Genomic DNA, 228,891 nt, shown 5'->3' with positions numbered 1-228,891 from the left:
ACCGGACGATTGAGCCTGGACACCTGGTCACGGATCTTCGCCGTGGCGCTTGGCGATGCTGCCGAAGCGTAGCCAGCGGCGAGTTGTTCAAAGTGGGTTTCGAACAACCAGTTGCGGTCCTGGGGATAACGCTGCATGTGCCGCAGGTTGCGCTGGCGCAGGGCGTTACGCAGCGGCGATGGGTAGATGCGCATGTCTGCCACGTCAATCAGTCCGAACTCGCCATCATCCATCAAAAGTACGTTGCCCAGGTGCAGGGAGCGGAAGTACACGCCGCGCTCGTGGAGCTGGGCCATGAACCGGCCGAAACGTTCGATCAGCGATTCCCGCAGGCTGCTGTCCAGGCTTTGCAGGGCCTGGCGCAGGGTCAGGCCGGGCAGCGGCTGATAACGTACGGCGCTGCTCGCATCCTTTAACTGATAGAGATTGAGGATGACCGGTGATGGAATCCCCAATGCACGCAGTTGCTCGCTGTTGCTGGCAAAGCGCTCTGAATAGGGATTGAAGCTGCCTGAGGTGTACCAGCGACGAGGGCGGAACAGCTTGAGGAAGCTGCCATCCTCCAGGCGCAGGACCTTGGGCCCCAGGCCATCGGCTTCGATCACGTGGGCGTTGGCGCACAGCTGTTCGAAGTCTTGCGATTTCAGGCGTTGAACCGGCATGCGCAGCAGGCTGCGGCGACGCTGGGCGATGCTCAGGCCGGCGATCAGTGCCAGCGGGATCCACAGCAGGAACCAGTGCTCTTTTGGTCGCGAGAGAATGCCGCCGCCTTCGGTCAGGCCGGCACCGATGCCATAGGCCAGCAGGGAGGAGGCCAGGATGAACAATGGCTGCGCACGTTCCTTGAGGCTTTTGTACAGGCCCCAGCCGAGCATGAATATCCACGGGATGAAGCCGATGATGCCGACGTAATAGAGCACGCCGAGGGCAAAGCTGTGGGGTTCGCGCAGTTGATTGCCGTCGGCGAGTGTCAGGTACAACTCTGAGTCGTAGCTGTGGCCGATCCAGGGGTGTTCGGCAATACGCTCAAGCGACATGCTCCAGAGTTCGAAGCGGGACGAGCTGCCACGATTGGTGATCAGTTCGGGATAGAGCAGCAGCAGCGCCGCGGCCCCCAGCGCCATACAGGCGATCAGCAGGGCCGAGCGCCGATTGCGAGTGATGAAACTTAGCCAGAGCACGGCAAGGAGCAGGGCAACCAGCGGCGTTCTCGAGCCGGTGGCCATCACTGCAGCGCCCATGATTGCCAGTGCCGGAACGCTGAACCAGAGTACGTGCGCACGCTTGGTGGTCATGCATACGTACAGCCAGTAAATGCAGAAGAAACCGAATACGTGAGAGCTTAACAGCGGATTATCAAGAGCGCCACGCCCGCCGATCATTCGCGAGCCATCCGAGAGGTGGGGAGCAAAAGCCACCAGGCTGCAGGCGCTCGATATCAGCGCAATCAGCGCGGCACAGAAGAAGATCGGCTTGAACAGTTCGCTGCGGTAATGCAGCAACAGTCCTAAGCCGACAAACAACGTGAAGGTATTCGGTGGCCGCTTGAACAGGTCGGAGTCTGTCGTGGCCTCAGGGCTCCAGAGCAGGCTGGTGAGCGCCCAGCCCGAGAAAACCAGGAAGGCAATCGCCAGGGGCTCGCGCAATACCTGCTTGAATTCCGTCGGGCGCAGGCACAGCAGCAACAGTGTCGGCGCTGCGAACAGCAGGTAGTAGAACCTGTGCAGCACGTTTCGATTGGTGACGAAGAACAGCGAACTCAGGAGCAACAACAAGCCGATGGGCAGAATCCACAAACAGAGGAAGTCGAAAACGCGATTTGAGCCATAGGTAAGGCGCTTGGAGTGCATACAGAAAAGCCGTTCCAGAATAAAGAAAGCCGACCATACTAAAGTAGTGGCTATATAATGTCGTCCGTTGGATCCAACGGGGCTGCGGTTGTGCCGCGTGCAAGTACAACAGAGAAGCTGTGCTAAAGTCAGCCTCCTTTTTCAAAACCGCCGCGTGATATGACCGACTCCAGTCCGAGCGCAAGCCCTTCGAGCTTGAAAATATACTTCCGCCTGCTCAGCTACGTTAAGCCCTATGCCGGCTTGTTCGCGCTGAGTATCGTCGGCTTTCTGATTTTCGCTTCGACCCAGCCGATGCTGGGCTACATCCTCAAGTACTTTGTCGATGGCCTGTCCAACCCTGAAGCGGTGTTGTTCCCCACGGTGCCTTTCCTGCGTGACCTGCAACTGCTGCAGGCCGTGCCGTTGCTGATCATCCTGATCGCCGCGTGGCAGGGCCTCGGTTCGTTCCTGGGCAACTACCTGCTGGCCAAGGTTTCCCTGGGCCTGGTCCACGACCTGCGGGTGCAGTTGTTCAACAACCTGCTGACCCTGCCGAACCGCTATTTCGACAATCACAACTCCGGGCACCTGATCTCCCGCATCACCTTCAACGTGACCATGGTCACCGGTGCTGCGACCGATGCCATCAAGGTGGTGATTCGCGAAGGCATGACGGTGATCTTCCTGTTCGCCTCGCTGCTGTTCATGAACTGGCGGCTGACCCTGGTGATGATCGCCATCCTGCCGTTGATTGCCGTGATGGTCAGCACCGCAAGCAAGAAATTCCGCAAGCAGAGCAAGAAGATCCAGGTTGCGATGGGGGACGTCACCCACGTTGCCTCGGAAACCATCCAGGGCTACCGCGTGGTGCGCAGCTTCGGCGGTGAGGTGTATGAGCAGAAGCGCTTCCTCAAGGCGAGCCTGAGCAACACCAACAAGCAACTGCGCATGACCCGCACCGGCGCGATCTATACGCCGGCGCTGCAACTGGTGATCTACAGCGCCATGGCAGTGTTGATGTTCCTGGTCCTGTACCTTCGCGGTGATGCGTCGGCGGGTGACATGGTCGCCTACATCACGTTGGCCGGCCTGTTGCCCAAGCCAATCCGCCAGCTGTCCGAAGTCAGCTCGACCATCCAGAAAGGCGTGGCCGGTGCCGAAAGTATTTTCGAGCAGTTGGACGAAGACGTGGAAATCGATCGCGGCACCATCGAGCGCGACAAGGTCAGCGGCCGCCTGGAAGTGCGCAACCTGAACTTCACCTACCCGGGCACCGAGCGCCATGTGCTCAAGGACATCACCTTTACCGCAGAGCCCGGGCAGATGGTTGCCCTGGTGGGGCGTTCGGGTAGCGGCAAGTCGACACTGGCCAGCCTGATCCCGCGTTTCTACCACCATGAGAGCGGTGAGATCCTGCTCGACGGCGTGGAAATCGAAGACTATCGCCTGCTCAACCTGCGTCGGCACATCGCCCAGGTGACCCAGCACGTGACCCTGTTCAGCGACACCGTGACCAACAACATCGCCTACGGTGACCTGGCCGGCGCACCGCGGGCCGATGTCGAGGCGGCAGCGGCCGATGCCTATGCCAAGGACTTCATCGACCAGTTGCCCAAGGGCTTCGACACCCAGGTCGGCGAAAACGGCGTGCTGCTGTCCGGCGGCCAGCGCCAGCGCCTGGCAATCGCCCGGGCCTTGCTCAAGAATGCGCCATTGCTGATCCTCGACGAGGCCACCTCGGCGCTGGACACCGAATCGGAGCGCCATATCCAGGCCGCCCTGGACAAGGTCATGCAAGGCCGCACGACCCTGGTGATCGCTCACCGCCTGTCGACCATCGAGAAAGCCGACCTGATCCTGGTGATGGACGATGGCCGGATAGTCGAGCGCGGTACCCACGGCGAATTGCTGGCGCAAAACGGTTACTACGCCCGGCTGCATGCCATGGGCCTGGACGCGCCGATCCCGGCCGACATCACCTGATCTGCAGGAGCCGGCTTGTCGGCGATGGCCACCGCGGTTGCACTGAAAAACCGCGGTGGCCGCATCGCCGGCAAGCTGGCTCCTACATTGCACAAGCCTTTGACAACCCTGTGGTAATATCGCGCCCCTGTTCATTTTGTATGTGGGTTGCTCCATGAAGTTGTCCATGCCGCGATTCGATCAAGCCCCTGTCTTGGTGGTCGGCGATGTCATGCTCGACCGTTACTGGCATGGCGGTACCTCACGGATTTCCCCTGAGGCACCGGTACCGGTAGTCAAGGTCGAGCAAATCGAAGACCGTCCAGGTGGCGCTGCCAACGTTGCCCTCAATATTGCCGCCCTCGGCGCCCCGGCATCCCTCGTGGGTGTGACCGGCGACGACGAGGCTGCCGACAGCCTGGCCAACAGCCTGAAGGGTGCGGGTGTGCGTGCGCTGTTCCAGCGCATTCCCCACCAGCCGACCATCGTCAAGCTGCGGGTCATGAGTCGGCACCAGCAATTGCTGCGTATCGATTTTGAAGAACCCTTCGCCACCGACGCCCTGGTGCTCAGCGCCCAGGTCGACGAGATGCTCGAAGGCATCAAGGTGCTGGTGCTGTCCGACTACGGGAAAGGCGCCTTGAAAAACCATCAGGTACTGATCCAGGCCGCCAAGGCCCGGGGCATTCCGGTGCTGGCAGATCCCAAGGGCAAGGACTTCTCGATTTATCGGGGCGCCAGCTTGATCACGCCGAACCTCAGCGAATTTGAAACCATCGTCGGCGGTTGTGTCGATGAGCACGAGCTGGTGACCAAGGGCGCCCAACTCATGGCCGACCTCGACCTGGGTGCCTTGCTGGTGACCCGTGGCGAACACGGCATGACCTTGCTGCGTCCTGATCACCCGGCCATGCACCTGCCGGCGCGGGCCCGTGAAGTGTTCGACGTGACCGGTGCCGGTGACACCGTGATTTCCACCCTGGCTGCGGCAATTGCGGCGGGCGAGGAACTTCCCCATGCGGTGGCCCTGGCCAACCTGGCAGCAGGTATCGTGGTCGGCAAGCTCGGTACGGCGGCCATCAGTGCACCTGAGCTGCGCCGCGCCATCCAGCGATCCGAAGGCTCGGAGCGCGGCGTGTTGAGCCTTGAGCAACTGTTGCTGGCGATTGACGATGCCCGTGCCCATAACGAGAGCATTGTCTTCACCAACGGTTGCTTCGACATCCTCCACGCCGGTCACGTGACCTACCTGGAGCAGGCGCGGGCCCAGGGCGATCGCTTGATCGTGGCAGTCAACGATGATGCGTCGGTCAGCCGCCTCAAGGGGCCAGGCCGGCCGATCAACAGTGTCGACCGTCGCATGGCGGTGCTGGCAGGTTTGGGTGCGGTGGACTGGGTGATCAGCTTTGCCGAGGCGACCCCGGAAAACCTGCTGGCCCAGGTCAAGCCGGACGTGCTGGTCAAGGGCGGTGATTATTCCGTCGACCAGGTGGTGGGTGCCGATATCGTCAGTGCCTACGGTGGCAAGGTCAAAGTGCTGGGGTTGGTGGAAAACAGCTCGACCACGGCGATTGTCGAGAAGATCCGCAATAACTGATGGTGGGAGCGGGTTCGTGTGGGAGCGGGCTTGCTCGCGAAAGCGGTGGGTCAGCTGGCTGATGCAGTGACTGATACACCGCATTCGCGAGCAAGCCCGCTCCCACACAAGCCCGCTCCCACATTTGACCGCCGCGACCTGATGTCCGGTTACGGGTTGGCTTTTTTCTTCGGCACGATCTTGCGCAAGATCTGCCGCGCCTTACCCGTCAAGCGCTTCAATTTCGATTCTTTCTCCGGCGCACTCAGCCCTTGCTGGCGCAGCCAGTCCTTCCAGCGGATCCGCTCATCCCGCACGATCCAGCCTTCCTGCTGGGCAAAGCTTTCAGCCAGATACAACCCTCGCGTACTCGCCGGATACAGCTGATCCTTCTTCAAGGTATACAGCTCCGCACACGGCTGCCCGTCCTTCAGCGGCATCAGGTACAGGTCCGGGCGCTGGCGGTCCAGGCGGGCCACCAATTGGTCGCCCTCCAGGCGCTCGTCCACATGAAACAGGCTCAGGGACTTCGCCTCCTTGGGCACTTCCAGGCGCAAGTCATAAATCAACTGCAACGAAGCCGTGGGCAGGTGCACGTAGGCGCGTGGTCGTTCAATCAATTGCATGGTGGCGCAGCGCACCGGGCGCGCGGCCCCGGACAGCGGTGAGAGGCGGAACGGCAACGCTTCGCGGTAGTGCAGGGCCGACGAGTAGGGCGCCGGCAGCCAGGTGTCATTGAAACGACCGCCCAGCCAGCCTTCCGGGGTTTCCAGCAGGCATTCCTCGGCGATTTCCTGGATGGCGGTGTGCAGTGGCAGGTTCAGTTCGTGGGCCGGCACATAGCCGGAGATCAGCTTGAGCACGACGTCGCCACGGTCTTGTCGGCGCTGGCGCACCAGCACCCAGTAATCGCGGTTCTGCCAGTGCAGCGTCAGGCGCACCGAGACCCCAAGGTTGGCCAGCTCCAGCACGAAACGCTCGGTGTCTTTCACCTCCACCGGCTTGCGCCGTTGCAGGGTCTGGGCGAAGTTGAGCGGCATGCCGACGCTCTGGTAGCTCAAGCCTTCGGGGGTTGCTTCGACGTGCAGCGGCAGTGTCTTGAAGTTGCTGGGGTTCTTTCTTATGAGCGTTCGCGGCATGTCGGCTCCTTCTTGCGTCGGGGTCGGCCGCGTCGGCGGCATCAGAGTTGGCGAATGACCTTGGCAGCGGTCGCCACGTTGTGGGCGAGGTGCAGCGGATTAATGGTCCCGACAATAGCACTGGCAACGCCAGTTTGCGCAAACAACAGCATGAAACTGGCGTGAATTGGATCCACTCCGGATTCCAGGCAGACATGGCCACTGGCTAGTGCCTTTTTCACCAGGATGCCCTTGCCGTGTGCGGCGGCATAATCAATGACGGCTTTCTCGGCCTGTTCGTTCAAATTGTAGGTGACCATGGCGCAATCACCTTGTTCCAGAGCCTTTACACCGCCCTCGACGGTTTTACCGGAGAAGCCGAAACCACGGATCTTGCCTTCGCGCTTGAGGTCTTCCAGGGTCTGGTAAACCTCGCAATCATTGAGGATATGCAGGTCGTTGCCGTCGGAGTGCACCAGCACCAGGTCGATAAAATCCGTTTCCAGTCGTTTCAGGCTGCGCTCCACCGAAAGCCGGGTGTGGGCTGCGCTGAAGTCGTGATGGGATACGCCTTCGGCAAATTCTTCGCCCACCTTGCTGACAATTACCCATTCCTGGCGCTGGCCGCGCAACAGCGGGCCCAGGCGTTCTTCGCTGCGGCCATAGGCGGGCGCAGTGTCGATCAGGTTGATGCCCAATTGCCGGGCCTGGCGTAACAGCATCCGCGCCGCATCGTCATCGGGAATCTGGAAGCCACTGGGGTATTTCACCCCTTGGTCGCGGCCCAGCTTGACGGTGCCCAGGCCCAGCGGCGAGACCAGCAGGCCGGTGCTGCCCAGCGGGCGGTGGAGGTCGTGCAGAGTCGGCAGGGTCATGGCAGCAGTTGCTCCCAGGCGGGTTGGGCGATGGCGGGTTTCGGCAGCTCGGGCAGTTTTTCGGTAGTTCCGGGCTTGATGCCGTCACGTTCCAGTGCGTTGATCACTCGATCGGCGAAATCCGGTGCCAATGCCAGCTTGGTCGGCCAGCCCACCAACAGGCGATCCTGTTCGGCGAGGAACGCGTTGTCCGGGCGGGTCAGGCCTGACTGCAATGGTTCGGCGCGGTCGACGCGCAAGGTGGCCCATTGGCTCTGGCTCATGTCGATCCAGGGCAGCAACTGCCCCAGCTCTTTTTGGGCGGTGGCGATCTGTTGCTCCGGGGTACGGGCCACACCTTCGGCTTCGGCGATATCGCCGCCCAGGTACCACACCCAATTGCCGTCGGCGGCGGGATGCGTGGTCACGGTGATGCGCGGTTTGGTGCCGCCCCCCAGGCAGTGGGCGTACAGCGGCTTCAGGCCGGGGCCCTTGGCGATGATCATGTGCAGCGGTCGGCGTTGCATGGCGGGCTGGCTCAGGCCCAGGGCGCCGAGCAGGTCAGCGGTGCCGCCGCCGGCGCTGACGACGATACGCTGGGCGCGGATCTCACGGCCATCGACCTTCAGGCCGACCAGTGTGCCTTGTTCCAGCAAGGGTTCGATCTGTTTGCCCGCGAGCAAACCGTCGCCGGCCAGTTGGGCCAGGCGTTCGATAAGGCTTGGGACGTCGATCACCAGTTCGGCCAGGCGATAGACCTTGCCCTTGAAGCGGCGATCTTGCAGGGCCGGTGGCAGGTCATCGCCCTTCACTTGATCCACGCGGCCACGCACGGCCTTGCTCGCGAAGAAACTGGTGAGGTTGCCGGCGATGGTGCCCGGCGACCACAAATAGTGGGCTTCGGACAGCAGGCGCACACCGGAGAGATCCAGTTCACCGTTGCCCGCCAGGGCTTCGCGCCAGCGGCGGGGCATGTCGGCGATGGCTTCGGAGGCACCGGTCAGGGCGCCGTGCAGTGCGTATTTGGCGCCGCCGTGGATGATCCCCTGGGACTTCACGCTTTGCCCGCCACCGAGGGTGGCGCTTTCCACCAATACCGTGGAAAAGCCCTGGCGGCGCAGGCGCGCATTGAGCCAGAGGCCGGCAACCCCGGCGCCGACAATCAGAACGTCGGTGGAAATAACGGATGGCATGCAGCGACCTCAGTGTTCAAGACAGGCTGCGCAGTATACAGGCTCATGAAGTGAATCTTCGCCCCAACGCTCCCGGATGACAGACGCACCGCAGGAGCTGTCGAGTGGAACGAGGCTGCGAGTTTCGGCCTCAATTGAATCTCGCGTGAACGCTCAGTGCCCGGCCGTTTTCGAGAACAACTGAATCACCACCACGCCCAGCACAATCAGGCCCATGCCCAGCATCGCCGGGATATCCAGTTTCTGCCCGTAGATAAACAGCGCGGCGATGCTGACCATCACGATGCCCATCCCGGCCCACACTGCATACGCGACACCCACCGGCACGGTGCGCACCACCAGCGTGAGCATCCAGAAGGCCACGCCGTAGCCGACGATCACCAGCAACAACGGGATTGGCGTGCTGAAACCCTTGATCGCTTTCATGGAAACGGTGGCGATCACTTCCGAGCAGATGGCAATGGCCAGGTAATAGTAGGCGGCGTTCATGGGGTAAATCCTCGGTACAGGGTCGCTTGATAAGGTTGGCATTTTAGAGACTTGTCAGATGCGGTAAAGTCATTACCTATCCGAATTGAAGATGGGTTGAGCCATGAGCGTGCAGTGGAGTCTTGAGCAAATGCGCCTGTTTGTCAGCGTCGCCGAGCAGCGTTCATTTTCGGCGGTGGCGCGGGACCAGCGTCGGGCACAATCGGCAGTCAGCAATGGGATTGCCCTGTTGGAGGCGGACCTGGGCGTATCCCTGTTTGATCGCAGCAGCGGCCGCCAGCCCCGTTTGACCGAGGCGGGCACGGCACTGCTCGAGGAGGCGCGGGAAGTCTTGCGCCAGTGCGAGCGCCTGAATGGCCGTGCCTTGTCATTGATGCGCGGTGAAGAGGCGCGCCTGCGCCTGGCCCAGGATGAAGCCATGCTCTATCAGCCGGTGCTCGATAGCCTCGAAGCGCTGGCGGGAAAATTTCCCAGCCTGGAAGTGCAGTTGTCCAGCGCCGCCCAAGGCGATGTCGCGCGCAAGCTGGTGGAGCGCAAGGCGGATCTGGGCCTGCTGTTCTATCACGATCAGATCCCCGAAGCGTTGGAGCGCCGCGTGCTGGGCAGTGTGGAGATGGTGACCGTGTGCGGTATCGGGCATCCCATGGCCAAGGAACAGTTCGTGGATTGCCAGCGCCTGGCGCAGTTTCGCCAATTGCTGATGGCGACCCAGACCAGCGTGTATCCCGGCAGCGAGGCCGCCAGCCCGCAAGTGTGGCGGGCTGACAGTTTCTACGTGCTGGCCGAGTGGCTGGCGCGCGGCCTGGGTTGGGCCTGGTTGCCGCGGCATGTGGTGCAGTATCCGGCCTATCAGAACCAGATGGTCGAACTGAACAGCGAATGGACCCCGCCGGCGCTGGTGGTGGAGCTGGTCTGGCGCCGCGACGAGCCCCTCGGCCCGGCCGCGCGTTTCCTCGCCGAACGTTTTGCCGAGTGCTTGCAGGCGATCGACTGAAAAAGCCGATAAACTCCGCCGCCATGAATAGAACTCTCTACAGCTGTCTGTTTTACCTGGCGCTGCCGTTGGTGGCTTTACGTCTGTGGCTGCGAGCCCGCAAAGCGCCTGCTTACGCGAAGCGCGTGGGAGAACGCTTCTCCTGGGGCTTGCCGGTGATGCAACCCGGCGGGATCTGGGTGCATGCGGTGTCGGTGGGCGAAAGCATCGCCGCTGCGCCGATGATTCGCGGGCTGCTGGAACGTTATCCACAGCTGCCGATCACCGTCACCTGCATGACGCCCACCGGTTCCGAGCGCATCCAGGCGTTGTTCGCCAACGAGCCGCGCATCCAGCACTGCTACCTGCCGTACGATTTGCCCTGTGCGGCCAAGCGTTTTCTCGATCGCGTGCAGCCGAAACTGGCGGTGATCATGGAGACCGAACTGTGGCCCAACCATATTCACCAGTGCGCCAAACGCGGGATTCCCGTGGCATTGGCCAACGCGCGGCTGTCGGCTCGCTCGGCCAAGGGCTACGGGCGTTTCGCCAGGCTGACCGCGCCGATGCTGGCGGAAATGAGCCTGTTCGCCGTCCAGACCGAAACCGAGGCCGAGCGTTTTCGCAGCCTGGGTGCACGGCCCGAGACTGTCGAAGTCACCGGCTCGATCAAGTTCGACCTGGCCATCGACCCGCAACTGCTGGCGCGCGCCGCCGCGTTGCGTGAACAGTGGCACGCCAGTGAACGCCCGGTGTGGATCGCCGCCAGCACCCACGAAGGCGAAGACGAAGTGGTGCTCGCTGCCCATCGCCAGTTGCTTGCCAGTTATCCCAATGCGTTGCTGATCCTGGTGCCGCGCCATCAGGAGCGCTTCAACCCGATGTTCGAGCTGTGCCAGCAACAGGGTTTCGCCACGGTGCGTCGCTCCAGCGGCGAGGCGGTGACGGCGCAAACCTCGGTGCTGCTGGGCGACACCATGGGCGAGTTGCTGTTTCTGTATGCCCTGGCCGACAGCGCTTTTGTCGGCGGTAGCCTGGTTGCCACGGGCGGGCATAACCCGTTGGAGCCGGCGGCCTTGGCCAAGCCGGTGATCTGCGGGCCCCACGTGTTCAACTTCCTGGAAATCAGCGCAATGATGCGCGACGCCGGCGCGTTGCAGGAAGTGGACGATGCCGAGGGTTTGGCGGTGGCGGTGCAGCGTTTGTTCGAGCTGCCGCAGGACGCGCAGAAGATGGGGCAGGCGGGGCTGGCGGTGATGCGCGCCAATCAGGGGGCATTGAAGCGTTTGCTGGACGGATTGGGCAGACTGCTTAACGTCTAACAACACAAATCAAATGTGGGAGCGGGCTTGCTCGCGAATGCGCAGTGTCAGTCAGCGAATAAGTCGACTGATACACCGCTTTCGCGAGCAAGCCCGCTCCCACATTGGGTTAACGGGCGGTCTTAGTAACCCGGGTTAGCCTTCAGCTGCGCCGCGGCGGCCTTGGCCAGGTCCGGCGGCAGGAAGTCCTTGTCCGGGTTGTAGTCGGCCTTCAGGTAACGCGCCAGATCCTGCAAGTCCCCCGGGTTCAACGTGCCCGCCGCCTGCTTCAAGCGCAGGTTGTCGAGGATGTAGTCGTAGCGGCTGTTGTTGTAGTTGCGCACCGAGGTGTACAGCTGGCGCTGGGCGTCCAGCACATCGACGATATTGCGCGTGCCCACCTGGTAACCGATTTCCGTGGCTTCCACCGCGCTCTGGTTGGAGATGATCGACTGGCGGCGCGCCTGTACCTGCTCCACATCGGTGTTCACCGCGCGGTGCAGGTTGCGGGTGTTTTCCACCACCTGGCGACGCAGGCCCTCGCGTTGCTGCTCAGTCTGGCCCAGGCGGGAATAGGATTCGCGCACTTGCGAGCTGGTCAGGCCGCCGCTGTACAGCGGGATGCTCAACTGCAAGCCTACGGTGCGTTGCGACACGTCACCGTGATACGGCTGGCCAAAGGCGCTCGGGTTGCTGAAGCCCAGGGCATCGTTGTCACCTTTTTCATATTGCGCCACGGCATCCAGCGTCGGCGCGTGGCCGGCCTTGCGTTGCTTGAGGGTTTCTTCGGCGGCGGTGACGGCATAGTTGCTGGCCAGCAGGTTCAGGTTCTGGCGGCCGGCGGTTTCGACCCAGGCCTTGGCGTCGTTCGGCGACGGCGGCAGCACCGGCAGCGTGTGGACGATGCCCTGGATCGAGTTGTACTGGCGGTTGGTCAGGGTGATCAGCGCTTCGAAGGCGTCGTCCACCTGGCGCTGGGCCAGGATGCGATTGGCCCGTGCGGTGTCGTAGCTGGCCTGGGATTGCAGCACGTCGGTCTTGTCCGACAGGCCGACGTCAAAGCGTTCGTTGGACTGGTCCAGCTGGCGCTTGAACGCGGCTTCTTCGGCCTTGGTGGACGCCAGGTTGTCCTGGGCCCGCAGCACGGCGAAGTAGTTTTCGGCGCTTTGCAGGATCAGGTTCTGTTCGGTGGCCGAGAGTTGCAGCGCGGCCTGCTCGTTGACGGCTTCAGCGGCTTGCAGCTGGAACCAGCGATCAGCGCGGAACAGCGGCTGGCTCAAGGTCGCGCGCCAGGAATGGGCGTCGCGGTTGACCGTGGCGGCGGGCTGGTCCAGCTGGGTGCGCACATTGTTGATGTCGGCACCGGCCGACAGGTTCGGCAGCAACCCGGCGCGGGCCTGGGGCACCACTTCTTTCTGCGCGCCGTATTGGGCGCGGGCGGCGGCCAGGTCGGCGTTGTTGTCCACCGCTTCCTGGTAGACGCTGACCAGGTCGGTTTTGGTCGTCAGGGGCGCTTCAGCTGCCCAGACCAGTCCGTTGGTCGCACAAGACACGGCAAGAGCCAGTGAAAGTTTGCGCAGCATGAGGCGATCCCTAGAATAAATATTACAGCGATAATTTGGAGCCCAAGGCTAAGGCGGCCCATTCCTGGCGTCAAGACCTCAGGCAGTCACCGAGTGTAGTGGCGCTATCACGGCACAACAATCCTGTAATTACGCCATTCATCACGATGAATGCACCGCCGTTGGCAATTTGCCTGCTCCATGGTCTAGACTGGCCGCGTTCTTGTCGGGGTGCCTTGTTGGAAGGCTGAGATCGGTAAATACCGGATCCCGTTGAACCTGATCAGGTTAGCGCCTGCGTAGGGAACAAGATTTCTCGTCACCCGGCGAGTCCTCTTGTGCTTCGTCCGGGATGTTGTTCGACAATCGAACAGCCCGTGCGCCAAGCACAGCACTGTCACAGTGCGTCCATCCGTCACAGGTTCACTCCGACAAAAATCCACCGCCTGGATAGTTGGAGAGCCCGTGATGAGCATCGAATTAAAAAGCCAAAAATCAAAAAATACCGTGCACTTGAGTGAATCGGCCAAGGTCGACTCCGGTTCCGTGCAGCCGTTTACCCGCTCGCAAAAAATCTACGTTCAGGGCACCCGTCCGGATATCCGCGTGCCGATGCGCGAAGTCAGTCTCGACGTGACCCCCACCGACTTCGGCGGCGAAATCAATGCGCCCGTAGTGGTCTACGACACCTCAGGCCCCTACACCGACCCGAACGTGATCATCGACGTGCGCAAAGGCCTGGGCGATGTGCGCTCGCCGTGGATCGAATCCCGCGGCGACACTGAGCGCCTGTCGGGCTTGAGCTCGCACTTCGGCCAACAGCGCCTGAGCGATGCCGAGCTGACCGCGCTGCGTTTTGCCCACGTGAAAAACCCGCGCCGTGCCAAGGCCGGGGCCAACGTCACCCAGATGCACTACGCCCGCAAAGGCATCATCACCGCCGAGATGGAATACGTCGCCATCCGCGAAAACATGAAGCTGGAAGAGGCCCGCGCCGCCGGCCTGCTGGACCAGCAACACGCCGGCCACAGCTTCGGCGCCAGCGTGCCGAAAATCATCACCCCGGAATTTGTCCGCGAAGAAATCGCCCGTGGCCGCGCGATCATCCCGGCCAACATCAACCACACCGAACTGGAACCGATGATCATCGGCCGTAACTTCCTGGTGAAGATCAACGGCAACATCGGCAACAGCGCCCTGGGTTCGTCCATCGAAGAAGAAGTGGCGAAACTGACGTGGGGCATTCGCTGGGGGTCGGACACGGTGATGGACCTGTCCACCGGCAAGCACATCCATGAAACCCGCGAGTGGATCATCCGCAACTCGCCGGTGCCGATCGGTACCGTGCCGATCTACCAGGCCCTGGAAAAAGTCGGCGGCGCCGCTGAAGACCTGACCTGGGAGCTGTTCCGCGACACCCTGATCGAACAGGCCGAGCAGGGCGTCGACTACTTCACCATCCACGCCGGCGTATTGCTGCGCTATGTACCGCTGACCGCCAAGCGCGTCACCGGCATCGTGTCCCGTGGTGGTTCGATCATGGCCAAGTGGTGCCTGGCGCACCACAAAGAGAACTTCACCTACACCCATTTCGACGAAATCTGCGAAATCATGAAGGCCTACGACGTCAGCTTCTCCCTGGGAGACGGCCTGCGCCCGGGCTCGATTGCCGACGCCAACGACGCCGCGCAATTCGGCGAGCTGGAAACCCTCGGCGAGTTGACCAAGATTGCCTGGAAGCACGACGTGCAAACCATGATCGAAGGCCCGGGCCACGTGCCGATGCAGTTGATCAAGGAGAACATGGACAAGCAGCTGGAGTGCTGCGACGAAGCGCCGTTCTACACCCTCGGTCCGCTGACCACCGACATCGCCCCGGGTTATGACCACATCACCTCGGGCATCGGGGCGGCGATGATCGGCTGGTTCGGTTGCGCGATGCTCTGCTACGTCACGCCGAAGGAGCATTTGGGCCTGCCGAACAAGGACGATGTGAAGACCGGGATCATCACCTACAAGATCGCGGCCCATGCGGCGGACTTGGCCAAGGGGCATCCGGGGGCGCAGATTCGTGACAACGCGTTGAGCAAGGCGCGCTTTGAATTCCGTTGGGAGGACCAGTTCAACCTGGGCCTGGACCCGGACACGGCGCGTTCTTACCACGATGAAACCTTGCCGAAGGACTCGGCCAAGGTCGCGCATTTCTGCTCGATGTGCGGGCCGAAATTCTGCTCGATGAAGATCACCCAGGAAGTGCGTGAGTACGCGGCCAACCAGCGCATTGAAGCGGTGGATGTGGACGTGGCCAAGGGACTGGCGGAGCAGGCGGAGCGGTTCAAGCAGGAAGGTAGCCAGCTGTACAAAAAGGTCTGAATCAGAACCTGTGGCGAGGGAGCTTGCTCCCGCTGGAGTGCGCAGCGCTCCCGGAATCTGGATCGGTGTCTTGACTGACACTCATCGGTTGCAGGTTTCGGGGCGGCTTCGCCGCCCAGCGGGAGCAAGCTCCCTCGCCACAGGGGACTTTGCTGATTCAAATAATAGTGTCCCTCTGAGATAGCACCCTTGAGCATTCAACCCAGCACCTATTCCCCAGACATCGCAGTGCCCACCGACAAACGCGTCTTCGGCGCCCGCGATCTCTTTTCCCTGTGGTTCTCCCTGGGCATCGGCCTGATGGTCCTGCAAACCGGCGCACTGTTGGCGCCGGGCCTGGGCCTCTCCGGTTCCTTACTGGCAATTTTCCTCGGCACTTTGGTCGGCGTGCTGTTGCTGGCCGCCGTCGGCGTGATCGGCAGCGATACCGGCCTGTCATCCATGGCCGCCCTGAAACTCAGCCTCGGCACCAAGGGCGCAAGCCTGCCGGCGCTGCTGAACCTGCTGCAGCTGATCGGCTGGGGCTCATTCGAAATCATCGTGATGCGCGACGCCGCCAGCCTGTTGGGCGCCCGCGCGTTCAGCGAAGGCAGCCTGCTGACCAGCCCATTGTTCTGGACCCTGGTATTCGGCGCCCTCGCGACCTTGCTTGCCGTCAGCGGTCCGCTGACCTTCGTGCGGCAGATCCTGCGCAAGTGGGGCATCTGGCTGCTGCTGGCCGCCTGCCTGTGGCTGACCTGGAACCTGTTTGCCAAGGCCGACCTGGCCACTCTCTGGGCCCAGGCCGGTGACGGTTCGATGCCGTTTGCCGTTGGCTTCGATATCGCGATTGCCATGCCGCTGTCCTGGCTGCCACTGATTGCCGACTACTCACGTTTCGGCAAACGCGCGAAAAACGTGTTCGGCGGCACGGCACTGGGTTTCTTCATCGGTAACTTCTGGCTGATGAGCCTTGGCGTGGCCTACACCCTGGCGTTTGCGCCGAGCGGTGAAGTGAATGCGTTGCTGCTGGCATTGGCCGGAGCCGGCCTGGGGATTCCTCTGCTGCTGATCCTGTTGGATGAATCAGAAAACGCGTTCGCCGATATTCACTCGGCGGCGGTGTCCAGCGGGATTCTGTTGCGCTTGAAAGTCGAGCACCTGGCATTGGCCATTGGCGTTATCTGCACGCTGATCGCCTGCTTTGCACCGTTGGCGCAGTACCAGAACTTCCTGCTGCTGATCGGCTCGGTGTTCGCGCCGCTGTTCGGCGTGGTGCTGGTGGATCACTTCATCCTGCGCCGTCGTGGCCATGGTGTTGCCGCCAACCTGCGCTGGCCGGCACTGCTGGCGTGGCTTGGAGGGATCAGCACCTATCACCTGTTGGCGAATCTGTACCCGGATGTCGGCGCGACCCTGCCGGCGCTGGTGCTGGCAGGGCTGTTGCACTTTATCCTGGGCCGGGCCTTCAGTGGCGTGCGGGCACCAGCTCAGGCTTGATCACGCCGGTGAGGCGCGCATAGGGGATGGTCATTTCGATCAGCCCCAATGCGTACGGCGCGATGGTGGTCACGTTGTACTTGAGCACCACGCCATTGCTGGTCAGCGCCACATTCGGGGTTTTCTGGAACGGCCAGTTCTTCACGAACTCCGGGTCACGGTCCATCTGCGAGTTGATCAGCCAGTTGTTGTGGGCGACTTTCGCGGTCTTCCAGAATGCATCTTCCTGGCCCGGCAACAGCATGTCGGTCAGGCTCAGCTCTTTGTGCAGCAGGCGTGAATAGTTGATGAAGCCGCGGCCCGGCTCGCCGTGGGCGGTGCCGGTGTCCAGGTAGCTGGACACTTCGATGATCACCAGTCCGTCATGCTGCTCACGTACCTTGGCCTGCAAGTACATGCTGTTGCGGTCCGGGGACTCACGCAAGAACTTGTCGCGGTAGGCGTTCAGGGTGGCGGGCATGGCCTGGCCAGGTGAAGTGCGGGCCATCTGCAGCAGGCGCTGTTCGATGATCTGGTCCAACTGCGGCTCGGACGGGAAGTGCACGGTATCGATATTTACCAGCGGGCAATCCGGACTGCTGCAGCCGGGTTTGATCTGCTCGGAGGCGTCGGCGGTGGTGTCCAGCGGCTTCAGATAGGCCGGTTGGAACAGGCTCTGGCAAGCACCCAGGGTCAAGGCGATACAGGCCACGGAGGCGATTTTTAAAAGCGACATGTGTGTCCTTCATAAATCGAGGAAAGGTGAAAATGTGGAGCTTCGACTCCCGACAAGGCAGTCAGTTCGCCACTAAGCTGATTAGAGTGAGTTTGACGCCCGCCGTCTATCCCGGCAACCGGAAAGGGGCTGCATCAAGGGGCACGAGCGCGTTAGGATGGCGCGATGTCGAGGCCGCCTAGACACCGCAAGGCAATAAACGAGGGTTGATATGACGGACACAGCGAAATCGACGCCGAGCAAGGTCGAGATTGTTCAGCGCGACAATGCCTACAAGGGCTTCTACAAACTGGATCGGCTGAAACTGCGGCACGAGAAGTTTGATGGCGGCATGAGCCGTGAACTCAATCGCGAAGTCTTTGTGCGTCATGACGCCGTGTGTGTACTGCCCTACGACCCGCAGCGCGATGAAGTGGTGCTGATCGAGCAGTTTCGCGTCGGCGCCATGGGGCGTACCGACAACCCGTGGCTGATCGAAATGGTCGCTGGCCTGATCGACAAGGATGAGCAACCGGAGGAGGTTGCACACCGCGAAGCCGAGGAGGAAGCTGGCCTTACATTCTCCGCACTCTGGCCGATCACCAAGTACTTTCCGTCGCCGGGTGGCAGCACCGAATTTGTCCACTTGTTCCTGGGCCGTTGCGAAAGCGCCGGGGCCGGTGGCGTCCATGGACTGGAAGAGGAAGCCGAAGATATCCGCGTCACCGTCTGGGCCTTTGAAGACGCCCTGCAGGCGGTACGTGACGGTAAAATTTCCAACGCAGCGAGCATTATTGCCCTGCAATGGCTTGCGCTTAATCGCGCGGAAGTGAGGGGGTTATGGCAGTAAAGGCACGGGAGCGATATCGGGTTGACCTGATCGGGCTGCAAGCAGCCTGCGAGGCCAACTATGCACGGCTGATGCGGCTGCTGCCAGACATGCGCCACACCCCCGAGGCGCGGCGCATTGCCGTGACCCACGGCGACCAGATGCTCGGCGTGCTGACCCTGGAAGTGATCGTGAACTGCCCGTACACCACCACTTTGCGGGTGCGTCAGGAGCACAGCCTGCCGTGGCTGCCGGTGCCGCAGCTGGAAGTGCAGGTGTACCACGACGCACGCATGGCCGAAGTGATCAGCGCCGAACATGCACGACGCTTTCGCAGCATCTATCCTTACCCCAACGTGTTCATGCACCAACCCGATGAGAAAGCACAGCTCAATGTGTTCCTCGGTGAATGGTTGAGTCACTGCCTGGCCCTGGGCCACGAGTTCGAAGTCGTTCGATAGATGTGAACTGCGTCCGCTTCACGGGTTTCCTCTTTGTGTCCTGCCCCAGCATAATCGCCTCAAATGTCCATTCCTGTGATCACGCCCTGGGAGAACGCCTTGCCGAGCGTATCCGCCATGAACCCTGACGCTTCGGCGTTGCTGGTGCAGTTGTCCGACAGTCACCTGTTTGCCGAGGCGGACGGCGGCCTGCTGGGCATGAATACCCGCGAGAGCCTGCAACGGGTGATCGACACGGTGTTGGTGCAGCAGCCGCAGATTGATCTGGTGCTGGCCACCGGGGATTTGTCCCAGGACGGTACGCTGGAGTCGTATCAGGCGTTTCGTGACATGACACGGCAGATTCAGGCGCCGGCGCGCTGGATCCCGGGGAATCACGATGAGCCGCAGGTGATGCAGCAGGCGGCGGTCAACAGCGCGTTGCTGGAACCGGTGGTGGATGTGGGCAACTGGCGCATTACCCTGCTGGACTCGGCGGTGCCGGGTTCGGTGCCGGGGTATTTGCAGGATCAGCAGCTGCAATTGCTGGCGCAGTCGTTGAGTGAGGCGCCGGCTCGGCATCATCTGGTGTGTTTTCACCATCATCCGGTGTCGATTGGGTGCGCTTGGATGGAGCCCATCGGTTTGCGCAATCCTGAGGCGTTGTTTGCGGTGCTGGATCGGTTTCCGCAGGTGCGGGCGGTGCTTTGGGGGCATGTGCATCAGGAAATTGACCGGGAGCGCAATGGGGTGCGTTTGTTGGCTTCGCCTTCTACCTGCATTCAGTTTGCTCCCGGGAGTGAGGATTTCAGCGTGAGTGAGCAGGCACCCGGGTATCGCTGGCTGCGGTTGCATGCCGACGGGCGGTTGGAAACCGGTGTGGAGCGGGTGCAGGGCTTCGCGTTTCAGGTGGATTACGGTAGCAACGGCTACTGAGATTTCCCTGTAAACTGCGCCTCTTTGGCAGACCCACAGAGGACCCGGAATGTCCGCATCGATCTTGTATATCCACGGTTTCAACAGCGCACCAGCCTCCAACAAGGCCAGCCAGTTGATCACCGTGATGGACAGCCTCGGTCTGGCCGACCAACTGCGCGTGCCGGCCCTGCATCACCACCCCCGCCAGGCGATCCCCCAGTTGGAGGCGGCTATCCGTGACCTCGGAAGGCCACTGCTGGTAGGCAGCTCACTCGGCGGCTACTATGCAACCCATCTTGCCGAACGCCATGGCCTCAACGCCTTGCTGGTCAACCCGGCAGTCAGCCCTCATCGGATGTTCGACGGTTACCTGGGCACCCAGAAGAACCTCTACACCGATGAGACCTGGGAGCTGACCCACGACCACGTCGCGGCCCTGGCCGAGCTGGAAGTGCCGGCGCCCCAGGACGCCCAGCGTTATCAGGTGTGGTTGCAGACCGGCGATGAAACACTGGATTATCGCCTCGCCCAGCAGTATTACCGGGCCTGTGCCTTGCGCATCCAGGCCGGTGGCGATCACGGTTACCAGGGCTTTGCCCAACAGTTACCGGCGCTGTTGAGTTTTGCCGGCATAGGCTCCGATCAGTACCAATCCTTCGATTTCACCGCATTGTGAAACCGCAGGTTACTTTTTAATCGAACGACTCACGACGAGACCCCATGGCCACTCCCAGCGCTAGCTCTTATAACGCCGACGCCATCGAAGTCCTCTCGGGCCTCGACCCGGTGCGCAAACGCCCCGGCATGTACACCGACACCAGTCGGCCGAACCACCTTGCCCAGGAAGTCATCGACAACAGCGTCGACGAAGCCTTGGCCGGGCACGCCAAGTCGGTACAAGTCATCCTTCACGCCGACCATTCCCTGGAAGTGTCCGACGACGGTCGTGGCATGCCGGTGGACATTCACCCGGAAGAGGGTGTGTCGGGCGTCGAGCTGATCCTCACCAAGCTGCACGCCGGCGGCAAGTTCTCCAACAAGAACTACCAGTTCTCCGGTGGCTTGCACGGCGTGGGTATTTCCGTGGTCAACGCCTTGTCGAACCACGTACGGGTCAAGGTCAAGCGGGACGGCAACGAGTATCAGATGACTTTCGCCGATGGCTACAAGGCCACCGACCTGGAAGTGATCGGCACCGTTGGCAAGCGCAACACCGGCACCAGCGTGTACTTCGCGCCGGACCCGAAATACTTCGATTCACCCAAATTCTCCATCAGCCGCCTCAAGCATGTGCTCAAGGCCAAGGCTGTGCTGTGCCCGGGCCTGCTGGTCAGCTTTGAAGACAAAGGCACCGGCGAAAAGGTCGAGTGGCATTACGAAGACGGCCTGCGTTCCTACCTGGAAGACTCTGTCAGCGAATTCGAGCGCCTGCCGAACGAGCCGTTCTGCGGCAGCCTGGCGGGTAATAAAGAAGCCGTGGACTGGGCCTTGTTGTGGCTGCCGGAAGGTGGCGACAGCGTCCAGGAAAGCTACGTCAACCTGATCCCGACGGCCCAGGGCGGTACCCACGTCAACGGTTTGCGCCAGGGCTTGCTGGATGCCATGCGCGAATTCTGCGAATACCGCAGCCTGCTGCCGCGCGGCGTGAAGCTGGCGCCGGAAGACGTCTGGGAGCGGATCGCGTTCGTCCTGTCGATGAAAATGCAGGAGCCGCAATTCTCCGGCCAGACCAAGGAGCGCCTGTCGTCCCGTGAGGCAGCGGCGTTCGTCTCCGGGGTGGTAAAGGATGCCTTCAGCCTGTGGCTCAACGAACACCCTGAATTGGGCCTGGCCCTGGCGGAGTTGGCGATCAACAACGCCGGCCGTCGCCTGAAGGCCAGCAAGAAAGTCGAACGCAAGCGCATTACCCAGGGGCCGGCACTGCCTGGCAAGCTGGCGGACTGCGCCGGGCAAGACCCGATGCGCTCCGAGCTGTTCCTGGTGGAAGGTGATTCTGCCGGCGGTTCCGCCAAGCAAGCGCGGGACAAGGAATTCCAGGCGATCCTGCCCCTGCGCGGCAAGATCCTAAACACCTGGGAAGTCGATGGCAGCGAAGTACTGGCCAGCCAGGAAGTGCACAACATTGCCGTGGCCATCGGTGTCGACCCGGGCGCGGCGGACATGAGTCAGCTGCGCTACGGCAAGATCTGCATCCTCGCCGACGCCGACTCCGACGGCTTGCACATTGCGACCTTGCTCTGTGCATTGTTCGTCCAGCACTTCCGCCCATTGGTGGATGCCGGTCACGTCTATGTCGCCATGCCGCCGCTGTACCGCATCGACCTGGGCAAAGAGATTTTCTACGCCCTGGACGAAGCCGAGCGCGATGGCATTCTCGACCGCCTGGTGGCCGAGAAGAAACGCGGCAAGCCGCAGGTCACCCGATTCAAGGGCCTGGGTGAGATGAACCCGCCGCAGCTGCGGGAAACCACCATGGACCCGAACACTCGGCGCCTGGTGCAGTTGACCCTGGAAGATTTCGCCGCCACCTCGGAAATGATGGACATGTTGCTGGCGAAGAAACGCGCGCCGGATCGCAAGAACTGGCTGGAGTCCAAGGGCAACCTGGCCGAGGTTCTGGGCTGATGCGTAGCAGTTTCGCCCTGGCGATTCTGTTGTTGAGCGGGTTGGCGACCACCTCGGTGGTCGCGGCGCCCGTGGCTGAGCTGAAGCTGTTGGCGGAACACCCGGTGGAAGGCATGCGCGGCGGTAACCTGTCGGGCCTGGCCTTATGCGGTAGCGAATTGTGGACAGTCTCCGATCGCGATGACGATCAGATCTACCGGCTCGATACCGCCGGTGACGTCTGGAAAGCAGAGACATACGGGATTGATGTGCCGCCGGTGCCGGCGTCGGGTTTGCCCTTTGGCCTGCGCTCACGCACCAGGGCGGCTTCGTTGATTCGCGGTGGTGATCTGGATTTTGAAGGCATCAGCTGCGATGCGGCGGGTAACCGTTACATTGTCAGCGAAGCCCACGCGGCGGTTCTCAGGGTGCCTTTCTCCTCAGAACACGGTGAAACGGAGTGGCTGAAGATCGCCCCGGGCATGGTTCGCGAAGCTCGGGCCAGTGGCATGTTGCTGCACTTCAACGCGCTGTTTGAAGGCATCGTGGTGAACCCGGAAGGCAATCAAATCTGGCTCGCAGCAGAGCGTGAGCGGCGCGGGTTGATCTCCATCAAGCGCCCGCAAACCCTCTGGGATTGTGACGGCCCTTGTGTATTGCTGAGCGAGGCCGGCCAGGAGATGCAGCCGGCGCAGTTTCCGGGCGCCAAGGCGGTGTCCAAGGACTTTGCCGACCTGGCGCTGTTCAATGGCAAGCTGTTTACCCTGGAGCGCAATGCGTTTCAGGTGTGTCGCCGGGATGCGGTCACGGCCCAGGTGGAGTTGTGCTGGTCGTTTGCCGATGAAGCGCTGACGCCGAATCGGCGTTATGCCCAGGCCTATGGATTGGCCGAAGCCTTGGTGGTGGACGCTGACGGTGCCTGGATCGGCATCGACAACAACTTCGGTGCCCGCGCCGATGGCGAAAAGCGGCCGGTGGTCTACCGTTTCGCCGCCCCTGCGGGTGGCTGGAGCGCCAAGCCATGAGTGCGCAAACACCCGGCAAGCGCGCCGGGCGTGTGTTGATGTTCGTCGCGTGGGGCGCCGGCCTGTTTTTGGCGACACGATTTTTTGGGCAGTGGGAAGCGCGACAGGAAAACCCCAATGCCGTGGTGACCTCGGAGCAGCACGAGGGTTATATCGAAGTAAAACTGCTGGGCAACGGCCAAGGGCATTTTGTCGCCACTGGCCAGATCAACGGCAAGCCGGTGCAGTTCATGCTCGACACCGGGGCCACCGACGTGGCGGTTCCGGCTGAATTGGCCGACCGTCTCGGGCTTGAACGCGGCATGCCGGTTGGCGTGAGTACGGCCAACGGGCGAACCCAGGGCTTTCGGACCGAGTTGGGCCGCCTGCAACTGGGCGATATCGTCCTTCGGGACGTGCGCGCCATCGTGGTACCGGGTTTGGGCGATGAACAGGTATTGCTGGGCATGAGTGCATTGAAACAACTTGAATTTACCCAGCGCAGCGGCACTTTGCTGCTGCGCCAGACCAAACAATGATGAGGCCCGCATGAGTGACATCCTTGCAGACAGCTTAGATGGCGTTGAACGCCGGTCGCTGGCTGACTTCACCGAAAATGCCTACCTCAACTACTCCATGTACGTGATCATGGACCGTGCCTTGCCGCATATCGGCGACGGCCTGAAGCCCGTACAGCGGCGCATTATCTATGCGATGAGTGAGTTGGGCCTGGACGCTGACTCCAAGCACAAGAAGTCGGCGCGTACCGTCGGTGACGTGCTCGGTAAATTCCACCCTCACGGCGACTCGGCGTGCTACGAAGCCATGGTGCTGATGGCCCAGCCGTTCAGCTACCGCTACACGCTGGTGGACGGCCAGGGTAACTGGGGGGCGCCGGATGATCCGAAGTCCTTCGCCGCCATGCGTTACACCGAAGCGCGTCTGTCGCGGTATTCGGAAGTGCTGCTCAGCGAACTGGGCCAGGGCACGGCCAACTGGGGCCCGAACTTTGACGGCACCCTCGACGAGCCGCTGGTGTTGCCGGCTCGTTTGCCGAATATCCTGCTCAATGGCACCACGGGTATCGCCGTGGGCATGGCCACTGACGTACCGCCCCACAACCTGCGGGAAGTGGCCAGCGCCTGCGTGCGCCTGCTGGATGAGCCGAAGGCTACGGTCGAACAGCTCTGCGAGCATATCCAGGGCCCGGATTACCCGACCGAAGCAGAAATCATCACGCCTCGCGCCGACCTGCTGAAAATCTACCAGACCGGTAAAGGCTCGGTGCGCATGCGCGCCGTGTACCACATCGAAGACGGCGACATCATCGTCACCGCGCTGCCGCATCAGGTATCCGGGGCCAAGGTGCTGGAGCAGATTGCCGCGCTGATGCAGGCCAAGCCGTCGAAGCTGCCGCAAGTCGCCGACCTGCGTGACGAGTCCGACCACGAAAACCCGTGCCGCATCGTGATCATCCCGACCAACAGCCGGGTCGACCATGAAGTGCTGATGCAGCATCTGTTCGCCAGCACCGAGCTGGAGTCCAGCTATCGGGTCAACATCAACATCATTGGCCTGGACGGCAAGCCGCAGTTGAAGAACCTGCGGGCTTTGCTGGTGGAATGGCTGGAATTCCGGGTGCAGACCGTGCGTCGCCGCCTGCAATTCCGCCTGGACAAGGTCGAACGCCGCCTGCACCTGTTGGACGGCTTGCTGATCGCTTACCTCAACCTGGATGAAGTGATCCATATCATCCGTACCGCCGAGCACCCGAAGGCCGAGCTGATCGCGCGCTTCGAACTCAGCGAAATCCAGGCCGACTACATCCTCGACACCCGTCTGCGTCAGTTGGCGCGACTGGAAGAGATGAAGCTGCGGGACGAACAGGACGCGCTGCTCAAGGAACAAGCCAAGCTCCAGGCCCTGCTGGGCAGCGAGGCCAAGCTGAAGAAGCTGGTGCGCACCGAGCTGATCAAGGACGCCGAAACCTATGGCGACGACCGCCGCTCGCCGATTGTCGAGCGCGCCGAAGCCAAGGCCCTGACCGAAACCGAGCTGCTGCCCAACGAGAAAATTACCGTCGTTCTGTCGGAAAAGGGTTGGGTTCGCTCAGCCAAAGGGCATGATATTGACGCCACCGGCCTGTCTTACAAGGCTGGCGACGGTTTCAAAACCGCGGCGGCGGGGCGTTCCAACCAGTTTGCGGTGTTTATCGACTCCACCGGTCGCAGTTACTCGGTGCCGGCGCACACCTTGCCATCGGCGCGGGGGCAGGGCGAGCCATTGACCGGACGCCTGACACCGCCGCCGGGTGCGAATTTTGAGTGCGTGCTGCTGCCGGACGATGACTCGTTGTACGTCATCGCTTCCGATGCGGGCTATGGGTTCGTGGTCAAGGGTGAAGACCTGCAGGCCAAGAACAAGGCGGGCAAGGCGTTGTTGAGCCTGCCGAACAACGCCAAGGTGATCCTGCCGCGTCCGGTGGAAGACCGTGAAGGCAACTGGCTGGCGTCGGTGACGACCGAAGGGCGCCTGCTGGTGTTCAAGATCAGCGATTTGCCGCAGTTGGGCAAAGGCAAGGGCAACAAGATCATTGGTATTCCCGGGGAGCGGGTGGCCAGTCGCGAAGAGTACGTGACCGACATCGCCGTGATCCCGGAAGGCTCGACCCTGGTGTTGCAGGCCGGCAAGCGCACGTTGTCACTGCGCCCTGACGACCTCGAGCACTACAAGGGTGAGCGGGGTCGTCGTGGCAATAAACTGCCGCGCGGCTTCCAGCGAGTGGACGCTTTACTGGTGGAAACGCCCGTTTAAGGCGATATAGAGCGCCCGATCTACGATTTAACCCGTAGATCGACGCTTTCGCGCTGGAGTCATGGCGCATATTCACGGATGATATGGCCTTTCCAGCGCCGGCGTGGCTGAGCGCGTACAGGTTATTTTTGAGTATTACATTGTGGTTCGCCTTGTGGCAGCCACCTGGATGGGATGATGACTGCTCCGCGCCTTCCTTTATTTTTGTTGCTCGCTGGCCTTTTGGGCCTGGCGGGTTGCAGCACACACCAACCGGTGTCGCTGTATCAGCTGGACAGTGGAAGTCCGGCTCAGCCTGCACAAAGTGCCGGCATGGCTGTATTGCTTGGCCCTGTTGTAGTGGCCGACTATCTGCAACGTGAAACCCTGCTGCAACGTCAGAACGACGGCAGCCTGCAAGGTTCCACCGATGGCCGCTGGGCCGGTAGCCTTTCGTCCGACATCAATCAGTTGATGTTGCGCCAGGTGGCTGGCCACCTGGACAGCCAGCGTGTGGTATTGGCGCCGGCGCCGTTGGGTTTTGCCCCGGACGTACAGGTGCTGCTGACCATTACGCGACTGGACTCGGGCGTGTCGCAGCCCGCTATCCTCGACGCGCAATGGCGCTTGATCGACCGTCGTGGCCAGGTGCGGGATAACCGCATCGTGCACTTGCAGGAAGAGCACAGCGGCAGCACCGCGTCCCAGGTCCAGGCCCAGGGTGTGTTGCTGCAACGTTTGGCTGACCAGCTGTCGGTGGCCCTCAAGCCATTGGCCAATCAGCCAGCGGTGGCAGAAGCGCCACGCAAACAAGCCCCGGCGCAGCCCAAGGCTGCGGCACCGGAGAAGCCGAAGATGCCGATGGCCGTGCCGATTCGCACCGATATGGAAGTGTTCAGGTTCTGACCTGAATACAGACCAACAAAAAGGCCCGCTGATGAGCGGGCCTTTTGTTTGTGCGGGATTTGAGTTGTTGCGTGGATCAAATGTGGGAGCGGGCTTGCTCGCGAAAGCGGCCTGTCAGTCAGCCTATGTATCGACTGATCCGCCGCCTTCGCGAGCAAGCCCGCTCCCACATTGATTTGCGTTGTTCTTTAGTTCTTCGCCCGCGTCTCATGCATGCGCGCCAGCTGGCGCTCCAGCATCGACGGGTAAGGCTCCATCAACCGCTCCACACAGCACGCACCTTCAGGGCTGGCAATCGGGCGGATCCGCGCACGCTGGCGAATCAGCACGTCGTCACTGATCTTGCGTTCCACCAGCAGCAGGTTGCGGCTGTGTTGCGACAAGGCCAGCGCATCCTGGGCAATCTCGGTCAGGAGCAGATCGATCTGGCTCATGCCATACAGATCGTCGCCCACCGTCAGGCCCAATTGCAGTTGCAGGGTGATGCCGCTGTCGGCCACTTCGATTTGCAGCGCATGGCCCAGGGCCCGCAGCAGTTCACCGCAGCAGATGGCGTTGGTCAGGTAGTCTTCGCCGCTGTCTTCGCTGTGGAACAGCATCAAGGTGCTGCCGTCGTTCAGGGTGTGCAGTTCGCTCTGATACAGCGAGGCCGCCTGGTCGAGGCAGTCACGATAACGTTCCAGCAGCTCGGTCAGGCGTGCCCGCGGCAAGCGACGCAGTTGATCCTGTGCGCCCAGTTGCACGGCCAATACGGCGCTGTGCTGGGGCTGGGTGCTGCGCACCGGAGCAGGCTGCACAGCAGGAGCGGTTGGTGCTGAAGTATCGCGAAGATCGGCGAACGGGTCTTCTTCGTCCAGTTCGTCTTCTTCTGCCTTGATCACATGACGGGTCGCCGGCTTTTGGGCCGCTACCGGCGCAGACTCGTCGAAGCTCGGGTCCCGCAGGTTGCGCACTTCAAACTCGGACTCGTCGTCTTCGTAGTCGGTGTCGTCGAACTCGGGCTCGGGTTCAACCTCGGGCACTACGGGCTCCGGCGCGAAGCTGGTGTGCAGTTGGCGGGCGAGGTCGCCGATTTCGTCCTGGCGGTCGGTGGCCGGGGTGTGTTCATCGATATCCCGCAGCCAGATGCGCAGTTGCATCAGTGGCGTGGAGATATGCCGGCCCAGGCGCAGGCTCAAGGCCAGGGACAGTGCCAGCAGGATCGCACTCAAGATACCCATGCTTTGCAGGCTGATGGTCATCGGCTGCTGGAACTGTTGCATGTCCAGGCTGATGCGCAGTTGGCCGGCCTTCACGTCCTGAAACGTGATATTGCTCTGGTACAGGCCTTCGGCTTCACCCAGCAGGCCGTTTTTCGGGCGTTGCCCGGCTTCGGCCATGATCCGGTTGTCCACGCTATAGATAGCGGCGTGGGCAACCAGCGGGTTCTTGGTCAGGTTGTTGAGCAGCACGTTGAGGCTGAGGATGTCGTTGGACACCAACAACTCAGTCGCCGAGGTGGCGGTCTGGGTGGTCAGGCTCTCGCCCAGGGCGTCGGCTTGCTCATGCATGGCCTGCTTGAACTGCAAACCCATCACGCAGGCGTAGATGACCAGGGCCAGGGCGACCAGGATCACGTTATGGCTGGCGATGCGTAATGCGATCGGTACACGGCGGTGGCGCAGTGCCCGGAAGATCAGCAGGAAGAAGTTGTCGGTTTTTACTGGCGTGGGCCGGTTCACTTAAGCTCGGCTCTTTAGTCCGTGAAGTTGACGCGCAGTATAGCGACAGGCCCAAGACCGGCAAAGCGCTGGCTGTGCCCGATGGTCACTGAAAGTGGGTAGAATGCGGTTTTTTTCCAGCTCGGGGGTGCGCTTTGCGCGAAATTGTCCTGATTAACATCACAGGTGAGGACCGTCCGGGTCTCACCGCAGCCATTACCGGTGTTCTGGCCCAGGGTGGTGTGAACATTCTCGACATCGGCCAGGCAGTGATTCACGACACGCTGTCGTTCGGCATCCTGGTGGAAATTCCCAGCACCGAGCAAGCCTCGTCCGTGCTCAAGGACATCCTGTTTACGGCGTATAAGCTGGATCAGCAGGTGCGTTTCACCCCGGTGTCCGAAGAGGATTACCAGAGCTGGGTGGCCGGCCAGGGCAAAAAACGCCACATCGTGACCCTGTTGACCCGCAAGGTGACGGCCGAGCAACTGCAGCGTGTCAGTTCGATCACGGCTCAGTACGGTTTGAATATCGACCATATTGACCGTCTGTCGGGTCGCATGCCATTGGACACGCCGGCGGACAAGGGCAAGGGCTGCATTGAGTTCTCCGTACGCGGTGAGCCGGCAGATCCCCAGGCCCTGCGTGCCGAATTCCTGAGCGTTGCCCAGGAGCTGAATGTCGATATCGCCTTCCAGGAAGACTCGCTGTTCCGCCGCAATCGCCGCCTGGCGGTGTTCGACATGGATTCGACGCTGATCGAAGCCGAAGTTATCGACGAATTGGCCAAGGCTGCCGGTGTAGGTGAGCAAGTCTCGGAAATCACCGAGCGTGCCATGGCCGGTGAGCTGGATTTCCGAGCCAGCTTCAAGGAGCGCCTGGCGCTGCTCAAAGGCCTCGACGTCAGCGTGCTGGACTCCATCGGCGCCTCGCTGCGACTGACCGAAGGCGCCGAAACCCTGTTCGCCGAACTCAAGCGCCTGGGCTACAAGACCGCGATCCTGTCGGGCGGTTTCACCTACTTCGCCAAGCAATTGCAGGCCAAGCTGGGTATCGACTATGTGTTCGCCAACGAGCTGGAAGTGGTGGACGGCAAGGTGACGGGTGTGGCCGTGGAGCCGATTGTCGACGCTCAGCGTAAGGCTGACCTGTTGCGGGAATTGGCACACAAGGAAGGGTTGCGTCTGGAGCAGACCATTGCGGTCGGCGACGGGGCAAATGACTTGCCGATGCTGGCGATTGCCGGGTTGGGTGTGGCGTTCCGGGCCAAGCCGCTGGTCAAGCAATCGGCCAAGCAGGCGATTTCGACTTTAGGGCTGGATGGCGTGTTGTACCTGTTGGGCTTTCGCGACCGCGACGGTCAGCTCTGAAGATCGTTCCCACGCTCTGCGTGGGAACGCCGCCCTGGACGCTCCGCGTCCGATTTTGAGGTTGGGACGCGGAGCGTCCCGGGATGCATTCCCACGCGGAGTGTGGGAATGATCGCTAGGTCAGGCTTTCGGCAAACCCATGCCCTGGCCCATCTGCACCGGCGTCCCCGCCTGCAGTGCTTCCGACCATTGCACCTGGTTCGGCCCAAACAGCACGATTGCCGTCGAACCCAGCTTGAAGCGTCCCAGTTCCGCACCTTTTTCCAGGTGGATCGGCCCACGGGCAGCTTCGTCATAACGGAAGGTTTTCAGCTCGCGTTTTGGCGGCGTTACCAAGCCTGCCCAAACCGTTTCAATCGACGCCACGATCATCGCGCCAACCAGCACCACGGCCATCGGGCCGCGTTCGGTGTCGAAGATGCAGGCAACACGCTCGTTACGCGCAAACAGTTCCGGCACATTTTCGGCCGTGGTCTGGTTCACCGAGAAGATTCGGCCAGGGATATAAACCATTTCCCGCAGGGTGCCGGCCAATGGCATATGCACCCGGTGGTAGTCCTTCGGCGACAGGTAAACAGTGGCGAAATCGCCGCCCATGAACGGCGCAGCCACCGCCGCATCGCCGCCCAGCAATTCCAGCACGCTGAAGCTGTGGCCCTTGGCCTGGAACACCCGGCCATGTTCAATCGGGCCCAACTGGCTGACCGCGCCATCGGCCGGGCTCAACACCGCGCCTGGGGTCTGATCCAGCGGGCGTGCACCGTCTTTCAGTGCGCGGGTGAAGAAGGCGTTGAAGTGCTCGTAAGCGGTCACGTCTTCAACCAGGGCCTGGGACATGTCCACTTGATAACGCTTGGCAAACCAGCTGGTGAACGCATTCTTGAACCAGCGCACGCGGCATTCGGCAATGCAACCGGCCAGACGCGACAGCAGGTGGTGGGGCAGCAAGTACTGGCTGAGGATGAACAACTGCTTTTTCATTAACTGTCCTTAAACCTTAAATCTCAACGGGGGTGTCGGGGTGGTTGCCCCATTCGCCCCAGGAACCGGCATAACCTTTGACTCGCGGATAACCGAGCGCCTTGGCCACCAGGTAGGTGAAGCCAGAACGGTGGTGAGTCTGGCAGTGGGTGATGATTTCTTTGTCGCGGGTCAGCCCGAGGTCTTCGAGGATCTGCGGCATGTCGCGGCGGATGCGCAGTTGGCGTGCCTTGTCCATGCCGGCGGTCCATTCGAAGTTCACCGCGCCCGGGATGTGTCCACCCTTGGCCGCGAGGACTTTCTCGCCGGAGTATTCCAGCGGGCCACGGGCGTCCCAGATGCCGAGGTCGGCAGCGCCGAGACGGCTTTGCAGGTATTCGCGGGTGGCGGTGGGTTCTTCATGCAACGTCAGGCTGACCGGGCCGCCGGCGCTGGCCGGTACCTCGGTGGACACTGGGTGTTTTTCTTCCAGCCACGCCAGCAGGCCGCCGTCGATGTAGTGGTACTTCTTGTGGCCGATGACGTCGAGCATCCAGATGAATCGCCCGGCCCAGCCACCGCCTTCGTCGTCATACACCACGTAGGTGGCATCCGGGGTGTGGCCCAGTTCGCCGAACAGCTTTTCAAGATCGGACTTGCCCGGCAGCAGGCCCGGCGCCGGTGGCTGGCCCAGTTGGGTGCGTTTTGGATCAACGAAACGTGCGCCGGGGATATGCCCTTCGGCGTAACGCGCAGCGCTGGTGAGGTCCACCAGGATCAGGTGTTCGGCATCGAGGCGACCGAGCAGGTCACTGGCCTCGATGACCAGCGGCAAGCCAGAGAAGTCAGGCATGTGAGGTCTCCTGGGCATAAAAATTGGGCGCTAAGGGAGGGCGATTGTAGCGCAAGCGTCAGGCACTGCGGTTGGTAAAGCTGTGCAGGGCCTTTTCGATGCATTGGGCGGTTTTGCCGAAGGCCTGCACGGTGGTTTCCGAGAACGGCCCGCCGCCCTGGTCGGCCACCATCAGCATCACCACCCGGCCATTGCAGCTCAGGGAGCGCAGCAGCAGGTGTTCGCCTTTGAACAGGCGGCGCAGTTCCGGCGGCAGCAGTGCCGAGAACTGGGCGTGGTTGTCGGGGTTGAGGCGCACCTGGGCGGACTTGGCCAGCAGGCGTTGCAGCAGGGTGCTTTGCGCCACGTCGAGGCTCATGTGGTCGGCGTCCTTCGGCAGGCCGTCGACTTGATGCACACGTAGCGTGCTCAAGGTTTTGTCCGCCATCAGCAGCATCACCCGTTGCATGCCGCAGGCCACGAGGGCTTCCTTGGCGCAGGTGGTCAGGTGCATGGCATTGGCAAAGCGGCTCGGCTCTACGAGCAATTCGGTGCAGCGCTTGCGCCAGATCGCCAGGGACTCGGCGGTGGGTGGCGGTGCCGGCAGCAAGCCGTGGTGAACGCGCTGCACATCCCATGGCCAGATCAACGACAGCGCCGGGTGCCACAGGTCGCGCATCAGGGTGCTGCGGGCGCTGATCGCCGCGTGTTGGTGGGACTGTTGCTGCACTTCGGCCAACGGTTGCTGCAGGTAAAGCGCAGTGAGGTATTGCCAGCGCTGGGTGTGCGGGCAGGTCCAGGACTCCTGCGCCGCCAGCGCCAGGCCGTTGGCCAACAGCACAGTGTTGGCCGGCTGGTTCAGCCAGCGGCGCAGGTTCGGGTCGGCATCCAGCAACTGCTGTTGGCGCAACGGCTCGTCTTCACGGGCAATGCTCAGCGCCTTGACCAGCAAGCGTTGTTCCGTCAGCAGCAACGTATAACCCTGGGATACCCAGATCGGCAGGCGCCAGGTGTTGGTCAACCCCAGGCACAGGTCCAGCAGGCGTACGCCGAACAGCTCCTGTTCGACTGTGCGGGCCGATTCGCCCTTGTGAATCACCCGCAGCTCCCATTCTTCCAGCAGCTTGGGATAGGCAATCGCCATCGGCCACAGCGGCGAAAGGAACAGCAGGCTGCCCCAGTGAATGTCTTGCCACAACCGCGCCAGGCGGCTGGCGAACAGGCCGCTGGCTTGTTGCGACGCGTGCTGGCTGATCATCTGCAGCTGGCGCAGGGCCACGGGGATTTCATTCAGCGGCACGGAAGGCAGGCGCCTCAGCAGCTCCTCGGTGCGCTTGAGGCCGAGGCGATTGATCGCCACTTCGAGGTTTTCTGCCGGCTCCGCGAGGCTGCCGTGGGCCTGGTTGTTGGCCTCGCGCATCACGCTCAGCACCAGCGCCGGGCTGTTCTGCATCAGCTCTGCAATATCCCGCAACGAACTGCGGTTGTCGCCGATGGCCTTGCAAACCCGGTCGTGGCTCGCCTGTGGAACAGGCAACAGCACATCGTCCAGGCGCTTTACCCAAGCGGCGAGGGTGGCGGGTTTTTGAGTTGGGACTGTCGTTTCATTTGCCATGATTGGGGCGCGATCATCACTTGCGGTCAACACGCCCGGGACGGGCCGAACTGGTTTTTCGCCATAACGGGCTATAGTCTGGCGCAGATTTGCCGATAAGTAGAACAAGAGTTTTCAACTCTTGCGAATATGACCCTGAACCCGACGGCGCAAGTACTCATCCCCTATGGCTAAAATTATCGGCATCATCGTCGTCATCGCGAGCGTGCTCGGCGGATACGTCCTTTCCCACGGCAAGATTGCGGCGCTGATCCAGCCTTTCGAAGTGCTGATTATCGGCGGTGCGGCGTTCGGCGCATTCCTGCAGGCCAACCCCGGCTACATGACGATGCACGTGATCAAGAAGTCGCTGGGCATGTTCAGCTCGCGCTTCTCCCACACCTTCTACCTGGAAGTGCTGGGGCTGATCTACGAGATCCTCAACAAGAGCCGCCGCGAAGGCATGATGGCCATCGAAGGCGACATCGAGGACGCCGCGGCGAGCCCGATTTTCGCCAAGTACCCGGCCGTGCTCAAAGACGAGCGCATGACCGCCTACATCTGTGATTACCTGCGCATCATGTCGTCCGGCAACATGGCGCCCCATGAGCTGGAAGGCCTGTTCGACATGGAACTGTTCAGCCTCAAGGAAGAGCTGGAGCACCCATCCCACGCCGTGACCGGCATCGCCGACGGCATGCCCGGTTTCGGTATTGTTGCCGCGGTGCTCGGGATCGTGGTGACCATGGCCTCCCTGGGTGAAGGCGACCAGAAAGCCATCGGCATGCACGTAGGTGCGGCACTGGTAGGTACCTTCTTCGGTATTCTCGCGGCCTACGGTTTCTTCGGCCCGCTGGCCACGTCCCTGGCCCACGATGCCAAGGAAGAAGTGAATCTGTACGAAGCCATCAAGGCCTGCCTGGTGGCTTCGGCTTCCGGCATGCCGCCATCGCTGGCAGTGGAGTTCGGGCGCAAGGTTCTGTATCCGAAGCACCGTCCAAGCTTCGCTGAGCTGGAACAAGCGGTTCGCGGTCGCTAAGCCATGGAAAACAACCAGCCGATCATCATCAAGCGCGTCAAGCGCTTCGCTGCGGGGCACCATGGCGGCGCCTGGAAAATCGCCTTCGCCGACTTTGCGACGGCGATGATGGCGTTCTTCCTGGTGCTGTGGCTGATGTCCACTGCCACGCCGGAACAGAAGATCGCCATCGCCGGTTACTTCAAGGACCCCATCGGTTTCTCCGAGAGCGGCACGCCTTTTGTGATCGACCTCGGTGGTTCGCCGCAACTGGCGCCCGAGCGCACCATCAACCCGGAAATCAAGACCGACTCGCCCCAGGAAAAGATCCCGATCGAGCGCGACACCGTCGAGAGCATGGCCGAACAGGTCGAGCAGGAACGCCTGGAATTGCTGCTGCAGGAACTGCAAACCAAGGTTGAGGAAAACCCGCAACTGCTGAAGTTCAAGGACCAGATTTCCTTCGAGATCACCCCGGATGGCTTGCGCATCCAGATCACGGACGCCGCCAACCGGCCGATGTTCGACTCCGGCAGCGCACGCTTGAAGCCGTACTTTGAAGACATCCTGCTGGCCATGGCCGACACCATCAAGGCGGTGCCGAACAAGATCAGCATCAGCGGCCACACCGACGCCAAGCCGTATGCAGGCCAGGGCGACTTCGGCAACTGGGAGCTCTCGGCCAACCGGGCCAATGCCGCGCGTCGTGCACTGGTGGCCGGCAGCTATCCGGACCCGCAAGTGGCACGGGTGGTGGGGTTTGCTTCCTCGCAGCTGTTTGATCCCAAGGATCCGTTCAATCCGATCAACCGACGCATCGATATCGTCGTGCTGACCAAAAAGGCCCAGCGTGCAATTGAAGGCGAACCGCCTGCGACGCCACCGGTACCGACCCAGGGTGAAGGCGCGCCGGGCGAAGTGCCGGCAGACCCGAACGCACTGCTGCCGGAGCAGGAGCCGTTGCCGGCCCATGAGCTGCGGCAGAAGCTGAACCTGTTTGACGATGGCGGTGTGAAGGATCCGACTCAGCCAGCCACTGGCTCGTAAGCAGATACAAAAAGGCCGCGATGATCGCGGCCTTTTTGTATCTGCTACATCCTGTAGGAGCGAGCTTGCTCGCGATGGACGTTAACGATGACGCGTGCTCTCTGAATGCACGCGGCGCCCTCAAGCTTTTCGCGAGCAAGCTCGCTCCTACATGTTAATAGCTGGTCTCGGGCAAACTGGCGATGATCGAGCGATAGCTGTTCATTCGCTGCTGCTGCACGCGGCCGTCTTCCAGTGCCTTGAGCAGGGCGCAACCCGGCTCGCGGTCATGTTTGCAGTCGCGGAAGCGGCAGGTGCCGATCAAGTCGTTGAACTCGATAAAGCCCGCTTCAACATCGGCACGGCTCACATGGCCCAGGCCGAATTCACGAATGCCGGGGGAGTCGATCAGTTCACCGCCGCCCGGGAAGTGGAACAATCGCGCGGTGGTGGTGGTGTGGGTGCCCTGGCCGGACAGCTCCGACAGCGGGCCAACACGGGTTTCGACTTCCGGCAACAGGCTGTTGACCAGGGACGACTTGCCCACGCCCGACTGGCCGACGAACACGCTGATGCGCCCGTCCAGTTCAGTCTGTAACTGTTCCATGCCATTGCCGTGATGCGCCGAGACTTCCAGCACCGGGTAGCCGAGGGTGCGGTACACCGCCAGCAACGCGTTGAGCGCCGGGGCGTTCTGTTCGTCGATCAGGTCGAATTTGTTCAGCAGCAACAGCGGGCGAATGCCGGCGTGTTCGGCGGCTACCAGGTAGCGGTCGATCAGGTTGGCATGGGGTTCGGGCAGTGGCGCGAAGACAATGACGATCATGTCGACGTTGGCCGCTACCGGCTTGAGCTGGCCACGGCTGTCGGGGCGACGCAGTTCGGTGGTACGTGGCAGTTGGGCGACGATGACGCCGATGCCCTGGTTGCCGGCACGCCATACCACCTTGTCGCCGGTCACCAGCGCAGGCAGGTTGGCGCGCAGGTGGCAACGGAACACCTGGCCGGCGTGATCGCCTTCGGTGGCCTCGACTTCGACCTGCACACCGAAGTGCGCGATCACCAGGCCCGTTTGCTCGGGGCCCAGGTCGCCGCCCTCAAGCGCTTCCACGGCGGAGGATTCACGTTTGGCGGCGCGGGCAGCGCGTTCGCCCTGAATCTTTTCGATGCGCCAGTTTTGGCGACGGTTGAGCTGGCGTTTGGCCATTGGTGTTCCGTGTCGATAATGCAAAGGTTAGGTGAAACGGTCGCGAGTCTAGCACGCCCTGCCTGCTAAACTGCGCAGCTACGCCAAGGTGCCAAGGAACCACGACATGCAAAACCCACAGAACCTGATTTGGATCGATCTGGAAATGACCGGTCTGAACCCTGACACCGACGTCATCATCGAGATGGCGACCATTGTCACCGACAGCAACCTCAACACCTTGGCCGAAGGTCCGGTGATCGCCATTCACCACAGCGACGCGGTGCTGGCCACCATGGACGAGTGGAACACCCGCACCCACGGCAACTCGGGCCTGACTCAGCGTGTGCGCGACAGCCGCGTGAGCATGGCTGAGGCTGAAGCCGAAACCATCGCCTTCCTGGAAAAGTGGGTACCCAAGGGCAAGTCGCCAATCTGCGGCAACAGCATTTGCCAGGACCGCCGCTTTCTCTATACCCACATGAAGGCGCTGGAAAGCTACTTCCACTACCGCAACCTGGACGTGTCGACTTTGAAGGAGCTGGCCGCGCGCTGGGCGCCGGAAGTCAAAGACAGCTTCCACAAGGGCAGCACCCACCTGGCGCTGGACGATATTCGCGAGTCGATTGCCGAGCTGCAGCATTACCGCAAGCATTTCATCAAGTTCTAAAGCGGTAATACCTGAGCCCAGCGGGCTTTTGTGGCGAGGGGCTTGTCTGTGGCGAGGGGGCTTGTCCCCCGTTGGGCTGCGAAGCGGCCCTAAAATCTGACATCCCGATCTACCTGAAAACTCTATTGCCTTTAAAGGGGCTGCTTCGCACCCCAACGGGGGACAAGCCCCCTCGCCACAACTTTGCAAGGATCGCCATCATGCTGCTGATGCTCTATCTCATCGCCATCACCGCCGAAGCCATGACGGGTGCCTTGTCCGCCGGGCGGCGCGGGATGGACTGGTTCGGTGTGGTGCTGATCGCCTGCGTGACGGCGCTGGGCGGCGGTTCGGTGCGTGACGTGTTGCTCGGCCACTACCCGCTGACCTGGGTCAAACACCCGGAGTACCTGGTGCTGACCTCCGTCGCGGCCCTGGTGACCATCTTCATCGCTCCATTGATGCGCCACCTGCGGTCGCTGTTCCTCGCGCTGGACGCCGTGGGCCTGGTGGCCTTCACCCTGATCGGCAGCATGACCGCCCTGGAAATGGGCCACGGCATGCTGGTGGCGTCAGTCAGCGGTGTGATCACCGGGGTATTCGGCGGCATCCTGCGGGATATCTTCTGCAACGACATTCCGTTGATCTTCCGCCGCGAGCTGTACGCCAGCGTGTCGTTCCTGGCCGCCTGGTTCTACATGCTGTGCATCTACCTTGAGCTGCCAAGTGAGCAATCGATCCTGCTGACGCTGTTCAGCGGCTTTCTATTGCGCCTGCTGGCGATCCGTTTTCACTGGGAAATGCCCAAGTTCGTCTACAACGACGACGTGCACTGACGTTCGGCGTGCTGGTTCAGCGCCCATTCCACATGTTCGCGCACCAGTTCCGAGGGGTATTCCCGACGCGCCTTCAGCGCTTCCAGCACCGGAATGCTTGATGGCGCATTGCCCAGGCCCACCGCCAGGTTGCGCAGCCAGCGCTCATAGCCGGCGCGGCGCAGGGGAGAACCTTCGGTGCTGCTGAGGAATTTGTCCTCGTCCCACATAAACAACTCGGCGAGCTCTGCGTTATCCAGGTTGTGCCGTGGCTTGAAATCGCCTTCGTCGGTAGGCCGCGCGAAACGATTCCACGGGCAAACGATCTGACAGTCATCGCAGCCGAATACCCGATTGCCGATCAGTGGGCGCAGTTCTTCGGGGATCGCGCTTTTCAGCTCGATGGTCAGGTAGGAAATGCAGCGCCGGGCGTCCAGCACGTAGGGCCCGACGAAGGCATTGGTAGGGCAGATATCCAGGCAGGCGGTGCAGCGGCCACAATGTTCGGTGGCGTGGGGTGGGTCGACCGGCAACGGCAGGTCGACAAACAGCTCGCTCAGGAAGAAGTAACTGCCCGCCTTGCGATTGAGTACCAGGGTGTTCTTGCCGATCCAGCCCAGCCCGGCCTGCTCGGCGATGGCTTTTTCCAGCACGGGGGCGCTGTCGACAAAGGCGCGGAAGCCGAACGGGCCGATTTGCGCCTGGATGCGGTCGGCCAGTTGCTGCACGCGCTTGCGGATCAGCTTGTGGTAGTCGCGGCCCAGGGCGTAGCGGGAGATGTAGGCTTTTTCGGGTTTGGCCAGCAGTTGGGCCATTTGGGTGTCGCCCGGCAAGTAGTCCATGCGCAGTGAGACCACGCGCAAGGTGCCGGGTACCAGCTCCTCCGGGTGTGAGCGCTTGCTGCCGTGGGCGCCCATGTAGTCCATTTCGCCGTGGTAGCCGGCGTCGAGCCAGCGTTGCAGGTGCTGTTCATGCTCGGCGAGGTCGAGGCCGCTGATGCCCACTTGTTGAAAGCCCAGCTCGCGGCCCCAGTCTTTGATCGATTGGGCGAGGGCGGGCAGGTCGTAGGTAATAGCAGGCATGAACAAGAGAAACCGCAGGTTAGATGCGTATAATTCTGCCAGACATCGGAGCTTGAAGACGCATGCCGCAGACAAAACACGAAATACCCGACGTTCAGCACCTGTTGCCCGGCCAATTGCCGCAACTCGCTGCGCGTTCCCCGGACGCCCATAAAGGCCAGTTCGGCCATGTATTGCTGATCGGCGGCGACCGCGGTTTTGGCGGCGCCGCCTTGCTCAGTGCTGAAAGTGCCCTGCGCAGTGGTGCCGGCATGGTTTCCCTGGCGACCCGTAGCGAACACGTCGGTGCGGCGCTGGCGCGGTTGCCGGAAGTGATGACGGTGGGCGTGCACTCGGCCAATCAATTGATGGGCCTGCTGGAAAAGATTTCCGTGATCGTCATCGGCCCGGGCCTGGGCGAGGTCTCCTGGGGCAAAAGCCTGCTGTCGGTAGCGGCCAATGCCAGGCAGCCGCAAGTCTGGGACGCCGATGCCTTGAACCTGCTGGCGGCGGGCAGCGTCAGCTTGCCGGCCAATTGCGTGATCACTCCGCATCCTGGCGAAGCGGCCCGCTTGATGGGTATTTCGACAGCCGAGGTTCAGGCCGACCGCCTTAACGTGGCGCGCGCCTTGAGTCAGAAATTCAATGCGGTGGCCATCCTCAAGGGCGCCGGCAGCTTGATCGCCAGCCCGGACGGTCGGGTTGCCCGCTGCGATCAGGGCCATCCTGCAATGGCAACCGCTGGCCTTGGCGATGTGTTGGCCGGCCTGGTCGGTGCTTTGCTGGCGCAAGGCATGCCGGCATTTGATGCCGCCTGCCTGGCGGTCTGGCTGCATGCCACTGCCGGAGATCGCCAGGGTACCTACGGTCGCGGGCTGGCCGCCAGTGACCTGATTCCTGCCATTCGTCAGTTGCTGGAGGAGCAATCGCCGTGTCTGAAGTAGTTCTTTTCCTGCCTGATGAAGACGCCATGGTCGCCTTGGGCAACCGTATTGCCCGGGTCACTCAAGGCTCAGGGCTGATCTTTCTGGAAGGCGATCTCGGCGCCGGAAAAACCACCTTGTCCCGGGGCATCATTCGCGGGTTGGGGCACGCGGGTGCTGTGAAAAGCCCTACGTTCACCTTGGTAGAACCCTACGAAATCGGTGACGTACGAGCGTTCCACTTCGACCTGTATCGCCTGGTGGACCCGGAAGAACTGGAATACATGGGCATTCGTGATTACTTCGATGAGGACGCCTTGTGCCTGATCGAGTGGCCAGATAAAGGCACAGGCTTTTTGCCAAAGCCGGACCTGACCATTACCATTACCCCGCATAAGCAAGGACGTCAGCTGAAGTTGTTGTCCCAGAGCGCGCGCGGCGAGTCGTGGTGCGCCGCCTTGGCATTGGAATTCAAATAATTGATGGGGTTAGGTATGCGCTTTCGCGCGTTGGTTACTGTCGTAGGGGTGTTGCTTGCGGCAATGACTTTCAATGCACTGGCGGCCTCACAGGTGAAAAGTGTTCGCCTGTGGCGGGCACCGGATAACACGCGACTGGTATTCGACCTGTCTGGCCCGGTTCAGCACAGCGTCTTCACCCTCACGGCGCCTGATCGCCTGGTGATTGATATCAACGGTGCGACCCTGGCCGCGCCGTTGAAAGTCGCCATGGCCAATACCCCGATTACCGCGATGCGCTCGGCCCAGCGTACGCCGACCGACCTGCGGGTGGTTATCGACCTGAAAAAGGCCGTGACCCCGAAAAGCTTCGTGCTGGCGCCCAACGCGCAGTATGGCAACCGGCTGGTGGTCGACCTGTTCGACAACGCCGCCGATGCCGCGCCGCCGCCTGCGCCAACTCCAAGCGTCGCGACGATACCTGCGGTGCCGGTCAACCAGTCGCAACCCCAGGTCAAATTGCCGCCGCTGCCACCGGCTCCGGCGGGCAAACGTGACATTATCGTGGTCATCGATGCCGGTCACGGCGGCGAAGACCCGGGTGCCTCGGGCTCGCGCGGCCAGCATGAAAAAGACGTAGTACTGGCCATCGCCCGCGAACTGCAGCGCCAGATCAATGGCATGAAAGGCTACCGCGCCGAGCTGACCCGGACCGGCGACTACTTTATTCCGCTGCGTGGCCGTACCGAAATCGCCCGCAAGAAGGGCGCCGACCTGTTCGTCTCGATCCACGCCGACGCCGCACCTTCGGCCGCGGCGTTTGGTGCCTCGGTGTTTGCCCTGTCTGATCGCGGCGCTACGTCCGAGACCGCCCGCTGGCTGGCGGACAGTGAAAACCGTTCCGACTTGATCGGCGGGGCTGGCAACGTATCCCTCGACGACAAGGACAAGATGCTCGCTGGCGTATTGCTCGATCTGTCGATGACTGCCTCGCTGACCTCCAGCCTGAACGTGGGGCAGAAAGTCCTGAGCAACATTGGTCGCGTCACCTCACTGCACAAACAGCGCGTGGAACAGGCCGGGTTCATGGTGCTCAAGTCGCCGGATATTCCGTCGATCCTGGTGGAAACCGGGTTTATCTCCAACTCCAACGAAGCTTCGAAACTGGCCTCGGCCAGCCACCAGCAGGCGTTGGCGCGCTCCATCAGCGCCGGTGTTCGCCAGTTCTTCCAGCAGAACCCGCCGCCGGGCACTTATATAGCCTGGCTGCGTGACTCCGGGAAAATCGCCCAGGGCCCGCGTGACCATCGCGTGCAGCCGGGCGACACCCTGGCGATGCTGGCGGTGCGCTTCCAGGTGTCAGCGGCAACCTTGCGCAGTGCCAACAACCTCAAGACCGATGAATTGAAGGTCGGCCAGGTGTTGACCATCCCGGGCACTGAACTGGCGGCGCAATAATGAGCGAAACAGTCTTGAGCAATACCTCGCGCATCGAGCTGCTAAGCCCGCGTCTCGCCAACCAGATCGCGGCGGGTGAGGTGGTCGAGCGGCCAGCGTCGGTGATCAAGGAGTTGCTGGAAAACAGTATCGACTCCGGCGCCAGGCGCATTGATGTCGATGTTGAGCAGGGCGGCGTCAAGCTGCTGCGAGTGCGCGACGACGGCAGCGGGATTTCCTCCGATGACCTGCCGCTGGCCCTGGCCCGTCACGCCACCAGCAAGATTCGTGACCTGGAAGACCTGGAACGGGTGATGAGCCTCGGGTTTCGTGGTGAGGCCCTGGCCTCCATCAGCTCGGTGGCTCGCCTGACCCTGACGTCCCGCACCCGCGACGCCGATCAGGCCTGGCAGGTTGAAACCGAAGGCCGCGACATGGCGCCCCGGGTCCAGCCGGCGGCACATCCGGTGGGCACCTCGGTGGAAGTGCGCGACCTGTTCTTCAACACCCCGGCCCGGCGTAAATTCCTCAAGGCCGAAAAAACCGAATTCGATCACCTGCAGGAAGTCATCAAGCGCCTGGCCCTGGCGCGGTTTGATGTGGCTTTCCACCTGCGCCACAACGGCAAGACCATCCTCAGCCTGCACGAGGCCCATGATGATGCGGCCCGTGCGCGGCGCGTCTCGGCCATCTGCGGCGCGGGGTTCCTGGAGCAGGCGCTGCCGATCGAGATCGAACGCAATGGCCTGCGACTGTGGGGCTGGGTGGGTTTGCCGACTTTCTCCCGTAGCCAGGCGGACATGCAGTATTTCTTCGTGAATGGCCGGGCGGTGCGCGACAAGCTGGTGGCCCACGCAGTGCGCCAGGCGTATCGCGACGTGCTGTTCAACGGGCGGCATCCGACGTTTGTGCTGTTTTTCGAGGTCGACCCGTCGGTGGTCGACGTCAACGTGCACCCGACCAAGCACGAAGTGCGCTTCCGTGACGGTCGCATGGTCCACGACTTTCTTTACGGCACCCTGCACCGCGCCTTGGGCGATGTGCGGCCGGATGATCACCTGGCGGCGCCGATTGTCACGGCTGTTGTCCGTCCTTCAGGGCCGGAAGCCGGCGAGTTCGGGCCCCAGGGCGAAATGAGCCTGGCGGCCAACCTGCTGCAATCGCCGCAAGCCCAGCCGAGCTATACCGCACCAGGCTCAGGCGCCGGCGCCGGTTATCAATACCAGTACACCCCGCGTCCGCAATCGGCGGTGCCGGTGGCCGAGGCCCAGGCGGCCTATCGCGAGTTTTTCGCGCCGCTGCCCGGCGCCGAGCCAGGCGCTGCCTCGTTGCCGGAAGGCCAGGGCGACGTGCCGCCGTTGGGTTACGCGCTGGCACAGCTCAAGGGTATCTATATTCTTGCGGAAAACGCCCATGGCCTAGTGCTGGTGGACATGCACGCCGCCCACGAGCGGATCATGTACGAGCGCCTGAAGATCGCCATGGCCAGCGAAGGCCTGAGCGGCCAGCCGCTGCTGGTGCCGGAATCCCTGGCGGTCAGCCAGCGGGAAGCGGATTGCGCCGAAGAGCACGTCAGCGTGTTCCAGAAGCTGGGCTTTGAGTTGCAACGCCTGGGGCCGGAAACCCTGGCTATTCGCCAGATTCCGGCTTTGCTCAAGCAGGCAGAGGCCAACCGGCTGGTGGCCGACGTACTGGCGGACCTGATGGAATACGGCACCAGTGACCGGATCCAGGCCCACATCAATGAACTGCTCGGCACCATGGCCTGTCACGGCGCCATCCGCGCCAACCGCCGGCTGGCCTTGCCGGAAATGAACGGCCTGCTGCGGGACATGGAAAACACCGAGCGCAGCGGCCAGTGCAACCATGGCCGCCCGACCTGGACCCAGATGGGCCTGGACGACCTGGACAAACTGTTCTTGCGCGGCCGTTGATGAGTGCCTTGCCCCCCGCCATCTTCCTGATGGGCCCGACGGCCGCCGGCAAGACCGACCTGGCCATCGAGCTGACCAAGGTCTTGCCGTGCGAGTTGATCAGTGTCGACTCTGCACTGGTTTACCGGGACATGGACATCGGCACTGCCAAACCTTCAAAAGAGCTGCTGGCCCAGTATCCGCACCGGTTGATCGACATTATTGATCCCAGCGAGAGCTATTCGGCGGCGGATTTTCGCATCGATGCGCTGGCCGCCATGGCCGATATCACCGCGCGGGGCAAGATTCCGCTGCTGGTCGGCGGCACGATGCTCTACTACAAGGCCTTGCAGGAAGGTCTGGCTGATATGCCGCCAGCTGATCCACAGGTGCGCGCCGAACTTGAAGAAGAGGCTGCGCGCCTTGGCTGGCAGGCCTTGCACGATCAGTTGGCCATTGTGGATCCGGTTTCCGCCGCGCGAATTCATCCCAATGACCCCCAGCGCCTGACGCGAGCGTTGGAAGTCTGGCGGGTCAGTGGCCAGACCATGACTGAACACAGGCTGAAACAAACTGCGCAAAGTGCTGAAGCAGGCGCCTCGGGACACTCACAATTGCCCTATACTGTGGCGAATCTGGCCATCGCTCCGACGGATCGCCAGGTGCTGCATGAACGAATTGCACAAAGATTCACAATTATGTTGGAACAGGGGTTTGTGGAGGAGGTCGTAGCACTGCGTTCAAGAGGTGACCTGCATCCAGGGCTGCCTTCGATACGTGCTGTAGGCTACCGCCAAGTCTGGGATCATCTGGATGGCAAGCTGACGTCAGCCGAAATGCAGGAGCGCGGCATCATTGCCACGCGCCAATTGGCGAAGCGTCAGTTCACCTGGTTGCGCAGTTGGAGCGATTTGCACTGGCTGGACAGCCTGGACAGCGACAATCTGTCACGCGCCTTGAAATACTTGGGAACGGTCTCCATATTGAGCTGAGTCCTTGCAATTGCCGTCTATCCTTGGGGGTGTGACGGCCATGAGCTATCTATTTTCCGATTTTTATTATTGATCCTTAAAGGAGTGCGGCACATGTCAAAAGGGCATTCGCTACAAGACCCTTACTTGAATACTTTACGTAAAGAGAAAGTTGGGGTTTCCATCTATCTGGTCAACGGTATCAAGCTGCAAGGTACGATCGAGTCGTTCGACCAGTTCGTGATCCTGCTGAAAAACACCGTAAGCCAAATGGTTTACAAGCACGCTATCTCGACCGTAGTGCCGGTTCGTCCAATTCGTCTGCCTAGCGCAACCGAAGAACAGGGTGACGCCGAGCCTGCACCAGGTAACGCCTGATAGGAGTCTCCTTTGTTCTTTGAGCGCCACGGTGGTGGTGAGCGAGTAATCCTCGTTCACTTGGATGGACAGGACCCTGAGGCGCGCGAAGATCCGCAGGAGTTTCAGGAGTTGGCAAATTCGGCCGGCGCCGAGACCGTCGCGTTTTTTAACGTGCCGCGTCATCGGCCAACCGCCAAATTCCTGATCGGCAGCGGCAAGGTCGAGGAACTGCGCGACCTGGTCCACGCCGAAAAGGCCGATCTGGTGATTTTCAATCACATCCTCACGCCCAGTCAGGAACGTAACCTCGAACGAGTTTTCGAGTGTCGCGTGATCGACCGCACGGGTCTGATTCTCGATATTTTCGCTCAACGCGCCCGTACCCATGAAGGCAAGCTCCAGGTAGAACTGGCCCAGCTTGACCACATGAGCACCCGGCTGGTTCGTGGCTGGACTCACCTTGAGCGCCAGGGTGGCGGCATCGGCATGCGCGGCCCGGGTGAAACCCAGCTGGAAACCGACCGGCGTCTGCTGCGGGTGCGCCTGCGACAGATCAAGGGCCGCCTGGAGAAGGTGCGCAGCCAGCGCGAACAATCGCGACGTGGCCGTATGCGTGCGGATATCCCGACCGTTTCCCTGGTGGGCTATACCAACGCCGGCAAATCCACACTCTTCAACAACGTGACGAAATCGGACGTGTACGCGGCCGACCAACTGTTCGCGACCCTCGACCCGACCTTGCGCCGTCTGGAACTGGACGACCTGGGGCCGATTGTCCTGGCCGATACCGTGGGTTTCATTCGTCACTTGCCCCACAAGCTGGTCGAGGCATTTCGGTCTACGCTCGAAGAGTCGAGCAATTCCGACCTGCTGTTGCACGTGATCGATGCGGCCGAACCGGATCGCATGTTGCAGATTGAACAGGTCATGGTGGTGCTGGGCGAGATTGGTGCCCAGGACTTGCCGATCCTCGAGGTCTATAACAAACTCGATTTGCTTGAAGGCGTTGAGCCACAAATCCAGCGCGACGAAAACGGCAAGCCCCAGCGGGTCTGGCTGTCGGCGCGTGATGGCAGTGGCCTGGAATTGCTTGAACAAGCCATTGCCGAGCTGTTGGGCAGCGATTTGTTCGTCGGCACCTTGCGCTTGCCGCAGCGTTTTGCTCGACTGCGTGCACAGTTTTTCGAGCTGGGCGCGGTACAGAAAGAAGAACACGACGAAGAAGGTGTCAGCTTGCTGGCCGTTCGATTGCCGCGCTCGGAGCTGAATCGGCTGGTCAGCCGTGAAGGCGTTGTGCCGACAGAGTTCATCGAACAACACACTTTGCAATAAAAGCCTGAGAAAGCGGTTGTGCCGCTGTGACAGGCATTCTGTAGCATTGGTCGGCGCGCCGTGGGTGCGTCTTTGCTTTATCAGATGGAGAGCGCTATGGCTTGGAATGAGCCGGGTGGCAACTCGAATAATCAGGATCCTTGGGGTGGTAAACGCCGCAATAATGGCGACCGCAAGGGGCCACCAGATCTCGACGAGGCCTTCCGAAAGCTGCAGGAAAGCCTGAATGGGTTGTTCGGTGGTGGAAAAAAACGTGGTGGTGACGAAGGCGGTCGTACGAGCAAGGGCGGTGGTTACGGCCTGCTCGGCATCGGCCTCGTCGTGCTGGCGGCCGTCTGGCTGTACAGCGCCGTCTATGTGGTGGACGAGCAGGAGCAAGCCGTGGTGCTGCGCTTCGGCAAGTACTACGAGACTGTCGGCCCTGGCCTGAACATCTACTTCCCGCCGATCGACAAGAAGTACATGGAAAACGTCACGCGTGAGCGTGCCTACACCAAGCAGGGCCAGATGCTGACCGAAGACGAGAACATCGTCGAAGTGCCGCTGACCGTGCAGTACAAGATCAGCAACCTGCAGGACTTCGTGCTGAACGTCGACCAGCCGGAGATCAGCCTGCAACATGCGACCGAAAGCGCCCTGCGCCACGTGGTGGGTTCCACCGCAATGGACCAGGTGCTGACTGAAGGCCGTGAATTGATGGCCAGCGAAATCAAGGAGCGCCTGCAACGGTTCCTCGACACGTACCGCACCGGTATCACCGTGACCCAGGTCAACGTACAGAGCGCAGCGGCACCGCGTGAAGTGCAGGAAGCCTTCGATGACGTGATCCGTGCCCGTGAAGACGAGCAGCGTTCGCGCAACCAGGCTGAAACCTACGCCAACGGCGTGGTGCCGGAAGCCCGTGGCCAGGCCCAGCGCATCCTTGAGGATGCCAACGGTTACCGCGACGAAGTGGTCTCCCGCGCCAAGGGTGAGGCAGATCGTTTCACCAAGCTGGTGGCCGAGTACCGCAAGGCACCGGAAGTCACCCGTGAGCGTCTGTACCTGGACACCATGCAGGAAGTCTTCAGCAACACCAGCAAGGTTCTCGTGACCGGCAGCAAGGGCGGGCAGAACAATCTGCTGTACCTGCCGCTGGACAAGATGATCGAAGGTGGTCGTAGCAGCACCAGCGCACCGGCTACCGGTTCCAATGCTGCTGCCAACGAAGCGAGCGCCCGTGCGGCCGCTGACCTGCTGCAACAGCAAACACGTACCAGGGAGAGTCGTTGATGAGCAATAAATCGCTGACCGCCCTGATTGTGGGCGTCGTCGTGGTCATCGCTGCCTGGAACTGCTTCTATATCGTGTCTCAGACCGAGCGCGCGGTGTTGCTGCAATTCGGTCGCGTGGTCCAGGCGGATGTCCAGCCGGGCCTGCATGTGAAAGTCCCCTACGTCAACCAGGTGCGCAAGTTCGACGGCCGCCTGATGACCCTGGATGCACCGACACAACGCTTCCTGACCCTGGAAAAGAAAGCTGTGATGGTTGACGCCTACGCCAAGTGGCGCGTCAAGGATGCCGAGCGCTTCTACACCGCGACCTCCGGCCTCAAGCAGATTGCCGACGAGCGTTTGTCGCGCCGTCTGGAATCGGGCCTGCGTGACCAGTTTGGTAAGCGCACCCTGCACGAGGTGGTATCCGGTGAACGTGACGCGCTGATGGCGGACATCACGCGTTCGTTGAATGCGATGGCGGAAAAAGAGCTGGGCATCGAGGTGATCGATGTTCGGGTCAAGGCCATCGACCTTCCGAAGGAAGTGAACCGCAGCGTGTTCGAGCGTATGAGCACCGAGCGTGAGCGCGAGGCTCGTGAGCACCGCGCCAAGGGTAACGAACTGGCAGAAGGGATCCGCGCGGATGCCGACCGTCAGCGTCGCGTACTGTTGGCTGAAGCCTATCGCGAGTCTGAAGAGGCCCGTGGTGATGGTGATGCTCAAGCCGCTTCGATCTACGCCAAGGCCTATGGCCAGGATCAGGAGTTCTACGCGTTCTACCGTAGCCTGCGTGCCTACCGTGAAAGCTTCGCGAACAAAACCGACGTCATGGTGCTGGACCCAAGTAGCGATTTCTTCCGCTACCTGGAAAAGTCCAAGTAACCCGCATGTAGTCTGAGAATCACTCCGTCGGGCGGCTAAAATGCCGGGCGGGGTGATCCTTTCAGAAAACGGGTGTATGATGCGGCAGCCGGGAAATTCCCGGCTTTTTTGCGTCTGCATGTTTGATTGTGGTTTTGCTCCGCAGGCGCCACAGGTTTTTCGAGGAAAGTGCCCGACGAGGCCGATTGTTGGTCGTTCGTCACGTCGCTCTTGCGCGTGGTTTATGCAGGGGCCGGGTATTTTCTGCTTCACTCAAGGCTCGCCCGAGGGCTGGCCGCCCGGATCATAGGGGAATGGCGTAATGGCAACGGTAGACCGCTGGCTGCTGCCAGATGGCATCGAAGAAGTACTGCCACCAGAAGCTGCGCGCATTGAAATCGCGCGCCGCCAGGTGTTGGATCTGTTCCAGAGCTGGGGTTACGAGTTTGTCGTGACTCCGCATATCGAGTACCTGGAATCCCTGCTGACCGGCGCGGGCCAGGACCTGGATCTGCGCACCTTCAAGGTCATCGACCCGCAATCGGGCCGGCAAATGGGCTTTCGTGCCGACATCACGCCGCAAGTAGCGCGCATTGATGCGCACACCCTGCGTCGCGAAGGGCCAAGCCGCCTGTGCTACGCCGGCAGCGTGCTGCATGCGCAACCGCGTGCGTTGTCGTCGTCCCGCAGCCCGATCCAGTTGGGCGCCGAGTTGTACGGTGATGCCAGCCCGAGCAGCGACGTGGAAGTCATCAGCCTGATGCTGGCCATGTTGCAGCTGGCCGATGTGCCGGATGTGCACATGGACCTTGGGCATGTCGGTATCTACCGCGGCCTGGCCCGTGCGGCCGGCTTGTCGGGTGAAGTGGAACAACAGTTGTTCGATGCCTTGCAGCGCAAGGCCATCGATGAAGTGATTGCCCTGACGGCGGGCGTGCCTGCCGACCTGGCCGGCATGCTGCGTGCGCTGGTGGATCTGTGTGGCGGCCGTGAAGTACTGACCGCCGCCCGTGATCGCCTGGCGAATGCGCCGGCTGATGTATTGGCGGCCCTGGACGATGTGCTGGCGATTGCCGAGCAGTTGTCTGCGCGCTTCCCGCAGTTGCCGCTGTATTTTGATTTGGGTGAGTTGCGCGGCTACCACTACCACACCGGTGTGGTGTTCGCGGTGTTTGTCCCGGGTGTTGGCCAGGCCATCGCCCAGGGCGGTCGTTACGACGATATCGGCGCCGACTTCGGTCGCGCTCGTCCGGCGACCGGTTTTTCCACCGATTTGAAAACCCTGGTGACCCTGGGGCGTGCTGAGGTCGAACTGCCGTCTGGCGGTATCTGGATGCCCGACAGTACGGACGCAGCACTCTGGCAGCAGGTTTGCCAGTTGCGCAGTGAGGGTCAGCGTGTGGTCCAGGCCTTGCCTGGGCAGCCATTGGCCGCCGCCCGTGAAGCGGACTGCGACCGGCAATTGATTCAGCAGAACGGGCTTTGGCAAGTATCGCCACTGGCTTCTTGAGTTTTCCTGCCGGCCACTGCCGGCACCAAGTTTGCGCGAATGAGGACAAGTGTTATGGGTAAGAATGTCGTAGTCCTGGGCACCCAATGGGGTGATGAGGGCAAAGGCAAGATCGTTGATCTGCTGACCGAACATGCTGCCGCCGTAGTGCGCTACCAAGGTGGCCACAACGCTGGCCACACCCTGGTCATCGATGGCGAAAAAACCGTCTTGCACCTGATCCCGTCGGGTGTACTGCGCGAAGGCGTGCAGTGCCTGATCGGCAACGGCGTGGTGGTTGCACCTGACGCCCTGCTGCGCGAGATCACCAAGCTGGAAGAGAAAGGCGTGCCAGTGCGCGAGCGCCTGCGTATCAGCCCTTCCTGCCCGCTGATCCTGTCCTTCCACGTTGCGCTGGACCAGGCCCGTGAAAAGGCCCGTGGCGAGCTGAAGATCGGCACGACCGGTCGCGGCATCGGCCCGGCCTACGAAGACAAGGTTGCACGTCGTGGCCTGCGTGTGGGCGACCTGCTCAACATGCCGCGCTTTGAAGACAAGCTGCGTGAACTGGTGGATTACCACAACTTCATGCTGGTGGGTTACTACAAAGAGCCGGCCATCGAGTTTGAAAAGACCCTGGCCGAGTGCAAGGAATACGCCGAGCTGCTCAAGCCGCTGATGCTGGACGTGACTGCCGAGCTGCACGACCTGCGTCGCGCCGGCAAAGACATCATGTTCGAAGGCGCCCAGGGCTCGTTGCTGGACATCGACCACGGCACCTACCCTTACGTCACCAGTTCCAACACCACCGCTGGCGGCGTTGCGACGGGTTCGGGCGTTGGCCCGATGTTCCTGGACTACATCCTCGGCATCACCAAGGCATACACCACGCGTGTGGGTTCGGGTCCATTCCCGACTGAACTGTTCGACGACGTCGGCGCGCACCTGGCCAAACAAGGCCACGAGTTCGGCGCGACGACCGGCCGTGCCCGCCGTTGTGGCTGGTTCGACGCCGTTATCCTGCGTCGCGCTATCGATGTGAACAGCATCTCGGGCATCTGCCTGACCAAGCTGGACGTACTCGACGGCCTGGAAACCATCAACATCTGCATCGGCTACAAGGATGCGGAAGGCAAGGACGTTGCCCCGACTGACGCGGACAGCTACGTAGGCCTGCAGCCTGTGTACGAAGAAGTGCCAGGCTGGACCGAATCGACCGTGGGCGCCAAGACCCTGGAAGAACTGCCAGCCAACGCCCGCGCTTACATCAAGCGCGTCGAAGAGCTGATCGGTGCGCCGATCGACATTATTTCGACGGGCCCGGACCGCAACGAGACCATCGTTCTGCGTCACCCGTTCGCTTAATAAGCTGTTGATGTAAAAAGCAAAGGGCTCCTTCGGGAGCCCTTTGTCGTTTCCGCCTGGTAAACGGCACGACCCTTGCTATGGTTCTTTCTTTCGCGGTGCTATCAAATTAATGGCACCCGTGGTGGAGGGATTCCCAGTGTCTGCCGTTCTCTCATTGTTACAAAGCCGGCTGTTGCGGCCTGTGTTCGTTACCCTAGGTATCGCTCTTTTGGTGCAAGTACTGGTGGCCGTCGCCCTGACGCGAAGCACCGTCACTGCATTGGAAGCTGATTTGGGCAATCGCCTGGGCGTCGACAGCCAGAAACTGTCCGGCGAGTTGGCGCAAGCCGGCAAGGAAGTGACATCCAGCCTGGACAGTCTGTCTTCCAGCACGCGCCAGCGTCTGACGGCGGGGCTTTCCACGCGCCTGCAGGAAGAGCAGAAGCAACTGCGTGCGACCCTGGAAAAAGACCTGCAGGACTCTGCCAATGACATGGCGCAACTGCTTGCTTCGGTGGCGCCGCGTGCCATGTGGGACAGCGACGTGCCGACGCTGTCTGAGTTTGCCCGCAGAGCCCAGCGCAATCCCAACGTGTTGTTTGTGGTGTATGACGACGCGGCTGGTGAGCACCTGACCCGTTACCTCAATCGTGAAAACCCGATCAACCAGGCGCTGCTGGAAAAGGGCAAGGGCGAACGAGCCCTGGATAAAGTGCTGGATGCGGCGAAGAATGATCCCTCGGTGTTCTACGTCGAAGCGTCCATTAGCCCCAATGGCGTAGAGATCGGCAAGGTCCGCATGGGGGTTTCGACTGCCTCGGTCGAGGCTGACCTGGCCGCGCTGGACAAGCGTTTTGCTGCACTGATTGCCAGCGGTGACCAGTTGGTGGGCGACAGCCTCAAGGGTGCCGCGGCTGACAGCGCGGCGGCCATGGGCGCGCGTTTGCAGTCGGCGCAAGCCACCGCCACCCAGATGACCGCCAATACCACCAGCGCCGTGCAAGAGGCGGCGGGCACCTTGCGCTGGCGCATCGGCATGGGCCTGGCAGTTGTAGGTTTTGGTGTATTGCTGTTGATTGCTGTAGTGCTCGGCCGTCGGGTGGTCAATCGCCTGAAGCTGCTGATTGCAGCGATGGACGATTTGGCGGCAGGCGAGGGCGACCTGACCAAGCGCGTGCAGATCAACAGCCGGGACGAAATCGGCGACATGGCCTCGGCGGTCAATCGCTTTGTGGATAAATTGCAGCCGATCGTGCGTGAAGCCGGTGATGTGGCCCAGCGTACCGGCGTGGAAATCGGCGCGATGACCCTGCGCAATGCGGGTGCCGATGCGGCCGCCGGCTTGCAGCGTGATGAGGTTGCCGAAAGCCTGCGGGCGCTGTCGCAAATGGCGGATGAGGCCCAGGCGGAAAGCCATGCGATGCAGGCCGCCTTGCAGCAGGTGGTGGATATTCGCCAGGCGACTGATGAAAATTCCCGCACTTCAGCCGAAGTCGGCAGCTTGATCGAGGCGTTGGCGGGGCAGGTGCAGGCCGGTTCCAAGGTGATCGAGCGGCTGGCGCAGCAGAGCGAGCAGATCGAGGTGGTGTTGACGGTGATCCACGGGATTGCCGAGCAAACCAACCTGCTGGCGCTCAACGCGGCTATTGAGGCGGCGCGAGCCGGTGAGACCGGGCGCGGCTTTGCGGTGGTGGCGGACGAGGTTCGCGCCCTGGCCAGTAAAACCCAGAGTTCTACCGGCGACATCCAGGCCCACATCGTGGCCTTGCAGCAAGGCGCTCGTGAGGCCGTGGAAACCATCGGCAAGGCCGGGCGCCAGGCCAGCGAAGGTTTGCTGGTGTTGCGCGACAGCGTGCGCCTGCAGCAGTCGGTGCAGGCCTCGGTGGAGCAGGTGCATGCAGCGATTGGCCTGGCGACGCGGGCGGCTGAGCATCAGGCGCAGGGTGCGCATGCGGTGCGTGGGCGAGTCGAGATCATTCATGCCCAGGCTGAGCGAGCGGCGCAGGCGGTGGTAGAGACTACAGCCAGTGGCAAAGTGCTGGATGGGTTGGCTGCGCAGTTGAAGGCGAGCTTGGGGCAGTTCCGGGCTTGATGTCGCCTGGTGCGGCCCTTTCGCGAGCAAGCCCGCTCCCACATTCGACCGAGTTCCACTTCTGGAATGCGAGCAAATGTGGGAGCGGGCTTGCTCGCGAAAGCTATTTCAGCGGCTCAGGTACATCCGCGTCGTAAGCAAATACACCGGCAGTCCCGACACCAAAATCAACAATGCCGCATAGGGCGCCGCTGCCGCGAATTCCACATTCGAGGTGTGCGCCCACACGGCAGTTGCCAAGGTATTCAGCCCGGTCGGACTAAGCAGCAACGTCGCCGTCAATTCCTTCATTGCATCCAGGAATACCAGCGCAAACGCCGCCCCCAATGCCGGGAAAATAATCGGCAGCGTCACCCGGCAAAACGCACTGAACGACGACGCGCCCAGCGTTCTCGCCGCCTCTTCCAGCTGGGGTGCTGCCTTGTTCAGCGCCGTGCGGATCGGCGCCTGGGCCAGGGGCAAAAACAGCAGCGCATAAGCGATCAGCAGCAATGCCGACGTTTGATACAGCGCCGGCACGTAATGCAGGGCGAAATACACCAGTGTCAGCGCAATCACCAGGCCGGGCAGGGCGTGCAGCAGGTACGGCAGGCGCTCGGCCCACAGTGCGAGCTGGCCCTTGTAGCGCACCACCAGCAAGCCCACGGGCACGGCAAACAACAGGCAAAGCGCGGCGCCGCCCAGGGATAGCGCCAACGAAGAAAGCAGCGCCTCGCTGATCTCGGCTATCGGAAATGCCGCCGAACTGCCCACTGCCAGCCAATAACCGAGCATGCCCAGTGGAATGCCGCTGCCGATGATCGCCAGGAGCAGGCAATACAGCTGCCCCAGCGCCGCCCATTTGCCGAGTCGAACCTGTTCGGCATGCCGCGCCGCGCCCTGGCCGGTACGCACGTGTCGGCCCTTGCCGCGCACCCGCAGCTCCAGCCAGAGCAGCGTCAGGCACATCACCAGCAGCACCGCCGAAAGCATCGCCGCATTGGCGTTGCTGAACTCCAGCTCGAATTGCTGGTAGATCGCGGTGGTAAACGTCTGCAAGCCGATGATCGACAGCGCGCCGAACTCCACCAGCATATGCAGGGCAATCAACAGTGCCCCGGCCAGCAGTGACGGCCACAGTAAAGGCAAGGTGATGCGAAAGAACACGCCCCAGCGATTCAGGCCAAGGGTGCGGGCCGATTCTTCCAGGGATGGATCAAGATTGCGCAGGGTTGCCGCCACCGGCAGAAACACCAGTGGGTATTTGGACAGGGTCATCACCAGGATCGCTCCGCCCAACCCTTCAAAGTTGGCGCTTAACGAAACCCAGGTAAAGCTGCTGACAAACGCCGGCACCGCGAACGGCAGGCACAGGATCACTCCCCAGATCCGCCGTCCCGGCAGGTTGCTGCGTTCCAGCAGCCAGGCCAGGGACAAGCCGATCACGCCGCAGGCCACGGTGACGCCGACCATCAGCGCCAGGGTGTTGCGCAGCAACCCGAATACATAGGGCCGCCACAGCAAATGCACCGCCTCGGCCCATCCTGCCTGCCAGGCCTTGAGGCCGACATACGCCAGCGGCAACAGGCTCAGGCCTACCAGCAGCAGGACTGGTAGCAGCAACCAGATCGAAGGGCGTTTGCGTCTCGGCGTAAAACCCCCGCGCAAGGCGAGGGCGGGGAGCGATGGGTTCATCAGTTCAAGCCAACGTCACGTTCCAGTTCCAGGGCTTCTTCGGCGTTGCCCAGGTCGGCAGGGGTGACTTTCGGCGGTTGCAGCTCGCTGAAAGGCTTGAGGCCGCGGTTGGATTCCATGCCCTTGCGCAGCGGGTATTCGGCGGAAGTGTTGGTGATCACCCGCTGGCCTTCTTCGCTGGCCATGAATGCCAGCAGTTGCTGGGCTTCCTTTGGATGCTTGCTGGATTTCAGTGCAGCCGCGGCAGACACGGTGATCAGGCCACCGGCATCGCCGTTGGTGAAGTAGTGCAGCTGCGAATCCAGGTTGGTTTTTTCTTTCTTCAGGGCGAACCAGTAGTAGTTGTTCACCAAGACAGTGGCGACTTCGCCATTTTCCACGGCCTTGAGCGCAACCATGTTGTTGCTGTAGACCTTGCCGAAAGCGCGCAGGCCGGTCAGCCACTCTTCAGCCGCTTCGCGACCGTGCAGCTTGATGATCGCTACGGCTTGTTCCTGGAACGCGCCGCTGGTGGGCACGAAACCGACCTTGCCTTGCCACTCGGGCCCGGCGAAATCCAGTACCGACTTGGGCAGGTCTTTCTCGGCGATCAGCTTCGGGTTGAAGGCCACGACGCGGGTGCGTGCGGTTACGCCCATCCAGGCGCCGTTGGCGGCCACGTATTCCTTCGGCAGGACGTCGAGGGTGCTGGCGTCGATGGTTGCCAGCAGGCCTTGCTCGCCGAGTTTATTCAGCGGCGGCGATTCTTCGGTGTAGATCACGTCGGCAGGGGAGCGGTCACCTTCTTCGACGACCTGGCTGGCCAGCTGGTTGCTGCTGCCCTTGCGCACATTGACGTGGATGCCGGTCTTGGCTTCGAAGGCCTTGGCAAGTTCATCGCCGACCTCCTTGTGTTGGCCGTTGTACAAGGTCAGTGCAACCTTGTCGGCAGAATAGGCAGCGGGCGAGAGCAGGGTCAGGCCGAGCAGAGTGATGGTCAGGCCACGCAGAAGGGATGTCTTGAGACGGGTATCGCGGATCATCATCCGGGGTTTTCCTCACTTGAGTGCAACAAATCCTTACAAGGATAAACGATAAAACTTCTCAAGTGCGGACGAGGGGGGGAATCACCGGTCAGTTTTTCAAACCCCGGAAACGAAAAAACCCGCTTTCGCGGGTTTGATCTGAATTTGGTGCCCAGGAGAAGACTCGAACTTCCACGACCTTGCGATCACCAGCACCTGAAGCTGGCGTGTCTACCAATTTCACCACCTGGGCATTATCAACGCTTGCGCTGTTGATGGAGCGAACTATACGGAGGGCTTTTTGATCTGTAAACCCCTGATTCAAAAATATAAATCAAGATTCTTGTTAAAAATCAAAGGCTTGAAACGCAAAAACCCGCTTTCGCGGGTTTTTGGAGACTCAAGGCATAACCTTGAGTTTGAAATTGGTGCCCAGGAGAAGACTCGAACTTCCACGACCTTGCGATCACCAGCACCTGAAGCTGGCGTGTCTACCAATTTCACCACCTGGGCAGCATCAACAACGTTGCCGTCGTCGATGGCGCGCACTATACGGAGGCTATTTTGAGCTGTAAAGCCCTGCCATGAAAAAAGTCTGGAATATTTCGCCGACGGTCGCGCAAGGTGCATTCCAAGGGCTACAAAGTGCTTTTACGGGCTTGTCGACACCTGAAATTTCCCGTTTCAATACGCGTATGCCAAACTAACCCGCATATAGACAAGGTGAAAACTCTCTAATGGCCGATTGGCAGTCCCTCGATCCCGAGGCCGCTCGTGAAGCGGAAAAATATGAAAACCCTATTCCTAGCCGCGAACTGATCCTGGCGCATCTCGCCGATCGGGGTTCGCCTGCTAGCCGCGAGCAGCTGGTTGAAGAATTCGGTCTGACCACCGAAGACCAACTCGAGGCCCTGCGTCGCCGCCTGCGCGCCATGGAGCGCGATGCCCAGTTGATCTACACCCGCCGAGGCACCTATGCGCCGGTGGATAAGCTCGACCTGATCCTCGGTCGCATTGCCGGCCACCGTGACGGTTTCGGTTTCCTGATCCCGGACGACGGCAGCGATGACCTGTTCATGAGCCCGGCGCAAATGCGCCTGGTGTTCGATGGCGACCGTGCCCTGGCCCGCGTTTCCGGCCTCGACCGTCGCGGTCGCCGTGAAGGCGTGATCGTCGAAGTGGTGTCCCGTGCCCACGAGTCCATCGTCGGCCGTTACTTCGAAGAAGGCGGCATCGGCTTCGTGGTGCCGGATAACCCCAAGGTCCAGCAGGAAGTGCTGATCACTCCGGGGCGCAATGGCGCCGCCAAAGTGGGCCAGTTCGTCGAGGTGAAAATCACCCACTGGCCAACTGCGCGCTTCCAGCCGCAGGGCGATATCGTTGAAGTGGTCGGCAACTACATGGCGCCGGGCATGGAGATCGATGTTGCGCTGCGCACCTACGATATCCCTCACGTCTGGCCTGAGGCTGTGCTCAAAGAAGCCGCCAAGCTCAAGCCGGAAGTCGAAGAAAAAGACAAAGAGAAGCGCATCGACCTGCGTCATCTGCCGTTCGTCACCATTGACGGCGAAGATGCCCGCGACTTCGACGATGCGGTCTACTGCGAAGCCAAGCCTGGCAAACTGCGCCTGTTCTCCGGCGGCTGGAAGTTGTTCGTCGCGATTGCCGACGTGTCCAGCTACGTGAAGATCGGTTCGGCCCTGGACAACGAAGCCCAGGTGCGCGGCAACTCGGTGTACTTCCCCGAGCGCGTCATCCCGATGCTGCCTGAGCAGCTGTCCAACGGCCTGTGCTCCCTGAACCCGAAAGTCGACCGTTTGGCCATGGTGTGCGAGATGACCATCTCGAAAACCGGCGAAATGACCGACTACCAGTTCTACGAAGCGGTGATTCACTCCCAGGCGCGCCTGACCTACAACAAGGTCAGCACCATCCTGGAACAGCCGAAAACCAGCGAAGCCAAGGCCCTGCGCGGTGAGTACGGGCATGTCGTGCCGCACCTCAAGCAGCTCTACGCGCTGTACAAGGTGCTGTTGGGCGCTCGTCACGTGCGTGGCGCGATCGACTTTGAAACTCAGGAAACCCGGATTGTCTTCGGTTCCGAGCGCAAGATCGCCGCAATCACCCCGACCACGCGCAACGATGCTCACAAGCTGATCGAGGAGTGCATGCTGGCGGCCAACGTGGCCACCGCAGAGTTCCTCAAAAAGCACGAGATTCCTGCGTTGTACCGGGTGCACGACGGCCCGCCGCCGGAGCGTCTGGAGAAGCTGCGCGCGTTCCTCGGTGAGCTCGGCCTGTCCCTGCACAAAGGCAAGGACGGCCCGACGCCGAAGGACTACCAGGCTCTGCTCGCGAGCATCAAGGACCGTCCGGATTACCACGTGATCCAGACCGTTATGCTGCGCTCCCTGAGCCAGGCGGTGTACAGCGCCGATAACCAGGGCCACTTCGGCCTGAATTACGAAGCGTACACCCACTTCACCTCGCCGATTCGTCGTTACCCGGACTTGCTCACGCACCGGGCGATCCGCAGCGTGATCCATTCCAAACAGAACACCCCGCACGTCAAGCGTGCTGGTGCCATGACCATTCCGAAGGCACGGATCTATCCGTACGACGAAGCGGCCCTGGAACAGTTGGGCGAGCAGTGCTCCATGAGCGAGCGCCGTGCCGACGAAGCCACCCGCGACGTAGTGAACTGGCTCAAGTGCGAGTTCATGAAAGACCGCGTGGGCGAGTCGTTCCCGGGTGTGATCACTGCCGTGACCGGTTTTGGTTTGTTCGTCGAGCTGACCGACATCTACGTCGAGGGCCTGGTGCACGTCACCGCCTTGCCGGGTGACTACTACCACTTCGACCCTGTGCATCACCGCCTGGCGGGTGAGCGCACCGGTCGCAGCTTCCGTCTGGGCGATACCGTTGAAGTGCAGGTCATGCGCGTCGACCTCGACGAGCGCAAGATCGATTTCGGTATGCCTGACAAGCCGGCTGAACCGACTGGCCGTAAAAAACGTGGCGGCGAAACTGCTGCCCCGGCCAGCAAAGGCAAAGGTGCTCCTGCGAAAGCAGCGGTCGCCGAGCCTGCGCCAGCCAAGCCTGCGCGTCGTTCGTCTGCCAAGGACAAGGCCCCCGAAGCCTACCGCCCTAGCGATGCCGCGGCGAAAAACGCCGAGCTGCGCAAGAGCCGCGAGTTGAAGCAGCAGTTGCTCAACGAAGCCAAAAGCGGTGGTAAAGCGGCGTCTGGGGGAAAGTCCCGCGAGGCGGAAAAGCCGTCGAGCAAGCCGAGTAAACACCGTAAAGGCCCGCCAAAAGCGGGTTCGGCCCCTGCGAAAAGCGGCGGGTCGCGCAAACCTAAGGCCAAGTCATGAGTCTGGAAAAAATCTACGGCGTGCACGCCGTAGAAGCATTGCTGCGTCACCACCCGAAACGCGTCAAGCAGGTGTGGTTGGCAGAAGGCCGCAGTGAGCCGCGTGTTCAAGCGCTGGTCGAACTGGCCAATCAGAACAAAGTTGCCATCGGCCAGGCCGAGCGGCGCGAGATGGACGTCTGGGTCGAAGGCGTTCACCAGGGCGTGGTAGCCGACGTCAGTCCAAGCCAGGTCTGGGGCGAAGCGATGCTCGACGAGCTGCTCGACCGCACCGAAGGCGCACCGCTGTTGCTGGTGCTCGACGGCGTGACCGATCCGCACAACCTCGGCGCCTGCCTGCGTTCGGCGGATGCTGCCGGTGCGTTGGCGGTGATCGTACCTAAAGACAAGTCGGCAACCTTGACGCCTGTAGTGCGTAAAGTCGCCTGCGGTGCGGCGGAAGTGATTCCGTTGGTGGCCGTGACCAACCTGGCGCGTACCCTCGAGAAACTCCAGCAGCGCGGCCTGTGGGTCGTGGGTACGGCGGGGGAGGCTGAGGTCAGCATTTATGACCAGGACCTCACCGGCCCGACCATCCTGATCATGGGTGCCGAAGGCAAGGGCATGCGCCGCCTGACCCGCGAGCATTGCGATTACCTGGTGCACCTGCCGATGGCCGGTAGCGTCAGCAGCCTCAACGTTTCAGTCGCAACGGGCGTCTGCCTGTTCGAAGCCCAGCGCCAGCGCGGCGCCAAGGCTAAAGCCAAGAAATAACCAAGTCTGGCGCAGGTCAAAATGTGGGAGGGGGCTTGCTCCCGAATACGGTGTATCAGTCAGTGCATTTGGTGACTGGCACATCGCTTTCGGGAGCAAGCCCCCTCCCACATTTGTTTTTGTGGTGTATGGGGGCTGTTCAAATAATCACCAATCACCTTGCACCCTTTCTCCCCCTTCTCTACAATTGCGCCCCTTGCCTTCATGGCAGGCACGCATGTGCCTCCCTTCGGCAAGATCCATAAGTGTCATTCACTCCTTGTCTGACCGTTTTTGAGCGGCAGGCTACAACCCGTAAGGAGCATTCATGCGTCATTACGAAATCATCTTTTTGGTCCACCCGGATCAAAGCGAGCAAGTCGGCGGCATGGTAGAGCGTTACACCAAGCTGATCGAAGAAGACGGCGGCAAAATCCACCGTCTGGAAGATTGGGGCCGTCGTCAACTGGCCTACGCAATCAACAATGTTCACAAGGCTCACTACGTGATGCTGAACGTTGAGTGCACTGGCAAGGCCCTGGCCGAGCTGGAAGACAACTTCCGCTACAACGATGCAGTGATCCGTAACCTGGTCATCCGTCGCGAAGAAGCCGTTACCGGCCAATCCGAGATGCTCAAGGCTGAAGAAAACCGCAGTGAGCGCCGTGAGCGTCGCGACCGTCCTGAGCACGAAGGCGCTGAAAGCGCTGATAGTGATGACAGCGACAACAGCGATAACGCTGACGAGTAATCCACGGACCTTTTAAGGAGCCTATCAAATGGCACGTTTCTTCCGTCGTCGTAAATTCTGCCGCTTCACCGCTGAAGACGTGAAGGAGATCGATTACAAAGATCTCAACACTCTGAAAGCCTACGTATCCGAGACCGGCAAAATTGTTCCAAGCCGCATCACCGGTACCAAAGCTCGTTATCAGCGTCAGCTGGCCACCGCTATCAAGCGCGCCCGCTTCCTGGCCCTGCTGGCCTACACCGACAGCCACGGCCGCTGAGACCGGGCAGTCGACAAGTAGTAAGGGATTGAATGCATGCGCGCCTTAGCTGAGTTCATCATGCGCGGTCGTGTGCAGGCCACTCTGGTAGTGGCTGGATGTGCAGCATTGCCGTTGTTGTATTGGTTGGGTGCTGCCGCGGGTTGCCTTGTGCTTCTGCGGCGCGGTTTGAAGGACGCCCTTGGCGTTCTTGCCCTGGGAATACTGCCGGCCTTGGTCTGGTGGTTGAAATTCGATGATCCACGGGTACTTCTGGTACTGCTCGGTTCATCGACCCTTGCGTTGGTTTTGCGCGCAAGTGAGTCCTGGGTCCGTACGCTGCTGGTCAGCGTGGCATTGGGGTTGGTGTATTCACTGGCGCTTGGCGCGGCTTTCCGCCCGCAAATCGAGGCGCTGGCGCAGGAGATCATCAAGATCCTGCCGCTGGCCCTCGGGGATCTCTACCAGCAGTTATCGGTAGAGGAGCGAGCGCGCTTTGCGTCAGTGGTTGCACCGATGCTTACCGGCCTGATAGCGGCACTGTTGCAGATTGTCAGCTTGCTGAGCCTGATTCTTGGGCGTTACTGGCAGGCGTTGTTGTATAACCCGGGTGGTTTTGGTCGCGAGTTTCGCAGTATCAGAATCCCCGCTGGACCGGCGATGTTGCTGCTGGCGTTCATGGTGGTCGGGCCGACTTTTGGCCTGGCGCTGTTGGTGCCGTTGTGCAGCGTACCGCTGGTATTCGCCGGCCTGTCCCTGATTCATGGGCTGGTGGCGCAAAAGCGACTGGGCAGATTCTGGCTGGTGGGGTTGTACGTGACGCTGTTGCTGTTCATGCAGCTGATCTATCCGTTACTCGTGGTCTTGGCCATTGTCGACGGCCTGATTGATTTTCGCGGTCGTCTGGCGCCGAAAGACGCCGATAACGCGAACGGTGAAGGTTAAAAGTTAGAGGATTTTCACATGCAACTGATCCTTCTGGAAAAAGTCGCCAACCTGGGCAACCTGGGCGACAAAGTGAACGTTAAGGCCGGCTACGGTCGTAACTACCTGCTGCCATACGGCAAAGCCACCGCTGCAACCGCTGCCAACCTGGCTGCGTTTGAAGAGCGTCGTGCCGAGCTGGAAAAAGCAGCAGCAGACAAAAAAGCTTCGGCCGAAACTCGCGCTGCCCAACTGGCTGAGCTGGAAGTGACTATCACTGCCACCGCCGGTGACGAAGGCAAGCTGTTCGGTTCGATCGGCACCCACGACATCGCTGATGCACTGACCGCCTCCGGCGTTGAAGTGCAGAAGAGCGAAGTTCGTCTGCCGAACGGCACCATCCGCAACGTTGGCGAATTCGATGTAGCCGTGCACCTGCACGCTGAAGTCGAAGCAACCGTACGCGTTGTTGTGGTAGCAGCTTAAGCAACACCTAACTGACTGGCACCTCGCGTGCCAGGCAGTTAACATCGGGCACGATCCTGTTCACAGGTCGTGCCTTTTGTTTTTCTGTAGCTCCTGATTCTCCAACTATTCCAAGTGGCCATGAACGATATCTCCGCTCCTGAGCAATATGACCTGCAAACCGCTGCCCTGAAGGTGCCGCCGCATTCCATCGAGGCCGAACAGGCCGTGCTCGGTGGCTTGATGCTGGACAACAACGCCTGGGAACGCGTGCTGGATCAAGTCTCGGACGGCGATTTCTACCGTCATGACCACCGCCTGATCTTCCGCGCCATTGCCAAGCTGGCCGACCAGAACTCACCGATCGACGTGGTGACCCTGGCCGAGCAATTGGACAAGGAAGGCCAGACGTCCCAAGTGGGCGGCCTGGGTTACCTGGGCGAGCTGGCGAAAAACACGCCATCGGTCGCCAACATCAAGGCGTATGCGCAGATCGTCCGTGCGCGGGCCACGTTGCGCCAGTTGATCGGCATCGCCACCGAGATCGCCGACAGCGCGTTCAACCCGGAAGGCCGCACTGCCGAAGAGATTCTCGACGAGGCCGAACGGCAGATCTTCCAGATCGCCGAGGCCCGGCCGAAAACCGGCGGCCCGGTCAGCGTCAACGACTTGCTGACCAAGGCCATCGACCGTATCGACACCTTGTTCAACACCGACAACGCCATCACCGGCCTGTCCACCGGCTACACCGACCTCGACGGCATGACCAGCGGCCTGCAGCCAGCCGACTTGATCATCGTCGCCGGCCGTCCGTCCATGGGTAAAACCACCTTCGCCATGAACCTGGTGGAAAACGCCGTGTTGCGCAGCGACAAGGCCGTACTGGTTTACTCCCTGGAGATGCCAGGCGAATCGCTGATCATGCGTATGTTGTCGTCCCTGGGCCGCATCGACCAGACCAAGGTGCGTGCCGGCCGCCTGGAAGACGACGACTGGCCGCGGCTGACCTCGGCGGTCAACCTGCTCAACGATCGCAAGCTGTTTATCGATGACACCGCGGGCATCAGCCCGTCGGAAATGCGCGCGCGTACCCGACGCCTGGTGCGTGAGCACGGCGATATTGCCCTGATCATGATCGACTACCTGCAGTTGATGCAGATCCCGGGCTCCAGCGGTGACAGCCGGACCAACGAGATTTCCGAGATTTCCCGCTCGTTGAAAGCCCTGGCCAAGGAATTCAACTGCCCGGTGGTTGCCCTGTCGCAGCTCAACCGATCTCTTGAGCAGCGTCCGAACAAACGCCCGATCAACTCCGACTTGCGGGAATCCGGAGCGATCGAGCAGGATGCTGACGTGATCATGTTCGTATACCGGGACGAGGTGTATCACCCGGAGACCGAGCATAAAGGCATCGCTGAAATCATTATCGGTAAACAGCGTAACGGGCCAATCGGCACCACGCGCCTGGCCTTCATCGGTAAATACACCCGCTTCGAGAACCTGGCGCCGGGCAGCTATAACTTCGAAGACGAGTAAAAGCGCTGCCCGCCAATTCCGACTGCAAAGGTCGGAATTGGTCAAATTTTGTGCTATATTCCGCGCCCGCGATTTTTCATCTCAACACCGGTCACCGTCATGCAAACAGCCAAGCCGTTATTTGACTATCCCAAGTACTGGGCCGAATGTTTCGGTCCTGCGCCATTCCTGCCGATGAGCAGGGAGGAGATGGATCAGCTTGGCTGGGATTCATGCGACATCATCATCGTCACCGGTGACGCGTACGTGGACCATCCGTCGTTCGGCATGGCAATCATCGGCCGGCTGCTGGAGTCCCAGGGCTTTCGCGTCGGGATCATTGCCCAGCCCAACTGGCAGTCCAAAGACGACTTCATGAAGCTCGGCGAGCCGAACCTGTTCTTCGGCGTCGCGGCCGGCAACATGGACTCGATGATCAACCGCTACACCGCCGACAAGAAAATCCGCTCCGATGACGCCTACACCCCAGGCGGCATGGCCGGCAAACGTCCGGACCGCGCGAGCCTGGTCTACAGCCAGCGCTGCAAGGAAGCCTACAAGCACGTGCCGATCGTGCTCGGCGGCATCGAAGCCTCCCTGCGCCGCATCGCCCACTACGACTACTGGCAGGACCGTGTACGCAACTCGATCCTGATCGACGCCTGTGCCGATATCCTGCTGTACGGCAACGCCGAGCGGGCCATCGTCGAAGTCGCCCAGCGCCTGTCGTGGGGCCACAAGATCGAAGACATCACCGACGTGCGCGGCACCGCGTTCATTCGCCGTGACACGCCCGAAGGCTGGTACGAGGTGGACTCCACCCGTATCGACCGTCCGGGCAAGATCGACAAGATCATCAACCCGTACGTGAACACCCAGGACACCCAGGCCTGCGCCATCGAGCAGGAAAAGGGCCCGGTGGAAGACCCGGAAGAGGCCAAGGTGGTACAGATCCTGGCCAGCCCACGCATGACCCGTGACAAGACCGTGATCCGTCTGCCGTCCGTGGAAAAAGTCCGTGGCGACTCGGTGCTGTATGCCCACGCCAACCGCGTGCTCCACCTGGAAACCAACCCGGGCAACGCCCGCGCGCTGGTACAGAAGCACGGCGAAGTGGATGTGTGGTTCAACCCGCCGCCCATTCCCATGACTACCGAAGAAATGGACTACGTGTTCGGCATGCCTTACGCCCGTGTTCCACACCCGGCGTACGGCAAGGAAAAGATCCCGGCCTACGACATGATCCGCTTCTCGGTGAACATCATGCGTGGCTGCTTCGGCGGCTGCACCTTCTGCTCGATCACCGAGCACGAAGGCCGAATCATCCAGAACCGTTCCGAAGAGTCGATCATTCGCGAAATCGAAGAGATCCGCGACAAGGTGCCAGGCTTCACCGGCGTCATTTCCGACCTCGGCGGCCCGACCGCGAACATGTACCGCATTGCCTGCAAGAGCCCGGAAATCGAATCCGCGTGCCGCAAGCCATCCTGCGTGTTCCCGGGCATCTGCCCGAACCTGAACACCGACCACTCGTCGTTGATCCAGCTGTACCGCAGCGCCCGTGCGTTGCCGGGTGTGAAGAAGATCCTGATCGCTTCCGGCCTGCGCTACGACCTCGCGGTCGAGTCGCCGGAGTACGTGAAGGAGCTGGTGACCCACCACGTCGGTGGTTACCTGAAGATCGCCCCGGAACACACCGAGGAAGGTCCGCTCAACCAGATGATGAAACCGGGCATCGGCAGCTATGACAAGTTCAAGCGCATGTTCGAGAAGTACACCAAGGAAGCGGGCAAGGAGCAGTACCTGATTCCTTACTTCATCGCCGCCCACCCGGGCACCACCGATGAAGACATGATGAACCTGGCCCTGTGGCTCAAGGGCAACGGCTTCCGCGCCGACCAGGTGCAGGCGTTCTACCCGTCGCCAATGGCCACCGCCACAGCGATGTACCACTCGGGCAAGAATCCGCTGCGCAAGGTCACCTACAAGAGCGACGCGGTGACCATCGTCAAGAGCGAAGAACAGCGCCGCCTGCACAAGGCCTTCCTGCGCTACCACGACCCGAAGGGCTGGCCGATGCTGCGTGAAGCATTGACTCGCATGGGCCGTGCAGACCTGATCGGGCCGGGCAAGGAGCAACTGATCCCGTTGCACCAACCGTCCACCGACAGCTACCAGAGCGCCCGTCGCAAAAATTCGACGCCGGCTGGCAGCCACAAGGTTGCGAAGGAAACCACCACCAGGATCCTCACCCAGCATACCGGCTTGCCGCCCCGTGGCAGTGACGGCAGCAACCCGTGGGACAAGCGTGAGCAAGCCAAGGCCGCGGCCATGGCGCGCAACAAGCAGGCCGCCAAGGAGCGCACCGACGCCGCCAAAGGCAAAGGCAAGAAGCCAGCCCGCAAGCCGGTCGTGCCGCGTTGATCGCTGCCTGAAACGCAAAAACGCCAGCCTCGTGCTGGCGTTTTGCTTTCTAGCGGGTGGGTAGCCTGTTTGTTAAGGTGGCGCCCATTCGAGCGCCATCGCAGGCAAGCCAGCTCCCACATGTGACCGGGTTTCAGCATGAGAATGCGGTCGAATGTGGGAGCGGGCTTGCTCGCGAAAGCGCCAGTTCAGACACCACCCATTTCAAGGAAGAACACCCCCATGAGCAGCCCCCTGCTTGGCATCGGCATGGACTCCAACCGCTCCCAGTTCATGGCCCGCCAGCGCATCGAAAGCCAGATCAACCTGCCACGCCTGTTTGCTGCCATCGACGCCGACCCCGGCATCGTGGGGGCGGGTGTGGTGTATATCGATGCCGACTTCAACGTCGTCACCCTGCGCGAATTCCAACCCATCTGCAGCATTGCGCCCAAACGCGTGATCCTGCGGGAAGCGCAGCGGTACATAGCGCCGGCGCAGTTCGCCCAGCAGGTGCAAGACAATCCCCGTGAATCGCGGCTGGTGGGTGAAGCGATCAACACCACGCTGTCGTGTGCCGGTGCAGTCATCGGCTGGGTAGTGGTGCTCAGCGGCTCTGTCGCGATACCGTTTTCGGCGGGTGCCAGTACGGTGGTCGCAGCCCTCGGCTACACCGCTGCGGCAGCCAGTACCGTTCAGTGTTTTGCCGGTGGCTACCGGACCGTCAACGAAATAAGAAATCCGTCGCGCAACGACGAGCTCGACGGCGAGGAATGGTATCAATACACGATGATCGCGTTGGACGCCGCATCGTTGGTCGGAGTCGGTGCATCGTCACTCACCACCCTCAAGCTGGTCCGGCTGAATAGGGCGACCACCGGCAAAAGTGTTCGGGAGGTACTGAAAGGCTTGAATCGACAAGAGCGCGCCAAACTGACCAAGGAGTTGCTGAGCATTAACGACCCTCGCTTGAGCTCGAAGATGCTCAAGTTGCGACAGTTGTCAGGTGAGCTGCCCAAGCGCTTCACGCCCACACAGGTCAAGCACGCAACGGTCACGCAAATACAGGATGCGTTGGGCGCCTCGATTGGCTTCACGGGCAGTGCGCTTTCCGGGAATGTCCGAACCATTGCCGTAGGTCTATACGAGGAGATTGAGCAATGAACCAAGCACCGAGCATTCGTGCCTTTCTATCCCGGTACTTTCCGGTTTTCATGGGGGCGATATTTGCAGCGGTATTTTCCCTGGTCTTCGCGGTGCCTTTGTTTTTTGACAGCTATTTCCGGGACCTTCCCCTGGCGGATAACGCCAAGTACTCCTTTCTCGGCGGAATCGCTCTGACGTTGGTCATCGTGCACTGCAACTTCATGATCGCCCGCGGACGCCCGCAATGGGTGTGGCCGCTGGTGGTGTTGCTGGGGCTTTGTCTTGTGTGTGTGCTGCCCACGATCGAGTACCGACCGCATCCATTTATTTATGGCATGAGCGTGCTGTTGCCGTTGCTGGCGCTGCTGGTGCTTAACAGCAAGCGCCACCGCGAAATGCGCCAGAAACTGGTCGAAGTTCGCCACCTGCGTGAAGCCGTGATCGCCAGGCACAAAGCCCGTTGACTGGGTAGATTCACCACCCACCCTCACACTCCCGCCACAAATACGTGCAACCCTCGCACCACGACGGCAGCCATCGCGCCGTTTTGGTGCTGTACTGCACCGGGTCCCACGATAAAGCGCAATGACCACTGCTCTGGCATAAGTCTTGCGCGCTTTGTTTCCATGCCCTGGCTCGCAGGAGGCCGCCGTGTCGATTCATGTCGCGTTGCACCACGTTACGCATTACCGCTACGACCGCGCGGTCGAACTCGGCCCACAGATTGTTCGTCTGCGTCCGGCGGCCCATAGCCGCACGCGGATTCTTTCCTACGCGCTGAAGGTGCTGCCGGAACAGCACTTCATCAATTGGCAGCAAGATCCCCAGGGCAATTACCTGGCGCGTCTGGTGTTCCCGGAAAAAACTGACGAGCTGCGCATCGAAGTCGACCTGGTCGCGGAGATGGCGGTATTCAATCCGTTCGATTTCTTCCTGGAACCCTACGCCGAAAAAATCCCTTTCAGCTACGCCGCCGATGAGCAGCGCGAGCTGGCGCCGTACCTGGAAACATTGCCGCTGACCCCGCGATTCGCCGCGTATCTGGCGGGTATCGACCGCACGCCGTTGCCGGCGGTGGATTTCCTGGTGGGCCTGAATCAGCGTCTGGCCGCCGACATCGGCTACCTGATCCGCATGGAGCCGGGGGTACAAACTCCGGAATTCACCCTGGAAAACGCCTCCGGTTCCTGCCGGGATTCGGCGTGGTTGCTGGTGCAACTGCTGCGCAACCTTGGGTTGGCGGCACGATTTGTGTCCGGTTATCTGATCCAGTTGACCGCCGACGTCAAAGCCCTCGACGGCCCGTCCGGCACCGAGGTGGATTTCACCGACCTGCACGCCTGGTGCGAAGTGTATTTGCCCGGCGCCGGCTGGATCGGCCTCGATGCCACCTCCGGTTTGTTCGCCGGTGAAGGTCATATCCCGTTGGCCTGTAGTCCTGATCCTTCTTCCGCGGCGCCCATCAGTGGCCTGGTGGAACCCTGCGAGTGCGAATTTACCCACGAGATGTCCGTGGAGCGGATTTGGGAAGCCCCCAGGGTTACCAAGCCCTACACCGAAGAGCAGTGGCTGGCGATCCAGGCCCTGGGCCGGCAGATCGACGGTGACCTGCACAAGGACGACGTACGCCTGACCATGGGCGGCGAACCCACCTTCGTTTCCATCGACGACCCCGACGGCGCCGAATGGAACACCGCCGCCCTGGGCCCGGACAAACGCCGGCTGTCCGCCGAACTGTTCCAGCGCATGCGCAAGCACTACGCACCCAAGGGCCTGGTGCATTTCGGCCAGGGCAAGTGGTACCCCGGCGAGCAACTGCCGCGCTGGTCCCTCAACTGCTACTGGCGCCGCGACGGCGTGCCGATCTGGCACAACAGCGCGCTGATCGCCGATGAGCAGGAAAGCTATGGCGCCGACGGCGTGATGGCCGGGCGTTTTCTGGCCAGCGTTGCCGAGCGCCTGAAACTGCCTGCGCAGTTTGTATTTCCGGCCTACGAAGACAATTTCTATTACCTGTGGCGCGAAGGCGCCTTGCCGCAAAACGTCAGCGCCGAAGATCCGCGCCTGGAGGACAAGCTTGAGCGCGAGCGCCTGCGCAAGGTCTTCAGCCAGGGCCTGGATAAAGTCATCGGCCAGGTGCTGCCGCTGGCGCGCACGGCGGCCAATGACCGCTGGCAGAGCGGGCGCTGGTACCTGCGGGACAACTATTGCCGCCTGGTGCCGGGCGATTCACCGTTGGGTTATCGCCTGCCACTGGCCTCGCAACCGTGGGTAACGGCGGCGGACTATCCGTTCGTGCACCCCACCGATCCCAATCAGGACCTGGCAGACCTGCCGACCACCTCGCAACTGCAAAGCCATGGCGAGGCAGCTGCCAGCCAAGACCGTATCCCGAAGATCGACGAGTCTGCCGACTGGCTGACCCGCACCGCCCTGTGCGCCGAGGCACGGGACGGCCGCCTGTACCTGTTCATGCCGCCGCTGGAACGGGTCGAGGATTACCTGGAACTGGTGGCCGCCATCGAAGCCACCGCCGAAGAACTGCATTGCCCGGTGCTGCTGGAAGGCTATGAGCCGCCGAGCGACCCACGCCTGAGCAACTTCCGGGTGACGCCGGATCCGGGTGTGATCGAGGTCAACGTGCAGCCGTCCGCCACCTGGGACGAGTTGGTGGAACGCACCGAGTTTCTCTACGAAGAAGCCCGGCAAACCCGCCTCACCACAGAAAAATTCATGATCGACGGGCGCCACACCGGCACCGGCGGCGGTAACCACTTTGTGCTCGGTGGCGCTACGCCCAAGGATTCGCCGTTCCTGCGGCGTCCCGATCTGCTGCGCAGCCTGATCAGCTATTGGCATAACCATCCGTCATTGTCCTACCTGTTTTCCGGCCTGTTCATCGGCCCGACTTCCCAGGCACCACGGGTCGACGAAGCGCGCAACGATGCGCTGTATGAGCTGGAAATCGCCTTCGCGCAGATGCCCGAAGCGGGCGAAGAATGCCCGCCATGGTTGGTGGACCGCCTGCTGCGCAACCTGCTGATCGACGTCACTGGCAATACCCACCGCGCCGAGTTCTGCATCGACAAGCTCTACTCGCCGGACGGTGCCACCGGCCGCCTGGGCCTGCTGGAATTGCGTGCCTTTGAAATGCCGCCCCACGCCCGCATGAGCCTGACCCAACAGTTGCTGCTGCGGGCACTGGTCGCGCGGTTCTGGCGTGAACCCTATGCGCCGCCGAAGCTGGCGCGCTGGGGCACAGAGCTGCATGACCGCTTCCTGCTGCCGCACTTTATCGAGCAGGATTTTGCCGACGTGATCGTCGAGCTGAACGCTGCCGGTTATCCGCTGCGGTTCGAATGGTTTGCTGCGCACCTGGAGTTCCGTTTTCCCAAGGTCGGTGACTACGCCGTCAGCGGCATCGAACTGGAATTGCGCCAGGCCCTTGAGCCCTGGCATGTGCTGGGCGAGGAGGGTGCGGTGGGCGGTACGGTGCGTTACGTGGATTCGTCCCTGGAACGCCTGCAGGTCAAGTTGAGTGGCCTGCCGCCCCAGCGTTACCTGCTGACCTGCAATGGCATCCCGGTGCCGCTGCAACCCACCGGGCGCGTCGGCGAGTTTGTGGCTGGCGTGCGTTATCGCGCCTGGCAACCGGCCAACTGCCTGCAGCCAACGATCCCGGTGCATGCGCCACTGGTGTTCGATCTTTTGGATACGTGGATGCAGCGCTCGCTGGGCGGTTGCCAGTACCATGTCGCCCATCCGGGCGGGCGCAATTACGACAGCCTGCCGGTGAATGCCAATGAAGCTGAAAGCCGGCGGATGGCGCGGTTTTTCCGCTTGGGACACAGCCCCGGGAAATTGCCGGTGCCGAGTGTGGTGATCAATGATGAATTGCCGATGACCCTGGATTTGCGGCGCTTCCCCAATAAGAATGACTAAATGCGATTCAAAATGTGGGAGCAGGGTTTGTGTGGGAGCAGGCAAGCCAGCTCCCACACAAACCTGCTTGCACACTGGATTTGCAGTGTTTGTAAATTAATCTGACTTCCCTTGCCTCTGCCGAGCGTTCCATGCCCGACTTGCTCGACCGTTACCCGCTGACCGCGGGCACTTATCACGAACTGCTGGACGACAGCGGCGCGGTTCGCGCCCATTGGCAGCGGCTGCTCGATCACTTGCAACGCAGCACCCCGGCGCAACTGGCCCAGCGCCAGGCCTTGCTGACTCGGCAGATCCAGGAAAACGGCGTGACCTACAACGTCTACGCCGACCCCAAGGGCGCCGATCGCCCCTGGGAACTGGACCTGTTGCCCCACGTGCTGGCGGCCGATGAATGGAAGCAACTTGCCGCCGGCATCGCCCAGCGTGCGCGCCTGCTGAATGCAGTACTGGCCGACCTCTACGGCCCGCAACGCTTGATCGCCGAAGGCTTGCTGCCGGCAGAACTGGTGTTCGGCCATAACAATTTCCTGTGGCCGTGCCAGGGCATCCAGCCGCCCGACGGCGCGTTCCTGCACCTGTACGCCGTGGACCTGGCGCGTACGCCGGATGGCCGCTGGTGGGTCACCGCCGACCGGACCCAGGCCCCGTCCGGCGCCGGTTATGCTTTGGAAAACCGCACCATCGTGTCCCGCGCCTTCCCGGACCTGTACCGCGACTTGCAGGTGCAGCACCTCACCGGGTTCTTCCGCACCCTGCAGGAAACCCTGGCCCGCCAGGCGCCGAGCGACGACCAGCCACCGCTGATCGTGCTGCTGACCCCGGGCCGTTTCAACGAAAGCTATTTCGAGCATCTGTACCTCGCCCGCCAGCTTGGCTACCCGCTGGTGGAAGGCGGCGACCTGACCGTGCGCGACGCCACGGTGTACCTCAAGACCCTCAGCGGCCTGCGCCGGGTGCACGCGATCATGCGCCGCCTGGACGACGACTTCTGCGACCCGCTGGAACTGCGCACCGACTCGGCCCTCGGCGTGCCCGGCCTGCTGGATGCCGTGCGCCAGGGCAATGTGCTGGTGGCCAACGCCCTGGGCAGTGGCGTGCTGGAATCCCCTGGCCTGTTGGGATTTCTGCCGAAGATCAATCAATTCCTGTTTGGCGAAGAGCTGATCCTGCCGTCCATCGCGACCTGGTGGTGCGGTGAGCCGCCGGTGCTGGCCGAAGCCCTGGAGAAACTGCCGGAGCTGCTGATCAAGCCGGCGTTTCCGTCGCAAAGCTTTACCCCGGTATTTGGCCGCGACTTGAACGACGAACAACGCGAGGCCCTGGCTGAGCGCATGCGCGCGCGGCCTTACGCCTATGTCGCCCAGGAACTTGCGCAGTTGTCCCAGGCGCCGGTCTGGCACACCGTTGACGATCACCTTCAGCACCGCGCCATCGGCATGCGTGTGTACGCCGTAGCCAGCGCCGACGGTTATCGGGTACTGCCCGGTGGCCTGACCCGTGTGGCCGCCGATGCCGATGCCGAAGTGGTGTCGATGCAGCGCGGCGGTGCGAGCAAGGACACCTGGGTGCTCGGCGAGCGTGCCCACGGCACCGAACAGTGGCGCGCCCAACGGGCCATCGGCGCCCATGACCTGGTGCGACGTGATCCGTACCTGCCGTCGCGGGTGGTGGAAAACCTGTTCTGGTTTGGCCGTTATTGCGAGCGCTGTGATGACAGTGCGCGCTGGTTGCGGATCGTCCTCGCCCGCTATGTCGACGGAGACGACCCGCTGGCGCTGCAGGCGGCGGTTGAACTGGGTGAGAACCTGCGACTGTTGCCGGAGGAGGGCGAGTTGCCTGAGCGGCTTCAGGCGGCGTTGCTCGGTGATGACTGGCCGTCGAGCCTGCGGGCCAACTTGCAGCGCTTGCAGTGGGCGGCGTCCCAGGTGCGCGGCAAGCTGTCCCGGGAAAACTGGCAGGCGCTGGTGGAGTTGCAGCGCGAAGCCCTGGAACTGGAAAGCGAAGAGCCGGACTTCGGCGAACTGCTGGATTTCCTCAACCGCCTGGTGATGTCCCTGGCCGCGCTGTCGGGCTTTGCCCTTGACGACATGACCCGCGACGAAGGCTGGCGCTTCCTGATGATGGGCCGGCGCATCGAGCGCCTGCAGTTTCTCAGCAGCAGCCTGGCGGCGTTCCTGCGCGGCGTGGCGGTGTTCGATCAGGCCGGGCTGGAGTGGTTGCTGGAACTGGGCAACAGCAGCATCACCTATCGTTCGCGCTACCTCGCGGTACCGCAGCTGATTCCGGTGCTGGACCTGTTGCTGCTGGATGAGCAAAACCCTCACGCAGTGCTGTTCCAGCTGAAACTGGTGAGCCGCACCTTGCGTCGCTTGAATGACGATTTCAGCGTGCCCCGGGAAACCGGGTTGGCGCCGTTGGTGGAGCGCCTGGCGCGCTTTGACCTGGGCTGCCTGGAGAACCCGCTGTTCGGCGAGTCCAGTGTGCGCGCTGCGCTGGACGGCCTGGCCGACCTGCTGCAAGCGGTGGCCGATGAAAGTGGGCAAGTCTCGGATCGCCTGGCCTTGCGCCATTTTGCCCATGTGGACGATGTCAGCCAGCAAACGGTGTCTGTGTGATGAGTGCCCGCTACCAGATTTTCCACGATACCCATTACCACTACGACAGCCCGGTGTCCCTGGCCCAGCAGCTGGCGCACCTGTGGCCGCGGCCTTGCGCCTGGCAGCGCTGCAGCTCGCAGCAACTGGAGATCAGCCCCGAGCCGACCGCGCGCCGGGATGAGCTGGACGTGTTTGGTAACCCGATCACCCGGCTGGCGTTCGAGCGGCCCCATGATGAACTGCTGGTGAACGCCGGGCTGACAGTGGAGGTGTTGGCGCGGCCGCTGCTGGATTTCAGCCTGTCGCCGGCCTGGGACCAGACCCGCAACGGCCTGACCTACAGCAGCCAGCCGCTGTCGGCCGAAGTGATCGAGGCGTGCCGCTATCGGTTCGAATCGCCCTATGTGCATTTGAAGAAAAGCTTCGTCGAGTTCTCCGAAGACTGTTTCCCGGCCGGTCGTCCGTTGCTGTTGGGTGTGCAGGCGCTGATGCAGAAGATCTTCAGCGAATTTACTTTCGATGCCGAAGCCACCCAGGTCGCCACGCCGTTGGTGGAAGTGCTGGAGCGCCGGCGCGGCGTGTGCCAGGACTTCGCCCACCTGATGCTCGCGTGCCTGCGTTCCCGGGGCCTGGCGGCGCGGTATATCAGTGGTTACCTGCTGACCCAGCCACCGCCCGGCCAACCACGGTTGATCGGCGCGGATGCGTCCCACGCGTGGGTGTCGGTGTTTTGCCCGGTGTCGGGTTGGGTGGATTTTGACCCGACCAACAATGTGCAGCCGGCACTGGAACACATCACCCTGGCCTGGGGCCGGGACTTTTCCGATGTTTCGCCGTTGCGGGGGGTGATTCTGGGGGGAGGGAGCCATGACCCGGAAGTGCGGGTGACGGTGATGCCGCTGGAGTAATGCACAAGATCGTTCCCACGCTCCGCGTGGGAATGCCTGTTGTGACGCTCTGCGTCACCCTGCACATATCTCAAATCGGGACGCGGAGCGCCCCAGGATGCATTCCCACGCGGAGCGTGGGAACGATCACCTATTCAGCGTCTTTCGGTGCTTCGGTTTCGTCTGTAGCCACTGTACCTTCAGCATCCGGGTTCAGTGCACCGGCTTCTTCGTCGGCTGCAATTTTCTTGCGCTGCAGCTTTTCCTCTTTCTTCTGCTCTTTGGCCAAGTCTCTCTGACGTTTGGCGAAGGAGTAATTAGGTTTTGCCATGGGCGATCCTCTGGGGTCGAAGGTGAGGTTGAGCGGCGCGTATTCTGCCTTTAATCGCGTCCCAAGGGTTAATCGGGTTTTTGGTCCACCCATTTGGGCAGGACCAGCGGTTGCCAGGCATCCAGTACGTCAAGCAGCTCAGCCGGCGATTCGCTCATTTGCAGCATGGCACGATGCGGTGCCCGGACGAAGCCTTCGCCGACGATATGATCAAGAAAATCGGTCAACTTGCGGTAAAAACCGTTCACTTCGAGCAAACCCAGCGGTTTGCCGTGGTAGCCGAGCTGGCCCCAGGTCCAGACTTCGAACAGTTCTTCCAGGGTGCCCAGGCCGCCCGGCAGCGCAATAAAGGCGTCGCTCAGCTCGGCCATGCGTGCCTTGCGGGCGTGCATGCCGTCGACCACCTCCAGGCGGGTCAGGCCTTTGTGGCCGATTTCGAGGTTTTTCAGGCTTTCGGGAATAATTCCGATCACCTCGCCGCCGGCTTCCAGCGCCGCATCGGCGACGATACCCATCAGGCCCACGGCGCCGCCGCCGTACACCAGGGTCAGCTTGCGCTCGGCCAGCGCGCGCCCGAGGGCCACGGCTGCTTCACGGTAGGCCGGGTTGGTGCCGCTGCTGGCACCGCAAAACACACAGACAGACTTCAAGGACATACCTGACTCCACTCAGTTGTGGCTAAAGAGTAAAGGCTGGCTTGCGTCTCTCAAAGGATTAAACCTCGCGTTGAGGTGTTTCGCAGGTGCCGCTGGCACCACAGGCATAGGCGGCAAGCAGGCTGCGGAACAGACTATTGAGGTGCATGGCTGGGACTCCGGATGGGTGATGGACCGATCATAGGCCGGCACTCGCACTTTGGCCGGTAGATTGTGTCGATGAGTCTGATAGCCTAAAGTTGTATACAATCTGTTGATACAGATCATATGAAGTCCTGCCTGACTCAGGCACCCTTGTCGCAATATGCGTTTTTTAAACCCTGCCCTGGAGATTCACATGTTTGCCAAACTCGTTGCTGTTTCCCTGCTGACTCTGGCTAGCGGCCAGTTGCTTGCTGCAGAGTGCAAGGTCACTGTCGACTCCACTGACCAGATGTCCTTCAACACCAAGGCCATCGAAATCGACAAGAGCTGCAAGACGTTCACCGTTGAGTTGACCCACTCCGGCAGCTTGCCGAAAAACGTCATGGGCCATAACTGGGTGCTGAGTTCCGCCGCCGACATGCCTGGCATCGCCAGCGACGGCATGGCTGCCGGCATCGACAAGAACTACCTGAAAGACGGTGACACCCGCATCATCGCCCACACCAAGATCATCGGTGCCGGCGAGAAAGACTCCGTGACCTTCGATGTGTCGAAGCTGGCGGCAGGCACTGACTACGCGTTCTTCTGCTCGTTCCCAGGCCACATCTCGATGATGAAAGGCACTGTGACCCTGAAGTAAACACTCTTGTAGGAGCGAGCTTGCTCGCGAAAACCTCAAAGGCACCGCGCTCATCCAGGATGGGCGCGTTTTCGTTGACGATCTTCGCGAGCAAGCTCGCTCCTACAGTGCTCAGGGTGCAAACGGCATCACCCGCTTGTGCTCGGTCTTGCGATAGGTGTCGCAGATGATCTTGAAGGCCTCCTCGCGCACCGGCTCGCCGTGCAGGAACGCGTCGATCTCGGCATAGGTCACGCCATGGGACGCTTCGTCCGGCTTGCCCGGCGACAGGTCTTCCAGGTCGGCCGTCGGGATCTTCTCTACCAGCGATTCCGGAGCACCAAAGTGCCGGGCAATCGCGCGCACCTGGTTCTTCACCAGCCCGCTCAGCGGTGCCAGGTCGCAGGCGCCATCACCGAACTTGGTGAAAAAGCCCATCACCGCTTCCGCCGCATGGTCGGTACCGATCACCAAACCACCGGCCGCGCCAGCGATGGTGTACTGCGCCACCATGCGCATGCGCGCCTTGGTGTTGCCCAGCACGAAGTCCCGGGAGACTGCGGCCTTGCCTTCAAACGCTGCCACTTCATTGGCCAGGGATTTCACCGCCGGGCCGATGTTCACCGTGTGGCGTTCGTCGGGTTCGATAAAGTCCACGGACGCCTGGGCGTCGTGTTCGTCGAACTGGGTTTCGTAGGGCAGGCGCACCGCGATAAAGCGGTACGCATCGTCACCCTTGGCAGCCCGCAACTCTTGCATTGCACGCTGGGCCAGCAGGCCGGCGGTCAGGGAGTCGACGCCGCCGCTGATGCCCAGCACCAACGTCTTGAGGCCTGAATTGAGCAGGCAATCCTGGATAAAGGTAACGCGCCGGGCGACCTCCGCCTCAAGGGCGGCCTGGTCCTTGAACGGTGGTTGGACCTTGAGCTGTTCAGCAATCTCGCGCTGTACGGCTTGCATGATTCACTCCTTGCTGGGTAGGGCAGGTACTTTGAAAACGTGGCGCAAATAGGCGACAAAGTTCGGATCGGTGCAGTGGGTCTTGCCCGCTTCATCGGAAATCTTCGCGACGGGCTGGCCATTACAGGCAGTCATTTTAAGCACGATGCTCATCGGTTCCACACCTGGAATATCACAGGTCAGGTTGGTGCCGATGCCGAAGCTCACATTGATCCGACCACGCAGCGCGCGGAAAATCTCCAGCGCCTTGGGCAGCGACAGGCTGTCGGAGAACACCAGGGTCTTGCTCATCGGCTCGATCCCCAGCTTGTGGTAGTGGGCGATCGCCTTTTCGGCCCATTGCACCGGGTCACCGGAGTCGTGGCGCAGGCCGTCGAAGAGCTTGGCGAAGTACAGGTCGAAATCGCTGAGAAACGCATCGGTGGTGATGCAATCGGTCAGGGCGATGCCCAGCAGGCCACGGTACTCGCGCACCCAGCAGTCGAGCGCGGCGATCTGGCTGTCGATCAGGCGCGGGCCGAGTTGCTGGTGGGCCATGATCCATTCGTGGGCCATGGTGCCCAGCGGCTTCATGTTCAGCTCGCGGGCCAGGTGCACGTTGCTGGTGCCGACAAAACGCCCGGGGAAGTCGTGCTTGAGCACGTTCACCACTTCTTCCTGCACGCGGTAGGAGAAGCGTCGACGCGTGCCGAAATCCGCGACCTGCAGTTCGGACAGTTCTTCGACGCTGGCGTTGGCCGTCAGCCAGTCGAACTTGCGATACAGCTGCTCGCGGGCCTGTTCGAGGATCACGCTCTGGTAGCGATAGCGGTTACGCACTTCGCTGACGATGGCCAGCATCGGCACTTCAAACAGGATCACGTGCAGCCATGGCCCGCGCAGGCGGATAAACAGCTCACCGTTTTCGATACCGGTGTGCACGTAGCGCAGGTTGAAGCGAAACAGCCCGAGGAAACGCAGGAAATCCGGCTTCATGAAGCTGATGCGTTCCAGGAAGCCCAGTTGGTCGGGGCTCAGGCTCAGCTCGGCGAGGCGCTCGATCTGGTAGCGGATCTCCGCCAGGTACGGGCGCAGGTCTTCACTGTTGCGGCAACGAAACTCCCATTCAACTTCCACGTTCGGGTAGTTGTGCAGCACCGCCTGCATCATGGTCAGCTTGTAGAAGTCGGTGTCGAGCAGGTTCTGCACGATGCGATCGGCAAACACACTCTCGCTCATAGCGGGAATCTCCAGACGGGTCGACGATGGGCGCCGACCTTTACGCACAATTAAGGAATGGCGCTAGTGGCGCATAGACCTGTGCTGTTTTGCCAGTGTTTTTTCAGCTGGGCATTGTTGTGTGGCCCCTGACGCCTTCGCGAGCAAGCCCGCTCCCACATTTGAAATGCGTTCCAAATGTGGGAGCGGGCTTGCTCGCGAAGGCGGTATTGCAGGCAACGCGCCTCAATCAGACTCAACCTGCTCCATCATCCACTTCACAAAATCCCGCACCTTGGGCACTTCCGCCGAGTGCTCGGGGTAGGCCAGGTAGTACGCATCCTGGCTCGGCATCGCATGCTGCCAGGGGATCACCAGCTTGCCTTCGGCGAGCTCTTCTTCCACCAGAAATCTGGGCAGCAGCGCCACACCGCAGCCAACCTGTGCGGCGCGAATGCACATATAAAAGGTCTCGAAGCGCGGCCCATGGTAGCTGTGCTCGGTGTGATGACCCTGGGCGGCGAACCAGTCATGCCAGCCTTGCGGGCGCGAGGCGTTTTGCAGCAACACCAGTTCGCTCAGTTGCGTGGGATCGGTAAATGCTTGGGCGGGCAGGCTGTCGGGTGAGCACACGGGCACCAGTTCTTCGCTGAACAGCTTGAGGCTCTCGGTGCCGGGCCGTGAGCCCTGGCCAAAGTAGAAGGCCAGGTCGGCCTTGCCTTGCAGCAGCTCGTCGGGCTCCTGTTCGTTGCACAGGTCCAGGTGAATCTGCGGATGGCGCAGTCGCCAGCCCTTGAGGCGCGGCACCAGCCAGCGGGCGCCGAAGGTGTAGGGCGTGGACACCCGCAGCACTTCAGTCTCGCCGCCGTAGGAGCGCAGGTAATGGGTGGACATCTCCACCTGGGTGAGGATCTTGCGCACTTCCACCAGGTACAGATCGCCCGCCGGGGTCATCTGCAAGCGGCGGCGCACCCGGCGAAACAGCAGGTGCTGCAACAGTTCTTCCAGCTGCGCGACCTGTTTGCTGACAGCGCTCTGGGTGAGGTTCAGCTCTTCGGCGGCGCGGGTAAAACTCAGGTGGCGGGTGACCGCTTCGAAGCACTGCAGGGCGGTGATCGAGGGCAAATGTCTTTTATTCAGCACGGCACGCCTCTTTTTGTTCTTAGCATGAATAAACGGAATGATATCTCGCCTAATCGTCGTTTGTTGGCAAGTCTTGGGCCAGCTACAAATAAGGTCTGGATCGCCGCGACCGCTGGCGGCGCAAATTTCTGTTTGTAGATTGAAGGAGTGACCCATGGTTGCCGCATTGCTTGATCGTCTCGGGGTAAACCCGGCGCTGTACCAGTCGGGTAAACAACCCGTGCATTCGCCCATTGATGGCAGCCGGATTGCCAGTGTGCACTGGGAAGGCGCCGCCGAGGTGGAGCAGCAGGTCAGTCGCGCCGAGCATGCATTCGAGGCCTGGCGCAAGGTGCCGGCCCCGCGTCGTGGTGAGCTGGTGCGCCAGTTCGGCGACGTGTTGCGCGAGTACAAGGCCGACCTCGGCGAGCTGGTGTCGTGGGAAGCCGGCAAGATCACCCAGGAAGGTTTGGGTGAAGTGCAGGAAATGATCGACATCTGCGACTTCGCCGTCGGCCTGTCGCGCCAGTTGTACGGCTTGACCATCGCCTCCGAGCGTCCGGGCCACCACATGCGTGAAACCTGGCACCCGCTGGGCGTGGTTGGCGTGATCAGCGCCTTCAACTTCCCGGTCGCCGTATGGGCGTGGAACACCGCGCTGGCGCTGGTGTGCGGCAACGCAGTGATCTGGAAACCGTCGGAAAAAACCCCGCTTACCGCCCTGGCCTGCCAGGCACTGTTCGAGCGCGTACTGAAGAACTTCAGCGATGCGCCGCCGTACCTCAGCCAGGTGATCATCGGTGGCCGCGATGCCGGCGCCGCACTCGTGGATGACCCGCGTGTTGCGCTGATCAGCGCCACCGGCAGCACCCGCATGGGCCGCGAAGTAGCGCCGAAAGTCGCTGCACGATTTGCCCGCAGCATTCTCGAACTGGGCGGCAACAACGCGATGATCCTCGGCCCAAGCGCCGACCTGGACATGGCCGTGCGCGCGATTCTGTTCAGCGCCGTCGGTACCGCCGGCCAGCGCTGCACCAGCCTGCGCCGCTTGATCGCCCATGAGTCGGTGAAGGAGGAAATCGTCACCCGCCTCAAGGCTGCGTATTCCAAAGTGCGCATCGGCCATCCGCTGGAAGGCAACCTGATCGGCCCGCTGATCGACAAGCACAGCTTCGAAAACATGCAGGACGCCCTGGAGCAGGCCTTGAGCGAAGGCGGCCGGGTGTTTGGCGGCAAGCGCCAGTTGGAAGACACGTTCCCCAACGCTTACTACGTGTCGCCGGCCATCGTGGAAATGCCGGAGCAGAGTGATGTGGTGTGCACCGAGACGTTCGCGCCGATTCTGTATGTGGTCGGCTATACCGATTTCGCTGAAGCGCTGCGCCTGAACAATGCGGTGCCACAAGGCCTGTCTTCGTGCATCTTTACCACTGACGTGCGCGAGGCCGAGCAGTTCATGTCGGCGGTAGGCAGTGACTGCGGGATCGCCAACGTCAACATCGGCCCGAGCGGCGCGGAGATTGGTGGCGCGTTTGGCGGTGAGAAAGAGACCGGTGGCGGGCGTGAGTCGGGCTCGGATGCATGGCGCGGGTACATGCGTCGCCAGACCAATACCGTGAACTACTCGCTGGAACTGCCGCTGGCCCAGGGCATTACCTTCGACTGATACCTCAAGTCGGAGTGAGGTCAATGTGGGAGCGGGCTTGCTCGCGAAAGCGGTGTGTCAGTCAACGAATGCTTATCTGATCCACCGCTTTCGCGAGCAAGCCCGCTCCCACATTTGACCGTATTTACAATTCGGAAAAGTGGTTTGTTAGGTCTCATCGGAGTCTGGCAATGGCATTACGCGAAGCATGCTTGTGGGAACAACTCACTCCTGGCCGGCCGGATCGTGCCGCGCTCAAGGGCGAGGTAAAAGTGGATGTGTGCGTGATCGGCGCCGGCATCACCGGTTTGTCGGCAGCCATACACTTGCTGGAACAAGGAAAAAGTGTCGCCGTACTCGAGGCCCATCGCACCGGCCACGGTGGTTCGGGGCGCAACGTAGGGCTGGTCAATGCAGGGATGTGGATTCCCCCGGACGAGATCGAAGCCGGTTTTGGTACCGCGGTGGGCAGCCAGCTCAACCGCATGCTCGGCGCGGCACCGTCCCTGGTGTTCAGCCTGATCGACAAATACAACATCGACTGCCAACTGCGTCGCGAGGGCACCTTGCACATGGCGCACAACGCCCGTGGCGAGGCGGATTTGCGCAGCCGTGAAGAACAATGGAAGCGTCGTGGCGCACCGGTGGAGCTGTTGACCGGCGCTGCATGCGAACAAGCCACCGGTACCAAAAAGATCGCCGCCGCCTTGCTCGACCGGCGGGCCGGCACCTTGAACCCGATGGCCTACACCAGTGGTTTGGCCAATGCCGCCGTCGGGCTCGGCGGACAGTTGTTCGATCACTCCCCAGTCACCCAACTGGAACGCCAGGGCCAGCACTGGTCAGTGCAGACTGCCCAAGGCTCGGTGCAGGCCGAACAGGTGGTGATCGCTTCGAACGCCTACACCGAAGGCGAGTGGACCGAACTGCGCCGCAACTTCTTCCCTGGTTATTACTATCAGGTGGCGTCGGCCCCTCTGACCGACGACGCCGCCCAACAAATCCTTCCGGGCGGCCAAGGCTCCTGGGACACTCGCCAGGTACTCAGCAGCATCCGCCGCGACGCCGAAGGCCGCCTGCTGCTCGGCAGCCTGGGCAACGGCAACCAGAAACCCGCGTGGTTCCTCAAGGCCTGGGCCGATCGGGTGCAACAGCACTACTTCCCGTACCTCAAACCGGTGCAGTGGGAGTGCACCTGGACCGGCTGCATCGCGTTCACCCCGGACCACTTGATGCGCCTGTTCGAGCCGGCGCCCGGGCTGGTGGCGGTCACCGGTTATAACGGGCGCGGGGTGACGACCGGCAGTGTCGTGGGCAAAGCCTTCGCGGATTATCTGTGTCACCAGGATCCACAGGCACTGCCGATCCCCTTTGCGCCGATGCAGCCGTTGGCCGGTGTGGGCCTGCGCAGCTGTTTGTACGAGGCGGGATTCTCGCTGTATCACGCGGGCCAATGCCTGCGGATCGTGATCTGATCAACGAAATACCCCTCAGAAGCCTGCATTTTCTTAGCCGGCTACTAATCTGTATTGGTGCGAGTCGTAGCAGTAACGCACTGTAAATGTGCACTTCCGTTACGCACGCTGTTACATGTTTAAGGGTGGCCGTTTAGTGGCCGGGTTGCAGTGCTTGATTGGTCGGGTTGCACTTTATAGGTCCAATGGTTGCACCTGGTTGAGATAGACGGTTGCACGTCCAATCAAAAGGCGCCCAAAAACCTGCAATAACAATGACACCGTGTCTTTTTGAATAATAAAAACGTAATGGCACGACGCTTGCTCTGGGCTTTCTCCGAAAGTTTTTGAAGTGAAGCTGCAGTGCCAATTCAACAAAAACCTCGGAGCACCACTCATGTCCCAGACGTTTTACAAGAAAGGTTTTCTAGCCCTCGCCGTTGCTGCGGCGCTGGGTGTTTCTGCGTTTGCTCAAGCTGATGTGAAGATTGGCGTAGCGGGGCCGATGACCGGCGCCAACGCGGCATTTGGTGAGCAGTACATGAAAGGTGCCCAGGCGGCAGCCGATGTCATCAACAAGGCCGGCGGCATCAACGGCGAGCAGATCAAGCTGGTGGCCGGCGATGACGCCTGCGAACCCAAGCAGGCCGTGGCCGTGGCCAACCGCCTGGTTGACCAGGACAAAGTGATTGGCGTGGTCGGGCACTTCTGCTCGTCGAACACTATCCCAGCCTCCGAGGTGTATGCCGATGCGGGCGTGATCATGATCACCCCGGGCTCAACCAACCCGCAGGTTACCGAGCGTGGCCTGTCGGCCGTGTTCCGCATGTGTGGTCGTGACGATCAGCAAGGTATCGTGGCCGGCGACTACATCGTCGACGTGCTCAAGGGCAAGAAAGTTGCCGTTATCAACGACAAGGACACCTACGGCAAAGGCCTGGCCGACGCCACTGCGGCGCAGTTGACCAAGCGCGGCGTGAAGCCGGTGCTGGAAGAAGGCCTGACCCGTGGCGAGAAAGATTTCAGCGCCCTGGTCACCAAGATCCGCTCCACCGGTGCTGACGTCGTGTACTTCGGCGGCCTGCACCCGGAAGCCGGCCCACTGGTTCGGCAGATTCGTGAAGCCGGCCTGAAAGACGTCAAGTTCATGTCCGACGACGGCGTGGTGACCGACGAACTGGTAGCCACCGCCGGTGGTGCACAGTATGTGGATGGCGTGTACATGACCTTCGGCGCCGACCCACGCCTGCTGCCAGACAGCAAGACCGTGGTGGAAGAGTTCCGCAAAAATGGCACCGAGCCTGAAGGCTACACCCTGTACGCCTACGCCTCGATCCAGGCCCTGGCCGCCGGTTTCAATGGCGCCAAGTCCGACAAGGGCGAAGACGCAGCCAAATGGCTGAAATCCCACCCGGTCAAAACCGTCATGGGCGAGAAGAACTGGGACGCCAAGGGCGACCTGAAAATCTCCGACTATGTGGTTTACCAGTGGGACAAGGACGGCAAGTATCACCAGCTGGAAAAGCAGAAGTAATAGTTAGCGCGATGGGTTAGACGCCACTTGACCCTGTGGGAACCGGGCTTTTGTGGGGGCTGGCTTGCCTGCGATAGCGTCACCTCGGGTTGACTGACATTCCGAGGTGTCGCTATCGCGGGCAAGCCCGGCGCCCACACACGCCAGCTCCCACACGGGGACTTGGTTGCCAGCCCCTTTTGTGTCTGTCTTTTCCTCCTAGAAGATCCGCACACCCACAGGTGTGCAGGCTCTCACTGCGTGAGATTGCGTTATGGATGGTATTTTCCTGCAGCAACTGGTCAATGGGCTGACCCTCGGGTCGGTCTATGGCTTGATCGCCATCGGCTACACAATGGTCTATGGCATCATTGGCATGATCAACTTCGCCCATGGCGAGGTTTATATGATTTCCGCTTACCTCGCGGCGATCAGTCTGGCACTGCTGGCTTACTTCGGCATCGAATCCTTCCCGCTGCTCATCCTTGGCACCCTGATCTTCACCGTCGTCGTCACCGGCGTCTACGGCTGGGTCATCGAGCGTGTCGCCTACAAACCGCTGCGCAACTCCACCCGACTGGCACCGCTGATCAGCGCCATCGGTATTTCGCTGATCCTGCAGAACTACGCGCAGATCGCCCAGGGCGCCAAGCAACAAGGCATCCCGACGCTGCTGGCCGGCGCCTGGAGAGTCGATATCGGCACCGGCTTCGTGCAATTGACCTACACCAAGGTGTTCATCCTGGTGGCCGCGTTCGTCGGCATGGGCCTGCTGACCTACATCATCAAGTACACCAAGCTCGGCCGCATGTGCCGCGCTACCCAGCAAGACCGCAAGATGGCGTCGATCCTCGGTATCAACACCGACCGGGTCATCTCCTACGTATTCGTGATTGGTGCCGCCATGGCCGCGCTGGCCGGTGTGCTGATCACCCTGAACTACGGCACGTTCGACTTCTATGCCGGCTTCATCATCGGCATCAAGGCATTTACCGCAGCGGTACTCGGCGGCATCGGCTCCCTGCCTGGGGCCATGCTGGGCGGGATCATCCTGGGTATTTCCGAGTCGCTGTTCTCGGGGTTGATCAACTCTGACTACAAAGACGTGTTCAGTTTCTCCCTGCTGGTGGTGATCCTGATTTTCCGTCCCCAGGGCCTGCTCGGTCGCCCACTCGTGGCGAAGGTATAACTATGTCTGCTGCCTACTCTATCGATATCAAGAAAAGTGTCGTCGATGCGGTACTCGCCGGGCTGATTTCGCTGATCGTGTTCGGTCCGATCGTCGGCGTGGTCCTCGACGGCTACAGCTTCAACCTGCAACCGGCGCGTGTCGGCATCCTGGTGGCCATCGTGATGGTCGGCCGGTTCGCCATGAGCCTGTTCCTGCAAACCCCAAGGGGCCTGCGGATTCTGCAAGGGTTTGAAAGCACCGGCTCCGGTGTGCATGTGCTCAAGCCGGACTACAAGTCGCGCCTGCGCTGGATCATCCCGGCGTTGATCGTGATTGCCATCGTATTCCCGTTCTTCGCCAACAAATACCTGCTGACCGTGGTGATCCTCGGGTTGATCTACGTGTTGCTGGGCCTTGGCCTGAACATCGTGGTCGGCCTGGCCGGGCTGCTCGACCTGGGTTACGTGGCGTTCTACGCCATCGGCGCCTATGGCCTGGCGCTGGGTTACCAGTACCTCGGCCTGGGCTTCTGGTCGGTGCTGCCGCTGGCGGCGATTTGTGCGGCGCTGGCGGGGTGCATACTCGGGTTTCCGGTGCTGCGAATGCACGGCGATTACCTGGCGATCGTGACCCTGGGCTTCGGTGAAATCATCCGCCTGGTGCTGAATAACTGGCTGTCGTTTACCGGTGGCCCGAACGGCATGCCGGTGCCCTCGCCGACGTTTTTCGGCCTGGAGTTCGTGCGCAAGGCGAAGGATGGCGGGGTGCCGTTCCACGAGTTCTTCGGCATCGACTACAACCCCAACATCAAATTCCTGTTCATCTACATCGTGCTGTTCCTGGTGGTGCTGCTGGTGCTGTACATCAAGCACCGCCTGACCCGCATGCCGGTGGGCCGCGCGTGGGAAGCCTTGCGCGAAGACGAAATCGCCTGCCGTTCCATGGGCCTCAACCACGTGCTGGTGAAGCTCTCGGCGTTCACCATCGGCGCGTCCACTGCCGGTCTGGCCGGGGTGTTTTTCGCCAGCTACCAGGGCTTCGTCAACCCGTCGTCGTTCACCTTCTTCGAGTCGGCGCTGATCCTCGCCATCGTGGTATTGGGCGGCATGGGCTCGACCGTCGGCGTGGTGATTGCCGCGTTCGTGCTGACGGTGGCGCCGGAGCTGCTGCGCAGCTTCTCCGAGTACCGCGTGCTGCTCTTCGGCGTGTTGATGGTGGTGATGATGATCTGGCGACCACGAGGGCTGATTCGTATCAGCCGTACCGGTGTTGTCCCACGTAAAGGAGTGGCGCCATGAGCAAGGAAGTCGTTCTTTCCGTGGAACACCTGATGATGCACTTTGGTGGCATCAAGGCCTTGAGCGACGTAAGTCTCAAGGTCAAGCGCAACTCGATCTTCGCCCTGATCGGTCCCAACGGTGCCGGCAAGACCACCGTGTTCAACTGCCTGACCGGTTTCTACAAAGCCTCCGGCGGCAAGATCGAACTCAATGTGCGCGGCAAGCAGACCAACGTGATCCAACTGCTGGGCGAGCGCTTCAAGGCCACCGACTTTGTCTCGCCGAAAAGCTTCGTCAGCCGGGTGTTCTACAAGATGTTCGGCGGCACTCACCTGGTGAACCGGGCGGGTTTGGCGCGCACCTTCCAGAACATTCGCCTGTTCAAGGAAATGTCGGTGGTGGAGAACCTGCTGGTGGCCCAGCACATGTGGGTCAACCGCAACATGCTCGCGGGCATCCTCAATACCAAGGGCTACCGCAAGGCTGAAAGCGACGCCCTCGACCATGCGTTCTACTGGCTGGAAGTGGTGGACCTGGTGGACTGCGCCAACCGCCTGGCCGGCGAGCTGTCCTACGGCCAGCAGCGCCGCCTGGAAATCGCTCGTGCCATGTGCACCCGGCCGCAGATTATTTGCCTCGACGAACCGGCCGCCGGCCTCAATCCCCAGGAAACCGAAGCCCTCAGCGCGATGATTCGCCTGCTGCGGGACGAGCACGACCTGACGGTGGTGCTGATCGAACACGACATGGGCATGGTGATGAGTATTTCCGACCACATCGTGGTGCTGGACCACGGCAACGTGATTGCCGAGGGCGGGCCGGAAGCGATCCGCAATGATCCGAAGGTGATCGCGGCTTATCTGGGCGCTGACGAAGAGGAGCTGGTATGAGTGAGCCAATCCTCGAACTGAAAGACCTGGACGTGTTCTACGGCCCGATCCAGGCCCTGAAGAAAGTTTCGCTGCACATCAACGAAGGCGAAACCGTGAGCCTGATCGGCTCCAACGGCGCGGGTAAATCCACGCTGCTGATGTCGATCTTTGGCCAGCCACGGGCCGAGTCCGGGCAGATCATCTACCGCGGCGTCGACATTACCCACAAGTCGTCCCACTACATCGCCTCCAACGGCATTGCGCAGTCGCCGGAAGGGCGGCGGGTGTTCCCCGACATGACCGTCGAGGAAAACCTGCTGATGGGCACCATCCCGATTGGCGACAAGTTCGCCACCGAAGACATGCAGCGCATGTTCGAGCTGTTCCCGCGGCTCAAGGAGCGGCGCAACCAGCGGGCGATGACCATGTCCGGTGGTGAACAGCAGATGCTTGCCATCGCCCGCGCACTGATGAGCCGGCCCAAGCTGTTGCTGCTGGACGAGCCGAGCCTGGGGCTGGCGCCGATCGTGGTGAAGCAGATCTTTTCCACGCTGCGGGAGCTGGCGTCTACCGGCATGACCATCTTCCTGGTGGAGCAGAACGCCAACCATGCGTTGCGGCTGTCGGACCGGGCGTACGTGATGGTCAACGGCGAGATTCGCCTTACCGGCACCGGCAAGGAGCTGCTGGTGAATGAGGAGGTGCGTAACGCCTACCTCGGCGGGCATTAAGTCGTTCGCAGGTCCAATGTGGGAGCGGGCTTGTGTGGGAGCGGGCTTGCTCGCGAAGACGGTGGGTCAGTCACATGTGCATTGACTGATACGCCGCTTTCGCGAGCAAGCCCGCTCCCACACAAAGCCCGCTCCCACATTTTTTTGCGTCGCCTGCAGGCTTTCCTGAAATTGTGGACAACAAATCCGGGCACCTGCCAAAGCGCGACATATAGCCGCCGCAAATCCCTGTTTTGTCACAGTTTTGACTTGTCCCCAAGCACTGTGGAACCGGCTGTGGGTAACGTGGGAGTAGCTGGCTGGAGGCCTTTGTTTTCGCGGCTTGCAGCGTGGTGGTTGTTTATTGATCAGTGAGTTTTTCGTGACCACCCGAGGGTTTTGTCAACCTGTTTAAAGACACAGGTATATGACCGGAATATGTCACTCCGGCCTGTGGATAAGTCTGTGACTAAACTCTGGAAAGAGTGCCGCAGAGGCCGGAATGACTGGCCTGGAGCCATCGTCCTGGTTGCACCGTTTTGAACCGGGCTACATACGGGCTGCGCAAGGTCAAGCAAAAAACTTTTTGAATCGCGCTGAAAGCCTTGTGTCGCGCGGCTTTCAGCTTTTGTACTTGCCCCCAAAGACTGTGGACGGGGCTGTGGATAAGGTGCGCGCACATGGCTGCACACCACGGCCTGTATGGCTTTCGGGCGATTGGTTGAATTTCGTACAGCATGAGCGGCATTCACCTGTGTCCACAGCGTGTATCAGTTGCCGCCAGCCCGGCAGCCGGGCATTCTGCTGGCTGATTTTTTACCTCGTAGCCCCGCAAGGAGAACACCATGTCCAATACGCTGTTTATTACTGGCGCGACCTCCGGTTTTGGCGAAGCCTGTGCCCGCCGTTTTGCCGAAGCCGGCTGGAAACTGGTGCTCACCGGCCGCCGCGCAGAGCGCTTGAACGCCCTGTGCGCCGAGCTTTCCAAGCAGACCGAAGTGCTCGGCCTGGTGGTGGACGTGCGTGACCGCAAGGCCATGGAAGAGGCGATCGCGAACCTGCCGCCGTCCTTTGCCACGCTGCGCGGGCTGATCAATAACGCCGGCCTGGCGGTGGGCACCGACCCTGCGCCGAAGTGCAGCCTCGACGATTGGGAAACCATGGTCGACACCAACATCAAGGGCCTGCTGACCACCACCAGCCTGCTGTTGCCGCGCCTGATCGCCCATGGCCGTGGCGCCGGCATCATCAACCTCGGTTCCATTGCCGGCAGCTACCCGTACCCGGGCAGCCACGTGTATGGCGGCACCAAGGCCTTCGTCAAACAGTTCTCGCTGAACCTGCGTTGCGACCTGCAGGGCACCGGCGTGCGCGTGACCAACATCGAGCCGGGCCTGTGTGAGAGTGAGTTCTCGCTGGTGCGCTTTGCCGGTGACCAGGCGCGTTATGACGCGACTTATGCCGGTGCCGAGCCGATCCAGCCGCAGGACATTGCGGATACGATCTTCTGGGTGCTTAACACCCCGGCACACGTGAACATCAACCGCCTGGAGCTGATGCCAGTGAGCCAGACCTGGGCCGGGTTTGCGATTGAGCGTGGCGCCAAGGCCTAAGTTCGTCGAGCTGTTGTGGCGAGGGAGCAAGCTCCCTCGCCACAGGGTTTTTGTCAGCCTGGAAAATGCGGCAAATCGGCCAAAACAGGACATAAGGTACACTCCACCCCTGAAAACCCCGCCGCGCTGTGCGGTTCAAAGGTTTTGACAGGAGGATATGTGAGTAACCGAGGTGAGCAGTCGCTGCTCAAACAATCGACCATCCTGATGTTCGCCGTGGCGATCGCCGGGATTGTCACAGGGGTGGTGTCGGGCGCCCAATCGATTTTATTCGACGGCTTTTTCTCGCTGATCGCCACCGCCATCAAGGTGCTGATGCTGATCACGGCCAAGCTGATCGCCAAGAAAAGCAACGAACGTTTCCAGTTCGGCTACTGGCACCTGGAACCCATGGTGCTGCTGATCGAGGGCAGCTTTTTGCTGTTGATCGCCATCTACGCGTTTCTCAACGGCGTGTTCGGCATTATCAATGGCGGGCGCGATATCGAGTTGGGCCTGGTGATCATCTATGCGGCGGTGTTTACCGTCGTCGAGTTCGCCTATTTCTTCTACGTGCGTTACCGCAATCGCACGCTCAAGTCGTCGCTGATCCAGTTCGACAACATCAGTTGGCTGGTGGACGCGATGCTGTCGGTGGGGCTGCTGGTGAGCTTCCTGGCGGCGCTGTTGCTCAAGTCCCAGGGCTATGGGCAGTGGGCGGTGTATGTCGACCCGTTGATCCTGATCCTGCTGGCGTTGAGCATGCTGGCGCCGGCCTTCAAGATCCTGCGCCCGGCGCTACGCGACGTGTTGGGAATTGTGCCGGACCAACTGGACGGCAAAGTGCGCGAAGTGATGGAGGCGGTCGTGGCCAGGCATGGTTTCGATGATTACGTGTCCTACGTGCAGAAGCACGGGCGGGCGCGGTTTATCGAGATTCATGTGGTGCTGCCGGCGGATTACCCGGTGGATAACGTCGCCACCCTGGACGGGCTGCGCGAAGAAATATCCACAGGGTTGGGCAAGCCCGACGCGGCCCGCTGGCTGACGATCAGTTTTACCGGGGACCGCAAATGGATTGCGTAAGGCCCAGGTAGCACGTCGCCAAGTGGTAAGGCGTGGTCGACGGCATGTCCCGTCGGCTCACGTGCCCCTTGGCATCCAGGCACTCATTCCAGCCTTTGTCGTGCAGGAAGCGTTGTTGCAGCGCCAGCAATTGGCGTTGCAGCACGGCTTCACTGTCGGGCCGCAAGGTCAGCGCCCGCAGGTATTCGGCCTGGGCCCAGATGCGCTGGGTGCCGTCGCGCACGCTGCCGTCCAGGGCGAGCATGCCGCTGACCGCACCGGTCAGGTTATCCACACCCTTTTGCTCGGCATAGGTGAACGCTTTGTTCAGCGATGTGTGCAGCGGTGTGCCGCGCAACAGGTCCGAAGATTCCAGCAGGAAGAACCATTCGAACTGATGCCCCGGTTCAAACCAGTTATCCACAGCGCCCAGCGGTTTTTCCATCATCACCCCGTGTTGGCGGTCGATGAAGCGCTTCTGCATGGCGTTGGCCAGGTCCAGCAACGCGTCTTGGGTGACGGCGTCCTCCCGCACGGCCAACGTGGCGAGGAAACCTTCGGCAAGGTGCATCAACGGGTTTTGCAGAGGGCCAGACTTGAGGGATGACCAGTTACGCTCCAGCACCGCTTCGTACAGGCCGTCGCCGGTGGCGAAGCGTTCGGCGACCACTTCCAGGGCGGCGTCGAGTACCGATTCCACCAGCGATTCACGTACCTTGGCCCAATAGTGGGCGCAGGCGAAGATGATGAAGGCGTGTGTGTAGAGGTCCTTGCGCTTATCCAGCGGCTTGCCGTGGGCGTCGATGCTGTAGAACCAGCCGCCGTGCTCGGCGTCGTGGAAGTGCCGTTGCAGGGAACGGAACAACGCGGCGGCGCGCTCCTCGGCAAAGGCTGCGCCGGGTTCACCGATCAGGCTGGCAAACAGGTACAACTGCCGTGCGCAGGCCATGGCGCGATAGCGTTGCGGGGGCAAAGGCCGATGATCGGCGTCCAGGGCCTCATAGGGCAGCGCCAGGTCGGCATTCCAGCCCGGGCCTTGCCAGAGCGGCACGATCAGGTCGTGGAAGTGCGTCAACACGGCGGTCAATTGAGGCTTGAGGGCGGAGCTTGGAGCGATGGGCATCGGCTGGCGTCGTCACGGCAGGGGTGTTTGCGCGACATGGTATCAGGCTTGGGATCGGTGTTGTCTTTACTGCCGCCTTCGCGAGCAAGCCCGCTCCCACATTCGATCGAGTTCCATTGTTGGAATGCAGTCGACTGTGGGAGCGGGCTTGCTCGCGAAGAGGCCCTCAGGAGCACCGAAAATCAGGCAGCGAGCAACCAAACCCCAGTCGCCGCCGAAACCGCACCCGCCACCCGCACCAACGGCGCAGCCGCCGCCGGCAGGAAACGCACCACGGCATAACCGGCAGCATGCAAAACCGCCGTCGCACCCACAAACCCTATGGCATACGCCCAAGGGCTGGACATGTCCGGCAGCTCCAAACCATGGGCCACGCCATGGAACAGTGCAAACAGCGCCGTCGCCGCCACCGCCACGAACAACGGCGGCCGCACCGCCAGCGCTACCGCCAGGCCCAGCGCCAGCACCGACGCGGCAATCCCGCTTTCCAGCGCTGGCAGTTCCAGCCCTTCAAAGCCCAGCATCCCGCCGATCAGCATGGTGCCGACAAACGTGCACGGCAGCGCCCAGCGCGCCGAGCCTTTTTGTTGAGCGGCCCACAGGCCCACGGCGACCATTGCCAACAAGTGGTCGATGCCGCCCAGCGGGTGGCTGATACCGGCCACCAGGCCGTTGTCGCCATGGCCGGGGTGGGCGAAGGCGAGGGCGGGAGTGAGCAGCAAGGCTGCGGCAGCGAGAAATGTATTGAGGCGCATGGACAGGCTCCTTGTGGGGGTTGATCAGGCTGCGGTCAGCAAGCCCTGGCGTTCGATGAAGGCGACGATTTCTTCCAGGCCGACGCCGGTTTTCTGATTGCTGAAGACGAAAGGTTTACCGCCGCGCATGCGCTGGGTATCGCTGTTCATCAGCTCCAGGGATGCGCCTACCAGCGGCGCCAGGTCGATCTTGTTGATCACCAGCAGGTCGGATTTGCAGATTCCCGGCCCGCCTTTGCGCGGCAGCTTGTCGCCGGCCGACACATCGATCACGTAGATGGTCAGGTCCGACAGTTCCGGGCTGAAGGTGGCCGACAGGTTGTCACCGCCGGATTCCACCAGGATCAGGTCCAGGCCGGGAAAGCGACGGTTGAGTTGGTCGACCGCTTCGAGGTTGATCGAGGCGTCTTCGCGAATCGCGGTGTGGGGGCAGCCGCCGGTTTCCACACCGATGATGCGCTCGGGCGCCAGGGCCTGGTTGCGCACCAGGAAGTCGGCGTCTTCGCGGGTGTAGATATCGTTGGTGACCACTGCCAGGTTGTAGCGATCACGCAGGGCCAGGCACAGGGCCAGGGTCAGGGCGGTCTTGCCGGAGCCGACCGGGCCGCCGATGCCGACGCGCAGGGGTTGGGTGTTCATGTGATTCTCCAAGATAAAGTGCCCTAGGAACGGAACAGGCGGCTGTACTGGCGCTCATGGGCCATGCACGCCAGGGACAGGCCAAACGCGGCGCTGCCGTAGTGATTGGGGTCAAGCTGGCTGGCGTCCTGCTGGGCTTGTTGCAGCAGCGGCAGCAGTTCGCTGGTCAGGCGCTGGGCGGCTTGTTGGCCCAGAGGCAGCGTCTTCATCAGCACCGCCAATTGGTTTTCCAGCCAACTCCACAGCCAGGCGGCCAGGGCGTCATCCGGGCTGATCTGCCAGGCGCGGGCGGCCAGGGCCCAGCCCAGGGCCAGGTGCGGTTCGGAGCGCTGTGCCAGGAACTCTCGGGCGGCGTCATCCAGCTCCGGTAAACCGTTCAATAGCTGGTGCAGGGAATAGCCCATCTGCCGGCTTTCCTGATAAAGCTCGCGGGTTTCACGGCTGGCGCGGTGTTCCTCGCACAACTGCGCGAGGCGTGGCCAGTCCTGTTCGGCGGCGGCCTGGCAGTGGGCGAGCAGCAGCGGCGCTTCGAAGCGCGCCAGGTTGAGCAACAGTTGATCGCTGATCCAGCGCCCGGCACTTGCCGGGTCGGTCACGCGGGCTTGCTCCACGGCCATTTCCAGGCCCTGGGAATAGCTGTAGCCACCAATCGGCAGCTGCGGACTGGCCAGACGCAACAGCGCCCAGGCTGGGTTCATAGGCGTACGCCGAACTGGTGCAGCTTGGGCGGGTAGTTGAAGTCTTCGTCGCCATGGCGGGAGTGGTGGTGGCCGCCGCCATAGGCGCCGTGTTCCGGCTGGAAGGGGGCCTCGATGGTCTCGGTCGTCGCGCCCAACTGATCGAGCATGGCCTTGAGCACGTAGTCATCGAGCAGGCGCAGCCAACCGTCACCCACTTGCAGGGCCACGTGGCGGTTGCCCAGGTGATAGGCGGCGCGGGTCAGTTCAAAGGCATTGCCGCAGGTGACGTGCAGCAGTTGTTCAGGCCGGGCACACACGCGTACGACACGTCCGTCTTCAGCCTGTAGGAATTCGCCATCGTGCAGCGGCGGTTGGCCGCGCTCCAGAAACAGGCCGACGTCTTCTCCGTCGGCACTGAAACAGCGCAGGCGGCTTTTGCTGCGGGCTTCGAAATTCAGCAGCAACTCTGCGGCCCAGACGGGTTGGGGGGCGATTCGGCGGTGGATCACCAGCATCAGAAAGCTTCCAGCTATGAGCGATAAGCAAGCTAGAGCAAGGGTCTTGCCAACCACGCGGGGAGTAGGAATTCCCTGTAGGCAGGCGACTTGTGCCACCTGATGGCGCAGGAAATTATTCCAAAATGTTTCATTTTGGTGCGTGGTTGGATTTATAGCACCGGATCCGGGCGCTCGGCGTTGAATTCCATTGTTTGGTGCATGAAATTTCTTTCATCTTTTATGAGTTTTGATTGCTTGGGACTTTTCCTACGCACTTGCAGGATTTGCCGTGCGTTGCGTTACGCGCTGTTTCATTAGGATTCCGCTCCGTATTTAATCTTCAGCGGTTTCCACCATGTACAAGTCATTTTTCTGTTTACTCATTGTCAGTTTGTCGCTCGCCATTTCATCTGCTTCGGCCAATCTTCAGCGTGCCCCGGCATTCGCGCCGCCACCTACTATCGACAACGTGATCGACCGCGCCCACGAGCTGTTGGGCACGCCCTATAAATTGGGCGGCGCTTCGGTGAAGCAGGGCTTCGATTGCAGCAGCTTCCTGGTGTACCTGTTCAAGACCGAAGCCAACATTCATCTGCCTCGCACCACCTCGGCGATGCACCGCTCAACCGCGGCCACGGTCAAGCGCAATGCGTTGCAACCGGGTGATGCGGTGTTTTTCAGGGGCAATGGGCGCGGCCAGGTCAGCCACGTCGGTCTCTATATAGGAGAGGGCAAGTTCATCCACTCGCCGCGCACGGGCAAAAGCGTGCGCATCGACTCACTGGCCAACAGCTATTGGAACCGGAACTACACCACCGCCAAGCGTTTTCACACCGTGCGCTGAGTTATTCGGTGCTGCCCAGGCCTTGCCAATGCTTGAGGCCGATAAAGATGAAACGCAGCTGCTGGGTGATCTTGGCTTGTGGCGTGAGGTGCGCAGGCAGCGCTTCGGCGGGCGGGTCGATAATGTCGGGCAGGGTGGCGAACACGCTCTTGACGATCAGGTCGGCCATCACGTGCAGGCCGTCGGCATCCAGGTGCTGGAGCTTGGGCATCAGGGTCAGGTCGGCGGCGAGGTCGCTGGCGATGTCTTCACGCAGGGCACCAATGGCTTGGCGAACGGCGAGGCTGCCACCGTATTGCTCGCGGGCCAGGAACAGGAATTGCGAACGGTTGGCGGCGACCACATCAAGGAAAATCCGCACGGAGGCATCAATGATGCCGCCCATCACGAATTCGTTGTGGCGCACCAGGCGAATCGTCGCGCGAAAGGTCTGGCCGACTTCACTGACCAATACCAGGCCCAACTGATCCATATCGGCAAAGTGACGGTAGAAACCGGTGGGCACGATGCCGGCGGTCTTGGCCACTTCACGCAGGCTGAGGCTGCCGAACCCACGGCCACACTCCATCAGATGGCGGGCTGCGTCCATCAGGGCGAGTCGGGTCTGTTGCTTCTGTTCGGCGCGGGGCAGCATTGGCAGGCGGGCTTTGTGGACAAGGACAGCGACGCACTCTAGCAAATCAGCTTTGCCAGCGTCGAACTTCAAAAGGGAGAAGGGCGTTGCGGTTCACACAAAGTCAAAGCCCGATCGGCTGATCGGGCTTTTTTCCAGGGCCAGCACGGGCTTAGCTCTGTGCTTGATGCAGTTCTGCCAGACGGTCAGCACCGCCTTCCACTACGCCGTCAGCATAAGCGCGTTTGTTGGCGCGGCTCGAACCATCTTCAACCAGGCCTTTCTGTTCCAGGCGATCACGGCCACCTTCGGCAACAGCGTTGCGTTCCATCAGGCGATCAGCGCCACCTTCAACCAGACCTTTCTGTTCCAGACGGTCACGGCCACCTTCAGCAACGCCTTCGGTGTAAGCACGTTTGTTGGCTTGTTCCGAACCGTTTTCAGTGATGCTGCCGTTGTAGTCGGTATTGTTCTTGTCCGAAGCGCCGCTGCGAGCCAGGGTTTGGCTGAAGTGGGAAGCGTCGGCCTTCACTTGTGGGGTTGCCTGTTCAGCAGCTGGCAGGGCAAATGCGCTGGTGGCCAGGAGGGAAAGTGCAAAGCTTGCGAGTATTTGGCGTTTCATGATGGGTTGCTCCTTGGGAGGGCGATAAATTGGGTACAGGGCTAATGCTACTCTTGATAAGTCGATATAAAAGTTCATAAACACAATGGTAATAATCAACAGAATTGATTGTTCCCTGCGAAGGCTCTATCTCGCAGGTCTCAAGCCCGCGCTTTTGCACCGAGGTGGGTATTTTCGACACGAACGTGGGTAACAACGGTGCGTCGTTGATGATTGAAACTGTCTGGTTGGTCAGGAAAGGCGGTTTTTATGAGGAATTCATCAATGGGGTTAAACCCCCGCGCCGTTTGTCAGTCGTAGCCATATAAGCTGTAGTCAAAACGCGCGCCGCAAAGCGCCCGCTCAGTCGTAACCTGGAGTCCTGTGCAATGACGCGCACTCGTAAAATTCTCGCCTGGAGCTGCGCCAGCTTCGTTTTGTTAATCGCCATTGTGGTGTTGGTCCTGGTGTTCTTTGACTGGAACCGGATCAAGCCGCCCCTCAACGCCAAGGTCTCCGAAGAGTTGCATCGACCGTTTGCCATCAATGGCAACCTGGCAGTGGTGTGGCAGCGCGAGCCCGATGAAGGTGGCTGGCGCGCCTGGATTCCGTGGCCCCATGTGATTGCCGAAGACCTGACCCTGGGCAATCCCGACTGGTCGAAAGCCCCGCAGATGGTCACCCTCAAGCGCGTGGAGTTGCGTATCTCGCCCCTGGCGTTGCTGGCCCAGCGCGTGGTGATCCCGCGTATCGACCTCACCGAACCGAGTGCGCAGTTGCAGCGCCTGGCCGATGGCCGCGCCAACTGGACCTTCAAGTTCGACCCCAAGGACCCGAATGCCGAACCGTCCAACTGGGTGGTGGACATCGGCGCCATCGGCTTCGACAAAGGCCATGTGACCCTCGACGACCAGACTCTCAAGACCCAGCTCGACGTCGTGATCGACCTGCTCGGCAAGCCGATCCCCTTCGGCGAGATCGTCGGCGATGCCGACGCCAGGAAAGCCCTGGAAAAAGGCTCGGCGCCGCAGGATTACGCGTTCGGCCTCAAGGTCAAGGGCCAATACCACGGCCAGAAACTCGATGGCACCGGCAAGATCGGTGGCCTGCTGGCCTTGCAGGACGCGGCCAAGCCGTTCCCGCTGCAAGCCCAGGCCAGGATCGGCGACACCAGCATCGCGCTGGCCGGCACCCTGACCGACCCGATGAACCTCGGCGCCCTCGACCTGCGCCTCAAACTCTCCGGCAGCAGCCTGGGCAACCTGTACCCGCTGACCGGCGTGACCCTGCCGGATTCGCCGGCCTATTCCACCGACGGCCACCTGATCGCCAAGTTGCATGAGGCCAGTGGCGCGTCGTTCCAGTATGAAAACTTCAACGGCAAGATCGGCAACAGCGACATCCACGGCAACCTCGGCTACGTCGCCAGCCAGCCGCGGCCCAAGCTCACCGGGGCGCTGGTCTCCAACCAGCTGTTGATGACCGACCTGGCGCCGCTGATCGGCGCCGACTCCAACGCCAAGCAAAAAGCCCGTGGCGGCGAAAGCAAGCAGCCGGCGACCAAGGTGCTGCCAGTGGAAGAGTTCCGCACCGAGCGCTGGCGCGACATGGATGCCGACGTCGAATTCACCGGCAAACGCATCGTCCACAGTGCCGAATTGCCGTTCACCGATCTCTACACTCACCTGGTGCTGAACGACGGGCAGTTGAGCCTGGAGCCCCTGCGTTTCGGCGTGGCCGGCGGCAAGCTCGACGCGCAGATTCGTCTCAACGGGCGCACCACGCCGATGGAAGGCCAGGCCAGACTCACCGCGCGCAACTTCAAGCTCAAGCAGCTGTTCCCGACCTTCGAGCCGATGAAAACCAGCTTCGGTGAGCTCAACGGCGACGCGGACATTTCCGGGCGCGGCAACTCCGTCGCGGCATTGCTTGGCACGTCGAATGGCGATCTGAAGATGTTGATCAACGACGGCGCCATCAGCCGCGGACTGATGGAAATCGCCGGGCTCAACGTTGGCAACTACGTGGTCGGCCGCCTGTTTGGCGACAAGGAAGTGAAGATCAACTGTGCGGCCGCAGACTTCGGCATCAAGTCGGGCCTGGCGACGACTCGCCTGTTTGTGTTCGATACCGAGAACGCGATCATCTACATCGATGGCACCGCGAACATGGCCAGCGAGCAGCTTGACCTGACCATTACTCCGGAGTCCAAAGGCTTCCGCCTGTTTTCCCTGCGCTCGCCGTTGTACGTCAACGGGCCGTTTATCAAACCGAATGCTGGCGTGAAGGCGGTGCCGCTTATGCTGCGTGGTGCGGGCATGGTTGCCTTGGGTGTGATTGCCGGCCCGGCGGCGGGCTTGCTGGCGCTGGTGGCACCGAGCGGCGATGAGCCGAACCAGTGTGCGCCGCTGCTGCAACAGATGAAGGAAGGCAAGGCACCTAAAACAGTGAAAGGCTAGCTGACAAAACCGTGAACCAAATGTGGGAGCGGGCTTGCTCGCGAAGGCGGTGGATCAGTCAAGAATGTTCCGACTGACCCACCGCCTTCGCGAGCAAGCCCGCTCCCACATGGGTTTTGCGGTGTTAGCTGTGTTAGTTACAGGTCCTTCAGAATATCCGCCATGTCGTCGGCGTGTTCTTCTTCCTGGGCCAGGATGTCTTCGAAGATCCGGCGAGTGGTCGGGTCTTTGTCACCGATGTACTGGATGATTTCGCGATAGCTGTCTACCGCGATGCGCTCGGCCACCAGGTCTTCGTAGACCATCTCCTTCAGCGTATTGCCGGCCACGTACTGCGCGTGGGAATTCTTCGACAGCAGGTCGGGGTTGAACTCCGGCTCGCCACCCAACTGCACGATACGCTCGGCCAACTTGTCGGCGTGTTCGGCTTCCTGGGTGGCGTGCTCGAGGAACTCCTCGGCGGCGACATGCGCCTTGACGCCATTGGCCATGAAGTAGTGGCGCTTGTAGCGCAGCACGCACACCAGCTCGGTGGCCAGCGATTCGTTGAGCAGACGCAGGATTTCCTGGCGGTCGGCGTCATAACCTTCGGTCACGGCACCGTTTTCGACGTTCTTGCGGGCGCGGTCACGTAAAGTGGCTACGTCAGACAAATGTGAGTCAGTCATCTCATTCTCCTGGTACTAATCCGGTTTTGCGCCACGCTCTGCCGGCGTGATCGCTCCAAGTTGTGAGTCCCAGGCAACGCAAAAAGTTTTATCGGATTTTACAGAGCGTGCCCCGACAGCCGCGCTTCCTCCTGCAACCACTCAAAAAACGCCCGGACCGGCGGGTGCCGTTCCCGTCCCGGTACGCACAGGGCGCTGTAGCCGGCGCCGTTGACGCGGACCTGTGCCCGGTAAGGCACCAGCAACCCGCTGGCGACGCTTTCCGAGACCAGGATATTGCTCGCCAGCACCAGGCCCTGGCCGGCGATGGCCGCTTGCAGGGCGTAGTGTTCTTCGTCGTATTCGCGCAGCGGCGAAGCGGATTGCAACCAGTCTTCCCCGGCCTTTTCGCACCAGGCCTGCCAGCCCAGGGCGTACAGCCTGGAGTTGTGCCAGCGCACGCTGATCAGGGTCGGGGTGCGCTCGCGCGCCAAGGCGACTTGTTCGGGGGAGCCATACACGGCGAAACATTCGTCGAACAGGCACAAACCGTACAGGTTCGTGTAGTCGTCGATGCTGTAGCGGATCACCAGGTCGACGCTGGCATCCTGCTGTAAATCGACCACGGCGCAGTTGGTGTCCAGGCGCAGGCTGATATCCGGATGGGCGGCATAGAAGCGCCCGAGTCGCGGCACCAGCCACAGAGCGGCAAACGCCGGCGTAGTGGAGAGCGTGAGATTGCCGGCGCTGCGTTGCGGGCGCAGGGTGTCGACGCTTTGCGCGACGTCCAGCAAGGCGCCGTGCAAGCTGTGGAACAGGCGCTCGCCGCGTTCCGTCAGGCGCACCTGGCGCGGCAGGCGCTCGAACAGCGGTACGCCGAGCCAGGTTTCCAGCGAGCGAATCTGATGGGACACCGCCGTCGGCGTGACCGACAACTCCTGGGCGGCGGCCTTGAAGCTCAACAGGCGCGAGGCCGATTCAAAGGCGCGCAGGGCGGTCAGGGGCAGCGAAGCAAACATGTGAGGCTCCATGGATGAATTCAGTTCATCCAAAACAACTATTGCTCATTTGTGAGGGTGGCCGCTCGGCTCTAGATTTATGCGCAACAGAGGCAGCCATTCAGGTTGCCTGAGTCTAGCGTGTGAAGGCCTACAGATGAAAAAAATGCTTGCGATCCATTCCAGCCCCCGCGGGGAACGTTCCCACTCCCGGCGCCTTGCCGAGGTGTTCCTGGCCGCCTGGCACACCGCCAATCCCTACGCGCAGCTGACCCGCCGCGAAGTGGGCCGGGCGTCGATTCCCCACGTCAGCGAAGCCTTTATTGCCGCCAGTTTTCACCCCGAGCCGCAGTCTATGCCCTTGTCCATGCACGCTGATTTGCAACTGAGCAACGAACTGGTGGCCGAGCTAGTCGAGCACGATTTGCTGGTGATTTCCGTGCCGATGTACAACTTCGGGATTCCCAGCAGCCTCAAGGCCTGGATCGACCAGATCGTGCGCATGGGCCATACCGTGGATATCACCCAGGACAGCCAGGGCATCGCCCAGTACCAGCCGTTATTGTTGGGCAAAAAGGCCTTGATCATCACCAGTCGCGGCGGCAGCGGCTTTGGCCCGGGCGGGGAAAACGAGGCGATGAACCACGCCGATCCGCACCTGCGGACCGCGTTGGGGTTCATCGGCATTGAAGATGTCACGGTGATCGCCGCAGAAGGCGAGGAGTCCGACCCGAGCGTTTTCCGCCGTTCCTGCGATGCAGTCGAAGGGCAACTGCGCGACCTGGCCGGGAGCTTCTGAAGTGTCGTGGCTTTTCCTGCTGATCGCCGCCGGCTTTGAGGTGACCTTCGCCATGGGCATGAAGTACGCCGAGGGATTCACCCGGCTGTGGCCATCGCTGGTCACCGTCATCGCGGCCGTGGGCGGGATCTACTTCCTGACCCTGGCCATGCGTGAGTTGCCGGTGAGCGTGGCCTACCCGATCTGGACTGCCATCGGCTCACTGGGCACGGTGTTTCTCGGTTTCGCGTTGCTGGGGGAGAGCCTGACGCTGATCAAGCTGATGTCGGTGGGCTTGATCGTCGCCGGTGTGGTGGGGCTCAAGTAGCTTCCTGCGCGCTGACATTGCTGCGAACCGGCGTCGTCCAGCGCTCCGACAAAATCACCCCGCCCAGGGTCAGCAAGCCGCCCACCAGGTGATACATCGCCAGTTGCTCCTTCAACACCACTGCGGCAATCAACGCGGTGATCAGCGGCAGCAGGTTGAAAAACAGCGTGGTGCGGCTTGGGCCGAGGGTCTTCACCGAATGCATCCAGGCCAGCGGCGCGAGCATCGAGGCCAGCAGGCAGGCGTACAGCACCAGCGGGATATTCGACCAGCCAAGGCCGGCCTTGTCGGAGAGCAGGAACAGCGGAAACAACACCACCACCGCCACCAGCACCTGCAGATACAGCAACACCAGTGGCGGCAAGCGCAGCTGCCATTTTTTCAGCAGGGTGCTGTAGACCGCGTAGGCGAGGGTGGCCACCAGCATCATCGCGTCACCCATATTCAGCCCGTGTTGCAGCAGGGCGCTGAGACTACCGGCGGAAACCACCACTACCACGCCGGCAAACGACAGCACGGCACCGGTCAGGGCGCCGAAGGTCAGGCGCTGGCCAAGGCTGATGATTGCGGCGGTAAGAGCCATCAGTGGCATCAGCGAGAGGATAATGCCCATGTTGGTGGCTGAGGTCAGGTTCGCGGCGTAATACGCCAGGCTCTGGTACACCGCCATGCCCAACACGCCGAGGATGAAGATCTTGCCCAGGTTGGGACGAATCAGCGGCCAGTTGGCGATGACGGGTTTGAGCATGAACGGGGTAAACAGCAGGCCGGCCAGCAGCCAGCGGTAAAAACCGATCTCGGCAGGGAAAATCGTCCCCACCGCGAGTTTGTTGACCACGGTATTGCCGGCCCAGATAAAAATGGCCAGTAACGGATAAGCGTATTGCATCGAAAAGAACCAATTGCGTCTATGAGCGGTGATTATCCTTTGTCTGGATCGAAGCCTATACTTCGATCCAGCCATCCGACCTTTGTATCCAGACAACATGCTCAAGAAGTACATCAACCTTCCCGATTTTGACCAGTTGCCGGCCCCGGTGTATTTCCGTTATTCGGAATTCGAGGCTGACACCCATGCCAGTGCGCACCAGCATGCCTGGGGTTCCCTGGACTACTCGGCCCGTGGCGTGATGCGCTTTGAAGTGGCCGGCAGTCGCTTTATGTCGCCGCCGCAATATGCGGTATGGATCCCACCCAACACCCAGCACAGTTCCTACAACGCCCAGGCGATCGTCTACCGCTCCGTATATCTGGCGCCCGCCTTGTGCGAGCAATTGCCGGCGCAGCCGTGCACCCTGACCATCAGCGATATCCTCAAGGCGATCCTCAGTGATTTCGCCGAGCGTGATGTCAACATTCCCGAGAACGAAGCCGACGTGCGCCTGGCCCAGGTGCTGGTAGACCAGCTCAGGCAGGCGCCGGTGCACGATTGTTTCCTGCCGTATGCCAGCCATCCCGGGTTGCTCAGTGTGCTGGAGGGCATGCAGGCCGACCCTGGCGATAACCGCGCGCTGGCCCAGTGGGCGCAGCAGGTGCATGTCAGTGAGCGCACCCTGGCGCGGCAATTTGTGCGTGAGCTGGGGATGAGCTTCGGCGAATGGCGCCAACGCCTGCGGTTCCTGGCGTCGATCGAAGCGCTGGACAGCGCGCGCAGCGTCCAGGAAGTTGCGTTTGACCTGGGCTACAGCACGGCCTCGGCGTTTATCGCGATGTTCCAGCGCCAGGCCGGCTGCACGCCGGAGCAGTATCGCCGGACCCATATACGCGGCAGGAAGGTGTAACAGGGTTTGACTACACTGCTGGGGAGGCCGTGCCCCTCGGCACGGTAACAGGGAGAAAACTCCATGAAGATGCTGCGTATTCCGCTGTTGATGATGGGCCTGCTGCTGTGTTCCCAAGGCTTTGCCGCGACTGCCGCACAGACGGCTCAGCAACAAAAAATGACTACTTGCAACGCCGAAGCCAAGACCAGTGGCAAGACCGGTGATGATCGCAAGGCGTTCATGAGCAACTGCCTCAAGGCGGCCCCGGCGGCCAACGACGCCAAGACCCTGACCCCCCAGCAACAGAAGATGAAAGATTGCAACGCCACCGCGAAAACCCAGGCGCTGACCGGCGATGCGCGTAAAACCTTTATGAGCACCTGCCTGAAGAAATAATGATGCAGAACTCTGTGGGCGCTGGCTTGCCTAAGATTGCGACCTGACAGTCGATGCCTTTGTTGGCTGACCCACCGCCATCGCAGGCAAGCCAGCTCCCACATTGGACCGCGTTTAGACTTCTCGCTTGATTCACCCAACGCTGGCAGACTGCCCATCCTTTAACGCCGTTCGTTTTGAGGCTGTATGCCAACGTTTTCTCAGCGTCACGTGTTGTTGTTGGTCAGTTGCGTGCTGATTTTTGGCGGGCTGCTGCTGGTTTTGCCATTGAAGTTGCTGCCGAGCCTGCTGGCCGGGCTGCTGGTGTATGAGCTGGTCAACATGCTCACCCCGCAGTTGCAGCGGTTGATCGAAGGCCGGCGTGCGCGCTGGTTGGCGGTAGCCTTGCTGGGGACCTTGATCGTCAGCATCCTGACCCTGATCTTTGCCGGGGCCATCAGCTTCCTGCTGCACGAAGCGGAAAACCCCGGGGCTTCCCTCGATAAGTTCATGGGCGTGGTCGACCGTGCCCGCGGCCAGTTGCCGCCGTTCCTCGACGCCTACCTGCCGGCCAGCGCCGCCGAGTTCCGCGTGGCCATCGGCGAATGGCTGAGCAAACACCTCAGCGAACTGCAACTGGTGGGCAAAGACGCCGCGCACATGTTCGTGACCTTGTTGATCGGCATGGTGCTGGGGGCGATCATCGCCCTGCAACGGGTGCCGGACCTGACCAAGCGCAAACCCCTGGCGGCCGCGCTGTTTGATCGCCTGCACCTGCTGGTCCAGGCCTTTCGCAACATCGTTTTCGCGCAGATCAAGATCGCCGCGCTGAACACCGCGTTCACCGCGATCTTCCTCGCGGTGGTGCTGCCGTTGTGCGGGATCCACCTGCCGTTGACCAAGACGTTGATCGTGCTGACGTTCCTGCTGGGCCTGCTACCGGTGATCGGCAACCTGATGTCCAACACCCTGATCACCATCGTGGCCTTGTCGCTGTCGATCTGGGTGGCGGTGGCGGCGTTGGGCTACCTGATCGTGATCCACAAGGTCGAGTACTTCCTCAACGCGCGGATCGTCGGCGGGCAGATCAGTGCCAAGTCGTGGGAATTGTTGCTGGCGATGCTGGTGTTCGAAGCCGCGTTCGGCCTGCCGGGGGTGGTGGCGGGGCCGATTTATTATGCGTACTTGAAGAGTGAGTTGAAGCTGGCGGGGATGGTTTAGGCATTGATGTTGCCTGGACTGGCCCCTTCGCGAGCAAGCCCGCTCCCACATTTGACCGAGTTCCAACTTTGGAATGCAGCCGAATGTGGGAGCGGGCTTGCTCGCGAAGGGCGCGCCACGGTTTCAGCTAAAACTCAGTAGCCGTAGCGCTTGCTGGCCTCAATCGCCAGACCACTGCCAATACTGCCAAAGATGTTCCCTTCCACATGCTGCGCATTCGGCAGCATCGCCGAGATGCTGTGGCGCAGCGCCGGAATCCCGCTGGAACCCCCGGTAAAGAACACCGTGTCCACCTGGGCCACGTCCACCGAGGCGTCGTTGAGCAGTTGCGTCACCGCATTGCGCACCCGCTCCAGCAAGCCATCGATGGCCGACTCGAACAACGCCCGGCTCAATTCCACGCTCAACCCCGGCTCGACCCGGTCCAGCAACACATGGCGGCTGTCCTGCCGGGTCAGCTGGATCTTGGTTTCTTCCACTTCCATCGCCAACCAGTGCCCGGCGCGCTGCTCGATCAGGTTGAACAGGCGGTCGATGCCACCCGTGTCCTCGATGTCGTAGCGCATGCTGCCCAGCGCCAGCTTGGATTTCTGCGAGTACACCGAGTTGATGGTGTGCCAGGTCGCCAGGTTCATGTGGTGGCTGGTGGGCATATAAGCGCCGCTCTTCATGCGGCTGCCGTAGCCGAACAGCGGCATCATGCCGGCCAGCGAGAGCTGCTTGTCGAAGTCGGTACCGCCGATGTGCACACCGCCGGTGGCGAGGATGTCGTCGTGGCGGTTGTCGATCTGGCGGCGCTCGGGCGACAGGCGCACCAGGGAGAAGTCGGAGGTACCCCCGCCGATGTCGACAATCAGCACCAGCTCTTCTTTCTCGATGGTGGACTCGTAGTCGAAGGCCGCGGCAATCGGTTCGTACTGGAACGAGATGTCCTTGAAGCCGATCTTGCGGGCCACGTCCACCAGGGTGTTCTCGGCTTCCTGGTCGGCCATCGGGTCGTCGTCGACGAAAAATACCGGACGGCCCAGCACCACTTCGTCGAACTCACGCCCGGCGGTGGTCTCGGCGCGGCTCTTGAGTTGGCCGATAAACAGCGCCAGCAGGTCGGTGAACGGCATGGCCGTGCCCAATACACTGGTGTCGTGCTTGATCAGCTTGGAACCCAGCAGGCTCTTGAGCGAGCGCATCAGCCGGCCTTCGTAGTTTTCCAGGTACTCGTGCAGGGCCAGGCGACCGTACACCGGGCGGCGCTCTTCGAAGTTGAAGAACACCACCGACGGCAGCGTGATCTTGTCGTCCTCCAGCGCGATAAGCGTTTCCATGCCGGGACGAATCCAGCCGACGGTGGAGTTGGACGTGCCGAAGTCGATACCGCAGGCACGGGCTGGGGATGGGTTTTTCATGTCAATCGGGTTCCGGTTGAAAAACGGCCGCGCAGTGTATGCCACCCGCGTGCAGATGCGTAGGCCGACTATCCGCTAAATACAACGCACTTGTTACCTTGAAAGCCCGGCCTTTGCCCCCAAATCCTCCCCATACGGTTGGTGGCTGCAGGATTCTGCCCGCAGCGCCGATAAACTTCTGACGCACCCTTCGGTCACAAGATTGAGATCGGTCAATCCAGACGCCGCAAACAGGCGCATGCTGTGACGCTGGCAGTGCGATATCGATAATGGATGGTGATGCCCCCGATGGACTTCAAAGACTATTACAAGATTCTCGGTGTAGAACCCACCGCTGACGACAAGGCGATCAAGGCCGCCTATCGCAAGCTGGCGCGCAAATATCACCCGGACGTGAGCAAGGAAAAGGACGCTGAAGCCAAGTTCAAGGACGCGTCCGAAGCCTATGAAGCGCTGAAAAGTGCCGACAAGCGCGCCGAATACGACGATCTGCGCAAGTACGGCCAGCATGGCCAGCCGTTCCAGGGCCCGCCAGGCTGGCAGAGCCGTGGTGGCTATGGCGGCGGTGGCCAGGACACCGGCGACTTCTCGGACTTCTTCAGCTCGATCTTCGGTTCGCGCGGCAATGGTTTTGGTGGTGCCCAGGGCCGCAGTGCCGGGCGCCGGGGGCAAGATGTGGAAATGGAACTGCCGGTCTTCCTCGAAGAGACCCTGTCCAACGAGTCCAAGCAGGTCAACTTCCAGGTGCCGCAATACAACGCGGCCGGCCAGCACGTCAGCAACACCACCAAGAGCCTGAACGTGAAGATCCCGGCCGGTGTGGCCGACGGCGAGCGCATCCGCCTCAAGGGCCAGGGCGCGCCGGGGATTGGCGGTGGTGCCAATGGTGATCTGTACTTGATCATCAAGTTCGCGCCACACCCTAAATTCGATGTGGAAGGTGAGAACCTGATCATCACCCTGCCACTGGCCCCGTGGGAGCTGGCGTTGGGCACGGAAGTGGCGGTGCCGACCCTCACCGGCAAGATCAATCTCAAGGTGCCGGCCGGCAGCCAGAACGGCCAGCGCATGCGCGCCAAGGGCCATGGCTTGTTGAACAAGGCCGGGCAGCGCGGTTATCTGTTTGTGCAACTTAAGGCGGTGATGCCGAAAAACACCGACGACGAGGTCAAGGCGTTGTGGCAGGAACTGGCACAAAAAGCCGCCTTCGATCCAAGAGAATCATGGAGTAGCTAACAATGAGCAGTCCCCGTTTGGTTCAAGTGAACATGGCAGAATTCTGTGAGGCCACCGACCTGTCGGTGGCCTACGTGATCGAAATCGTCGAGCACGGCATCGTTGAACCGGTGGGGACCAGTCCCGAGTCCTGGCGCTTCACCGATTACGAACTGGCCCTGGCCAAGCGCGCCTCGGCGCTGCAAAAGGACCTGGAGCTGGAATGGGAAGGCGTCGCCCTGGCGCTCGACCTGCTGGAAGAGGTCCAGCAACTGCGGGCCGAGAACCAGATGCTCAAGCAACGGCTGGGGCGGTTGGTGCAAACGCCCTGAATCCATCAGGTGATGCTGCAGCGCGCCTTGCACGGCACCCAGTCGCGCAGGGTCAGCGAGCGAATCAGTTGCGCCTCGTCCACGGCCAGTTGCAGTTGCACATTTTCAGCCTGGGTTGCGTATGCCTCATCACTGAGGGCGCCGGCATCGTGTTCCTCGGATAACGCATTCAAGCGCACGTCATGGGGCCCCCTCAGGACTCTGAACTCATCGTCATAATGGTTGCGAATAAAGGCCTGCCAGAATTCGCGGCCTAACAGCGACTGTACGAGCTTCTTGGAGTTGTCCAGTTTTTCTAATGTGATGGCGGCATTATTCAGGATCTGCGGCGCTACCTGTCCCGTTGCGAGGTAGCGGGCATCGTTGGGCTGACCGGGCAGGCCGAGGCGGCGGGCCAGGCCCATGCGATAGGCCAGGCGAATTTCAATATCTTCCAGTTTTTCCAGGGCGGCGACTTTTTGTTCAGGGGTCATGGTCGACGTGCGAATCATGCCTTCTCGAACCCGAATGTCTGCGCTGGCTAATTTTTCCACCTCGTCCAGGCGAAAAAGACCTTTGGCCAACGTGTAGAGTGCCGGTCCCGCCTCGCCATCGGCGGCATAGCGCGTGGCTTGCCACGTCAGCACCTTGGTCTCCATGTCACTGAACACCAGGGCCGACCGATCGCCGCAGCGCGGGTCACCCGCCAGGTTGAACAGCTCTTCACGCAAGCCATCGTCCCGGGCCGCATCGAGCAATTGCCACAGGCGCGATTGCAGGTCGGTATAGCGGCTGCGGTACTCCGCCGATTCTTTGAGGTTGTCGAGGATATCGAGGAAGATCTGCGAACCGGGTTTCTCGGCAATCGACTCCCACAGGCTGCGTCGTACGTCGATTTCCTCGGGTGACAGACCATCCATCCAATGCTGGTATGCCGGCTCCGGTGTGTCGTCCACGATCTGTTCTTGAGGCGCGTGAACCTCGACTGTAGCGGGCTGTGGCGCCCGATAACGCATCGCGCCGGGCTGCCGGCCCGCTGCTGCCTCGCGGTGGAGCAAGGTTGCATTGCTCCAATACTCGACCAACTGCCTGCGGGCTTCGGTGCTCAGCGGGTTGCCGTCGATAAAGGTGACGTTGTTGACGTAGATGAATGCCTCGGCCTCCTCGGGCAGCGGGTTGACCAGGGACTCGGGCAACTGCGTGATGCGGTTCTGCGCCAGGTTAACGATGTCCAACGCCTGATGTGGCCCCAAGCCCTGCGGCCACTCGGTGATCCCGGTGTTTTTCAAATTCACCCTACGCAGGTTCGGCAGGGTTGCGAAGTTGGGGGTACGCGCCAGGGGGTTGCGGCTCAGATTGATGATCTTGAGTGAGGTGAGCCCCTCCAGCAGATCCACGTCGGCCTCGCTCAGGGAAAGTTGGTTGCTCCTGAGGTCCAGGCGGGTAAGCCGAATCATCCGGGCAACGCTGGGCGGGATTGAACGCAACTCTCCGTACGACAGGTCGAGCCAACGGGTGTGACTGAAGTGGCCGAGAAACTCATCCAGGCCGTATACGGATTGCATGTCCTGAAGCTTGATTGACCCAACGTGGCTGAAATCTGCTTCCAGCGCAGGCAAGTCGCCGACTCTCAAGCCGAGTGCTTCAAGGGTGTAGCCGGCGGGAGAACCATCTTGGGCCAGCACTTTGGGAGTCATGCGCCGCCAGCACGCCTTGAGGTCTCGAGCGAATTGCTGGCGATGGTTGGCATCCCCTGCACGCAGGTTTTCGCTGTCGGCAGCCACCAGGAACCGTTGTGTGGCCCAGGCGTTCAGTTGGGTGCTCAAGGTTTGCCACTCGCCTTCCAGGCGCGTCAGTTCAGCCGGCGCCCCGTCGCCTGCGTGCAATACGAATTGCTCGTTTTCCTCCTCGCTGTAGCCGGGAAACAGGTCCCTTATCCGCCGCATTTCGTCGGTGTGGCTCAAGGGTACTTCGAAGGCGCCAGGCTGGCCGCCGTTGCGCCAGCCCGGGCGAGTTTGTGCCAGGCGAGCGATGTACGCCCGCATCTGCTGATTGGCTTGCGGGGTGAATGGGTTGTCACGTAGGCGGGTCATGCGGTTGAGACGGATGCTGGCTTCCACGTTTTCGGGGGCTGGGTTGAGCAGGCTGTCGGGCACCGCGCTCAGGTGATTGCCGGACAGGTCGACTTCTCTCAGCTCCGGCAGTTCCAGCAGGCCTGTGGGCCACTGATTGATCCGGGTGTCACGCAGCTCCAGCTTGCGCAGTCGTAGCAGCGGGCTGAAATCCGGCAGGGTGCCCAAGGGGTTATCGTTCAGGCACAGTTCTTCCAGGCGGCTCAGGCCGGCCAGTTGGCCGGCGCTGATTTCGCTCAGGCGGATGGCATTTTTCGACAGGTCCAGGTGCGTCAGCGCCTTTATGGCCGTGATTGCTTCGGGCAGTTCGGTCAGCGTATGGCGTCCGATACCGCCGACTTGTTTGAGGGTCAAACGTTTCAGATTGGGGAAGTTGCCAAGGAACTGCCCGGGGCCGTCGCTGAAGCTCACGTAGTCGAGAACCAACTCCTCGACATGGGCAAAATCGGCGTTGAGTTTGGGCAGGTTCACCTGGGCGCTGATTTCCAGTCGGCGCCCGGTGTAGGCCCCGGCACGGTCCACGGTCTGTCGGCGCCAGCAATCTCTCAATGCATCGGCCACTGACTGCTCCCGGCCTCCCGGGTTTACCTCAAATGGACGCCGGCTCGTATCTTCTCGGGCACTGCGATTCACCCAGTCCTTGAGTGCGCGTTTGAGGGCGGCGTACTGGTCTTCCCGGCGCGTCAACTCAGTGCGCGCATCGCTCCCGAGGGTCTCGATGAAGGCTGTGGCCTGCTCGTCGCTGAACCCCGGATACAGCTTGCGCACCCGCGTATGGGTGCTGCGCAATTGAGTGAGTTTGTGCAGCGGGGAGCCGCCCCGCAGGCGCAGGTCTCCTGCCAAGGGTTTGCGCAGCATCGGGTATTCCAGCAGCACCGAGCGCAGCTCGTCCCGGGCCAATGGCGTTTGTCGCACCCGCTGCTTCAGGGTGCCGGCGTCCCGTGCGGCTTCGCCAAGTGCTCGACGCTGGCCCTGTTCAAGGCGTGCCAGAACGGCGCCATACAGGTCGGTGGCGCCGAACGCCCCGTCTTCACCCATCGCCAGCATCAGCGGCGGTGCGTCGGCCTCTGGACCGACGGCGTCGATCAGTGGCCCCTGTTCGCTGCCCAAGCGGATTTCCACCCGCAGGCTCGGGTCCCAACCCGGCAAGCTGGGCAGGGTATGCAGGGCCAGGCGCAGGCTGTCCGGGCTCTGCAGGGTGTCGAGGAACAAGCCTTCATAGGCCCGTGCCATGCGCACTTGCTGCTGGCTTTCGCGCGCCAGGGCGGTGAGCCTTGGTGACAACTGCTGATGGCCACTCAGCGTGGTTAAATCCGCGTCCGTGGCGGTTTCCAGCAACTGCCTGGCAACCTCCGCCGGCAGGCCGGAAAACCTGTCCATGAGCTGCTGTACCGGGGGCGAGCGGGTCAGGTTATGGGCGCGATAATCCGCGTCGAACAGCGAGGTCCGACTGTCCCGGGCGGCCTGGGCAACTTCGCGGCGCCACAGCATCGTCTGTTCGTCCAGCACCCGGGGAGTCGGGTCGAGGACCGCCGGATAGGTCAAGCCTCGGTGCGCCACCACGCGCTCGGTGATCGCCGGGTCGGCCAGCGCATAATCCAGCGGGTCGTCACTGCCCATCTTCTCGATAAACGTCTCGATCCGCTGATGGATGCCAAAGCGCGCCAGGCTGTCACTCAACAGGGCGGGCGGCGGTTGCAGGTCCACATGCAGTTGGCGCAGTTGATCGGCGCGAGTGCCACTGGCCAGGCGTGCCTGTTCCAGTTGTGCGTCGCTCAAGCCCCGGGTGCGATAACCCAGGCGGCGCATCAGCGCCGGGCCGTCCCAGGTCAGTGGCTCTTCACCTTCATGCAGCCAGGCGCCCGCGCCGTTATGCGCCACCTGCGGGGCATAAGCGTCGGAGCGTGTGGGGTGTTGTATGCGATAGGTGTCGCCGTCGGGCTCGGGTTTGACGGCATACAGTTGATCGTCGAGGGGCAGCAGCGGCTGCTGGTCGTGGCTGTGCAAGCCCAGGTCATCAAACGTGGCGTCCTTGGGCAATACGACGGGGCTGCGATAAGGCGTAAGGTCCGGCTTCCATAGCCGTAGCTCGCCACCTGGCAAACGAACCGGCTTGAGCCCTTGTACCAACGCGGGTGTAGGCGGTGCAGCGAGCTTTTGCAGGCCTTTCCCCGCGCCGGCCAGCAGCGCCATGGCGGCCAGGTTTTGGGCGACGTCGAACCAGTGCGTCTTGGCCGTGTCCCGGTCGCCTTCGCCCCAGTCGATCACACCTTCGAAGGTTTCGTAGAGCAATTGGCCCGCCATGGCGGCCAGCATGATTTCGCCGAGCACCGGGACGAACGCCAGTCCCAGGCCGAGCACGGTAGCGCCGGCCTCCAGCCAACGGGCGATTTTTTGCCCGCGCACCCGGGCGTCGACATCGGCGGTGGGCACTGCCTGGTCGCGCGCATCGCCGAGGGCCTTGTCGCGGCCATGCTCAAACAGGTTGGCCCACAGGTCGACGTTGTCAGCCCACAGGCCCTGTCTTGAGACCACCATCAGGTACAGGTCGGGAGCGCCCGTCTTCACCACCCTGCAGCCGGCTTTCGGGGGCGGAAGCGACTGGGGCATGACCGTCGTAGTCAATACCGGGAAGGCCAGTTGCAGCATTGTCTGGGTCACCGGCGAACGCGCTACTGCGTCGACGGCGGCGGTGGAGTCCGCAGCGGGTTCGGTAAACCGGTTGAAGAACGCCGGCTTGTCATGCTCATTGAGAAACTGGCTGAAAAAATGCTGGTAGCTCGTGGGCGTCGGGCGGTTGTTATTGCCGGATTCGCTTGGCGCTTTGTCGCGCGCCACCCACTGGCGGTTCAGTTCGGTTTTCAGCGCATCAAGGCTGTTGTAGCGCTTGAGCGGGTGCTCCGGATCGTGGGGCAGGTAGACGATGAAGTCGGTGGCATAGCGATATTTTTCCACCGGTGTAAACACCACGCTCCCCATGAGCGCGCGGTCCATCACGCTCAGGCAACTGAACCACACCGGCTTGCCGCCCAGCGTCGGGTTGCGTTCGCCGTCGACCACCTTGAGCACCATGGTGAAGTCATCCGGGAGAATGTCCTGCTTGAGCAGCGCCAGGTACGCCGCAGCCCTGAGGGCATCCTTCTGGCTGGTGATCACGGCGTCGCGCAACCGGGTGGCGGCCGTCTCGTCGGTGGGCAGTAATGTTTCCTTGAGGTGCGCCTGGTAGCGGGCACCCACGTCCAGCGTACGGCACAGCCTGATAAAGGCGGGTACGGTCAGCGCCGGGCTGATCCTGGGAGAGGCGCCTTCCCGGTCCGGGTATTGGGTGAACCCGGAGGCAGGATCGAATGCGCCGTCTTCACCTTCACTGGCTTCAAAGTTATGCAGGGCAGCCTGCACCAGCGACACCTCCAGTACTTTGTATTCGCCGGCCTTGATCCCCAGGGTGCCGAGCCTCAGCGGCTCATACAAACGAAGAGAGGTGCCTTCGACATCCACGGTGAGGTTGAATTGTTCTTTCAGCGCGCCGTTGAGCAGGCCTATGGCGAAGGGCTTGAGTGCCTGGACGTTGGCCAGGTGTTTATCCACCGCGTGTTGGGATTTGAAACTGGTTTCATTGAACCCCTTCAAGGTTCTTCGCTGCAGCGGCGACAAGCTGTCCATCCACTGCGCCTGTTCGAGCCTGGCCTGTTTCAACGCTTCTATGCGGTGGGCCGGCGCCTGTACCAGCCAGTCCGGAATGGCCTGGCGAATGAACGCACTGTTGTCGTCGGAAGATGAGAGGGGAGTAACGGAGGGGGCATCCTGCATGGGGGCATTCCTTTGGGTAAGCAAAGGAAAAAGGCTACTGAAAACCGCTGTGGATTAATAAGTCGAAAAGCCGCTGGATAGCACGCAATAGTTAACGCATCGGCCCCGGATTACCTATGGATCGACGACTTAATTACCCCATGGAAATCCCCCCGTGTGCATCAAGCCTGTCAGCGCTTTTTGAGTGTTCGTCCATGGGGGGCAATCCGTTCAAATAGCTACCGCCGAGTGCCGGGGGCGACTGATTAAGGTCATTGCCTTAATTTCCCTATCGGTACTCGTTTATGCCAGCACCTCAAGCCTCCACCTCGCTCCTGCCGGGCGGCGAAGGGCGTCACTATGCACAGATCAAAGCCGCCATCCCCGAAAGCCTGGTCAGCGCATCTCCTGCCCTGCGTGCAGCCATCACGCAGGCCAAGCCAGAGATCCCCGCCTGGTATGCGGCCACCACCCCGGCACAGAAGGCTGCGCTGCAAAACCTGTTGGAGGCGAGCATCAAGTCTCACACTGCACTGGAGCAAGCGACCGGCAAGGTGCAAGAGGTCAACGCCTTCGCCCGGCCATTGCTTGAAGCCGCGTTGAAGGCCGCCGGGTTTGAGCTGGACGTCAACCAGGTGCATCTGCGCCTCTATGTACCGGTCGAAGGACTAGCGACAGGCTACCGGACCAAGACTTTGTCCCTGTTGCAAGCGGCCTTGAACAATTTTGAAGCGCGCGAGACCCGCGCCGGGTTCTTCGACAGTGCTTCAGGCTTTATCACCGCTCCCGGCGCCGATGGCCGTTTCGAGCGCCATACCACGACCCTGACGATCGAGATCTTCGCCCGGTTATGCCGCGACCTGGACCTGGGCAGGCTGTACCAGGAACACCTCACCACCTACCTGCTGCCCGTGCAAACCGTGTCCAGGAACCTGCTGCGTGAACGCTTTATCACCCGGCAAAAGGACGCCTTCAGAGCCGCCGCCTACGTGGCGTTGCTCAAAGGTGATATTCGCAGCGACGACTACGCGCTACTGCTGCGCATCGCCAATGGCGAGCGACGCATCAAGCACGAAGGCAAGCAGGTCTGGCACCGCTGGCCCAGTATCATGGAACTGCAAATGCACGGCTGCCTCATGATCGACCCGAGCGTGGAGCATGGGTATGGCACCTGGCTTATCGTCTACATCCCCGACCACCCCGAGCACCCCATCAAGCGCTACAAAACCTTTGCCGACTATGCAGAGGAAACGACCCGTGAGCTGACCGCTTACAGACCCGAGGACTATTGGGACAGCAGGGGTGTTCAGGTCACGGCCCACCAACAGTTTTTCTCACGGTTCATCGGGAAAAAATACCTGGCTTACTACTACGGGCGGTTCACCGAGAAACGCGTCGATGAACCGCAAAGGCGCGTGGCCCTGGGCCCTGATCCAGCGTGGCGACAGTACTACGCAAGAAAATCCCTTACCGAACTCCAGGCGATCAACGCCGTCATAAAGTCCCCGCGACATATCAGCCGCACGCCGCAGGACCAGCCAAACCTGAACCTCAACGCCCACCCGATCAAGGGGCTGTGGATCGACGTCGACCCTTGGGACGAGCTGTACGCCGACATGCGCAAGCGCGCACTCGACGATGGGTTGAGCATGGCGATACCCACCGCTCACACCGACGCGGCTGGCCACGACCGGCGGATGGCGCATCTGATGAACATCGGCCTGTTCACCTTGAACCTGGTGTCGATGTTCATTCCGCCCTTGGGTGCACTGATGGCGGTGGTCACGGCCGGGCAACTGCTGTACGAAGTGCTGGAGGGCGTGGTTGAACTCGGCCAGGGTGACCGCGAGGCCGGCTGGGCGCATATCGCTGACGTGCTGGAAAATCTCGCGCAACTGGCGGTGGGCGGCGCTGCGTTGCATATCAGCGTGTCGCCGTTTATCGAAGGACTCAAGGCGGTCAGGCTGCCGTCGGGCAAGGCCCGCTTGTGGAAGCCGGACCTTGGGCCCTATGCGCAGGACATCCGACTGCCGGCAGGCTCGGTTCCCGACCAGGCGGGACTACATACCGTCAATGGGCGCCAGGTGGTGTCGGTGGACGGCAATCGCTACGCCGTGACCGCGCAAGACGAACCGGGCGTGTACCGGGTCCAGCACCCCAGCAGGCCCGAGGCGTATGAGCCTCAGATCGTCAACAACGGTTCTGGCGCCTGGACCCATGAGGCCGATGAGCCCCTGACGTGGCAAGGTGCTCCGCTGATGCGGCGACTGAGCCATGTAATGGAAGGCCTGAGCGATACGCAGTTGGAGCAGGTGCGCAAGATCAGTGACACCGATGAAAGCGTGCTGCGCCGGCTGTACGTGGAAAGCGAGCCGACGCCGGCAATCACACTCGACACGGCGGTGCGCATGCGGGCTTACGGGCGCGCCGAAAGCTTGAGTGGGCAGATCCTTGCGGGGTCGATGTCGATGGACCTGGGCAGCTACGCCGCGTCGTTGATGGTGGAAATGACCGGCTGGCCGCCCGGCAGGACCATCGAAGTATTTGACGGCCAGGGCACCAGCAGGACAGCTGCGTTGTATGGCCAACCTCATGCGCCCGGGACGGAACTGATCAGCATCAGCCGCATCGACCTGTTCGGCGGCAAGCTGCCGGCGTTGATCGTCGAGAGTTTGCCCGAGGAGCAGCTTAAAAACCTGCTCGGCCAGCATATGCCCTACGGGGCCGCGCTGCGTAGCCAGGCGTTGCAGGCTCGCCTGGGAATCTATGCAAAACAGTCCCTGCGGCGGGTGTTCGACAGCCTTTACCTCGGGCGGTCATCGCCTGGCAGCGCCGAACTGCAACTGTTCGCGCGCGACTTCAAAAGCCTGCCACCGGTCATGGTCGAGGAACTGCTGGAAGGTGCCAGCCCCTCGCAGAGGGCGAGCCTGGTCAACAATCGCAAGATTCCCCTGGAGCTGGCGCAGCAAGCGCGCCGGCAACTTGGGCATCTGCGCCTGGCCCGGGCCTACGAAGGGCTTTATCTGGACGAGTTGGCCAATGTTGACACCGAAGCGCTGGCGCTCAACACGCTGGAGCGCCTTCCTGGCTGGCGAAACGACTTGCGCATTGAGGTTCGCGAAGGCTCCCTGGCCGGAAGCCTGCGTGCCGGCTACGGCCCACCCGAGTCCGCGCACCGCAAGGTATTGGTGCACAGGGGCGATGGACGCTACGAGGCGTTTGACGCACGAGGGCAAAGCCTGCATGTCGTCGACAATCTGTACGGCGCCTTGCAACATGCCCTGCCAGACACCCACCGCCAGTCTCTGGGATTGCCAGGCATTGGGCAGGGGCCGGAGTTAAGAGGCAAAATCCAGGAACATGCCCTGTCGCGCGGTGCCTTGCGCAAGGTGCTGCAGATGCAACCCGCCCAACCGTTCTTCAAACCGCTATCGCAGTTGTCGGGCGGCAGGCGTGGGTACCCCTTGAGCGGGCGCGGCGGTTGGGCGTTTGAGCGGAGCCTGCAGGCACGCATTCGCAACTTGTACCCGGACATCACCGCCAACGAAATTGCCGAGTTGCGACCTCTCGGCGATCCACTCGATCTCACCTGGGTACAGGAACTCGAAAGCGAATTCAGCAACCTGACTCAGACGTTGCGAACCTGGCAGATTAGCGCTCGCGCAGGCGCGTCGACCAGTGGCCAGGCGGCAGATCGGATTTATCGGGCCAGGGGCCGGATCGTCAAGGCCATTGAGGCGGCCTGGCGCAGAACCGGGGTGCGGGATATCGACGGCAATGGTCGATACCTCGGCCAGGCCATCAAGTGGGATGGGGTCGAATTGCGCCAGCAGTTGCGCACCCTGCCGCCATTGCCGGCCGACTTTGATCACGTCAGTAAGCTGACCCTGCGCAGCATGGCCTTGACGAGTGACGACGTCGACGGGTTTGTTTCCAACTTTCGCAGCCTGCGCAGCTTGTCCGTGCAAGCCTGCCGGTTGACGCGGCTGCCGCCGGCCATTGCCGCCATGCCGCACCTGACCGAGTTGTATCTGGGAGGCAATGAAATAGTCCTGAGTCAGGAGAGCGTCATGGTCTTGGGCAAACTGAAACAGCTCAAGGAGCTGTCGCTTGAAAGCAATCCATTGGGTCTGGCGCCGGACGTGAGTCGCATGCCTGATTTGCGCCAGCTGTGGCTGGCTGAAACAGATTTGGAGGAGTGGCCTGCCAGCGTGTTTCGCCTGCCGCGCCCACGGCATTTCATTCTGGATTTGCGTGAGAACGCGCTTATCCGCGTACCGGTATTTGCGCCGGGTTCTGATAACGCCCGGATCATCGCGCGCACGACGCTCTCCCGAGAGCTACTGAGTACTAAAGCCGTGAGCGATTTCAGGTTATATATCGAGGCAGCCGGTAATGATCCGGATCGTCAGCTTCCACCCAAAGGCCGGGCCGATAGCAAACTCTGGAAAACGGGATTGACCGACGAGGAATGGGAATCCAAGCAGCAATTGTGGCAAAGGCTGGAGGATGCCTTCGGTTCTGAAGCTTTTTTCAACGAAATTCGCTACCTGTCCAAATCAGGGGATGCCGTAGTCGAGGGCAAGCGCTACCTGCCGGAGCTGACTGCGAAAGTATGGCGCATGCTGGAGGCCATGGGCGAAGACGCCGAGTTGCGAGAGGAGCTGTTCCGCATGGCACAGTTCCCCACGGCTTGCGTGGATGCGGGGGCGCAGTTGTTCAATGCCATGGGGGTTGAAGTGTTGTTGCGCTCGGCCTATGCCAATGAAGACGCGAATGCGGTGAGAAGCAGCGTGCTCAAGTTGGCCAGGGGCAAGTGGCGATTGGAGGAGTTGGGGCGGATCGCTCATGCGCGCGTGGCAGAATTGATCAGTCAAGGCGCCAGGTATACGGAGTATGACCAGGAGGGCATGTTGGTCTCTCATTACGACAACGCAGGCAATGAGATCCCGCCTATTGATGAGGTCGAGATCTACCTGGCTTACACCTCCCAGCTATCCTCTCGCCTGGACTTGCCGTGGCAGGCCAGAACCATGCTGTACCGCGAAGAGTATGTGACGCCGGCCATGGTAGAGGCGGCGTACGAGCAGGTGACAGCGCTGGACCAGGGTGAGCAGTTGCGCAAGAACCTGATTGAGCAGCCGATGTGGAAGGAATTTCTGGAGCGGGCCCACAAGGTGGAATACTTGAGAATCTTCCGGAAATCTGACGCGTTGCTCGACTACGAGGACGCGCAAGCGCAATGGGCCAGGGATGGCGGCTTGTCTGCCGAGGCCAAGAAGGACCTGAGCGACACCATCGCCAGGACCGCCGATATCCTCGGTCGGCCGCGCGGTAACAGCCTGCCGGGAACCGTCATGAGTCGGGCTGAATACGACACTTCGCTTGCCAGCATCACCAGCGAACTCAACTCATTGAACACGACACTGACCGACCAGGCGATCAGTGCCGTATTTGGGGCTTAGAACAAGAAGTACCGCTGCGCCATCGGCAACACATCCGCAGGCTCACACCACAGCAATACTCCATCGGCCTTGACCTGGTAGGTCTGCGGGTCAACCTCGATATCCGGCAGGTAATCGTTGTGGATCAAGTCGGTTTTCTGCACCGCGCGGCAACCCTTGACCACGGCGATCTGCTTCTTCAACCCCAACTGCTCCGGCAGGCCTGCCGCCAACGCCGCCTGGCTGATAAAGGTCAGGCTGGTGGCGTGCAGCGAGCTGCCGAAGCTGGCGAACATCGGGCGGTAGTGCACCGGTTGCGGCGTCGGGATCGAGGCGTTGGCGTCGCCCATCAGGCTTGAGGCAATCGCGCCGCCCTTGAGAATCAGCGTCGGCTTGATCCCGAAAAACGCCGGGCGCCACAGCACCAGGTCGGCCCACTTGCCCACTTCAATCGAGCCCACTTCGTGGCTGATGCCGTGGGTAATCGCCGGGTTGATGGTGTACTTGGCGATGTAGCGTTTGGCGCGGAAGTTGTCATTGCCTTCGCCGTCGCCAGGCAATCGCCCGCGCTGTTTTTTCATCTTGTCGGCGGTCTGCCAGGTACGTGTGATCACCTCGCCAACCCGCCCCATGGCCTGGCTGTCGGAGCTGATCATCGAGAACGCGCCGAGGTCGTGAAGGATGTCTTCGGCGGCAATCGTTTCGCGGCGGATGCGGCTTTCGGCAAAGGCCACGTCTTCGGCAATGCTCGGGTCCAGGTGATGGCAGACCATCAACATGTCCAGGTGTTCGTCGATGGTGTTGCGGGTGAACGGCCGGGTTGGGTTGGTGGAGCTGGGCAGCACGTTGGGGAAGCCACAGGCCTTGATGATGTCTGGCGCGTGACCGCCACCGGCACCTTCGGTGTGGTAGGTGTGGATGGTGCGGCCCTTGAAGGCGGCGAGGGTGGTTTCGACAAAGCCGGATTCGTTGAGGGTGTCGCTGTGGATCGCCACCTGCACGTCGTACTCGTCGGCGACGCTCAGGCAGTTGTCGATGCTCGCCGGCGTGGTGCCCCAGTCCTCGTGCAGCTTCAAGCCAATGGCACCGGCCTTCACTTGTTCGATCAACGGCTCCGGCAGGCTGGCGTTGCCCTTGCCGGTGAAGCCGATGTTCATCGGGAACGAGTCGGAGGCCTGGAGCATGCGCGCCAGATGCCATGGGCCGGAGGTGCAGGTGGTGGCGTTGGTGCCGGTGGCCGGCCCGGTGCCGCCGCCGATCATGGTGGTGACGCCGCTGGTCAGTGCTTCTTCGATTTGCTGCGGGCAAATGAAGTGGATGTGGGTATCGATGCCGCCGGCGGTGAGGATCATGCCCTCACCGGCAATCACTTCGGTGCTGGCGCCGACACAGATGGTCACGCCGGGCTGGATGTCCGGGTTGCCGGCCTTGCCGATGGCGGCGATGCGGCCGTTTTTCAGGCCGACGTCAGCCTTGACGATGCCCCAGTGGTCGATGATCAGCGCGTTGGTGATCAGGGTGTCGACCACCTCATGGGCGAGCAGTTGGCTCTGGCCCTGGCCATCACGGATCACCTTGCCGCCGCCGAACTTCACTTCTTCGCCGTAGACGGTGAAGTCCTGTTCGACTTCGACGAACAGCTCGGTGTCGGCCAAGCGGACCTTGTCACCAACGGTGGGGCCGTACATGTCGGCGTAGGCTTGTCTGGAAATCTTCATGTGTTTAGTTCCTGATCGTTCCCACGCTCTGCGTGGGAATGTCGCCCTGGACGCTCTGCGTCCGCTCTTGAAGGTCGTGACGCGGAGCGTCACAGGATGCATGCCCACGCAGAGCGTGGGAACGATCATTAATCCAGGTCGCCCATGATGCGCCCGGCAAACCCGAACACCCGGCGTTTGCCACTCAGCTCAACCAGTTCCACTTCACGACTCTGCCCCGGCTCAAAGCGCACGGCGGTGCCGGCCGGGATGTTCAGGCGCATGCCACGGCTGGCGGCACGGTCGAACGTCAGTGCGTCGTTGGTTTCGAAAAAGTGATAGTGGGAACCAACCTGGATCGGCCGGTCGCCGCTGTTGGCTACGCTCAGGGTGGCGGTGCGCCGGCCCACGTTGAGTTCGATGTCGCCAGGCTGGATCTGAAATTCGCCAGGAATCATGCAGGTTGCCCCAGGGTCTTGAAGTAGATGGCGGTCGGGGTGTAGCGCCCGTCCGGGCTTTGGCAGTAGTTGGGCAATTCACCGATCTTGGTATAACGCAGCGACTGGTAGAAGGCTTCGGCGCCGGAGCCGGCTTCGGTGTCCAGGTACAGCAGCCCGCGTTTGTACTGGCGGGCGCTCAGTTCCAAGGCGCTCATCAGTTGCTGGCCAAGGCCACGGCGCCGGGCCTCGCTGTGCACCAGCAGCTTCTGCACTTCGGCGCGGTTCAGGCCGTTGGCTTTCATGCACAGCGCCAATTGCACGCTGGCGATGACGTGTTCATCACGCACCACCACCCACAGCAGCAGGCTGCCATCGTTAAGACTGGCCTGCACGCCGTTGAGATAAGTGCCGGCCTGGGCTTCATCGAAGTCGGCCATGAAGCCCACCGATGCGCCGTGCTTCACGGCGTCCAGCAACAGCTCAATCAAACCCGGGCGGTAATGGGCAAAACTTTCGGCATTGACTCGACGCAGTTGGGCGTTCATCGGTGTCACTCCTTGGGCGGCACAGCGCCTGGGTTGAGCGTCAGTTGCATGAAGGTCAGGTCCAGCCAGCGGCCGAACTTGGTGCCGACCTGGGGCATCTGCCCGGTGGTGATGAAACCCAGGCGCTCATGCAGGCGGATCGAGGCCTGGTTGCCGCTTTCGATGGCGGCGACCATCACGTGTTTGTCGCAGGTTTTCGCCCGCTCGATCAGCACCTGCATCAGCTGTGGGCCGAGGCCTTTGCCGCGCTGGTCGTTGCGCACGTACACCGAGTGTTCGACGGTGTGGCGAAAGCCCTCAAAGGGCCGCCAGTCGCCGAACGAGGCATAGCCGATGACCTGCTCGTCTTCGACGGCCACCAGGACCGGATAAAACTGCGACTGACGAGCGCTGAACCAGGCCTGACGGTTGCCCAGGTCTACCGGTTGTTCGTTCCAGATCGCCGTGGTGTTGAGCACCGCGTCGTTGTAGATATCGCGAATCCCTGGCAAATCGGCGTGCACCGCATCACGAATCAAAAAGGACATGGTCGGGCCTCAGGCGATGGGTTGGTGGACGGTGACCAGCTTGGTGCCGTCGGGGAAGGTGGCTTCCACCTGGATGTCCGGGATCATTTCCGGGATGCCTTCCATCACCTGTTCGCGGGTGAGCAGGGTGGTGCCGAAGTGCATCAGCTCGGCCACGGTGCGGCCATCGCGGGCGCCTTCCATCAACGCGGCGGAGATGTAGGCGATGGTTTCCGGGTAGTTGAGCTTCACACCGCGCGCCAACCGTCGCTCGGCTACCAGGCCGGCGGTGAAGATCAGCAGTTTGTCTTTTTCCCGTGGGGTCAGGTCCATCGTTCAAGGTCCACTATGAAATACATTCGTAAAAACACCGGAGATCCAATGTGGGAGCGGGCTTGCTCGCGAATGCGGTGTGTCAGTGAATGCATCTTTGCCTGACCCACTGCATTCGCGAGCAAGCCCGCTCCCACATTTTTAATCTTCATGTGCTCCAGATTCTCGGTGATACAGCCTCGCGGCCCAGCACGGCCGGGCGCAGCAGGCGCCACAGTGCGATCAGCCAGGCTCGCGCCAGCAGCGCTTCACTGGCCAGGCAGCGGGCCACCAGCAGGCCGGGCAATTGGGTCAGGTCGCCGCGTACCGGGTGGGGCAGGGAGCGACATTGCTCGAGCAGTTCAGGGTCGATTTCGCCGGTCACCAGCAAGGTCGCAAACACCGGTTGCCCGTCCAGCCCGATGGGTGAGTCGAGCAAACCGTCGGCGCCCACAATGCGCTGGCGCTCATGCCAAATCAACTGGCCGTCGCGGCGGATATCCAGGTGCGACTGGAAGTGCCCGAGGTCGAAACGCTCGCCGCTGGCGGGGCGCCCGAGGGCGACCACGTCCCAGTAAAACAGCCGGGCATCGCCTTGCAGGTCGATGCGGGTGGTGAGTTCGGCCTGGGCGGCGCTGAACACGATGGTCTCCTGCGGCAGCCATTCCAGCGTCGCGCCCGCCTCAACCGTCAGCTCCAGTTTCTGATACGCCGGCCCGCCGGCGCGGTACCACTTGGCCGCGCCGGGGCTGGTCAGTTGCGCCCACGCACCTTCGGCGACATGGGCGCTGATATCGAGACGATCACCGCCGGCAATCCCGCCCGGCGGGTGCACGATGATGTGCTGGCACACCTCGGGGCCTTCGGCGTACAGATGCTTTTGCACCCGCAGTGGGCCGAGGTGGCGGCGCATCACCGGGCGCGTGGTGTCGCCGAAACGCGCGTAGCCGAGTTCCAGCTCGGCGTGCCAGCTTGGGGTGAACAGCGCGGTGGGGGCAGGTAGGGTCATGGTCAGTGCTTATCGTTAGGACGCTACAGATTAGATCGTAACGAGCCCGCGCACACCCTCGCTTTCCATATTTTCTCCACGCCCCTGCTGGACGATTTCGCCCCGGGACATCACCAGGTACTGGTCGGCCAGTTCCGCGGCAAAATCATAGAACTGCTCCACCAGCAGAATCGCCATGTCGCCGCGTGCCGCGAGCTTCTTGATCACCGCGCCGATCTCCTTGATCACCGACGGCTGGATGCCTTCGGTGGGTTCATCGAGGATCAACAGGCGCGGGCGGCTGGCCAGGGCCCGACCGATAGCCAGCTGCTGTTGCTGGCCGCCGGACAAGTCACCACCCCGGCGTTGCTTCATTTGCAGCAGCACCGGGAACAGCTCGTAGATGAAGGCGGGCACTTCCTTGGCTTCGGAGCCGGGGAAGCGTGACAGGCCCATCAGCAGGTTTTCTTCCACTGTCAGGCGGCCAAAAATCTCCCGGCCCTGGGGCACGTAAGCGATACCGGCGTGCACCCGCTGGTGCGGCTTGAAGCCGGTAATGGCGCGGCCTTCCCAGTTCACCGCACCTTCCTTGGCCGGCAGCAAACCCATCAGGCACTTGAGCAAGGTGGTCTTGCCCACGCCGTTGCGGCCCAGCAGGCAGGTGACTTCGCCGACTTTTACCTCAAAGGAAAGCCCGCGCAGGATGTGGCTACCGCCGTAGTACTGGTGCAGCTTGTCGACTTGCAGCATGTTCAGTTCCCCTTAATGATCGTTCCCACGCTCTGCGTGGGAATGCCGCAATGGACGCTCCGCGTCCGCCGTGTGACGCAGAGCGTCACCGGATGCATTCCCACGCGGAGCGTGGGAACGATCAGGTTCAGCGGCCGAGGTAAACCTCGATCACCCGCTCATTTTCCTGCACCTGCTCCAGCGACCCTTCGGCCAGCACGCTGCCCTGGTGCAACACCGTCACGTGGTCGGCAATCGAGCCGACAAAGCCCATGTCGTGTTCCACCACCATCAGCGAATGCTTGCCCGCCAGGCGCTTGAACAGCTCGGCGGTGAACTCGGTTTCGGCATCGGTCATGCCCGCCACCGGTTCATCCAGCAGCAACAGTTGCGGGTCCTGCATCAGCAACATGCCGATTTCCAGGAACTGTTTCTGGCCGTGGGACAGCAAGCCGGCCGGGCGATTGACTGAAGCGGTGAGGCGGATGGTGTCGAGCACTTCGCTGATGCGGTCTTTCTGCTCACCACTCAAGCGCGCCCGCAGGCTGGCCCACACCGATTTGTCGGTCTTCTGCGCCAGCTCCAGGTTTTCAAACACGCTGAGGGCTTCGAATACCGTGGGCTTCTGGAACTTGCGACCGATGCCGGCCTGGGCGATCTGCACTTCGCTCATGCTCGTCAGGTCGAGGGTTTCGCCGAACCAGGCCTTGCCGTGGCTGGGCCGGGTCTTGCCGGTGATCACGTCCATCAGCGTGGTCTTGCCCGCGCCGTTGGGGCCGATGATGCAGCGCAATTCGCCGACGCCGATGTACAGGTTCAAGTCGTTCAATGCCTTGAAGCCGTCGAAGCTGACGCTGATGTCTTCCAGGGTCAGGATCGTGCCGTGGCGGGTGTTCAGGCCTTTGCCGGCAGCCTGGCCGAGGCCGATGGCATCGCGGGCGCTGCCCTGGTCTTTATTGGGTTCAAGGATAGGTTCGAGCATGAAGTGCCTCATTGGTCGCCCCGTTTCTTCAGCAGGCCAATCACACCCTTGGGCAAATACAGGGTGACGATGATGAACAGCGCACCGAGGAAGAACAGCCAATACTCAGGAAACGCCACGGTGAACCAGCTCTTCATGCCGTTGACCACACCGGCGCCCAGCAGCGGGCCGATCAAGGTTCCACGCCCGCCGAGGGCCACCCACACAGCGGCCTCGATGGAGTTGGTCGGCGACATTTCGCTGGGGTTGATGATGCCCACTTGCGGCACATACAACGCGCCCGCCAAACCACACAGCACCGCGCTCAACACCCACACGAACAGCTTGAAGCCACGCGGGTCGTAGCCGCAGAACATCAGGCGATTTTCCGCATCCCGCAGCGCTGTCAGCACCCGGCCGAACTTGCTCTGGGCCAGGCGCCAGCCGATGAACAGGCTCGCCACCAACAACACCACGGTGGCCACAAACAGCGCCGCTCGCGTACCCGGCTCGGTGATGCCAAACCCGAGGATGCTGCGGAAATTGGTAAAGCCGTTATTGCCGCCAAACCCGGTCTCGTTGCGGAAGAACAACAGCATCCCGGCGAAGGTCAGGGCCTGGGTCATGATCGAGAAGTACACGCCCTTGATCCGTGAGCGGAAGGCGAAGAATCCGAACACCAGCGCCAGCAATCCCGGCGCCAACACCACCAGGCACATTGCCCAGAGGAAGTGGCTGGTGCCGGTCCAGTACCACGGCAACTCGGTCCACGACAAAAAGGTCATGAACGCCGGCAGCTCATCGCCGGACGCCTGGCGCATCAGGTACATGCCCATGGCATAACCGCCCAGCGCAAAGAACAGGCCGTGCCCGAGGGACAACATCCCGGCATAACCCCACACCAGGTCCAGCGCCAGGGCGACGATGGCGTAGCACAGAATCTTGCCCACCAACGTCAGGGTATAGGCGGAAACGTGCAGCGGATTTTCCGGTGACAACAGCGAGAACAACGGCAGCGCCAGCAGCAGGATCAGCACCACTGCACCGACCGCGACGGTCACCTTGGGGCCGGCCTTTTGCGCGGCCGTAAGCATTAATGGCTGGTTCATCAGTCGATCACCCGTCCTTTCAGTGCGAAGAGTCCTTGCGGGCGTTTCTGGATGAACAGAATGATCAGCGCGAGGATCAGGATCTTGCCGAGTACGGCACCGATCTGCGGCTCAAGAATCTTGTTGGCTATCCCCAGGCCGAAGGCGGCCATGACACTACCGGCCAACTGGCCGACACCGCCGAGTACCACCACCAGGAACGAGTCGATGATGTAGCTCTGGCCGAGGTCCGGGCCGACGTTGCCGATCTGGCTCAGGGCCACGCCACCGAGGCCCGCTATGCCGGAGCCGAGGCCAAAGGCGAGCATGTCCACGCGTCCGGTGGGCACGCCGCAGCAGGCGGCCATGTTGCGGTTCTGGGTGACGGCCCGCACGTTGAGGCCCAGGCGCGTCTTGTTCAGCAGCAGCCAAGTCAGCACCACCACGAACAGCGCGAAGGCGATGATCACGATGCGGTTGTACGGCAGCACCAGGTTGGGCAGCACCTGGATCCCGCCGGACAGCCACTCGGGGTTGGCCACTTCAACGTTCTGCGCACCGAACACCAGGCGCACCAGTTGGATCAGCATCAGGCTGATGCCCCAGGTGGCGAGCAGGGTTTCCAGCGGGCGGCCGTAGAGGTGACGAATCACCGTGCGCTCCAGGGCCATGCCGATGGCGGCGGTGACAAAAAACGCCACCGGCAGCGCGATCAGCGGGTAGAACTCGATGGCCTGGGGCACGTAGCGCTGCATCAGCAACTGCACCACATAGGTGGAGTAGGCGCCGAGCATCAGCATCTCGCCGTGGGCCATGTTGATCACCCCGAGCAGGCCGAAGGTGATCGCCAGGCCGAGCGCCGCCAGCAGCAGGATCGAGCCCAGGGACATGCCGCTGAAGGCCTGGCCGAGAATCTCGCCCACCATCAGTTTGCGTTTGACCTGGGCCAGGCTGGTCTCGGCGGCGGTGTGCACCGTGGCGTCGGCTTCGACGCCGGGAGCGAGCAAGGCTTCCAGGCGAGTGCGGGCCAGCGGGTCGCCGGTGCCGCCGAGCAAGCGCACGGCGGCCAGGCGCACGGCCGGGTCGGGGTCTACCAGTTGCAGGTTGGCCAGGGCGAGACTGAGGGCTGTGTGTACGTCATCATTGGTTTCGCCGGCGAGTTGCTGGTCGAGGAATTTCAGCTGCGCAGGTTGTGCACTTTTTTGCAGAGTCTGGGCGGCGGCAAGGCGCACCTTGGGGTCGGCAGCGAGCAATTCCTGGCTGGCTTGCACGTTGTCGATCAGGCCGCGCAGGCGGTTGTTCAGGCGTACGGTCTTGGTTTCGCCGTTGACGCTGATCTGGCCTTGTTGCAGGGCGTCCACCAGCTCGATGCGCGCCGGGTCGGGCTGGGCGGCCCAGTCCTGGAGCAGCTTGGCTTGTTGCATCGGGTTGGCGTTGATGAAGTCTTCGGCGTCGCTGGCGTGTGCGGCGAGGGGCAGCAACAGCAGGGCGGCGAGGATGAAGCGGTATAGGGCAGTGGGCATACAAAATGTCCTGATCATGCACGGACAATGTGGGAGCGGGCTTGCTCGCGAAAGCGCTGGCTCAGTTTCGGATGCGTCGACTGACACACCGCTTTCGCGAGCAAGCCCGCTCCCACATTTAGACCGAGTCGGTCTTAGTTGCTCTTGACGGCGTAATCCGGCTTCTTGTCATTCCCCGGAATGTACGGGCTCCATGGCTGCGCCCGAATCGGCTCCTGGGTCTGCCACACCACCGAGAACTGCCCGTCAGACTGGATCTCGCCGATCATCACCGGCTTGTGCAGGTGGTGGTTGGTCTTGTCCATGGTCAGGGTGAAGCCGGACGGCGCGGCAAAGGTCTGCCCGGCCATGGCTTCACGCACTTTGTCGACGTCGGTGGACTTGGCTTTCTCCACCGCCTGCGCCCACATGTGGATGCCCACGTAGGTGGCTTCCATCGGGTCGTTGGTCACGGCTTTGTCCGCGCCCGGCAGGTTGTGGGCCTTGGCGTAGGCTTTCCAGTCAGCGACGAATTTCTTGTTCACCGGGTTCTCCACCGACTGGAAGTAGTTCCAGGCGGCGAGGTTGCCCACCAGCGGCTTGGTGTCGATGCCGCGTAGTTCTTCTTCACCCACGGAGAAGGCGACGACCGGTACGTCGGTAGCCTTCAGGCCCTGGTTGGCCAGCTCTTTGTAGAACGGCACGTTGGAGTCGCCGTTCACGGTGGAGATCACTGCGGTCTTGCCACCGGCCGAGAATTTTTTGATGTTGGCCACGATGGTCTGGTAATCGCTGTGGCCGAACGGGGTGTAGACCTCTTCGATGTCTTTATCCGCTACGCCTTTGGAGTGCAGGAACGAACGCAGGATCTTGTTGGTGGTGCGCGGGTACACGTAGTCGGTGCCCAGCAGGAAGAAGCGCTTGGCGCCGCCGCCTTCTTCGCTCATCAGGTATTCCACCGCCGGGATCGCCTGCTGGTTCGGCGCCGCACCGGTATAGAACACGTTCGGCGACATCTCTTCGCCTTCGTATTGCACCGGGTAGAACAGCAGGCCGTTGAGTTCTTCGAACACCGGCAATACCGATTTGCGCGACACCGAGGTCCAGCAACCGAACACCACGGCGACCTTGTCCTGGGTCAGCAACTGGCGGCCCTTTTCAGCGAACAGCGGCCAGTTGGAAGCCGGGTCCACCACTACCGGTTCGAGCATCTTGCCGTTCACGCCGCCCTTGGCGTTGATCTCGTCGATGGTCATCAGCGCCATGTCTTTGAGCGAGGTCTCGGAGATCGCCATGGTCCCGGACAGCGAGTGCAGGATGCCGACCTTGATGGTCTCGGCGGCCTGTACCGTCCAGGTCATGCCCATCGCGGCGATGGATGCCGACAGTGTGAAAGCCTTGATCAAGCTGCGACGCTTCATTGTGCAATCTCCATGACTTAATGATGTGATGAGGGAGTGATTGCAAAGGCTGTGCCGGGGCGCGCAATCGTGGTGCGCGCGAGCCGTGACCGGGCTGTGGGGGTGGGCGATGCACCAATGCGGCGCCAATCAACGCAGGCTGTGCGTGCAGGCGCACCCTGATGGTGCCTGGCGCCCCGAGCCTTAACTATCTAATGCCTGCGTCCAGCCAAACCCTTGAAAGTGAAGCCTGCCTGGTGCCCCCGGCAACCCAGGGGCAGCGCCAGTTTTCTTAACTTCACTCAAGTGACGATGAACATGGACAGTACTCACATTCAAGACGATCAAGCGGCGAGCACGCGCAGGCCGGTTCCCCATCTGGGGCCGGCGTTCGTTACCGATCACGATGCCGCCCATTGGGCGCATCAACAGATCGGCAACCGGCGCGAGACGGTATTTGGCGGGCTGGTTTTCAAGCGTGATGACGGGATGTACCTGCCAAGCGTGCCGGTGGCCGGCACCGCCACTGCATTCGATTTCCAGAGCGACCTGCTCAAGGTCGATGCCAACAGGAATTTCCTGGCGTACGAGGGCCACAGCGTTCACGCCCTGTACAGTTCGCGCGGCGAGGATGGCACCCGACGCTCCGCGCAGATACAGCACTGGACAGGCGCGCAGCGCCGCCTGGATCGCAGCTTTTTCCCCATCAATATCCTGCGCATCATCATCCAGGTGCGCATGCTGTGCACCCGTTACTACCTGTCCGGGTTCTATGGCTCGCTCATCCAGTATGAAAGCAGCGGCTCTGCGACTGAGGCCAGCTTCTTGAACACGTTGATGGCGGCCAAGCCTGCGGCCGATTTCGACGACTACATCGCCTTTATCAATGAGACGGCCAGGGCCGGCTACCTGCGGGTCATCGTTGCCAACGCCGAGCTGGGTGGAAAGCCTGGCCAACTGCTGGCGCCGTGGACCCTCAATCAAACCCTGTCGCAAATCGGGCAGGACGCACTGGCGCCTCTCGCCAGCCAAGTCAGCCGCCGGTGGCAGGACGCGGTGCGATCAGTCTTGCCGCCGCTGGGGTTTGCACGGCAGGAGAGTCTCTTTGGCTACCTGTACAAAAGCGCGTCGAACCAGTACGTGGCCGAATTTCCGTCGGATGAACTCAAGGCGGCGTTTGCGCTGACCAGTGGCAAGTTGTCACTGCCAAAAGTGCACAAGGCGGACAGTGAGTTTTTGACCTTCGGTATTTACTGCTCCCTATCACCGCAAGCGAAACCGACCGTGGCGAAAGAGTCGTGGCTGGCGGAAAACTTCTTCACGGCTTCCGCGTTGGCTGCCGTGGTGGCGATGGCGGGGACCGACGACCTGGGCTTGCACTTTTACTTGCGCGCCAACGACGGCGCGCTGCTGATGTACCACTGCACCGGCTCGCAGGCGCAGTCCCAGCTGTTCGCCAATCGCGGCGCGGATCTCGACGGACGCTTGAAGGACGCTACCTTGAGCCCTTCCGAGTTTGTCCGGCAAGTGGCTGCCGTGGGCACGCTGACGGTGGTTGAGCCCGGACGGGTATGGGACAAGGCCGGAGTGGTAGGACCGCAATGGAGGGCCTTCGCGAAAGTCCATGCGTCGCTGAGCCCTGCCTTCGTCACTGCCGATGATGTCGCACGCTACCTGCATTACAAGGTGGGTTCACCCCACGGCTCTTTTCTCCAGGCTTACATCTTCAAGCGCAGCGATGGGCTGTTTGTGGCCTCCAGGCTGTCAGACCCTGACAGGTGGCTGTCGTTGTGGGGCGGGGCATTGCCCACCGACAACGCTCTGACGCGGGTCGAGCTTGAAGGGCACCAAATGGTTGGCGAGTTCAATCGACCTGTCTACGACCTGGCTGAGGTGCGTGCCAACTATCCTCAAAAAACCTCGCGACAGCTGGCGTTCCTGGTCAGTACACCGTCGACTCAAGCGATCGACATGACGCTGGTTTTTTCCGATCAGATCAAGGTGCTTTACACCAGCGGAACAAACGGTACGTTGATCAAATACGCTGTCAGCGGCTCTCGGGCCGAGCGTGAATTCGGCGAGTACCTGGCACAAGTTGAACGCGATGGCCAGGGTGTGGCCCGCGTACAAGGGTTTGACGGCACGCGTGAAGGGCTGATCAAAGAGCTGGTAAAACTCGGTGAGTTGACGGTGCTGCTGGCGGATGAGACCTGGTACAACGTCCAGGGCCGGGTCCCGGCCACCTGGGAACCCGAAACGCCTTTCGCCGCCGCAGCCCCCATTGATACGCCGCTGAGCTGGGTTTTCACTGACCTGGCAACCGCCGCCCGTTATGCCCATGACCGTATGCAGGCAACGGCGGATGGCCGGCGAGTCGGTTGCATCCTCAAGCACTCGAGTGCAGAGCAGTATGTGGTCAGCGAGCCTTGCGCACCGATACCCGCCGGCGAAACCCTTTTCGTGTTGGCGAATGTTTTTGGCAATGCCAGCCTGCCGCCAGGCTTCGCCCTGCGTGGCTGGTACTGCCGCAGCGCACCGGACGCCACCGGCATCGGCGCCGAACCCTGGTTGTACGAGGGCTTTATCGACACCACGGATTTTGCCCAGGGGATTGCCGCGCTGCGCATCCACCCCGAGAGCAATCTGGCCTTCTACCTCAGCACGGCGGACGGCGCTCAGTTGGCCTATGACGCATCCGGCTCGGCCGAGGAAAGCCAGCTCTACCAGGTGCTGCCCGATGGCCGGGTGACGGACAACGGGCTGGGGGATGAACTGCGGGCCGCCACCGTGACGCCCCACGAGATGATCCAAAAGGTCGCCGCCGCCGGGGCGCTGTCGGTGTTGCAACCGGGCACGTTGTGGGATGTGGCGGGGCTGGTCGCCGACACCTGGCGACCTTACGCACTGGCACCCCGCCCGCAACTGAGCCGCGGGTTTCTCCAGGTAGAAGACGCGGCACGCTACGCCCACGGGCAAATCGGCAGCTGGCGTGAGGGCGAATACTGCGGCTATATCCTGCAGCGCCCGGACGGTCTCTACGTGGCCACTGAGCCATTGCCGGCCAGCGACGCCGGGCGCTTTGCCCTGGGCGTTGTCTACCCCCAGGACGTCAAGGGCCGCTCACTGCTCCCGCCCGGTCACATGCTGAAGGCCGTGTACGGTTCCAGCCGCGGGGTTTCGTTGCTGGAACCCGAGCGCCTGCAGCGCCCGGGCTGGTCGCGGGACGATGCCTGCCTGGAGGCGCAGATGTTCAGCGCCCTGGACGTGCACACGCTGATCCGCAATCGCCAACAGGTGTCCGTGGCCTACCTGTCGGGCGCCGAAGATTGTTTGCTGGCGTATGACCTGATCGACTCTGCCGCCCAGGCGAACCTGTTCAAGGCGCTCGACCCCTTGCCCCATCGCAGCCCAACGGCCCTCAACCTGGCCAGCGGCACGCTGACGGCGCGGGAGTGGATCAGCCAGGTGGCGGCGGCCGGCAGCGTGCGGGTGGTGCAGGCCAACCCGTTGTGGGGCGCGCCGGGGCTGATCGCCGAACACTGGCGGCCACGCCTGCCGATACCCCGGCGCGAACGTCCGGAGCAGATTGCCTATGGCCCGGTCTGCGCCAGTGCCGCTGACGCGGCTCGGGCACTGCACACGCGCCTGGACCATGAAGCACCGACGCAAACCGGTTTCGGTTTCATGCTCAAGCATCGCGATCAGGACGCCTTTGTCTGCTCCGAGCTTGTACCCGCCTGGGATAGGGCCGGGCTGTTCGCCTTGAGCGCCGTGTTTGCCGTGGATGACGAAGGCGAGTTCATCTACCCCGCGGGTTATCAACTGCACGCCTTGGTTTACCGGCGCAACTGGATGCCACAGGGGCTGACCACCGCCGAACACTGGCTGGCGCAGCATTTTATTTCGGCCGGGGATCTGGCCAGTGCCACCGTCGAGGCCAAGCGCCAACGGGAGACAGGCGCACTGACGGGCTTGCCGGTGTTTATCTCGACACTGGACCAGGCGCTGCTGCAGGTACAAACGCCGGTGGCATCGACGCTGTTCAACCCGGTGCGTCAGCCGTCGGGGGTCTATGAAGACGTGCAGACCTTGATGGCCAGCGGGCAGCTCTCGGCGGTCGGGTTTGTCAACGAAGTGGCGAAGTTGAGCTGGTTGAGCGTTTTGGTGCCGAGCGAATGCTGGGCGTTGGCGGGTAAGCTGGATGTCAGCCAGGCCCCATGGACCGCCTTCGCCAACTTTATGCGTCGCCCATTGAGCCCGCTGTTCAGCAACCAGGCCGATGCGGTGCGTTACGTCCAGCAACAGTTGGGCACACAGCGCGACACGCTGCAAGGCGGGCTGGTGTTGCAGCGCAACGGCAAGTTTGTCGCGACCCTGGCGGTGCCGGTGTTGAGTGAAGACTTCGACCCGAACGTCATCCTGCCGGGCCTGGACGTCAGCCAGGCGCTGCTGGCCCCTGGTTGGAAAATGGTCGCGCGCTACCGGTCACGTGTCGCCCGGGTGCTGGAGTTCTGGTTACCCTCTGAAGAAAACGCGGTGTATCAAAACCTGTTCTCGACCAAAGTACTGGAGACCGCCCTGAAGTCGGGTCACCTGTGGACCCACGAATACCTGCTGACGCCCGACGGCTCACTCATCGGTTTCAGTACCCAGGACGCCGAGCGCAGCTTGCTGGATTCGGCCCGGCGCAACGAAGCGACGCAGTTGCTCAGCCACCTGGAAACCTCCCTGGCCCCCAACAGCCTGGCGCTGCACGACCCTTACAGCAATGCCGTCGAGCAGCAGATGCGCAGCGGCCGCAAGACCCCCACCGAGCTGGTCAATCAGCTGGCGCGGGTGGGGACTTTGCAAGTACTGGAGGGCGGCCCGTTGTGGGGCACTGCCCAGCGTGTGCTGCCGGGCTGGATGCCCGGCCTGGCCTACGTTGCACCGCAGGCGGCGGTCCATGCCGTGGCGGATCGGCAGCTGGGCCCGGTGTTCAAGCATGCTGACGACGCGGCACGCCATGGTCATCAATACGCCCAGGGGCGCGCCGATTTGAGCTTTGGCGTGATTCTCAAGTCCTCCGACAATGGGCATTTTGTCGCCTGTGCGCCGGTCAAGGGCGACGACCTGGGCTTTGCCCTCGACCGGGCGTTCCTGCGCGGGCAGTTGCCGAGCGGGTACAGCCTGCAAGGCCTGTATCTGAGGCTGCCGCAGCGCGCTGCGCCCGAGTTGCCTCAGGCCGAAGGCTACGCGCAACTGATGGCTCCGGCCGTGGTGCTGGCGGCGCTGAGCTTTTTGCGGGTGGCACAGAGTGAGCGGTTCCTGGCGTTGCATGTGTCGTGTGCCGACGGCTCACTGTTTCGGTATCAGGCGGTGAGGATCGACCCGGACTGGGATTCCAGCCGCCGGCAGGCGGCGTATCTGAAACACCTCAACAGTCGTGGCAGCATCGACAGCCATGTGTTGAAACTGGTGGAGTCCGGCGAGCTGCGGGTACTCGACAGCAGCCCGTTCTGGGATGCCTTGTTGCCCCGGATAAAGCGCCTGGCCACGACACTGGCAGTGCGCGATACCCGCATGGCCCTGGGCCCGTTGTGCGCCCACCCGGACGATGCCGCGCGCCAGGTATGGCAACAGGTTGTGCCGCTGGAGCACCAGGCGCGGCTGGGCGCGGTGCTGGGCAACGGCGACAGCGACACCTTCATCGCCGTGCAACCGGTGGCAGACCCGGGCCCCTCGGTGGCCGTGGGACTGCGGCCGGACACACCGGCCTACAAGGCATTGTTCGAAGGCATCATGAACCTCGGCTACCCCAGCACATCGACCCGCTACCCGGCGGGCTACAAGGTGATGGGCGTCCAGCAGTTGTTCAAGCTCGACACCGAGCGCCAGCATCTGGCGGATCGCTACGAAGAAGGCCTGGCCCACAACTTCATTGCCCAGAAGGAAATTCGCGGGTTCATCGAGATGCTGCGCCAGGACAAGATCGCGGGGGCGCGTTACTACTTCACCCCGGTGCACGGCGCGTTGATTGTCTATGAGCCCAGCTATCACGCGGACGAAAGCCAGTTGCTGCGCGATGACTGGATCGACGAAGACACGGGTGTGGTGAAGGTCAAGCCCAGCGAGGTGATCCGCCGGTTGGCGACCTCGGGCAAGCTGACCATCCTGGAAACCGATCGCTTCTGGCAACCCCGCAGCCAGGTGGCGCGGCGCTTGTTGCATGCATTCAAGCAGGCCGACCAGGGGGGTTAACGCCGCCGCATCAGCCCGATAAAAAACAGCCCGCCAATGGCCGCCGTGGCCACGCCGATGGGCAGGTCTTCGGGGGCAATCATTGTGCGGGCCGCCACATCCACCCACACCAGGAACACACTGCCCAACAGCACGCACACCGGCAGCAAACGCCGGTGTTCGGCACCTACAAGGCGCCGGGCAATGTGCGGCACCATCAGCCCGACAAAGCCGATGGAGCCGCTGATGGACACCAGCACGCCGGTCATCAGCGAGGCGATCAGGAACACCTTGAGCCGCACATTGCGCGCGTTCAGGCCCAGGGTCACGGCGGTCTGTTCGCCGGCCATCAGCGCGTTCAACGGGCGAGCCATCCCCAGCAGCAACACCAGCCCCAGCAACACCGTGGCGAAGGGAATGGCCAGCAGTTCCCAGCGCGCCAACCCGAGGCCGCCGAGCATCCAGAACATCACCGCCGAGGCCGCGCGATGGTCGCCCATGAACAGCAGCAAATTCGCCACCGCCATCATCACGAACGACACCGCCACCCCGCACAGCAGCAGGCGGTCACTCTCCAGCCGACCGTTGCGACTGGCCACCGCCAGCACCACGATCATGCTCAGCAACGCACCGATGAACGCCGCGATGGGCAGGGTCAGCAAGCCGATCACTTCACCCACATGCAGCACCACGATCACCGCACCGAGGGTGGCGCCGGAAGTCACGCCCAGCAGGTGCGGATCCGCCAGCGGGTTGCGTGTGACGGCCTGCAACACCGCACCGATCAACGCCAGCCCGGCGCCCACCAGGGCACCGAGCAACATGCGCGGCACGCGGATCAGCCACACGATATGTTCCTGCCCCGCGCTCCAGTCCACCTCGCCAACGCCGAAGGCTTTATGCAGCAGGATCCGCCACACCACGTCCACCGGTACCCGCGCCGAGCCGAACCCCAGCGAGACCACGCACGAGATCAGCAACAACGCGCCGAGGGCACTCAGCAGCAGGGCATAGCGACGGGTGATCATTCGTCGTGAAACCCCTTGGCCAGGGTTTCAACCGCCAGCACGTTGTCGATGCCCGGCGTGGCTTGCACGTAGGGGATGACGATAAAGCGTTGGTTCTTGATCGCGTCCACCGATTGCAGCGCCGGGTTGTTCAGCAGGAACTGCTCTTTTTGATCGGCGGTGACTTCGCTGTAGTCGACGATCACGATGACCTGCGGGTTGCGTTCCACCACGGTTTCCCAGTTGACCCGGGTCCAGCTGGCGTCCACGTCATCGAGAATGTTGCGCCCACCGGCGGCGTCGATCAGCGCCTGGGGCATGCCCAGGCGGCCGGAGGTCATGGCGCGGTCTTCGCCGCTGTCGTAGAGGAACACGCGAGGCTTGTCGGCCGGCAGGTTTTCCTGCACTTGGGCGACCTGTGCCTGCATCTGCGCGATCAGTGCACTGGCGCGGTCCTGCACGTCGAAGATCTTGCCCAGGTTGCGCAGGTCGTTATAGGTGTCTTCCAGGGTGGCCGCCGGGCGCTTCATCACGAAGGCACAGGACTCCGTCAGCTCATAGACGTTGATGCCCAACGGTTGCAGGGTTTGCGGGGTGAGGTCGCCACCGACGCGCATGCCGTAGTCCCAGCCGGCGAAGAAGAAGTCGACGTTGGCATTGAGCAGGGTTTCCACCGACGGGTATTTGCTCGCCAGTTCCGGCAGGCCGTCGAGGATCTGCGCCATTTCCGGCGTCACGGACTTCCAGCCGGTTACGCCGCTGTAGCCGGCCATGTGCGACTTGAGGCCCAGGGCAAGCATCATCTGGGTCATGTTGATGTCGTGGCTGACCGCGTGTTTCGGCGCCTCGGCGAAGGTCACTTCGCGGTTGCAGCTCTGGATTTTCAGCGGGTAATGGGTCGCTTCGGCGAACGCTTGAGCTGTGCCGAGCAGCAACGCGAGAGACAACAGGGAGCGCAGGATCATGGTTGGGTTATCCAGGTAATTCGGGGGTAGCCGGACAAGGGGTGAGTGTCGATCAATGCTTCAACGCCGAACACTTCGCGCAGTAATTCGGCGGTCAGCACTTGGTGAGGTGTGCCGCTGGCGACGATGCGCCCGTGGTTGATCACGTATAGCCGATCACAGAACGCGGCGGCCAGGTTCAGGTCGTGAATGCTGGCGAGGGTGCCGATGTTCAGGCGCTTGACCAGTTGCAGCAATTGCAACTGGTAGCGCGGGTCGAGGTGGTTGGTCGGTTCGTCGAGGATCAGCAGTTGCGGTTGCTGGGCCAGGGCGCGGGCGAGGATCACCCGCTGCTTTTCTCCGCCCGAGAGGGTGGCGAAGGCGTGGTCTTCAAAGCCCAGCAGGCCGACGGATTCGAGGGCCTGGCGGATCAGGTTCTGGTCTTCAAGCGTATCGCTGTCGAACAGGCCCTTGTGCGGTGTGCGGCCCATGGCGACCACTTCATCCACCCGCAGGCCGAAGGCGTCGGGAAACTCCTGGAGCACCACGGCAATGCGTTGCGCGCACCACTTCGAGGATTGCTTCCAGACGTTCTGGTGTTCCAGCAGCACCTCACCGTCAGCCGGTTTGCTGAACCGATAGGCGCAGCGCAGCAGGCTGGTCTTGCCGCTGCCGTTGGGCCCGATCAGCCCGACGAACTCACCGGCGTTCACGTGCAGGCTGGCGTCACGCAGTTGGAACTGGTGATGACAGTGCTCGTGGCCTGGTGGGGTCCAGGCGAGGGCGGTGAGGTTGAGTGAGGTCATCTTTACTCTCAGGTCCAACACAGGACAAATGTGGGAGCGGGCTTGCTCGCGAAAGCGGTGGATCAGTAACAGATACAGTGCCTGACACACCGCATTCGCGAGCAAGCCCGCTCCCACATTTGGACAGTGTTGCGTTCAGTTAGAAGGTGTAGTCCGCCGTCACGAAGAACGAGCGCGGCTCGCCCAGGATCCATTGCTGGCCGTCGTTGTATTGGCTGACGGCGTAAGTGCGGTCGAACAGGTTATTCAATTGCAGGCCCAATGTCGTGTTGCGCATGGCTTTCCATGAAACGCTGGCGTCGACCACGGTGTAGCTCGGCACTTCGCTGGTGTTGGCGGTGTTGGCGAAACGCGAGTCTACATAACGCACGCCCGCACCGGCACGCACGTCGTCAGTGATTGCCTTGCTCAGCCACAGGTTGGCGGTGCGACGCGGCACGTCGGTGGGGCGGTTGCCGTCGCGGGACACGGACTGGCCGTTGACCACTTCGGAGAAGTCGTCGTACTGCGCCCGCACGATCGCAGCGTTGGCTTGCAGTTGCCAGGCATTGGGCAGTTGCAGGTCGAGGCTGGCTTCCAGGCCGTTGGAGGATTGCTGGCCGACTTGTTCCTTGAGGGTGGTGCCTGGAACGCTCACCAACAGTTTCTTTTTGACGATGTGGTAGGCCGCCAGGGTCCATTCACCACGGGAATCCCAGAACGCCTGCTTGAGGCCGATCTCGGTTTGCTTGGCGGTGGACAGGCCGAACTGCTGCTGGCTCGGGCTCAGGGTGATCAGGCTGCCAACGCCGTCAGTGCTGGTGGCGTACTGGCCGTAGACCGAGGTGTCCGGGGTGATCGCGTAGACCAGGCCAGCTTTCCAGTTGTTGCCGGTAAAGGTCTTGTTGGCGTCGCTGCCATCCACCAGGGAGTCACTGTCGATGTGCAGGTAATCGCGGCGCACGCCGGTGATCAGTGACAGTTGATCAGTCAGTTGCAGGCGGTTTTCGGCGAACGCGGCCAGCTGTTTGGTGGTGCTGACGGACTGCGGGACGAAGGGGCTGGCGCTTTCAAACGGCTGCGGTACCGGGTGGTGGATGTCCACCGGTTGGCCGGCGCTCGTCAGGTCATCGAACGGCGAGTTGCTGGCCAGGCGGAAGCGAATGCGGTTGTACTCCACCCCCGTCACCGTCTGGCTGTCGAGGCCGAACAGCGTGTGCTTGAAAGTGAAGGTCTGGCGGTCGCCCACCTGTTCCTGGTTGTGCTTGATGCCCAGGTAGCTCTGGCGCACCAGGCCGCCGTCGACGTAGTTGTAGCTCTCGGCGTTCTGCCAGCGCCGCTGGTTTTTCAGGTAGGACAGTTCGTTGGTGGCGGTGACGTTGTCGTTGATCTGCCACTCGCTGGTCAGGCGCGTCCACTGGTCGTTGTAGTGCTGGATATCGTTGCTGACGTTGTAGTTCTTGTCCCGCAGGCCCTTGTGCAACTGGCCGTTGATCAGCGGTGTGCCGTAGTCGTTTTGCGGGGTCTGGTCGCCGTAGTCGGAGGCCAGGGTGAAGCTCAGGTTATCCGCCGCCTGCCAGCGCAGGGCACCGCTGACGAAGTCGCTGCCGGACTCGCCGCGGTCGATGAAACCGTTGCTGCGCAGGCGGTTGATGTTCAGGCGATAGCTCAGGGTGTCGGTCAGCGAGCCGCCGCTGTCGAGGGCTTGCTGCTGGCGGTCATAAGAACCGTAGCCCAGGCGGATATGGTTTTCGATCTCGCCCTCGAAGGGTTTCTTCGCGATGGTGTTGATCACCGCGCCGGTGGCGCCCTGGCCGTACATCACCGAGGCCGGGCCGCGCAGTACGTCCACCCGCTCAACGGACCAGGTGTCCACCGGGAAGGTGGAAGTGCCCGCGCCATCGAACATGCGCGCGCCGTCGTACAACTGCAGCACCGAGCTCTGGCCGGTGAACCCGCGTGCCGACAACGAGGTACCACCGTCGCCCGGCGTGCCGGTGCGGCTGATGCCGGTGGCCCGGGAAATCGCGTCCTGCACCGTGGCATCGCCCCGTGCGCGAATCTGCTCGCCGGTCTGGCTTTCAACGCTGCCCGGGGTTTGCAGGGCCGTGAGGTTCAGGCGTGAACCTGCCGTGGTCGGGGTGTTCAGGTCGACGCGCTCGTCGTCGACGGCGGGGGCTGAGACGGCACTGGCGGGAAGCGTCAGGGCCTGGGCAGTGTTTTGAAGGGCGAGCAGGCACAGGCCGGACGCAAGGTACTTGTTCATCGGACGATAAATCGCTTCTTCGAGGCGGTACTCGCCGCTGGGCGCGGCGAGTGGGGGAACGCATTAAGTGTTACAACATAACACTTTGTGCGGCGTGGGCGAAAGCCCGCGTAAGACTACATAACGCCTCTAGGTAGGGCATCTCGTCTGTTTCACGCTGAACCTGAGGCAGATTCACGTTGGCCAAACCACCGTGAAAGCACCAGGCGATCCAGTGCCCAGACCACGATCAGCGAGGCGCCCACCAGCGGAAAGACAATCGCCAGCCCGAGCATGATTACCATCGCGGTTTTCCATTTCGGCAGGTCATGGCGCAACGGTGGAACCCCCAGGCTGCCCTGTGGCCGACGCTTCCACCAGATCACCACACCGCTGACGGCGCTGAGCAGGATCATCAGGCAAATCAGCAGCACGATGATCTGATTGACCACGCCAAACATCTTGCCTTCGTGCAGCATCACGCCCGATTCGGTAACCCGCGCCACGCTGTTGTAGTGCTCCCAGCGCACATCGGCCAGGACCTTGCCGGTGTATTGGTCCACATGCAGGGTGGCGTCATTGCGCGGGTCGTTGGCGAACACCGCGAGGGTGAACACGCCTTCGGCAGTGGTGGGGAAGGTGATGCTGTAGCCGGGCTCGACCTTGCGTGAGTTGGCGAGGTCGACCACCTGTTGCAGGCGGATACTCGGGGCTGCCGGGCCCTGGCTCATGCCGGCGTGCTTCATGTGCTCGGCATGCTCGCCAGACATCGGCATCGGCGTGTTTTCCATGGCCCACGGCACGGTTTGTTGGCTCGCGGTGTTGAGGCTGCGGGCCTGCTGGTCGGACTGCGGCACGTTGTTCCACATGGCCGCCGGGAATTTATTCCACAGGTCGGCGTATTGCTTGCCCCAGAAGCCGGTCCAGGTCATGCCGCTGAGCAGCATCACCAGCAGGAACGCCGCGCCCCAGAAACCGGCGACCGCGTGCAAATCGCGCCAGAACAAGCGGCCGCGACTGCCCAGCCGCGGCCACAGAATGCCCGCCGCCGACTTGCCTCGCGGCCACCACAGATACACGCCCGAAATCACCAGCATCACACCCCAGCCGGCGGCCAGTTCCACCAGGCGATCGCCGACGGTGCCGATCATCAACTCACCATGCAGCGCGCGGGCGATGGCTTGCAGGTTGTACTTGGCGTCCTGTTCGCCGAGCACGGTGCCGCGATACGGGTCGACGAATACAGTCACTTCGCGCCCGTCGTTGTGCATCACGAATTGCGCGCTGCTGGTGGCGTCGGCAGGTGGCAGGTACTTGCTGATCTTGCCTTGTGGATAGGCAGCCTGGGCACGTTGCAGTTGCTCGTCGGCACTCAGCGCGTGTTCGGCGCTTTGCACGGTCAGCAGGTTGCCGTACATCAGCGGGTCGAGTTGGGGTTTGAACAGGTAGATGATGCCGGTCAGGGCCAGCAGCACCATGAACGGCGCGACAAACAGCCCGGCGTAGAAATGCCAGCGCCAGGCCAGGTTGTAGAAGGAAATCTTCGGTGGGTTCATCAGGGTGCTCCGCAAAGGCTTGGATTTTTGTGTTATCGAGGACGTCATCGCGGGCAAGCCCGCTCCCACAGGGGAATGCATTGCAACTGTGGGAGCGGGCTTGCCTGCGATGCGCTTAGAAGCTCATGTCCACCTTGGTCCAGAGCGTGCGCCCCGGTTCCTTGATGGCTTGCGGGTCATTGGCCGGGTAGCCGAACCCGGCGTTGCCGGCCAGGTTCAAGTGCTCGGCGTACGCCTTGCCGAACAGGTTGTCGACGCCGGTGCTGACCTTGAAATTCTTGTTGATGCGATACGCCGCGTTCAGCGAGAACACGCCAAACCCCGAGCTTTTGTCGAAGTCCTTGCCCACCACGTTGCCCTTGTTCTGGTCGATGCGGTTTTGCGCAGCGACCACCCGCCACAAGGCGCCGGCGCTCCAGTCGTCCTGGCTGTAGGTGAGCCCGAAGCGCGCATCCAGCGGCGGGATCTGCGGCAGCGGTTTGCCGTCGCTGGTGTTCTTGCCCCAGGCGTAGGCGAAGGTGGCATCGGCCTTCCAGTTGGCGGTCAGCTTGTAGGCTGCGCCCAATTCACCGCCCATGATTCGCGCGTCCACATTGCGCGCCCGGGAGGTGGTGCCCATCATTCCCGGCTGGTAGTCGAACAGGATGAAATCACGCACCTGGCCGACGTAGCCCGAGGCCCAGGCATCGAGATCGGCGGATTTGTATTGCAGGCCAAAATCCAGCTGGGTGGTTTTTTCAGGCTTCACACCGTCGAAGGCATTCACGGAACCGACCGACCCGGTGTCGGGAGAAAACAGCTCCCAGTAATCAGGGAAACGCTCCGAATGCCCAAGCCCTGCGTACAGGGTGGCAGGGCTGTCCGCCAGATCGTGCTCGTAGCGCACAAAGCCCGACGGCAGCGTATCGGCGCGGGTTTTACCGGCGGTGGGGTTGGGGCTGCTCATCATCCCGGAGCTGATGGTTTGCCGGAAATCCTTGGCCGAGGCGCGGTCGACGCGGGCGCCGGTGATCAGGCGGTCGCGGTCGGCGGCATACCAGGTCAGTTCGCCGAACACCCCGTAGTTGTGGAAGTTGGCGTCCTTGCTGCGGGGCAGGTCCTTGTAGGTGTCGACGCCCATGGCGCTGCGTTCGCGGTGTTCGTTGGTTTGTGCGTCAATGCCGCTGATCAACTGCACATCGGCCCAGCGCCAGGTGGCCTTGATGCGGGCGCCGAGGGTGCGGCGGTCGACGTTGGCCGCCATGGGACCGGCCATCATCCCGGTGCCCGACGGGACGCGCAGGGTGTAGTTGTCCATCACGTGGTCGGCGTAGTTGTAGTAGACCTGCGCTTCGACCTTATCCAGCACCTCGCCGATGTTCGATTTCTCGAAGCGCAATCCGAGGCTCTCGCGCAAAAACTGCGAACCGTCCATGCCACGCCCGGCGTAGCGGGCTTCGCCATCGCCACGGCCGGCGGTGAGTTCCAGCAGGGTGTCGGCGTCCGGGGTCCAGCCCACGGCCACGTCGCCGTTCCACTTGTCGTAGCGCGAGGCGACGGTGTCGTTGTTGCCGTCCTTGTAGTCATCGGCGTGGGCCTGGTTGCCGATCACCCGCACATAACCCAGCGGCCCGCCGGCTGCTGCGTCGACGACTTTGTCGAAACGCCCGTTGGAGCCCGCCAGGATGCTGGCGTTGACCCGCGTGCCCAGCTCGCCGAATTGCTCGGGCTCGCGCTCGAACAGGACCGTGCCGGCTGAAGCACCCGGGCCCCAGAGCACGGTTTGCGGGCCCTTGATCACCGTCAGCTTGTCGTAGGTTTCCGGTGAGATATAGGAGGTGGGCGCGTCCATCCGGCCGGGGCAGGCGCCGAGCATCATGCTGCCGTTGGTGAGGATGTTCAGGCGTGAGCCGAACATGCCCCGCAGCACCGGGTCGCCGTTGGTGCCGCCGTTGCGCACCAGGGCGAAGCCGGGGATGGTCTTGAGGTAGTCGCCGCCATCGCTGGCGGGCACTGGTTGGCGCGGGTCTTTCGGGTTGGTGACGACGGTCAGTGGTGAGCTGGGGGCAATGGCGGTGATCACCGTCGGGCTCAGTTCGTTCTGGTCGGCAGGCTCGTCGGCGTGGACCTGAGGAACCAGCAGCGCGCCACACAGAACGGCGAAAACGGGAGTACATCCCAAACGGGTGTCAGCAGAAAACCTGGACATGAAAAATTCCATCATTCATTCGTAAACAACACGGCCAGCAGCCTGCGGCTGTCTGTCTAAAGTCGGCCGGGGTGAAGTAACGGTGTGAAGTGCTTACGTGATGATGGGCGGGGCACGGCTGCGGGCACCGGGGAACACGGTTTGCCGGGCATGGCCCAGGCGTGGGGCGGGGGTCAGGGCGTTGGCGGGCGGCGGGCTGCCGAGGGTGACAAACGACACGCTGCCAGGCAGCGCCGGGCAACTGAAGAGCAGGCTGCAATAGCCGCACTTTTCCCAGAGCACGTGGTGTTCGTCGGGTGCTTTGTGGTGATCGGTCGCAGGCTTGGCGTCGCCATGGCAGCTCGGCGCGTCCATGGACATTTCCATCGACATGCCGGCGTGATGATCCATCGGCATCGCTTGGGAAATCAGCGGACCGATAAAGATCATCAGCATGGCGAACAGGCTGATCCAGCTGCCGCGCATAAGGCCTACAGGCTTACGGCGGTGCGGGGACAACCTGGCGCGTGGGGCGCCCATCAAGGTTTATCTATTGGGCGTGCATGTGTTCGTGGCCGGCCATGGGCGGCTGCTTCTGCACTGACACTTCCACCTTCACTGGCCCGGCCTTTTCAAAGTTCAGGGTCAGCGGAAAATGCTGGCCGTCGCGCAAAACGCTGCGGTCCTTCAGGTCCAGCAGCATCACGTGGTAGGCCATGGGCGCGAACGTCAGGTCACCTTTGGCCGGCACCGCGACGCTGGTCACCTGCTGCATCTTCATCAGATCGCCCTGCATCACATGCTCATGCAGTTCGGCCTTGGCGGCCACGGGCGTGTCGACGCTGAGCAAGCGATCCGCATGCTCGCCCTGGTTATGAATCACGAAATACGCCGCGACGGTCGGCGCATTGGGCGGCAGTTCCTGGGACCAGGGTTCGCTGACCACCAGTTCGCCGACCTTGAAGTCTTCGGCATTGGCAGCAGCACACACCGGCAGCAACAACGCAGCCAGAAGCAGGGAAGATTTGAGCATGGCAGTTCTCCAGAACGGTTCTAAACGCAGTTCACTTGCGAAGAAATCAGACCGTTGGAGAGGCGCGGGGGTTAAGGCTCGGCCATTGCTGGCGCGGGGTGGGGGATTGCAATGACGGCGGCGGCAGGTCTTGCACCGCGTCGAATCTTGCGAAATACAGTGTTGGTGAATGCCCCGGCAACGCCACTAATGGCGCCGAGCCCGAGCAGCACCAGCAATGCTGCATGGTGGAGTGATCGTCTTGCTGCGGCGCCGGAATCTCCAGCTTGCCCAGGGCAATGGCCGTCAGCTTGTTGGCATTGGAGGAGCAGAAACTGCCCCACAGCAGTTGCTTGACCGGGTCATCCGCCTGCTGCATCGCACCCGCCAGCGGCATGGCAAACGCATTGAACAGCACTGCAAAGCAGGCGATCCAGGCAATTGCAAAGCGTTGACGGGCCATGGCGGACAATCCGTAGGGTTAAGCGATCAGGTGGGTATTTAGCCTGATCGGGGAGGATAAGTAAAAAGGGGCGGTGTGGTTTGGTGTCGCAGTGCTATCAACCAGCTGTGGCGTGCAGCTTCAGGCCGAGCGCTTTCATGACCTTCATGATAGTCGCGAACTCGGGATTGCCAGTGCTGGAGAGGGCTTTATATAAACTTTCGCGTCCGAGGCCTGCGTCGCGGGCTACTTGAGTCATGCCTTGGGCGCGGGCGATGTTGTTGAGGGCTGAACGAATAAGCAGTCCGTCACCGGCATCCTCCTCGAAGCACGCTTCAAGATACTCGGCCATATCTTCAGGAGTCTTGAGGTGTTCCGCTATGTCGAAGTCTGTAAATTCAGTCATGGCTTACTCCTTTTTTTCAAAGTCTGCTGCAATTTGCTTAGCGCGCTGGATATCGCGTTTCTGCGTTGATTTATCGCCGCCTATCAACAACAGGTAAACCACCTCCTCTCTACGAGTGAAATAAACCCGGTATCCAGGACCGTAGTGGATGCGCATTTCCGAAACGCCATTTCCTACTGTCTCACAGTCTCCGAAGTTGCCTGATTGTGCGTTATTCAACCTTGCCAGTACGCGTGCACGGGCCGGTTTATTGTTTAACGAATCAAGCCACTCCAGGAAATGCTTGGATTTCTTGAAGTGAATCATCTTGGATCGTATTCCTTGGGATACAGAATGACAAGTCACGATGCTCCGCAAAAGCAGTGCATCCCCATCGCAGACTCTGGTGCAAAACTGCGGGAGGGGAGCTTAGGGCGAGGGCTTTTGGCTGAACCAGCCGGCTGGTTCGGAGGGGGGTGTAAGGCGAATCAGTTTTTAAAGCGAGGTTGTCAAAAGGATGTCGATGATTGAGGCGCTTTCCTACGAGGTCATTGCACCTTGCGATACAGGCGACTCGGTCTTCCTGCTGGAACGAGGTGATGCTATCGCAGGCAAGCCAGCTCCCACAGTTTGGATTGTGTTCGATTCGAATGTGGAGGCCCTCCACAGAAATTTCCGACAGTGATTGGCGGTTGTCTCTAGGAAACTCAATCTCTAGTCTCCGAACACCACTGCAAACTCAGTGGTCGGGCGTCGCGGCCCGGATTTCTTCAGACGCAAAAGCGTCATCGTGTCCTTTCAGTTGGCGCTTTTTTATCGTCTACTGTGCGGCGCTATGGTGGCTGTGCGCGGGATACCTTCGGGTATGCCGGTGTTCTGGAGAGCCGGTCCGCGAACCCGCGTTCAGCTACCACCCCCATCGCATCGCGGCGATCAGTGGTAGCTCCTTTGTACTTCTCCGGAGCTTCACAATGATTAAACCTACCCCCAATCCCCCTTTTCGGCTGTTCACCGTAGCCGACGGAATCAGCACCGAAGACCTGTTGGTCAACCTCATTGAAACACTCGCCTCGGCCAACGCGCTGAGTTGCGACTTGGCGTTTAGCCTGGAAGAATCGAAGCGAGAGGAGTTGTTGGGCGTCGCTCAGTTGATCGAGCTGGCGGAGTTACTGGCTGATCGGGTGCACGATGCAGCCGGACAGACGGCTGCCGCGCGGAGCTAACAGCGCGACGCAGGTTAGTGTGGGAGCTGGCTTGCCTGCGATAGCATCGCCGCGGTGTATCTGAATGACCGTGTCGTTTGCATCGCAGGCAAGCCAGCTCCCACCTTTGTTTCGTGTTGCGTCATACAGACTGGAATGCTTCCAGTACCGAGTTGACTGTCGTGAATGCCCTATCCACCTGCGCCAACACCGGCCGCCTCAACACCAACACCGGCACCCTCCGCTCCCGCGCCACTTCCAGCTTCGGCTCGGTAGCCGTACTGCCGCTGTTCTTGCTGATCAGCACATCAATCTGCCGCCGCTCAAACAGCGCCCGTTCATCCTCGATCAAAAACGGCCCACGGGCGCCGATCACTTCGCAGCGCTCATTGCCGGGGTACACATCCAGTGCGCGCAGCGTCCAGAACTGCTCGGCGGGGATTTCGTCGAGGTGCTGCAACGGTTCACGGCCCAGCGTGAACAGTGGTCGCTTGAAGGGTTTCAGGGCTTCAATCAACTCCGCCCAGTCACCGACTTCGCGCCAGTCATCATCCGCCTGTGGCTGCCAAGCCGGGCGGCGCAGGGCCCAGCAGGGAATGCCACACACACCTGCGGCACGGGCGGCGTTGGCGCTGATCTGCGCGGCATACGGATGGGTCGCGTCCAGCACCAGCTCGATACCTTCATCGCGAATGAACTGCGCCAAACCTTCCGCGCCGCCATAGCCACCGACGCGCACCTGGCACGTAAGGTCGGTGGGAACGCGGCCAACACCCGCCAGGCTGTAGATATGTTCGGGCCCCAGTGTGCGGGCGATGGCCAGGGCTTCCGTCACGCCGCCCAACAGCAGGATGCGTTTCATAGCGGCTTGATCACTTCCAGCAGGGTGATCGGCAGCGCCTGGCGCCAGGTATCAAAGTCCCCCAGCGGTTGGGCCTGGGCCACATGAATGCGGGTCAGTTCGCCGCCGTGTTGTTCGCGCCAGGCCATCAGGGTCATTTCACTTTGCAGGGTCACGGCGTTGGCTACCAGCCGGCCGCCCGGGCGCAGGTGTTGCCAGCAAGTGTCGAGCACGCCGTCGCGGGTGACGCCGCCGCCGATGAAGATGGCGTCGGGCGCTTCCAGCCCGTTCAGGGCGTGGGGCGCGGTGCCGCGAATCAGTTGCAGGCCGGGTACGCCAAGGGCATCACGGTTATGTTCGATCAACAGTTGCCGGCCTTCATCGGCCTCGATGGCCAGGGCGCGGCAACTGGGGTGGGCGCGCATCCATTCGATCCCGATGGAGCCGCTGCCCGCGCCCACGTCCCACAGCAGTTCACCGGGCATCGGCGCGAGGCGGGCGAGGGTCATGGCGCGCACGTCGCGCTTGGTCAGTTGGCCGTCGTGCCTGAAGGCCGAGTCCGGCAGCCCTGCCAGGCGTGACAGGCGCGCTGTGTTGGCGTCGGCCACGCAGTCGATGGCCAGCAGATTCAACGCGGCAATCGGTTCGCCAGGCCAATCCCGGGCGATGCCGTCGATGCGCCGCTCATCCGGCCCGCCGAGGTGTTCAAACACACTCAGGCGACTTGCGCCAAACCCGCGCTCGGCCAATTGTGTGGCAATCGCCGCCGGGCTCTGGCCGTCATTGCTCAGCACCAGCAAACGCACGCCGCTGGCCAGATGCGCATTCAGCGCCGCCATCGGCCGGGCAACCACCGACAGCGTCACTACCTCTTGCAACGGCCAGCCCAGACGCGCCGCCGCCAGGGACACGGAAGAGGGCGCCGGCAGAATCAGCAGCTCATCGGCCGGCACCTGCCGCGCCAGGCTCGCACCCACGCCATAGAACATCGGGTCGCCGCTGGCCAGCACGCACACCGCTTCACCACGCCTGGCCAGCACCGGCTCCAGGGAAAACGGGCTGGGCCACACCTGGCGTTCGCCACGGATGCACACCGGCAACAAGTCCAGCTGGCGTTGCCCGCCAATAATGCGCGAGGCGCGCAACAGGGCGTGCCGGGCGTTTCTGCCCAGGCCCTTGAAGCCGTCTTTACCGATGCCTACTACCGTCAGCCAGGGCGACATATGAATTCCTTGAACGACATCCGACGGGCAGGCTTTTCATGCCGCCGGACAAAGCAGGCATAATACCGCGCCTTTACCCGTGAACCGGTAGCCCCGTGAAATCAATACCACCGTCCAATACCTTGCGTCCCTCGGCCTGTCCGGGGTTGCTGCGTATTGTCCAGGCGTTGGATGGCGGGATTTGCCGGATCAAACTGGCGGGCGGTTCGATCCGTGCCGAGCAGGCGTTTGCCGTGGCCGACGCCGCCCAGACCCATGCCGGCGGGGTGATCGAGGCGACCAACCGCGCCAACCTGCAAATTCGCGGGATCGGCGCCGAACAGGATGCATTGATCGCCGCCTTGCTGGCCGCCGACCTGGGCCCCAAGCGTGCCGCCGGTGATGATGTGCGCAACCTGATGCTCAGCCCCAGTGCCGGCATTGACCGCGAGATGCTGTTCGATACCCGACCGTTGGCCGACCAGATCCTCACCACCCTGGAAACCCACCCGCGTTTCCATGAGCTGTCGGCCAAGTTCGCCGTGCAACTGGACGGCGGTGAAGCCCTGGCGATGCTCGAGCATCATCACGACCTGTGGCTGTCAGCCTTCGATGCCAATGGCAACACGCTGTTGGCATTCGGCCTGGCAGGCTGCCCGGCGCGGGATGCGCCCTTGGCGGCGGTACCTTTGGCGCAAGGGCATGCACTGGTGGTGGCGGTGCTGGAACGGTTCCTTGAACTGGCCCGGCCTGATCAGACCCGTATGCGCCACCTGCTGGCTGAAACCGCTGTGGATAACTTCCTGCAGCAGCTGAATATGCCATTGCTGCCGGTTGATGGCTATTCAAGGCACTCCAACCCCGCGCCGCTGCACCTGGGAAGTTATCCACAGCGCCAAAAAAACCAGGTCTACGTCGCCGCCGTCGCACCCTTGGGCCGCCTGGATTCGGCGATGCTCAGGGGCGCAGCGCAGTTGGCCGTCGACCATGGCGACGCCACCTTGCGTGTCACGCCATGGCAAGGCCTGCTGCTGCCCAATATCCAGGATGCGGCGACTGTCACCGAACGCCTCGAACAGCTTGGCTTTTTGTGTTCGGTGGACCAACCCCTCGCACGGATGATCGCCTGCACCGGCGCCGGCGGTTGCGCCAAAGGCCTGTCCGACACCAAGGCCGACGCCGTGCAACTGGCCGCGCTTGCGCCCGGCCACAGCGTGCACCTGTCCGGCTGCCCGCGTTCCTGCGCGGCCGCACACACCGCGCCGGTCACCCTGCTGGCGGTAAGCCCCGGCCACTACGACCTCTATTTTCGCGACGCAGGCCTGCCCGGTTTCGGCCGCCTGCACGCGCGCACTCTTTCTATTGAAGCGGCGGGCGCCTTGTTGCGCGCTCACCCACGGAGCAACACCGATGATTGATTACATCCGCGACGGTCAGGAGATCTATCGCAACTCCTTCGCGATCATTCGCGCAGAAGCCCGGCTTGATCGCATCCCTGCCGACCTGGAAAAACTCGCGGTGCGGGTGATTCATGCCTGCGGCATGGTCGACGCCATCGACGGCCTGCAATTTTCCGAAGGTGCCGGCAAGGCCGGGCGCGAAGCCCTGGCCGCTGGCGCGCCGATCCTGTGTGATGCGCGGATGGTCTCCGAAGGCGTGACCCGTACGCGCCTGCCGGCCAACAATCAGGTGATCTGCACCCTGCGCGACGACAGCGTGCCGGAGTTGGCCCGCGAGCTGGGCAACACCCGTTCCGCCGCCGCCCTGGAGCTGTGGCGCCCGCACCTGGAAGGCAGTGTGGTGGTGATCGGCAATGCGCCGACAGCGCTGTTTTACCTGCTGGAAATGCTCGACGCCGGCGCGCCAAAACCTGCACTGATCCTTGGGTTCCCGGTGGGCTTTGTCGGCGCCGCCGAATCCAAGGCGATGCTGGCGGCAGACAGCCGCGGCGTACCGTTCGTGATCATGCAGGGCCGCCTGGGCGGCAGTGCGATGGCCGCCGCCGCGGTCAACGCCTTGGCCACGGAGGTCGAATAATGCCGGCACGCGGACGTTTGATTGGCCTGGGCGTAGGCCCCGGCGATCCGGAACTGATTACCCTCAAAGCCCTGCGCCTGCTGCGCGAATCGCCGGTGGTGGCGTACTTCGTGGCCAAGGGCAAGAAGGGCAACGCCTTCGGCATCATCGAAGACCATTTGGTGCCCCAGCAAACCCTGATGCCGCTAGTGTACCCGGTGACCACTGAAGTGTTGCCGGCGCCGCTGTCCTACGAGCAAGTGATCAGCGATTTCTACGACGCCGCCAGTGTCGACGTTGCGGCACACCTGGACGCGGGGCGCGATGTGGCGGTGATCTGTGAAGGCGACCCGTTCTTCTACGGCTCCTACATGTATTTGCACGACCGCCTGGCCGAGCGCTACGAAGCCCAGGTGATCCCGGGTGTGTGCTCGATGCTCGGTGGCGCCTCTGTACTGGGCGCACCGTTGGTGTACCGCAACCAGAGCCTGTCGGTGCTTTCCGGCGTGCTGCCCCATGACGAACTCAAGCGTCGCCTGGCGGATGCCGACGCGGCGGTGATCATGAAGCTGGGGCGCAACTTCACCAAGGTGCGTCAGGTACTGGAAGAATTGGGATTGGCGAGCCGGGCGTTGTACGTCGAGCGCGCGACCATGGCCAATCAGAAAATCGTCGCCCTGGATCAGGTCGATCCGACGTCCTCGCCGTATTTCTCGCTGATCATCGTTCCCGGTGAAAGGTGGCAAGGCTGATGACGGCTCCCGCGATTGTCATCCTGGGGCAGGGCAGCCTCGCCACGGCCCGCGCTATCCAGCAGGTGTATCCCGACGCACTGATCCACGGCCTGGCCGGGCGGGTCGAGGGCGCAGATCAGGCCTATAACGAATTCGGCGCCACAGTGCGCCAGTTGTATCAACAGGGCACGCCGATCATCGCCCTGTGTGCCGCCGGGATTGTGATCCGCACCCTGGCGCCGCTGCTGCTGGAGAAGGGCATCGAGCCTGCTGTGCTGGCCGTCGCCGAAGACGGCAGCGCGGTAGTGCCGCTGCTCGGTGGCCTCGGTGGTGTAAACGTGATGGCGCGGGAAATCGCCGCTGCCCTGGACGTTGCCGCCGCGATCACCACCAGTGGCGAGCTGCGTTTTGGTACCTGCCTGCTTAACCCGCCCCATGGTTATCAGCTGGGGGATCTGGAGCTGGGCAAACGCTTTGTCTCGGATTTGCTGGCTGGCGAATCAGTACGCATCGAAGGCGCGGCGCCGTGGCTGGATCAGGCCAACTTGCCCCAGGATCAACAGGCGCGCCTGGCGATTCACGTCGGCAGTGCCGAGCGCACACCTGCGGCCAATGAGTTGCTGATTTATCCGAAGACGGTGTTGGTTACCTGCCAGCCGGGGCCGCAACTGGCCGGGCGAATTCGTGCGGCGTTGCAGGATGCCGGGCTCGCCGTGCAGTCCCTGGCTTGCCTGCTGGCGGCTGAAACGGAGATGGCCGATTCGTCATTGCACGAAGCGGCGTTGGAGCTGGGCGTGCCATTGCGCTTCGCCGATCTGGCGCTTCAGGCGGACATCGCGATCACGGTGGCCGAGGCTCCTCTGGACCTGTCCCTGATCGGTCGTCCCCGTGGCCGCCTCGCGGTGATCGGTCTGGGCCCCGGCGCTGCCGAACTGATGGTTCCGGCAGTAAAAGCCGAGCTGGCCCGCTGCACTGACGTGCTGGGTTACGAAACCTATGTGCGCATGGCCGGGCCGTTCCGCGCGGACCAGATCCAGCATTGCACCGACAATCGCGAAGAGATGCAGCGCGCGCGTCATGCCTTTGAGCTGGCGGCGCAGGGGCGTTCGGTGGTGGTGGTGTCTTCGGGTGACCCGGGTGTATTCGCCATGGCCGCCGCGGTGATCGAAGCCTTGCACGAGTCCAGCGACCCGGCCTGGCATCAGGTCGACCTGGAGATTTTGCCGGGCGTGTCGGCATCCCTCGCCACGGCGGCCCAGGCAGGTGCCCCGCTGGGGCATGACTTCTGTGTGATGTCACTGTCGGACAACCTCAAACCCTGGTCGATCATCGAGAAGCGCCTGGACCTGGCGTCCCAGGCCGACCTGGCGCTGGCGTTCTATAACCCGATTTCCCGTGCGCGGCCCTGGCAGTTGGGACGCGCCCTGGAAATCGTCGCGCAGCACCGCACGCCTGAAACACCGGTGGTCTTGGGCCGTGACATCGGTCGCCCGGGCCAGACCCTGCGAGTCACCACCCTGGGGCAACTGACGCCGGAGCAGGTGGACATGCGCACCATGGTGCTGATCGGTTCGTCCACCACCTGCGTCTTTGCGCGGGCAGGTGGTGGCGAGTGGGTCTACACGCCACGTTGGTACGGCGAGAAACCCGCCTCCTGAAAACAACGGCGGCCCCGCCATGGGGCCGCCTTGAAACGTCAGTCATTGATGCCGGAAAGGTCTGCTTGCCGAGGTTTTTTTGCATCGGCTCAAGTCATACCTTTCTCTACGGCTTGAAGAAAAGCACGGCGCTTTTGTGTGCCGCCGCCTCATCCCCAGCGTTTACTCAGCTGCGCCGCCTGCAGTGATTTTTCCTGCGGGTCGCGGCGCGTCCCGTGGTCAATTTCCAGCAGCTCAAAATCCCCGGCAAGTCGACTAGTGTTGGCGTTGAGCCCCATGTTGGGGGTTATGGAGAAATGGCTATGGAGCGAAACAACAAACGGATCAACAGCGCAAAAAGGAGGAAGCTGATTGCCGCTTACCGGCTTCCGGGCGCGCCCGGCCTGGCGTCGGGGTTGAGCGCGCCGGTGAAGCCCGAGGCGGATGATGAGCTGGACGCGGCGGTGGTGAACAACAGCGTCATGTCGTTTGTGCAAGGCATGACCAGCCTCAACAAGGAGTACACCCGCAAAAGCTATTTGCTGGCGAGCAGCTACGTCAGCGATGTGCTGCGGGTCGCCCGGGGCACAGAGGCCTGGTACAACGAATTCATCAAGGTCATGAGCAGCCTCGGCTGGATGCCGGTCAGGAGCAGTTTCGAGCGGGTGTACACCTCTCGCAAGGGGCTGTCGGTACAGCTGGCGGCGCTGAACCTGATGGCGGCCACCGTGGCCTCGACGTTTCTGTCGGGGCCGCTGATCAGTGTATTGCCCAAACGGGTGGCGGAGGCGGTTGAAGCCTTGAAGCAGCTCCCGGCCTCATTTGAGTTATTCAAGCGAAATACCACCACGCGTGACGGTGGCGATTTCGGCTTGGCGTCCTGCTCGGAAATCGCCGGGGAAGTTTCGATGGTGCTGGTGACGTACAGCTCCCACGGCGTCAGCAAGCAACTGGGCATACCGTTTCTGGAGTGGGACAGTGCATCCGTCGAGGCCTTCAGTGGCCGCACGTGCCTGGTGCTGAACAGCTCGGTGGTCAACGAAGACACGATTCAACTGCTGCGGGACAGCGCAGGGGACAAGGTCCGCCTGGCTATCGCCAACTACAGGATTTGATCTACGGCACCAGGTAACCGCGTACACCGGTGAAGATGATTTGTGCGGCCAGGGCGCACACGAACAGCCCCATCAACCGGCTGACAATCTGCAAGCCCTGGTCGCCGAGGATGCGTTCGATACGGTTGGACAGGTACAGCACCACGCCCACCGTCAGGCTGGCCAGGGCGATACTGAGGATCGCGGTGATCTTGTCGTCCCAGTGCGGCTGGCTGACGCCCATCACCAGCAGCGCACCGATGGTGCCGGGGCCGACGGTCAGGGGAATGGTCAGCGGCACGATGGTCACGTCCTGCTGCACGTTGTCGGTCTGCACCGCTGACTTGCCCTGGGCCATGCCCAGGGCCGAGATGAACAGCACACTGCCTGCGCCGATGCGGAAGGCGTCGACGGTGATGCCGAACACACTGAAAATCACCCGGCCGAACAGGTAGAGCAACACGCTCGATACCAGGGTGGCGAGGGCCACTTTCCAGGCCAGGCGCCGCCGCTCCTTGCTGGAGTAACCGCGAGTCAGGCTGATAAAGCAGGAGAGCACGAAGAAGGGGCTGTAGAGCACCAGCATCTTCAGGTAAACGCTGAATAGCACGTGGAGCATGGTGGGAGCTCGCAGCGAAGGAGGGCGAGCGGGAGTTTATCAGGCCTGTGGCTGAGCGCTATCTGTGAAGCGACAACAATCCAGTGTGGGAGCGGCGGTGCGACGATTCGACTTGCTCGCGAAAGCGGTGTGTCAGCCAATACATGTTTGACTGACACACCGCTTTCGCGAGCAAGTCGAATCGTCGCACCGCCGCTCCCACATTTTGATCTGCGTCATGCATGGGTCAGGTGGGAGCGTGCTCAGGGCGCTGTTGGCGCTGTGCCACCCAGTACTCCACCAGCTCGCGCAATTGCGACAACTCCACCGGCTTGGCCATGTGCCCGTCCATCCCGGCCTGGCGTGCACGCTCTTTATGTTCCGAAAGAATGTGCGCGGTGAGTGCCACGATTGGCGTACGAATCCGCTGGTTGCTGACTTCCCACGCGCGCAGTTGCTGGGTCGCGGAGAAGCCGTCGAGGATCGGCATTTCACAGTCCATCAACACCAGGTCGTAGCGCTGGGCCTTCATTGCCTGCAGGGCTTCTTCGCCGTTGCTGGCGGTGTCGGGCTGCAGGTTGAGCTTGCCGAGCATGCCGCGAATCACCTTGGTGGAGATGCTGTTGTCCTCCGCCACCAGGATCCGGAAGTCACTCGGCACGGTCACCGGGGCCGGCGCGCTGATCGCCGGCTGGCGTGGTTGCACGGAGCCCTTGCTGCGCTGGGTCAACTCATCGGCAAGGGTGGTCTTGAGGGTATAGCCGGCCACGGGTTTGGCGAGGATGCGCTTGATCCCGCAGTTGCGCGCGATGATCTTGCTCGGCGCATTGCTGATGCCGGTGAGCATGATCAGCAGGATGTCGTGGTTCAGGCTCGGGTCTTCCTTGATCTTCGCCGCCAGTTGCATGCCGGTCATGCCGGGCATGTTCTGGTCCAGCAGCACCACGTCGAAATAGTCCCGCAGGTGCGCCTTGGTGCGCAGCAGCGCCAGGGCTTCCTTGCCCGAAGGCACGGCGCTCACGTTCAGGCCCCAGGCCGTGCATTGCTGCACCAGCACTTTGCGGCAGGTGTCGTTGTCGTCCACCACCAGCACGCGCGCGCCCTTGAGCGGGCCGTCGAGGTCGGAGGTCGGGTGCTCCAGGCGTTCCGGGTCCAGCGGCAAGGTCAGCCACAGGGTGCTGCCTTGCTGGCTGCCACTCTTGATGCCGAATTCGCCGTTCATCAACAGGATCAGCTGGCGGGCAATGACCAGGCCCAGATGGCCGCTCAGGCGGGTGGCAGAGAGGAAGTTCTTGCTGTGCAACTCGCTGTGCAGCAGGGCGTCGCGCTCGGCGGGTTCCATCGGCAGGCCGCTGTCTTGCACGGCAATGCGCAGGCGCGGTTTGCTGCTGCGCTCGTCCAGTGCGACGACGATCAGTACTTCGCCTTCATCGGTTTTTTGCAGGGCATTTTCCAGCAGGCTCAACAGTGCCTGGCGCAGCCGCGTCGGGTCGCCGCTGATCACCCGGGGTACCTGGGGCTGGATAAAGCTGATCAGCTCGACGTTCTGCTGCTCGGCCTTGGCGCGGAAAATACTCAGGCAGTCTTCGATCAGCGCGTTGAGGTCGAACTGCACATCGTCCAATTCGATCTGCCCGGATTCCAGCTTGGAGATGTCGAGAATCTCGTTGATCAGGGTGAGCAGTTCGTTGCCGGCGCTGTGGATGGTTTGCACGTAGTCGCGTTGCTTGACTGAAAGCGGGGTGCCCAGCAGCAGTTCGGTCATGCCCAGCACGCCGTTCATGGGGGTGCGAATTTCGTGGCTGATCTTCGCCAGGAATTCGGCCTTGGCGGCGATTTCGGCGTTGCTGGCCGCCAGGTCGCGGCTGAGGCTGAAGTTGTCTTCGGTGATGGCGCGCTGGCGTTCGCCCAGGGCCAGGCTCATCAACAGGCCACTGAGGCAGATAAAGCCGAGCAGGGTGATGATCAAGCCTTGTGGCGGCACCAGCGTCAGGCCCAGCAAGGCCGGGAGAATAATCAGCGTGCCGATGTTGAAGATCACCATCGCCAGCATGAACAGGCGCGCCGGGCGGTAGCCCTTTTGCCAGTGATAGGCCGAGACGAACAACATGCTCAGGCCGGCCAGCGCCACCAGGGCGTAGGTGATGATGTTCAGGGGCAAGGTGTTGACGAACAGCAGCAACAGGCCGGTCAGGACGATCAGCAGGATGTCGGCCATCAACAGCTTGTTCAGCGGATGCGGGCCCAGTGGCGCAAAGAAGCGGTAGGCAAACATCAGCCCGCACGGCGCGGTCAGCAGCAGGGCGAGGTAGGCACCGGGGGTTTGTACCGCGTGCCAGTTCGGCAACCACGGGCCCAGCACGTTGAGCAGCAGCGCAAGGCTGAGCAGCAACAGCAATTCGCAGGCGGCGAGCCACAGGCTGCTGCGGGAGCGATGGTAGGCGTAGCGGGTGAGGTTGTGCAGGATCAGCATCACCAGGCAACCGAACAGCAGCCCGTAGATCAGCGTCTGGTTCTGGTTGGCCGCAGCCAGCACGGCCGGCTCAAGGGTGATGTAGGGGCGCAGCTCGTGTTCCGAGACCATGCGCAGGTACACGTCCAGCGGCTTCTGGCTTTGCGGCATCGGCAGCATGAAGTCGCTGCTGGGCAGCGGGCGCTCGGCCTGGGGCTGGCGGGTGCCGGTAGCTTCCTGCTCCACCAGGGTGTCGCCGTCGAGTACATACAGGTTCAGGTGTGACAGGTCAGGGGCGAATACCCGCAGCACTTGCTCGTGTTTGCCGGGTTGCAGCCTGAAGCGTACCCACAACGCACCGTCCGGTTGCGCGGCGGTAATCCGGTCCAGTTCGATGGGGCTGAATTGATTGATGTAGCGGGGCGAGCGGATGTCGCTCAGTTGCAGATCGGCCTGTTCATCAAGCAATACTGCCCAGCCACTGCCTTGTGCGGCGGCCTGGGCCGGGAGCAAGCAGAGCAAGGTCAGCAGACTGACAGTGAAACCTATGGCGATCCTGAGCCAGCGCACGGCGAAATCCCTTCGTAGGTTGATGCATGGGTATAACTATGCGCGGGGCCACAAGCGTAGGGCAAGGGCCAGAGGCCCCTGCCTAACCGAACGGATAGCTGTTTACTGACTTTCGCCACGCTCACGGGCAATGGCGCGGTAGCCAATGTCGGTGCGGTAGAAGCAGCCTTTCCAGTCGATCTTCGCCGCCAGCTTGTAAGCCTGTTGCTGGGCGGCATCTACGCTGCTGCCCATGGCGGTTGCGCACAGTACGCGACCACCGGCGGTGACGACCTTGCCATCCTTGAGCGCGGTGCCCGCGTGGAACACCTTGCCTTCCAGCGTAGCAGCCGCGTCCAGACCTTCAATCACATCGCCCTTGGCGTAGTCGGCCGGGTAGCCGCCGGCGGCCAGCACGATGCCGACGCTCGGGCGCGGGTCCCACTGGGCTTCAACCTTGTCCAGGGCCTGGGCCAGCGCAGCTTCAACCAACAGCACCAGGCTCGATTGCAGGCGCAGCATCACCGGTTGGGTTTCCGGGTCGCCGAAGCGGCAGTTGAACTCGATGACTTTCGGATTGCCGGCCTTGTCGATCATCAAGCCGGCGTACAGGAAACCGGTGTACACATTGCCTTCGTCGGCCATGCCGCGCACGGTTGGCCAGATGACCAGGTCCATCACGCGCTTGTGCACTTCGGCAGTCACTACCGGAGCAGGGGAGTAAGCGCCCATGCCGCCGGTGTTCGGGCCGCTGTCGCCGTCACCCACGCGTTTGTGGTCCTGGCTGGTGGCCATCGGCAGTACGTTCTTGCCGTCGACCATTACGATGAAGCTGGCTTCTTCGCCGTCGAGGAACTCTTCGATCACTACGCGCGAACCGGCTTCACCGAAAGCATTGCCGGCGAGCATGTCGCGCACGGCGTCTTCGGCTTCAGCCAGGGTCATCGCGACGATCACGCCTTTACCGGCGGCCAGGCCGTCGGCCTTGATCACGATCGGTGCACCGACTTCACGCAGGTAGGCCAGGGCCGGCTCGATCTCGGTGAAGTTCTGGTAGTCGGCGGTCGGGATCTTGTGGCGCGCCAGGAAATCCTTGGTGAAGGCTTTCGAGCCTTCCAGCTGGGCAGCGCCGGCGGTTGGGCCGAAGCAGTCCAGGCCGCGGCTGCGGAACAGGTCCACAACGCCAGCTACCAAGGGCACTTCCGGGCCGACGATGGTCAGGGAAACGTTTTTCTCGGCAAAGTCCGCCAGTTGCTCAAGGGCCAACACGTCGATGGCGACGTTTTCGCACTTGGCTTCAATGGCGGTACCGGCGTTGCCGGGGGCGACGAAAACTTTCTGGACACGTGGGTCCTGGGCAACTTTCCAGGCCAGGGCGTGTTCACGGCCACCGCTGCCAATGATCAAAACATTCATTTCAAAAACCTCGGATGACGCTGAATTCTGACCGTTCCCACGCTCTGCGTGGGAATGCCTCTTGTGACGCTCTGCGTCACGCTTTGGGACGCGGAGCGTCCCGGGCTGCATTCCCACGCAGAGCGTGGGAACGAGCAATCAGTGACGGAAGTGGCGCATGCCGGTGAAGACCATGGCAATGCCGGCTTCATCAGCCGCTGCAATCACTTCTGCGTCACGCATCGAGCCGCCCGGTTGGATCACGGCGGTAACACCGGCTTTCGCGGCGTTGTCCAGGCCATCACGGAACGGGAAGAATGCGTCGGACGCCATCACCGAACCCTGCACCTGCAAGCCGGCATGTTCCGCCTTGATCGCAGCGATGCGTGCCGAATTCACGCGGCTCATCTGGCCCGCGCCGACACCGATGGTCTGGCGATTCTTGGCGTAGACGATGGCGTTGGATTTAACGTACTTGGCGACTTTCCAGGCGAAGATCAGGTCGTTGATTTCCTGTTCGGTCGGGGCGCGCTTGGTCACCACTTTCAGATCGGCGCTGCCGATCATGCCGATGTCGCGGCTCTGCACCAGCAAGCCGCCGTTGACGCGCTTGTAGTCCCAGGCAGCGGCACGCTCGGCCGACCACTCGCCGCACGCCAGCAGGCGCACATTGGCCTTGGCGGCAACGATGGCGCGAGCCTCTTCACTGACGGATGGCGCGATGATCACTTCAACGAACTGACGCTCGACGATCGCCTTGGCGGTCTCGGCGTCCAGCTCACGGTTGAAGGCGATGATGCCGCCGAAGGCCGACTCGGTGTCGGTGGCGTAGGCCAGTTCGTACGCCTGGCGGATACCGCCTTCAGCGTCCGGGCTCACGGCCACGCCGCACGGGTTGGCGTGCTTGACGATCACGCAGGCTGGCTTGACGAAGCTCTTCACACATTCCAGCGCGGCGTCGGTGTCGGCCACGTTGTTGTACGACAGCTCTTTGCCTTGCAGTTGGGTCGCGGTGGCGATGCCGACTTCAGCAGGCTTGGCCTCAACGTAGAACGCCGCGCTCTGGTGCGGGTTCTCGCCGTAGCGCATTTCCTGAGCCTTGATGAACTGGCTGTTGAAGGTGCGCGGGAACTGGCTGCGACCTTCAGTGCTCAGGGTTTCAGCGGCCTGGTTCACGGTGCCCATGTAGTTGGCGATCATGCCGTCGTAGGCAGCGGTGTGTTCGAAGGCCTTGAGCATCAGGTCGAAGCGCTGGGCGTAGGTCAGGCCGCCGGCTTTCAGGCTTTCCAGTACGTTGGCGTAGTCGCTGGCGTTCACCACGATGGCCACGTCTTTGTGGTTCTTGGCTGCCGAGCGAACCATGGTCGGGCCGCCGATATCGATGTTTTCGATGGCGGTCGGCAGGTCGCAGCCTGGCTTGTTGATGGTGGCTTCGAACGGGTACAGGTTAACGGCCACCAGGTCGATCGGCTTGATGCCGTGCTCGCTCATGATGGCGTCGTCGATACCGCGACGACCGAGGATCCCGCCGTGGATTTTCGGGTGCAGGGTCTTGACCCGACCGTCCATCATTTCTGCGAAACCGGTGTAGTCCGCCACTTCCACTGCGGCCACGCCGTTGTCCTGCAGCAGTTTGAAGGTCCCGCCGGTGGAGAGAATCTCCACGCCCAGGGCTTCCAGCTCCCGGGCAAATTCGAGGATCCCGGTCTTGTCGGAGACACTGATCAAGGCACGGCGGATCGGCAGGCGGGTAGTCTGGTCGGTCATTTCAATTTCCATCAAAAGCAAAGGAGTCAGCAAAAAAGGCGTCCGTTTTTACGCGGGCGCCTTTCTGGTTTGATTGAATGCTTACAGCAAATCGTACTGCTTGAGTTTCTTGCGCAGCGTGCCACGGTTCAGACCGAGCAGCTCACTGGCCTTGGTCTGGTTGCCCTTGACGTAGTTCATCACGCTTTCGAGCAACGGCGCTTCGACTTCGGAGAGCACCAGGTTGTACACGTCCGTGACGGCAGCGCCCTCAAGGTGGGCGAAATAATTGTGCAGCGCCTTCTCGACACTCCCGCGAAGGGTCTGGCCTTCTTCGCTCGGCGTGTTGAGGTGCTGTTTCAAATTGACGTTGTCGCTCACGGGTGTTGTTCCACTCACTAAAGTCTCGGTCATCATCGTCATGCGGCCACCCCTTCTCCGTCCCCTGTCACCAGGCTCTTGTAACGCTCGGAGAAGAACTCACGAACGTTGGCGCACTGTGCTTCCGTATCATCCAAACGATTGAAGTGGGCGCGAAACTCCCTGGCGCCCGGCAAGGTTGCGAGATACCAGCCCACATGCTTGCGAGCAATGCGTACTCCCATCACGTCTCCGTAGAAAGCGTGCAGGGCGGCCAGATGCTCTAGCAGAATACGTTCCACCTCGATCAGCTCCGGTGCCGGCAAGGTTTCGCCGGTACGCAGAAAATGCTCGATCTCACGAAAAATCCACGGCCGCCCCTGGGCAGCCCGGCCAATCAACAGGCCATCGGCGCCGGTCGCGTGCAGCACGCGCCGGGCTTTCTCGGCTGAGTCGATGTCGCCGTTGGCAAAGACGGGAATCGACACCGCCTGCTTGATCGCGGCAATGGTGTCGTACTCGGCTTCACCGGTGTAAAGGTCGGCGCGGGTGCGGCCATGCACCGCCAGCGCTGTAATGCCCGCCTGCTCGGCGATCTTCGCCACCGTCAGGCCATTCTTGTTGTCCCGGTCCCAACCGGTGCGGATCTTCAGGGTGACCGGCACATCCACTGCAGCGACAACGGCATGCAGGATCTCGCTCACCAACTGCTCATCCTTCAACAGGGCAGAACCTGCGGCCTTGTTGCAGACCTTCTTGGCCGGGCAACCCATGTTGATATCAATAATCTGCGCCCCCAACTCCACGTTGGCCCGGGCCGCATCCGCCAGCATCTGCGCATCACCGCCGGCGATCTGTACCGAGCGGGGCTCGGGATCACCTTCGTGGATCATGCGCATCCGCGATTTGCGGGTGTTCCACAGGCTCATGTCGCTGGTGACCATTTCCGAGACTACAAGCCCTGCGCCCAAACGCTTGCAAAGCTGACGAAAGGGCTGGTCGGTGACGCCCGCCATCGGGGCGAGGATCAAGCCGTTGTGCAATGTGTATGGGCCGATGCGTACCGCCGACATAGGACTTCCCTGTTGTGGGGCCGGATCATTAGAGTTCGAAAAAGGGTTGGCATGATACCCGCTCTCGATGACTGGATAAAGGCTGAATTGGATAAAATCTGAGCAGTTATTTTCTTATCGCCGCAGGTTTGGTCAAAGGCGATGCAGTCAATAATCTGCCGTCAAGCACCGGCCAGGCAGCCGTTTCACTCGGGGGAGTGGAAGCTCAGGCTGTAATTCACCGCTTTGTTGCCCGGGTCGAGGATGTCCAGGGCAATGTGGATCGGCGTCTGGGAGGGCATCTCGGTCACGCCTGCCAACTCGCCGCTGAGGTATTCGGCGGGTTTGAAGCGACGACTGGCGATCATATTCCCGTTCATGTCGGCAAAGCGTAGCTCCAGCAGCGGGAACGGTTGGGAGAATGTCGCGCGGTTATAGATGATCGCGTCCACCACCAGGGCACCGGCAAACTCCGGGTGGCTGCGCACCACCAGGTTGCTGCTCTTGATGTGGGCGATATCGACCCGGGATGGCACGGTGCAGCCCAGTTTCGGGCACAGTTCCTGGAACCATGGACGGTAGGCGTCCTGGCGTGCCAGGTCGTCGAATTGGTAGGCGACGTATTGTCCCGCCAGGCCGGCGGCGGCCAGCAGCACCAGCAAGCCCCAGAACAGGCGGCGGCCCCAGCCGGAGGAACGCTTCTGTGAATACAGGTGCAGCGGGTCGTCTTCCAGGTCCGAAAGCAGGTCGTCGTGGGCGCCAGCCTCGGGGCGAGGGCGCTTGCGTTTGGGCTGCGGGCGTTCCGGTTGTTCGGGTTCCGGCTCGTCCGCTACGGCGGTTACCGGTGGGTCGAGTTCGTCATCGGTGGGGCTTGTGTGCAGCGGTGGTTCGTCGTCCGGCTCGACCGCTTCAAACGACATCGACGGTTCGGTGCGCTTGGGTTTGCCTGGGCTTGCCTTGGCCGGTTGCGGTTCCTCGTCGACCGTTTGCGGGGCTTGGGCCCGTTCATCCCGGGGTTCGCTGAACAGGCTGGAGGCCCATTGCTCTTCCTCGGCCTTGGCCGTATCACGGCTGGCGCTGAGGGCATCTTCCTTTTGCCGACGATCGGCGCCGGGCTGGCGACGGTCGGCACCCACGGGTTGGGTGTGCTGGATCTCGCGGCGTTCCAGCTTGGCCAGTTCTACGTCGAGGTCCAGGTTATCCAGGTCCAGCTCTTCGGCGGTCCATTGCTTCTGGCTGATGGCTCGCGGCGCTTGGGGTGGCGGTTCTACGGCTGCCGGCGGCTCTGCCGCAGGTGGTGCCTGGGGCGCGGGCGCATTGGCGCGCTGCTCCAGCAGTTGGCGAGCGGCATTGAACACTTGCAGGCACGACCCACAGCGCACCACGCCACGGGCCACGCTCAATTGAGCGTGGTTGACGCGAAAGCGTGCTTGGCAGTGTGGGCACTGGGTGACGAAACTGTCGGTCATGCGGCCATCCGATTCATGCAGGCGCTCATTCTAGCGCCGACGACCACTGATGCGTACCCAGCCATCGCGGTTGGCGATCGGATCCAGCTCAAAATCCTGGGCGTAGGCGGCGGCAACGTCTTCGCCCTGTTCGGCGAGGATGCCCGACAGCGCCAGGCGGCCGCCCGGTTTGACCAGGCTCGACAGCTGCGGCGCCAGGGAAACCAGCGGCCCGGCGAGGATATTGGCCACCAGCACGTCGGCTTGCACCTGGGGCAATTGCTCCGGCAGGTACAGCGGGAATTTCTCTTCAGCGATGTTATTGCGCCCGGCGTTATCGCGGGAGGCTTCCAGGGCTTGCACGTCGATATCGGTGCCGACCGCTTCCTTGGCGCCCAGCAGCAGGGCGGCGATCGCCAGGATCCCCGAACCGCAGCCGAAGTCCAGCACGTTGCAGTCTTTCAGGTCCTGGCCATCGAGCCATTCCAGGCACAGCGCGGTGGTGGGGTGGGTGCCGGTGCCGAACGCCAGGCCCGGGTCCAGCAGCAGGTTCACGGCGTCAGGCTCGGGGGCGGCATGCCAGCTCGGCACGATCCACAGGCGCTGGCCAAAACGCATTGGCTGGAAGTTGTCCATCCAGCTGCGTTCCCAGTCCTGGTCTTCGATGATTTCGCTGTGATGCTCCGGCAGCGGGCCGCCGGTGAGCAGTTCCATGTGGGCCAGGACGCTGGCGGCATCGGTGCCGTCTTCGAACAGGGCCAGCAGATGGGTGTGGGACCACAGCGGGGTGGTGTTGAGCTCGGGTTCGAAGATCGGCTGGTCTTCGGCGTCCATGAAGGTCACCGACACGGCGCCCACTTCGAGGAACGCGTCTTCGTAGGTTTCGGCTTGTTCTGGGCTGATGGCGAGACGGACTTGCAGCCAAGGCATGGCGGGCACCTTTGAAAAAATGAGTGTGCAGCGGGGTAGGGCTGCGAAAGACGCGCAAGTTTACGCGAGCGAACAGCAGAAGACGACTGTACTGCTGGTGTACACAGAACAAAATGTGGGAGCGGGCTTGCTCGCGAATGCGGTGTGTCAGTAATGGATGTGTTGACTGGCACACCGCATTCGCGAGCAAGCCCGCTCCCACAAGGGGAATGTATCCATCCAGAAAAATCGGGTGGGCAGAAACAACAAAACCGCCCGAAGGCGGTTTTGTTGGGTGGAGCACTTCGCTTACTGATTAGCCAGCTTGTGTTCCAGGTAGTGAATGTTCACACCACCTTCGCAGAAGCCTTCATCGCGAACCAGGTCCCGATGCAGCGGGATGTTGGTCTTGATGCCGTCTACCACAATTTCGTCCAGGGCATTACGCATACGGGCCATGGCCTCGTCGCGGGTGGCGCCCCAGGTGATCAGCTTGCCGATCAGCGAGTCGTAGTTGGACGGAACCTTGTAGCCGCTGTACAGGTGCGAGTCCACACGTACGCCGTTGCCGCCGGGCGCGTGGAAATGCTTGACCAGGCCAGGGCTTGGGATAAAGGTTTTCGGGTCTTCGGCGTTGATCCGGCACTCCAGGGAGTGGCCGTGGATCTTCACATCATCCTGGGTAAACGACAGCTTGTTGCCAGCGGCGATGCTCAGCATCTCCTTGACGATGTCGATACCGGTGACCATCTCCGAAACCGGATGCTCTACCTGCACACGAGTGTTCATCTCGATGAAGTAGAAACGGCCGTTCTCGTACAGGAACTCGAAAGTGCCCGCGCCACGGTAGTTGATGTCGATGCACGCCTTGACGCAGCGAGCCAGTACTTCCTGGCGAGCTGTTTCGTCCAGGCCCGGTGCCGGCGCTTCTTCCAGTACCTTCTGGTGACGGCGTTGCAGCGAGCAATCGCGGTCGCCCAGGTGGATGGCGTGGCCCTGGCCGTCGGACAGTACCTGCACTTCCACGTGACGTGGGTTGGTCAGGTACTTTTCCAGGTAGACCATCGGGTTGCCGAACCAGGCGGCAGCTTCCGAGCGAGTCTGCTTGGCGGCTTCGATCAGTTCTTCTTCCTTGTGCACCACGCGCATGCCGCGACCACCACCGCCACCGGCGGCCTTGATGATCACCGGGTAACCGACTTCGCGACCAATGCGCAGGGCGGTTGCCTCGTCTTCAGGCAGCGGGCCGTCGGAACCTGGAACGGTAGGTACGCCGGCCGCGATCATGGCGTCCTTGGCCGATACCTTGTCGCCCATCAGGCGAATGGTTTCGGCTTTCGGGCCGATGAAGGCAAACCCGGATTTCTCCACCTGTTCGGCGAAATCGGCGTTTTCCGCGAGGAAGCCGTAGCCGGGGTGGATGCCATCAGCGCCGGTCACTTCAGCGGCGGCGATGATGTTCGAGACTTTCAGGTACGAGTTCGTGGCCAGTGGCGGGCCGATGCAGATGCTTTCGTCCGCCAGTTTCACGTGCATCAATTCGGTATCGGCCGTCGAGTAAACAGCGACGGTCTTGATGCCCTCTTCCTTACAGGCGCGCAGGATACGCAGCGCGATCTCGCCGCGGTTGGCGATCAGGACTTTTTGCAGTTTCTTCGCAGGTTTCAACATCGAAGGCGCTCCGCGGTTCAAACGATGGTGAACAGCGGCTGGTCGTACTCAACCGGCTGACCGTTTTCTACCAGGATGGATTCGATGACGCCGGCTTTTTCCGCCGTGATGTGGTTCATCATCTTCATCGCTTCAACGATGCAGATGGTGTCGCCCACTTTCACGGTTGCGCCGACTTCAACGAAGGCTGGCGAGGTCGGTGCCGGGGTGCGGTAGAAGGTACCGACCATTGGCGACTTGACCACGAAACCGTTCAGTTTTGGAGCCGCAGGGGCTTCGGCAGCAGCCGCGACCGGAGCAGCCGCCACGGGTGCAGCGGCCGGAGCCGGCGCTTGCATCTGTGGTGCGTAGAACTGTTGGGCCGGGGTCTTGCTGTGACGGCTGATCCGTACGGATTCCTCGCCTTCCTTGATCTCCAGCTCGTCGATACCGGATTCTTCCAGCAGTTCGATCAGTTTCTTAACTTTACGGATATCCATGAATCATCAACTCCCAAAGGGTCGGTCAGGGGCGCTTGGCCGTGTCTTCAAGCTGTTCCAGGGCGGCCTCCAGGGCCAGTCGGTAACCGCTGGCGCCAAGGCCGCAGATCACTCCTACCGCAACGTCGGAGAAGTAAGAGTGATGGCGGAAAGGTTCGCGTTTGTGCACGTTCGATAAATGCACTTCGATGAATGGGATGCTCACCGCCAGCAGCGCGTCACGTAATGCAACGCTTGTGTGCGTAAAAGCGGCGGGATTGATCAGGATAAAGTCCACGCCTTCGCTGCGCGCGGCATGGATGCGATCAATCAGTTCGTACTCGGCATTGCTTTGCAGGTAGAGCAGATGGTGGCCGGCATCACGTGCCCGTCGTTCCAGATCGAGGTTGATCTGTTCGAGGGTCACTGCCCCGTAGACGCCCGGTTCGCGGGTGCCGAGCAGGTTCAGGTTGGGTCCGTGAAGAACCAGTAAGGTCGCCATCGGCTGTTCCTTGTTATTGATGTGGGCACGGTAGAACCCGGCGACTATGCCGCAAAGGCTTTGTGACTGTCCAGTTCTATGCAGTAGGCAGCACGATTAGCGAGGATTGCGCAAAATATGTGACCGCAAGGCTGAATCCGGTCAGTGTGGGAGCTGGCTTGCCTGCGATGGCGGTGGTTCAGCCGCCACATGCGTTGACGGGTGCGCCGCCTTCGCGAGCAAGCCCGCTCCCACATTTTGATCTTCACAAGACGGGAGAGCCGGTCAGACGCGGAATGCCTGCACGGCGGTATTGAGTTGCCCGCCTAGTACCAATAAGTGCTCGCCCTGGCGGCGTCCCTGGCCAATTCGCAGCAAGTTGTCCTCGCCCAGCTGGTGAATCCGCTCACTGTTATCGCGGATTTCACTCACGGCACCACTTTGCTGGGCCGTCACATCGGCGATCCGCACGGCGGTGTCGGAAATGGTCTGGATCGCCCCGACGATTTCATCCAGCGCGCCGTCAGCCGCCTGGGCTTGTTCGGCAGTGGCCTCGGCGTGTTCGACCTGGGCACGCATGCCTTCCACCGATTGTCGGGCGGCGGTTTGCAGGCCGGCGATCAGGTGCTGGATTTCGGCGGTGGCGCCAGCGGTGCGCTGGGCCAGGGAGCGCACCTCATCGGCCACCACGGCGAACCCGCGCCCGGCTTCACCGGCCCGGGCGGCTTCGATGGCGGCGTTCAGCGCCAGCAGGTTGGTCTGGTCGGCAATCGAGCGAATCACCGTGAGAACGCCGCCGATGGTCGCGGACTCTTCGGCGAGTTTCTCGATCATCTGCGCATTTATCTGCACTTCGCCGACCAATGCGTGCAACCCGGTCAGGCTCAGGCCGATCACCCGTTGGCCCTGCTCGACGGCCTGGCCCGCGCTGCGGCTGGCCTCGGCAGCCTGGCTGGCGTCGCCGGCAACCTGCTGGATAGTCGCTTCCAGTTCGCCCAGGGAATCGCGAATCTGCGCGGTATCACCGGCCTGGCGCTCGGCCCCGTCGTGCATGCCGCTGCTCAACTCCGCCAGCGCGCTGCTGCTGCCGGCCACTTGCTCGGCGTTGCCTCTGATGGTGCCCACCAGGTCCACCAGGTAGGCGCGCAGGCGGTTCAGGGACTCTTCGATATCGTGCAGTTCGCGGTTGGTCTTGCCCAGGGCAATGTGTTGGCTGAAGTCACCTTCGGCCCAGGTGGACAAGGCCGGCGCCAGGTTGGTCAGCACCCGCGCCAGGCGCCGCTGCAAGGTGTCGATCAAGAGGGCGATCAGCAGAATCAGGCCGATCATCACGCCTTGCATCAGCCGCACTTCGCCCTGGATCTGCGCGTGCTGGGCGCGCACCACAGGCTCCAGCCCGGCGATGGCTTGCTGCACGGCGTTGATTTTCAGGTGGGTGGCGGTGGCCAGTTCGGTGCGTTGCTGGATTTGTTCGCGGGTGCGTTTCAGCTCGGCGGGGTAGCGGGTCAGCAGGCTGTTGAGTTCGCGCTTGAGGTCGACGCCGGTGTCCTGGGCCACGGTTTTTTCAGTGTTTTCCAGGCCCATCATGGCCGAGAAATCGTCGGTACTGGACTCGCTGCTGGCGGTCACCCCCAGTAATGGCAGCTGCCCCAGCACGTCAGCCTGGCTGCGGATATTACTGACTTCGCGCTCCACATCGTCGGCCAGTTCGCTGCGCCCGCTGCTCACCAGCTTGTCCCGGGCGAGGGAGAGTTTCGCCAGGTGCTGGGACGCAGCGAGCAACGGCGGCAGATAGCGCGCCGCCTCGGGCGTACTGACGCCGCTGGCGTACTGGTTCAGTTGCTCCAGGTTGGCACCGAGTTCGCGTTCGGCTTGCAGCAACAGGGCTTGCGGGTCGCCGGCCAGCTTACCGGCGGCCAGCAGGTCGGTCTTGCCGAAGGTGTCCAGGTCGGCAAGGCTGGGGCGCAGGTTTTGCGCCAGCTCTGCGGGTAACTCATCCAGCTGCTGCAACAGGTTTTCCAGGCTCTGGCTGGCGCCGCTCAGGCGCAGGGCGTCGCCGCTGGCGAGGTAATCGTCGATATTGCGCGCGGCCTGGTTCTGGAACGTCTGCGACAGGCCAAGGTAGCGCTCCATCAGCAGGTAAGGCCGTTCCAGGGCACGTTGCGACCACCAGAGCGTAGCGCCCAGGGCCAGGCAAACGGCGACCAGAAGGAGGGTGTTCAGATTCGTCAGCAGCTTCAGGCGCATGCGTGGTTTCAACCGACAGCAGAAGTAAGTGCCTGAAGTTATTGCGTTTCCATTACAGAGTTATGACGGATTCGGTGGATTCCGGTGAAAAGGTGGCACTTTGCTTTGATGCACGCGCCGACATCACCCGGTTACGCCCGGCATCCTTGGCGCGGTACAGGGCCTCGTCGGCCTGGGCCGCCATCATCAGGCTGTCGGAGCCGTCGCAGAGCTCCACCACGCCGGCACTGAACGTGCACCACAAATCCTGGGGCTGGGCGGGATAGTGAATCTCGGCGAAGCGCCCGCGAATCTCGTCAAGTACTTGGCAAGCCCTGTCGAGGTCGGTGTCGGGCATCACGATGGCAAATTCTTCGCCGCCGTAACGGCCTATATAGTCGGTCTTGCGCAGGCGCTGCTTGAGAAACAGCGCGAGGCTCTTGATCACCCGGTCGCCCATGGGGTGGCCGTGGCTGTCGTTGACCCGCTTGAAGTGGTCGATGTCGAGCATCGCAAAACTCAGCGGCTTGCTCTCGCGGCGCGCGCGGAAGCTGCAGTCTTCGAGCAGTTGCAGGATGTGGGTGTGGTTGTACAGCCCGGTGAGGCTGTCGCGCACCATCCGCGCCTTGAGGTTGCGTGCCCGCGCGGCGCGGTTGCGTACGGTGGTGATCAGGTGCCGGGGCTTGATCGGCTTGGTGAGGAAGTCGTCGCCGCCTTCGCTCATGGCGTCCAGTTGCTTGTCCAGGTCGTCTTCTGCCGAGAGGTAGATGATCGGCACGCTGACGTAGCGGTCATTGTGACGGATCACCTTGGCCAGCTCGGTACCGGTGCAGGCCGGCATATACATGTCGAGGATGATCAGGTCGGGCTGGAAGTCCGCCAGCTCGGCCATGGCCTGGATCGGTTCGATCAGGGTGCGGGTGACGATGCCGGCGCTGTTGAGCAGGCGCTCGGTGTGCATCGCCTGGGCCCGCGAGTCGTCGATGATCAGCACTTTATAAGGTTCGTACTGGGCGACGCAGGTCAGTACCTCGATTTTTTCCAGCAGGCTCGACGCCTCCAGGGTGCCGGTGAGGAACTCCTGGCCGCCGGCGCGCACGGCGGCCAGGCGGGTGGGGGTGTCGGTTTCGTGCAGGCTGAAAAACAGCAGTGGCAGCTTTTGCTCCAGGCCTTCCTGGGCTTCGGCGGCGAGCTTCAGGCCGAGGCCGGTGCCGCAGAAATCCACATCCATCACAATGGCCGCCGGCAAGCGCTCGGCCATGGATGAGCGAAACGCCGCCACGCTGTCGAGGGACTGGGCGCTCAAGCCGAAAAATTCCAGCTGCTTGGCCAGGCGGTCGGCGCGGTCGTGATCGGCCAGCATCACGTAGATCGGCTTGCGCATCGGCGGCAGCAGGGTTTGTTCCAGCTGGTCGCCCTGGCGCAGCCCGGTGCGCGACAGGCGCTGCATCAAACGGTTGAGTTCGGTGATCAGGTGGCTGCTCAGTCGGCCGCGGTTGTCGTCCACCGCCTTGAGTGAAGCGCCGATCTGGTGCGCCAGCTGGCCGTGTTCCGGCTGCTCGAAGCGCTCGGCAAAACGCAGCAGGCGCAGGTTGGCCTCACTGAGCTCGGACAAGTCAGTGGTCGACCATTCGCTGCGTTGCAGGCGCTGCCAGATCTCAAGAATTTGACGTGCCTGATGAATTACCCGCTGGGCAAAATGGTGCTTGAGACGCTCACGGCTGGGGTCTTCTGGCTCGGTCATATCCTGACTACTAGTTAGGCTGCATGCTGAGGTCGAACTGATGGCTCTATGCTAGCACCTCTTTTCCGTTGCACGAGTGTCATACGTCAATTAACTGCAAGGTCGCAGAGATTCATTTATCGACCATGCAGTCGCGCGGGCGTAAACAGCGTGCATCCTTTATAGTCGAACCGCGTACTCGCGCCACCCTGGCTAAAAGCGCCGCACTGCTCGGCACGATGGGGCAGGGTTGTGGTCGTAGCTATTGAACTCAAGTGATTGAAAGGATATCGCCATGCTGGACTGGAAAAACCGCGCAGGCAGTGCAAAGGGCCCGGCCCCTGAAACCAAGTCGGCCCCCCGCAGCTATTTCCGTAACCTGCTGATGAGCCGTGCGTTGCTCTCGCTGGTTGCGTTGTACCTGTTGGTCACCGGTGCCCTGGGTTGGTACTGGAGCGAAGAGCCTGCGTTGTTCCCGGTCCAGCAGAATGCGCAAATTGCCGCCGAGAAGGATGGCAAGCAGATGGTGGTGGGCTTTACCACCGTCGAAACCCTCAAGACGGTGGTGGGCACCCTGCTGAACAAGCCGGGTGGCTACATTTCCAACGACCGTTTCCCGCCGGGCCTGTGGATGGACAACATGCCGAGCTGGGAATACGGCGTACTGGTGCAGGTGCGTGACCTGACCCGTGCCCTGCGCAAGGACTTCGCCCGCTCCCAGTCGCAGTCGGCGGAAGACGCAGACCTGGCCAAGGCCGAACCGCGCTTCAACTTCGACAACAAGAGCTGGGTGCTGCCGTCCAGCGAGTCGGAATACCAGGAAGGCATCAATTCCCTGAGCCGCTACGAAGCGCGCTTGTCCGACCCGAATCAAAAAGGCGCGCTGTTCTATGCACGTGCCGACAACCTCAACAACTGGCTGGGTGATGTGGCGACTCGCCTGGGTTCGCTGTCGCAACGGCTGTCGGCCAGTGTGGGTCGGGTCAAGCTCAACACCGCGCTGAAAACCGAAGCGCTGGCGCCGGGTGAAGTGCCCCAGGTCGACGAAGAAGTGGTGGAAACCCCATGGATGCAGATCGACAACGTGTTCTACGAAGCCCGCGGCCAGGCCTGGGCCCTGTCGCACCTGCTGCGCGCCATTGAAGTCGACTTCGCCGATGTGCTGGCCAAGAAGAACGCCACCGTCAGCGTGCGCCAGATCATTCGTGAGCTGGAAGCTTCGCAAGAGCCGGTATGGAGCCCGATGATTCTCAACGGCAGTGGCTTTGGCATCCTGGCCAACCATTCGCTGGTCATGGCCAACTATATTTCCCGGGCCAACGCTGCAGTGATCGACCTGCGTCAGCTCCTGAACCAGGGTTGATGATGGACGCTTCCACCAGGGAGGCAGCGCACCGCGCCGCCTCCGACGCCGAACTGATTGCCTGGGTCGACGAGCAGGACAACCTGCTCGGCAGCCTCGTACGTTCCGATCTGCGCCGGCGCGGGCTGATCGGGCGCTGCACCTTTATCTTCCTGTTCAACTCGGCCGGTGAGCTGTGTGTGCACCGGCGCACCCTGAGCAAAGCCATGTACCCGGGTTTCTGGGACACGGCGGCGGGCGGAATGGTGGCGGCCCACGAGTCCTATGCCGAATCGGCGGCCCGTGAGCTGGAAGAAGAGTTGGGCGTCAGCGGCGTCGAACTGACCGCCCACGATCACTTCTACTTCGAAGACGGTGACAGCCGGCTCTGGTGCACCTCGTTCTCGGCCGTGTGGGACGGGCCGCTGCGAATCCAGCCGGAAGAAGTCATGGAGGCGCGCTTTCTGCCCCTGGCCACGGTGCTTCAGGAGGCCGAGCAAAAGCCCTATTGCCCGGATGCCCAGGAAGGGTTGCGTCGTTATTTGGCCCTGCGTCGCTAAAGTTGCATAAATTGGCGCGATTTGGCTCTTAGCAAGGGGCCTTTTTGCCGTTACACTGCGCGACTTTTCAGGCTGAACCGCTGTTGTTCCACCCTGTAGGAGCGAGCTTGCTCGCGAAAAACGTAAGCACGACGCGTGCTGTCTGAAGGCCCGCGTTATCGTTGACGACCTTCGCGAGCAAGCTCGCTCCTACAGTGGTTTGAACATCGGCGGCTCAGTAGCGCTGCCCCTGCCTGAGTGGGGCTTCGCGGTCGATGACCCCATCGATCAGTCTTTGTCCTCCCAAGAGGATTGCCGGTGGCCAAAAAAGCCGCATCCTTCGCCGCCCTTGGTGGCCTGGTATTTTCCACCGACGCAGGTCGACACTGCCCGGACTGTCGCCAGCCCGTGGACGCTTGTACCTGCAAAACAACCCTGATTCCCGAAGGCGATGGTATTGCCCGCGTTCGTCGCGAGAGCAAGGGCCGTGGCGGCAAGACAGTGACCACCATCACTGGCGTGCCCCTGGCCGAAGAAGCCTTGAAGGAACTGGCCACCACGCTGAAAAAGCGTTGTGGCACCGGTGGCGCCCTGAAAGACGGCGTGATCGAGATCCAGGGCGACCACGTCGAGTTGCTGTTGGCCGAGCTGATCAAGCTGGGTTACAAGGCGAAGAAATCCGGCGGCTAGCAGCCTCTGTGAAAACCACCCCGATAGCCCGCTGGCTGAACGCGAACTGTCGTCCCCATGGTTTTCACAGAGCCTGTTCCTGACCGGTGTCTAAACTCTGTCCTGCAAGTGGGGTCTACCCCTCTCACAGGCAAATCGTCATTTTCATTCTTTAGACTGCGCCAGCCTCTGATCAGGCCGGTGCACTTCGACTTCATTTATAGGGGACTTCGATGTCCGTACGACGCACACGCAAAGACGATGGCAGCCAATGGACAGTTGCGGACAGCCGCAGTGTTTACGGGATTCGCCATTGGGGGGCCGGGTATTTCGCGATCAATGATGCCGGTCGCGTTGAAGTCCGTCCGAACGGCCCGAACAGCACGCCTGTGGACCTGTACGAGCAAGTCGACGAGCTGCGCAAAAGCGGCCTGTCCCTGCCGTTGCTGGTGCGCTTCCCCGACATCCTGCAAGACCGCGTGCGCCAGCTGACCGGCGCGTTCGACTCCAATATCGAGCGCCTGGAATACCAGAGCAAATACACCGCGCTGTACCCGATCAAGGTGAACCAGCAGGAAGCTGTGATCGAGAACATCATCGCCACTCAGGACGTGTCCATTGGCCTGGAAGCCGGCTCCAAGCCCGAGCTGCTGGCCGTGCTGGCCCTGGCGCCGAAAGGCGGCACCATCGTCTGCAACGGTTACAAGGACCGTGAGTTCATCCGCCTCGCGCTGATGGGCCAGAAGCTGGGCCACAACGTGTTCATCGTGATCGAGAAAGAATCCGAAGTCGGCCTGGTGATCGAAGAAGCCGCCAACCTCAAGGTCAAGCCTCAGGTGGGCCTGCGGGTGCGCCTGTCTTCCCTGGCGTCGAGCAAGTGGGCAGACACCGGTGGCGAGAAATCCAAATTCGGTCTGTCGGCGGCGCAACTGCTGTCGGTGGTCGAGCGCTTCCGCGCGGCGGGCCTGGACCAGGGCATCCGCCTGCTGCACTTCCACATGGGTTCGCAGATCGCCAACCTGGCCGACTACCAGCACGGGTTCAAGGAAGCCATTCGTTACTACGGCGAACTGCGCAACCTCGGCCTGCCGGTGGACCACATCGACGTGGGCGGCGGCCTGGGCGTGGACTACGACGGTACCCACTCGCGTAACGCCAGCTCGATCAACTACGACATGGACGACTACGCCGGCGTGGTCGTGGGCATGCTCAAGGAATTCTGCGACGCGCAGAGCCTGCCGCACCCGAACATCTTCTCCGAGAGCGGCCGTTCCCTGACCGCCCACCACGCCATGCTGGTGGTGCAAGTCACCGACGTCGAGAAACACAACGACGACGTGCCGTTGATCGAAAACAAGGAAAGCCTGCCGGAAACCGTGCAATGGCTGGTGGACCTGCTGGGCCCGACCGACATTGAAATGGTCACCGAAACCTACTGGCGCGCCACTCACTACATGAGCGACGTGGCAACCCAGTACGCCGACGGCAAGATCACCCTGGCCGAGAAGGCCCTGGCTGAACAATGCTACTTCGCCGTCTGCCGCCGCCTGCACGACTCGCTGAAAGCCCGCCAGCGTTCCCACCGCCAGGTGCTGGACGAACTCAACGACAAGCTGGCCGACAAGTACATCTGCAACTTCTCGGTCTTCCAGAGCCTGCCGGACACCTGGGCCATCGGCCAGGTGCTGCCGATATTGCCGCTGCATCGCCTCGACGAAGAACCGTTGCGCCGTGCGGTGCTGCAGGATTTGACCTGCGACTCCGACGGCAAGATCAAGCAGTACGTGGATGAGCAAAGCATCGAGACCAGCTTGCCGGTGCACGCTGTGAAAGAAGGCGAGGACTACCTGCTGGGGATCTTCCTGGTGGGTGCCTACCAGGAAATTCTCGGCGACATGCACAACCTGTTCGGTGACACCGACTCGGTGAACATCTACCAGCGTGACGACGGTTCGGTGTACAGCGCCGGGATCGAGACCCACGACACCATCGAAGACATGCTGCGCTACGTGCACTTGTCGCCGGAGGAGTTGATGACTCACTACCGTGACAAGTGCGCCAGCGCGAAGATCACGGCGGCGGAGCGGACTCAGTTCCTGGATGCGTTGCGTCTTGGTTTGACGCGTTCGTCGTACCTGTCCTCGTAAGGACACCGCTCCCAGGCTGACAAAGATCTCAATGTGACAGAGATCCAGTGTGGGAGCGGGCTTGCTCGCGAAGGCGGTGTGTCAGTCGATACATGTGCAGACTGATACACCGCCTTCGCGAGCAAGCCCGCTCCCACATTTGGATCGCCGCAAGTCCTGCAGTTTTTATAGGGCCTGAATAATGTCGAAAAAACTCCTGCAAGTGTTCAGTCTGGCCATCGCGACGCTGCTCGCAGCCTGCTCCCCGATCAAAGTGCTCAACGCACTCACCCCCACCAGCACCTTCACCAAAACATCCGCCATCGCCTACGGCGATGACCCCCGCCAGAAACTCGATATCTACCGCCCCGTCACCGCCTTGCCCGACGCGCCCGTCGTGGTGTTTTTCTATGGCGGCAGCTGGAACAGCGGCTCAAGGGATGACTACGGTTTCGTCGGCGAAGCCCTGGCTTCGCGCGGCATCGTGGTGGTGATCGCCGACTACCGGCTTTACCCGCAAGTGCGCTACCCACTGTTTTTGCAGGACGGCGCCCAAGCAGTCGCGTGGGCGTATCAGCACAGTGCCGAATACGGCGGCGATCCCCGCAAGCTGTATGTGATGGGCCACAGTTCCGGTGCTTACAACGCCGCAATGCTGGCGCTGGACCCGCAGTGGCTGGCCGGGGTTGGCCTGTCGCCGTCAGTCTTCAAGGGATGGATCGGCCTCGCCGGGCCGTATGACTTTCTGCCGATTGAAAACCGCGATGTGCGCCCGGTGTTCTTCTACCCGGACTCGCCGCCCGATTCCCAACCCATCAACCACGTGAGCCAAAGCGCACCCCCCAGCCTGTTGATTGCTTCGGTGGACGACAACCTGGTCAACCCCAAGCGCAACACCGGCGGGTTGGCGAAAAAGCTGCGAGCGGCGGGTGTGCCGGTGGAGGAGTTCTACTTCACCAAGACCAGCCACGCCACATTGGTGGCGTCGATGTCCCGGCCGCTGCGCTGGCTGGCGCCCGTGTTGGACCGGGTCACGGCGTTTATCAAGTTCACGCCGGGCCAGTAAGCCAGCGGTCCTGCTTGTTCAGGCGCCAGGCAATTGCCCACAGCGTCAGGCTGCGCAGGGCCATGAACAGCAGGAAGGTTATCCACAACCCGTGGTTGCCAAGGCCCTGCAAGGCCCAGGCGAAGGGCAGCACAATCACCACCGTCAGCAGCATGCCGTTGCGCATTTCCCGGGCGCGGGTGGCGCCGATGAACAGGCCGTCCAGCAGGTAGCTCCACACGGCGATCAACGGCAGTACGGCGAGGTAGGGCAGGTAGATGTCGGCGGTTTCGCGCACGCTCGGGATATCGGTTTGCATGGCGATAAACAGGTGGCCGAACACGGCGAACAGGATCGCGAAGCCGATACTCGCCAGCAACGACCAACCACAGGCCACCACCAGCGAGCGGCGCAAGGCCTGGCGGTCGTGGGCGCCAATGGCGTGGCCGCACAAGGCTTCCACGGCGTGGGCCAGTCCGTCCAGGGCGTGGGCCGTCAGCAACAGACCATTGAGCAGCAGCGCATTCGCCGCCACCGTGGCATCCCCCAAGCGAGCGCCTTGCACGGTGATCATGAAAAACACCGATTGCAGGGCCAGGCTGCGGATGAAGATATCGCGGTTCACCGCCAGCAGCGGGCGCCAGCTTTGCCACAGCTTGAGCGTGGCCCAGGCGATATGGCCGGGGTAGGCACGCAGGGCTTTTTGGGTAAGGGCCAGGCCGAGCAGGGCCCCGGTCCATTCGGCGATCACCGAGGCGCGGGCCGAGCCGACCACGCCCCAATCCAGGCCCAGCACGAACCACAGGTTGAGGGCGATGTTGACGAGGTTGGTGGTCAGCAGAATCGCCAGCGGCGCGCGGGCGTTCTGGGTGCCGAGGAACCAGCCCACCAGCGCATAGCTGGCCAGCGCTGCGGGCAGGCCGAAGAGCCGGGTGTGGAAGAATTCGCGGGTCAGCTGGTTCAGTTCGGGCGAGGGCTGCATCCAGTCCAGCACCAGGCCGCTTAACGGAATGCCGATGCTGCCGAGCACTATGGCCAGGCCCAGCGCCAGCAACAGCCCCTGCAACAGAATCTGCCGCAGCGCGGCCCCGTCACCGCGCCCGGCGGCCTGGGCGGCAAAGCCGGTGGAGCCCATGCGCAGGAAACCCATGGCCCAGGCGAGGAAGGTGTACAGGCTGGCGCCAACGGCCACGGCGCCGAGTTGGTGGGCGTGGGGCAGATGGCCGATGACCATGCTGTCCACCAGCGCTACCAGTGGTACGGAGATGTTCGACAGGATCATCGGCGCGGCGAGGGCCCACACGCGGCGGTGGGTAGGGCGGTCGCGCCAGTCGGTTAGCAGGGAAGTCATGCGGGCTCCTTTGGGGAGCGGTAGTGTAACTGTCCATTAGCTGCGCCGCAGGGCCAATGTGGGAGCGGGCTTGCTCGCGAAAGCGGTGTGTCAGTCGCCGGATGTATTGGCTGATCCACCGCTTTCGCGAGCAAGCCCGCTCCCACATTTTTGACCGCGTAGTGTCAGGTTTTGCGCGGGTGCAGGCATTCGATGGAGCGGTCGACGGTGGTCTTGGCAATTTCCAGCAAGTGCCACACCGCCAGGATCTTCGCGCGCTGCGGGCTTTCCAGCAGTTCGCCGCAATCAAGCGCAGTCGCCGAGGCGCTGCTGAGCAGGCTGGCGGTGTAGAGCAGGGAATCTTCGAAGCTCAGGTCTTCGTTGATGGTGTGGAAGCCTTGGGATGGCAGGTAATGTTCGAGGGCGCGATTGAAGGCGGCGCGGTCGTTGAGGAGGTCGCTGGGTGGATCGGGGACGAGCTTATGCATGGTGTAACTCCACTAGAAGGTAAGGAGCTGACACCCGCGCGACTAAACGAGGGTGGCGGCTGTACGCAGGTTAGTCGACCGGCTAGTGGAACCCGGCGCACCCGAAGGTGCCCTGCGCACAGCCGCCATGAAGCATGGCGACAACTTGCGCTCACTAATTCCGGGCGACTAAACCCGATCACTGATATGCAGTGAAGGGCCGAAGACTAGCCACCCATCCCAACAGGCACAAGGCCGAAAGATTGTCTCGGAAACGTCCCTCAAATTAAAGGGATTTACCCTGCTGGCCCTTTATTAATGCACCACCCAACTGAGCACCCACAGCCCGAGCATCAACCAGATAATCCCCATGATGATCGAAGCCCGCATAAACGCGCGCACCGCCGAGTACAACAGCATCAAGCCGATAATCAGCATGAGGATGCTGATGATCGAGGTGTCCATCCCCAAGGATCTGGACAGCCCGTCGACAAAGTCGCCGCCCGCGTGGGACAGGGTATTGAACAGCCCGCTGAACAACTCGACGATAAAGTGGATGATCTGGCCGATCTTGAGACCCAGCCATCCGAAAAAGTCTGTTTGCATGTGTGTGTCCTGATAAGACGGTGGGCGTAGCTGCCGAACCTGAGCCTTTGTTCGTAATTGGCCCAAGCTAGTTCCCTTCTAGCATAGAGGTTTACGGGCCGCAGGGATTCACTTGCCTTCGCGCGGCTTGCGCCCGAAGCTATACACCTTCAGGAGCCCCCCCATGAACCTCGATCACCTCACCGAACGCCTGCACCGCATCCGCGATACCAACGACTGGAAGCAGTTCCACAGCCCCAAGAACCTGGCCATGGCCGCCAGCGTTGAAATGGCCGAGCTGGTGGAGATATTCCAGTGGTTGAGCGAAGACCAGTCGCGCCAGTTACCCGCCGACAAACTCGCCCATGCCGGCCAGGAAGTCGGTGACATCGTGCTGTACCTGCTGCTGTTGTGCAGTGAATTGGGGTTGGACATGGATCAAGTGGTAAAGGCCAAGCTGGCCGACAGCGAACGGCGGTTTGCCAAATGAGCGACCGTCATTTCGACCAGTTGGCCACCCGTTTCGCCGAGAAGATCTATGGCGGTGCCAAGGGCGCGATTCGCCTGGCGGTGCTGCAGGCCGACCTGATTGAAGCGCTGCCGGACCGCCCGTTGCGGGTACTGGATATCGGCGCGGGGCTGGGCCATATGTCGCTGTGGCTGGCCGAGCGCGGCCACGATGTAACCCTGGCCGAACCCGCCGAGCCGATGCTCGAAGGCGCGCGCCAGCGTTTCGCCGAAGCCGGGCAGACAGCCACGTTCATTCAAGCCCCCTGGCAAGACCTGCTGGGCCAGCTCACCGAACCCTATGACCTGGTGCTGTGCCACGCCGTGCTGGAATGGCTGGCCGAACCCCATGCGATCCTGCCGGTGCTGCACCAGTTGACCGCGCCCGGTGGCTGGCTGTCGCTGGCTTTCTATAACCGCGATGCCTTGATTTACCGCAACCTGCTCAAAGGCCACTTCCGCAAAATGCGCAAGAACGACATGGCCGGCGAAAAGCAGAGCCTCACGCCGCAACAACCCCTGGACCCACGGGAGTTGGCGACGCAACTAGAGGGCCTGTGGCAGGTCGAAACCGAAAGTGGCGTGCGGGTGTTCCACGACTATATGCCGGTGGAATTCCAGGCCCGCGCCGAGTTGCAGGATTTGTTGGAGATGGAGCTCGCACACCGTCGTCACCCAAGCTTTGCCGGACTTGGGCGTTATTTGCACTGGATCTGCCGTCCGGTTTAAGCGGCCCAGTCTGCGGAGGTCGAAATGAAGCACTGTCTTGGACTGATCCTGCTGGGCCTGGGCCTGGCGGGTTGCCAAAGCCCCAACCCGTATGTGGCGGCGTCTGCCCCGATGCCGCCGGCGCCTGCCCAGGCGGCCAACACCTTTGATGCCAGCGCCTACCCGGCGCCGGTGCGCGACTATGGCGCCTACCGCAGTTGGGCCTGGCTCAACAACCAGCTGCCAGCAGGCTCGGCCTGGGCGGATTCGGCGCAGATTGCCGAGGCGGTCAGCGGCGCCCTCGACCAGCGCGGCCTGCGCCCCTTGCATGACAACCGCGCCCCCGACCTGCTGGTAAGCGCCGACGTGCGCCTGGAAAAACGCCTGCGCCAGGTCCAGGACGACTATGGCTACGGTTACGGCGGCTATAACCGCTACGGCAACGGCTACGGCATGTACAACACGGTGCCGGTGGTACGCACTTATGAAGTGACGGTGGCCGTGGCGCGCATCAGCCTGTTCGACGCGCGCACCCGCCAGCCGGTATGGAGCACCAGCGCCGAAACCACGAGCCAGGGCAGCCTCAGCGAGCGCGCCGACTCGCTGCGTGAGGCGATGCAAAAGGCAATGACTGCCTACCCACCCAGTTAGCAGCTATTCTCATCTCAGGCCCGGATTGTCTTTTGGAGAAAAACCATGCTTCGTCGTATTGCTGCACTTGCTGTTGTTGTGTTGCTGGGCGGTTGCCAGACCAGCCAGGTCAACCATGATTTCGACGCCAGCCGGGACTTTGGCGCCTACCGCAGCTGGAGCTGGAAAGAACCCGCGCTGCAATACCGCCCGGATGACCCGCGGATCAAGAGTGACCTCACCGAACAACGCATCCGCCAGGCCGTGGGCGAGCAGCTCGACCAGCGTGGCCTGCGCCCTGCGGCGCCGGGCACCAAAGCTGACCTGAATGTACAGACCTACCTGATCGTCGAAGACCGCCAGCAACAAGTCACCACCAATTACGGCGGCGCCTGGGGCGGCCCGTGGAATGGTTACTGGGGCGCGCCGATGTATAACGAAACCCGCAACATCACCTACAAGGTCGCGACCATCCAGATTGACTTGCTCGACGGCAAGGATGGCAAGCTGGTGTGGCGTGGCAGCGATGAGCAGATCCTCGCCAGCTCGCCTGAACCCCGAGACCGCAGTGCCGCTATTCGTGCCACGGTGACCAAGGTGCTTTCCAACTACCCGCCGCATTGATCGCCTGATCAGCCCTCCGCCAGTCGTCGATCTATGGCGACTGGCCTGCAGCCCCCGCCGCTCTTGACTACACTCCCAAGCAACACAGGAGAGTAAGCGCTCGGCAGTGTGCCGGCAAAGGAGTGCTCGATGTCTCTTCGACTTCGTTCCGGTCACCACGCCGGGCCTGCAAGGCAGCGCGGTGCGGTTGGCTTGGTGGCGGTCTTGACCCTGGGCATGGTGCTGGTATTCATGTTGCTGGTGGTCGATAGCAGCCGTTTGTACCTGGAAAAACGTCAGTTGCAGGGGATTGCCGATATGGCGGCACTGGAGGCAGTGCAGCGTAAGGGGGATTGCCTGCCCGCCACCAATACCGCGCCCACCTATGCCGGTGCCAGCGCGGTGCGCAACGGTTATGTCATCCCGCCGGCAAACGCCCTGATAGTGAAATGCGGCGTGCTGACCACCGGCGCCACCAACCAGCGGGTGTTCTCCGCAGACGCGACCAAGACCGATGCCATCCAGGTGACTGCCTCGCGCCCGATCATGACCAGCGTTGCCGGGGGGGTCTGGGCGTTGTTCAGTGGTAGCGGCTACAACTTCAACACCCAGTTGTCTGCCGTCGCGGTGGCGGCGCCGAAGATCCTGCCGCCTCAGGCGCAACTGACGATCAAATCGACCCTGGTCACTGTGGACTCGAGCAAATCAGCAGCACTGAACCTGTTGTTCGGCCAACTCTTGGGCGGCTCACTGAACCTGAGCGTGGCAGGCTGGCAGGGCCTGGTAGACACCAACATCAACTTGCTCAGCTACCTCAACCAGCTGGCGTTGAACGTGGGCGTCACGGCCGGAGCCTACGATCAACTGCTGACCAAGACGGTCAAGATCAGTCAACTGGTCGACGCAGCCATTACGGTGCTCAGTGCCGGAGGCAATACAGCCAGCGTGGCGGTCAGCGGTCTTACCAGTATCAACGCGATAATCGGCAACCTTGATGTCACCCTGGGCAGCCTGCTGCAGCTGCAAACGGGGGCGGTGTCGGCGGGGCTGAACACCAGCCTGAATGTGTTCCAGCTGGCCGAAGCCTTTGTGCAATTGGCCAATACCAAGAACGGGGTGGTGGCGACCATCCCGGTGAATATTCCGGGCCTGGTGAATGCAGGTGTTCAGGTCAAGGTGATTCAGCCACCGCAGTTGTCCGCTATTGGCGATCCGCGGTTTGCCGTGGATAAAACTTCAGCAACCCGCATTTACGTAAAAACGGCTCAGATCAGCGTCGGCCTGACGTTAGGGTTGCCACCGCTGGACTCTCCCGCGGTGCAGGTCGCCCTGAACGGCTTGGTCGGGCCGCTTTCGGACGTTTTGAACAACTTGTTGAGCTTGAACCTGGGAGGAACCATCAGTTCGGTGCTGTGTGTACTGGGTGGTTATTGCCAGATGACGAATTTGCAGGTGCTGTCGTCATCCTCAAACCCGCCGGCCGCCAGGATAGATGTGGTCCTTCAACTGGGCACGGCTGAAAGCTATGTCACCGGATTTACCTGCGTCAGCGACGCTACCAAGACCCTGACCACCCAGACCAATGCCTCGATCGTTACCGTGCAAATTGGCCAGAGCCCGCAACTGATCAACGCGTTCAACAGCAACACCACCCTTAATCCGATTCCTCCAGTGCCGGTGGTGGATATCGGATCCATTACCTGTTTCAAACCCTTGCTGGGCCTGGGGCCTACCACTTGTGATCCGTCCACCCGCAAAGCGTTTTACGGGGGCGGCCTGGGCTTGAGCGTCAACAGTCCGGTGGGCGCTGCGACAAGTGCCTTGCCTCCCCACACGTACCTTCAGCCGCCGGAAATCAACCTGCCGCCGCAGTACTACGCCTCATCGACAGCCAGCCTTCTCAGCGCGATCAGTAACGCGTTGAGCGGTATCCAGTTCCAGGTCTACAAGCCAACGGGGTTCAATCTGCTGGGAGGGTTATTGACGACGGCGGGCACAGTGCTAAACGGGCTCAACAGCACCTTGGGCACCGTGATTGGCGGAGTGCTCAGCCCTATTCTGGACCCGGTGGTGAACAGCCTGTTGTCGAACCTTGGGGTTAACCTGAACGCGGTGGAAGTGGGCGCCAACCTCAGTTGCCGGCCGCATGGGCAAGCGGCCCTGGTGAATTAGGCTTCAACCACCGGCAGCTCCACACAGAACTTCGCCCCATGCTCGCTGTTGGCGACGCTCAACCGGCCGCCCATGTTCTCGACAATGCCGTAGCTCACTGACAACCCGAGGCCGGTGCCCACGCCAATCGGCTTGGTGGTGAAGAACGGCTCGAAAATCCGCTCCAGCAGCCGCGGGTCAATCCCGCCGCCGTTGTCCTCGACCCAGATGCGTACGTGGCGGCTGTCGTGCTCGATCTGCACCGAGATCCACGGTTGCAGGTCGCGGTCGTGTTCGCGTTTGCTCAGCAGGGCATCGCGGGCGTTGACCATCAGGTTGATCAGCACCTGCTCCAGCTGGTCGACATAGCCTTTGACCTGCACCGTCACGTCTAGCTGTGCCACGCGCAGGTCCACGCCTTTGCCGCGCATGCCTTCACTGAGCAGCGACAGAGTGCCTTCCACCGCCTGCGCCGGGTTGAAGGGCTGCTGTTCGACTTCCGAACGGCGGCCGAACACCCGCATGTGGTCTACCACGCGGGCTGCGCGCTGGACCTGGGAGTCGATACGCTGGAGTTTTTCCGTCAGGTAGTCGATTTGTGCATCACCGTTGCTCAAGCGCTTGAGCACGTTGACGATGGCCATGCGCATCACATTCAACGGCTGGTTGATCTCATGGGCCAGGCCGGTGGCCATTTCGCCGAGGGTGGCCATTTTGGCGCTTTGGGTCAGTTGCTGCTGGGAGCGGCGCACTTCGGTGTTGTCGCGGCCCACGGCCTGCACTTCCTGCAATTGGCCCTGTTCGTCGAACACGCCCCGGTCCGACCACACCCACCAGGCATGTGTGCGCCCCGGCAGTTGCAGGCTGATTTCGGCGGTGCTCACCGGGAATTCCGGGGTGAGCTGGCGGATGCGCAGTACAAACGCCTCGTGTTGTTCGTCCGACAACCATTGGCGGAGGTTCATGCCCGGCAGCTGTCCAGGCAGGCATTCCATGTAGTTGGCCAGGGGCGTGTTGCCGAAGGTCAGGGTCAGGTCCGGAAGGTAGCGGCAGATCATGGCCGGGGAGTCTTCCACGAGGATTCGATAGCGCTCCTCGCTTTCCTTGATCCGTTGCGCCGCCAGGGTCGTCTCGGTCACATCCAGCCACAGGCCCACGGCTTCCACGGGCAACCCGAGGTCGTCGCGCAGCAGCCGGGCTTCATCCAGCAGCCAGTGGTAATTGCCCTGTGTGTCGAGCACCCGGTAGCGACTGCGCACGCTGCCTTCGCGCAGCAGTTGGCGGGTACGGTCGAAGTAGAGGTCGCGGTCTTCGGGGTGGATCCACTGGTTCAGCGTCGCCGGGGTGAAATCGGCCAGGGTGCGGCCAAGCAGCGGCAGCAAACTGTCGCTGAAGAACACCGGTTGCAGCGTGCCCTCGACGTAGCGCTGCACATAGATCACAGCCGGGGAACTGGCGATCAGGTTATCCAGGCGTGCGTGGGCGGCGGCGGCCTGTTGCTCCTGGTTTTTTATGTCGCTGATGTCGAGCATGAAGCCCACCAGGCGGCGATGCTCACCCGAGCCCAACGCTTGCCCTTGCACGCGATACCAGATGGGGTTAAGCGCCGCGTCGGCACGTTGCAGGCGCACGCTGGTGGACAGCGGTTTGCCCAGGGTCTTCAGGTCTTGCAGGCGGCTGGCGAGTTCTTCCCGGTCGGCAGGGTGAATCAGCTTGAGCCACATGGGTAGCGACAGCGGTGTGATGGCCTCGCCTTGGCTCAGGGTGTGCAGCAGCGGTGGGGCGAGTTCGAGGTCTTCAGTGTGTGGGGACAGCTCCCACCAGCCGGTGCCGAGCAGTCCTTGCAGCGCGTCGAGGCGTTCCAGCTGCTGTTGATGGCGCAGTTCGCGCAGGCGGCCGAGCAGCGGTGCCGCGAGGGCGGCGGTCAGTTGCAACCAGTCACGGTCGCTGGTGTGTTCCTGACGGTGATACACCCCGCACAGCAGCCATGCGCCCACGCCCAGTCCGTCGCGGTAGGGCACCAGAAAGCCATCGGTATTGCCAAACAGGCCTTGCAGGCGTGGGTGTTCGCTGTGGCCACGGTTTACCTCCAGGCTCACTGGCGCCGTGCCGCCCAGGCTGTCGAGGCTGGAGCCCAGGGCTTGGCCGTTGCTCCAGAGTACCGGCGCATCGTGGGCGGTGTAACAGCCCTCGATGCACCACGCCTGGCCCTGCTCATCCAGCAAGGCGATGGCGACGCAGGGGATGTGCCAGTGCTGGGAAATAGCCTGCAGAGTGTCTTGCAGTACTTCGGGCAGGCGCACCAGGCTGCAGACCCGCAGTTGCTCGCTGATCTGGTCGCTCACCCGTTGATTGTGTTCGCGCACCTGGGTGAGTTGGCGATGGGCAATCAGGTCGCCAATGTCCAGCAATTGCAGGAGCCAGCCCTTGCCTTCGGGTTGGACCCAGCCACGGGTATGCAGGGTTTGCCCGGCGAGCCCCTTGAGCTCCAGGTCCAGGCTTTGCCCCTGCCAGTCGCTGGGCGTGCCCTCGATCACCAGGCGGCTCGCCGCAGTGAGGTAGTCGAGCAGCGAGGGTGCCTGTTGCTGTTGCGCAGCGGGGTGTTCGAGTCGATGGCGAAGCGGGCCATGGACATCCATTACGCGGCCCTGGGCGTCCAGGTAGAACAACAACGCGGCGGTTGCCGGGATCGCTGCCGGTGCGTCAGCAGGCAGCTGGTTGCCACGTCCGAGCAGGCGGCCGAAGAGTTTATCGCCTGAGGTCAAAACTGCATGCTCGACTGGGCAGACAGCATGGGAGGCAGGGCGGGGACGGTACCGATGCCCGGCAGTACCAGGAACGGCAGCACACTTTGGAGGCTGGACGTCGGGTAATTGATGTACACCGTCAACACGCCTGACGAGTTGTAGACGGCCGTCACGTACCCGGGAAGGAATTTGAACTGGGAGGGGATCCACGCCAGTTGTGCCTGCGCTGCACTGACGGCCTGCAGCGGCAGTGCCGTGACGTAGCCAGGCGTGGCGGGGTCCAGCGCGACGCTACGTCTTACGCCTTCGGCGGCGGCCTGGGTAAAGGACTGCATCAGCAATAACGGCAAGCTGTAGCTGACCAGGCCATAAAAAATGGCAAAAAAAATCATGAAGACCATCGCGAACTCCAGCGCGGCGGCACCTTTTTGCTTTTTAGCGAGGCCTTTTTTCATGACTCGTCTACCCTGACTACTACTACCTGATATCAGCATAGAATCATTCAGCAAAAAGGGATTTTTTTTACGTGATTCAAAGCCTCGTCCTGGTCGTTTGGCTCGCGCTGTGCGCTGTGCAAGATATCCGTCTACGTCAGGTCTCCAACCGTTTGACCCTCGGCGCAGCCTTGCTGGCGTTGGTTTACCTGTTCTGGAGCGGTACGACCTGGCTCGGTGCGCCGGCTGTCGAGGGCGGTGTGGCCTTTGTCCTGGCGTTGTTGTTCACCCTGCCGGGTTACGCGCTGGGCCGCCTGGGCGCCGGTGACGTGAAGCTGATCGTGGCATTGGGGCTGGCAACCGACTACCTCTACGTACTGGGCACTTTTATCGGCGCCGGCCTCGCGAGCGCAGCCTGGCTGTTGCTGGCGCCCAGGGTGTGGCCGCTGATGAATCAAGGGCTTAGGAATACCTTGCAGTACCTTGATCCGGCACATTCGGCCAGGCAGCCGTTCGTGCCGTTTTTACTGATCGGTTTTTGCCTGTCCTGGTTTTGGATCCCATTAGTCGCCACGTAGGGTATCGCTATGTACATAGTAGGAAAGTACGTCTACGTTTATGGGTAAGTTGCATAGGAAAAATGGTCGGAATGGATACATCGGTCCTTTTGCTTGCCAGGCATGGAGTAGCGCGTGAACAAGCTTACCTCTCAAGTGAAAGTGCTCGTGGTGGACGATCAGCCTTTGATCGTGGAAGAGCTTTGCGAATTTCTTGAAAGCAACGGTTACCGTTGCGTCCCTTGCGCATCCAGCCAGGAAGCCATCGAGCGTTTTCGCGACGATGCCGAGATCGGCCTGGTGCTGTGCGATCTGCATATGCCCGAGATGGATGGCATCGAACTGGTCCAGGCCCTGCAACACCTGGCCGGCAAGCAACGGGTCTTTGAGGCCATCATGCTGACCGGGCGTGCAGACAAGCAGGACGTGATCAAGGCCTTGCGCGCCGGGATTGCCGATTACTACCAGAAGCCGATCAATTTGGGCGAGCTGCTCGAAGGGTTGCAACGCCAGGTGGTCGCGCTGCAGGACCGGCAGAAAGATCTCGACCTGGGGCACCTGAACCAGAAGCTGCAGTTTCTCTCGGCGTCCATCGATGACCTTTATCATGACCTCGACAAGGTGCGCAGCAGTCCGCAATCCGGCCTGTCGACTGAAGCCGAGGGTGAAGTCAGCGACACTGACCGGGTTGAAATACCGGCGATCTTCAATCAGTTGTCGCCCCGCCAACTGGATGTCGCAAGGCTGGTAGGCAAGGGCCAGACCAACTACCAGATTGCCTGTGAACTGGGCATCACTGAAAACACCGTGAAACTCTACGTGTCCCAAGTGCTGCGCCTGACCCATATGCACAACCGAACCCAGTTGGCGCTGGCGTTATCGCCGAACAATTCTGCGGCGCGCCAGCGCGTCACTGCGCATTAGTTGTTGCTGCCTGGGGTGTTGCCGCCCAGTTTCTGGTCGTAGTACTCAGGAATAGGGTGTTTGTAACTGTCCAGCAGGCGTTGCATGGCCTGGTCGCGTTCAGCGGGCGTGGCCTTCTGCCGGATGGGAGATGCGCGTTCGCCACTGACCTGCAGTTGCAGCCAGCCTTCGGTCTGTTTTTGCTGTGGCGAAGAAGGCCCCGGCTCAATAGCCAGCACCGTCGGCGGCAGGCTGGCGAACAGCAGCGTGGCGAGCAGTGTGAATTTCATCGTGTGTACTCCCTTTAGAGACCTATTTGACCGGCGCTTGCAGCACGTCGCCTACGGTTGCGACCTGATCTTTTGGCGCTGTCGTCGGTGAGACGGGCGCCTTGAGTTGCTGCGCCCGGGCCTGGGCTTGCGTCACTTGTTCCGGGCTCAGGCCCATGCGGCTGGCCACTTGTGCGGCTTGTTCCCAGTTGTCCTGGTAGATCATCAGCGTCACCAGATTGATCGCCGCCAGTTGATCGCTCTGCTTGAGCTCCATGGCCGTGAGGAATTCGAAGCGTGCATCTTCCACGCGCCGTTGATTGAGGTACACCACGCCCAGGTCGTTGCGGATTTTCTCGTCGGTGGGCGACATCCTGGCCGCGCGTTGCAAGTGCGCCATGGCCTGGCCGTTGTCTCCCCTGGCCGCTGCCAGCTGGCCGAGCCCGTGCTCGCCTTCGGCAGCCATGCAGGTGCCGAGCAGGCTGCGGTACAACGGTTCGGCTTCGCTGCGGCCCAGCAGGCGGTACACCTTGGCCTGGCGCTGGCGCACCTGGGGCAGGTTGTCCGGCAGGTTTTGCAGGTTGGCCAGGCTGGCGTGCAGCTTGCCCTCGTTGGCCATGTCGTCGGCCAGGTTCAGCGATAACTCCTGATCGGAGTTGGGCTTGGCACAACTGCCCTGCGCGCTGAAACCCGCCCACGGCAGTTGCCCGTTACTGGCGCAACCACTTAACAACAACAGGCTGCAGGCGACCATCAATGTCTTCATTGCATGTCCTCTCAAGGCACGAAGGCTTTGGCGATGGCGATAAAGCCAGGGCCGGCCAATACGATCAGTAATGCGGGAAACAGGAACAGCATCATCACCACGGACATTTTGGCGGACATCTTGGAAATGTATTCCTGCAGGCGGGTCAGGCGCCGGTCATCCAGCAACTGCTTGAGCGATTGCAGCGACTTCATCGCCCCGCCGCCCTGATGCAGAAGCTGCTGGAGGATCAGGCACGTGTCGCTGAGTTCATCGACGTCCAGCATCTGGCTGGCCTTGTTCAATTCCTCCCCCAACTCCAGCCCGGAATCGACGCGTGCCAACACCAGGCGCAGTTCGGCGGTCAGTACCGGCAGCAACTTTTGCGCGTCGTAGGCCATGACCCGCAGCGCCTGCTCCACGGCCATGCCTGACTCAAACAGAATGCGCACCAGGGGGATGAAGGTCGCTACTTCCCGGGAGATTTTCCCCTGGCGCCTTTTGGCGAGTGCCACCAGTATTCGCTTGGGCAGCAGGTAGCCGATGATCAGGCCCAGCAGGGAGATCACAAACTCATGCTCGGTGCCGGGAAAGAACAGCTCCAGTGTCATCGCGGTCAGCCCCAGCAAAACTATCGGTGAACCGATCTGGCAAGCGGCGAACATCGAGCGTTGGCTGGTTTTTCTCCAGCCCATGCGGTTGAGCAGGATTTGGGTTTCGTTATCGAGGCTGATGGTGCGCTGGCCGATCCGGGTGCTGCCCAACTGGTGCAACCACTCACTCATTTTGTCATTACGGCCTGGCTCGCCCTGCAGCCGCTGGGCGACCACGCGTTGTTGACGACGACTGCTCAGGATATTCGCCAGCAGCAGTGATAACGCGGCAAGAAACAATACGGCACTGATCAGTATCGCCATCTCAGATACTCCGCAACATGCGCCACAGCGCCACGCATCCGATGACTTGCAAAGCGAACGCACCGAGCATCAGGCGTTGGCCGCTGTGGTCATCCCACATGGCCATCAGGTACGTCGGATTAACGAGCAGGAAGTAGCCCGCGACACTCACCGGGAGCACCGCCAGCACCAGCGCGGTCACCCGGGTTTCACCGGTCATGGCGCGTAATTGCCGTGCGCCCTGGTCGCGCTCGCGGATCATCTTGATCAGGTTTTCCAGCAGCTCACTGGCGTTGCCGCCGTAGCGGTGGTTGACCTTGAGGCCCAGGGCAAACAGGCGCAATTCATCCTGTTCATAAAACTCGGCATAGTCATGAGCGGCCTCCGGCAGGCTGACACCCAATTGCACATTGCGCTTGATACGGCCCATGGACTTTTTCAACGGGTCGTCACTGGCATCGATTCCGCTCAGGATGGCGTCCGCCAGGGTGCGTCCGGATTTCAGGCTGCGTACGGCGTGATCGAGCAATTGCGGGAGTTGTTCGATCATCCGGCGCAGCCGCCGCTGGTAGCGTACGGCGATGTACAGGCGCAGTGCCAAGGGCGGTGCCGCCACCATCACAAACAAGCCTATCCACTGGCCCACGAGCCCCCCCAGCAGGGCGCCAAAGGCCCACAGGGTCAGCCACAGGCCGAGGCGCTCGGTTGGCCGGCCGAGGCCTGCACGGATAAACGTGCGTTCCAGGCTGGTGGTCACCGCGTTGTCTTTCATGGCCTGGGGTTGCCCTTCGGCCAGGCGTTCCAATACCCGGTCGGTCTGGGCCTTGCGCAAACCGTTGCGCATCAGGCCTATCCCCAGCACCAGAAGGGCCACGGCGAGTAGGGCGAGCAGAATCGGACCGATCATCGGGTTGCCTCCTACACCGGCAGGTGACCTTCGTGACGCAACTTGTCACCGGCCGGGTTGACCGCTTCGCGCAGGAAGCCAAAGCCGGTGCGCTTGTCGTGGCGAAACAGGGTGTTGGTGACGTACACGTCTTCGCGGATGCCCACCACTTCCACCACTTCGCTGACACAGCGGCGGCCATCGGGCAGGCGCGTCAGCTGGATCACCACATCCAGCGCCGCGCAGATCATTTGCCGCAGGGTTTTTTCCGCGACGACCCGGCCGGTCAGGCCCACCAGGGTTTCCAGGCGCAGCAAGGCGTCCTGGGCGTTGTTGGCGTGCACGGTACTCATCGAGCCGTCGTGGCCGGTGTTCATGGCGGTCAACACATCGATGACCTCCACGCCCCGGATCTCGCCGAGTATGATCCGGTCGGGGCGCATCCGCAGGGCGTTGCGGATCAAGTCACTGGCCTTCACTTCCCCATGCCCCTCGGCATTGGGCGGGCGGGTTTCCAGGCGCACAACGTGGGGATGGCCCAGTTGCAACTCGGCCACGTCTTCGATGGTGACCAGGCGCTCGCGGGGGTTGATCAACTGGCTGAGAATGTTCAGCAGTGTGGTTTTACCGGTGCCGGTACCGCCGCTGATCAGGATGTTGCAGCGCTTGCCGACGGCTTCCTTGAAAAAATCGAAAATGGCCTGGTCGATGGTTTGCATGGCCACCAGGTCGCTGCTTTTAAGCATGTCCTTGCGAAACTTTCGAATCGACAGGCACGGCCCGTCCAGGGCAATCGGCGGAATGATCGCATTGACCCGGCTGCCATCGGGCAGGCGCGCATCGACCATCGGCGACGACTCATCCAGCCGGCGTCCCAGGGGTGCGAGGATGCGCTGCATGACCCGCTCGACATGGTGGTCGTCAATGAAGCGCAAGTCACTTTGTTGCAGCAGGCCATCGCGTTCGACGAATACCCGATGCGGGCCGTTGACCAGGATCTCGGTGACGGTCGGGTCGCGCAGCAGCACTTCCAGCGGGCCGAAACCGGTCAGCTCATCGACGATCTCTTCGGCCAGGCGCTCCATCTCATAGCGGGAAATCGCCAAGTGCATACGTGTGATGTATTCGGCCACCTTGTCGATCACAAACTGCGCCAGGGACTGGCGTGTGCCTTCCAGCAGATTTTTTCCCGAATCCTCGATGGCATCGATGATGTAGCGATGCAGCACCAGCTTCAGGCCGTCGTGATCAGTGTTGCCGACGTTGCCGCGCGGGGCGACGCCAAACAGCTTCTCGCCGTTCATTTGGTCCTCAGAAGGCGGTTGAGCCAATTGGTGGAGGGTTTTTCCAGGCCCTCGGAGCGTTTTGCCAGGCGCTCACCCAAGCCGCGCAACGTCTGTGTCAGGGCTTCCCGTGGGGCCAGGGAGAACAGGGTCTGGGCCTGGTTCTTGGCACTCAGGCGCACTTCCGGGCTCCAGGGCAGGACGGCGATTACCTCCAGCCCGAAGCTATTGCCCAGTGCCTCCGAGTCCGGGGCGGCCCCCTTTAGGTAGCGGTCTACCAGCAGGCGGGCATGGTCGAGTTTCATGCCTTTTTCCCGCCACAGGTTGAGTACGGCCAGGTTGCGGCGGCAGTCCGGCACGCTTTGGTCGGTGCACCACAGCAGTTTGTCGCAATGGCTGACAAAGGTGCGCAAGGCTTCGCTGTCGGGTTGGCCGGTCAGGTTCACCACGATGTGCTGGAAGTGCTGGCGCAGGGCGCTGAGCAACATGTACAACTCGGCCGCGCTGGTCCGCTCCAGGGGCTCGTCGTTGTTGTGGTAGGCGAGGATGCGCAGACCGGCTTCGGCGGTGGTGAAGGCGCTGTTGATCAGGGTTGAGTCCAGGCGCCGCAAGTGACGCAGCGCGTCGCCGAAATGAAAAGAACTCTCCAGCCCCAGCAGTGCGAGGCTGTCAGCGAGTGGCAGGCCCAGGTCGAGCAACAGCGTTTGCTGCCCGCTTTTTTGCACCATTAGCGCCAGGTGGCTGGCGATCAGCGCGCCGTCGGCATTGCCTTGGGTGCCGTAGAGCACGGTCAGTCCGCCCAAATGGGTATTCGGGGTGACCGCCGGCAAGCGTTTGCTCAGGCGCCGAACCAGGCCGGCAACCTCACTGGAGCGCGAGCCGTAGGCCACGAAATCCCGTGCGCCGGCGCGCATCGCGTTCAGTACAAGCTGGTTGTCCATGCCATCGCCCAAGGCCACAATGGCAAGCATCGGCTTGGCTTCCAGGGCACCTTCGATCAGGGCGCACTGGGTGGTGACGTGTTCCCGGTCCAGGCCGATGAACACCAGGTTGGCGAACGTCACGTCTACCAGTGCCAACAGTTCGTCGAGGCTGCCGGCACCGGCGCTGACCACTTGCCCCAGGGGCGCGAGTGCGCCCTGAAGCCATTCCAGATCCGTGGTGTTGCGGGTAATTGCCAAAAAGGTCTGGCTCAGGCTCTCACTCATTCGGACAGTCCACTGCGGCGGTCGAAATTGCCGTTTTCGAGGAAATACAGGCGGTACCAGTTAGGGTCGTAATTGCGCAGCTTTTCCCCTGGCAACGAAGGCAGTTGGGCGTTGGCCGCCAAGGGCTGCACGAGGTGCGGGGTGACGATCATCAGCAGCTCTTTTTCCTGGCGATTGATGCTGGAGTCGCGAAAGAATGCACCGAGGATCGGGATGTCACCCAGGCCCGGGAATTTGCTGACGCTGGAGGTGTTGTTGGTGCTGATCAGGCCGCTGATCACAAAGCTTTCGCCGTCGGCCAGGGAGATGCTGGTGTCGGTGCGCCGGATGGTCAGCGCCGGCACGGAGATACCCTGGATGTTGACCGCGTTGGTGTAGTCCAGCTCACTGACCTCTGGCGCGACCTTCAGGGAAATTCGCCCATGGTCGATGACGGTCGGGGTCAGGGTCAGGCGAATACCGAACTCTTTGTATTCGATGGAGATGGTGTTGCTGCCGCTGCTGGGCACCGGGATCGGTACTTCACCACCGGCGAGGAAGGTCGCACTTTGGCCACTGAGCGCCACCAGGCTCGGCCGGGCCAGGGTGTAGGCAAAGCCGCTGCTTTCCAGGGCGTTGATCATGGCCGAGACACGGCCGCCGCCAAAGCCGATGTTGAAGGTGTCGTTGTTCACCGGGAGCCCACGGAATCCTGTGGCCGCGGCGTTGGCAACATTGTTCGGGGCGCCGAACAGAAAGTTGCCGCCCCGGCCAAAGATCGAGGTACTGGCCTCCTTGAGTTTGGTGCGGCTCACTTCCACAAAGCGGATGTCGGTTTGCACCTGGCTGGGCAGGGTCGGGTCATCGGACGGCGACAGGGCCAGGCTGGTCAGGGCCGACGTGGCCTTGCCCTTGACGAACACCATGCTTTGGCGCGGGCTGCTGGAGCAGGCCGTCCAGACCATCAGGCTGGTGGTGCCCGAGGCGATGCCGGTGAGCAGGAACGCCTGGTTGCCGTTGACCTGCACATCGGCCACTTTCGGATCGCCAATGGCCAGCCGCGTAATCGGCACCGGCGACTGGATAGCCTGTTGAGCGCCTTCACCCACCTCCAGCACTGCCGGCAGCTGGCCCAGGCCCGTGCAGTTGCCGGGTGCTGCCAGTGCAACGCCGACAGGCAGGCTCAGGGTGAGAAGTGCCCAGAAAATTCGCGAAAAAGACCACACGAAACGACTGCTCATTCAAGGCATCCTTAGCTCTTTCAGGGCGTTTGTTGGGTAACCTGATTGCCACGTATTACTTCGACGCCTGAACGCCTTGGCGCACCATTGCCGGCGGGACTCAGGCCGTTGACCGGCGCTGTACTGAAGGCCAACTGGTTGAACTGGTAGAGCTCGCGCCGGGTGTTTTCCAGGTGGGTCGCGGACTCCGTTTCACCGGCCCAGTATTGGCTCAGCAGTTGTTCGTCGGCACTGCGTACAGCCAGGCGCAGTACGCCGGACTGGGCTGCGAGCATCAGCCGGCTCAGGAGCTCCTCCGGTACGGCGAGGAGTACCGTGCGCGCGCTGGCGCGACTCTGCTGCGCCTTGAGTTTTTCGTCGGGGGTGGTCGGTGGCACGGAGCCGGGCGTGCCGTCGTTGGTCAGCCCCAGTTGATCGCCGACGCCCAGCAGGCGCAAGGCGGGCACCACGATTTGTGCGGACTGCTGCGGGTTGCTGGCTTCCTGGCGCAGGAAGAGCAGGACGTCCACATAGTCCCCCGGGGAGAGTTGCCCGCTGGCGCCGATCACTTCATCCACGGCGACGGCAAGCGCGCGTTCGTTAGGGCGGATCATTCGCGCCACGGTGCCGCCGGAGTTGAAGCTCTCCTCGGTCAGCCAGGTCCCGGCCGACAGCGGCCGCCACGGGATCTTGCCCACGGCCTGGTCGAGGCTGGTGAGGCTGCCGGCGGGAACCGTGCGCAGTTTTTCCAGGGTCAGGTCGGCGGCGGTGAGCGCAACAAAAGGTGCAACGTCATGGGCCAGCACCACCACGGGTTGGCGTGTCTGGTCTTCGGCTACGGGTTGCACGACTTCAGGTGTTTGGGGCACGGGCGGTGCGACAGGGGCAGGGCGGCTGAGTACCAGGCCCCAGTAGCCTGCAATCAGTGCACCTACCAACAGCAGCCCGGCGAGGATCAAGCTAATCCGACTGTTCATGAAGGCTCTCCCTTTCCTGCTGCATCCACTGCTGTTCCCACTAATGCTTGCGTATCCGGATCGCTTCAAGCTTCTAACTATTTCGCTATTTGAAGGTAGTTCAGCTAAGACAAAACGCCATTACCGTGCGAAAAATATCTCGAGAAACCTCTGCGAAAGTGGGATTTTTGGCGTCAGCCGGCCGACTAATACTTTGTGATTAATCAGTTCTTACAGTTGTTGGTCTGGGGTTTGTTGACAATGCTCTAGTGGCACACCGAAATCATTTTTGTGATGCCGCGATACCAGCGCCGTGGGCGCAAAGGAGAAGTCATTATGTTCCTTGATCTTATTCGCATGGGTTTCATCAAAGTCCAGATTTTTTTCTATTCCAAAGAGGGCGCATCGGGTATCGAATACGCACTGGTTGCGGCGATGGTCGCTGTGGCGCTGGCTGCTTTTATTACACCTATCCGGACGGCCATAACCGGCGTCTTCAACTCGATACAGGCCGGCATTCATACCTGACCCCGGTACTCGCCTAAAACGTGCAGGTTCCGCTGAATGATCTATTGCGTATCAGGCATTTCCACATGAACTCCTCTTCGGCTCCCCGGCAACAAATCCTTTTGGTGGATGACGAAGAGGACGCCCTTATTGAACTGGCCGAGTCGCTGGAGAATGAAGGCTTTGTCTGTTTTACCGCGACCTCGGTCACCTTTGCCTTGCAGGAGCTGACCCTGCACCCCGATATCGCACTGGTGATTACCGACCTGCGCATGCCCGAGGAAAGTGGTATTTCCTTGATCAAGCGTCTGCGCGAACACACCGCTCGCCAGCACTTGCCGGTGATCGTCATGTCCGGCCACGCCGAGATGGATGATGTCAGTGACATGCTGCGCCTGCAGGTGCTGGACCTGTTCCGCAAGCCGATCTACCTGGTGCGCTTGATCGACACCCTCAACAACCTCTTCCCCATCCCCAAGATCAGATTGATGTAGGAGCGAGCTTGTGTGGGAGCGGGCTTGCTCGCGAAAAACGTCAACGATAACGCGGGCAGTCTGGTTCCCCGCGTTGTCTGGACGTTCTTCGCGAGCAAGCTCGCTCCCACAGGGTTCAGAGTTGGTAGCTGAAACTCAGCGTATACCGCGGCCGCCGATTGAAGCTGTCCAGGGCGATATCCGACATTGGCTTGGCCGCTTCCAGCGCGATGTTGTAGTACTTGTTATCGCCGAAGCGCAGGCCCACCGCTGCCGATGACATGTTGTTGCCCTTGGCCGGCAGTTCGTTGAACCAGGTCTTGGCCTTGTCGAGCACCACGTACGGCTGCAGGATTTTTACCCACTCGCCACTGCGGTTGAAGCTGTAGTTGACCTCATACGCCACGCCCCAGCCCTTGTCGCCCGAGCCCTGGTCATCCGGGTAGCCACGCCCGAAATTCTGCCCGCCGAACGTCGCGCGTTCGCTGTCGGGCAGGGTGTCGTTGCTCCAGTAGAAGGCACCCGATGCCACGCCTTGCCAGTTGTCGAAGAACTTGTCGCTCTGTACGCCCGAGACGCGCAGGCGGAAGAAGTCGATGTCGGGTTTTATACCCTCGAAGTCACTCCGGGTGCTGGCGCCCAGGCCGTCGATGCCCTGGTACAGGCCGGCGCTGAGAATGCGCAGTTGGCGCGTGTCGGATTTGCGCCAGTCACCTTCGAACGCCAGGGCGCGCAGGTTGGTTTCCAGGTCGAAACGTTGCGGGAAACCCACCAGTTGATAACGGGTGGTCTGGTCCACGGCATAGAGTCGCGTGCCCAGGGTCAATGACTCGGTAGGGGAGGCAATCAGCGGATGGCTGAGGCCGACGGAGTAGCGGTCAACCTCCTGGTGTGGCTTGAGTTCAAAACCGCCGTCCAGCTGCACGTTGCTGCGCGGGTCGGCGCGGTAGCGCTCGGCGTTGACCACCAGTTGAGTGCCCTCGGCATTCACGAACTGGCTGTAGCCCAGGCGGTAGTAGTGCTCCTTGTCCTCGCCGGGCGGGAACAGGCCGCTGACGCTCAGTTGTTCGCCCATGGATGTCTGGGAATTGCTGGTGCCGGTGATCAGGGCTTGCAGGCCGCCACGGCTGTCGTCCGTCATGCTCATGCTGCTGGTGAAGGGTTTGCGCGAGGCCTGGATCTGCATGCGCGTGCCGCCATCGGTGGTGCCCGGCGGCGGTACTTGCGCCTGCAGCGTTACACCTGGAATGCGGCCCATCAAGGTGGTGTAGCGTTCGAAGGTCGTGCGGGTCAGCGGGCGCTCGGCCAGCAGCTTGGCCGCCAGTTTGTCGACGTAGGCCGAGACCGAGCCAATGTCGCCCTGCACGTTGTAATCCTTGATGTAGCCCTCCACCAGCACCACGCGCACCAGGCCGTTTTCGAAGCGCTGGTCGGGCAGGTACGCGTAGGACAACAGGTAGCCGTCCTGCTGGTAGCGGCGGGTGATGCCGCGGGTGGCTTCGATCAGTTGTGCCAGGTTGGTTTCATGGCCAATCAGCGGTTCGAAAACCTTGGCCACATCCTGGAGCGGGTAGATCGTCCCGCCGTCGATTTGCAGCTTGCGGATGGTCACTTTGGTGTCCATCAACAATGGCTGGCCCTGGGTTGCCGCCGGCTCGGGCAGTTGGGTCTGTGGGGTGACCGGGCGATAGGCATCGGCGGGGAGGTTGGGTACCGGCAGGTTGCGAATGGTGTCGTTGCTGTTGAGGTAGCTGGGCAGGGTCTCGGCATGGACGCTGGCAGCAATGAGGGTGAGCAGAAACAAAGGCGTCAAGGCGCGCATAGGACACTCCATGGTCAAAACTGCTGCAGCGTTTTCGCTAGGCCCGCCGGGTTCTGGGACACGGTTCGCAAAGCCATTCATTGGCCAATAAAAAAGACGAGAGACTCGTTGGAATCTCTCGTCTCAACCAAGCGTAGGCGCTGTAGGGGAGGCCGTCTAATGGCCAGGTGCAATTCTATTTTTTGCCGGTCAGCCCACCGAGCAGACCTCCCAGGCCGCCGCCTGTGTTTGCATTTGCATTGGCAGTGCCCGTAGCGGTGGCACCGGCACCCACGTTCAAGCCACCGAGCAGACCGCCACCGTTACTGCTGGTGCCGCCGGTTACCAGGCCACCCACCGAGCCGACGGTATTGCCGACGGCATTCAGGGTACCGCCCACAGCGTTAGTCACCGGATTGGCATTCGCCGCCGTCAGGTTGGTGCCCAGGCTGCTGACTGCGCCGCCGACCTGGGTAACCAGACCATTCACCGGTGCGCCGATACCGGTGCTGGTGCCGATGTTTTGCGTCAGGTTGGCAACACCCGAGGTCACTGGGTTGAGTGCGGTGCCGACATTGGTCGCCAGGCCTGCAACGGGAGCCGTGGCTGCAGTGTTGGCCACGCCATTGCCACCGATCAGGGTGCCGAGCGACGCGACGGTGTTACCCACTTGGCCGCCGGTCACACCGGCTGCACTGACAGTGCCGTTGGTGTTGCCGGCATTCAGGCCGTTGCCGACGTTGGCGACAAGACCGCCGACGAGTTCAGGCAGGCCCGATTGAGGGGTCGTGGTGGCCGGGTTGACGTAACCGCTCGACTTATCAAGGGTGGTGCCAACGCCAGTCAACACGCCACCGACGAGTGTCCCGACAGGGTTGCCTGCGCCGCCGGCGCTGGCCACCTGGCCGCCAAGGCCGGTGACAGTGGAGCCGACTTTATCCAGTACGCCGCCGACCGGGTTGCCCAGGCCTGTTTTATTGCCCAGGTTGCCGGTGGTGTTTTCCACCAGGGAGACCACCGGTACCAATACGCTTTTACCCACCGTATTGGTCACGCTGCCCAATGGCCCGGTGGTGCTGGCAGTGCTCAAGGTATCGCCGAGCATGGTGACGGCCTGGCCGACCTGATCAACCACGCCACCTGCCGCACCACCCACGCCACCGGTCAAGCCGCCGACGACGGGAATGCCGCCGAGGGTGGTGCCCAGGGATTTGCCGGTGTTGGAAACGCCGGTGCCCAGGTCGGCAACGCCATCGGCCACACCGGCAACGGTTGTGCCCACGGAGTTGCTATTGGTACCCAGCGTGCCCAGGCCGTTGCTCAAGCCGCCGCCGATACTGTTGACGGCGGTGCCTGTCGCGGTGACCAGCCCGCCGGCAGTGGTGCCGACAATGGGAACAGCGGTCAGGGTCGTGCCCAGGTTACCTACCGTGGTGCCGACATTACCGACGACACCGCCCACAGCGCCTACTACCTGGCCGGTGACCAGGGGAGTGGTCGAGCCAGTGCCGCCGCCAGTGCCTCCACCAGTGCCGCCACCGGTACCGCCGCCGGTACCTCCACCAGTGCCGCCGCCGGTGCCACCACCGGTACCTCCACCAGTACCGCCGCCGGTGCCACCACCGGTGCCGCCGCCAGTACCACCGCCGGTACCTCCACCAGTGCCGCCGCCGGTGCCACCACCGGTGCCACCACCGGTACCTCCATCAGTGCCGCCGCCAGTGCCACCACCGGTACCGCCGCCGGTGCCTCCACCTGTTCCACCGCCAGTACCGCCGCCAGCATCCGGAGAGGAGGCTGCGACGCTACTGTGATGACCACCACCACCGCTGCTGCAGCCTCCGAGGCTTACTGCCAGAATCAGGGCCAGCGCGGTACTTGCTTTCCACAACACGACTTGAGTTTTCATGATTGAGTTCCTTGCACCTGGTACAGCCTTTGTTGTTTTCGAAGTTCGCTGTTTCTAGGGACAGCGATACATTCGTCCGTTATGGCTATAACAGTCCCGGGTGCGCGCTCTCGCAACGCTCAACTTGGTATTAACGATTTATATACACGAAGAGTTAGTTTGCTTAACGACTAATACCAAGGGTGTAGAAGGCAGCGGTGTTTAAGTTGTAAGTTTATTAAAATCAATGAGTTGATAAGAGTAGCGAGCTATCGATAGCTCGCTATAACTTAAGATGTATATATACAATTTATCAGGCGATGGGCCGCCAGCGGCCGACCATGTGTTCAATGTCCCCGGCGCCTTTAAGTTGCAGCTCACCGCTGGAGCCGGGGGCGCTCGTGAACAACGTTACCTCACTGGGCAAGCGCACCGGCTTTTTAAACTCGACATCTATCTCGAGATTGGCGGCTGGCAAATGCTCACTCAGTGCCGCCAGTGTGCGGGCCTTGTTCCACAGCCCATGGGCGATGGCCTGGGGAAAGCCGAATAACCTGGCAGTGAGGGCGCTCAAGTGAATCGGGTTGTAGTCGCCGGACACCCGGGCGTAGCGGCGGCCAACATCGGCGGGGGCTTTCCAGCGGGTCAGTTCGGCGACAGCGGCAGGGGGTTGCAGCGGGTTGTCCGTTGCTGCGCCATCGAGTTTCACACCGCGACAGAGCATCCGGCTTTGCGCCTCCCACAGTAGCCCCAGTGAATCTTCGACCGTGGTCACAATATCGAATGTCGCGCCCTTGGCATGGGGCTGCAAATTCTGCGCGTAAACGCCGACCGTCAAGTCACTCACACCGCCCAACGGGCGCAGGATGCGGATCCGGTTGCTCAGGTGGATCAATCCCAGCAGCGGGAAAGGAAATGCCTTGTCGGTGAGCAATTGCATCTGCAGGCCGAATGCCAGGATATGCGGATAGGTGGCCGGCAAGACCGGGCTGTCGGCAAACCCGCAGACCTTGCGATAGGCCGCGACTTCCCTGGGGTTCACACTGACCCGGCAGCGCAACCCTTGCTCGGGCAGCGTGGTGCCGGTGATCTTGCGCTTGAGTGCCGCGCGCCAATACAGCGGCGGCAGGAACGGGGTGCTGCCTAATGTGTGCCACTCCATGCTTACGCTCCCAATAGACTTTGCCCGCACACCCGCAACGCTTGCCCGCTCACCGCGCCCGAGCCCGGTTGACCGAGCCAGGCTACCGCTTCGGCGACGTCCTGGGGCAAGCCGCCCTGGCCCAGGGAGCTCATACGGCGCCCGGCCTCACGCAGGGCGAAGGGAATGTGTGCGGTCATCTGGGTTTCGATAAAACCGGGGGCCACGGCATTGATGCTGATCCCGCGCTCACCGAGCAACGGCGCCCAGGCCTGGGCCAGGCCAATCAGCCCGGCCTTGCTCGCGGCGTAGTTGGTTTGCCCGCGGTTGCCGGCGATGCCGCTGATGGATGCCAGCAGCACCACGCGACCGTTGTCGTGCAGGGTGCCGCTGTCCAGCAGCGCCTTGGTCAGCACTTGCGGCGCGTTGAGATTGACCGCCAAGACTGCGTCCCAATATTCCGGCGTCATGTTGGCCAGGGTTTTATCGCGGGTGATGCCGGCGTTGTGCACCACGATGTCGATGCCGTCCGGCAGGTGTTCGATCAGTTGGGTGGCGGCGTCTTCGGCGCAGATATCCAGGGCGATGCTGCGGGCGCCCAGGCGCGCGGCCAGGGCATCGAGGTCGGCCTTGGCTTGTGGCACGTCCAGCAGGATCACCTCGGCACCGTCGCGGGCCAGGGTTTCGGCGATCGAGGCACCGATGCCGCGGGCGGCGCCGGTCACCAGGGCCTTGTGCCCGGCGAGTGGGCGCGTCCAGTCCGCGACCTGGGTCGCGCAAGGGTTCAGGCGAATGACCTGTCCGGAGATATAGGCACTTTTCGGTGAGAGGAAGAACCGCAACGCACCCTCCAATTGATCCTCGGCCCCGTCGCCCACGTACAGCAATTGCAGGACGCCGCCGCTGCGCAGCTCTTTGGCCAGCGACCGGCTGAAGCCTTCAAGGGCCCGTTGGGCACTGGCGGCAAACGGGTCGCCGAGGCTTTCCGGGGCACGGCCAAGGATCACCAGGTGCGCGCTGTGATCGAGATTTTTCATCAGCGGCTGAAAGAATTCCCGCAGCTGTTTGAGTTGATCGGTGTGCTGCAGTTGGCTGGCGTCAAATACCACGGCCTTGAGCTTGGGCCCGTGGCCGGGAATCCAGGTGGTTGCCGTCGACGGTTCGGTGCCGTAGCTATAGATAGCGTCGGTCAGCTTGTTGGCGAACGGCAGGATTTTTGTCGCCAGCGGGCCGCCGCCGATCAGCAGTGCACCCTCCACCGGACGCAGGCGTCCGGCCTGCCAGCGTTCCAGGCGTACCGGTGACGGCAGGCCAATGGCGGCGACCAGGCGATGGCCGAGGCTGGAGTTGGCGAAGTCGATATAACGGTCAGACATGGAACGCTCTCCGAGTGCTGGGGTTCAAACGGTGGACCATCAATAGGTGAAAGTCGTTCGATTGAGCCTAGGCTAGGCTCAGAGATTCACCCCATAACCTCAAGGGAGCTTTCCATGACTCAATTGCGCCGTGTAGCGATCATTGGCGGTAACCGCATCCCCTTCGCCCGCTCCAACGGCCCTTACGCCACGGCGAGCAACCAGGCGATGTTGACCGCCGCCCTCGAAGGCCTGATCGAGCGCTACAACCTGCACGGCCTGCGTATTGGCGAGGTGGCCGCCGGGGCGGTGCTCAAGCATTCCCGCGACTTCAACCTGACCCGCGAGTGCGTGCTGGGCTCGCGCCTGTCGCCGCAAACCCCGGCCTACGATATTCAGCAGGCCTGTGGCACGGGGCTGGAAGCCGCGTTGCTGGTGGCGAACAAGATTGCGCTGGGGCAGATCGAAAGCGGGATTGCCGGCGGCGTCGACACCACGTCCGACGCGCCTATCGGGGTGAATGAGGGCCTGCGCAAAATCCTGCTGCAAGCCAATCGCAGCAAATCCATGGCGGATAAACTTAAAGTCTTGTTACAACTTCGTGCCCATCACCTCAAGCCGGAGCTGCCGCGCAACGGCGAACCGCGCACCGGGTTGTCCATGGGCCAGCATTGCGAGTTGATGGCGCAGACCTGGCAGATACCCCGCGCCGAGCAGGATCAGTTGGCGCTGGAAAGCCACCAGAAAATGGCCGCGTCCTACGCCGAAGGCTGGCAAAACGATTTGCTCACGCCCTTTCTTGGCCTGACCCGCGACAACAACCTGCGCCCCGACCTGACCCTGGAAAAACTCGCCAGCCTCAAGCCCGCCTTCGAGCGCAGTGAAAAGGGCACCCTCACCGCCGGTAACTCGACGCCGCTGACCGATGGCGCCTCGTTGGTGCTGCTGGGCAGTGAAGCCTGGGCCAAGGAGCGCGGCTTGCCGATCCTCGCCTACCTGCGCGATGGCGAAGCGGCGGCGGTGGATTTCGTCAACGGCGCCGAAGGCCTGCTGATGGCGCCGGTGTACGCCGTGCCGCGCCTGCTGTCGAGGAATGGCCTGACCCTGCAGGACTTCGATTACTACGAGATTCACGAAGCCTTTGCTGCCCAAGTGTTGTGCACGCTGAAAGCCTGGGAAGATCCGGAATACTGCAAGACCCGTCTGGGGCTGGATGCACCGCTGGGCTCTATCGACCGCAGCCGCTTGAACGTCAAGGGCAGCTCATTGGCCGCCGGCCATCCGTTTGCTGCCACGGGCGGGCGTATCGTCGCCAACCTGGCCAAGCTGCTGGACGCAGCCGGTAAGGGCCGGGGCCTGATCTCGATCTGCGCCGCCGGGGGCCAGGGCGTCACCGCGATTATTGAGCGCTGATCTCGGCTATGATCGGGCCGCCGGTCAATTTGGCATATTGGATGCATTCTTAAGCGGTCAAAGGTCGGTACCCTCTCCCCGCGGCGAGAGGATTGCCGTATAACGAGTGCCATACGCGTGTTTGGTAATAAAGGACCCACAATAAAAGCTGATGAAGACTCCTAAACGCATTGAACCCCTGATCGAGGACGGTCTGGTCGACGAGGTGCTGCGCCCACTCATGAGTGGTAAAGAAGCAGCTGTTTACGTGGTGCGCTGCGGCAACGAGTTACGTTGCGCCAAGGTCTACAAGGAGGCGAATAAACGAAGTTTTCGTCAGGCGTCCGAATACCAGGAAGGCCGCAAGGTCCGCAACAGCCGTCAGGCCCGGGCCATGGCCAAGGGCTCCAAGTTCGGCAAGAAAGAAACCGAAGACGCCTGGCAGAACGCTGAGGTAGCGGCGCTGTTTCGCCTGGCCGGTGCGGGTGTTCGCGTGCCCAAGCCGTACGACTTCCTCGAAGGCGTGCTGCTGATGGAGCTGGTGGCCGATGAATACGGCGACGCGGCGCCACGTTTGAACGACGTGACGCTGGAGCCGGACCAGGCCCGCGAATACCACGCCTTCCTGATTACCCAGATCGTGCTGATGTTGTGTACCGGCCTGGTGCACGGTGACCTTTCCGAGTTCAACGTGCTGCTGACGCCGACGGGCCCGGTGATCATCGACCTGCCTCAGGCGGTGGATGCCGCGGGCAACAACCACGCGTTCAGCATGCTGGAACGGGATGTGGGCAACATGGCTTCCTACTTCGGGCGCTTTGCCCCGGAATTGAAGAAGACCAAGTACGCCAAGGAGATGTGGGCGCTGTATGAAGCCGGCACTCTGCACCCGGCCAGTGTGTTGACCGGCGAGTTCGACGAACCGGAAGAGCTGGCTGACGTGGGCGGTGTTATCCGCGAGATCGAAGCGGCGCGGCTCGATGAAGAGCGTCGCCAGGCGATTCGCGCGGCAGACGATGCGCCACCGAGCAAGGCGTCGGAAGAGCCGCCACCGCCGCCCTGGATGCAGTGATCCAACGGCGAGTGGATATCCAAATGTGGGAGCGGGCTTGCTCGCGAAAGCGCTGGTTCAGTCAACTGATGTATTGACTGACACTCCGCATTCGCGAGCAAGCCCGCTCCCACATTAGGTTCCGTGCATGCCTGGTTAAACTTGCTCAGGCGCAACAACTGCCCGACGCCAACTCCCTGAGAATCGGGCAATCCGGCCGATGGTCACCCTGCCAGTGTTCCACCAGGTCCTGCAACGTATCGCGCAATTGCCCCAGCTCGAGGATCTTCTGGTTCAGCTCATCGATATGCTGGCGGGCCAGCGCCTTCAGGTCGGCACTCGCACGGCCCCGGTCCTGCCAGAGGGTCAGCAACTCGTGCGGCAGACGATGCGCCACCGAGCAAGGCGTCGGAAGAACCGCCACCGCCGCCCTGGATGCAGTGATCCAACGGCGAGTGGATATCCAAATGTGGGAGCGGGCTTGCTCGCGAAAGCGCTGGTTCAGTCAACTGATGTATTGACTGACACTCCGCATTCGCGAGCAAGCCCGCTCCCACATTAGGTTCCGTGCATGCCTGGTTAAACTTGCTCAGGTGCAACAACTGCCCGACGCCAACTCCTTGAGAATCGGGCAATCCGGCCGGTGATCGCCCTGGCAGTGTTCCACCAGGTCCTGCAACGTATCGCGCAATTGCCCCAGCTCGAGGATCTTCTGGTTCAGCTCATCGATATGCTGGCGGGCCAGCGCCTTGACGTCGGCACTCGCGCGTCCCCGGTCCTGCCACAGCGTCAGCAACTTGCCGACCTCTTCCAGGGAAAACCCCAGGTCCCGCGAGCGCTTGATAAACGCCAGGGTGTGCAAGTCATCGGCGCCATAAATGCGGTAGCCGCTGTCGGTGCGATGGGCGGCTTTCAACAAGCCGATGGACTCGTAGTAACGAATCATCTTCGCGCTCAGGCCGCTTTGGCGTGCTGCTTGGCCGATGTTCATGGACGCTCGTCCTCCAGGTCCTTGGGTTTCCAGGTTTTCAACAGCAGTGCGTTGCTTACCACGCTGACACTGGACAGGGCCATGGCCGCGCCAGCCATCACCGGGTTGAGCAGGCCGAACGCCGCCAGCGGAATGCCGATCAAGTTATACACAAAGGCCCAGAACAGATTCTGTCGAATTTTCGCATAGGTCTTGCGGCTTATTTCCAGGGCTGCCGGCACCAGCCGTGGATCGCCGCGCATCAGGGTAATACCTGCCGCGTGCATCGCCACGTCGGTACCGCCGCCCATGGCGATGCCGATGTCGGCCGCGGCCAGGGCCGGTGCGTCGTTGATGCCGTCGCCGACCATTGCCACCACGCCGGTCTTTTTCAGCTCGGCGACGGTAGCCGCCTTGTCCGCAGGCAACACCTCGGCGTGCACGTCATCGATGCCCAGGGCTTCGGCCACCACGCGGGCGCTGCCACGGTTATCGCCGGTCAGCAGGTGGCTGCTGATATGCCGAGCCTTGAGTGCTTGTATCGCTTGCAGGGCGCCCGGTTTAAGCGTGTCACCGAAGGCAAACAAACCCAGCACGCGGGGCTGCGGGCCTTGCTCGATCAGCCAGGACAAGGTGCGGCCTTCGGCCTCCCACGCACTGGCCGAGTCGGCGAGATCACCGGTGCTCAAGCCGGTTTCTTCCAGCAGGCGACGGTTGCCCAGCGCCAGTTGCCGGCCATCTAGGATGCCTGCAATGCCACGCCCGGTAAGGGACTGGCTGGCGCTGACATCCGCGACGTTCAAACCTTGTTCGGCACAGGCATCCAGCACCGCCTTGGCCAATGGGTGTTCACTGCCGCGCTGCAGCGCGCCGGCCTGTTGCAGCAGCACCCCTTGATTGCCGTCAATGGCGGCCAGGTGCGCAATCTTTGGTGCGCCGGAGGTCAGGGTGCCGGTCTTGTCGAACACCACGGCGCTGACTTCATGGGCGCGCTCCAGGGCTTCGGCGTCCTTGATCAGGATGCCGTGGCGGGCGGCAACGCCGGTACCGGCCATGATGGCGGTAGGTGTGGCCAGGCCAAGGGCGCAAGGGCAGGCGATCACCAATACGGTCACCGCATTGATCAGCGCGACCTCCAGCGGTGCGCCATACAGCCACCAGCCGACCAGCGTGGCCAAGGCCAGCACCAGCACCACCGGCACGAACACCTGGCTGACTTTATCCACCAGTTTCTGGATCGGTGCCTTGGCGGCCTGGGCGTCTTCCACCAGGCGGATGATCCGCGCCAGCACGCTTTCCGCGCCGAGGGCCAGGGTACGCACCAGCAGCCGGCCTTCGCCGTTGATGGCGCCGCCGGTGACTGCGTCGCCAGGCTGCTTCGGCACCGGCAGGCTTTCACCGCTGATCAAGGCTTCGTCGGCGTGGCTTTGGCCTTCGACCACTTCGCCGTCCACCGGGAAGCGTTCGCCGGGTTTGACCAGCACCAGGTCATTCAGCTTGAGGGCGGTGATGGCGACGTCCTGCTCGCGGCCGTCGATCACCTGAATCGCCCGTTCCGGACGCAAGGCTTCCAGAGCGCGGATGGCACTGGCGGTCTGGCGCTTGGCGCGGCTTTCCAAATATTTGCCCAGCAGCACCAGGGCGATCACCACCGCCGAGGCTTCGAAATACAGGTGGGGCATTGTGCCGGCGGACGCCGTGAGCCATTCATAGATACTCAGGCCGTAACCGGCGCTGGTGCCGATGGCGACCAGCAGGTCCATATTGCCCGCTCCGGCGCGCACGGCTTTCCAGGCCGCGATATAGAAGCGCGCACCGAAGATGAATTGCACCGGGGTGGCCAGGGCAAATTGTACCCAGGCCGGGAGCATCCAGTGCAGCCCTAACGGTTGCACCAGCATCGGCAGCACCAACGGCGCGGCGAGCAGAATTGCCAGCAGCAGCGACCAGCGTTCATGGCTCAGGCGTTGTTCCTGGCTGGCCTGGGTGGCGGTTTCGCTTTGGGGCAGGGTGGCGGTGTAGCCGGCCTTGTCGACGGCGGCGATCAGGACGCCGGGGTCCATCTGGCCGAGCACTTCAATGTGGGCGCGTTCGTTGGCCAGGTTGACGCTGACACTTTGCACCCCGGGCACTTTGCCCAGTGCCCGTTCAACCCGCCCGGCGCAGCTGGCGCAGGTCATGCCGCTGATCGGCAGGTCGAAGGTGGTGGATCCGTTCATGGGCAGTACTCCAGGAGAGATTGCCCCTAGGATCAACCTTGACCTGTGGGGAAGGTCAAGGCGCTTTTTACTGTAGGAGCGAGCTTGCTCGCGAAAAGCTTGAGGGCGCCGCGTTTATCCAGGATGAACGCGTCATCGTTAACGTTTTTCGCGAGCAAGCTCGCTCCTACAGGTTTTCGGGGCTTAGTATTCCAGTGCGGCCGGTTTCAGGTACATGCCGTCCGGCCCTTGCGCGATACGCAACTTGCGCACGTCACCCGCCTTCAACGTAATGTTTTGCGCCGGTGGTGCGAGCATGCCCGGCAAGCAACCCTGGGATTGCCCCGGCAACAACTTCAGGCGCAACGACACATTCCCGGCCGGCAAGTTGAATGACGTGGCCTGCTCCTGGAACAGCCGCCCGGCCAACTGGTCCTGGATGTACAAGCCAATCTCGCAGTTGGTCGGCACTTCCAGGCGCTCCCGGGAAATGATCAGCACCGCATAATCTTCATCTGCGCTGGCCGGTGGCACAGCAGCAAACAAGCCCATCAGGCTGACAAGGCCAAAAAATGACCAGCGCATGGCGAATTCTCCGAGGTTCACATCGTGGATAAGTGCAGCTTGGCCGAGGGCGCGAATGAATGCCAGCCCGGCCGATGTTTTCAGAACTTGACCTTGCCATCATGGCAAGGTCAACACTGCGGGCAACCTCATTAAGGGAGTCATGTCATGCAAGTATTCAGCGTTGAAGGAATGACCTGCGGCCACTGTGTCCGCTCGGTAACCCAGGCGGTGCAGGATAAGGACCCGGCGGCCAGCGTGCGCGTCGACCTCGCGACAAAGGAAGTCGGCGTGGAAAGCAGCCTGCTGTCGCCGGCAGAGGTGATCAACCTGATCAGTGAAGAAGGCTACAGCGCCAAGCTCGCCTGACTTTTTGAATAGTTAGCGAGCTAACTTAATGTTCAAGGCACCCGAGCCCGGCTAGACTGTTGGGCTGCCGACTCACCTGGGTGCCTGATGAACCTTCGTATAATCCTGATCTTGGGGGCCTTGAGCGCGTTCGCGCCGCTGGCCATCGACTTCTACCTGCCGGGTTTCCCGGCCATGGCCGTGGCATTCGGCACCGACGAAAAACATATTCAGCTGACCTTGGCCGTGTACTTCACGGGCCTGGCGATCGGCCAGTTGATCTATGGACCGCTGGCAGACCGTTTTGGCCGGCGCGGGCCGCTGCTCAGCGGCGTCACCCTGTTTACCCTGGCGTCCTTCGCCTGTGCGTACGCGCCGTCCCTGGAATGGCTGATCGGCGCGCGTTTCGTCCAGGCCCTGGGCGGCTGCGCGGGCATGGTGATCTCGCGGGCGGTGGTCAGCGATAAATGCGACGCGGTGGGCTCGGCCAAGGTGTTTTCCCAACTGATGCTGGTCACCGGGCTGGCGCCGATCCTCGCGCCGCTGGCGGGCGGGGTGATGGTTGGTGTCTGGGGCTGGCAGTCGATCTTCCTGGCGCTGACGGTGTTCAGTGTGATGGCGGCCATTGCGGTAGCAGTCGGGCTGCCGGAAAGCTTCCCGGCCCATCAACCGCGCCAGCCGCTGTCCGGCGCACTGCGCCAGTACGGCCGGTTGCTGTCGGACCGGGTGTACCTGGGCTATGCCTTGACCGGCGGCATCTCGATTGCCGGTATGTTTGCCTACATCGCGGGCTCGCCCTTCGTCTTTATCAAGCTTTATGGCGTGCCCGCCGAACACTATGGCTGGGTATTCGGCTCGAATGCCGCGGGCTTTATCCTGGTGGCACAGGTCAATGCGCGTTTGCTCGCTTCGCGTGGCCCGGCATTTTTGCTGTCGCGCACGGTGTGGGTTTACCTGGCGGCGGGCCTGTCGTTGCTGGCAATTACTGCGCTGCGCACGGACGCTTTGTGGCCACTGCTGGTACCGCTGTTTATCTGCATCGCCAGCCTGGGCTGCATTTTGCCCAATACCTCGGCCTGCGCCATGAGCGGGCAGGGCGCTCGGGCGGGCAGCGCGTCGGCGTTGCTCGGCTGCATTCAGTTTGGTGTGGCCGCAGGCGCAGCGTCGTTGGTCGGCGTGCTGCACGACGGCACGGCGATGCCGATGGCAATGGTCATCAGCTTGTGTGGCGTATTGGCCGTAACGTTCGCGATGCTGACCCGGCGCCTGCAGCGCCAACGGGCACTGCAAGCGGCGGACTGATCAGGATCAGCCAGCAGAACGCTGCTGGCTTTCGGGGAATCGGTGAGGCGCCTGGATACGGGTTTGCAGGGTGTCGGCAAACGCGCGGGCCTCGGCCTCACTGCGGAAGGTAAAGGCGTTCTGGTCGAGACGGACCTGCCATTTGTTGCCTTCGGATCTTGCTAGCGCTTTTATCAGGATCTTCATTGCTGACTTCCTCACGTAAATTGCGTGGCAAAGGCGGCCAATATAAACCCGAATACGCTCACAAATATGACAAGGATCAAGTCTCTGACTAGCGGTGTCGTCCATTACTCACATGAATAACAGACGACACTGACAGAACCTTTCGTTAGAACCCTTCCAGCACGATCTTGCCCTTGGCCTTGCCGCTTTCCAGCAGTTCGTGGGCGCGGCGCAGGTTAGCCGCGTTGATCACGCCAAAGTGCTCGCCCACGGTGGTTTTCAGAGTACCGGCGTCGATCAGTTCGGCGACGCGATTGAGCAGGTTGTGCTGCTCGATCATGTCGCTGGTCTCGAACATCGAACGGGTGTACATGAACTCCCAATGCAGCGACAGGCTCTTGCGCTTGAGCTTGCTTACGTCCAATGCCTTGGGATCGTCGATCAGCGCCAGTTTGCCCTGGGGAATCAGCGCTTCCACCAGTTGGTCCAGGTGCTGGTCGGTCTGGGTCAGGCTGGCGACGTAGTTCACCTGCGGATGGCCGGCGTTTTTCAGCTCTTCGCTCAACGGTTTGCTGTGGTCGATCACCAGGTCGGCGCCCAGGTCCTTGGCCCATGCCTGGGTTTCAGGACGGGAGGCGGTGCCGATGACTTTCAGGCCGGTGAGCTGTTTCGCCAGTTGGGTCAGGATCGATCCCACACCACCCGAAGCACCGACAATCAGCAGGCTCTGGCCTTCATCGGCCTTGCCTTCACGCACTTGCAGGCGTTCGAAGAGCAATTCCCAGGCGGTGATGGCGGTCAGCGGCAGTGCAGCAGCGTCGGCAAAACCCAGGGTTTTCGGCATATGGCCGACGATGCGCTCATCGACAGTGTGCAGTTCGCTGTTGCCGCCGGGGCGTACCAGGGAGCCGGCGTAGAACACCTTGTCGCCGACCTTGAACAGGCTGACTTCGCTGCCCACGGCCTTGACCACACCGGCCACGTCCCAGCCCAGCACTTTGGCCGCGCCGTTTTCCGGGGCGACGTTCTGGCGCACCTTGGTGTCCACCGGGTTCACCGAGATGGCTTTGACTTCCACCAGCAGGTCGCGGGGGCCGGCGACCGGTTCGGGCAGTTCGATGTCTTGCAGGGATTTTGGATCGTTGATCGGCAGTGCGGCGTAGTAGGCGATGGCTTTCATGATGGTTTCCAAAAAAGGGGGCGGTTGATCAGGCAATAAACTTCAGGCGCTTGAGTTCGAAATGCTCAAGCACGTCGGCAGCCTTGGTGCGGAAATTCTGGATATGCGCGCTCTGGTCGTGGTCGGCCAGCGCGGCGTCGTCACTCCACCGTTCGAGCATGTAGAAGGTCTCGGGGTGTTGCAGGTCCTGGTGCAGGTCGTACTGCTGGCAGCCGGCTTCGATGCGGGTCGGTTCCAGCAGCTCGCGCAGCAGGGTTTCCAGGGTGGCCTGTTGGCCGGGTTTGGCGATCAGCGTGGCGATGACGTTAAAGGCAGCAGACATATTCGACTCCAGACACGTGATGAACGGGATGGACAGATGATTGGCTATTTCTCTGGAAGATAAAACCCGCTAAAAGAGCAGTCTCTTTCAATGCTTTTTTGATAATGGGCGGTCGGCGTGCTGCGTTTTGATGACTTGCAGTTGTTTGTGCGTGCGGCAGACCTGGGCAGCCTTTCGGCGGCAGCACGGGTGATGGACATGTCGGCGGCGGTGGCCAGCGCGGCGTTGAAGCGCATCGAGCAGCAGTTGGGCGCACGGTTGTTGGCGCGTTCCACCCGCAGCCTGCGCCTCACGGCCGAGGGCGAAGGCTTCCTGGAGTACGCCCGGGCCGCCTTGAGCAGCCTGGATGAAGGCCGGCGGTTGTTGGCCAGCGGCCAGGATCAGGTCAGCGGGGTGCTTCAACTCTCGGCGCCGTCGGACTTTGGCCGTAACCAGTTGTTGCCCTGGCTCGATGAGTTCCAGCGCGAATACCCCGACCTGAGCGTACGCCTGTTGTTGGGCGACCGGATTGCCGACCTGTTCCGCCAGCCGGTGGATATCGCCCTGCGCTACGGCGAACCCGAAGACTCCAGCCTGATCGCGTTGCCCATCGCCCCGGACAACTGCCGCGTGCTCTGCGCTGCTCCCAGCTATCTGGCGCGGCACGGCGAGCCGCGCCACCTGGAGCAACTGACCCAGCACAATTGCCTGCTGTACATGCTCGGCAGCCGGGTGCATGACCATTGGGGGTTTAACGATGGCAAGCGTGATGTCGGCCTGACGGTGACCGGCGACCGCTTCAGTGATGATGCCGATGTGGTGCGACGCTGGGCGGTGGCGGGGGTGGGTATCGCCTACAAGTCCTGGCTGGATGTCAGCTCGGATGTGCTGGCGGGGCGCCTGCGGCTGATCCTGCCGGAGCTGCGGGGCGAACGTACGCCGCTCAATCTGTTGTGTGCCCATCGCGCGCAACTGAGCAAGCCGATCAATCTTCTGCGGGAAATGCTCGTTGCCCGTTGTGCGACATTGACTGCGCAATTGCCGGAGCGATCAGCCTCTACACCATAACCCCGGGGATATCGGGAAATTTCCTTCATCTTCTGTCCTTGGTTGCGCTGTAAGACGGCACGGAACCCGGCGTTTTCACGCTTATACTTTTCCGCCAGACGCAGCAGACAAATGATTCAACAGGGAGTGAATGAGCACATGGAACAGGCACCTTGCATCAGTCAGATCGCCACCTTGCTGGCCGACCCGAAACGCACCGCGATGGTGTGGGCATTGATGGACGGCTCGGCCAAACCCTCCGATGAGTTGGCGACACTTGCCGGGCTGTCATCGGCCTCGGCGAATGCGCATCTGACGCGATTGACGGCCGGTGGCCTGTTGCGTGTCGAAGCCCGCAGCGGCAAACGCTTTTTCCGGGTGGCCGCCGCCGATGTGGCGGCCGCCGTGGATGCATTGGCCTGCACCACGATGGCCAGCGTCGCCCGCAGCACGCCCATTCATTCGCGGTCATTGACTGCGCCTGCGGCTTTACGGCGAGCGCGGCTGTGCCATGGTCACCTGGGGGGCGAGCTGGCAGCGGGTTTGTATCAACGGATGATGGCGGCCGGGTGGATCGAGCGCGCGGAACAGCGTACGGACGTGACGCCGTCAGGTGCGCGCAAACTCGCAGCGCTGGGGATTTTTACCCAGGCACTGGCTCAGCCGATCGTGTGCGATTGTTTTGATTGGAGCGAACAGCAGCCACACCTGGGCGGTGCGTTGGGGGCCGCGTTGTTGCAGTTGTGCCTGCAGTCGAACTGGGTCAGCGTGATCAATGAGTCCCAGGCGTTGCAGGTCAGTGAAGCCGGGCAACTGGAAATTGCCCGGCTCGCCAGACCGGTCGGTGATTAAGGCTTGACCAACCGTGCATCCAGGCTGTTTTGCGCCAGGCGTTTGGCCTGGTCCTGGGTCATGCCCAGCGAGGTGTACAGCGCATGGAAGTTCTCGGTGACATAACCGCCGAAGTACGCCGGATCGTCCGAGTTCACCGTCACTTTCACCCCACGCTCAAGCATGTCGAGGATGTTGTGCTGGGACATGTCGTCGAACACGCAGAGCTTGGTGTTGGACAACGGGCACACCGTCAGCGGGATCTGTTCGTCGATGATCCGCTGCATCAGGCGCTCGTCTTCAATGGCGCGTACGCCATGGTCGATACGCTGGATCTTCAGCAGGTCGATGGCTTCCCAGATGTACTCCGGCGGGCCTTCTTCACCGGCGTGGGCGACGGTCAGGAAACCTTCGTGACGGGCACGATCAAACACGCGCTGGAACTTGCTCGGTGGGTGGCCCATTTCCGAGCTGTCCAGGCCCACGGCAACAAACGCATCACGGAATGGCAGTGCCTGGTCGAGGGTTTTTTCGGCCTCTTCTTCGCTCAAGTGGCGCAGGAAGCTCAAGATCAAACCGCTGGTGATGCCCAGTTGTTGCTCGCCGTCTTTCAAGGCGGCGGCAATGCCGTTGAGCACCACTTCGAACGGTACGCCACGGTCGGTGTGGGTCTGTGGGTCGAAGAACGGTTCGGTGTGGATCACGTTCTGCGCCTTGCAGCGCAGCAGGTAGGCCCAGGTCAGGTCGTAGAAATCCTGGGAAGTGCGCAGTACATCGGCGCCCTTGTAGTAGAGGTCGAGAAACTCTTGCAGGTTGTTGAAGGCGTAGGCCTTGCGCAGGGTTTCGACGTCGTTCCACGGCAGCGCGATCTTGTTGCGTTCGGCCAGGGCGAACAGCAGCTCAGGCTCCAGCGAGCCTTCCAGGTGCAGGTGCAATTCAGCCTTGGGCAGGGCGTTGAGCCAATCGTACATTTATAAATTCTCATCAGGTGCAATGGCGGCATTCTACAGGCGCACGCCGAAATAATCGGCAAAACCTGACCAAGCGGTGAGCATCCACAGTCACCGTGCAAGCAGTGCATGAACTAAGGTGTAACGAAACGTTAGCGGCGCGGTGCAGTCTGTACCCCATCAATGACGGATTCGCCGCGTTCAAAAGGCCTGCAATGCTCACATCTATCAAGCAAGAAAAATTCATGCTGCTGGCGCTGATTGCCGCCATCGCTGCCTACCCGCTGGAGCACTGGATGCTGCACAGCGGGCAGATGGTGGCGCTGTTGGCTGGCATAGCGCTGATCGGCTTTATCGTCGTGGCCTCGATGCGCGTGGCCCATCACGCCGAGCAACTGGCGGAAAAGGTCGGCGACCCCTACGGCACCATGATCCTGACCCTCGCCGCCGTGCTGGTGGAAGTAGTGATCCTGGCGATCATGATGAGCAACGAGCCCTCGCCGACTCTGGTGCGCGACACCATTTATTCGGCGGTGATGCTCGACATCAACGGCATCCTCGGCCTGGCCGCGCTGATGGGCGGCATCAAGCATGGCGAACAGTCCTACAACGACGATTCGGCGCGCACCTACAGCGTGATGATCCTTACCGCCATGGGTGTGTCGATGGTGGTGCCGGAATTTATCCCCGAGGCCGACTGGAAAATTTACTCGGCCTTCACCATCGGCGCGATGGTAGTGCTCTACACGTTGTTCCTGCGGATGCAGGTGGGGCCCCACAGTTATTTCTTCAGCTACAGCTACCCGGAAAAACGCCGCAAGAAACAGCCGGAAGAAGAGTCGCCGCCGATCAACCTGGCGTTTTCCATCGGGACGTTGGTGTTTGGCGTGATCGTGATTGGCGCGTTGGCCGAGGTGATGTCCAAGACCCTCGACCTGGGCCTGGAAGGCACGGGGGCTCCACCGGTAATCACGGCGATCATCGTGGCCGCGATTTCCGCCGCCCCGGAGATTTTGACCGCGTTGCGCGCAGCGCTGGCCAACCGCATGCAGTCGGTGGTGAACATCGCGCTGGGGGCTTCACTGTCGACGGTGATTTTGACCGTGCCGGTGATGGAAGCCATGGCCTTGTACACCGGCCAGCCGTTTCAGATGGCGATGACGCCGGTGCAGACCGTGATGGTGTTTATCACGCTGATTGTCAGTGCGATCAACCTCAACGATGGCGAAACCAACGCCATCGAAGGGATGACCCATTTTGTGTTGTTTGCGACGTTTATCATGCTGTCGCTGCTTGGACTGTAACCAATCCTGAAAACACCGCAGAAATAATTGTGGAAACCGGGCTTGTGTGGGAGCGGGCTTGCTCGCGAATACGGAGTGTCAGTCGCCAGATATGTTGACTGACCCAACGCATTCGCGAGCAAGCCCGCTCCCACATTTGAAAAGTGTTTCTTCAGTTAAGTCCGGTTGATCAGTTCCCGCGCCGCCTGGCTGTGATCGGCAATCAAGCCTTTCAGGTCCAGGCCCTCGACCTGCCCGTCGATCACCCGCCATTTGCCGCCGACCATCACCCGGTCCGCTCGGTCGGCGCCACACAGCAGCAGCGCCGAGATCGGGTCATGGCTGCCGGAGAAGCGCAGTTCATCGAGCTTGAACAACGCCAGGTCGGCCTGTTTGCCTACGGCCAGTTCGCCGATGTCGCTGCGACCGAGTAACTGCGCCGAACCTTTTGTCGCCCAACCCAACACCCGTTCCGGGGTGATCTTCTCTGCCCCGTAACGCAGGCGCTGGATGTACAGGGCCTGGCGCGTTTCGAGGATCATGTTCGACGCATCATTGGACGCCGAACCGTCCACCCCCAGGCCAATCGGTGCGCCGGCGGCCAGCAGGTCCAGCGTTGGGCATATGCCGGAAGCCAGGCGCATGTTCGAGCTCGGGCAATGGCAGATGCCGGTACCGGCAGCTCCGAGGCGTGCGATTTCTTCAGGGTTGAAGTGAATCCCGTGGGCCAGCCACGTGCGCGGGCCTAGCCAGCCGACGCTGTCGAGGTAATCCACGGTGCGCAGGCCGAAACGCTGCAGGCAGAAGTCTTCTTCGTCGAGGGTTTCCGCCAGGTGGGTATGCAGGCGCACGTCGAGGTGGTTGGCCAGCTCGGCGCTGGCTTCCATGATTTCCGGGGTGACGGAAAACGGCGAGCAGGGCGCCAGGGCGATCTGGATTTGTGCGCCGTCACCGCGCTCGTGGTACTGGCGGATCAGGCGGCGGCTGTCTTCCAGAATCACTTCGCCTTGCTGCACGGTTTGTTGCGGTGGCAGCCCGCCGTCGGCCTCGCCCAGGCTCATGGAGCCGCGGGTGAGCATGGCGCGCATTCCCAGTTCGCGCACGCTGTCGACCTGCACGTCGATCGCCTGTTCCAGGCCGTCCGGGAACAGGTAGTGGTGGTCTGCCGCCGTGGTGCAGCCCGAGAGCAGCAGTTCGGCCAGGGCCACTTTGCTCGCCAGCGCGAGTTTTTCCGGGGTGAGTCGGGCCCAGACCGGATACAGGGTTTTCAGCCAGGGAAACAGCGGCTGGTTGACCACCGGCGCCCAGGCGCGGGTCAGGGTTTGATAAAAGTGATGATGGGTGTTGATGAGTCCAGGAAGGACGACATGCTCGCGGGCATCGAATACTTGTCCACAGGGCACGGCGGGTTCTTGGCCCCAGCCCAGCACTTCGGTGATCACACCGTCTTGCAGCACCAGGCCGCCACGAGCGTCGAGGCCATTGGCAGTGAAAATCGCGAGGGGGTTTTTTAACCAGATACGGGTCGCAGGCATTGGCCGGCTCCTCTGAATGATGGGTTCAGGTTTGCCAGCTCAGTGTTGCCCTGTCTGCTGATCCAGGGTCGCCGGGGAGGGCGAGGTGCGCAGTTTACGTGTGGATCGTTATCGACGGCAATCGGCCGATAACGATCCCGGTTTTTTACCAGGCGATGGTGTCGCCCTTGTAGTCCACAAAGTGATGGCCGCCCTTGCCGGTGTAGGCATTCACCTGGTCAACCAGGCCGCGCACGCTGGTGGGCACGTCGATGTGGGCGTTTTCGCCACCCATGTCGGTCTTCACCCAGCCCGGGTGCAACGACAGCACGGTCAGTTTCTGATCGCCCAATTGGGTGACGAAGCTGTTGGTCATGGAGTTGAGGGCGGCCTTGCTGGCCTTGTACAGCGCCAGGTCCGAGCCGTCGGGAATGGTCACACTGCCCAGGATCGAACTCATGAAGGCCAGCACGCCGGTGCCTGGGCGGATCTGCCCGACAAAACGCTGGGCCAGGTTGATCGGCGCCACGGCGTTGGTGAAAAACAGTTGGCCGACTTCAGCCAGGGTGGCGTGGCCCGGTTCCTGGTTGGCCGGGCCTTTGACACCGGCATTGACGAACAGCAGGTCGAAGGTTTTTTCCTTGAGACGCTGGCTGAGGGCGATTACCGCCTGCTGGTCATCCATGTCGAGCTTTTCGATCTGCACCTCGCCCAAGGCCTTCAAGGCATCGGCCTTTTGCGGGTCGCGCACGGTGGCGGTCACCTCCCAGCCGTCCGCCAGCAGTTGCTTGGCCAGGCCAAGGCCCAGGCCCCGGGAGGCGCCGATAATCAGTGCGGTTTTTGAAGTGGACATGAATGGCTTCCTTTGACGGTGGAGGTTCACGGGTTCAGTGGACAACGCTGGCCGAGCCTTTGCTGCAACTCCTGGCGCAGTTGGTCGAGTTCGGCGATGCGGGTTTCGATCAGGTTGAGCTTGTCTTGCAGGAGCTGGGTCACGGCGCTGTCGGGGTCTGGAGCTTGCCATAATGCGCCGACGCTGTTGCCGATTTCACCCAGGCTGAAGCCCAGGCGCTGGGCGGTCTTGATGTACAGCACCAGTTGCACCATGTCGGCGGGGTAGTCACGGTAACCGTTGGCACTGCGTTGCGCGGCAATCAGCCCGCGTTGCTCGTAGAAACGCAGGGTGTCGCGACTGACCTGGCTGGCCTGGGCTAATTCGCCGATACGCATGTAGAGGGCTCAAGGGGGCTTGACCCTGGAGCATACTCCAGGCTTTAGCCTGCTGGCTTCTTGAATTTAAGGAGCTTACGGCTATGTGGACCGCACACCAATACCGTCGACTGGTTCGGGCCAGCGGTTGGTACGACCTGATTGTCACCGCCGCACTGGTCACACCCTGGACGTTTGTCCTGCTGCATAACGCCCTGGTGGCGTTGAACCTGCCCGGCGAGCTGCCGCCGTTCGCGCCTGTGCATATGTTGATGGCGAACCTGATGGGCTCGATTGTCTGCGTGTGGTCGGTGCTACGAATCCGCGACCCACAAGCGATCTTTGGCCGCTACGACGCCGCCGGCCGAGTGCTGTTTGCCACCTGGCAGATCTACGCGCTGGCCCATGGTGCCAGTACTGTATTGGTGATTGTCGTGGTGTTTGAAGTGCTGTGGGCGGTGGCTCAGTTGATACCGGTGCGCCGAGCAGCAAGTTGATCAAAAAATGCTCAGTTGTGCCGGAACGTTGCAGGCTCTGCTGCGGGGTGACTCTTGCACGGGTTATCCACAGGTTGCTCCACAGTAATTGTGCGCAAGCGTGACCGGTGGATATAAGCGCTGTGGCCCTTTGTTCTAAAGGACATAACCCGCCTAACTGACTGTTTTTGAGCTGGATTAATACTTTCGTGCAGTGCCTTGAACAAAAACTGTACAACCGTCTGAAACCCTTGTGACAGAAGGGTTACAGGCGAGTGTGCTCAGGTTATCCACAGGCAGGTGCACAGTAGATGTGGGCAGTTTCAGCGCTCCAGCAGAATGCGCCCGCGACTCAGGTCGGCGAGCTGCGCTTGCAGGGTGTCGATATGTGCCTCGCCGAGGGCCAACTGCAGGTCGACGCCATTGGCGGTGAAGGTTTCTTCCATCACCAGCCCACCCAGTTCGGCCACTCGCAGCTTCACCAACTGCAGCTCGGCAAAACCACAGGAGCAGCTCAGCGGCACCCGTTTGATCAGCTCGACGCGTTCGGCGGCTTGCAGGCATTTGTTCGCGCCGCCGCCATAGGCGCGGGCCAGGCCGCCGGTGCCCAGTTGGATGCCGCCGTACCAGCGGATCACCAGCACCACGACCTGGTCGCAATCCTGCGCTTCGATCGCGGCCAGGATCGGGCGCCCGGCCGTCCCGCCGGGTTCGCCGTCGTCGTTGCTGCGGTATTGATCGCCGAGTTTCCAGGCCCAGCAGTTGTGCGTGGCGTTCAGGTCGCTGTGCTGGTCGATGAAGGCCTGGGCGTCCTGGGGGCTGCTGATCGGGGCGGCGAGGGTAATGAAGCGGCTTTTGCGAATTTCTTCGCGAAACTCGCAAAGGCCGGTAAGCGTGAAAGGCATGGGTAACTTCGTTTAGAGGGCCGGCTTGATGCCACAGCCTTTGAGAATGATGTGGATAAGGTTGGTGCCGGCGTCTTCCATGTCCTGCTTGGTCAGCTTGGTGCGCCCGGTCACGCGGCAGATCTGGGTGGCAAAGTCGGCGTAATGCTGGGTGCTGCCCCACAGCAGGAAGATCAGGTGCACCGGGTCGATAGGGTCCATCTTGCCGGCGTCGATCCAGGCCTGGAATACCGCCGCACGGCCGCTGAACCAGGCGCGGTAGTCCTGGCTGAAATATTCGGTCAGGCACTCACCGCCGCTGATGATCTCCATCGCGAAGATCCGCGAGGCTTGTGGCTGGCGCCGGGAGAATTCCATCTTGGTGCGGATATAGCGGGTCAGGGCGGCCGCCGGGTCATCCTCGGCGGTCAGGGTGTTGAAGGTGCTGTCCCACAATTCGAGGATGTTGCTGAGCACCGCGATGTACAGGCCCAGCTTGTTGGTGAAGTAGTAGTGCAAGTTGGCTTTCGGCAACCCGGCACTCGCCGCGATGGTGTTCATGCTGGTGCCTTTGTAGCCATGACGGGCGAACTCGTCTTCGGCGGCCTGCAAAATCGCTTGTTCGTTCTTTTGGCGAATGCGGCTTGCAGGTTTTCCGGCGTGGTTGCTGTGGGCAGGAACTTCGAGGCTCATGGAGGTTTCCGTGCAGATCGATGAAGGCGACGTGTGCACAGATAACCCACCCTCAAGCCCCAGACAAGTCCCGATACGATAAAACCCTTAAAGCGGCTCCAGAGTGTCGCTTTCCAGGGTCCGGTTTGCGGCATCCACGGGAGCCTTGGCTTCAGGTAGCAGCAGGCACAATACGATGGCGGTCAGGCCGCCGCTGGTGATGGCCGAGTCGAACAGGTTCTGCACCAGGGTTGGCATCAGGTGCAGCAGGTTCGGTTGCGCCGCGATCCCCAGGCCGACGCCGAACGAGGTGGCGATGATCAGCATGCTGCGCCGATCCAGCGGGGCCTGGGCGAGAATGCGCACGCCGGCCGCCGCTACGCTGCCGAACATCACCAGGGTTGCGCCGCCCAGCACCGGCTTGGGGATTTGCTGCAGCACCGCACCAATCAACGGAAACAGCCCGAGGCAAAACAGTACCGCGCCGATGTACAAGCCGACGTAACGGCTGGCCACGCCGGTCAGCTGGATCACGCCGTTGTTCTGGGCGAATGTGGTGTTGGGAAAGGCACTGAAGGTGGCTGCGATCATGCAACTGATGCCATCTCCCAGTACGCCACCCTTGAGTCGGCTTATATAGGAAGGGCCGCTGATGGGCTGGCGGGCGATCATGCAATTGGCAGTGAGGTCGCCGACGGTTTCGATGGTGCTGATCAGATAAATCAGTGCTACCGGCAGGAAAGCGCTCCAATCGAAGTTGAAACCGAAGTGGAACGGTGTAGGCAGGCTGATCAATGGCAAATCAGGCAAGGCTTGGGGCACCAACTTGCCGCTGAACCAGGCGGCGAGGCTGCCCAGTGCGAGGCCGATGATGATGGCGGAGAGCCGTACCCATGGCGTGTTCGAGCGGTTCAGCAGGATGATGGTCAGTACCACGAACAGGCCGAGTGCCAGGTTGGTTGGCGCGCCGAAGTCCGGGGCATTGAAGCCGCCTCCAAGGTCAGTGATGCCGACCTTGATCAGGCTGATGCCGATCAGTGTGATGACGATGCCGGTCACCAGCGGCGTGATTACCCTTTTGAGCTGACCGATGAAACGGCTCAACACGACCTGCACTGCGGCGCCGAAGAAGCAGATACCGAAAATCATCGCCAGGATGTCTTCCGGGCTGCCGCCGCGTTGCTTGACCAGAAACCCGGCCGACAATACGGCGCCGAGAAACGCGAAGCTGGTGCCTTGCAGGCAGATCATCCCGGCGCCAATGCCAAACGGCCTGCGCGCCTGGATGAAGGTGCCCACACCGGAAACCATCAATGCCATGCTGATCAGGTAGGGCAGGTGGGCGGTCAGGCCCAGGGTAGAGCCGATGATCAGCGGCGGGGTGATGATGCCGACGAAGGCAGCCAACACATGCTGCAACGCGGCAAGCAATGCAGGCAAAGGTTTGGGCCGATCGTTGAGGCCGTAGATCAGGTCGCTGGGGGTGTTGGATTCTGGCGGCATGGCGGGGAACTCATGGCTGACGGTTCGAGATCCCCTTGTCTTGCAAAAAGCTGTCCAGCTGCTCAGGTTTTTCTGTAAGGCCCGTGTTAGCGCGTTGCGGCCAGACTTTCGAGAAAACTTTCCAGCACCAAATGAGGGCGACGGCCCTTGCGCGTGACCGAAGCGAGGCTCAAATCGTAAAAACGTGTAGCCGGTTTCAGCGCGCGCAGTCGGCCTTGTTGTACCCACAGGCTGGCGTAGTGGTCGGGCAGGTAGCCGATGTAGCGGCCGGTCAGGATCAGGAAGGCCATGCCCTCGCGGTCCGAGGCACTGGCGGTGCAATTGAGTGCCTGGTAGTGCGCCTGGATATCCGCGGGCAGGCGGAAGGTCGGGGCGATGGCGTCCTGGCTGTTGACGCGGTCGTCGTCCAGTTGCTTGTCGTCGGCGTAAAACAGCGGGTGGCCCACTGCGCAATAGAGCAGCGAGCGTTCGCTGTACAGCGGCTGGTATTCAAGTCCCGACAAGGCGCTGGCCTGGGGGACTACGCCGACATGCAGGCGGCCGTCGAGCACCCCTTGTTCGACTTCATTGGGGGCGATCATGCGGATCTGGATCTGTACGTCCGGGCCGCGTTCCTTCAACTGTGCCAGGGCGTGGGTGATACGCATGTGGGGCAGGGTGACCAGGTTGTCGGTCAGGCCGATGATCAGTTCGCCGCGCAAGTGTTGGTGCAGGCCGTTGACCTCGGTGCGAAAACTTTCCAGGGCGCTGAGCAGCTGCAACGCCGACTGGTACACCTCGCGTCCCTCCTCGGTCAGGGAAAACCCCGCCCGCCCGCGTTGGCACAGGCGCAGGCCAAGGCGCTGTTCAAGATCACTCATTTGCTGGCTGATGGCCGAGCGGCCAATCCCCAGTACGGTTTCCGCCGCCGAGAAGCCACCGCACTCCACCACGCTGCGAAAGATGCGCAACAGTCGGATATCGAAGTCGCTGACTTGGGCCAGAGGGTCGGGTCGACGGCTGCTCATAGTTTAGTGAAGGCCTGACTGAAGGTTAGAAGAGTTGGATTTCACCGACTTTATCCCCGTGGCAATTTAGCTGCAACAACGCTTTTCAATCCCGACGCTGCCTTTTGCCTTGCGAGGTTTTGCTCATGAACATGCCCGAAAACGCTCCGTCCACCCTGGCCAGCCAACTGAAGCTGGACGCGCACTGGATGCCGTACACCGCCAACCGTAACTTCCATCGTGACCCGCGCCTGATCGTGGCGGCCGAAGGCAGCTGGTTGACCGATGACAAGGGGCGCAAGGTGTATGACTCGCTGTCGGGTCTGTGGACCTGCGGCGCCGGGCACACTCGCAAGGAAATCCAGGAAGCGGTCTCCAAGCAGTTGGGTACGTTGGACTACTCGCCGGGCTTCCAATACGGTCATCCGTTGTCGTTCCAGCTGGCAGAAAAGATTACCGACCTGACCCCGGGTAACCTGAACCATGTGTTCTTCACCGACTCCGGCTCCGAGTGTGCCGATACCGCGGTGAAGATGGTGCGTGCGTACTGGCGCCTGAAAGGCCAGGCGACCAAGACCAAGATGATCGGCCGTGCCCGTGGTTATCACGGCGTGAACATCGCCGGTACCAGCCTGGGCGGCGTGAACGGTAACCGTAAGATTTTTGGTCAGGGGCTGATGGATGTTGACCATCTGCCTCACACCCTGTTGGCGAGCAATGCGTTCTCCCGTGGCATGCCGGAGCTGGGCGGGATTGCCTTGGCGGACGAGCTGCTCAAGCTGATCGAGTTGCACGATGCGTCGAACATCGCTGCGGTGTTTGTTGAACCGATGGCGGGCTCTGCCGGCGTGCTGGTTCCGCCGCAGGGTTACCTGAAGCGTCTGCGTGAGATCTGCGATCAGCACAACATCCTGTTGGTGTTCGATGAAGTGATCACCGGCTTCGGTCGTACCGGTTCGATGTTTGGTGCTGACAGCTTCGGTGTGACCCCGGACCTGATGTGCATTGCCAAGCAAGTCACCAACGGCGCGATCCCGATGGGCGCGGTGATTGCCAGCACCGAGATTTATCAGACGTTCATGAATCAGGCGACGCCTGAGTACGCGGTGGAATTCCCGCACGGCTACACCTACTCGGCCCACCCGGTTGCCTGCGCGGCTGGCTTGGCGGCACTCGACCTGCTGCAGAAGGAAAACCTGGTGCAGAGCGTGGCCGAAGTCGCACCGCATTTCGAGAATGCGCTGCACGGCCTGAAGGGCAGCAAGAACGTGATCGACATTCGTAACTATGGCCTGGCCGGTGCGATCCAGATTGCCCCGCGTGATGGTGATGCCATCGTGCGTCCGTTCGAAGCGGGCATGGCCTTGTGGAAAGCCGGCTTCTACGTGCGCTTTGGCGGCGACACCCTGCAGTTCGGCCCAACCTTCAACAGCAAGCCGCAGGACCTGGATCGCTTGTTCGATGCGGTCGGCGAAGTGCTGAACAAGATCGACTGATTCCTCCTTCTATATAGAACAACTTTTCAGGAGCCCTGCATGAGCCTCATCCAGCATTTGATCAACGGCCAATTGGTCACCGAAAACGGTCGCACTGCCGACGTGTACAACCCGTCGACTGGCCAGGTGATTCACCAGGTGCCGTTGGCCAGCCGTGAAACCATTCAAAGCGCCATCGATTCGGCCAAGGCAGCTTTCCCGGCCTGGCGTAACACGCCACCGGCCAAGCGTGCCCAGGTGATGTTTCGTTTCAAGCAATTGCTTGAGCAGAACGAAGCGCGTATCTCCCAGCTGATCAGCGAAGAGCATGGCAAGACCCTGGAAGATGCGGCCGGTGAGCTCAAGCGCGGGATCGAGAACGTGGAGTACGCGTGCTCGGCGCCGGAAATCCTCAAGGGCGAGTACAGCCGTAACGTTGGCCCGAATATCGATGCCTGGTCTGACTTCCAGCCGTTGGGTGTGGTGGCCGGTATTACGCCGTTCAATTTCCCGGCGATGGTGCCTTTGTGGATGTATCCGCTGGCGATCGTCTGCGGTAACTGCTTCATCCTCAAGCCGTCGGAGCGTGATCCAAGCTCGACGCTGCTGATTGCACAACTGTTGCAGGAAGCTGGCTTGCCTAAAGGCGTGCTGAGTGTGGTGCATGGCGATAAAGGCGCGGTGGATGCGTTGATCGAAGCGCCGGAAGTCAAGGCGTTGAGCTTTGTCGGCTCGACGCCGATCGCCGAGTACATCTATTCCGAAGCCACCAAGCGCGGCAAGCGTGTACAGGCGTTGGGCGGGGCGAAGAACCATGCGGTGCTGATGCCGGATGCGGATCTCGATAACGCTGTCAGTGCCTTGATGGGCGCGGCGTATGGTTCTTGCGGTGAGCGTTGCATGGCGATCTCTGTTGCCGTGTGTGTCGGCGACCAGGTGGCTGACGCATTGGTCGCCAAGCTGGTGCCGCAGATCAAGGCGCTGAAGATTGGTGCGGGCACCACGTGTGGATTGGACATGGGGCCGCTGGTCACTGGCCAGGCGCGCGATAAAGTCAGTGGCTATATAGAGGACGGCGTTTCTTCGGGTGCTGAGTTGGTCGTCGATGGTCGTGGCCTGAGTATTGCCGGTAATGAAGATGGCTTCTTCCTGGGGGGCAGTTTGTTCGACCGCGTGACCCCGCAGATGCGCATCTATAAAGAAGAGATCTTCGGGCCGGTGCTGTGTGTGGTTCGGGTGAACAGCCTGGAAGCGGCCATGCAGTTGATCAACGATCACGAGTACGGCAACGGCACCTGTATCTTCACCCGTGACGGTGAGGCGGCGCGGTTGTTCTGTGACGAAATTGAAGTGGGTATGGTTGGCGTCAACGTGCCGTTGCCGGTGCCGGTGGCTTATCACAGCTTTGGTGGCTGGAAGCGCTCGCTGTTTGGCGACTTGCATGCCTATGGGCCGGATGGGGTGCGGTTCTATACGCGTCGCAAGGCGATTACCCAGCGCTGGCCGCAACGGGCCAGTCATGAGGCGTCGCAGTTTGCCTTTCCTAGCTTGTAGGTTCGGTAAGTAGAAGGCCGGCCCCTTGGGGCCGGCCTTTGCTTTTCAGGGCTTTTTTGACCGATATGACAGTATTGTGAAAAAAGGTGTTGACGGCAGATTCTGGAAGTCTATAATTCGCCCCACTTCCGGCGCAGTCGAAACGGAAAACTCCTTGGTAAACAAAGAGTTATGTAGGTTTCGACAGCGAGTAGCTTCAGATCATCGAAGCCCAG

Annotated in this window: 195 protein-coding genes, 2 tRNA genes, 3 pseudogenes and 1 riboswitch (1 of these 201 only partly in view); of the genes and pseudogenes, 97 read left to right on the top strand and 103 right to left on the bottom strand. The window is 61.8% G+C overall.

Annotated features, from left to right (window positions below):
* A protein-coding gene (locus HX824_RS16115; protein ID WP_008439137.1) for an O-antigen ligase family protein crosses the window boundary here: on the bottom strand, window positions 1-1,850 show its 5' portion. 28 nt of this gene lie to the left of the window's left edge; only the first 1,850 of its 1,878 coding nucleotides appear in the window; its start codon is at window positions 1,848-1,850; its stop codon lies off the left edge, out of view.
* Window positions 1,851-2,009: 159 nt separating this feature from the next.
* Here HX824_RS16115 and msbA point away from each other — a divergent pair, with 159 nt between their 5' ends.
* Both msbA and hldE read left to right on the top strand, forming a co-directional pair.
* Window positions 2,010-3,815, top strand: coding sequence for a lipid A export permease/ATP-binding protein MsbA (gene msbA / locus HX824_RS16110; protein WP_003209481.1), 1,806 nt, complete (start codon window positions 2,010-2,012; stop codon window positions 3,813-3,815).
* A gap of 154 nt (window positions 3,816-3,969) precedes the next feature.
* Window positions 3,970-5,391 (top strand): bifunctional D-glycero-beta-D-manno-heptose-7-phosphate kinase/D-glycero-beta-D-manno-heptose 1-phosphate adenylyltransferase HldE, encoded by a 1,422-nt coding sequence (gene hldE, locus HX824_RS16105; protein WP_003209486.1) that lies wholly within the window; start codon window positions 3,970-3,972, stop codon window positions 5,389-5,391.
* A 149-nt stretch (window positions 5,392-5,540) separates the two neighbouring features.
* Here the strand turns inward: hldE and HX824_RS16100 are convergent, their stop codons facing one another.
* The 4 genes from HX824_RS16100 to HX824_RS16085 form a co-directional block, all read right to left on the bottom strand.
* Complete coding sequence (locus HX824_RS16100) at window positions 5,541-6,509, bottom strand: hypothetical protein (protein ID WP_003209488.1); 969 nt, start codon at window positions 6,507-6,509, stop codon at window positions 5,541-5,543.
* 41 nt (window positions 6,510-6,550) lie between these two features.
* The gene (locus tag HX824_RS16095) at window positions 6,551-7,363 is read right to left on the bottom strand and encodes an aldo/keto reductase (protein ID WP_003209490.1); all 813 of its coding nucleotides are present in this window, start codon (window positions 7,361-7,363) and stop codon (window positions 6,551-6,553) included.
* Window positions 7,360-8,535, bottom strand: coding sequence for an FAD-binding oxidoreductase (locus tag HX824_RS16090; RefSeq protein ID WP_177054798.1), 1,176 nt, complete (start codon window positions 8,533-8,535; stop codon window positions 7,360-7,362). Before HX824_RS16090 ends, HX824_RS16095 begins: the two co-directional genes overlap by 4 nt.
* Before the next feature lie 153 nt (window positions 8,536-8,688).
* A complete protein-coding gene (locus tag HX824_RS16085; RefSeq protein WP_003209492.1) occupies window positions 8,689-9,024 on the bottom strand; it encodes a multidrug efflux SMR transporter in 336 nt (111 codons plus the stop codon).
* Window positions 9,025-9,127: 103 nt separating this feature from the next.
* Here HX824_RS16085 and HX824_RS16080 point away from each other — a divergent pair, with 103 nt between their 5' ends.
* Both HX824_RS16080 and waaA read left to right on the top strand, forming a co-directional pair.
* Window positions 9,128-10,018, top strand: a complete 891-nt coding sequence (locus tag HX824_RS16080) for a LysR family transcriptional regulator (RefSeq protein WP_008439125.1) — start codon at window positions 9,128-9,130, stop codon at window positions 10,016-10,018.
* A gap of 23 nt (window positions 10,019-10,041) precedes the next feature.
* Window positions 10,042-11,319: a lipid IV(A) 3-deoxy-D-manno-octulosonic acid transferase gene (gene waaA, locus HX824_RS16075; RefSeq protein ID WP_177020761.1), complete on the top strand. Its 1,278-nt coding sequence runs from the start codon at window positions 10,042-10,044 to the stop codon at window positions 11,317-11,319.
* Between the two features lie 122 nt (window positions 11,320-11,441).
* Here the strand turns inward: waaA and HX824_RS16070 are convergent, their stop codons facing one another.
* Window positions 11,442-12,881: a TolC family outer membrane protein gene (locus HX824_RS16070; RefSeq protein WP_008439123.1), complete on the bottom strand. Its 1,440-nt coding sequence runs from the start codon at window positions 12,879-12,881 to the stop codon at window positions 11,442-11,444.
* 196 nt (window positions 12,882-13,077) lie between these two features.
* Window positions 13,078-13,183, top strand: a riboswitch (TPP riboswitch).
* 145 nt (window positions 13,184-13,328) lie between these two features.
* Between HX824_RS16070 and thiC the strand changes: the two genes are divergently transcribed.
* Both thiC and cytX read left to right on the top strand, forming a co-directional pair.
* The gene (gene thiC, locus HX824_RS16065) at window positions 13,329-15,233 is read left to right on the top strand and encodes a phosphomethylpyrimidine synthase ThiC (protein WP_008439122.1); all 1,905 of its coding nucleotides are present in this window, start codon (window positions 13,329-13,331) and stop codon (window positions 15,231-15,233) included.
* A 189-nt stretch (window positions 15,234-15,422) separates the two neighbouring features.
* Window positions 15,423-16,712: a putative hydroxymethylpyrimidine transporter CytX gene (cytX, locus tag HX824_RS16060; RefSeq protein WP_177054797.1), complete on the top strand. Its 1,290-nt coding sequence runs from the start codon at window positions 15,423-15,425 to the stop codon at window positions 16,710-16,712.
* On the opposite strand, the gene HX824_RS16055 is transcribed toward cytX, so the two are convergent.
* Window positions 16,681-17,427, bottom strand: coding sequence for an RsiV family protein (locus tag HX824_RS16055; protein ID WP_087692488.1), 747 nt, complete (start codon window positions 17,425-17,427; stop codon window positions 16,681-16,683). The two genes, cytX and HX824_RS16055, sit on opposite strands and share 32 nt — an antisense overlap.
* Before the next feature lie 211 nt (window positions 17,428-17,638).
* Here HX824_RS16055 and HX824_RS16050 point away from each other — a divergent pair, with 211 nt between their 5' ends.
* From HX824_RS16050 to HX824_RS16010, 9 genes are all read left to right on the top strand, one after another.
* Window positions 17,639-18,256 (top strand): NUDIX domain-containing protein, encoded by a 618-nt coding sequence (locus tag HX824_RS16050; protein WP_003209505.1) that lies wholly within the window; start codon window positions 17,639-17,641, stop codon window positions 18,254-18,256.
* Window positions 18,247-18,696, top strand: a complete 450-nt coding sequence (locus HX824_RS16045; protein WP_003209507.1) for a DUF1249 domain-containing protein — start codon at window positions 18,247-18,249, stop codon at window positions 18,694-18,696. Before HX824_RS16050 ends, HX824_RS16045 begins: the two co-directional genes overlap by 10 nt.
* A 99-nt stretch (window positions 18,697-18,795) precedes the next feature.
* Window positions 18,796-19,611, top strand: a complete 816-nt coding sequence (gene cpdA, locus HX824_RS16040) for a 3',5'-cyclic-AMP phosphodiesterase (RefSeq protein ID WP_177054821.1) — start codon at window positions 18,796-18,798, stop codon at window positions 19,609-19,611.
* Window positions 19,612-19,660: 49 nt separating this feature from the next.
* Entirely contained in the window at window positions 19,661-20,269 is a 609-nt protein-coding gene (locus tag HX824_RS16035; protein WP_003209516.1) for a YqiA/YcfP family alpha/beta fold hydrolase, read from the top strand.
* Window positions 20,270-20,313: 44 nt separating this feature from the next.
* Window positions 20,314-22,218 (top strand): DNA topoisomerase IV subunit B, encoded by a 1,905-nt coding sequence (parE, locus tag HX824_RS16030; RefSeq protein WP_003209518.1) that lies wholly within the window; start codon window positions 20,314-20,316, stop codon window positions 22,216-22,218.
* A complete protein-coding gene (locus HX824_RS16025; RefSeq protein WP_177054796.1) occupies window positions 22,218-23,222 on the top strand; it encodes an esterase-like activity of phytase family protein in 1,005 nt (334 codons plus the stop codon). Before parE ends, HX824_RS16025 begins: the two co-directional genes overlap by 1 nt.
* Entirely contained in the window at window positions 23,219-23,740 is a 522-nt protein-coding gene (locus HX824_RS16020; protein ID WP_087692486.1) for a TIGR02281 family clan AA aspartic protease, read from the top strand. Before HX824_RS16025 ends, HX824_RS16020 begins: the two co-directional genes overlap by 4 nt.
* A gap of 10 nt (window positions 23,741-23,750) precedes the next feature.
* The gene (gene parC, locus HX824_RS16015) at window positions 23,751-26,015 is read left to right on the top strand and encodes a DNA topoisomerase IV subunit A (protein WP_003217539.1); all 2,265 of its coding nucleotides are present in this window, start codon (window positions 23,751-23,753) and stop codon (window positions 26,013-26,015) included.
* Between the two features lie 177 nt (window positions 26,016-26,192).
* Window positions 26,193-26,900, top strand: a complete 708-nt coding sequence (locus HX824_RS16010; RefSeq protein WP_003217538.1) for a membrane integrity-associated transporter subunit PqiC — start codon at window positions 26,193-26,195, stop codon at window positions 26,898-26,900.
* 188 nt (window positions 26,901-27,088) lie between these two features.
* Here the strand turns inward: HX824_RS16010 and HX824_RS16005 are convergent, their stop codons facing one another.
* Window positions 27,089-28,621: an AhpA/YtjB family protein gene (locus HX824_RS16005; RefSeq protein ID WP_177054795.1), complete on the bottom strand. Its 1,533-nt coding sequence runs from the start codon at window positions 28,619-28,621 to the stop codon at window positions 27,089-27,091.
* Between the two features lie 134 nt (window positions 28,622-28,755).
* On the opposite strand from HX824_RS16005, the gene serB reads away from it, so the two are divergent.
* Window positions 28,756-29,970, top strand: coding sequence for a phosphoserine phosphatase SerB (gene serB / locus HX824_RS16000; protein ID WP_003217536.1), 1,215 nt, complete (start codon window positions 28,756-28,758; stop codon window positions 29,968-29,970).
* Window positions 29,971-30,090: 120 nt separating this feature from the next.
* On the opposite strand, the gene asd is transcribed toward serB, so the two are convergent.
* Genes asd through HX824_RS15985 form a run of 3 tightly spaced genes read right to left on the bottom strand, consistent with a single transcriptional unit; the run spans window position 30,091 to window position 33,377 of the window.
* Window positions 30,091-30,951: an archaetidylserine decarboxylase gene (gene asd / locus HX824_RS15995; protein ID WP_177054794.1), complete on the bottom strand. Its 861-nt coding sequence runs from the start codon at window positions 30,949-30,951 to the stop codon at window positions 30,091-30,093.
* A 16-nt stretch (window positions 30,952-30,967) separates the two neighbouring features.
* Window positions 30,968-31,783, bottom strand: coding sequence for a rhodanese-like domain-containing protein (locus tag HX824_RS15990; RefSeq protein ID WP_177054793.1), 816 nt, complete (start codon window positions 31,781-31,783; stop codon window positions 30,968-30,970).
* 58 nt (window positions 31,784-31,841) lie between these two features.
* A complete protein-coding gene (locus HX824_RS15985) occupies window positions 31,842-33,377 on the bottom strand; it encodes an HDOD domain-containing protein (protein WP_008439108.1) in 1,536 nt (511 codons plus the stop codon).
* A gap of 166 nt (window positions 33,378-33,543) precedes the next feature.
* On the opposite strand from HX824_RS15985, the gene motA reads away from it, so the two are divergent.
* The 3 genes and pseudogenes from motA to HX824_RS32970 all read left to right on the top strand — a co-directional run.
* Complete coding sequence (gene motA, locus HX824_RS15980) at window positions 33,544-34,395, top strand: flagellar motor stator protein MotA (protein WP_003217532.1); 852 nt, start codon at window positions 33,544-33,546, stop codon at window positions 34,393-34,395.
* A 3-nt stretch (window positions 34,396-34,398) separates the two neighbouring features.
* Window positions 34,399-35,421: a flagellar motor protein MotB gene (gene motB, locus HX824_RS15975; RefSeq protein WP_177054792.1), complete on the top strand. Its 1,023-nt coding sequence runs from the start codon at window positions 34,399-34,401 to the stop codon at window positions 35,419-35,421.
* Window positions 35,422-35,441: 20 nt separating this feature from the next.
* Window positions 35,442-35,573, top strand: a pseudogene (locus HX824_RS32970) (outer membrane lipoprotein carrier protein LolA); the annotation flags it as partial.
* Window positions 35,574-35,575: 2 nt separating this feature from the next.
* Here the strand turns inward: HX824_RS32970 and rsgA are convergent.
* Window positions 35,576-36,607, bottom strand: coding sequence for a small ribosomal subunit biogenesis GTPase RsgA (rsgA, locus tag HX824_RS15970; protein WP_003217530.1), 1,032 nt, complete (start codon window positions 36,605-36,607; stop codon window positions 35,576-35,578).
* Between the two features lie 106 nt (window positions 36,608-36,713).
* Here rsgA and orn point away from each other — a divergent pair, with 106 nt between their 5' ends.
* Both orn and HX824_RS15960 read left to right on the top strand, forming a co-directional pair.
* Window positions 36,714-37,256 carry an oligoribonuclease gene (orn, locus tag HX824_RS15965; RefSeq protein WP_003217529.1) on the top strand — a complete coding sequence of 181 codons (543 nt, stop codon included), beginning with the start codon at window positions 36,714-36,716 and terminating at the stop codon, window positions 37,254-37,256.
* A gap of 197 nt (window positions 37,257-37,453) precedes the next feature.
* Window positions 37,454-38,071 (top strand): trimeric intracellular cation channel family protein, encoded by a 618-nt coding sequence (locus tag HX824_RS15960; RefSeq protein WP_172834585.1) that lies wholly within the window; start codon window positions 37,454-37,456, stop codon window positions 38,069-38,071.
* Here the strand turns inward: HX824_RS15960 and queG are convergent.
* Complete coding sequence (gene queG / locus HX824_RS15955) at window positions 38,050-39,132, bottom strand: tRNA epoxyqueuosine(34) reductase QueG (protein ID WP_003217527.1); 1,083 nt, start codon at window positions 39,130-39,132, stop codon at window positions 38,050-38,052. The two genes, HX824_RS15960 and queG, sit on opposite strands and share 22 nt — an antisense overlap.
* Window positions 39,133-39,194: 62 nt before the next feature.
* On the opposite strand from queG, the gene HX824_RS15950 reads away from it, so the two are divergent.
* From HX824_RS15950 to HX824_RS15895, 12 genes are all read left to right on the top strand, one after another.
* Entirely contained in the window at window positions 39,195-40,055 is an 861-nt protein-coding gene (locus HX824_RS15950) for an NAD(P)H-hydrate dehydratase (protein ID WP_003217526.1), read from the top strand.
* On the top strand, window positions 40,043-40,513 hold the full coding sequence (tsaE, locus tag HX824_RS15945) for a tRNA (adenosine(37)-N6)-threonylcarbamoyltransferase complex ATPase subunit type 1 TsaE (RefSeq protein ID WP_003217524.1): 471 nt from the start codon (window positions 40,043-40,045) through the stop codon (window positions 40,511-40,513). Before HX824_RS15950 ends, tsaE begins: the two co-directional genes overlap by 13 nt.
* A 3-nt stretch (window positions 40,514-40,516) precedes the next feature.
* Window positions 40,517-41,950, top strand: a complete 1,434-nt coding sequence (locus HX824_RS15940; protein WP_202948682.1) for an N-acetylmuramoyl-L-alanine amidase — start codon at window positions 40,517-40,519, stop codon at window positions 41,948-41,950.
* Between the two features lie 14 nt (window positions 41,951-41,964).
* The gene (gene mutL, locus HX824_RS15935) at window positions 41,965-43,863 is read left to right on the top strand and encodes a DNA mismatch repair endonuclease MutL (protein ID WP_177020803.1); all 1,899 of its coding nucleotides are present in this window, start codon (window positions 41,965-41,967) and stop codon (window positions 43,861-43,863) included.
* Complete coding sequence (gene miaA, locus HX824_RS15930; protein ID WP_003217518.1) at window positions 43,863-44,834, top strand: tRNA (adenosine(37)-N6)-dimethylallyltransferase MiaA; 972 nt, start codon at window positions 43,863-43,865, stop codon at window positions 44,832-44,834. Before mutL ends, miaA begins: the two co-directional genes overlap by 1 nt.
* Before the next feature lie 93 nt (window positions 44,835-44,927).
* A complete protein-coding gene (gene hfq, locus HX824_RS15925) occupies window positions 44,928-45,191 on the top strand; it encodes an RNA chaperone Hfq (protein ID WP_003217515.1) in 264 nt (87 codons plus the stop codon).
* Window positions 45,192-45,203: 12 nt separating this feature from the next.
* Window positions 45,204-46,505: a ribosome rescue GTPase HflX gene (gene hflX, locus HX824_RS15920; protein ID WP_003217514.1), complete on the top strand. Its 1,302-nt coding sequence runs from the start codon at window positions 45,204-45,206 to the stop codon at window positions 46,503-46,505.
* 96 nt (window positions 46,506-46,601) lie between these two features.
* Window positions 46,602-47,777, top strand: a complete 1,176-nt coding sequence (gene hflK / locus HX824_RS15915) for an FtsH protease activity modulator HflK (protein WP_087692480.1) — start codon at window positions 46,602-46,604, stop codon at window positions 47,775-47,777.
* Entirely contained in the window at window positions 47,777-48,643 is an 867-nt protein-coding gene (gene hflC / locus HX824_RS15910; RefSeq protein ID WP_003217510.1) for a protease modulator HflC, read from the top strand. The genes hflK and hflC overlap by 1 nt, the downstream gene beginning before the upstream one ends.
* A 301-nt stretch (window positions 48,644-48,944) precedes the next feature.
* A complete protein-coding gene (locus HX824_RS15905; RefSeq protein ID WP_003217507.1) occupies window positions 48,945-50,132 on the top strand; it encodes an ATP phosphoribosyltransferase regulatory subunit in 1,188 nt (395 codons plus the stop codon).
* A gap of 54 nt (window positions 50,133-50,186) precedes the next feature.
* Complete coding sequence (locus HX824_RS15900; protein ID WP_003217505.1) at window positions 50,187-51,476, top strand: adenylosuccinate synthase; 1,290 nt, start codon at window positions 50,187-50,189, stop codon at window positions 51,474-51,476.
* Window positions 51,477-51,615: 139 nt separating this feature from the next.
* Window positions 51,616-53,550, top strand: a complete 1,935-nt coding sequence (locus HX824_RS15895) for a methyl-accepting chemotaxis protein (RefSeq protein ID WP_008439098.1) — start codon at window positions 51,616-51,618, stop codon at window positions 53,548-53,550.
* A 108-nt stretch (window positions 53,551-53,658) separates the two neighbouring features.
* Here the strand turns inward: HX824_RS15895 and HX824_RS15890 are convergent, their stop codons facing one another.
* The 4 genes from HX824_RS15890 to HX824_RS15875 form a co-directional block, all read right to left on the bottom strand.
* Complete coding sequence (locus HX824_RS15890) at window positions 53,659-55,224, bottom strand: iron ABC transporter permease (RefSeq protein WP_008439096.1); 1,566 nt, start codon at window positions 55,222-55,224, stop codon at window positions 53,659-53,661.
* Window positions 55,224-56,249 carry an extracellular solute-binding protein gene (locus HX824_RS15885; protein ID WP_008439094.1) on the bottom strand — a complete coding sequence of 342 codons (1,026 nt, stop codon included), beginning with the start codon at window positions 56,247-56,249 and terminating at the stop codon, window positions 55,224-55,226. Before HX824_RS15885 ends, HX824_RS15890 begins: the two co-directional genes overlap by 1 nt.
* A 145-nt stretch (window positions 56,250-56,394) precedes the next feature.
* A tRNA-Leu gene (locus tag HX824_RS15880) sits at window positions 56,395-56,481 on the bottom strand.
* 173 nt (window positions 56,482-56,654) lie between these two features.
* Window positions 56,655-56,741: transfer RNA gene (locus HX824_RS15875), tRNA-Leu, on the bottom strand.
* A gap of 224 nt (window positions 56,742-56,965) precedes the next feature.
* Here HX824_RS15875 and rnr point away from each other — a divergent pair.
* From rnr to HX824_RS15810, 13 genes are all read left to right on the top strand, one after another.
* Window positions 56,966-59,599: a ribonuclease R gene (gene rnr / locus HX824_RS15870; protein ID WP_008439093.1), complete on the top strand. Its 2,634-nt coding sequence runs from the start codon at window positions 56,966-56,968 to the stop codon at window positions 59,597-59,599.
* Window positions 59,596-60,351, top strand: a complete 756-nt coding sequence (rlmB, locus tag HX824_RS15865; protein ID WP_003217493.1) for a 23S rRNA (guanosine(2251)-2'-O)-methyltransferase RlmB — start codon at window positions 59,596-59,598, stop codon at window positions 60,349-60,351. Before rnr ends, rlmB begins: the two co-directional genes overlap by 4 nt.
* Window positions 60,352-60,658: 307 nt before the next feature.
* A complete protein-coding gene (gene rpsF, locus HX824_RS15860; RefSeq protein ID WP_003217491.1) occupies window positions 60,659-61,081 on the top strand; it encodes a 30S ribosomal protein S6 in 423 nt (140 codons plus the stop codon).
* Between the two features lie 28 nt (window positions 61,082-61,109).
* Window positions 61,110-61,340 carry a 30S ribosomal protein S18 gene (gene rpsR, locus HX824_RS15855; protein WP_002551829.1) on the top strand — a complete coding sequence of 77 codons (231 nt, stop codon included), beginning with the start codon at window positions 61,110-61,112 and terminating at the stop codon, window positions 61,338-61,340.
* Window positions 61,341-61,376: 36 nt separating this feature from the next.
* Window positions 61,377-62,264, top strand: coding sequence for a hypothetical protein (locus HX824_RS15850; protein ID WP_003217488.1), 888 nt, complete (start codon window positions 61,377-61,379; stop codon window positions 62,262-62,264).
* Between the two features lie 18 nt (window positions 62,265-62,282).
* Window positions 62,283-62,729 (top strand): 50S ribosomal protein L9, encoded by a 447-nt coding sequence (gene rplI / locus HX824_RS15845; protein WP_003171376.1) that lies wholly within the window; start codon window positions 62,283-62,285, stop codon window positions 62,727-62,729.
* A 120-nt stretch (window positions 62,730-62,849) separates the two neighbouring features.
* Window positions 62,850-64,244, top strand: a complete 1,395-nt coding sequence (gene dnaB, locus HX824_RS15840) for a replicative DNA helicase (protein ID WP_003217484.1) — start codon at window positions 62,850-62,852, stop codon at window positions 64,242-64,244.
* Window positions 64,245-64,343: 99 nt separating this feature from the next.
* Entirely contained in the window at window positions 64,344-66,647 is a 2,304-nt protein-coding gene (locus tag HX824_RS15835; RefSeq protein ID WP_008439091.1) for a YgiQ family radical SAM protein, read from the top strand.
* Between the two features lie 222 nt (window positions 66,648-66,869).
* Complete coding sequence (locus HX824_RS15830; RefSeq protein ID WP_102604267.1) at window positions 66,870-67,790, top strand: NAD synthetase; 921 nt, start codon at window positions 66,870-66,872, stop codon at window positions 67,788-67,790.
* The gene (locus HX824_RS15825) at window positions 67,787-68,236 is read left to right on the top strand and encodes a hypothetical protein (protein WP_134325642.1); all 450 of its coding nucleotides are present in this window, start codon (window positions 67,787-67,789) and stop codon (window positions 68,234-68,236) included. The genes HX824_RS15830 and HX824_RS15825 overlap by 4 nt, the downstream gene beginning before the upstream one ends.
* 187 nt (window positions 68,237-68,423) lie before the next feature.
* On the top strand, window positions 68,424-71,714 hold the full coding sequence (locus HX824_RS15820; RefSeq protein ID WP_177054791.1) for a transglutaminase family protein: 3,291 nt from the start codon (window positions 68,424-68,426) through the stop codon (window positions 71,712-71,714).
* Window positions 71,715-71,845: 131 nt separating this feature from the next.
* On the top strand, window positions 71,846-74,332 hold the full coding sequence (locus HX824_RS15815) for a circularly permuted type 2 ATP-grasp protein (protein WP_177039706.1): 2,487 nt from the start codon (window positions 71,846-71,848) through the stop codon (window positions 74,330-74,332).
* Window positions 74,332-75,222, top strand: coding sequence for a transglutaminase family protein (locus HX824_RS15810; RefSeq protein WP_177039707.1), 891 nt, complete (start codon window positions 74,332-74,334; stop codon window positions 75,220-75,222). Before HX824_RS15815 ends, HX824_RS15810 begins: the two co-directional genes overlap by 1 nt.
* Window positions 75,223-75,352: 130 nt before the next feature.
* Here the strand turns inward: HX824_RS15810 and HX824_RS15805 are convergent, their stop codons facing one another.
* A complete protein-coding gene (locus HX824_RS15805) occupies window positions 75,353-75,532 on the bottom strand; it encodes a hypothetical protein (RefSeq protein WP_003217470.1) in 180 nt (59 codons plus the stop codon).
* Window positions 75,533-75,600: 68 nt separating this feature from the next.
* A complete protein-coding gene (locus HX824_RS15800; RefSeq protein WP_003217468.1) occupies window positions 75,601-76,188 on the bottom strand; it encodes a TIGR00730 family Rossman fold protein in 588 nt (195 codons plus the stop codon).
* 337 nt (window positions 76,189-76,525) lie between these two features.
* Between HX824_RS15800 and azu the strand changes: the two genes are divergently transcribed.
* Window positions 76,526-76,972 carry an azurin gene (gene azu / locus HX824_RS15795; RefSeq protein ID WP_008439083.1) on the top strand — a complete coding sequence of 149 codons (447 nt, stop codon included), beginning with the start codon at window positions 76,526-76,528 and terminating at the stop codon, window positions 76,970-76,972.
* Window positions 76,973-77,083: 111 nt separating this feature from the next.
* Here azu and nadE read toward each other — a convergent pair whose 3' ends face one another.
* The 3 genes from nadE to HX824_RS15780 all read right to left on the bottom strand — a co-directional run bounded on the left by nadE (window position 77,084) and on the right by HX824_RS15780 (window position 80,251).
* Complete coding sequence (gene nadE, locus HX824_RS15790) at window positions 77,084-77,911, bottom strand: ammonia-dependent NAD(+) synthetase (RefSeq protein ID WP_003217462.1); 828 nt, start codon at window positions 77,909-77,911, stop codon at window positions 77,084-77,086.
* A 3-nt stretch (window positions 77,912-77,914) separates the two neighbouring features.
* Complete coding sequence (gene pncB / locus HX824_RS15785) at window positions 77,915-79,129, bottom strand: nicotinate phosphoribosyltransferase (protein ID WP_003217456.1); 1,215 nt, start codon at window positions 79,127-79,129, stop codon at window positions 77,915-77,917.
* Window positions 79,130-79,354: 225 nt separating this feature from the next.
* The gene (locus HX824_RS15780; RefSeq protein WP_003217454.1) at window positions 79,355-80,251 is read right to left on the bottom strand and encodes a LysR family transcriptional regulator; all 897 of its coding nucleotides are present in this window, start codon (window positions 80,249-80,251) and stop codon (window positions 79,355-79,357) included.
* 154 nt (window positions 80,252-80,405) lie between these two features.
* On the opposite strand from HX824_RS15780, the gene HX824_RS15775 reads away from it, so the two are divergent.
* From HX824_RS15775 to HX824_RS15735, 9 genes are all read left to right on the top strand, one after another.
* Window positions 80,406-81,896, top strand: a complete 1,491-nt coding sequence (locus HX824_RS15775) for an aldehyde dehydrogenase family protein (protein WP_003217452.1) — start codon at window positions 80,406-80,408, stop codon at window positions 81,894-81,896.
* Window positions 81,897-82,066: 170 nt separating this feature from the next.
* Window positions 82,067-83,350: an FAD-binding oxidoreductase gene (locus HX824_RS15770; protein WP_087692468.1), complete on the top strand. Its 1,284-nt coding sequence runs from the start codon at window positions 82,067-82,069 to the stop codon at window positions 83,348-83,350.
* A 376-nt stretch (window positions 83,351-83,726) separates the two neighbouring features.
* Window positions 83,727-84,863 (top strand): branched-chain amino acid ABC transporter substrate-binding protein, encoded by a 1,137-nt coding sequence (locus HX824_RS15765; RefSeq protein WP_003217449.1) that lies wholly within the window; start codon window positions 83,727-83,729, stop codon window positions 84,861-84,863.
* Window positions 84,864-85,116: 253 nt separating this feature from the next.
* On the top strand, window positions 85,117-86,031 hold the full coding sequence (locus HX824_RS15760) for a branched-chain amino acid ABC transporter permease (RefSeq protein ID WP_003217447.1): 915 nt from the start codon (window positions 85,117-85,119) through the stop codon (window positions 86,029-86,031).
* A 2-nt stretch (window positions 86,032-86,033) separates the two neighbouring features.
* The gene (gene livM, locus HX824_RS15755; protein WP_003217445.1) at window positions 86,034-87,311 is read left to right on the top strand and encodes a high-affinity branched-chain amino acid ABC transporter permease LivM; all 1,278 of its coding nucleotides are present in this window, start codon (window positions 86,034-86,036) and stop codon (window positions 87,309-87,311) included.
* On the top strand, window positions 87,308-88,183 hold the full coding sequence (locus tag HX824_RS15750; protein WP_003217442.1) for an ABC transporter ATP-binding protein: 876 nt from the start codon (window positions 87,308-87,310) through the stop codon (window positions 88,181-88,183). Before livM ends, HX824_RS15750 begins: the two co-directional genes overlap by 4 nt.
* Entirely contained in the window at window positions 88,180-88,896 is a 717-nt protein-coding gene (locus tag HX824_RS15745; RefSeq protein WP_003217439.1) for an ABC transporter ATP-binding protein, read from the top strand. Before HX824_RS15750 ends, HX824_RS15745 begins: the two co-directional genes overlap by 4 nt.
* Before the next feature lie 824 nt (window positions 88,897-89,720).
* Window positions 89,721-90,488, top strand: a complete 768-nt coding sequence (locus HX824_RS15740) for an SDR family oxidoreductase (protein WP_003217437.1) — start codon at window positions 89,721-89,723, stop codon at window positions 90,486-90,488.
* 159 nt (window positions 90,489-90,647) lie between these two features.
* On the top strand, window positions 90,648-91,553 hold the full coding sequence (locus HX824_RS15735) for a cation diffusion facilitator family transporter (protein WP_008439079.1): 906 nt from the start codon (window positions 90,648-90,650) through the stop codon (window positions 91,551-91,553).
* Here HX824_RS15735 and HX824_RS15730 read toward each other — a convergent pair.
* The 5 genes from HX824_RS15730 to ureE all read right to left on the bottom strand — a co-directional run bounded on the left by HX824_RS15730 (window position 91,525) and on the right by ureE (window position 95,244).
* On the bottom strand, window positions 91,525-92,655 hold the full coding sequence (locus HX824_RS15730) for an AGE family epimerase/isomerase (protein WP_008439078.1): 1,131 nt from the start codon (window positions 92,653-92,655) through the stop codon (window positions 91,525-91,527). The genes HX824_RS15735 and HX824_RS15730 overlap by 29 nt on opposite strands.
* A gap of 182 nt (window positions 92,656-92,837) precedes the next feature.
* Window positions 92,838-93,410 carry a HupE/UreJ family protein gene (locus tag HX824_RS15725; RefSeq protein ID WP_008439077.1) on the bottom strand — a complete coding sequence of 191 codons (573 nt, stop codon included), beginning with the start codon at window positions 93,408-93,410 and terminating at the stop codon, window positions 92,838-92,840.
* Between the two features lie 24 nt (window positions 93,411-93,434).
* On the bottom strand, window positions 93,435-94,049 hold the full coding sequence (gene ureG, locus HX824_RS15720) for an urease accessory protein UreG (protein ID WP_003217431.1): 615 nt from the start codon (window positions 94,047-94,049) through the stop codon (window positions 93,435-93,437).
* 23 nt (window positions 94,050-94,072) lie between these two features.
* Window positions 94,073-94,747 (bottom strand): urease accessory protein UreF, encoded by a 675-nt coding sequence (locus tag HX824_RS15715; protein ID WP_003217429.1) that lies wholly within the window; start codon window positions 94,745-94,747, stop codon window positions 94,073-94,075.
* Window positions 94,744-95,244 carry an urease accessory protein UreE gene (ureE, locus tag HX824_RS15710; protein WP_008439076.1) on the bottom strand — a complete coding sequence of 167 codons (501 nt, stop codon included), beginning with the start codon at window positions 95,242-95,244 and terminating at the stop codon, window positions 94,744-94,746. The genes HX824_RS15715 and ureE overlap by 4 nt, the downstream gene beginning before the upstream one ends.
* A gap of 337 nt (window positions 95,245-95,581) precedes the next feature.
* Here ureE and HX824_RS15705 point away from each other — a divergent pair, with 337 nt between their 5' ends.
* Window positions 95,582-96,070, top strand: a complete 489-nt coding sequence (locus HX824_RS15705) for a C40 family peptidase (protein ID WP_003217425.1) — start codon at window positions 95,582-95,584, stop codon at window positions 96,068-96,070.
* A gap of 1 nt (window position 96,071) precedes the next feature.
* Here HX824_RS15705 and HX824_RS15700 read toward each other — a convergent pair whose 3' ends face one another.
* Both HX824_RS15700 and HX824_RS15695 read right to left on the bottom strand, forming a co-directional pair.
* Window positions 96,072-96,704, bottom strand: coding sequence for a TetR family transcriptional regulator (locus tag HX824_RS15700; protein ID WP_003217423.1), 633 nt, complete (start codon window positions 96,702-96,704; stop codon window positions 96,072-96,074).
* 151 nt (window positions 96,705-96,855) lie between these two features.
* Complete coding sequence (locus tag HX824_RS15695) at window positions 96,856-97,305, bottom strand: hypothetical protein (RefSeq protein ID WP_003217421.1); 450 nt, start codon at window positions 97,303-97,305, stop codon at window positions 96,856-96,858.
* A 368-nt stretch (window positions 97,306-97,673) separates the two neighbouring features.
* Between HX824_RS15695 and HX824_RS15690 the strand changes: the two genes are divergently transcribed.
* On the top strand, window positions 97,674-99,743 hold the full coding sequence (locus HX824_RS15690; protein ID WP_003217419.1) for an AsmA family protein: 2,070 nt from the start codon (window positions 97,674-97,676) through the stop codon (window positions 99,741-99,743).
* Window positions 99,744-99,880: 137 nt separating this feature from the next.
* Here HX824_RS15690 and HX824_RS15685 read toward each other — a convergent pair whose 3' ends face one another.
* Together HX824_RS15685 and HX824_RS15680 are read right to left on the bottom strand one after the other, a co-directional pair.
* Window positions 99,881-100,411: a bacterioferritin gene (locus HX824_RS15685; protein ID WP_003217418.1), complete on the bottom strand. Its 531-nt coding sequence runs from the start codon at window positions 100,409-100,411 to the stop codon at window positions 99,881-99,883.
* 98 nt (window positions 100,412-100,509) lie between these two features.
* Window positions 100,510-101,421: a LysR substrate-binding domain-containing protein gene (locus tag HX824_RS15680; protein ID WP_134325651.1), complete on the bottom strand. Its 912-nt coding sequence runs from the start codon at window positions 101,419-101,421 to the stop codon at window positions 100,510-100,512.
* 124 nt (window positions 101,422-101,545) lie between these two features.
* On the opposite strand from HX824_RS15680, the gene HX824_RS15675 reads away from it, so the two are divergent.
* Both HX824_RS15675 and HX824_RS15670 read left to right on the top strand, forming a co-directional pair.
* Window positions 101,546-102,187: an FMN-dependent NADH-azoreductase gene (locus HX824_RS15675; RefSeq protein WP_008439074.1), complete on the top strand. Its 642-nt coding sequence runs from the start codon at window positions 101,546-101,548 to the stop codon at window positions 102,185-102,187.
* Between the two features lies 1 nt (window position 102,188).
* Complete coding sequence (locus HX824_RS15670) at window positions 102,189-102,494, top strand: multidrug efflux SMR transporter (RefSeq protein WP_008439073.1); 306 nt, start codon at window positions 102,189-102,191, stop codon at window positions 102,492-102,494.
* On the opposite strand, the gene HX824_RS15665 is transcribed toward HX824_RS15670, so the two are convergent.
* Window positions 102,487-103,383, bottom strand: coding sequence for a DMT family transporter (locus tag HX824_RS15665; protein WP_087693122.1), 897 nt, complete (start codon window positions 103,381-103,383; stop codon window positions 102,487-102,489). The genes HX824_RS15670 and HX824_RS15665 overlap by 8 nt on opposite strands.
* A gap of 97 nt (window positions 103,384-103,480) precedes the next feature.
* Here HX824_RS15665 and HX824_RS15660 point away from each other — a divergent pair, with 97 nt between their 5' ends.
* The 3 genes from HX824_RS15660 to HX824_RS15650 all read left to right on the top strand — a co-directional run bounded on the left by HX824_RS15660 (window position 103,481) and on the right by HX824_RS15650 (window position 105,853).
* Window positions 103,481-104,275, top strand: coding sequence for a helix-turn-helix transcriptional regulator (locus tag HX824_RS15660; protein WP_003217407.1), 795 nt, complete (start codon window positions 103,481-103,483; stop codon window positions 104,273-104,275).
* A gap of 63 nt (window positions 104,276-104,338) precedes the next feature.
* A complete protein-coding gene (locus HX824_RS15655) occupies window positions 104,339-104,653 on the top strand; it encodes a PsiF family protein (RefSeq protein WP_003217404.1) in 315 nt (104 codons plus the stop codon).
* A 186-nt stretch (window positions 104,654-104,839) separates the two neighbouring features.
* The gene (locus HX824_RS15650; RefSeq protein ID WP_003217402.1) at window positions 104,840-105,853 is read left to right on the top strand and encodes an AI-2E family transporter; all 1,014 of its coding nucleotides are present in this window, start codon (window positions 104,840-104,842) and stop codon (window positions 105,851-105,853) included.
* A gap of 134 nt (window positions 105,854-105,987) precedes the next feature.
* Here HX824_RS15650 and HX824_RS15645 read toward each other — a convergent pair whose 3' ends face one another.
* Window positions 105,988-107,256: an Hsp70 family protein gene (locus HX824_RS15645; RefSeq protein WP_003217400.1), complete on the bottom strand. Its 1,269-nt coding sequence runs from the start codon at window positions 107,254-107,256 to the stop codon at window positions 105,988-105,990.
* Window positions 107,257-107,544: 288 nt separating this feature from the next.
* Between HX824_RS15645 and HX824_RS15640 the strand changes: the two genes are divergently transcribed.
* A complete protein-coding gene (locus HX824_RS15640; RefSeq protein WP_008439071.1) occupies window positions 107,545-108,492 on the top strand; it encodes a DnaJ C-terminal domain-containing protein in 948 nt (315 codons plus the stop codon).
* Between the two features lie 2 nt (window positions 108,493-108,494).
* Window positions 108,495-108,803 (top strand): chaperone modulator CbpM, encoded by a 309-nt coding sequence (locus HX824_RS15635; RefSeq protein WP_003217397.1) that lies wholly within the window; start codon window positions 108,495-108,497, stop codon window positions 108,801-108,803.
* Window positions 108,804-108,808: 5 nt separating this feature from the next.
* Here HX824_RS15635 and HX824_RS15630 read toward each other — a convergent pair whose 3' ends face one another.
* A complete protein-coding gene (locus HX824_RS15630) occupies window positions 108,809-114,724 on the bottom strand; it encodes an NEL-type E3 ubiquitin ligase domain-containing protein (RefSeq protein WP_177054790.1) in 5,916 nt (1,971 codons plus the stop codon).
* Window positions 114,725-115,008: 284 nt separating this feature from the next.
* On the opposite strand from HX824_RS15630, the gene HX824_RS15625 reads away from it, so the two are divergent.
* Entirely contained in the window at window positions 115,009-120,168 is a 5,160-nt protein-coding gene (locus HX824_RS15625; protein WP_177054789.1) for a dermonecrotic toxin domain-containing protein, read from the top strand.
* On the opposite strand, the gene ureC is transcribed toward HX824_RS15625, so the two are convergent.
* The 11 genes from ureC to urtA form a co-directional block, all read right to left on the bottom strand.
* Window positions 120,165-121,865 carry an urease subunit alpha gene (ureC, locus tag HX824_RS15620; protein ID WP_003217391.1) on the bottom strand — a complete coding sequence of 567 codons (1,701 nt, stop codon included), beginning with the start codon at window positions 121,863-121,865 and terminating at the stop codon, window positions 120,165-120,167. The two genes, HX824_RS15625 and ureC, sit on opposite strands and share 4 nt — an antisense overlap.
* Before the next feature lie 128 nt (window positions 121,866-121,993).
* Window positions 121,994-122,302 (bottom strand): urease subunit beta, encoded by a 309-nt coding sequence (locus HX824_RS15615; protein WP_003217389.1) that lies wholly within the window; start codon window positions 122,300-122,302, stop codon window positions 121,994-121,996.
* The gene (locus tag HX824_RS15610) at window positions 122,299-122,829 is read right to left on the bottom strand and encodes an N-acetyltransferase (protein ID WP_134325657.1); all 531 of its coding nucleotides are present in this window, start codon (window positions 122,827-122,829) and stop codon (window positions 122,299-122,301) included. The genes HX824_RS15615 and HX824_RS15610 overlap by 4 nt, the downstream gene beginning before the upstream one ends.
* 5 nt (window positions 122,830-122,834) lie before the next feature.
* Entirely contained in the window at window positions 122,835-123,356 is a 522-nt protein-coding gene (locus tag HX824_RS15605) for a GNAT family N-acetyltransferase (RefSeq protein WP_003217385.1), read from the bottom strand.
* Between the two features lie 9 nt (window positions 123,357-123,365).
* On the bottom strand, window positions 123,366-123,668 hold the full coding sequence (gene ureA / locus HX824_RS15600; RefSeq protein WP_003217383.1) for an urease subunit gamma: 303 nt from the start codon (window positions 123,666-123,668) through the stop codon (window positions 123,366-123,368).
* Between the two features lie 148 nt (window positions 123,669-123,816).
* Window positions 123,817-124,656, bottom strand: a complete 840-nt coding sequence (locus HX824_RS15595) for an urease accessory protein UreD (RefSeq protein ID WP_003217381.1) — start codon at window positions 124,654-124,656, stop codon at window positions 123,817-123,819.
* 30 nt (window positions 124,657-124,686) lie between these two features.
* Window positions 124,687-125,385, bottom strand: a complete 699-nt coding sequence (gene urtE / locus HX824_RS15590) for an urea ABC transporter ATP-binding subunit UrtE (protein ID WP_003217380.1) — start codon at window positions 125,383-125,385, stop codon at window positions 124,687-124,689.
* Window positions 125,386-125,512: 127 nt separating this feature from the next.
* Complete coding sequence (urtD, locus tag HX824_RS15585) at window positions 125,513-126,358, bottom strand: urea ABC transporter ATP-binding protein UrtD (RefSeq protein ID WP_087693129.1); 846 nt, start codon at window positions 126,356-126,358, stop codon at window positions 125,513-125,515.
* Window positions 126,355-127,434 (bottom strand): urea ABC transporter permease subunit UrtC, encoded by a 1,080-nt coding sequence (gene urtC, locus HX824_RS15580; protein WP_008439056.1) that lies wholly within the window; start codon window positions 127,432-127,434, stop codon window positions 126,355-126,357. Before urtC ends, urtD begins: the two co-directional genes overlap by 4 nt.
* On the bottom strand, window positions 127,434-128,936 hold the full coding sequence (urtB, locus tag HX824_RS15575; RefSeq protein ID WP_003217374.1) for an urea ABC transporter permease subunit UrtB: 1,503 nt from the start codon (window positions 128,934-128,936) through the stop codon (window positions 127,434-127,436). The genes urtC and urtB overlap by 1 nt, the downstream gene beginning before the upstream one ends.
* A gap of 134 nt (window positions 128,937-129,070) precedes the next feature.
* Window positions 129,071-130,336 carry an urea ABC transporter substrate-binding protein gene (gene urtA / locus HX824_RS15570; RefSeq protein ID WP_003217372.1) on the bottom strand — a complete coding sequence of 422 codons (1,266 nt, stop codon included), beginning with the start codon at window positions 130,334-130,336 and terminating at the stop codon, window positions 129,071-129,073.
* Window positions 130,337-130,633: 297 nt separating this feature from the next.
* Here urtA and HX824_RS15565 point away from each other — a divergent pair, with 297 nt between their 5' ends.
* Entirely contained in the window at window positions 130,634-136,555 is a 5,922-nt protein-coding gene (locus tag HX824_RS15565) for a hypothetical protein (protein WP_177054788.1), read from the top strand.
* Here the strand turns inward: HX824_RS15565 and HX824_RS15560 are convergent.
* The 11 genes from HX824_RS15560 to HX824_RS15510 all read right to left on the bottom strand — a co-directional run bounded on the left by HX824_RS15560 (window position 136,552) and on the right by HX824_RS15510 (window position 147,404).
* Window positions 136,552-137,562 carry an iron ABC transporter permease gene (locus HX824_RS15560; protein WP_003217368.1) on the bottom strand — a complete coding sequence of 337 codons (1,011 nt, stop codon included), beginning with the start codon at window positions 137,560-137,562 and terminating at the stop codon, window positions 136,552-136,554. The two genes, HX824_RS15565 and HX824_RS15560, sit on opposite strands and share 4 nt — an antisense overlap.
* On the bottom strand, window positions 137,559-138,506 hold the full coding sequence (locus HX824_RS15555) for an ABC transporter substrate-binding protein (protein ID WP_177054787.1): 948 nt from the start codon (window positions 138,504-138,506) through the stop codon (window positions 137,559-137,561). Before HX824_RS15555 ends, HX824_RS15560 begins: the two co-directional genes overlap by 4 nt.
* Window positions 138,503-139,291 (bottom strand): ABC transporter ATP-binding protein, encoded by a 789-nt coding sequence (locus HX824_RS15550; RefSeq protein WP_177054786.1) that lies wholly within the window; start codon window positions 139,289-139,291, stop codon window positions 138,503-138,505. Before HX824_RS15550 ends, HX824_RS15555 begins: the two co-directional genes overlap by 4 nt.
* A 139-nt stretch (window positions 139,292-139,430) precedes the next feature.
* Window positions 139,431-141,536 carry a TonB-dependent siderophore receptor gene (locus HX824_RS15545; protein WP_177054785.1) on the bottom strand — a complete coding sequence of 702 codons (2,106 nt, stop codon included), beginning with the start codon at window positions 141,534-141,536 and terminating at the stop codon, window positions 139,431-139,433.
* 152 nt (window positions 141,537-141,688) lie between these two features.
* Window positions 141,689-143,071: a PepSY domain-containing protein gene (locus HX824_RS15540; RefSeq protein ID WP_177054784.1), complete on the bottom strand. Its 1,383-nt coding sequence runs from the start codon at window positions 143,069-143,071 to the stop codon at window positions 141,689-141,691.
* A gap of 115 nt (window positions 143,072-143,186) precedes the next feature.
* On the bottom strand, window positions 143,187-145,259 hold the full coding sequence (locus tag HX824_RS15535) for a TonB-dependent copper receptor (protein WP_177054783.1): 2,073 nt from the start codon (window positions 145,257-145,259) through the stop codon (window positions 143,187-143,189).
* 93 nt (window positions 145,260-145,352) lie between these two features.
* Window positions 145,353-145,724: a DUF2946 domain-containing protein gene (locus HX824_RS15530; protein ID WP_177054782.1), complete on the bottom strand. Its 372-nt coding sequence runs from the start codon at window positions 145,722-145,724 to the stop codon at window positions 145,353-145,355.
* A 64-nt stretch (window positions 145,725-145,788) separates the two neighbouring features.
* Window positions 145,789-146,271: a copper chaperone PCu(A)C gene (locus HX824_RS15525; RefSeq protein ID WP_076017993.1), complete on the bottom strand. Its 483-nt coding sequence runs from the start codon at window positions 146,269-146,271 to the stop codon at window positions 145,789-145,791.
* A 46-nt stretch (window positions 146,272-146,317) separates the two neighbouring features.
* Window positions 146,318-146,713: a DUF2946 domain-containing protein gene (locus HX824_RS15520; protein ID WP_177054781.1), complete on the bottom strand. Its 396-nt coding sequence runs from the start codon at window positions 146,711-146,713 to the stop codon at window positions 146,318-146,320.
* Between the two features lie 97 nt (window positions 146,714-146,810).
* Entirely contained in the window at window positions 146,811-147,098 is a 288-nt protein-coding gene (locus HX824_RS15515) for an addiction module antidote protein (RefSeq protein WP_008439033.1), read from the bottom strand.
* A 3-nt stretch (window positions 147,099-147,101) separates the two neighbouring features.
* Entirely contained in the window at window positions 147,102-147,404 is a 303-nt protein-coding gene (locus tag HX824_RS15510; protein WP_008439032.1) for a type II toxin-antitoxin system RelE/ParE family toxin, read from the bottom strand.
* A 644-nt stretch (window positions 147,405-148,048) separates the two neighbouring features.
* On the opposite strand from HX824_RS15510, the gene HX824_RS15500 reads away from it, so the two are divergent.
* On the top strand, window positions 148,049-148,300 hold the full coding sequence (locus HX824_RS15500) for a DUF6124 family protein (protein ID WP_177054780.1): 252 nt from the start codon (window positions 148,049-148,051) through the stop codon (window positions 148,298-148,300).
* Window positions 148,301-148,421: 121 nt separating this feature from the next.
* Here the strand turns inward: HX824_RS15500 and HX824_RS15495 are convergent, their stop codons facing one another.
* Window positions 148,422-149,141, bottom strand: coding sequence for a cobalt-precorrin-6A reductase (locus HX824_RS15495; RefSeq protein ID WP_177054779.1), 720 nt, complete (start codon window positions 149,139-149,141; stop codon window positions 148,422-148,424).
* Complete coding sequence (cbiE, locus tag HX824_RS15490; protein ID WP_177054778.1) at window positions 149,138-150,343, bottom strand: precorrin-6y C5,15-methyltransferase (decarboxylating) subunit CbiE; 1,206 nt, start codon at window positions 150,341-150,343, stop codon at window positions 149,138-149,140. Before cbiE ends, HX824_RS15495 begins: the two co-directional genes overlap by 4 nt.
* A gap of 95 nt (window positions 150,344-150,438) precedes the next feature.
* Between cbiE and cobG the strand changes: the two genes are divergently transcribed.
* From cobG to HX824_RS15465, 5 genes are all read left to right on the top strand, one after another.
* Window positions 150,439-151,740, top strand: a complete 1,302-nt coding sequence (cobG, locus tag HX824_RS15485) for a precorrin-3B synthase (protein ID WP_371319415.1) — start codon at window positions 150,439-150,441, stop codon at window positions 151,738-151,740.
* Entirely contained in the window at window positions 151,733-152,359 is a 627-nt protein-coding gene (locus HX824_RS15480) for a precorrin-8X methylmutase (protein WP_003217338.1), read from the top strand. Before cobG ends, HX824_RS15480 begins: the two co-directional genes overlap by 8 nt.
* Window positions 152,359-153,090, top strand: coding sequence for a precorrin-2 C(20)-methyltransferase (locus tag HX824_RS15475; protein WP_102606178.1), 732 nt, complete (start codon window positions 152,359-152,361; stop codon window positions 153,088-153,090). Before HX824_RS15480 ends, HX824_RS15475 begins: the two co-directional genes overlap by 1 nt.
* Window positions 153,090-154,730 carry a precorrin-3B C(17)-methyltransferase gene (cobJ, locus tag HX824_RS15470; RefSeq protein WP_177054777.1) on the top strand — a complete coding sequence of 547 codons (1,641 nt, stop codon included), beginning with the start codon at window positions 153,090-153,092 and terminating at the stop codon, window positions 154,728-154,730. The genes HX824_RS15475 and cobJ overlap by 1 nt, the downstream gene beginning before the upstream one ends.
* A gap of 302 nt (window positions 154,731-155,032) precedes the next feature.
* Entirely contained in the window at window positions 155,033-155,824 is a 792-nt protein-coding gene (locus HX824_RS15465) for a hypothetical protein (RefSeq protein WP_102606174.1), read from the top strand.
* Between the two features lies 1 nt (window position 155,825).
* Here the strand turns inward: HX824_RS15465 and HX824_RS15460 are convergent, their stop codons facing one another.
* The 13 genes and pseudogenes from HX824_RS15460 to HX824_RS15400 all read right to left on the bottom strand — a co-directional run bounded on the left by HX824_RS15460 (window position 155,826) and on the right by HX824_RS15400 (window position 172,892).
* The gene (locus HX824_RS15460) at window positions 155,826-156,422 is read right to left on the bottom strand and encodes a MarC family protein (protein WP_003217330.1); all 597 of its coding nucleotides are present in this window, start codon (window positions 156,420-156,422) and stop codon (window positions 155,826-155,828) included.
* Window positions 156,423-156,648: 226 nt separating this feature from the next.
* The gene (locus HX824_RS15455; RefSeq protein WP_003217328.1) at window positions 156,649-159,423 is read right to left on the bottom strand and encodes a hybrid sensor histidine kinase/response regulator; all 2,775 of its coding nucleotides are present in this window, start codon (window positions 159,421-159,423) and stop codon (window positions 156,649-156,651) included.
* A gap of 102 nt (window positions 159,424-159,525) precedes the next feature.
* Window positions 159,526-160,818, bottom strand: a complete 1,293-nt coding sequence (gene purD / locus HX824_RS15450; RefSeq protein WP_003217326.1) for a phosphoribosylamine--glycine ligase — start codon at window positions 160,816-160,818, stop codon at window positions 159,526-159,528.
* A gap of 138 nt (window positions 160,819-160,956) precedes the next feature.
* Window positions 160,957-162,564: a bifunctional phosphoribosylaminoimidazolecarboxamide formyltransferase/IMP cyclohydrolase gene (gene purH / locus HX824_RS15445; protein ID WP_003217323.1), complete on the bottom strand. Its 1,608-nt coding sequence runs from the start codon at window positions 162,562-162,564 to the stop codon at window positions 160,957-160,959.
* 81 nt (window positions 162,565-162,645) lie between these two features.
* Window positions 162,646-162,966, bottom strand: a complete 321-nt coding sequence (gene fis / locus HX824_RS15440) for a DNA-binding transcriptional regulator Fis (protein WP_003186237.1) — start codon at window positions 162,964-162,966, stop codon at window positions 162,646-162,648.
* Complete coding sequence (dusB, locus tag HX824_RS15435) at window positions 162,963-163,976, bottom strand: tRNA dihydrouridine synthase DusB (protein WP_003217321.1); 1,014 nt, start codon at window positions 163,974-163,976, stop codon at window positions 162,963-162,965. The genes fis and dusB overlap by 4 nt, the downstream gene beginning before the upstream one ends.
* Before the next feature lie 185 nt (window positions 163,977-164,161).
* Window positions 164,162-165,424: a DUF3426 domain-containing protein gene (locus HX824_RS15430; protein ID WP_177028628.1), complete on the bottom strand. Its 1,263-nt coding sequence runs from the start codon at window positions 165,422-165,424 to the stop codon at window positions 164,162-164,164.
* A 30-nt stretch (window positions 165,425-165,454) separates the two neighbouring features.
* Window positions 165,455-166,333, bottom strand: coding sequence for a 50S ribosomal protein L11 methyltransferase (gene prmA / locus HX824_RS15425; protein ID WP_003217316.1), 879 nt, complete (start codon window positions 166,331-166,333; stop codon window positions 165,455-165,457).
* 288 nt (window positions 166,334-166,621) lie between these two features.
* The gene (gene accC / locus HX824_RS15420; RefSeq protein ID WP_003217312.1) at window positions 166,622-167,983 is read right to left on the bottom strand and encodes an acetyl-CoA carboxylase biotin carboxylase subunit; all 1,362 of its coding nucleotides are present in this window, start codon (window positions 167,981-167,983) and stop codon (window positions 166,622-166,624) included.
* Window positions 167,984-168,000: 17 nt separating this feature from the next.
* On the bottom strand, window positions 168,001-168,462 hold the full coding sequence (gene accB, locus HX824_RS15415; RefSeq protein WP_003217309.1) for an acetyl-CoA carboxylase biotin carboxyl carrier protein: 462 nt from the start codon (window positions 168,460-168,462) through the stop codon (window positions 168,001-168,003).
* 25 nt (window positions 168,463-168,487) lie between these two features.
* Window positions 168,488-168,943, bottom strand: a complete 456-nt coding sequence (gene aroQ, locus HX824_RS15410) for a type II 3-dehydroquinate dehydratase (protein ID WP_003217307.1) — start codon at window positions 168,941-168,943, stop codon at window positions 168,488-168,490.
* Between the two features lie 264 nt (window positions 168,944-169,207).
* Window positions 169,208-169,702 (bottom strand): annotated as a pseudogene (locus HX824_RS32965) (methyl-accepting chemotaxis protein); the annotation flags it as partial.
* A 1,519-nt stretch (window positions 169,703-171,221) separates the two neighbouring features.
* Window positions 171,222-172,892: a PleD family two-component system response regulator gene (locus HX824_RS15400; RefSeq protein WP_177054776.1), complete on the bottom strand. Its 1,671-nt coding sequence runs from the start codon at window positions 172,890-172,892 to the stop codon at window positions 171,222-171,224.
* A 274-nt stretch (window positions 172,893-173,166) separates the two neighbouring features.
* Between HX824_RS15400 and HX824_RS15395 the strand changes: the two genes are divergently transcribed.
* From HX824_RS15395 to HX824_RS15375, 5 genes are all read left to right on the top strand, one after another.
* Entirely contained in the window at window positions 173,167-174,234 is a 1,068-nt protein-coding gene (locus HX824_RS15395) for a DUF2333 family protein (protein ID WP_003217301.1), read from the top strand.
* A 2-nt stretch (window positions 174,235-174,236) separates the two neighbouring features.
* Window positions 174,237-174,773, top strand: coding sequence for an NUDIX hydrolase (locus HX824_RS15390; RefSeq protein WP_008439015.1), 537 nt, complete (start codon window positions 174,237-174,239; stop codon window positions 174,771-174,773).
* Window positions 174,774-175,070: 297 nt separating this feature from the next.
* Window positions 175,071-175,442: a translation initiation factor Sui1 gene (locus tag HX824_RS15385; protein ID WP_003217297.1), complete on the top strand. Its 372-nt coding sequence runs from the start codon at window positions 175,071-175,073 to the stop codon at window positions 175,440-175,442.
* Window positions 175,443-175,654: 212 nt separating this feature from the next.
* Window positions 175,655-177,568 carry an arginine decarboxylase gene (gene speA / locus HX824_RS15380; protein ID WP_003217295.1) on the top strand — a complete coding sequence of 638 codons (1,914 nt, stop codon included), beginning with the start codon at window positions 175,655-175,657 and terminating at the stop codon, window positions 177,566-177,568.
* Between the two features lie 181 nt (window positions 177,569-177,749).
* Window positions 177,750-178,613, top strand: a complete 864-nt coding sequence (locus HX824_RS15375) for an alpha/beta hydrolase (RefSeq protein ID WP_177054775.1) — start codon at window positions 177,750-177,752, stop codon at window positions 178,611-178,613.
* Here the strand turns inward: HX824_RS15375 and HX824_RS15370 are convergent.
* The 3 genes from HX824_RS15370 to HX824_RS15360 form a co-directional block, all read right to left on the bottom strand.
* Window positions 178,597-179,943: an MATE family efflux transporter gene (locus tag HX824_RS15370; protein ID WP_177054774.1), complete on the bottom strand. Its 1,347-nt coding sequence runs from the start codon at window positions 179,941-179,943 to the stop codon at window positions 178,597-178,599. The two genes, HX824_RS15375 and HX824_RS15370, sit on opposite strands and share 17 nt — an antisense overlap.
* Before the next feature lie 164 nt (window positions 179,944-180,107).
* Window positions 180,108-180,410, bottom strand: a complete 303-nt coding sequence (locus tag HX824_RS15365; RefSeq protein WP_023659366.1) for a DUF6124 family protein — start codon at window positions 180,408-180,410, stop codon at window positions 180,108-180,110.
* Between the two features lie 294 nt (window positions 180,411-180,704).
* A complete protein-coding gene (locus HX824_RS15360) occupies window positions 180,705-180,995 on the bottom strand; it encodes a hypothetical protein (protein WP_003212934.1) in 291 nt (96 codons plus the stop codon).
* Between the two features lie 163 nt (window positions 180,996-181,158).
* Here HX824_RS15360 and HX824_RS15355 point away from each other — a divergent pair, with 163 nt between their 5' ends.
* From HX824_RS15355 to HX824_RS15335, 5 genes are all read left to right on the top strand, one after another.
* Window positions 181,159-181,464: a MazG-like family protein gene (locus tag HX824_RS15355; RefSeq protein ID WP_087693104.1), complete on the top strand. Its 306-nt coding sequence runs from the start codon at window positions 181,159-181,161 to the stop codon at window positions 181,462-181,464.
* Window positions 181,461-182,210, top strand: a complete 750-nt coding sequence (locus HX824_RS15350) for a methyltransferase domain-containing protein (RefSeq protein ID WP_177008340.1) — start codon at window positions 181,461-181,463, stop codon at window positions 182,208-182,210. Before HX824_RS15355 ends, HX824_RS15350 begins: the two co-directional genes overlap by 4 nt.
* A gap of 24 nt (window positions 182,211-182,234) precedes the next feature.
* Window positions 182,235-182,840: a DUF4136 domain-containing protein gene (locus HX824_RS15345; protein WP_177054773.1), complete on the top strand. Its 606-nt coding sequence runs from the start codon at window positions 182,235-182,237 to the stop codon at window positions 182,838-182,840.
* Between the two features lie 45 nt (window positions 182,841-182,885).
* The gene (locus HX824_RS15340) at window positions 182,886-183,443 is read left to right on the top strand and encodes a DUF4136 domain-containing protein (protein ID WP_063033314.1); all 558 of its coding nucleotides are present in this window, start codon (window positions 182,886-182,888) and stop codon (window positions 183,441-183,443) included.
* A gap of 129 nt (window positions 183,444-183,572) precedes the next feature.
* The gene (locus HX824_RS15335; protein ID WP_256347015.1) at window positions 183,573-185,594 is read left to right on the top strand and encodes a pilus assembly protein TadG-related protein; all 2,022 of its coding nucleotides are present in this window, start codon (window positions 183,573-183,575) and stop codon (window positions 185,592-185,594) included.
* On the opposite strand, the gene HX824_RS15330 is transcribed toward HX824_RS15335, so the two are convergent.
* Window positions 185,591-188,338 carry a PAS domain-containing sensor histidine kinase gene (locus tag HX824_RS15330; protein WP_177054772.1) on the bottom strand — a complete coding sequence of 916 codons (2,748 nt, stop codon included), beginning with the start codon at window positions 188,336-188,338 and terminating at the stop codon, window positions 185,591-185,593. The two genes, HX824_RS15335 and HX824_RS15330, sit on opposite strands and share 4 nt — an antisense overlap.
* Window positions 188,335-188,775: a TadE/TadG family type IV pilus assembly protein gene (locus HX824_RS15325; RefSeq protein ID WP_003212919.1), complete on the bottom strand. Its 441-nt coding sequence runs from the start codon at window positions 188,773-188,775 to the stop codon at window positions 188,335-188,337. Before HX824_RS15325 ends, HX824_RS15330 begins: the two co-directional genes overlap by 4 nt.
* Window positions 188,776-188,846: 71 nt before the next feature.
* On the opposite strand from HX824_RS15325, the gene HX824_RS15320 reads away from it, so the two are divergent.
* Together HX824_RS15320 and HX824_RS15315 are read left to right on the top strand one after the other, a co-directional pair.
* Window positions 188,847-189,332, top strand: coding sequence for a prepilin peptidase (locus HX824_RS15320; RefSeq protein WP_177022463.1), 486 nt, complete (start codon window positions 188,847-188,849; stop codon window positions 189,330-189,332).
* 114 nt (window positions 189,333-189,446) lie between these two features.
* Complete coding sequence (locus HX824_RS15315; protein ID WP_003212915.1) at window positions 189,447-190,235, top strand: response regulator transcription factor; 789 nt, start codon at window positions 189,447-189,449, stop codon at window positions 190,233-190,235.
* Here HX824_RS15315 and HX824_RS15310 read toward each other — a convergent pair.
* The 8 genes from HX824_RS15310 to cpaB are packed head-to-tail and all read right to left on the bottom strand — an operon-like array spanning window position 190,232 to window position 197,677.
* Window positions 190,232-190,504, bottom strand: a complete 273-nt coding sequence (locus tag HX824_RS15310) for a DUF3613 domain-containing protein (protein ID WP_177054771.1) — start codon at window positions 190,502-190,504, stop codon at window positions 190,232-190,234. The two genes, HX824_RS15315 and HX824_RS15310, sit on opposite strands and share 4 nt — an antisense overlap.
* A gap of 22 nt (window positions 190,505-190,526) precedes the next feature.
* On the bottom strand, window positions 190,527-191,249 hold the full coding sequence (locus tag HX824_RS15305; protein WP_087693100.1) for a tetratricopeptide repeat protein: 723 nt from the start codon (window positions 191,247-191,249) through the stop codon (window positions 190,527-190,529).
* Window positions 191,250-191,260: 11 nt separating this feature from the next.
* Window positions 191,261-192,145, bottom strand: coding sequence for a type II secretion system F family protein (locus HX824_RS15300; protein WP_003212910.1), 885 nt, complete (start codon window positions 192,143-192,145; stop codon window positions 191,261-191,263).
* A 1-nt stretch (window position 192,146) separates the two neighbouring features.
* Window positions 192,147-193,031: a type II secretion system F family protein gene (locus tag HX824_RS15295; RefSeq protein ID WP_003212908.1), complete on the bottom strand. Its 885-nt coding sequence runs from the start codon at window positions 193,029-193,031 to the stop codon at window positions 192,147-192,149.
* Between the two features lie 11 nt (window positions 193,032-193,042).
* Window positions 193,043-194,314, bottom strand: a complete 1,272-nt coding sequence (locus HX824_RS15290; protein ID WP_008438997.1) for a CpaF family protein — start codon at window positions 194,312-194,314, stop codon at window positions 193,043-193,045.
* Window positions 194,311-195,501 (bottom strand): pilus assembly protein, encoded by a 1,191-nt coding sequence (locus tag HX824_RS15285; RefSeq protein WP_177054770.1) that lies wholly within the window; start codon window positions 195,499-195,501, stop codon window positions 194,311-194,313. The genes HX824_RS15290 and HX824_RS15285 overlap by 4 nt, the downstream gene beginning before the upstream one ends.
* The gene (locus tag HX824_RS15280) at window positions 195,498-196,721 is read right to left on the bottom strand and encodes a type II and III secretion system protein family protein (RefSeq protein WP_008438995.1); all 1,224 of its coding nucleotides are present in this window, start codon (window positions 196,719-196,721) and stop codon (window positions 195,498-195,500) included. The genes HX824_RS15285 and HX824_RS15280 overlap by 4 nt, the downstream gene beginning before the upstream one ends.
* A 20-nt stretch (window positions 196,722-196,741) precedes the next feature.
* Window positions 196,742-197,677 carry a Flp pilus assembly protein CpaB gene (gene cpaB, locus HX824_RS15275; RefSeq protein WP_087693096.1) on the bottom strand — a complete coding sequence of 312 codons (936 nt, stop codon included), beginning with the start codon at window positions 197,675-197,677 and terminating at the stop codon, window positions 196,742-196,744.
* A gap of 315 nt (window positions 197,678-197,992) precedes the next feature.
* Between cpaB and HX824_RS15270 the strand changes: the two genes are divergently transcribed.
* The gene (locus HX824_RS15270; protein WP_008438993.1) at window positions 197,993-198,184 is read left to right on the top strand and encodes a Flp family type IVb pilin; all 192 of its coding nucleotides are present in this window, start codon (window positions 197,993-197,995) and stop codon (window positions 198,182-198,184) included.
* Window positions 198,185-198,249: 65 nt separating this feature from the next.
* A complete protein-coding gene (locus HX824_RS15265) occupies window positions 198,250-198,657 on the top strand; it encodes a response regulator (protein WP_003212897.1) in 408 nt (135 codons plus the stop codon).
* A 115-nt stretch (window positions 198,658-198,772) separates the two neighbouring features.
* Here the strand turns inward: HX824_RS15265 and HX824_RS15260 are convergent, their stop codons facing one another.
* The 4 genes from HX824_RS15260 to HX824_RS15240 form a co-directional block, all read right to left on the bottom strand.
* Window positions 198,773-200,458, bottom strand: coding sequence for a ShlB/FhaC/HecB family hemolysin secretion/activation protein (locus HX824_RS15260; RefSeq protein ID WP_177054769.1), 1,686 nt, complete (start codon window positions 200,456-200,458; stop codon window positions 198,773-198,775).
* A gap of 175 nt (window positions 200,459-200,633) precedes the next feature.
* A complete protein-coding gene (locus HX824_RS15255; protein ID WP_256347014.1) occupies window positions 200,634-202,346 on the bottom strand; it encodes a collagen-like triple helix repeat-containing protein in 1,713 nt (570 codons plus the stop codon).
* 292 nt (window positions 202,347-202,638) lie between these two features.
* The gene (locus HX824_RS15245) at window positions 202,639-203,487 is read right to left on the bottom strand and encodes a MaoC family dehydratase (RefSeq protein WP_003218642.1); all 849 of its coding nucleotides are present in this window, start codon (window positions 203,485-203,487) and stop codon (window positions 202,639-202,641) included.
* A gap of 2 nt (window positions 203,488-203,489) precedes the next feature.
* Window positions 203,490-204,842, bottom strand: coding sequence for a 3-oxoacyl-ACP reductase (locus tag HX824_RS15240; RefSeq protein WP_177008349.1), 1,353 nt, complete (start codon window positions 204,840-204,842; stop codon window positions 203,490-203,492).
* A 114-nt stretch (window positions 204,843-204,956) separates the two neighbouring features.
* Between HX824_RS15240 and HX824_RS15235 the strand changes: the two genes are divergently transcribed.
* Both HX824_RS15235 and HX824_RS15230 read left to right on the top strand, forming a co-directional pair.
* A complete protein-coding gene (locus HX824_RS15235; protein ID WP_177054766.1) occupies window positions 204,957-206,234 on the top strand; it encodes an acetyl-CoA C-acetyltransferase in 1,278 nt (425 codons plus the stop codon).
* Between the two features lie 151 nt (window positions 206,235-206,385).
* On the top strand, window positions 206,386-207,285 hold the full coding sequence (locus HX824_RS15230) for a PA4780 family RIO1-like protein kinase (protein WP_008438985.1): 900 nt from the start codon (window positions 206,386-206,388) through the stop codon (window positions 207,283-207,285).
* A gap of 145 nt (window positions 207,286-207,430) precedes the next feature.
* On the opposite strand, the pseudogene HX824_RS15225 reads toward HX824_RS15230, so the two are convergent.
* The 4 genes and pseudogenes from HX824_RS15225 to HX824_RS15210 form a co-directional block, all read right to left on the bottom strand.
* Window positions 207,431-207,640: pseudogene (locus HX824_RS15225) on the bottom strand (MerR family DNA-binding protein); the annotation flags it as partial.
* 213 nt (window positions 207,641-207,853) lie between these two features.
* Entirely contained in the window at window positions 207,854-208,255 is a 402-nt protein-coding gene (cueR, locus tag HX824_RS15220; protein WP_008430758.1) for a Cu(I)-responsive transcriptional regulator, read from the bottom strand.
* Window positions 208,252-210,453, bottom strand: a complete 2,202-nt coding sequence (locus tag HX824_RS15215; RefSeq protein ID WP_177054765.1) for a cation-translocating P-type ATPase — start codon at window positions 210,451-210,453, stop codon at window positions 208,252-208,254. The genes cueR and HX824_RS15215 overlap by 4 nt, the downstream gene beginning before the upstream one ends.
* 183 nt (window positions 210,454-210,636) lie before the next feature.
* Window positions 210,637-211,017 carry a hypothetical protein gene (locus tag HX824_RS15210; RefSeq protein WP_003211148.1) on the bottom strand — a complete coding sequence of 127 codons (381 nt, stop codon included), beginning with the start codon at window positions 211,015-211,017 and terminating at the stop codon, window positions 210,637-210,639.
* Between the two features lie 147 nt (window positions 211,018-211,164).
* Between HX824_RS15210 and HX824_RS15205 the strand changes: the two genes are divergently transcribed.
* Window positions 211,165-211,365 carry a heavy-metal-associated domain-containing protein gene (locus tag HX824_RS15205; RefSeq protein ID WP_003211150.1) on the top strand — a complete coding sequence of 67 codons (201 nt, stop codon included), beginning with the start codon at window positions 211,165-211,167 and terminating at the stop codon, window positions 211,363-211,365.
* Between the two features lie 87 nt (window positions 211,366-211,452).
* Window positions 211,453-212,646, top strand: a complete 1,194-nt coding sequence (locus HX824_RS15200; RefSeq protein WP_087693476.1) for a multidrug effflux MFS transporter — start codon at window positions 211,453-211,455, stop codon at window positions 212,644-212,646.
* A 6-nt stretch (window positions 212,647-212,652) separates the two neighbouring features.
* Here the strand turns inward: HX824_RS15200 and HX824_RS15195 are convergent, their stop codons facing one another.
* The 3 genes from HX824_RS15195 to HX824_RS15185 all read right to left on the bottom strand — a co-directional run bounded on the left by HX824_RS15195 (window position 212,653) and on the right by HX824_RS15185 (window position 214,313).
* Window positions 212,653-212,832 (bottom strand): hypothetical protein, encoded by a 180-nt coding sequence (locus HX824_RS15195; protein WP_003211153.1) that lies wholly within the window; start codon window positions 212,830-212,832, stop codon window positions 212,653-212,655.
* A 145-nt stretch (window positions 212,833-212,977) separates the two neighbouring features.
* Entirely contained in the window at window positions 212,978-213,991 is a 1,014-nt protein-coding gene (locus HX824_RS15190) for a zinc-binding alcohol dehydrogenase family protein (RefSeq protein WP_003211156.1), read from the bottom strand.
* 28 nt (window positions 213,992-214,019) lie between these two features.
* Window positions 214,020-214,313, bottom strand: coding sequence for a putative quinol monooxygenase (locus tag HX824_RS15185; protein WP_003211158.1), 294 nt, complete (start codon window positions 214,311-214,313; stop codon window positions 214,020-214,022).
* 117 nt (window positions 214,314-214,430) lie between these two features.
* Here HX824_RS15185 and HX824_RS15180 point away from each other — a divergent pair, with 117 nt between their 5' ends.
* Window positions 214,431-215,360, top strand: coding sequence for a LysR family transcriptional regulator (locus HX824_RS15180; protein ID WP_087693475.1), 930 nt, complete (start codon window positions 214,431-214,433; stop codon window positions 215,358-215,360).
* 138 nt (window positions 215,361-215,498) lie between these two features.
* The gene (locus tag HX824_RS15175; protein WP_008430768.1) at window positions 215,499-216,191 is read left to right on the top strand and encodes a helix-turn-helix transcriptional regulator; all 693 of its coding nucleotides are present in this window, start codon (window positions 215,499-215,501) and stop codon (window positions 216,189-216,191) included.
* Here the strand turns inward: HX824_RS15175 and HX824_RS15170 are convergent.
* Window positions 216,188-217,141: an adenosine deaminase gene (locus tag HX824_RS15170; RefSeq protein ID WP_008430770.1), complete on the bottom strand. Its 954-nt coding sequence runs from the start codon at window positions 217,139-217,141 to the stop codon at window positions 216,188-216,190. The genes HX824_RS15175 and HX824_RS15170 overlap by 4 nt on opposite strands.
* Window positions 217,142-217,335: 194 nt before the next feature.
* On the opposite strand from HX824_RS15170, the gene HX824_RS15165 reads away from it, so the two are divergent.
* Window positions 217,336-218,424, top strand: a complete 1,089-nt coding sequence (locus tag HX824_RS15165; RefSeq protein ID WP_003211166.1) for a calcium:proton antiporter — start codon at window positions 217,336-217,338, stop codon at window positions 218,422-218,424.
* A gap of 155 nt (window positions 218,425-218,579) precedes the next feature.
* Here HX824_RS15165 and HX824_RS15160 read toward each other — a convergent pair whose 3' ends face one another.
* The 3 genes from HX824_RS15160 to HX824_RS15150 all read right to left on the bottom strand — a co-directional run bounded on the left by HX824_RS15160 (window position 218,580) and on the right by HX824_RS15150 (window position 221,147).
* Window positions 218,580-219,938 carry an 8-oxoguanine deaminase gene (locus tag HX824_RS15160; RefSeq protein ID WP_177054764.1) on the bottom strand — a complete coding sequence of 453 codons (1,359 nt, stop codon included), beginning with the start codon at window positions 219,936-219,938 and terminating at the stop codon, window positions 218,580-218,582.
* Between the two features lie 145 nt (window positions 219,939-220,083).
* Window positions 220,084-220,770 (bottom strand): SDR family oxidoreductase, encoded by a 687-nt coding sequence (locus HX824_RS15155; protein ID WP_003211169.1) that lies wholly within the window; start codon window positions 220,768-220,770, stop codon window positions 220,084-220,086.
* Between the two features lie 26 nt (window positions 220,771-220,796).
* Window positions 220,797-221,147: a MerR family transcriptional regulator gene (locus HX824_RS15150; protein ID WP_003211171.1), complete on the bottom strand. Its 351-nt coding sequence runs from the start codon at window positions 221,145-221,147 to the stop codon at window positions 220,797-220,799.
* 83 nt (window positions 221,148-221,230) lie between these two features.
* Here HX824_RS15150 and HX824_RS15145 point away from each other — a divergent pair, with 83 nt between their 5' ends.
* Entirely contained in the window at window positions 221,231-221,623 is a 393-nt protein-coding gene (locus tag HX824_RS15145; RefSeq protein ID WP_008430778.1) for a hypothetical protein, read from the top strand.
* A gap of 302 nt (window positions 221,624-221,925) precedes the next feature.
* Here the strand turns inward: HX824_RS15145 and HX824_RS15140 are convergent, their stop codons facing one another.
* From HX824_RS15140 to HX824_RS15125, 4 genes are all read right to left on the bottom strand, one after another.
* Window positions 221,926-222,507 carry a YigZ family protein gene (locus HX824_RS15140; RefSeq protein WP_102368022.1) on the bottom strand — a complete coding sequence of 194 codons (582 nt, stop codon included), beginning with the start codon at window positions 222,505-222,507 and terminating at the stop codon, window positions 221,926-221,928.
* Between the two features lie 12 nt (window positions 222,508-222,519).
* Window positions 222,520-223,179, bottom strand: coding sequence for a TetR/AcrR family transcriptional regulator (locus tag HX824_RS15135; protein WP_003211175.1), 660 nt, complete (start codon window positions 223,177-223,179; stop codon window positions 222,520-222,522).
* An 87-nt stretch (window positions 223,180-223,266) separates the two neighbouring features.
* Complete coding sequence (locus HX824_RS15130; RefSeq protein ID WP_003211176.1) at window positions 223,267-224,661, bottom strand: uracil-xanthine permease family protein; 1,395 nt, start codon at window positions 224,659-224,661, stop codon at window positions 223,267-223,269.
* Between the two features lie 86 nt (window positions 224,662-224,747).
* Window positions 224,748-225,668 carry a LysR family transcriptional regulator gene (locus HX824_RS15125; protein WP_087693467.1) on the bottom strand — a complete coding sequence of 307 codons (921 nt, stop codon included), beginning with the start codon at window positions 225,666-225,668 and terminating at the stop codon, window positions 224,748-224,750.
* Between the two features lie 125 nt (window positions 225,669-225,793).
* Between HX824_RS15125 and HX824_RS15120 the strand changes: the two genes are divergently transcribed.
* Entirely contained in the window at window positions 225,794-227,143 is a 1,350-nt protein-coding gene (locus HX824_RS15120) for an aspartate aminotransferase family protein (protein WP_008430786.1), read from the top strand.
* A gap of 39 nt (window positions 227,144-227,182) precedes the next feature.
* Window positions 227,183-228,676 (top strand): CoA-acylating methylmalonate-semialdehyde dehydrogenase, encoded by a 1,494-nt coding sequence (locus HX824_RS15115; RefSeq protein ID WP_003211182.1) that lies wholly within the window; start codon window positions 227,183-227,185, stop codon window positions 228,674-228,676.
* The last annotated feature ends 215 nt before the right edge of the window (window positions 228,677-228,891 follow it).

The organism is Pseudomonas sp. D4002, from assembly GCF_013385665.1.
Lineage (GTDB): Bacteria > Pseudomonadota > Gammaproteobacteria > Pseudomonadales > Pseudomonadaceae > Aquipseudomonas.
This window is presented reverse-complemented; position numbering and strand designations above follow the sequence as displayed.

What these genes read in the sequence shown, in the direction of transcription:
- HX824_RS15205 (WP_003211150.1), top strand. Translation starts at nt 211,165, where the DNA reads ATGCAAGTATTCAGCGTTGAAGGAATGACCTGCGGCCACTGTGTCCGC.
- HX824_RS15150 (WP_003211171.1), bottom strand. Translation starts at nt 221,147, where the DNA reads ATGCGTATCGGCGAATTAGCCCAGGCCAGCCAGGTCAGTCGCGACACC.
- HX824_RS15185 (WP_003211158.1), bottom strand. Translation starts at nt 214,313, where the DNA reads ATGTCTGCTGCCTTTAACGTCATCGCCACGCTGATCGCCAAACCCGGC.
- HX824_RS15500 (WP_177054780.1), top strand. Translation starts at nt 148,049, where the DNA reads ATGATTAAACCTACCCCCAATCCCCCTTTTCGGCTGTTCACCGTAGCC.
- HX824_RS15510 (WP_008439032.1), bottom strand. Translation starts at nt 147,404, where the DNA reads ATGATTCACTTCAAGAAATCCAAGCATTTCCTGGAGTGGCTTGATTCG.
- HX824_RS15830 (WP_102604267.1), top strand. Translation starts at nt 66,870, where the DNA reads ATGAGCAGCCCCCTGCTTGGCATCGGCATGGACTCCAACCGCTCCCAG.
- HX824_RS15295 (WP_003212908.1), bottom strand. Translation starts at nt 193,031, where the DNA reads ATGATCGGTCCGATTCTGCTCGCCCTACTCGCCGTGGCCCTTCTGGTG.
- HX824_RS15335 (WP_256347015.1), top strand. Translation starts at nt 183,573, where the DNA reads ATGTCTCTTCGACTTCGTTCCGGTCACCACGCCGGGCCTGCAAGGCAG.
- HX824_RS16100 (WP_003209488.1), bottom strand. Translation starts at nt 6,509, where the DNA reads ATGCCGCGAACGCTCATAAGAAAGAACCCCAGCAACTTCAAGACACTG.
- HX824_RS15495 (WP_177054779.1), bottom strand. Translation starts at nt 149,141, where the DNA reads ATGAAACGCATCCTGCTGTTGGGCGGCGTGACGGAAGCCCTGGCCATC.
- HX824_RS15230 (WP_008438985.1), top strand. Translation starts at nt 206,386, where the DNA reads ATGAAGACTCCTAAACGCATTGAACCCCTGATCGAGGACGGTCTGGTC.
- HX824_RS15480 (WP_003217338.1), top strand. Translation starts at nt 151,733, where the DNA reads ATGATTGATTACATCCGCGACGGTCAGGAGATCTATCGCAACTCCTTC.
- HX824_RS16035 (WP_003209516.1), top strand. Translation starts at nt 19,661, where the DNA reads ATGTCCGCATCGATCTTGTATATCCACGGTTTCAACAGCGCACCAGCC.
- HX824_RS15305 (WP_087693100.1), bottom strand. Translation starts at nt 191,249, where the DNA reads ATGAAGACATTGATGGTCGCCTGCAGCCTGTTGTTGTTAAGTGGTTGC.
- HX824_RS15850 (WP_003217488.1), top strand. Translation starts at nt 61,377, where the DNA reads ATGCGCGCCTTAGCTGAGTTCATCATGCGCGGTCGTGTGCAGGCCACT.
- urtA (WP_003217372.1), bottom strand. Translation starts at nt 130,336, where the DNA reads ATGAAGCGTCGCAGCTTGATCAAGGCTTTCACACTGTCGGCATCCATC.
- hflC (WP_003217510.1), top strand. Translation starts at nt 47,777, where the DNA reads ATGAGCAATAAATCGCTGACCGCCCTGATTGTGGGCGTCGTCGTGGTC.
- HX824_RS15135 (WP_003211175.1), bottom strand. Translation starts at nt 223,179, where the DNA reads ATGAGCCTCGAAGTTCCTGCCCACAGCAACCACGCCGGAAAACCTGCA.
- HX824_RS15325 (WP_003212919.1), bottom strand. Translation starts at nt 188,775, where the DNA reads ATGAAAAAAGGCCTCGCTAAAAAGCAAAAAGGTGCCGCCGCGCTGGAG.
- HX824_RS15215 (WP_177054765.1), bottom strand. Translation starts at nt 210,453, where the DNA reads ATGAACGGATCCACCACCTTCGACCTGCCGATCAGCGGCATGACCTGC.
- HX824_RS16090 (WP_177054798.1), bottom strand. Translation starts at nt 8,535, where the DNA reads ATGCCATCCGTTATTTCCACCGACGTTCTGATTGTCGGCGCCGGGGTT.
- HX824_RS15605 (WP_003217385.1), bottom strand. Translation starts at nt 123,356, where the DNA reads ATGTCCTTTTTGATTCGTGATGCGGTGCACGCCGATTTGCCAGGGATT.
- urtC (WP_008439056.1), bottom strand. Translation starts at nt 127,434, where the DNA reads ATGAACCAGCCATTAATGCTTACGGCCGCGCAAAAGGCCGGCCCCAAG.
- HX824_RS15140 (WP_102368022.1), bottom strand. Translation starts at nt 222,507, where the DNA reads ATGCCTTTCACGCTTACCGGCCTTTGCGAGTTTCGCGAAGAAATTCGC.
- rplI (WP_003171376.1), top strand. Translation starts at nt 62,283, where the DNA reads ATGCAACTGATCCTTCTGGAAAAAGTCGCCAACCTGGGCAACCTGGGC.
- urtD (WP_087693129.1), bottom strand. Translation starts at nt 126,358, where the DNA reads ATGAGGCACTTCATGCTCGAACCTATCCTTGAACCCAATAAAGACCAG.
- HX824_RS15190 (WP_003211156.1), bottom strand. Translation starts at nt 213,991, where the DNA reads ATGAAAGCCATCGCCTACTACGCCGCACTGCCGATCAACGATCCAAAA.
- HX824_RS15900 (WP_003217505.1), top strand. Translation starts at nt 50,187, where the DNA reads ATGGGTAAGAATGTCGTAGTCCTGGGCACCCAATGGGGTGATGAGGGC.
- HX824_RS15535 (WP_177054783.1), bottom strand. Translation starts at nt 145,259, where the DNA reads ATGTCCAGGTTTTCTGCTGACACCCGTTTGGGATGTACTCCCGTTTTC.
- azu (WP_008439083.1), top strand. Translation starts at nt 76,526, where the DNA reads ATGTTTGCCAAACTCGTTGCTGTTTCCCTGCTGACTCTGGCTAGCGGC.
- speA (WP_003217295.1), top strand. Translation starts at nt 175,655, where the DNA reads ATGTCCGTACGACGCACACGCAAAGACGATGGCAGCCAATGGACAGTT.
- dusB (WP_003217321.1), bottom strand. Translation starts at nt 163,976, where the DNA reads ATGTCGGCGGTACGCATCGGCCCATACACATTGCACAACGGCTTGATC.
- HX824_RS15635 (WP_003217397.1), top strand. Translation starts at nt 108,495, where the DNA reads ATGAGCAGTCCCCGTTTGGTTCAAGTGAACATGGCAGAATTCTGTGAG.
- HX824_RS15165 (WP_003211166.1), top strand. Translation starts at nt 217,336, where the DNA reads ATGCTCACATCTATCAAGCAAGAAAAATTCATGCTGCTGGCGCTGATT.
- HX824_RS15550 (WP_177054786.1), bottom strand. Translation starts at nt 139,291, where the DNA reads ATGACCTCACTCAACCTCACCGCCCTCGCCTGGACCCCACCAGGCCAC.
- HX824_RS15705 (WP_003217425.1), top strand. Translation starts at nt 95,582, where the DNA reads ATGTACAAGTCATTTTTCTGTTTACTCATTGTCAGTTTGTCGCTCGCC.
- HX824_RS15120 (WP_008430786.1), top strand. Translation starts at nt 225,794, where the DNA reads ATGAACATGCCCGAAAACGCTCCGTCCACCCTGGCCAGCCAACTGAAG.
- HX824_RS15695 (WP_003217421.1), bottom strand. Translation starts at nt 97,305, where the DNA reads ATGAAACGCCAAATACTCGCAAGCTTTGCACTTTCCCTCCTGGCCACC.
- HX824_RS15730 (WP_008439078.1), bottom strand. Translation starts at nt 92,655, where the DNA reads ATGCCCATCGCTCCAAGCTCCGCCCTCAAGCCTCAATTGACCGCCGTG.
- HX824_RS16085 (WP_003209492.1), bottom strand. Translation starts at nt 9,024, where the DNA reads ATGAACGCCGCCTACTATTACCTGGCCATTGCCATCTGCTCGGAAGTG.
- msbA (WP_003209481.1), top strand. Translation starts at nt 2,010, where the DNA reads ATGACCGACTCCAGTCCGAGCGCAAGCCCTTCGAGCTTGAAAATATAC.
- HX824_RS15290 (WP_008438997.1), bottom strand. Translation starts at nt 194,314, where the DNA reads ATGAACGGCGAGAAGCTGTTTGGCGTCGCCCCGCGCGGCAACGTCGGC.
- HX824_RS15950 (WP_003217526.1), top strand. Translation starts at nt 39,195, where the DNA reads ATGCCGCAGACAAAACACGAAATACCCGACGTTCAGCACCTGTTGCCC.
- HX824_RS16080 (WP_008439125.1), top strand. Translation starts at nt 9,128, where the DNA reads ATGAGCGTGCAGTGGAGTCTTGAGCAAATGCGCCTGTTTGTCAGCGTC.
- accC (WP_003217312.1), bottom strand. Translation starts at nt 167,983, where the DNA reads ATGTTGAAACCTGCGAAGAAACTGCAAAAAGTCCTGATCGCCAACCGC.
- HX824_RS15555 (WP_177054787.1), bottom strand. Translation starts at nt 138,506, where the DNA reads ATGATCCTGCGCTCCCTGTTGTCTCTCGCGTTGCTGCTCGGCACAGCT.
- HX824_RS15815 (WP_177039706.1), top strand. Translation starts at nt 71,846, where the DNA reads ATGCCCGACTTGCTCGACCGTTACCCGCTGACCGCGGGCACTTATCAC.
- miaA (WP_003217518.1), top strand. Translation starts at nt 43,863, where the DNA reads ATGAGTGCCTTGCCCCCCGCCATCTTCCTGATGGGCCCGACGGCCGCC.
- HX824_RS15310 (WP_177054771.1), bottom strand. Translation starts at nt 190,504, where the DNA reads ATGAAATTCACACTGCTCGCCACGCTGCTGTTCGCCAGCCTGCCGCCG.
- dnaB (WP_003217484.1), top strand. Translation starts at nt 62,850, where the DNA reads ATGAACGATATCTCCGCTCCTGAGCAATATGACCTGCAAACCGCTGCC.
- nadE (WP_003217462.1), bottom strand. Translation starts at nt 77,911, where the DNA reads ATGCAAGCCGTACAGCGCGAGATTGCTGAACAGCTCAAGGTCCAACCA.
- HX824_RS15630 (WP_177054790.1), bottom strand. Translation starts at nt 114,724, where the DNA reads ATGCAGGATGCCCCCTCCGTTACTCCCCTCTCATCTTCCGACGACAAC.
- HX824_RS15515 (WP_008439033.1), bottom strand. Translation starts at nt 147,098, where the DNA reads ATGACTGAATTTACAGACTTCGACATAGCGGAACACCTCAAGACTCCT.
- ureG (WP_003217431.1), bottom strand. Translation starts at nt 94,049, where the DNA reads ATGAACACCCAACCCCTGCGCGTCGGCATCGGCGGCCCGGTCGGCTCC.
- HX824_RS15430 (WP_177028628.1), bottom strand. Translation starts at nt 165,424, where the DNA reads ATGACCGACAGTTTCGTCACCCAGTGCCCACACTGCCAAGCACGCTTT.
- HX824_RS15345 (WP_177054773.1), top strand. Translation starts at nt 182,235, where the DNA reads ATGAAGCACTGTCTTGGACTGATCCTGCTGGGCCTGGGCCTGGCGGGT.
- HX824_RS15675 (WP_008439074.1), top strand. Translation starts at nt 101,546, where the DNA reads ATGAAAAAAATGCTTGCGATCCATTCCAGCCCCCGCGGGGAACGTTCC.
- HX824_RS16045 (WP_003209507.1), top strand. Translation starts at nt 18,247, where the DNA reads ATGGCAGTAAAGGCACGGGAGCGATATCGGGTTGACCTGATCGGGCTG.
- ureE (WP_008439076.1), bottom strand. Translation starts at nt 95,244, where the DNA reads ATGCTGGTGATCCACCGCCGAATCGCCCCCCAACCCGTCTGGGCCGCA.
- HX824_RS15725 (WP_008439077.1), bottom strand. Translation starts at nt 93,410, where the DNA reads ATGCGCCTCAATACATTTCTCGCTGCCGCAGCCTTGCTGCTCACTCCC.
- rpsR (WP_002551829.1), top strand. Translation starts at nt 61,110, where the DNA reads ATGGCACGTTTCTTCCGTCGTCGTAAATTCTGCCGCTTCACCGCTGAA.
- purH (WP_003217323.1), bottom strand. Translation starts at nt 162,564, where the DNA reads ATGACCGACCAGACTACCCGCCTGCCGATCCGCCGTGCCTTGATCAGT.
- motA (WP_003217532.1), top strand. Translation starts at nt 33,544, where the DNA reads ATGGCTAAAATTATCGGCATCATCGTCGTCATCGCGAGCGTGCTCGGC.
- HX824_RS15460 (WP_003217330.1), bottom strand. Translation starts at nt 156,422, where the DNA reads ATGCTCCACGTGCTATTCAGCGTTTACCTGAAGATGCTGGTGCTCTAC.
- cobJ (WP_177054777.1), top strand. Translation starts at nt 153,090, where the DNA reads ATGACGGCTCCCGCGATTGTCATCCTGGGGCAGGGCAGCCTCGCCACG.
- HX824_RS15265 (WP_003212897.1), top strand. Translation starts at nt 198,250, where the DNA reads ATGAACTCCTCTTCGGCTCCCCGGCAACAAATCCTTTTGGTGGATGAC.
- HX824_RS15245 (WP_003218642.1), bottom strand. Translation starts at nt 203,487, where the DNA reads ATGGAGTGGCACACATTAGGCAGCACCCCGTTCCTGCCGCCGCTGTAT.
- HX824_RS15270 (WP_008438993.1), top strand. Translation starts at nt 197,993, where the DNA reads ATGTTCCTTGATCTTATTCGCATGGGTTTCATCAAAGTCCAGATTTTT.
- hflK (WP_087692480.1), top strand. Translation starts at nt 46,602, where the DNA reads ATGGCTTGGAATGAGCCGGGTGGCAACTCGAATAATCAGGATCCTTGG.
- orn (WP_003217529.1), top strand. Translation starts at nt 36,714, where the DNA reads ATGCAAAACCCACAGAACCTGATTTGGATCGATCTGGAAATGACCGGT.
- HX824_RS15395 (WP_003217301.1), top strand. Translation starts at nt 173,167, where the DNA reads ATGCTGGACTGGAAAAACCGCGCAGGCAGTGCAAAGGGCCCGGCCCCT.
- HX824_RS15540 (WP_177054784.1), bottom strand. Translation starts at nt 143,071, where the DNA reads ATGAACCCACCGAAGATTTCCTTCTACAACCTGGCCTGGCGCTGGCAT.
- parE (WP_003209518.1), top strand. Translation starts at nt 20,314, where the DNA reads ATGGCCACTCCCAGCGCTAGCTCTTATAACGCCGACGCCATCGAAGTC.
- HX824_RS15300 (WP_003212910.1), bottom strand. Translation starts at nt 192,145, where the DNA reads ATGGCGATACTGATCAGTGCCGTATTGTTTCTTGCCGCGTTATCACTG.
- HX824_RS15285 (WP_177054770.1), bottom strand. Translation starts at nt 195,501, where the DNA reads ATGAGTGAGAGCCTGAGCCAGACCTTTTTGGCAATTACCCGCAACACC.
- cpaB (WP_087693096.1), bottom strand. Translation starts at nt 197,677, where the DNA reads ATGAACAGTCGGATTAGCTTGATCCTCGCCGGGCTGCTGTTGGTAGGT.
- HX824_RS15700 (WP_003217423.1), bottom strand. Translation starts at nt 96,704, where the DNA reads ATGCTGCCCCGCGCCGAACAGAAGCAACAGACCCGACTCGCCCTGATG.
- HX824_RS15170 (WP_008430770.1), bottom strand. Translation starts at nt 217,141, where the DNA reads ATGTACGATTGGCTCAACGCCCTGCCCAAGGCTGAATTGCACCTGCAC.
- HX824_RS15370 (WP_177054774.1), bottom strand. Translation starts at nt 179,943, where the DNA reads ATGACTTCCCTGCTAACCGACTGGCGCGACCGCCCTACCCACCGCCGC.
- HX824_RS15800 (WP_003217468.1), bottom strand. Translation starts at nt 76,188, where the DNA reads ATGTCCTTGAAGTCTGTCTGTGTGTTTTGCGGTGCCAGCAGCGGCACC.
- HX824_RS15280 (WP_008438995.1), bottom strand. Translation starts at nt 196,721, where the DNA reads ATGAGCAGTCGTTTCGTGTGGTCTTTTTCGCGAATTTTCTGGGCACTT.
- hldE (WP_003209486.1), top strand. Translation starts at nt 3,970, where the DNA reads ATGAAGTTGTCCATGCCGCGATTCGATCAAGCCCCTGTCTTGGTGGTC.
- HX824_RS15765 (WP_003217449.1), top strand. Translation starts at nt 83,727, where the DNA reads ATGTCCCAGACGTTTTACAAGAAAGGTTTTCTAGCCCTCGCCGTTGCT.
- HX824_RS15760 (WP_003217447.1), top strand. Translation starts at nt 85,117, where the DNA reads ATGGATGGTATTTTCCTGCAGCAACTGGTCAATGGGCTGACCCTCGGG.
- HX824_RS16095 (WP_003209490.1), bottom strand. Translation starts at nt 7,363, where the DNA reads ATGACCCTGCCGACTCTGCACGACCTCCACCGCCCGCTGGGCAGCACC.
- HX824_RS15545 (WP_177054785.1), bottom strand. Translation starts at nt 141,536, where the DNA reads ATGAACAAGTACCTTGCGTCCGGCCTGTGCCTGCTCGCCCTTCAAAAC.
- hfq (WP_003217515.1), top strand. Translation starts at nt 44,928, where the DNA reads ATGTCAAAAGGGCATTCGCTACAAGACCCTTACTTGAATACTTTACGT.
- HX824_RS15640 (WP_008439071.1), top strand. Translation starts at nt 107,545, where the DNA reads ATGGACTTCAAAGACTATTACAAGATTCTCGGTGTAGAACCCACCGCT.
- HX824_RS15365 (WP_023659366.1), bottom strand. Translation starts at nt 180,410, where the DNA reads ATGCATAAGCTCGTCCCCGATCCACCCAGCGACCTCCTCAACGACCGC.
- HX824_RS15715 (WP_003217429.1), bottom strand. Translation starts at nt 94,747, where the DNA reads ATGAACCCAGCCTGGGCGCTGTTGCGTCTGGCCAGTCCGCAGCTGCCG.
- HX824_RS15130 (WP_003211176.1), bottom strand. Translation starts at nt 224,661, where the DNA reads ATGCCGCCAGAATCCAACACCCCCAGCGACCTGATCTACGGCCTCAAC.
- HX824_RS15260 (WP_177054769.1), bottom strand. Translation starts at nt 200,458, where the DNA reads ATGCGCGCCTTGACGCCTTTGTTTCTGCTCACCCTCATTGCTGCCAGC.
- HX824_RS15665 (WP_087693122.1), bottom strand. Translation starts at nt 103,383, where the DNA reads ATGCAATACGCTTATCCGTTACTGGCCATTTTTATCTGGGCCGGCAAT.
- HX824_RS15115 (WP_003211182.1), top strand. Translation starts at nt 227,183, where the DNA reads ATGAGCCTCATCCAGCATTTGATCAACGGCCAATTGGTCACCGAAAAC.
- cueR (WP_008430758.1), bottom strand. Translation starts at nt 208,255, where the DNA reads ATGAACATCGGCCAAGCAGCACGCCAAAGCGGCCTGAGCGCGAAGATG.
- purD (WP_003217326.1), bottom strand. Translation starts at nt 160,818, where the DNA reads ATGAATGTTTTGATCATTGGCAGCGGTGGCCGTGAACACGCCCTGGCC.
- HX824_RS15825 (WP_134325642.1), top strand. Translation starts at nt 67,787, where the DNA reads ATGAACCAAGCACCGAGCATTCGTGCCTTTCTATCCCGGTACTTTCCG.
- HX824_RS15145 (WP_008430778.1), top strand. Translation starts at nt 221,231, where the DNA reads ATGTGGACCGCACACCAATACCGTCGACTGGTTCGGGCCAGCGGTTGG.
- HX824_RS15645 (WP_003217400.1), bottom strand. Translation starts at nt 107,256, where the DNA reads ATGAAAAACCCATCCCCAGCCCGTGCCTGCGGTATCGACTTCGGCACG.
- HX824_RS15155 (WP_003211169.1), bottom strand. Translation starts at nt 220,770, where the DNA reads ATGTCCACTTCAAAAACCGCACTGATTATCGGCGCCTCCCGGGGCCTG.
- HX824_RS15175 (WP_008430768.1), top strand. Translation starts at nt 215,499, where the DNA reads ATGGAACAGGCACCTTGCATCAGTCAGATCGCCACCTTGCTGGCCGAC.
- aroQ (WP_003217307.1), bottom strand. Translation starts at nt 168,943, where the DNA reads ATGGCGACCTTACTGGTTCTTCACGGACCCAACCTGAACCTGCTCGGC.
- HX824_RS15655 (WP_003217404.1), top strand. Translation starts at nt 104,339, where the DNA reads ATGAAGATGCTGCGTATTCCGCTGTTGATGATGGGCCTGCTGCTGTGT.
- waaA (WP_177020761.1), top strand. Translation starts at nt 10,042, where the DNA reads ATGAATAGAACTCTCTACAGCTGTCTGTTTTACCTGGCGCTGCCGTTG.
- prmA (WP_003217316.1), bottom strand. Translation starts at nt 166,333, where the DNA reads ATGCCTTGGCTGCAAGTCCGTCTCGCCATCAGCCCAGAACAAGCCGAA.
- motB (WP_177054792.1), top strand. Translation starts at nt 34,399, where the DNA reads ATGGAAAACAACCAGCCGATCATCATCAAGCGCGTCAAGCGCTTCGCT.
- HX824_RS15210 (WP_003211148.1), bottom strand. Translation starts at nt 211,017, where the DNA reads ATGCGCTGGTCATTTTTTGGCCTTGTCAGCCTGATGGGCTTGTTTGCT.
- HX824_RS15560 (WP_003217368.1), bottom strand. Translation starts at nt 137,562, where the DNA reads ATGATCACCCGTCGCTATGCCCTGCTGCTGAGTGCCCTCGGCGCGTTG.
- pncB (WP_003217456.1), bottom strand. Translation starts at nt 79,129, where the DNA reads ATGAGCGAGAGTGTGTTTGCCGATCGCATCGTGCAGAACCTGCTCGAC.
- HX824_RS15690 (WP_003217419.1), top strand. Translation starts at nt 97,674, where the DNA reads ATGACGCGCACTCGTAAAATTCTCGCCTGGAGCTGCGCCAGCTTCGTT.
- HX824_RS15905 (WP_003217507.1), top strand. Translation starts at nt 48,945, where the DNA reads ATGGCAACGGTAGACCGCTGGCTGCTGCCAGATGGCATCGAAGAAGTA.
- HX824_RS15125 (WP_087693467.1), bottom strand. Translation starts at nt 225,668, where the DNA reads ATGAGCAGCCGTCGACCCGACCCTCTGGCCCAAGTCAGCGACTTCGAT.
- HX824_RS15835 (WP_008439091.1), top strand. Translation starts at nt 64,344, where the DNA reads ATGCAAACAGCCAAGCCGTTATTTGACTATCCCAAGTACTGGGCCGAA.
- thiC (WP_008439122.1), top strand. Translation starts at nt 13,329, where the DNA reads ATGAGCATCGAATTAAAAAGCCAAAAATCAAAAAATACCGTGCACTTG.
- HX824_RS15475 (WP_102606178.1), top strand. Translation starts at nt 152,359, where the DNA reads ATGCCGGCACGCGGACGTTTGATTGGCCTGGGCGTAGGCCCCGGCGAT.
- parC (WP_003217539.1), top strand. Translation starts at nt 23,751, where the DNA reads ATGAGTGACATCCTTGCAGACAGCTTAGATGGCGTTGAACGCCGGTCG.
- HX824_RS15750 (WP_003217442.1), top strand. Translation starts at nt 87,308, where the DNA reads ATGAGCAAGGAAGTCGTTCTTTCCGTGGAACACCTGATGATGCACTTT.
- HX824_RS16050 (WP_003209505.1), top strand. Translation starts at nt 17,639, where the DNA reads ATGACGGACACAGCGAAATCGACGCCGAGCAAGGTCGAGATTGTTCAG.
- HX824_RS15355 (WP_087693104.1), top strand. Translation starts at nt 181,159, where the DNA reads ATGAACCTCGATCACCTCACCGAACGCCTGCACCGCATCCGCGATACC.
- queG (WP_003217527.1), bottom strand. Translation starts at nt 39,132, where the DNA reads ATGCCTGCTATTACCTACGACCTGCCCGCCCTCGCCCAATCGATCAAA.
- urtB (WP_003217374.1), bottom strand. Translation starts at nt 128,936, where the DNA reads ATGCCCACTGCCCTATACCGCTTCATCCTCGCCGCCCTGCTGTTGCTG.
- ureA (WP_003217383.1), bottom strand. Translation starts at nt 123,668, where the DNA reads ATGGACCTGACCCCACGGGAAAAAGACAAACTGCTGATCTTCACCGCC.
- rpsF (WP_003217491.1), top strand. Translation starts at nt 60,659, where the DNA reads ATGCGTCATTACGAAATCATCTTTTTGGTCCACCCGGATCAAAGCGAG.
- rnr (WP_008439093.1), top strand. Translation starts at nt 56,966, where the DNA reads ATGGCCGATTGGCAGTCCCTCGATCCCGAGGCCGCTCGTGAAGCGGAA.
- HX824_RS15195 (WP_003211153.1), bottom strand. Translation starts at nt 212,832, where the DNA reads ATGAAGATCCTGATAAAAGCGCTAGCAAGATCCGAAGGCAACAAATGG.
- HX824_RS16070 (WP_008439123.1), bottom strand. Translation starts at nt 12,881, where the DNA reads ATGCTGCGCAAACTTTCACTGGCTCTTGCCGTGTCTTGTGCGACCAAC.
- HX824_RS15890 (WP_008439096.1), bottom strand. Translation starts at nt 55,224, where the DNA reads ATGAACCCATCGCTCCCCGCCCTCGCCTTGCGCGGGGGTTTTACGCCG.
- HX824_RS15235 (WP_177054766.1), top strand. Translation starts at nt 204,957, where the DNA reads ATGACTCAATTGCGCCGTGTAGCGATCATTGGCGGTAACCGCATCCCC.
- HX824_RS15660 (WP_003217407.1), top strand. Translation starts at nt 103,481, where the DNA reads ATGCTCAAGAAGTACATCAACCTTCCCGATTTTGACCAGTTGCCGGCC.
- HX824_RS15375 (WP_177054775.1), top strand. Translation starts at nt 177,750, where the DNA reads ATGTCGAAAAAACTCCTGCAAGTGTTCAGTCTGGCCATCGCGACGCTG.
- HX824_RS15520 (WP_177054781.1), bottom strand. Translation starts at nt 146,713, where the DNA reads ATGGCCCGTCAACGCTTTGCAATTGCCTGGATCGCCTGCTTTGCAGTG.
- rsgA (WP_003217530.1), bottom strand. Translation starts at nt 36,607, where the DNA reads ATGGCCAAACGCCAGCTCAACCGTCGCCAAAACTGGCGCATCGAAAAG.
- HX824_RS15595 (WP_003217381.1), bottom strand. Translation starts at nt 124,656, where the DNA reads ATGACCCTACCTGCCCCCACCGCGCTGTTCACCCCAAGCTGGCACGCC.
- HX824_RS15680 (WP_134325651.1), bottom strand. Translation starts at nt 101,421, where the DNA reads ATGGAGCCTCACATGTTTGCTTCGCTGCCCCTGACCGCCCTGCGCGCC.
- HX824_RS16025 (WP_177054796.1), top strand. Translation starts at nt 22,218, where the DNA reads ATGCGTAGCAGTTTCGCCCTGGCGATTCTGTTGTTGAGCGGGTTGGCG.
- rlmB (WP_003217493.1), top strand. Translation starts at nt 59,596, where the DNA reads ATGAGTCTGGAAAAAATCTACGGCGTGCACGCCGTAGAAGCATTGCTG.
- HX824_RS15400 (WP_177054776.1), bottom strand. Translation starts at nt 172,892, where the DNA reads ATGACCGAGCCAGAAGACCCCAGCCGTGAGCGTCTCAAGCACCATTTT.
- accB (WP_003217309.1), bottom strand. Translation starts at nt 168,462, where the DNA reads ATGGATATCCGTAAAGTTAAGAAACTGATCGAACTGCTGGAAGAATCC.
- HX824_RS15740 (WP_003217437.1), top strand. Translation starts at nt 89,721, where the DNA reads ATGTCCAATACGCTGTTTATTACTGGCGCGACCTCCGGTTTTGGCGAA.
- HX824_RS15525 (WP_076017993.1), bottom strand. Translation starts at nt 146,271, where the DNA reads ATGCTCAAATCTTCCCTGCTTCTGGCTGCGTTGTTGCTGCCGGTGTGT.
- HX824_RS15775 (WP_003217452.1), top strand. Translation starts at nt 80,406, where the DNA reads ATGGTTGCCGCATTGCTTGATCGTCTCGGGGTAAACCCGGCGCTGTAC.
- fis (WP_003186237.1), bottom strand. Translation starts at nt 162,966, where the DNA reads ATGACGATGATGACCGAGACTTTAGTGAGTGGAACAACACCCGTGAGC.
- HX824_RS15810 (WP_177039707.1), top strand. Translation starts at nt 74,332, where the DNA reads ATGAGTGCCCGCTACCAGATTTTCCACGATACCCATTACCACTACGAC.
- HX824_RS15990 (WP_177054793.1), bottom strand. Translation starts at nt 31,783, where the DNA reads ATGCCTGACTTCTCTGGCTTGCCGCTGGTCATCGAGGCCAGTGACCTG.
- HX824_RS15350 (WP_177008340.1), top strand. Translation starts at nt 181,461, where the DNA reads ATGAGCGACCGTCATTTCGACCAGTTGGCCACCCGTTTCGCCGAGAAG.
- HX824_RS15885 (WP_008439094.1), bottom strand. Translation starts at nt 56,249, where the DNA reads ATGATGATCCGCGATACCCGTCTCAAGACATCCCTTCTGCGTGGCCTG.
- HX824_RS15610 (WP_134325657.1), bottom strand. Translation starts at nt 122,829, where the DNA reads ATGAACGCCCAACTGCGTCGAGTCAATGCCGAAAGTTTTGCCCATTAC.
- HX824_RS15650 (WP_003217402.1), top strand. Translation starts at nt 104,840, where the DNA reads ATGCCAACGTTTTCTCAGCGTCACGTGTTGTTGTTGGTCAGTTGCGTG.
- cbiE (WP_177054778.1), bottom strand. Translation starts at nt 150,343, where the DNA reads ATGTCGCCCTGGCTGACGGTAGTAGGCATCGGTAAAGACGGCTTCAAG.
- HX824_RS15615 (WP_003217389.1), bottom strand. Translation starts at nt 122,302, where the DNA reads ATGATTCCTGGCGAATTTCAGATCCAGCCTGGCGACATCGAACTCAAC.
- HX824_RS15340 (WP_063033314.1), top strand. Translation starts at nt 182,886, where the DNA reads ATGCTTCGTCGTATTGCTGCACTTGCTGTTGTTGTGTTGCTGGGCGGT.
- HX824_RS15770 (WP_087692468.1), top strand. Translation starts at nt 82,067, where the DNA reads ATGGCATTACGCGAAGCATGCTTGTGGGAACAACTCACTCCTGGCCGG.
- HX824_RS15805 (WP_003217470.1), bottom strand. Translation starts at nt 75,532, where the DNA reads ATGGCAAAACCTAATTACTCCTTCGCCAAACGTCAGAGAGACTTGGCC.
- HX824_RS16010 (WP_003217538.1), top strand. Translation starts at nt 26,193, where the DNA reads ATGACTGCTCCGCGCCTTCCTTTATTTTTGTTGCTCGCTGGCCTTTTG.
- HX824_RS16055 (WP_087692488.1), bottom strand. Translation starts at nt 17,427, where the DNA reads ATGTCGCTTTTAAAAATCGCCTCCGTGGCCTGTATCGCCTTGACCCTG.
- urtE (WP_003217380.1), bottom strand. Translation starts at nt 125,385, where the DNA reads ATGCTGCAAGTCGACAAGCTGCACCAGTACTACGGCGGTAGCCACATC.
- HX824_RS15255 (WP_256347014.1), bottom strand. Translation starts at nt 202,346, where the DNA reads ATGAAAACTCAAGTCGTGTTGTGGAAAGCAAGTACCGCGCTGGCCCTG.
- HX824_RS15745 (WP_003217439.1), top strand. Translation starts at nt 88,180, where the DNA reads ATGAGTGAGCCAATCCTCGAACTGAAAGACCTGGACGTGTTCTACGGC.
- HX824_RS15985 (WP_008439108.1), bottom strand. Translation starts at nt 33,377, where the DNA reads ATGGCAAATGAAACGACAGTCCCAACTCAAAAACCCGCCACCCTCGCC.
- livM (WP_003217445.1), top strand. Translation starts at nt 86,034, where the DNA reads ATGTCTGCTGCCTACTCTATCGATATCAAGAAAAGTGTCGTCGATGCG.
- HX824_RS15200 (WP_087693476.1), top strand. Translation starts at nt 211,453, where the DNA reads ATGAACCTTCGTATAATCCTGATCTTGGGGGCCTTGAGCGCGTTCGCG.
- HX824_RS16020 (WP_087692486.1), top strand. Translation starts at nt 23,219, where the DNA reads ATGAGTGCGCAAACACCCGGCAAGCGCGCCGGGCGTGTGTTGATGTTC.
- HX824_RS15685 (WP_003217418.1), bottom strand. Translation starts at nt 100,411, where the DNA reads ATGACTGACTCACATTTGTCTGACGTAGCCACTTTACGTGACCGCGCC.
- HX824_RS15465 (WP_102606174.1), top strand. Translation starts at nt 155,033, where the DNA reads ATGGAGCGAAACAACAAACGGATCAACAGCGCAAAAAGGAGGAAGCTG.
- HX824_RS15240 (WP_177008349.1), bottom strand. Translation starts at nt 204,842, where the DNA reads ATGTCTGACCGTTATATCGACTTCGCCAACTCCAGCCTCGGCCATCGC.
- HX824_RS15360 (WP_003212934.1), bottom strand. Translation starts at nt 180,995, where the DNA reads ATGCAAACAGACTTTTTCGGATGGCTGGGTCTCAAGATCGGCCAGATC.
- HX824_RS15940 (WP_202948682.1), top strand. Translation starts at nt 40,517, where the DNA reads ATGGGGTTAGGTATGCGCTTTCGCGCGTTGGTTACTGTCGTAGGGGTG.
- HX824_RS15390 (WP_008439015.1), top strand. Translation starts at nt 174,237, where the DNA reads ATGGACGCTTCCACCAGGGAGGCAGCGCACCGCGCCGCCTCCGACGCC.
- HX824_RS15160 (WP_177054764.1), bottom strand. Translation starts at nt 219,938, where the DNA reads ATGCCTGCGACCCGTATCTGGTTAAAAAACCCCCTCGCGATTTTCACT.
- HX824_RS15530 (WP_177054782.1), bottom strand. Translation starts at nt 145,724, where the DNA reads ATGCGCGGCAGCTGGATCAGCCTGTTCGCCATGCTGATGATCTTTATC.
- asd (WP_177054794.1), bottom strand. Translation starts at nt 30,951, where the DNA reads ATGAAAAAGCAGTTGTTCATCCTCAGCCAGTACTTGCTGCCCCACCAC.
- ureC (WP_003217391.1), bottom strand. Translation starts at nt 121,865, where the DNA reads ATGAAGATTTCCAGACAAGCCTACGCCGACATGTACGGCCCCACCGTT.
- HX824_RS15625 (WP_177054789.1), top strand. Translation starts at nt 115,009, where the DNA reads ATGCCAGCACCTCAAGCCTCCACCTCGCTCCTGCCGGGCGGCGAAGGG.
- HX824_RS15565 (WP_177054788.1), top strand. Translation starts at nt 130,634, where the DNA reads ATGGACAGTACTCACATTCAAGACGATCAAGCGGCGAGCACGCGCAGG.